Source organism: Micromonospora sp. WMMC250 (genome assembly GCF_027460215.1).
Lineage (GTDB): Bacteria > Actinomycetota > Actinomycetes > Mycobacteriales > Micromonosporaceae > Micromonospora > Micromonospora taraxaci.
This window is the reverse complement of record NZ_JAPZBJ010000002.1, coordinates 461,373-692,058: the sequence shown is the minus strand read 5'-3', so window position 1 is coordinate 692,058 and position 230,686 is coordinate 461,373. Positions and strand designations below refer to the sequence as shown.

Annotated in this window: 82 protein-coding genes and 4 pseudogenes (2 of these 86 only partly in view); 23 read left to right on the top strand and 63 right to left on the bottom strand. The window is 72.6% G+C overall.

The features are described from left to right. A protein-coding gene (locus O3438_RS02555; protein ID WP_269678380.1) for a hypothetical protein crosses the window boundary here: on the top strand, positions 1 to 141 show its 3' portion. It extends 1,338 nt beyond the left edge of the window; the window shows 141 of its 1,479 coding nt (coding positions 1,339-1,479); its start codon lies beyond the left edge, outside the window; the stop codon is at positions 139 to 141. A gap of 172 nt (positions 142 to 313) precedes the next feature. Here O3438_RS02555 and O3438_RS02550 read toward each other — a convergent pair whose 3' ends face one another. The 7 genes from O3438_RS02550 to O3438_RS02520 form a co-directional block, all read right to left on the bottom strand. After that, entirely contained in the window at positions 314 to 1,165 is an 852-nt protein-coding gene (locus tag O3438_RS02550; protein ID WP_269678379.1) for a sulfotransferase family protein, read from the bottom strand. After that, positions 1,162 to 2,733 (bottom strand): flippase, encoded by a 1,572-nt coding sequence (locus O3438_RS02545; protein ID WP_269678378.1) that lies wholly within the window; start codon positions 2,731 to 2,733, stop codon positions 1,162 to 1,164. Before O3438_RS02545 ends, O3438_RS02550 begins: the two co-directional genes overlap by 4 nt. A gap of 22 nt (positions 2,734 to 2,755) precedes the next feature. After that, complete coding sequence (locus tag O3438_RS02540; RefSeq protein WP_269678377.1) at positions 2,756 to 3,811, bottom strand: Wzz/FepE/Etk N-terminal domain-containing protein; 1,056 nt, start codon at positions 3,809 to 3,811, stop codon at positions 2,756 to 2,758. 24 nt (positions 3,812 to 3,835) lie between these two features. After that, positions 3,836 to 5,260: an O-antigen ligase family protein gene (locus O3438_RS02535; protein WP_269678376.1), complete on the bottom strand. Its 1,425-nt coding sequence runs from the start codon at positions 5,258 to 5,260 to the stop codon at positions 3,836 to 3,838. Between the two features lie 254 nt (positions 5,261 to 5,514). Next, positions 5,515 to 6,810, bottom strand: a complete 1,296-nt coding sequence (locus O3438_RS02530; RefSeq protein ID WP_269678375.1) for a glycosyltransferase family 4 protein — start codon at positions 6,808 to 6,810, stop codon at positions 5,515 to 5,517. 202 nt (positions 6,811 to 7,012) lie between these two features. Next, positions 7,013 to 9,289 (bottom strand): catalase/peroxidase HPI, encoded by a 2,277-nt coding sequence (gene katG / locus O3438_RS02525; RefSeq protein WP_269678374.1) that lies wholly within the window; start codon positions 9,287 to 9,289, stop codon positions 7,013 to 7,015. After that, entirely contained in the window at positions 9,286 to 9,741 is a 456-nt protein-coding gene (locus O3438_RS02520; protein WP_269678373.1) for a Fur family transcriptional regulator, read from the bottom strand. The genes katG and O3438_RS02520 overlap by 4 nt, the downstream gene beginning before the upstream one ends. Before the next feature lie 198 nt (positions 9,742 to 9,939). Here O3438_RS02520 and O3438_RS02515 point away from each other — a divergent pair, with 198 nt between their 5' ends. The 3 genes from O3438_RS02515 (at position 9,940) to O3438_RS02505 (ending at position 12,942) form a co-directional block, all read left to right on the top strand. Then, positions 9,940 to 10,347 (top strand): YciI family protein, encoded by a 408-nt coding sequence (locus O3438_RS02515; RefSeq protein WP_269678372.1) that lies wholly within the window; start codon positions 9,940 to 9,942, stop codon positions 10,345 to 10,347. Beyond that, entirely contained in the window at positions 10,344 to 11,489 is a 1,146-nt protein-coding gene (locus tag O3438_RS02510) for an RNA polymerase sigma factor (RefSeq protein ID WP_269678371.1), read from the top strand. The genes O3438_RS02515 and O3438_RS02510 overlap by 4 nt, the downstream gene beginning before the upstream one ends. 424 nt (positions 11,490 to 11,913) lie before the next feature. Next, entirely contained in the window at positions 11,914 to 12,942 is a 1,029-nt protein-coding gene (locus tag O3438_RS02505; RefSeq protein ID WP_269678370.1) for a glycoside hydrolase family 11 protein, read from the top strand. A 255-nt stretch (positions 12,943 to 13,197) separates the two neighbouring features. On the opposite strand, the gene O3438_RS02500 is transcribed toward O3438_RS02505, so the two are convergent. Continuing rightward, on the bottom strand, positions 13,198 to 14,643 hold the full coding sequence (locus O3438_RS02500; protein WP_269678369.1) for a serine/threonine-protein kinase: 1,446 nt from the start codon (positions 14,641 to 14,643) through the stop codon (positions 13,198 to 13,200). A gap of 92 nt (positions 14,644 to 14,735) precedes the next feature. Next, positions 14,736 to 15,716 carry an NAD(P)-dependent alcohol dehydrogenase gene (locus O3438_RS02495; RefSeq protein WP_269678368.1) on the bottom strand — a complete coding sequence of 327 codons (981 nt, stop codon included), beginning with the start codon at positions 15,714 to 15,716 and terminating at the stop codon, positions 14,736 to 14,738. Positions 15,717 to 15,832: 116 nt separating this feature from the next. Here O3438_RS02495 and O3438_RS02490 point away from each other — a divergent pair, with 116 nt between their 5' ends. Beyond that, complete coding sequence (locus O3438_RS02490) at positions 15,833 to 16,549, top strand: TetR/AcrR family transcriptional regulator (RefSeq protein WP_269678367.1); 717 nt, start codon at positions 15,833 to 15,835, stop codon at positions 16,547 to 16,549. Positions 16,550 to 16,616: 67 nt separating this feature from the next. Here the strand turns inward: O3438_RS02490 and O3438_RS02485 are convergent, their stop codons facing one another. From O3438_RS02485 to O3438_RS02460, 6 genes are all read right to left on the bottom strand, one after another. After that, positions 16,617 to 17,510 carry an SGNH/GDSL hydrolase family protein gene (locus tag O3438_RS02485; protein ID WP_269678366.1) on the bottom strand — a complete coding sequence of 298 codons (894 nt, stop codon included), beginning with the start codon at positions 17,508 to 17,510 and terminating at the stop codon, positions 16,617 to 16,619. A gap of 127 nt (positions 17,511 to 17,637) precedes the next feature. After that, the gene (locus O3438_RS02480) at positions 17,638 to 18,312 is read right to left on the bottom strand and encodes a DUF6891 domain-containing protein (RefSeq protein WP_269678365.1); all 675 of its coding nucleotides are present in this window, start codon (positions 18,310 to 18,312) and stop codon (positions 17,638 to 17,640) included. Between the two features lie 56 nt (positions 18,313 to 18,368). Next, positions 18,369 to 18,983: a dihydrofolate reductase family protein gene (locus O3438_RS02475; protein ID WP_269678364.1), complete on the bottom strand. Its 615-nt coding sequence runs from the start codon at positions 18,981 to 18,983 to the stop codon at positions 18,369 to 18,371. Between the two features lie 107 nt (positions 18,984 to 19,090). Further along, positions 19,091 to 19,573: a GNAT family N-acetyltransferase gene (locus tag O3438_RS02470; protein ID WP_269678363.1), complete on the bottom strand. Its 483-nt coding sequence runs from the start codon at positions 19,571 to 19,573 to the stop codon at positions 19,091 to 19,093. A 248-nt stretch (positions 19,574 to 19,821) separates the two neighbouring features. Beyond that, positions 19,822 to 21,222 carry a non-reducing end alpha-L-arabinofuranosidase family hydrolase gene (locus tag O3438_RS02465; RefSeq protein WP_269678362.1) on the bottom strand — a complete coding sequence of 467 codons (1,401 nt, stop codon included), beginning with the start codon at positions 21,220 to 21,222 and terminating at the stop codon, positions 19,822 to 19,824. 162 nt (positions 21,223 to 21,384) lie between these two features. Then, positions 21,385 to 21,837 (bottom strand): OsmC family protein, encoded by a 453-nt coding sequence (locus O3438_RS02460; protein ID WP_269678361.1) that lies wholly within the window; start codon positions 21,835 to 21,837, stop codon positions 21,385 to 21,387. Positions 21,838 to 21,999: 162 nt separating this feature from the next. On the opposite strand from O3438_RS02460, the gene O3438_RS02455 reads away from it, so the two are divergent. Then, a complete protein-coding gene (locus tag O3438_RS02455; RefSeq protein ID WP_269678360.1) occupies positions 22,000 to 22,713 on the top strand; it encodes a hypothetical protein in 714 nt (237 codons plus the stop codon). Positions 22,714 to 22,734: 21 nt separating this feature from the next. On the opposite strand, the gene O3438_RS02450 is transcribed toward O3438_RS02455, so the two are convergent. Further along, on the bottom strand, positions 22,735 to 23,502 hold the full coding sequence (locus tag O3438_RS02450; protein WP_269678359.1) for a class I SAM-dependent methyltransferase: 768 nt from the start codon (positions 23,500 to 23,502) through the stop codon (positions 22,735 to 22,737). Between the two features lie 140 nt (positions 23,503 to 23,642). Between O3438_RS02450 and O3438_RS02445 the strand changes: the two genes are divergently transcribed. Next, on the top strand, positions 23,643 to 25,223 hold the full coding sequence (locus tag O3438_RS02445; protein WP_269678358.1) for an FGGY family carbohydrate kinase: 1,581 nt from the start codon (positions 23,643 to 23,645) through the stop codon (positions 25,221 to 25,223). A 12-nt stretch (positions 25,224 to 25,235) separates the two neighbouring features. On the opposite strand, the gene O3438_RS02440 is transcribed toward O3438_RS02445, so the two are convergent. Genes O3438_RS02440 through O3438_RS02425 form a run of 4 tightly spaced genes read right to left on the bottom strand, consistent with a single transcriptional unit; the run spans position 25,236 to position 29,345 of the window. Next, complete coding sequence (locus tag O3438_RS02440) at positions 25,236 to 26,120, bottom strand: ABC transporter permease (RefSeq protein ID WP_269678357.1); 885 nt, start codon at positions 26,118 to 26,120, stop codon at positions 25,236 to 25,238. Then, complete coding sequence (locus O3438_RS02435) at positions 26,120 to 27,019, bottom strand: ABC transporter permease (protein WP_269678356.1); 900 nt, start codon at positions 27,017 to 27,019, stop codon at positions 26,120 to 26,122. Before O3438_RS02435 ends, O3438_RS02440 begins: the two co-directional genes overlap by 1 nt. Next, a complete protein-coding gene (locus O3438_RS02430) occupies positions 27,016 to 28,128 on the bottom strand; it encodes an ABC transporter ATP-binding protein (RefSeq protein WP_269678355.1) in 1,113 nt (370 codons plus the stop codon). Before O3438_RS02430 ends, O3438_RS02435 begins: the two co-directional genes overlap by 4 nt. Beyond that, on the bottom strand, positions 28,125 to 29,345 hold the full coding sequence (locus O3438_RS02425; RefSeq protein WP_269678354.1) for an extracellular solute-binding protein: 1,221 nt from the start codon (positions 29,343 to 29,345) through the stop codon (positions 28,125 to 28,127). The genes O3438_RS02430 and O3438_RS02425 overlap by 4 nt, the downstream gene beginning before the upstream one ends. A gap of 251 nt (positions 29,346 to 29,596) precedes the next feature. Between O3438_RS02425 and O3438_RS02420 the strand changes: the two genes are divergently transcribed. From O3438_RS02420 to O3438_RS02410, 3 genes are read left to right on the top strand one after another with little or no spacing between them, the layout of a single operon-like run. After that, on the top strand, positions 29,597 to 30,673 hold the full coding sequence (locus O3438_RS02420; protein WP_269678353.1) for a LacI family DNA-binding transcriptional regulator: 1,077 nt from the start codon (positions 29,597 to 29,599) through the stop codon (positions 30,671 to 30,673). Between the two features lie 59 nt (positions 30,674 to 30,732). Next, on the top strand, positions 30,733 to 31,338 hold the full coding sequence (locus O3438_RS02415; protein ID WP_269678352.1) for a hypothetical protein: 606 nt from the start codon (positions 30,733 to 30,735) through the stop codon (positions 31,336 to 31,338). 56 nt (positions 31,339 to 31,394) lie between these two features. Beyond that, a complete protein-coding gene (locus O3438_RS02410) occupies positions 31,395 to 31,964 on the top strand; it encodes a DUF1963 domain-containing protein (RefSeq protein ID WP_269678351.1) in 570 nt (189 codons plus the stop codon). Positions 31,965 to 32,084: 120 nt separating this feature from the next. Here O3438_RS02410 and O3438_RS02405 read toward each other — a convergent pair whose 3' ends face one another. Further along, a complete protein-coding gene (locus O3438_RS02405) occupies positions 32,085 to 33,440 on the bottom strand; it encodes an FAD-binding oxidoreductase (protein ID WP_269678350.1) in 1,356 nt (451 codons plus the stop codon). A 47-nt stretch (positions 33,441 to 33,487) separates the two neighbouring features. Here O3438_RS02405 and pdxR (O3438_RS02400) point away from each other — a divergent pair, with 47 nt between their 5' ends. Beyond that, positions 33,488 to 34,912: a MocR-like pyridoxine biosynthesis transcription factor PdxR gene (gene pdxR, locus O3438_RS02400; RefSeq protein WP_269678349.1), complete on the top strand. Its 1,425-nt coding sequence runs from the start codon at positions 33,488 to 33,490 to the stop codon at positions 34,910 to 34,912. 42 nt (positions 34,913 to 34,954) lie between these two features. Here pdxR (O3438_RS02400) and O3438_RS02395 read toward each other — a convergent pair whose 3' ends face one another. Further along, positions 34,955 to 35,572 (bottom strand): GNAT family N-acetyltransferase, encoded by a 618-nt coding sequence (locus O3438_RS02395; protein WP_269678348.1) that lies wholly within the window; start codon positions 35,570 to 35,572, stop codon positions 34,955 to 34,957. A gap of 243 nt (positions 35,573 to 35,815) precedes the next feature. Between O3438_RS02395 and O3438_RS02390 the strand changes: the two genes are divergently transcribed. Continuing rightward, the gene (locus O3438_RS02390) at positions 35,816 to 39,274 is read left to right on the top strand and encodes an alpha-glucuronidase family glycosyl hydrolase (RefSeq protein WP_269678347.1); all 3,459 of its coding nucleotides are present in this window, start codon (positions 35,816 to 35,818) and stop codon (positions 39,272 to 39,274) included. 225 nt (positions 39,275 to 39,499) lie between these two features. Here O3438_RS02390 and O3438_RS02385 read toward each other — a convergent pair whose 3' ends face one another. After that, positions 39,500 to 42,496 (bottom strand): glycoside hydrolase family 95 protein, encoded by a 2,997-nt coding sequence (locus O3438_RS02385; protein WP_269678346.1) that lies wholly within the window; start codon positions 42,494 to 42,496, stop codon positions 39,500 to 39,502. A 430-nt stretch (positions 42,497 to 42,926) separates the two neighbouring features. Here O3438_RS02385 and O3438_RS02380 point away from each other — a divergent pair, with 430 nt between their 5' ends. The 3 genes from O3438_RS02380 to pdxR (O3438_RS02370) all read left to right on the top strand — a co-directional run bounded on the left by O3438_RS02380 (position 42,927) and on the right by pdxR (O3438_RS02370) (position 46,023). Continuing rightward, the gene (locus O3438_RS02380) at positions 42,927 to 43,382 is read left to right on the top strand and encodes a hypothetical protein (RefSeq protein ID WP_269678345.1); all 456 of its coding nucleotides are present in this window, start codon (positions 42,927 to 42,929) and stop codon (positions 43,380 to 43,382) included. 145 nt (positions 43,383 to 43,527) lie between these two features. Further along, positions 43,528 to 44,436 (top strand): CDP-diacylglycerol diphosphatase, encoded by a 909-nt coding sequence (locus tag O3438_RS02375; protein WP_269678344.1) that lies wholly within the window; start codon positions 43,528 to 43,530, stop codon positions 44,434 to 44,436. A gap of 63 nt (positions 44,437 to 44,499) precedes the next feature. Beyond that, complete coding sequence (gene pdxR / locus O3438_RS02370; protein ID WP_269678343.1) at positions 44,500 to 46,023, top strand: MocR-like pyridoxine biosynthesis transcription factor PdxR; 1,524 nt, start codon at positions 44,500 to 44,502, stop codon at positions 46,021 to 46,023. Here the strand turns inward: pdxR (O3438_RS02370) and O3438_RS02365 are convergent. From O3438_RS02365 to O3438_RS02295, 15 genes are all read right to left on the bottom strand, one after another. Further along, positions 45,968 to 47,425: a UbiD family decarboxylase gene (locus O3438_RS02365; protein ID WP_269678342.1), complete on the bottom strand. Its 1,458-nt coding sequence runs from the start codon at positions 47,423 to 47,425 to the stop codon at positions 45,968 to 45,970. The two genes, pdxR (O3438_RS02370) and O3438_RS02365, sit on opposite strands and share 56 nt — an antisense overlap. Next, complete coding sequence (locus O3438_RS02360) at positions 47,422 to 47,790, bottom strand: chorismate mutase (protein ID WP_269678341.1); 369 nt, start codon at positions 47,788 to 47,790, stop codon at positions 47,422 to 47,424. Before O3438_RS02360 ends, O3438_RS02365 begins: the two co-directional genes overlap by 4 nt. Continuing rightward, on the bottom strand, positions 47,787 to 48,134 hold the full coding sequence (locus O3438_RS02355; RefSeq protein ID WP_145783082.1) for a cupin domain-containing protein: 348 nt from the start codon (positions 48,132 to 48,134) through the stop codon (positions 47,787 to 47,789). Before O3438_RS02355 ends, O3438_RS02360 begins: the two co-directional genes overlap by 4 nt. After that, positions 48,124 to 48,822: a flavodoxin family protein gene (locus O3438_RS02350; protein ID WP_269678340.1), complete on the bottom strand. Its 699-nt coding sequence runs from the start codon at positions 48,820 to 48,822 to the stop codon at positions 48,124 to 48,126. Before O3438_RS02350 ends, O3438_RS02355 begins: the two co-directional genes overlap by 11 nt. 58 nt (positions 48,823 to 48,880) lie before the next feature. Next, a complete protein-coding gene (locus O3438_RS02345; RefSeq protein WP_269678339.1) occupies positions 48,881 to 50,185 on the bottom strand; it encodes a TrpB-like pyridoxal phosphate-dependent enzyme in 1,305 nt (434 codons plus the stop codon). Between the two features lie 21 nt (positions 50,186 to 50,206). After that, a complete protein-coding gene (locus O3438_RS02340) occupies positions 50,207 to 51,430 on the bottom strand; it encodes an MFS transporter (protein ID WP_269678338.1) in 1,224 nt (407 codons plus the stop codon). Beyond that, the gene (locus O3438_RS02335; RefSeq protein ID WP_269678337.1) at positions 51,427 to 52,653 is read right to left on the bottom strand and encodes an ATP-grasp domain-containing protein; all 1,227 of its coding nucleotides are present in this window, start codon (positions 52,651 to 52,653) and stop codon (positions 51,427 to 51,429) included. The genes O3438_RS02340 and O3438_RS02335 overlap by 4 nt, the downstream gene beginning before the upstream one ends. Continuing rightward, a complete protein-coding gene (locus O3438_RS02330; protein WP_269678336.1) occupies positions 52,650 to 53,429 on the bottom strand; it encodes a B3/B4 domain-containing protein in 780 nt (259 codons plus the stop codon). The genes O3438_RS02335 and O3438_RS02330 overlap by 4 nt, the downstream gene beginning before the upstream one ends. Then, positions 53,426 to 54,715 (bottom strand): MFS transporter, encoded by a 1,290-nt coding sequence (locus O3438_RS02325; RefSeq protein WP_269678335.1) that lies wholly within the window; start codon positions 54,713 to 54,715, stop codon positions 53,426 to 53,428. Before O3438_RS02325 ends, O3438_RS02330 begins: the two co-directional genes overlap by 4 nt. Further along, positions 54,715 to 55,953 (bottom strand): amidohydrolase family protein, encoded by a 1,239-nt coding sequence (locus O3438_RS02320; protein WP_269678334.1) that lies wholly within the window; start codon positions 55,951 to 55,953, stop codon positions 54,715 to 54,717. Before O3438_RS02320 ends, O3438_RS02325 begins: the two co-directional genes overlap by 1 nt. An 83-nt stretch (positions 55,954 to 56,036) precedes the next feature. Then, positions 56,037 to 56,687, bottom strand: a complete 651-nt coding sequence (locus tag O3438_RS02315; RefSeq protein WP_269678333.1) for a prephenate dehydratase — start codon at positions 56,685 to 56,687, stop codon at positions 56,037 to 56,039. After that, complete coding sequence (locus O3438_RS02310) at positions 56,671 to 58,095, bottom strand: phenylacetate--CoA ligase family protein (RefSeq protein ID WP_269678332.1); 1,425 nt, start codon at positions 58,093 to 58,095, stop codon at positions 56,671 to 56,673. The genes O3438_RS02315 and O3438_RS02310 overlap by 17 nt, the downstream gene beginning before the upstream one ends. A 61-nt stretch (positions 58,096 to 58,156) precedes the next feature. Continuing rightward, the gene (locus O3438_RS02305) at positions 58,157 to 58,867 is read right to left on the bottom strand and encodes an SDR family NAD(P)-dependent oxidoreductase (protein ID WP_269678331.1); all 711 of its coding nucleotides are present in this window, start codon (positions 58,865 to 58,867) and stop codon (positions 58,157 to 58,159) included. Next, positions 58,864 to 59,472: an anthranilate synthase component II gene (locus O3438_RS02300; RefSeq protein WP_269678330.1), complete on the bottom strand. Its 609-nt coding sequence runs from the start codon at positions 59,470 to 59,472 to the stop codon at positions 58,864 to 58,866. Before O3438_RS02300 ends, O3438_RS02305 begins: the two co-directional genes overlap by 4 nt. Then, entirely contained in the window at positions 59,469 to 60,902 is a 1,434-nt protein-coding gene (locus tag O3438_RS02295) for an anthranilate synthase component I family protein (RefSeq protein ID WP_269678329.1), read from the bottom strand. The genes O3438_RS02300 and O3438_RS02295 overlap by 4 nt, the downstream gene beginning before the upstream one ends. A 401-nt stretch (positions 60,903 to 61,303) precedes the next feature. Between O3438_RS02295 and pdxR (O3438_RS02290) the strand changes: the two genes are divergently transcribed. The 4 genes from pdxR (O3438_RS02290) (at position 61,304) to O3438_RS02275 (ending at position 69,712) form a co-directional block, all read left to right on the top strand. Next, positions 61,304 to 62,779, top strand: coding sequence for a MocR-like pyridoxine biosynthesis transcription factor PdxR (pdxR, locus tag O3438_RS02290; protein WP_442929698.1), 1,476 nt, complete (start codon positions 61,304 to 61,306; stop codon positions 62,777 to 62,779). Between the two features lie 175 nt (positions 62,780 to 62,954). Next, positions 62,955 to 68,360: an ATP-binding protein gene (locus O3438_RS02285; protein ID WP_269678327.1), complete on the top strand. Its 5,406-nt coding sequence runs from the start codon at positions 62,955 to 62,957 to the stop codon at positions 68,358 to 68,360. A gap of 137 nt (positions 68,361 to 68,497) precedes the next feature. Beyond that, positions 68,498 to 68,740, top strand: coding sequence for a DUF5988 family protein (locus O3438_RS02280; RefSeq protein ID WP_269678326.1), 243 nt, complete (start codon positions 68,498 to 68,500; stop codon positions 68,738 to 68,740). A gap of 267 nt (positions 68,741 to 69,007) precedes the next feature. Then, positions 69,008 to 69,712, top strand: coding sequence for a 4'-phosphopantetheinyl transferase family protein (locus tag O3438_RS02275; protein ID WP_269678325.1), 705 nt, complete (start codon positions 69,008 to 69,010; stop codon positions 69,710 to 69,712). Positions 69,713 to 69,779: 67 nt separating this feature from the next. Here O3438_RS02275 and scpA read toward each other — a convergent pair whose 3' ends face one another. The 6 genes from scpA to O3438_RS02245 form a co-directional block, all read right to left on the bottom strand. Then, on the bottom strand, positions 69,780 to 71,831 hold the full coding sequence (gene scpA / locus O3438_RS02270; protein ID WP_442929697.1) for a methylmalonyl-CoA mutase: 2,052 nt from the start codon (positions 71,829 to 71,831) through the stop codon (positions 69,780 to 69,782). 71 nt (positions 71,832 to 71,902) lie between these two features. Next, on the bottom strand, positions 71,903 to 73,672 hold the full coding sequence (locus O3438_RS02265; RefSeq protein WP_269678323.1) for a methylmalonyl-CoA mutase subunit beta: 1,770 nt from the start codon (positions 73,670 to 73,672) through the stop codon (positions 71,903 to 71,905). Positions 73,673 to 73,700: 28 nt separating this feature from the next. Then, positions 73,701 to 92,627, bottom strand: coding sequence for a type I polyketide synthase (locus O3438_RS02260; protein WP_269678322.1), 18,927 nt, complete (start codon positions 92,625 to 92,627; stop codon positions 73,701 to 73,703). 34 nt (positions 92,628 to 92,661) lie between these two features. After that, positions 92,662 to 107,004: a type I polyketide synthase gene (locus O3438_RS02255; RefSeq protein ID WP_269678321.1), complete on the bottom strand. Its 14,343-nt coding sequence runs from the start codon at positions 107,002 to 107,004 to the stop codon at positions 92,662 to 92,664. Positions 107,005 to 107,027: 23 nt separating this feature from the next. Beyond that, complete coding sequence (locus O3438_RS02250; protein WP_269678320.1) at positions 107,028 to 122,639, bottom strand: type I polyketide synthase; 15,612 nt, start codon at positions 122,637 to 122,639, stop codon at positions 107,028 to 107,030. A gap of 28 nt (positions 122,640 to 122,667) precedes the next feature. Further along, a complete protein-coding gene (locus tag O3438_RS02245) occupies positions 122,668 to 139,251 on the bottom strand; it encodes a type I polyketide synthase (protein WP_269678319.1) in 16,584 nt (5,527 codons plus the stop codon). 237 nt (positions 139,252 to 139,488) lie between these two features. On the opposite strand from O3438_RS02245, the gene O3438_RS02240 reads away from it, so the two are divergent. Continuing rightward, positions 139,489 to 140,730: a cytochrome P450 gene (locus O3438_RS02240; protein WP_269678318.1), complete on the top strand. Its 1,242-nt coding sequence runs from the start codon at positions 139,489 to 139,491 to the stop codon at positions 140,728 to 140,730. Positions 140,731 to 140,787: 57 nt separating this feature from the next. Here O3438_RS02240 and O3438_RS02235 read toward each other — a convergent pair whose 3' ends face one another. The 12 genes and pseudogenes from O3438_RS02235 to O3438_RS02185 form a co-directional block, all read right to left on the bottom strand. Next, positions 140,788 to 142,743, bottom strand: a complete 1,956-nt coding sequence (locus O3438_RS02235; RefSeq protein ID WP_269678317.1) for a hypothetical protein — start codon at positions 142,741 to 142,743, stop codon at positions 140,788 to 140,790. Continuing rightward, positions 142,728 to 143,498 (bottom strand): ABC transporter ATP-binding protein, encoded by a 771-nt coding sequence (locus tag O3438_RS02230; protein ID WP_269678316.1) that lies wholly within the window; start codon positions 143,496 to 143,498, stop codon positions 142,728 to 142,730. Before O3438_RS02230 ends, O3438_RS02235 begins: the two co-directional genes overlap by 16 nt. A 43-nt stretch (positions 143,499 to 143,541) precedes the next feature. Beyond that, on the bottom strand, positions 143,542 to 144,309 hold the full coding sequence (locus O3438_RS02225; protein WP_269678315.1) for a thioesterase II family protein: 768 nt from the start codon (positions 144,307 to 144,309) through the stop codon (positions 143,542 to 143,544). Between the two features lie 13 nt (positions 144,310 to 144,322). Continuing rightward, a pseudogene (locus O3438_RS02220) lies at positions 144,323 to 148,099 on the bottom strand (type I polyketide synthase); the annotation flags it as partial. A 91-nt stretch (positions 148,100 to 148,190) separates the two neighbouring features. Then, entirely contained in the window at positions 148,191 to 157,451 is a 9,261-nt protein-coding gene (locus tag O3438_RS02215) for a type I polyketide synthase (protein WP_442929696.1), read from the bottom strand. Positions 157,452 to 157,711: 260 nt separating this feature from the next. Further along, a pseudogene (locus O3438_RS02205) lies at positions 157,712 to 172,932 on the bottom strand (type I polyketide synthase); the annotation flags it as partial. Beyond that, a pseudogene (locus O3438_RS34285) lies at positions 172,912 to 172,962 on the bottom strand (polyketide synthase docking domain-containing protein); the annotation flags it as partial. The pseudogenes O3438_RS02205 and O3438_RS34285, both read right to left, overlap by 21 nt. Before the next feature lie 38 nt (positions 172,963 to 173,000). Then, on the bottom strand, positions 173,001 to 182,282 hold the full coding sequence (locus tag O3438_RS02200; RefSeq protein WP_442929695.1) for a type I polyketide synthase: 9,282 nt from the start codon (positions 182,280 to 182,282) through the stop codon (positions 173,001 to 173,003). 33 nt (positions 182,283 to 182,315) lie between these two features. Continuing rightward, a pseudogene (locus O3438_RS34280) lies at positions 182,316 to 182,393 on the bottom strand (polyketide synthase docking domain-containing protein); the annotation flags it as partial. A gap of 33 nt (positions 182,394 to 182,426) precedes the next feature. Further along, on the bottom strand, positions 182,427 to 188,798 hold the full coding sequence (locus tag O3438_RS02195) for a type I polyketide synthase (protein ID WP_442929694.1): 6,372 nt from the start codon (positions 188,796 to 188,798) through the stop codon (positions 182,427 to 182,429). An 83-nt stretch (positions 188,799 to 188,881) separates the two neighbouring features. Continuing rightward, entirely contained in the window at positions 188,882 to 206,977 is an 18,096-nt protein-coding gene (locus O3438_RS02190) for a type I polyketide synthase (RefSeq protein WP_269678308.1), read from the bottom strand. Positions 206,978 to 207,010: 33 nt separating this feature from the next. Then, entirely contained in the window at positions 207,011 to 217,069 is a 10,059-nt protein-coding gene (locus O3438_RS02185; RefSeq protein WP_269678307.1) for a type I polyketide synthase, read from the bottom strand. Between the two features lie 305 nt (positions 217,070 to 217,374). On the opposite strand from O3438_RS02185, the gene O3438_RS02180 reads away from it, so the two are divergent. After that, complete coding sequence (locus O3438_RS02180; protein ID WP_269678306.1) at positions 217,375 to 217,749, top strand: DUF5988 family protein; 375 nt, start codon at positions 217,375 to 217,377, stop codon at positions 217,747 to 217,749. Positions 217,750 to 217,827: 78 nt separating this feature from the next. On the opposite strand, the gene O3438_RS02175 is transcribed toward O3438_RS02180, so the two are convergent. Both O3438_RS02175 and O3438_RS02170 read right to left on the bottom strand, forming a co-directional pair. Further along, positions 217,828 to 218,580: an ABC transporter permease gene (locus O3438_RS02175; RefSeq protein WP_269678305.1), complete on the bottom strand. Its 753-nt coding sequence runs from the start codon at positions 218,578 to 218,580 to the stop codon at positions 217,828 to 217,830. Positions 218,581 to 218,593: 13 nt separating this feature from the next. Next, positions 218,594 to 219,562, bottom strand: a complete 969-nt coding sequence (locus O3438_RS02170) for an ATP-binding cassette domain-containing protein (RefSeq protein WP_269678304.1) — start codon at positions 219,560 to 219,562, stop codon at positions 218,594 to 218,596. A 213-nt stretch (positions 219,563 to 219,775) separates the two neighbouring features. On the opposite strand from O3438_RS02170, the gene O3438_RS02165 reads away from it, so the two are divergent. Next, a complete protein-coding gene (locus O3438_RS02165) occupies positions 219,776 to 220,633 on the top strand; it encodes a metallophosphoesterase family protein (RefSeq protein ID WP_269678303.1) in 858 nt (285 codons plus the stop codon). A 110-nt stretch (positions 220,634 to 220,743) separates the two neighbouring features. On the opposite strand, the gene O3438_RS02160 is transcribed toward O3438_RS02165, so the two are convergent. The 3 genes from O3438_RS02160 to O3438_RS02150 are packed head-to-tail and all read right to left on the bottom strand — an operon-like array spanning position 220,744 to position 225,761. Beyond that, entirely contained in the window at positions 220,744 to 223,518 is a 2,775-nt protein-coding gene (locus tag O3438_RS02160; protein WP_269678302.1) for a helix-turn-helix transcriptional regulator, read from the bottom strand. Positions 223,519 to 223,564: 46 nt separating this feature from the next. Further along, positions 223,565 to 225,364 (bottom strand): 2-isopropylmalate synthase, encoded by a 1,800-nt coding sequence (locus tag O3438_RS02155; protein WP_269678301.1) that lies wholly within the window; start codon positions 225,362 to 225,364, stop codon positions 223,565 to 223,567. 58 nt (positions 225,365 to 225,422) lie between these two features. Continuing rightward, a complete protein-coding gene (locus O3438_RS02150; protein ID WP_088990103.1) occupies positions 225,423 to 225,761 on the bottom strand; it encodes a hydroxyisourate hydrolase in 339 nt (112 codons plus the stop codon). Positions 225,762 to 226,033: 272 nt separating this feature from the next. On the opposite strand from O3438_RS02150, the gene O3438_RS02145 reads away from it, so the two are divergent. Beyond that, on the top strand, positions 226,034 to 226,219 hold the full coding sequence (locus O3438_RS02145) for a hypothetical protein (RefSeq protein WP_269678300.1): 186 nt from the start codon (positions 226,034 to 226,036) through the stop codon (positions 226,217 to 226,219). A gap of 105 nt (positions 226,220 to 226,324) precedes the next feature. Here O3438_RS02145 and O3438_RS02140 read toward each other — a convergent pair whose 3' ends face one another. Both O3438_RS02140 and O3438_RS02135 read right to left on the bottom strand, forming a co-directional pair. After that, on the bottom strand, positions 226,325 to 229,519 hold the full coding sequence (locus O3438_RS02140; protein ID WP_269678299.1) for an AfsR/SARP family transcriptional regulator: 3,195 nt from the start codon (positions 229,517 to 229,519) through the stop codon (positions 226,325 to 226,327). 256 nt (positions 229,520 to 229,775) lie between these two features. Then, positions 229,776 to 230,686, bottom strand: partial view of an AMP-binding protein gene (locus O3438_RS02135; RefSeq protein ID WP_269678298.1) — the 3' portion only. The gene runs 529 nt beyond the window's last position; 911 of the gene's 1,440 nt are visible here — the last part of the coding sequence; its start codon lies beyond the right edge, outside the window — the gene reads right to left on this strand; the stop codon is at positions 229,776 to 229,778.

Genomic DNA, 230,686 nt, shown 5'->3' with positions numbered 1-230,686 from the left:
GTGCCGGCGGCACGGGGTGGGCAGACCGGTGCGGTGGGTGCGCCGCTGCGGGCGGCCGGTGGGGGCACCACGGTGACCGACGTCCCCGTGCTGCTCCGCGCCGACCAGCCGGTCGAGCGGATCCTCGGCGACGTGCGCTAGCCGGGTGGTCCCTCGACCTACCTCCGGTTGGCGCTCGCCTGCCCATGTCGATGTGCCGAATAGCGTTATACCTCAGAGTCATAAATATGACCCTGAGGTATAACGCTCAATGCCGCATCCACCCCGGCGGAGGTGACCGTCGGTCACCTCGTCGACCGGCCAGCGCCGTACGCTAGCCGGGCCAGGGGTCGGGCCAGTTGAGCAGGGCCGCCAGGCGGGCGTTGTGCGGCGCGAAGTACGCGCTGAGCCGGTCCCGCAGCTGCGGGGTGAGCTGCGAGGCGCCCTCGTCGACGCGGCGGGTGTGCCGGGTGAACGTCTCGGGTGTGAAGGCCGGCAGGTCGAGGAAGTCCAGGATCCCGCCGTACGTGCCCGCCGGGTCGGCGTGCAGGTCCTCGGTCCGGGCGACGTGGATCCGTTCCCGGGGGACGTGCGCGAACCACCGCTCGACCTGCTCGGCGTAGCGGCCCCGGGCGGCGTACGAGTGGTTGCGTAACGCCCGGTGCGCGGTGCGGGTGTCCGGGCCGCCGCGCGTCGCCCGGGCGAGCCGCTCCTCCTCGGCGTCGAGCGCGTCGGCGAAGGTCAGCGGCTCCAGGCCGTACGAGCGGGTGTGCAGGTAGTGCGAGTAGGCCCGCTGCACCGGGTCCCGCAGCAGGGCGACGAAGCGGGCCTGCGGCAGGGCCGCCGCGACCCGGGACGGTACCTCCGGATGGAAAAGGTAGTAGGGGCTCGCCTCGAACGTGCGCTCGTCCGGGGCGAGGCGCGGGAAGTGCCCCCGGTACCAGCGTGTGCCCCGACCATGGTGGACGCTGAAGTACTGCAACTCCTTACCGGTGGCCACCCGTACCCGGGGATGCGCGGCGAGGTGGTGGTACAGCGAGGTGGTGCCGCAGCGTTGACCGCCGATCACCAGGAAGTCGGGCAGCGGGCCGGGCTCGCCCGGCCGCGCGGCGCGTCCCCACGCCCGCGTCGCGCGGACGCCGCGGCGCAGGTGGTCGGTGACCTGACGTCGACCGGACGCGTTCACGAGCCGACCTTCGCGGCGGGACCGCCGGCCAGGGCGGCGCGTCGGCCGCCCCGACGGGTCACCGAACGCAGCACCATGACGTCCTCCCGACTGAGCCCGAGAGCGAGCACCCCGGCGCAGTACGCCCCCACGATCGCAGTCAGACCGACAGTGAGCTGCGTGGCCCAGCCCTCGACCAGCCACCGCACACCGAACCCGACGGCCAACGCGAACACCGCGGCGGCCAGCCCCTTGAGCATGCCGTTCGTCACGGGCACCGTGTGCACCTGCGCGCGCACCTGCCAGACCCGGGCGACGTTCACCGCGGCCAACGAGACCGCCCAGGCCACCGCCGCGCCGAGGATCCCGTGCGCCGGGATGAGCCACAGGTTGAGCAGCACGTTGAGCACCAGGGCGGCGAGGTTGTCGACCATGTTGACCGAGACCCGGCCCGACATGTTCAGCAGCGTCCCGCACGGCCCGGTGGCGGCGTTGACGAGTTGGCCGAGCGCCAGCACGACAGTCACCGCCGCACCGCCGACCAGGCCGGGCCCACCGACCAGGCGCAGCAACTGCTCCGGGAAGACCAGCAACGCCACGAACGCCGGAAGCGACAGTCGCAGCACCCAACCGGTGGCGACCCGGTAGATCCGGCGGACCTCGTCCAGCCGACCCTGGTGGTAGAGGTGCGCCAGGTGCGGGCCGAACGAGGCGTTGACCGGCGCGAGCACGAACACCGCGATCGTCACCAGCCGGGTCGCCACGTGGTAGACGCCGATCGCGTCGGGCCCGTAGTCGAAGAACCCGAGCAGCAACGCGTCCACCCAGATCAGCCCGGTCGAGGAGAGCGAGGAGACCCAGCTGACAGTGGAGAAGCGGAACAGCTCCCCCGGCCGGTACGCGGGCCGGGCGGCCGGCACCCGACGGACCATCCGGGCGAGCGCCACGAGAGCGAAACCGGCGGCGCTCCAGCTGGCCACCACCAGGGCCCAGAACGCGCCGGTCAGGCCCGACCCCACGACGAGCGCCACAGCGGTGAGCACCAGCCGGGCGACCGGTTCGTAGACCTGGCCGATGAGCGCGTAGGCCCGTTGGGTACGCCAACCCCGGGTGGCCGCGAGGGCGGCCTCGCAGACGGTCGAGGCGGGCAGGCACAGCGCGACCAACCGCAGACCGGTGCTGAGCTGCGGGTCGTGCAGCGCCCCGGCGAGCCACGGCGCGCCGACCGCCAGACCGACGGCGATGACAGTGGACGCCACGACCGAGATGCCGATCCCGAGGCGGATCGCGCCCCGCAGCGCGGCCGGATCGTCGTCGGCGAGGTGCACCGCCACGAACCGGGTCAGCCCGGCGCGGAAACCGGACAGCGAGAGCAGCCCGAGCAACGACAGCACGGCGTAGACCTGGGCGTACCGGCCCAGCTCGCGTACGCCCAGCACGCGGGCCAGCAACAGCATGACCAGGAAGAGCGCCACCTGGCTGAGCACCGCGCTCGCCAGGTTCAGCATGCCGCCGCGCGCCATGCCGCGTACCTGCTGGTCGCCGGTCTCCGGCGGGGCCGGTGGCCGGCCGGTCAGCTCGCCGCGCACCTGGCGGCCCGGTCCCGGGCAGTCACGACCGTGCCGAGGGCACGGTCTGTGCCGGCACCGGCGGCTCGGCCGGCGCCTGCGCCGGCACCTGCGGCTTGGCCGGCGCCGGGCCGCTCGGGGTCGGCGTGGTGGTCGGGCGAGGGGTCAGGCGTGCCCGCGAGAGCAGTTCGAGGACACCGACCAGCAGCACCCCGACCAGCAGACCCGCGCCGCCCACCGGCAGCGCGGTACGCACCAGCTCGGCCGCCCGGCTCACGTCGTGCGTCTCGCCGATGCTGGTCACCTGCTTCGGATCGGCGGCCTGGGCCTGAGCCCGGGCCGCCTGCAACCCCTCCCGGGCCTGCGACAGCGCGCCGGTCGCCGCGTCCCGCTGGGCGAGCAGCGCCTGGTAGTCGGGCAGTTTCGGCCCCAGCTCGTCGAGCTTCCGCTGCGCGGCGGTGATCGCGGCGGCCGCCGCGGCCGTACCCCGGCTGTTGCCGACCGCCTGCATGGAGAGTTGCTGCTGCCGCAGGCTGGTCAGCTCACCCAGCGTCGCCTGGTAGATCCGGTCCGGCTGGGAGACCTTGTTGGCCTTCTCCCACTCACCGATCGCCTTGGTGGCCGCGGTGACGTCGGCGTTGGCCGCCTCGACCTCGCTGGTGGCGATGCCGACCTGGGAGGAGAACAGGAAGGCGAGCGCCCGGGTGGTGGTCGCGCCCAGCACCGGCGCGACGGTCGCCCGGTCGCCGGCGGTGTACGTCACCTCCAGTTGGCTGCTCGCGCCGACCTGCGTGACGGCGAGGCCGTCGCGCAGCCGCTCCGGCGTCACCCCGGTGTCACCGGCCACGTCGGCGAGGACCCGGGGTGAGGTGACCGCCGCGCCGAAGGCCGCGACGAACTGGTTCGCCGCCTGCGTGCCGGTGTACTGCGTACCGGCCGCCCCGCCCACCAACGCCGGCGCCGCCACGTATGCGGTGCCGCTGTACTGCTGTGGCGCGAGCAGGACGATGCCGGCCGCCGCGCCGGTGGCGACCAGCGGCACCCCCACGAGTACCCAGAGGCGCCGTCGGGCGACCCGCAGGTAGTCGACGATCTCCACTTTTTCCCCAATGCTGTCGTTCACTCAGACCGGGACAGACGTGCTTCGCGGCTGCTCACCGGCCACCTGAGGAGCCGGGTGGCGGGCGATCGCACTGGCCGCCGCAGCGAACGCGACGAAATACCAGAGCGTAACCACATTGGAAATAACGTTGGACGCCGCGCTGACCGCCACGAACGCGACGGCGCAACCGGTGAAACCGACAGCGACGCCGCGCTCGAAGGTGCCCGGCGGCGCCCGCCGCAGCGCCCGACGCGCGGTGTGCAGGATGGCGATAAGCATCATCAGGTACGCCCCGAGACCGAGCAACCCGGTCTCGACGTACGCCCGGAGGAAGTCGTTGTGCGGCTTCTTCGCCTCGTCGGTCTCGCGCTGGGTCATGTTCGGCCCGATGCCGGTGACCGGATTACGGTCGGCCAGCGTGACGATCTCGGTCCAGTAGCCGATCCGCCACGCCAGGGTGTTCCCGGTGGGATCCCCGCCGACAGCGCGTGAGTTGCCGAGTTGGGCGAACCGCTCGCCGACGGCGGGCACCAGGGCCACCCCGGCGACCGCCACCACGCAGAGGGTGACCAGCATCCGCTTACTGCGGTGCAGCACGGCGACCACGACCAGACCGATCGCCGCGCCGAGCAGGGCGCTGCGGGTGTTGGTCAGCAACAGGAACAGCAACGAGAGCCCGAGCAGCACGCCGAGTGTGACCCGCAGGCGGCGACCCAGGAAGCGGTACACCGCGAACCCGAAGATCACCATGAACATCAGGTAGCGACCGAACGTGGTCGACTGGCTGAACGTGCCACTGATCCGGGTGAAGTCGCCCTTCACCTCGGCCGGCGGGTTGCCGAGCAGCGACAGGACGACCGTGTAACCGAGCGACAGCACCAGCGAGACGTAGCAGGCGAGCAGGATCCGACGGATCGCCGCGGTGTTCGGCATCAGTTGTTCCAGCACCACGAACATCACCACCACGGTGAGGATCCGCAGCGCCTCCAACAGGCTGTTCGCCGGCCGTGTCGCGCCGAGCGCGCTCACCACGCTGCTGGCCCCGACGAGCAGCATCGCCCACCCCAGCGGCGAGCCGCGCAACCGCCCGTGCCGGCTGAGCTGGGCGGCCAACCAGAGCCCGGCGGCGAGGAGGAACAGCACCGCGAGCAGTGTGGACGGGTCCGCCACCCGGGCGGCGCCGGCGGAGTCCGCCTGGCCGGCACTCGGTCCGGTGAGCTTGAAGAGGTCGACGCAGGAGCGGACCGCGAGCATGAGCAGCACGTACCCGGAGAAGCGGGTCAGCGCGAGGACGGCCACCGCGACGCCCGCGACCGCCGCGAGTGGCAGCACCATGCCCCTACGGTCACCGGCCGCCATCGAGACTCCCGCGACCACCGCCACGACGGCGGCGGCCAGCGCCGCCGCGCCGGTGAGCAGGCGGGTCGTGTCCACCCTGTTGCTCATCGGCGGAGTCCCGCCGCCCGGCGAGTGACCGGGTAGTTCCGCATCGACCACCTGCTGCGTGTGTTGTCCCACTGATCCCACTGAACCGAATCGACGCTGCCCGGCCGCTGCCGGGCGCGGCCAACCGATGTCCTCCCGGCACAAGATCGGTTCAATCTAGCCCCGTCACCTCGCCGGAAGAAGGGGCCGTTGCACCGACGTGTCGGTCCCCCGCGAGGTTGACCCGACGTCGCGCCGGCGAAGGGACCGTACGGTCAGCCGTCGCGGTCCGGCAGTCGCGCCCTGGACCGCCTGCGCGTCGCCGGGACCAGGCTGAAGTAGAGGCGCTCCAACTCGTGGGCGGCGGTGTCCCAGCTGTACGTCTCGGTGACCCGGTCACCCAGCGCCGTCGCACCGGCCCGCTCCCCCGCCAGGTCCCCGAGCAGCGCGGTCAGCACCCGGACCAGGTCGTCCTCGTCGCCGTCGCGGAACAACCGGCCTCCAGCGGCGTCCGAGTCCAGCACCTCCACGTGTGGTGCGATGTCACTCGCGACCACGGGAAGCCCGTACGCGGCCGCCTCCAGCAGGGTCAACGGCAGCCCTTCCAGGCGGGACGGCTGGACGAAGCCGGCGGCGTTGGCGTACAGCTCGGCGAGGAGGTCGCCGTAGGCGAACCCGGTGAAGACGATCCGGTCGTCCCCTTCGGCGGCACGGTGCAGCTGGTCCACGTAGTCGTCGGTGAACGACGACCCGCCGACGATCGCCAGCCGCATTCCGGTGTCGAGACGTCGGAAGGCCCGGATCAGCAGGTCGGCGGCCTTCTCCGGGACCAGCCGGCCGACCAGCAGGAGATAGCCACCGGGGGCCAGCCCGAACCGGGCCTCGATCTGCCGGCTCGACGCCCGCCGGGCCGGGTTGACGCCGTTCGGGATGTAGGTCGTGGGCCGGCCGAACCGGGTCTCGTAGTGGGTGGCGAGCCCGCGGGAGACGGCGACCCGTTGGTGCGGGACGTAGCCGCTGAGCCAGTGGGCGCTGCCCAGCACCGTACGCGCGGCGAGGCCCCACTTGGCCCGCTGGTTGTCCAATCCGTGCACCGTCAACACCACTCCCGAGCGGGAGAACCAGCGGGGCACCGGTGCGACCAGGGCCGGCCCGAGCCCGTGGTAGTGCACGATGTCGGGCCGTCCGGTCATCGCCGCCACGGTCGAGGTGGCGGCGTGCACGATGGCGTCGAGGTGCTTGCTCGCGATGGTGGGCACCTCGCGCAGGCGTACGCCCCGGTAGTGCTGGGCCGGCATCTTCCCGTAGCTGCGGCGGCAGTAGACGGTGACCTCGTGCCCGAAGCCGGCCAGCCGGCTGGCCATCTCCTCGACGTGCCGTTCGATGCCGCCGTAGGTGGCCGGCATTCCCTTCTGGCCGATCATCGCGATCCGCAGTGGACGCCACCCGGGGCCGACGAGGTCCGGCCCGGTCGACGGGGCGATCCGGGCCGCCTGGGCCCGCTGCCGGGGAATCGCGGGACGTGCCGCGTGTTGGTCCGCTTCCTCGGCCTGCAGGTCGGGTTGGGCCACGATGACTCCCTGCGTGACTAGGGTCCGCGCCCGTCACCCGGGCAGATGAACACCTTGTCACGTATTGGGCCGTACACCAGCGATCAGCGGACAAAAAAATCATCAGTGGGATTCGCGACCCGTGGAATGTCATCCACGTGACGTCGACATGGACGAGCCCCGACCGATCACTGACGGATCGGCCGGGGCTCGTGTCGAGCTGTCAGGCGATGTCGAACCGGTCGAGCTCCATGACCTTCGTCCAGGCGGCCACGAAGTCGGCCACGAACTTGGCCCGGGCGTCCTCGCTGGCGTAGACCTCGGCGAGGGCACGCAGCTGCGAGTTGGAACCGAAGATGAGGTCGACCGCCGTGGCGGTCCACTTCACCTCGTCGGTCGCCAGATCGCGGATCTCGTACACGTGCTCCTCGGACTTCGACGCGCTCCACCGGGTGCCCGGGGACAGCAGGTTCGCGAAGAAGTCGTTGGTGAGCAGGCCCGGCCGGTCGGTGAGGACACCGTGCTGGGCGCCACCGGTGTTGGCACCGAGGGAGCGCAGACCGCCGACCAGGACGGTCATCTCCGGCGCGGTCAGGTTGAGCATGTACGCGCGGTCGATCAGCAGCACCTCCGGCTGGGTCTTCTCACCCGGACGCAGGTAGTTGCGGAAACCGTCGGCGCGCGGCTCCATGACGCGGAACGACTCGACGTCGGTCTGCTCCTGGGTCGCGTCCGTACGACCCGCACGGAACGGCACCGTCACCTCGACGCCGGCGTCACGGGCCGCCTTCTCGACGGCGGCCGAACCGGCCAGCACGATGAGGTCGGCCAGCGAGATCTTCGCGCCGCCGGCCTCGTTGAACTCCCGCTGGATGCCCTCCAGGACGCCCAGGACGGTCGCCAGCTGCTCGGGCTGGTTGACCTCCCAGTTGCGCTGCGGCTCGAGGCGGATCCGGGCGCCGTTCGCGCCACCGCGCTTGTCGGTGTGCCGGAAGCTCGCGGCGGACGCCCAGGCGGTGGAGACCAGCTGAGCGGTCGTCAGGCCAGACTCCAGGACCTTCGCCTTGAGCACGGCGACATCGGCGTCACCGACCAGCTCGTGGTCGACGGCGGGCACCGGGTCCTGCCAGAGCTGCGGCTCGGCCACCCACGGACCCAGGAAACGCTCGATCGGGCCCATGTCGCGGTGCAACAGCTTGTACCACGCCTTGGCGAACGCCAGCGCGAACTCGTCCGGGTTCTCCAGGAAGCGGCGCGAGATCTTCTCGTACGCCGGGTCGACGCGCAGCGACAGGTCCGTCGTGAGCATCGTGGGCTTGTACTTCTTCGCCGGGTCGAACGGGTCCGGGATGATCGCCTCGGCGTCCTTGGCCACCCACTGCTTGGCGCCGCCGGGGCTCGTGGTGAGCTCCCACTCGTAGCCGAACAGGATCTCGAAGAAGCGGTTGCTCCACTGCGTCGGCACGTCGGTCCAGGTCACCTCCAGACCACTGGTGATCGTGTCACCGCCCTTGCCGCTGCCGTGGGTGCTCAGCCAGCCCAGGCCCTGCGCCTCCAGCGGGGCACCCTCGGGCTCGGGGCCCACGTGGTTGTCGGCGACGCCGGCACCGTGGGTCTTGCCGAAGGTGTGACCACCGGCGATGAGGGCGACGGTCTCCTCGTCGTTCATCGCCATCCGGCCGAAGGTCTCCCGGATGAAGTGCGCCGCGGCGGCCGGGTCCGCGTTGCCGCGGGGACCCTCCGGGTTGACGTAGATCAGACCCATCTCGGTCGAGCCGACGCCGGGCGTCATCTCCTTCTCGGAGGCGTACCGCTCGTCGCCGAGCCAGGTGTCCTCCGGACCCCAGAAGATCTCCTCGGGCTCCCAGACGTCCTCACGGCCGAAGCCGAAGCCGAAGGTCTTGAAGCCCATCGACTCCAGGGCCACGTTGCCGGCCAGCACGAGCAGGTCGGCCCAGGAGATCTTCTGGCCGTACTTCTGCTTGACCGGCCAGAGCAGCCGACGAGCCTTGTCCAGGTTGGCGTTGTCCGGCCAGCTGTTCAGCGGGGCGAAACGCTGGCCACCGTCGCCGGCGCCACCGCGACCGTCCTCGATGCGGTACGTGCCGGCGGCGTGCCAGCTCATCCGGATCATCAGGCCGCCGTAGTGGCCGAAGTCGGCCGGCCACCAGTCCTGCGAGGTGGTGAGCACCTCGACGATGTCCCGCTTGAGGGCCTCGACGTCGAGCTTCGCGAACTCCTTGGCGTAGCTGAAGTCCGCCCCGAGCGGGTTGCCCTTCGACGAGTGGGCGTGCAACACCGAGAGGTCGAGCTGGTTGGGCCACCAGTCCCGGTTGGTGCGCGGACGGCCGCCGGTCTTCGGGGTCGGCGAGTCGATCGCCGGGTTCTCGCTCTCGCTGCCGTGCGCGGTCACCGAGTCGTGCGCCACCGGGCAGCCGGCCGCTGCCTTCTGGTCCACACCCTGTGCACTGGTGGGGCGGTTGTCCTGGGTGTCGCTCATGAACTTCCTTCCGAGCTTGCGGATCTCTGGGGCGTACGGGCGGTCGCGCAGTCGGGGCAGGTGCCCCAGTAGACGACCTCCGCCTCGTCGACCACGAACCCGTGGTCGTCCGGGGCGGTGAGACAGGGGGCGTGACCGACGGCGCAGTCGACGTCGGCGATCACGCCGCAGGTGCGGCAGACGACATGGTGGTGGTTGTCCGCGACCCGGGACTCGTAGCGGGCGGTCGCGCCGGCCGGCTGGATGCGCCGCACCAGACCGGCGTCGGTGAGCACGCGCAGCACGTCGTACACCGCTTGGTGGGAGATCGTCGGATGATCTGCCCGCACCAGCGCGATCACGGCGTCGGTGCCGACGTGCGGGTGGTCGCGCAACGCCGCGAGCACCGCCAATCGAGGCCGGGTCACCCGCAGCGAGGCGGCCCGCAGTTGCGCCTCGAAGTCGGACATCACTCGCCGAACACTAGCCCACTTTTCTGGAACCAATCAAGTTTTGCCCGGGTTCACGCGCCTCCGTGGCGAAGAGTTCACCCAGGTCCTCCGCGATAGTAGAAATAATCCGGACGGCCATGTCGAGAACCGACACCCGGCTTCGTCCCCGGGGTGAACGCGACCACGACGGGTCGCACACCAGCGTCAAGGAGAACCACGATGGCCAAGTACCTGCTGCTCAAGCACTACCGAGGCGGCCCCAAGGCGGTCAACGACGTGCCGATGGACCAGTGGACGCCGGCGGAGGTCTCGGCCCACATGCAGTACATGCGCGACTTCGCCGCGCGCCTCGAGGAGAGCGGTGAGTTCGTCGACGGTCAGGCCCTCGCCCCCAGCGGGACGTTCGTCAGGTACGACGGCGAGGGTCGCCCGCCGGTCACCGACGGCCCGTTCGCCGAGACCAAGGACCTGATCGCCGGCTGGATGGTGATCGACGTCGACAGTTACGAGCGCGCCGTCGAGCTGGCCGGGGAGTTGTCGGCAGCCCCGGGAGCGGGCGGGAAGCCGATCCACGAGTGGCTCGAACTGCGTCCGTTCCTGACCGAGCCGCCCACCATCACCGAGTGAACGAGTCAGTGCTCCGAGGCCTCAACCCGAGCGTGCTCGGCATCCTCGTCCGCCGCGGGGTCGACTTCGCGGCGGCCGAGGACGCCGTGCAGGACGCGCTGGTCGAGGCGGTTCGCGTCTGGCCGGCCGACCCGCCGCGGGACCCGAAGGGCTGGCTGGTCACCGTGGCCTGGCGCCGGTTCCTCGACGCGACCCGGGCGGACGCGGCGCGCCGCCGACGCGAGGACGCCGTCGACGAGGAACCGGCACCGGGGCCCGCGTCGGCGGTGGACGACACGCTGTGGCTCTACTTCCTGTGCGCCCACCCGTCGCTGACGCCGTCGTCGGCGGTCGCGCTCACGCTGCGCGCGCTCGGAGGTCTGACCACCCGGCAGATCGCGCACGCCTACCTGGTCCCCGAGGCGACCATGGCGCAGCGCATCAGCCGGGCGAAGCGCACCGTCTCCGGCGTGCGGTTCGACCAGCCCGGCGACGTCGCGACAGTGCTGCGCGTCCTCTACCTGGTCTTCAACGAGGGCTACTCCGGCGACGTCGACCTCGCCGCCGAGGCCATCCGGCTGACCCGGCAACTCCGGGCGACGATCGACCATCCCGAGGTGGCCGGACTACTCGCCCTCATGCTGCTCCACCACGCCCGGCGCGCCGCCCGCACCGCACCCGACGGCAGCCTGGTGCCCCTGGCGGAACAGGACCGCAGCCGGTGGGACACCGAGTCGATCGCCGAGGGCGTCACGATCCTCCAGGCGGCTCTCGCCCGCGACCGGCTGGGCGAGTTCCAGGCCCAGGCCGCCATCGCGGCACTGCACGCGGACGCTCCCGCCGCCGAGGAGACCGACTGGGTGCAGATCGTCGAGTGGTACGACGAACTCGCCCGCCTGACCGACAGTCCTGTCGTCCGGCTCAACCGCGCGGTGGCCGTCGGCGAGGCCGACGGCGCGCGGTCCGGCCTCGCGGCGCTCGCGGCGCTGGACGAGTCCCTGCCCCGCTACACGGCGGTGGCGGCGTACCTGCACGAACGCGACGGCGATGTGGCGACGGCGGCACTGTTGTACGCCGAGGCGGCCCGGAAGGCGCCCAACCTCGCCGAGCGCGACCACCTGACCCGCCAGGCCGCGCGGCTCAACGCCGGCCGGTCCCGCTGACCCGTCCCCACCCCTGGCACGACGCCGATCATCGGATGATTACGGTCCGGAAAGTGTTCGGAAGTTTTCGGCCAGTCATCCACGTGTCCAGAACGATCATTACGGCTTACGGACGGCGCTGATCGACTACTGACCTGGCGAGACGTCAGCCTGCGACAACCCACCGGCCGTCGCCGACCTACCGCCATGTTTCCGGAAATTGTTGACAAGGCGACAGCCAGGTTAATACGGTCCCCATCGACGGCATTCAATCGCCGTCGTGCACCGGATACCGCGATCCAATCCTCCGCTCGTCGTGCAGGACGACCGGTCAACCACCACCACGCGGTACGACGACAGTGGCCGCCACCCGACCACCGGCAGCCAGCCGAGACGTGCCGCATTGCTGGCCCCCCGCCAGCCGTCACGAGGAGGAAACACGTACATGAGCGACACCAGCCACATCCCCATCGCACCACAGAGGCGCGGCCGGCTACGGCTGCTCCTCGGCGCCGCGTGCGCCGCCGTCGTGGCCGTCGCCGGCACGATGACGGCCACCAACGCGTACGCCGAGGCGGACCGGACGCTCACCTCGAACCTCACCGGCACCCACAACGGGTACTACTTCTCGTTCTGGAAGGACAGCGGCAACGCCAGCATGACGCTGCGTGCCGACGGTCGCTACTCCAGCAGCTGGGACCGCAGCACCAACAACTGGGTCGGCGGCAAGGGTTGGGCGACCGGCAACCGGCGGACGGTCAGCTACTCGGGCACCTACAACCCGGGGAACAACAACACCTACCTCGCCCTGTACGGATGGACGCGCAACCCGCTCATCGAGTACTACGTGGTGGAGAACTTCGGTAGCTACAACCCGAGCAGCGGCGCCACCCGGATGGGCACCGTCACCACCGACGGCGGCACGTACGACATCCTGCGCAGCCAGCGGGTCAACGCCCCGTCGATCGACGGCAACCAGACGTTCTACCAGTACTGGAGCGTCCGCCAGCAGAAGCGGTCGAGCGGCACCATCACCACCGCCAACCACTTCGACGCCTGGGCCCGCGCCGGCCTGAACCTCGGCAGCAACCACGCCTACCAGATCATGGCCACCGAGGGCTACCAGAGCCAGGGCAGCTCCGACATCACCGTCTGGGAGGGCGGCGGCGGCAACCCGACCACCCCTCCCACCACCGGAAACCCGGGCACCGGCAACTGCAACGCGACGCTCTCCGCCGGCCAGCAGTGGGGTGACCGGTTCAACCTGAACGTCGCGGTCAGCGGCACCAACAACTGGGTGGTCAGCCTCGGTCTCAACGGCGGCCAGAGCATCCAGAACAGTTGGAACGCCTCCGTCAGCGGCTCCAGTGGCACCGTGACGGCCAGGCCGAACGGCAACGGCAACAACTTCGGCATCACGATCATGGCCAACGGCAACTGGACCTGGCCGACGGTCAGCTGCCGAACCAGCTGACCCTGGGCATCTCCTGAGTCACACCTCTGGCGTGGCGGCTTCGGCCGCCACGCCAGAGTCGCATCAACAGGCCGGCCAGTCGCGCCGGCGACCGGCGCCGGGCACCGGCGCGGCCCCGGCCGAGCGCGCACGCTGCCACGATCCGCGCAACATCAGGGGTGATGGTGTCTCCCCAGCTCCGGACGCAGCAACATCAGGGAAGTTGCGCGAATCTTGGGCGGCGGGCGACGGGCGACGGGGCGCGCTGGTGCGGTACTAGGGCTGCGGTGCCGATGGGGTCTCGTCTGCGGAGTCCTCCGCCGACGGCTTCTTCGTCGGGTCCGCCACGGGTTCCTCCTCGGGCTCCCCCTCGGGTTCCTCCGAGGAGGTCTCGGTCGGCGCCGCCGTCGTACCCCCGGTGGGTGCTGTCGTCGGGTCGGTCGGGGCGCTCTCGGACGAGGTGGGCGCGGGCCCTCCCCCGGTGCTCGCACCGGGAGACGGCGACTGGCCGTCCGTTCCCGCAGCGGCCGAGCCGCCGGGCGCCGGGGTCGTGGGCGCAGAGCCAGTGACGCTGACCGGCAGGCCCGCAGAACCTCGGGTGCCCGGGTCACCGCCGCCGGCGCCAGGGCCGGGATCGCGTTGCGACGGCACCGTCGGCGACACGGTGGGTGGCATCGACGGTTGCCCGGTCCGGCCCGGCATCAGCCCGGTGGGGTCGGCGAAGACCAGGACGGCGGCTGCGGCGGCCATCGATCCGAGCAGCGCCGCGAGCACCTTCGGCCCCGGGCCGCCCGACCGCTTCGCCGCGCTGCCGACGACCGGACGCTGGACCTCGGTGCGCTCGACGGGTGCCCCGATCGGCGCTGCGACGGCGGTCCGCAGCGACTGGTCGGACGAATCCGTGAGTGCCTGCGCCGCCGTGGCCATGGCCGCCGCCGTCGGGAAGCGACGGGCGGGCTCCTTGGCCATCGCGGTGGCGACCAGCCGCTGGACCGCCTCCGGGACGTCCCCGGGCAGCGGCGCCGGCTCCTCTTCGAGATGCCGCAGCGCCACCGCGACGGCGTTCTCGCCCTGGTGCGGGGGCCTGCCGGCGAGGCAGTGGTAGACGACGGCCCCCAGTGCGTAGATGTCGATCGCCGGGGTGGTCTCGTTCCTGGTGACCTGCTCAGGTGCCATGTAGAGGGCGGTGCCGACGACCTGGTTCGTGCCGGTGAGGCTCGCCGCCTCCTGCGTCACCGCCACACCGAAGTCGACGAGCACGACGTGCCCGTCCGGCTCGATGATCAGGTTGCTGGGCTTGACGTCCCGGTGCACGACGCCGGCGTCGTGTGCGGCCTGGAGCGCACCGGCGGTCTGCGCGGCGATCGACATCGTCTCGGCGACGCCCAGCCGGCCGACCTCGGCGATCCGCTCCGACAGGGGCTGCCCCTGCACACACTCCATGACGATGTACGCGAGGACCGGCGCGTCGGGCCCGGACACCTCACCGTAGTCGTAGACCTGGGCGACACCGGGGTGACGCAGCGCCGCCATCGCGCGGGCCTCGCGGCGGAACCGCTCGCCGAAGCCCGGGTCGGTGACCAACCGGGGTTGCAGCATCTTGACCGCGACGCAGCGGTCCAGGGTTTCGTCGACGGCCCGCCAGACGTCACCCATCCCACCGCTGGCGATGCTCTCGACCAGACGGTAACGGTCTCCGACGACTTGCCCCACAATCGGCATGACACTTTCGGTACCCCGGTCTCCCCGATCTCAAGCACCGCGACGCGACGTCAAGTCCCAGATTCCGTGTCGCAGCGGACCGTCGCGGCCGGTCAGACGGTGATCACGACCTTGGCCCGCGCGTGCTCGCCCTCCAGGTAGCGCATCGCCAGTGGCACCTCGTGGAGGGGATAGTCCCGGTCGATGACCGGGGTGAGGCGACCGGTTTCGGCGTGGACGCGGAGCGTGTCCAGGTGATGCCGGCCGGGGACGGCCGTGAGGACGACGATGCGATGCCGGACGAACGGCGCCAGCAGCCGGCCGCGCGCGATCAGGCCGATCGGCCCGAGGAGGCTGCCTCCGCGGTACACACCCCCGCCGGAGAGCACCAACGTCCCGGTCGGGGTCAGCACCCGCCGAAGCGCCCCCAGCGAGCGGTTGCCGACCAGGTCGAACACCACGTCGTAGCGGCGGGTGTCGCGGGCGAAGTCGTCGCGGGTGTAGTCGACGACGTGCTCGGCGCCGAGGGAACGGACCAGGTCGACGTTGCGGGTGCTGCACACGGCGGTCACTGTCGCGCCGAGCACCGTGGCCAACTGGACCGCGAGAGTGCCGACGCCGCCGGAGGCACCGTTGACCAGAATCCGATGGCCGGGCCCGGCCCGCCCGGCGTCCAGACCCATGAGCGCGGTGACGCCGGCCAGCGGCAGGGCGGCGGCCTGCTGCGGGGTCAGGTTCGCCGGCTTCGCCGCGACCAGGTTCTCGTGCACACACACGTACTCCGCGAACGCCCCGTTGGCGTCACCGAGGTCACCGAAGACGGCATCGCCCGGGCGGACCTGTCGGACGCGCGCGCCGACGGCCTCGACCCGGCCGGCGAAATCGCGGCCGCGGATGCGCGCTCGGGGCCGGGACCGCCCCAGCGCCAGGCGCGCCATCCGTGGGTCGCCCCGCATGGCATGCCAGTCGTACGCGTTGAGCGCGGCTGCCTCCACCCGCACGAGCACCTCGTCGGGGGCGGGCACCGGAGTGTCCACGTCCGCGAGGGTGAGCGTCTCGGGTGGGCCGTACCGGTCCTGCACGATCGCCTTCATGGCTTCACCCCTTCCTAGGTGTACGGCGTACACCTGACGCTTCACAGGCTAGGTGTACGCCGTACACCCGTCAAGAGGTCTAGGGTTCGGTTGTCCACCGGACGACGAGGAGCGAGATGGCCGAGCAGGCGGAGACGCTGCGCCGCACGCCGCTGAGCAGGGACCGGGTCCTTCGCGCCGCCGTCGCGCTCGCCGACGAGGCCGGGATCGAATCTCTCAGCATGCGCAACCTCGCGCAGGACCTGGGCGTCGTGCCGATGGCCCTCTACAAACACGTGGCCAACAAGGACGAACTGCTCGACGGCATGATCGACGTGGTCGTCGGCGAGATCCGCGCGTCCGAGCCCGGCACCGACTGGAAGCGCGCGGTCCGCGGACGCATTCTCTCGGCGCGGGAGGTCCTTCAGCGCCACCCCTGGGCGCCACTGGCGATCGAGTCGCGGAACATGGCGACACCGGCCATCCTGGCCTACCTCGACTCCATGATCGGGACGTTCCGGGCCGGCGGCTTCTCCGTCGACCTCACCCACCACGTGATGCACGCGATGGGCAGCCGGATCCTCGGCTTCAGTCAGGAACTCTTCGACGCCGACCGCCGCGCCGGTCGGAGCGGCAGGGCCGACACGAACCCACCGACCGCCCTACCGCCGGAGATCGCAGCCCGGTTCCCGCACGTCGCGGAGATCGCGATGGCGGCGTCGCACGACGACGAGTCCGTCCTCGGGCAGGGCTGCGACGACCAGTTCGAGTTCGAGTTCGCCCTGGACCTGCTTCTCGACGGCATCGAACGGCTGCACCACCACGGGTGGGCGTCCGCACGACGACCTCACTGAGACATCCGCGGACGTGGGTCGGCCCCGCCGCATCCGACGGGGCCGACTCGACAGATCGCGGGACCGCTCAGCTGTTGAGCGTGGCGAGCAGGGCGGTGGCCATGCCCTGTTCGCCACGGGCATTCGGGTGGAACGGCGCTGCCGCGTTCTGCGGCACCAGGCCCTCGACCCACCGGGTACCGCTGCTCTTGCACGCGTCACGACCGATCGACGGCGTGTAGACGTCGGAGTAGGTGGCGCCGTTCGCACTTGCGACGCTCGCCAACATCGCGTTCAGCGACTTCTCGATGCCGCGCAGGTACGGCACGTCCTGGTAGGCGATCGGGACGACCGGCCAGCAGCCGTACCCGGTGTCCGGCAGGATCGCCGGGTAGCCCAGCACCACGACCCGCGCGCTCGGCGCGGCCCGGCGAACCGCCTGGAGCACGGCGGTCACCTTCGGCGTCGCGGCGACGATCCTCGCCTGCAACTGGTCGACGCCTCCGGCGGTGTAGCTGTTCTTGCACGGTGACCCGAGCGGGCTGCTGACACTCGCCTCGGCGCAGGCGCCGATGATGCCGGAGAAGCCGATGTCGTTGCCGCCGATCTGCACCGTCACCAGTGCCGTGTTCGACGTGACCGCGTTGAGCTGCGGCGGCAGCGCGGTGCCCAACTGGCCGCTGCCACCGGAGAGGATGTCGTCAGTGGTGGCACCGGAGCAACTCACGTCGGCGAACGACGACGAGCCGGCGGCCGCGGCCACCAGCGACGGGTAGTTGCGGCTGGACCGTAGGCAGTTCAGGTCGGTCTGGCTGGGGATCAGCGGGCCGGCGGTGTACGAGTCGCCCAGCGCGACGTAGCGGCCGGTGGGCACGGCCGCGCTGGCGGGGGTGGCGACGGTGAGCAGCACACCGGCGGCGGCCAGGGCCAGTGCGGCCAGCCGGGTGGCTGCCCGCAGGAGGGGCAGGCGGGGACGGGTCATGGCGCCTCCCAGGGAGGGGGATCACGGGGGTGGTGGTGCCCAAGATCCTGTCCCCGCCAACGCCGAACGTCAATATAGATGGACCTCACTAAATGAGGGATCGGGGTGTGGGCCGGCTCGGTGGCGCTCAGCCCAACGGCGCGTACCACTGGGCGCCAGTGACCCTGATCCGCTTGGACTGCTTGCGGTTCCACTCCACCCGCATGCCGTGTTTGCGCAGCACCGGGAAGGCGACCTCGTCCATCAGTCGCTCCAGGTCCGCCTGGTAACCGGCCTGCTGCTCGGCCTCCGACAGACGGCCGTAGGCGGCCTCGTCGAAGTCGGCCGGAGGATAGACGCCGTAGCCGAGGTAGACCGCGCCCTCCTCGCTCTCGAGAAGCGACTCGGTGTCCTGCTGGTGGAACCAGAGGAACCCACGCCAGTGCCGGGAGTCGTCGCGCTCGTCGTCGATCTCGGCGCCTGCGCAGGTGCCGCAGCAGCTGAAGTTCGCCCGGGCCAGCACCCCCAACTCGTTGAGCTCGGCGAAGGCGCGGGTGATGTTGGCGGTCACCTCACCCCACTGCCGCTGCTGCGCCCGCCGAGCGGCCACCGCCTTGCCGTGCGCCGCCCTCAGCTCGTCGTCGGTGGCGCCGCAGCGCTCCTCCTCGTCGTCGAAGAAGTCGACGAAATCGTCCGCGTCGTCCTCACCGCGCACGATCCAGGCCCACAGCTCGTCCTCGATCGCACTTCGCCCCGGCTCGGGGATGCGATCGGTCAGGAACCGGACGCCCTCGGGGCGATCGTTGTACGTCCATTCGGTCACGAACGAATCTTCACACGGGCGTACGACGGGCCCGGACGCCTCGGGAGGCCGGCGTCCTAGTTTCCGCCGGGCCCCTGGTCCCTGACGTCGTCGTAGCCGGCCGGGGTGGGGGCCGCAGTCGGCGCGTAGATCACGCGGAGCACACCCGTCGGGAACGACTCCGTCGCCAGCAGGCGCAGGTGGTAGGCCGCATCACCGTCGTCGAACAGCTTGCGGCCCTTGCGTGCCGCGACCGGGTGCACCAGCAGCCGCAGCTCGTCGACCAGACCCGCGGCGAGCAGCTGCTGCACCACGGAGATCGACCCGGGGATCAGGATGCCGCGTACGTCGGGATCGGCCTTCAGGGCGGCGACGGCGTCGACGAGGTCCCCCTGGATCAGCTCCGAGCTACGCCAGGAGAACTCCAGCGGCTGGCGCGAGACGACGACCTTGCGCATGTCCCCGAGCTGCTTGGCGAACGGCGCGTCCTCGCCACCCGCGGCCTCCCGACCGGGCCAGGCGCCGGCGAAGCTGTCGTACGTCTCGCGGCCGATCAGCAGCACGTCGGCGGTGTCGTAGTCCTCGGTGACGGCACGGCCCATGTTCTCGTCGAAGTACGGGAAGTGCCAGTCAGGATCGATCTCGGCCACGCCGTCGGCCGAAATGAACAGCGTGGAGATGACCTTTGCCATCGCGGGGGTCCCTTCGAATCGGGTGATGTCGGTAGGTCGACCGGCGCATCGTCCCAAACTCGTCAGCCACCGGCTGCCCCGATGACGCGTGTCGCATCAGGTCTTTGTCAGCCGGACGTCACCGGAGCGAGCCAGTGCCACGTTTCGAGCAGCTTGAGCTGTCCCAGCCCATTGGTCCGCTCGACGACGTCCTCGTCGCTCCGGACGTATCCGGCGGACGCGGCAACCCGCTGCGAGGGCAGATTGCCCCGCACGATGCTCAGCCGCAGTCGGGTGAAGCCGAGCTCTTCGTGGCAGAACGTCGTGATCAACCGCAGGGAACGCGACGCCATACCTCGGCCGCGGTGCGCCGGGCCGATGGCGTACCCCAGCACTCCGCTCGCCACGTGGAGTGCGACGAGACCGAGCGGCTCCCCGCCGTCCCGCGTCACGGCCAGGTCGACGACGCCCTGGACCCGGCGGCGCCGGATTCTGAGCAGAAAGGCGTCCGCGTCGAACGGAGAAGGAATGTCGGTGTTCGCGGCGATGTCCGCCGCGTCGAAGAGGCCCGGCAGGTGTGGCAGATCGGCGTCGAGCCAGTCGCGCAGCACAACCGCCTCACCTCTCAGAACGAGCGGGGAGGCGGTTGGATCGACCGCTGACGACAGTGTCGAATCAAAGCTCACACACCATCCTTGCACGCATGTCGCCGCCGGCTTCGGCTCTGCGAACGCCGGCCCTGGTAGCGAGGCGAGGACCCCGCACGGTCGGAAGGTCGCCCGCACCCGACGTGGTGCGGGCGGGCTCGGCGTGACGCCGAGCCCGCCCGTTCCGGTCGGTCGAGCTTGATCGAACCGTGTCAGCGTTGCAGGGTCAGCAGACCCGGCCGGTACGGCAGGAGGCCGTAGTCGCCGCCGGAGTTGGGGGAACGACCCTGGTAGAGCAGTTGCAGGTTGCAGGCGTTGACGGTCATCGTCTGGTCCGCGCTGGTCCGCAGCAGCTCACCGTGGCTGATGTCGTTGGTCCAGGTGGCGCCACTGTTGGCCTTGCCCGCGAACGGGTTGCTCTCCGAGGTGGCCTGCGGCGTCCACGAACCACCCAGGCTGGTGGCCGTGAAGGAGCGGAAGTAGCGGCCCTGCGAACCGATGGCCTCGACGATCATCAGGTACTTGTTCAGGCCCTGAAGCTTGTAGACCTGAACAGCCTCGAAGAGGTTGTTCGTCGTGTCACTCATGATCGTCGTGTAGTTCGACCCGAAGCTGCCCGGGAAGTTCCCGATCGGCATGCTCGCCCGATAGATCTTGCCGTTGTCACCGGCGAAGAACAGGTACATGTTCTGGCTGTCGCCGATCACCGCCTGATCGATCGGCCCCGTACCCGAACCCGTGATGCTGCCGCTGAACAACGTCTGCGCCGCCGACCACCCGTTCGGGTTCGTCGGATCGGTGGACGTCCGGTACGAGAACGCCGGCCCACCCCACTGGTAGGCCAGCACCCAGATGTTGCGCGGCGCGAAGTAGAACAACGACGGCGCCACCGTCGCGTTGTTCATCGCGTTCTGACTGGCCGAGCCCATCTGCGAGTAGTTCGAGAACAACCCGAAGTTCATCGAACCCCACCTGGTCCCGGTGTCGTGGGTGGTGGCGTAGACCAGTTGCTGGCCGTTGTACGGCGCGACGGTGAAGTCCTTCAGCGACACCCACCCGGACCTCGGCTGCGCCAGCGCGCCGGTCGACGACCACCGGTACGACGAGGGGAGATCGCAGGTGTTGGTGGGAGGCGGAGTGGTCGGCGGCGGGTCGGTGGGCGGCGGGGTGGTGGTCGGCGGAGTGGTCGGTGTGGTGCCACCGGTGCACGTGACGCCGTTGAGAGCGAAGCTGGTCGGCACCGGGTTGCTGCCCGTCCACGAGCCGTTGAAGCCGAACGACACCGAGCCGTTGGTCGGGACCGCGCCGTTGTAGCTCACGTTCTTCGCCGTCACCGCCGAGCCGCTCTGCGTCACCGAGGTGCTCCACGCCTGCGTCACCGTCTGCCCGGCGCCGTACGACCACGTCAACGTCCAACTGGTCAGCGGGTCGCCCAGGTTCGTGAGCGCCACGTTGGCGGTGAAGCCGCCCTGCCACTGTGACGCCACTGCGTAGTTCACCGAACAACCCGCTGCCGCGGCGCCCGCCGGCAGCGCCGCGACAACCGACGACGACACCAGTAGGGCAACGCCGGCCGAGACCAGGCCGACATTGGTAGCTCTGGATCTGGTCATATAGCACCTTCCTGACGGGATGGCGGCCGATGCATAGGTGGTGGTCACTGCGAGCGGAGCACATGTGAGCGTTAACAGGCCGCGTCAGGTATGTTACGGGAGCGCTCCCATAACCTCAAACCATTGAAGATGCTAATTCTCTATAGCGTTGGGTGAGCGTGCTCAGCGCGGGTCTTCCGAGGTGTCACCGCCGGCGACAGCGATCGAGACCGGAGCGCCCAGCTCGACCGTACGGGAGACGGTGCAGAGCCGGTCGTGCGACTGCTGCAACGACCGGGGCAGCGCCTCGCGCGCCCGATCGCCGTCCGCGCCCGCCGGAAACGTCACTGTGAACTCGACAGTGATGTTCTGCATCCGGTTGCCCCCGGACTCGTCCCGGATCTTGTCGCCGGTGACCGCGACGGAGAACTGCGTCGGTTCCGCGCGGCGGCTGGTGATGTGGTCCACGTCGACCGCGCTGCAACCGCCGATGGCCGCCAGGAGCAACTCCACAGGTGTAAAGCTGGAGTCCTCGCCCGTGCCCAACGACATCGACCCGCCGCGGACGTTGCGCGCGACGTAGTTACCCACGCTGGTGCGCTCGATCTGCACCGAGCGGAAAGTGTCCTCACTCATGACAGGAAAACTACCCAGGCTTCGCCGGAACCGTGTGGCGAGTGCGGATCTCCCCCGTCCGCCCGGTGGTCGGGCTCGGTCCGCCACCCCGTCCGCAAGGGAGGAACGGACGAGGCACTAGCATTGCCGCCGTCCACGACGGCTCTGCTGAAACGAGGCGACATGCGTTGGCTCCGGCGGTTGCTGGGCGGTAGGCGGGTCCAGCTCGACCCGGGACGACAGCAGACGCTGTTGCGGGACGCCCAATCCCGCTACGGCGCCCACGCGCAGGTCCGGTTCCCGGACCAGGTCGAGGCGCTGACCGCGGCGCTGGACAGCGACGACGGCCTGGTGGTGGCAGCCCGGATCGTGAGCCAGGTCGCCGACGAGGCCCACGTGGACCTTCAGGCCCAGGCCCAGGAGATCCACCGACGGACGGGCCGGCGTCTCCTAGTGCACCGCCGCAACTACCGGCCGCTGTGGGTGGAGGCGGGCCACGCCCTGCGCTGGCCGCTGTTCGCCCTGCCGAGCGGCTTCCACCCGTACGCGCAGGTGACCGCCGCGGTCACGGTGGTCGGCAGCCGAGCGCCGCGGCTGGACCGGGTGACCGACCCGAACCCGCTGCTGACCCGCGTGTTCGAGGTGCTCGACCTCACCACCGCCGCCTGGGAGTACGGACGGGTGCGGGTCGACACCGACGCCGCCGCCCTGGCCGATCGGCTGATCCTGAGCGCCGGGCAGGTCCTCGCGGCCATGGACGACCCGCCCCGACTGCCACCGGCGGTCCGGGAGCTGATGCGCCGTAACAACACCGTCAGCGTCCACGACCCGGCCGGCCCTCGGGCGGTGGGTGGCATCAACCTGGGCGCGCGGATGCGCGAGAACTTCCTGGTCTGAGCAGCCGTCGGCGTCGAGGCGCTACCGCTCGTGACGTCGACGGGCGAGGTGGACGACGATGTCGGCGGCGAGGTCTACCGTCTCGGGCAGGACCCGCGTGATCCGGTCGAAGACCTGTTCCTGTTCCGCGGTCGGCAGTTCGAGGTACGCCGAGATCGTCGACAGGTGCCCGACGTAGTCGTCGGCGCTCATCGTCAGACGCCGATCGATCACGACCTGCTGGACATCGGTGAACCACTCGGACCGTTGCAGCTCGGTGCCCGGCCACTGCATCGCATGCCCGGGAGGCGTGCCGTCGGGAGACGGCACCTCGTCGCTCTCCAGAAACGGCGCCCGCGCCGCACGCACCGCCTCCGCCACCGCCGGATCGGCCAGCTGGATCGGGGCCCCGAACGAGGCGAACACGCCACCCGGCTCCACCAGCGCGGCCATCCGCGACCACCGACCCTCCGCCTTCGTCCAGTGCAGCGCCGCGGCCGCGTACACCAGGTCGTAGGTCTTTCCCGGTCGCAGGTCCTCGAATGCGGCCTGCACGGCCTGGACGCGGGACGGCACGTGTTTGCGCAGTTCGGCGAGCATGGCCCCGTCCGGTTCGGTAGCGGTGACGGTGACCTCCCGTCGGGTGAACAGACGGGTTGCCTTGCCTGTCCCCGCGCCGATCTCCAGGGCCGTCCGAACCGGCCGGCCCGCGTAGGTCATCACCAGGTCGAGAAGCTCGACGGGATATCCCGGCCGGTACCGTTCGTATGCTTCCGCCACCATCCCGAAGCTCAGCGCGCGAGCAGACATGCCGACAATCCTGTCACGACTCCCGTCGTCGATGCTCGATCTTCCTTGCCCGATCGACCACGCGCTCGGGCATCGTCAGGGCGACGGCAACTGCGCGCAACCGCTTGCCGGCCCGACGAGCGTCTCCCGACCATTGGCGGATGAGCCCGGGAGGTCCTGTCATCCTCGCGGTCGACCTGGGCACCACGACCGTCCGGGCGGCATCGTTCGCGGTGGACGGCACCGTGCGGCACGTCGAGACACGGCAGTGCCCACTCCTGCAGCCGGCACCCGGCTGGCTGGTGGTGGAGCCCGACGTCCTCGTGGCGGCCACCCTGGCGGCGATGTCCGCCTGCGCCGCCGCCACCGAGGGCGCGGAGGTCGTCGCTGTCACGCTCAGCACCGCCAGGGGCGCCCTGATCGGGTTGGACGCGACGCTGACGCCGGTGACGCCGCTGCTCACCCCGCACGACTCACGGTCCGCCGAGGTAGCCCGCGACCTGCGGTCCTCCGGCCAGAGCCGAGAGTTGCACAGGTTGTCGGGCACGCCTGTGCACCCGGGCAGCCCGCTCTGCAAACTCATGTGGTTCGCCCGCCACGAGCCGTACCTCTGCGCGGCGACGCCGTGGTGGGTCGGCCTCAAGGACTACGTGCTCCACCGGCTGACCGGGGCGGTGGTGACCGAGCTGTCCTCGGCCTCCGGCACCGGACTGTTCGACGTCCACCGTCGGATGTGGAGTCCCGCGGTCCTCGACCTCGCCGGGGTGTCCGAGAGTCAGCTGCCCCCGGTCCTGCCCACGACGGCCGTTCTGCGACTGTCGGCGACGGCGGGACGGTCGGTCGGCCTGCCGTCCGGCACGCCCGTCGTCGTGGGCGCCTGCCAGGAACCGTTGCGCGCTCTGGGCACCGCGGCGATCGACAGCACCGTCGCGGGTGTGACGCTGGGGGCCACCGGATCCCTGCGGACGGTGGTCGCGGCGCCCCTCGCCGACGCGACGGAGACCTTCACCTGCGGCGCGTTGACCGAGGACGCCTGGGTCCTCGGCGCCACCGTCGGCAACGGCGGCAACGTCGTGCGGTGGGCCGGTCACACCCTCGCGCCCGACCATCCCTCGACGCCCGGGGACGACTGGGCGCCGCCCGCGCTGCTGAGGCTCGCCGAGCGGATCGCTCCGGGAAGCGACGGTCTCGTGATGCTGCCCCACGCGCGCGACGACCGGGCCTACCCGGAGGGCTCCGGCCCGTTGGGGGCCTACCTGGGGTTACATGGGCACCACTCTCGTGGTCATCTGGTGCGGGCCGCCGTGGAGGGCGTCTGCCTGCAACTCGGTGGTGTCCGCGACCGCCTGGCCGAGTTGACGCCGGTCAGCAGCGTTCACCTGGCCGGGGGCGCGTTTCGTTCTCCCCTGTGGCGACAGGTGATGGCGGCGGTCCTGGACTGTCCGGTCCGGGCGTCGGGCGCGGCCGACGACGCGGCTCTCGGCGCGGCCGCGCTCGGGCTCTTCGCGATCGGCCTCTCCCCCGACCTGCGGGGGGCGGTCACCCAACTCCATCCGGAGGGCACCCGCAGCGAACCGGTCACCGTCGACCCGGCCCTCGCCACGGCGTACCGCGGCCTACGGGCGAAGCTGCCCGTACTCCGCAGCGTGGTGGGACGGGTGGGCGACATCCTCGACGAGGCAGCCGCCCCGCACGCCGAATGGCGGACCGACGCGCTGCCCCGCGATGTCGTGGGCGGTTGACCGGGCCGCCGGTCAGTGCTCCGGCTCGTCCTTCACCCGCGCCACGAGCTGCGTCGGATTGACGTAGCGCAGGGCGACGACGAGCAGGACGAGCATCATCGAGGTGTAGATGACCGCCATGGCGTCGACCGACTGCTGGGCCCGGATCCCGGACGCCGACATCGAGTAGTACAGCGCCACGACGAGGGTCTGCGAGTCCGGCCCGGCGGTGAGGAAGGTCAGCTCGAACATCCCCACGGTCCGCACGAGGACGAGGATCGCGGAGGCGAGGATGCCCGGTACGAGCAACGGAGCGAGGACCCGCAGGAACACCGTCCGCAGTCCCGCGCCGCACATGCGCGCGGCGCTCTCGACCCGCGGGTCGATCTGTTCGATGAACGGGGTCATCGTCAGGATGACGAAGGGCACCGAGGGTACGAGGTTGGCGAGCACCACCCCGGACATGTTCCCGGCCAGACCGAACTTGTAGAGGACGGTCGCCAGGGGAATGCCGTACGTGATCGGCGGCATCAGGATGGGCAGCAGGAACACGAGGAAGATCAACCGTTTGCCGGGGAACGACCGCCGCGCGAGCACGTACGCCGCCGGCACGCCGATCAGGAGCGAGAGACCCACGACGAGTGCGGAGACCTCCAGCGTCACGACGATGACCCGCAGGAGCGCGAACTCCTCCCAGGCCCGCCCGTACCAGCTGGTGGTGTAGCCGTCGGGCAGCCAGGTGTCGAACCAGCGCTGGCCGAACGAGCTGACCAGCACGGACGCCACGACGCCCAGCAGGTTGAGGAAGAAGAAGACGACGACGCCCCACACGATCCAGGCGGCGGGTCGCGCGATGACGCGCCGACGTTCGCTGCGGGCGGGGGGCGACGCCGGTGGCGCCTCGGTGATCGTTGCCATCAGCCCTTGCCTCCGGTGGAGCCGGTGTAGAAACGGCTGCGCGCGGCCAACACCACCGCGATGATGACCAACTCGACGAATCCCATGATCATCGCGATGGCCGAGGCGTACGGGTAGTCGTACTGCTCGTACGCCGCCTGGTACGCGGCGAGGGAGATGACCCGCGTCTCGCCGGCCGGGTTGCCGACCAGGACGGCCGACGGGAACACGCTGAACGCCAGCACGAACGTCAGGCAGAACGTCGTGGCCAGGCCGGGCATCAGGAGCGGAAGGGTGATCCGGGTGAACCGGCGACGCCAGTCCGCCCCCAACGTCGCGGCCGCCCGTTCCAGGGTCGGGTCGATGCCGGAGAGGTACGAGAGCACCAGCAGGAACGCGAACGGAAATCCGGTGATCACCAACGAGAAGAAGACGCCCCAGTAGTTGTGGGTCAGTCGCACCGGCTCGTCGACGAGGTTCGTGGCCAGCAGGATCCGGTTGAACCAGCCGGTCGGGCCGAGGAAGTTCAGCAACCCCTGGGCCGTGAGCACCGTCCCCAGCGTGATCGGCACGACCAGGAGCGTGGTGACCAGCCGCTTGGCCCGGAAGCGTCCGCGCATCCGGTAGGCGATCGGCACCGCGGCGAGGACGTTCAGCAGCGCGGCGGGCAACGCGATCCGCAGCGTGATCCAGATCGTGCCCCGCTCGTAGGAGTCGGAGAAGAACCGGGCGTAGTCGCTGAACGGCCCACCCCTGGTCGGCTGGAACGAGAGCCCCAGCCCGTAGAAGAACGGGTAGAGGAACAGGGCGACCACGAACACCAGGGCCGGGACCAGCAACCAGAGCTGACGGTCGACGCCCCGCTCGGCGAGACGGTGTTGCCAGTGCGTCAACGGTCTGCCGGGCCGGCTGCCGCTCACCGCGCCGCCTCCACGACGTCCGCGAGACGGTCGGTCGGCTGCGCCGCGTCGGCGGGATAGACGAGGAGCCGCTGTGGGTCGACGGCGAGCTTGACCTGGTCGCCCGGTGCGATGCGTTGCTCGGTACGCAGGTGCAGCAACAGGCCCGTGTCGGTGCGCGCCTCGGCCGCCAACTCGCGCCCCTGGTACTCCACCACCTCGATGGTGGCCGGCAGGGCGTCGCGGGTCTCGCCGGACCCGTCGACGCGGACGTCCTCGGGGCGCACCGCGACCACCGCGTCCACCCCGGCGCGCAGGTCTCCGACGGCCTCGCCGACCAGCCGATGACCTGACGACTCGACGGCGGCCCGCGCGCCGTCGACCTGCTCGACCCGGCCCGGCCACAGGTTGCGGTAGCCCATGAAGTCGGCGACGTGCCAGTTCGCCGGCCGGGTGTGCAGCTCACGCGGCGAACCGACCTGCTGCACCCGCCCCTCCCGCAGCACCACCAACCGGTCGGCCAGGGAGAGCGCCTCCTCCTGGTCGTGCGTGACGTAGACGGTGGTGAGGCCCAGCGACTGGTGCAACCGGCGGATCTCCGTGCGCATCTCCAGACGCAGTTTGGCGTCGAGGTTGCTCAACGGCTCGTCCATCAGGACGAGGGACGGCTCGAACACCACGGCACGGGCGATGGCGACGCGTTGCTGTTGACCACCCGAGAGCTGGCCGGGCAGCTTGTCGACGTGGTCCTCCAGCCGTACCAGCCGCACCGCCTCCTCCGTACGCCGGCGCGTCTCCTCCTTCGGCAACCGCCGCATCCGCAGCCCGAAGGCGATGTTCGCCCGTACCGTCAGATGGGGGAAGAGCGCGTAGCTCTGGAACACCATGCCGAAACCGCGCCGCTCCGGCGGCAGCGTGTCGATGCGGCGCTCGTCCTGCCAGATACTTCCGGCCGTCAACGGCAGGAGTCCGGCCAGGCAGTTCAGCGCCGTCGACTTGCCGCAGCCGGACGGGCCGAGCAGTGCGATGAACTCTCCCGCCTCGATCGTCAGGTCCAACTCGGTGAGCGCGGCCTGCCCACCGAACCGGCGGGACACCCCGTCCAGGCGCAGTCGGGAGAAGGCGCTCATCCCTGCTTGACCTTCCCGCCGCCGATCTCGCGGTCCCAGCGGTTGAACGCCGCCACGAGACTCTTCGCGTCGAGCGGGACCTCGGTGGGGTTGCCGGCGATCAGCGCGTCGTACTCGGGGCGGCCGAACTCGCGGATCGCGTCCTGGCTCTTCTGCGGCGCTGACGTGAGCTGGACGTCCTTCACCGCCGGCCCGGGGTAGAAGTACCCCTCGTCGTACGCCTTCGCCTGCTGCTCGGGGGTGAGCATGAACGCCAGCAGGGCCAGCACCGCGGCCTGCGTGTCGGTCGACACTCCCTTGGGCATGACGGCGTAGTGCGCGTCGGTGACCCAGTGGAACCCGTCGATCGTGGCGATCCTCGCGTCCTTGGGCACCGTGCCCAGCACACGGGGGTTGATGTCCCAGCCGGTGGTGCTGACGATCAGGTGGGCGGTGCTGTTGGCGAGGTTCTTCATCGTCTCTGTGGTGCCGGACGGGTAGTAGTCGACGTACTGGCCCAACTCCTTGAGGAAGGCCCACGTCTTGTCCCAGCCCGCGGTGGGGTCCTTGGGGTTCGAGTCCCCCAGGATGTAGGGCAGACCCATCAGGAACGTACGCCCCGGGCCGGAGTTGGCCGGTCGGGCGTACTGGAACCTCTTCGGGTTGGCCTTGGCCCAGGCGAGCAGGGCCTGCGCGTTGGTGGGTGGCGTCGCGAGTCGCGACGGCAGGTATTCGAGCAGCGGGCCGGACGGGTAGTAGGTGACTGTCACACCGGCGTTGCCGGCGAGCTTCTGCATCGCGGCGGCCGGTTCCAGGTAGTTCCGCATCCCGCCGAGACGGTCGGCGAACGCCGGCAGCACGTCGACCCAGAGCCCCTGCTCGATTCCGGCCGCGAGGCCGTCGACGCCGGTCAACACCAGACCGATGTCCACCCGGTCCGCACCCTGCTGGGCCTTGATCTTCCCGGCCAGCTCGGGCGCCGGCGCCTTCGAGTACGTCACCCGCGAGATCACGTCCGGGTTCTTCGACACGAACTCGTCGATCATCCCCTGGGTCAGCTGCAGGTTGCCCGCCACGTCGAGGACGTTGAGCGTCACCGCCCGGCCGGGTCGCTGCGGCACCTCACCGGAGGTGTCACCCGAGGTGTCGCCGGGGGTCTCCGGCGCCCCGCACCCGACCGCGCCCACCAGGAGCGACGATGCCGTGACCAGGAGGGCGCCTCGCCGCGTCATACCCATCAGCCGTCTCCTTCGTCGCTACCCGGCCCGGCCAGGTAGGTCCACGCTCCGCTCAGGTGGGGTCGCCCGTGAGGCCGCCCGCCATGGGCCATCTGCGATGCATTCAGACAGCCGACGTGCCGCAACGGCAACGGGTTGCCATGTATTGCCTCGCGCGAATACGTTCCTGGGCCGGAATGTTGCCGGGGCATTGCCGAGTGCGCACCGTCGTCATAACATGATCACGGCGCGTAGCCGGGGGGAGCACGACGATGCCCGACCACACCAGGCCGCCCGACAAGAGAGCCACGATCTACGACGTCGCGGCCGAAGCCGACGTGTCACCCTCCACGGTGTCGCGTGCCTTCTCCCGGCCGAGTCGCGTCAACTCCGAGACCGCCGAGCGGGTCCGGCAGGTCGCCGAGCGGCTGGGCTACCGGACGAACCCGCTCGCCCGCGCCCTCACCACGGCCCGCACGCGCATGATCGCGCTCGTCATCGCCGACATCACCAACCCGGTCTACGCCGGGATCGTGCGCGGTGCCCAGGAGACGGCGATGCACGACGAGTACACCACTGTGCTCATCGACGCCCAGGAGTCCGACCGGCTGGAGCGGGCGGCGATCGAACGCACGATGCCGACGGTCGACGGCATCGTGCTGGCCAGCAGCCGGATGTCGGACTCGGCGATCCGGATGTTCGCCAAGCAGCGGCCGGTGGTGGTCCTCAACCGCGCCGTCGCCGACGTGCCCTGCGTCGTGACGGACAACCCCCGTGGGGTCCGGCGGGCCGCCGAGCACCTCGGGGAGCTGGGGCACGACCACATCACCTACGTCGCGGGGCCGCAGGCGTCCTGGCCGAACGGCATCCGCTGGCGGTCGTTGCTCGAAGCCGGCATGGAACTGGAGATCAAGGTACGCCAGATCGGCCCGTTCAGCCCGACCATCGAGGGCGGCGAACGAGCCGCCGAGGAACTGCGCGCCCGTCCCGCGACCGCCGTCCTCGCCTTCAACGACCAGATGGCGATCGGGCTCATCCGCGGCCTCACCCGGATGGGTGTCGACGTGCCGGGCGACGTCAGCATCGTGGGTTTCGACAACACCCTCGCCGCCGACATCGTCACACCCGGGCTGACCACTGTCGCGGCGCCGTTCTACGCGGAGGGTTCAGCGGCGACCCGGCACCTCCTCACGATGATCGAGGGCGCCCCCGGGCACGCCGGCCGGCCGATGGTCCTGCCGGTACGCCTCGTCGTCCGCCACTCGACGGCCGCCCGTCGGAGCGCGGGTCGCGCCCGACCGTGGATACGCCAACGACAGTCGACCAACCCGGCGGCCCAGCTGTCCTGACCGGGATGGTTCGGCCCACGGGGCAGCGGGGGACCGCCGGTCGATGACAGGATCGGCCGATGCGTGTCCTCTTCGACGGCAAGGCACCGGTCCACTACGGGCAGATCTACGTGACCAGTTCCGACCTGCCGGACATGGACAGGGCGTTCGCCGGGCAGGCGAATGGCCTCTGCGGGGGCGGTCAGCCGGGCGCGCTGTTCCTGATGACCGGCACGCACTCCGGTCGGGTCCGGTTCACGATCGAGGTGCACGACACCGAGCCGCCGGCGGCAGCGGAGGAATGGGAGGACGTGGTGGAGGTGTCCTTCGTGCCGAGCGCCGCGGTCGTCGACCTCGTCCCGTGGGGAGATGGGCCACTCGCCCGGATGCCGCTGACGTCCGAAGGGCAGCAGACCGGCCGGCTACCGGCCTACCGCGTTCGGTACTGCGCCACGGGCATGGACGAGGGGCACGACCCGTTCGGCGGGCTCGATCCCGACGAGCTTGACGAGAGCGACCACACCTACATGGATCGACGACCGGACCGCTACCTGCTGTGCGTGTGGCCGGAGGGCACGACAGGCGACGGCGTGCCGCGCACCGACGCGGTCCTGCGCCAGACCAGCGACGGTGCCGCCTACTGGCACACCTGGGCGCGAGCGTTGGCACTCCCGCCGGCCCGGTAGGAATCACGGCATCGCAGGGCGCGAGTCTCCGCATCGTCGTGGCATCATGCTGGGCCATGGATCAGCAGGGGCAGTTCCGTGCCGCGGCGCTGGAGTCGGGCATCCCGGACGACGAGATCGACAGGTTCGCCGAGCACCTCCGACTGGCGATCCGGTTGAGCGGCGGTTCGCGCGGCGTTCCGGTCGGCCAGTTCGGTGGGTCGCCCCGGCTGCCGGTGGGCATGGACTGGCCGGTCGTCGGAGGCAGCCGGTTGCCGTTCGTCTTCTCCGTCGACTGCGCGGCGCTGCCGAAAGTCGACGGCTCCGGCCTGCCGGCAGACGGCTCGCTGCTCTTCTTCCTCAACCACGAGGAGGACCACCTGTCCAGCGAGCCGGGGTACGCGCGTGTCGTCCATGTACCGGCCGGCACCGAAACCGAGGTGGCGGAGGAACCCACCGACCACGAGGGCGTCGGCAGGCAGTACGACGTGAGCGCCACGCTCGTTGCGCGGCTGCCCGACTGGTTCGCAACGGGCGCGGAGGAAGACGAGGACGAGGACGACCTGTCGCCTTTCCAGCAGCAGTTGGCCCGTGACCGAGTTCAGCGAGTAGGGCACCGGCGACGCCGCGTGCGGCTCGGGCGGTAGCCGCTGCGCCCAGGCCCGGCAGGAGCAGCCCACGGCTCTGCTGGTTGTGGTTGCCGAACTGGAGGGCGGGCCGGTGGAGGTCACGAACCTCCTTTCATCGTCCGGCCTCTCGGTGCCGGCTCACACGTGGGTGGGCCGGATGTTGTGGTTGAGGTGGAAGACGTTCTGCGGATCCCAGACGTTCTTGAGGGCGGTCAGCCTGGCGAGCTTGGCGGCCGGGTAGGCGCGGTGTACCCCGCGTTGCCCCTCGTCGGCGGCGAGCGAGTTGACGTAGACGCCGTGGGAGTACGCGTCGAGCGCGGCTCCGGCGCTGCGAGCAACTGCCATCCGTTCGTCGTCCTCGGATGGCTCGGTCCAGCGGGAGCCGGCGCCGTACTCGAACGTGGTGCCGCGGTGGCTGAACGCGGCGTCGGCGTCCGCGACGTCGGCGATCGCGCCACCGTATGCCTGCAGGCCGACGCCGGGCAGTTGGGTGCCGGCGTGTAGGTCTGCCGCGCCGCGCAGCAGGAATGCCTCGATCGCCGCGGTGGGGAACTGCCGCAGGTAGTGGGCGCTGGAGTACCGACGGTAGGCGTGGCCACCGGTGGTGTCGTCACGTTGCTGGAGTTCGAGGTATGACGGGGTGGTGACCCGCTCTGCGACCGGGCGCCCGAGTGCGCGCATCGCCGGCAGCAACAGGTGACCCCGCGCGGGGTCGCCGACCCATACGAAGCCGACGGTGGCGATTGGGCCGCGGGGTGTGCTGTGGACATCGGCGGTGAAGGTCGCCTGCCGCGGCGCGACGGCGTTGAGGTCCCGCCAGCCTTCGAGCACTGGTACGGCGTCCTCGGCGCGGAAGTCGAACTCGGCGACCAGGGTCTGCGTTCCGGTGTGGTGCAGTTGGAAGTCGAAGTCGGTGACGATGCCGAAGTTGCCGCCCCCGCCGCGCAGGCCCCAATAGAGGTCGGGGTTTTCGTTTCGGGTCGCGGTCACCACTTCCCCACCGGCCGTGACCATCGTGTAGGAGACGACGTTGTCGCAGGCCAAACCGTGTTGGCGGGCGAGCCAGCCCATGCCGCCACCGAGGGTGAGGCCGCCGACCCCGGTGTGCGAGACGTTGCCCGCGGTCGTGGCGAGGCCGTATGGCTGTGACGCCCGGTCGAGTGCTCCCAGCAGCGCGCCGCCCTGGACCCGGGCGCGCCTCCGGATCGGGTCGACCCGAACGGCGTTCAACGCGGTCAGGTCGATCATCAGACCGTTTGGGGGGACAGCCAGGCCGGCCACGTTGTGCCCGCCGCAGCGCACCCCGATCTCCAGGTCGAGTTCCTGGGCCAGGCGTACCGCTGTCACGACGTCGGTGACGCTTGCGGCCCGCACGATCATGTGCGGGCGGCGGTCGATCATGGCATTCCAGACGGCGCGCGCGGCGTCGTAACCCGGGTCGTCCGGGGTGAGGAGGCGGCCGGCGAGGCGGAGGCTCGTCGCTGTCGTCGTCATAGGTCTGAGCCTGGCGGAAATCGGTACGCCTTGTAAGGTCCGATTGCATGGGCCGCATCAGGACCAATTCACGTACGGCCGAGGACCTGCTCGTCGTTGTCGACAGGTCCGCAGCCGACCCGCTGCACCGACAGATCGCCGCCTCGATCCGGGGCGGCATCCGGGCTGGCCGGCTGCGTCTCGGGACGTCCCTGCCACCCACCCGCACCATCGCCGCCGACCTTGGAGTGTCACGCGGGGTCGTGGTCGAGGCATACCAGCAACTCGTCGCCGAGGGCTACCTCACCAGTCAGGCGGGCGGCTACACCAGGGTTGCGGTCGAGCTGGTTCCGACGCCCGTGGATCGCCGCGCCGCGGATCGGCCGGCGGCAGGGATCGACTTCGGGTACGGCCGCACCGACGTGTCGTCGTTCCCCCGGGCCGCCTGGCTGCGTTCGGCGCGCACGGTCCTCACCACCGCGCCCAACGAACACTTCGCCTACCTCGACGGGCGTGGCGTGCCCGAACTGCACGCAGCCCTGACCGACTACCTCAACCGCGTTCGCGGCACGTCGGCCCGCCCGGAGAACGTCGTGATCTGCAACGGTTACGGGCAGGGCGTCGCGCTGCTGATCCAGGTACTCGCGGCGCGCGGCGCGCGGCGGTTGGCTGTCGAGGACCCGTCACCCGACGACGACGCCCGCCTCGTCGCAGCCGCCGCCGGCCTGGATGTGATCGGCATTCCGGTCGGGCCCGACGGCATCCTCGTCGAGGCCCTCGAACAGACCGATGCGGACGCCGTCGTGCTGACGCCCTCGCACCAGTGGCCCACCGGAGGGGTCCTGTCGGCCTCCGCGCGGGCCCACGTGATCGACTGGGCCCAGCGTCGGGGCGCCGTGGTGATCGAGGACGACTACGACGCGGAGTACCGCTACGACCGTTCGCCCATCGGCGCCATGCAGGGGCTGGCTCCTGACACCGTCGTGTACTGCGGCACAGCGAGCAAGACCCTGGCGCCAGGGCTGCGCCTGGGCTGGCTGCTGGCGCCGGCACACCTGGTCGACGACATCGCGGCGGCCAAGGTACTGGCCGACCGCGGCTCTCCCGTCATCGACCAACTGACCTTCGCCGACTTCCTCACTCGCGGCGAGCTCGACCGACACCTCCGACGCATGCGCCCGGTCTACCGCCGCCGCCGCGACGCGCTCCTGGCCGCACTGCGCACCCGCCTGCCCGACCTGAAGCCGGTCGGTGTCGCGGCGGGCCAACACGTCGTGACCTGGCTTCCACGCGACCTCGACGAGGCCGCTGTCGTGGCCGCGGCCGCCCGGCACGGACTGGCCGTGCAGGGCGTCTCCCGGTACCGACTGAGCCCCGCCGGACCTGGCGGGTTGATCTTTGGTTACGCCAACCTCTCCGAACGTGCCATCACAGAAGGAGTGGACGTCCTTGCCGACGCGGTCGCAGAGGTCCGTGCGCACATCTGCTGGTAATCTGATCGCAGTCGAGCCACAGGTGAAGGCCGGCCAGTCGGCTCAGTACGCGTCGCGACGTGCCTCCCACATCTCCCGGGTCATCTCGTACTCCACCTCACCGGATTCTGTTCCTGGTATCGGGTCGTCCCAGGAAGGGAAGTACGTGCGCACGTACCGCATGCCGACGGCCTTCATCACGCCCTGAGATCCGACGTTGACCGTCATGGTCTGCGCGATCACCCGGCTCTGCCCGACCGTGTCGAAGGCATGCCGCAGCAGGGCCCGCGATGCCTCGCTGGCCAGACCCCTGCGCCAGCAGTGGCGGGCAAGCCGGTAGCCCAACTCCGCGACGGTTGGATCGTCCGGCTGGTCGGGGCCGTGTGCCGGCGGAAGCATCATGAGCCCGATGACGTCGCCCTGGTCCTCGTACTCGGGCGCTACCGTGCCACGCGCGCCGCCATCGGACCCGAACGCCATCCAGTAACCCAGGCCGTCCACCTTGCCGGACAGCGCCAACCTCTGCGAGTGAGAGGTGGCCACCTCGTCCCTGGATCGCGCCCGCCCGGTGATGTAGCGAAGCACCTCCGGGTCGGAGTCGAGCTCGACCTCCAGTTCGAAGTGCCGATCTGCGAGGGGAACCATCAGCAGACGGGCGGTACGTAGAGTCGGTTGAGTCACCCGGCGACAGTTTCACGAGGGAGCCGGCGACGCTACCCGATTCGACCGGGGCTGCCCCTGGCTCGCCGTCGTGTCGCTCGATCGTCCCGATCGCCCCGAGGATGCGGGCCGCGACAAGAAACGACAACTCGTTGCCGCAGCCCCGCCGCGGCACACAGCATCGACACGTAGCAATCTGTCGACGTCGTCGTGCTCGCACGCCGGGCCGCACGGCATCCCGAGTGGACGAACGAGGAGATGGCGATGATCCGAGGCTCGACGCCCAGGCTACGGCGAACCCTCATCGTGCTGGGAACGGTGCTCGCCACGGTCGCGGCCACCCTGACTGTCGCCACGACACCTGTTGCCGCGGCCCCGTCACCTGACGACTACAGCGGCTCCGACCTGTGGCTGCGGTACGTGCCGGTCAGCGAGCCGAAGCTGCTGCGTGACTACCGCCGCACGGTCACCGGGATCGTGGTAGAGAACGCCGACGCCACGAAGGTCCACCGGCACACGCCGGACCTCGCCATGGCGCCCGGGTCCGCCGAGAAGCTGGCCGAGACCACACTGGGCGCGGCCCGGGACGAGCTGGTACGCGGGCTGGGCGGGCTGCTCGGCCGACCGACCCCCGTGACGACTGTCGACGGTCATCGCGTACCGGACGGTGCGGTGGTCGTCGGCACGCCGACGAGTTCGCCGTTGGTGAGCCGTGCCGTCCCGGCGCGGGACCTCGCCAAGGTCGGCGACGAGGGTTATCTCGTCCGCTCGGTGACGAGCGGGAAGGCGCGGTTCACCGTCATCGCCGGCAACACCGACCTCGGCGCGCTGTACGGCACCTACGCCTTCCTGCGGCTCCTGCAGACGCAGAAACCCATCGACCGTCTCCGCGTCGCCGAGTCACCGAAGATCAAGCACCGGCTGCTGAACAACTGGGAGACCGAGCGCCTCTACGCCGGCAACAACGCCTCCGGGCTGGGCGGACTGAACGGGGAGAGCGGGGCGATCTTCAACTTCGCGGCGACCGGGGCGAGCGCCGGCCGGAACCTGCCCGTCATCCTGGACCGCTACATCGTGGTGGCACGGGCGTTGGCGTCGCTGGGCATCAACGGCATCACCATCAACAACGTCAACGCCGACAACGCGTACCTGACCAGTGCACGGATCGCGCAGGAGGCGGCCCTCGCCGACGCGCTGCGTCCGTACGGCATCAAGCTGGGCCTGTCGATCCGCTACACCGCGCCCACCGACAGCCGCTTCGCGCCGGACACACTCACCAACAGCCAACTGGACCCCTACGGCACCGACTTCCGGGGCTGGTGGAACCGACGGGCCCGGCAGATCCAGGCCGCCATCCCGGACTTCATGGGCTTCACCGTGAAGGCCAACTCGGAGGGCCAGCCGGGGCCACAGGATTTCGGGTACGACCACGGTGACGGCGCCAACGCCATCGCCGCCGCGGTGGCGCCGCTCGGGATGACAGTGCACTGGCGGACGTTCGTCTACAACGCCGAGGTCGACAACGACCGGCTCAAGCGCGCCTACCTGGAGTTCGGGCCGATCGACGACGAGGTGCAGCCGGACGGCAGCCGGGGGCGCTTCGCCGACAACGTGTTCCTCCAGACCAAGAACGGGCCGCTGGACTTCCAGGCCCGGGAGCCCATCCACCCGATGTTCGGCCGGATGGAGAACACCAACCAGGCCCTGGAACTCCAGATCACGCAGGAGTACACGGGCCAGAACTGGATGCTGGCCTACCTCGGTCCGATGTACGAGGAGATCCTCAAGACCGACACGTACGCCACCGACGCCAACGGGAAACTGCTGCGCGAGCGGCTGGTCGGCGACATCGTCGACGGGACCGCCCAGCACCACTCGGACACGGCCATCGTCGGTGTCGCCAACCTCGGCAACGCCGACAACCTGACCGGGCACCACTTCTCCCAGGCGAACCTCTTCGCCTTCGGCCGTCAGGCGTGGGACTGGACACTCGACTCGGCGGACGTCGCCACCGACTGGGTCCGGATGACCTGGAGCAACGACCGGCGGGTCGTCGACACCATCCGCACGATGATGATGGGTTCCTGGGAGTCGCTGGTCAGCTACCAGACGCCGCTGGGCATCGGCCACCAGTTCGCCGAGGGCGCCCACTACCGCCCCGACCCCGCCGACTGGGCGGGCCGCGACGACTGGAGCCCGATCTACTACAACAAGGCCGACAGCGTCGGTCTGGGCTTCGACCGCTCCCCCACCGGCAGCAACCTCGCCGCCCAGTACTTCCCCCGGTTGCAGCAGCGCTACGGGAACATCGACTCGGTCCCGGAGAACCTGCTCATGTGGTTCCACCACGTGCCCTGGGGTCACCGGATGGACAGCGGCCGGACGTTCTGGGACGAGCTGGTCTACCGCTACCAGATGGGTGTGCAGTACGTGACCTGGATGCGGGAGACCTGGGAGACGCTCCAGCCCGACATCGACGCACGCCGGTTCGCGGAGGTACGCGCCAAGCTCGCCGTCCACGAGGCGGACGCCGCCGACTGGCGGGACACCTCGGTGAACTACTGGAAGGAGTTCAGCGGGCGGGACATCCCGGTGGACGACGCGCCGCTGTCCGCGACGATCGTGGTGGGCGGGAAGGAGTTCGGCGGCTTCAACCTGTCGGAGAACGCGTACACCATCCCGGTGCCGGCCGGGGCGTCGCCGACCATCACGAAGGTGCGGACCGCCGACCGGAAGGCCCGCTACGAGATCGTCTCGCAGGCGGCCGGCGTACCCGGTCAGGCGGTCGTCAAGGTCACCACCAAGGGCTTCTTCGGGCCGTTGGTGAAGAACTACGTCTTCGACCTGGTGCCCGACACGACGCTCGCGAGCCTGCGCGTCGACGACAGGCCCCTGGCGTCCTTCTCCCCGACGGTGCGGCACTACAACGTCCTCACGCCGGCCGGCACCACGACCGTGCCGGCCGTCGCGGCACGTGCCGCCGACCCCGCCGCCTCGGTCGTGGTCGCGCAGGCCGACAGCGCCACCGGGCAGGCACGGGTCACCGTCACCAACGGCGGCGCGTCGTCGGTCTACGTGGTGGACCTGAACACCACTCTCACCGGCAGCGACGAGTTCGCCTCGCCCCAGCTCGGCCCGCAGTGGCAGTGGGTTCGGCCGGACGACAGCAGGTGGCGTCTGGCCGACGGGTCGCTAAGGATCACCGCCCAGCAGGGTGACCTTCAGGGCACGGTCAACACCGCGCGGAACCTGGCGCTCCAGGACGTCGACGGGGACTGGACGGCCGACTCCAGGATCGTCTTCTCCCGGCCACTCGCCGCCAACAACGAGCAGGGCGGCGTCCTCGCGTACGCGGACGACGACAACTACGTCAAGCTCGCCTGGGAGATGGCCAACGCCGGCGCACCGGTCCACAAGGCCCGGGTCGTCTTCCTGCGCGAACAGAACGGCGTGACGTCGACAGTGGAGATCACCGGTGCGGACGCCCAGCGCATCGTCGGGGCGGACGGGGCCATCTGGTTCCGGCTGACGAAGACCGGGGACCGCTACCGCGCCTACTACTCCACCGACGGAGGCGTCTACCGCTACATCGGCTCCCAGACGCTGAACACCGAGCCGACGAGGGCCGGCGTGCTGGCCTTCAACCGGGCCGGCGCCTCCACCGACCTCGACGTCGCCGTCGACCACTTCCGGATCGAGAGCCGCGGGGAGCGCATCCGCTAGGGCGTCACTCCAGGGTGCGCGTCGGCTGGCCCGGCACGTCGACGTGCTGTTGAGCGGTATACCTCAGAGTCATATTCATACCTCTGAGGTATACCGCTCAACACGGTATCCGACCCGAGGAAGGTGACCGAGGGTCACCGCCGAACGCCGAACGCCGAACGCGACCGGGCCCGTCCCCAGATGGGACGGGCCCGGTCGTGCTCCCCCAAGCAGGAATCGTTGCCGTCAGCCGCCGATCGCGATGGCGAAGACGTGCATGGTCGGCACGTTGGCCGCCGGCCGCGCGCTGATGTTGGGCAGGACGACCTGGGCCACCGCCTTGTTCTGCAACGACACACCCACGTAGTAGATGCAGGCGGCCGTGGCCTGACGGCCGTTGTTGGGCCGGTTCTGGTACGCCGACACGACGGCGGCGGTTCCCCCGGAGTGGGGCCCGCCGTACCAGTCGGGCGAGCTCAGCGTGAACGTCTGACGGGTGCCGTCGGCGTACACGACGGTGCCTGTCCCGGACACCGCCCCGTAGGTGCCGGTGAGCAGGAAGCCGAGCGTGCTGCCGGTGCCGCTGATGCCGATGGTCTGGCCCGAGGCGACGGCGTTGTCGGCGGTGCCGGGGCTGACGTTGGGCCAGCGGAAGCTCACCCCGTTGCGGCTGATCGTGGCCCCCGGGCTGGCCCCGGCCGAGGCCAGTGCCTGCGCGGACAGGCTTGCCCCGTTGCCGTCGAAGTTTCCGACGTTGGTGTTGCTGTCGTTGGTGATGCCGGCGTTGGTGAAGCTCTGCTCCAGCGTCGGGGTGGCGACGCCTGTGCTGGTGACCCGGTAGGTGCGCCCGGCCTGGACGGTGACCTCGACCAGGTCGGACTCGATCCGGGTGACCCGGGGCGCCGAACCGTCGGCGGTGTCGACAACCGTGACGGTGCCGGTCAGGATGCGGGCGCGCAGGCGGACCGTGCCGGCGCGGTCCGGCCGGACGAGCACCTCGGTAGCCTGACCGTTGCTCCAGGTGATGCCGACGGTGTGCCCGCCGCGACCCCGCAGGCCGGTCACCTTCCCGGCCGGCCACGCCGGCGGCAGCGCGGGCAGGATGTGCAACTCACCGGCGTGGCTCTGCAGCAGCATCTCGGCGATGCCCGCCGTCGCCCCGAAGTTGCCGTCGATCTGGAACGGCGGGTGCAGGTCGAACATGTTCGGCGCGAGCCGGGCGGTGGTGGCGAGGTAGCGGATCAGGTCGTGGGCCCGCTTGCCCTCCTCCATCCGTGCCCAGAAATTGATTTTCCAGGCCAGCGACCAGCCGGTCCCGTCGTCGCCGCGCAGTGCCAGGGTCCGGCGGGCCGCCTCGAACAGCTGCGGGGTGCCGCGCTTGGTGATCTGGTTGCTGGGGGCCAACCCGTACAGGTGGGAGATGTGCCGGTGGTTGGGCTCGGTCTCCACCCAGTCGTAGAGCCACTCCATGATGTTGCCGCGCGAGCCGACCTTCATCGGAGGGAGCCGGTCGCGGGTGGCCCGGACCTGCGCCCGGAAGGTGCTGTCCACGTTGAGGACCTCGCTCGCACGGGCGACGCCGTCGAAGAGGTCCCGCAGGATCTGGTTGTCCATGGTGGGGCCGGCGCACACGCTGGCGTTCGAGTGGTGGCTGAGTTCCGGCGAGTTCGACGGGTTCGTCACGAGGTAGCCGAGGGTCGGCTCGGTCACCAGGGTGTCCAGGAAGAACTGCGCGGCGCCCTTCATGGCCGGATAGTTCGTCCGCAGGAACTCGATGTCGCCGTTGAACAGGTAGTGGTCCCAGATCAACACCGACAGCCACGCGCCACCGGTCTGCCACATTCCCCAGAACGCGCCGTCCACCACGGCCGTGGCCCGCCACGCGTCGGTGTTGTGGTGGGTGACCCAGCCACCCGCGTTGTACTGCACCTGGGCGGTACGCGCACCGGCGACGGAGAGCTCCCGGACCATGTCGAACACCGGGTTGTGGCACTCGGCCAGGTTCGTCGTGTTGGCCGGCCAGTAGTTCATCGGCAGGTTCGCGTTGATCGTGTACTTCGAGTCCCACGAGGGCGTCAGCGAGTCGTTCCAGATGCCCTGCAGGTTGGCCGGCTGCGTGCCGGGGCGCGACGACGAGATCAGCAGGTACCGGCCGAACTGGAACAGCAGCGCGGAGAACTGCGGGTCGTTGACGCTGTTGTGCTGGGCGATCCGCACGTCGGTCGTCTGGTTCGCGGCCGAGGTGCGGCCCAGGTCCAGGGTGACCCGGTTGAAGAGCGCCTGGTAGTCGGCCACGTGCCTGCTGCGCAGCGAGTCGAAGCTGGTGGCCCGGGCGGCACTGAGGCGCTGCCGGGCGATGCCCCCGTAGTCGCCGCCGACGTTGCGGTAGTTGACGTAGCTGGTGCCGATGGAGATCAGCAGGACCACGCTCGTGGCGTTGGTGACCCGCAGGGTGCCGCCGGAGCTGGACACGATGCCGCCGGTGACGGTGGCGTTGGCCAGGGCGAGGAAGCGGACCTGGCCGTTGACGCCCTCCTGGTTCCCGGACACGCCGTCCAGGCCGATCGTGGCGCCGTCCGGACTGGACACCGACGTGCGCTGCGGGCTGTCGAACGTGGCCGTGAAGCTGATCGAGTTGCTCCGGTCGGCGGTGAGTCGCATGGCGATGACCTGGTCCGGCGCGCTGGCGAACACCTCCCGCTGGTGACGGACGCCGTTGAGCACGTACGACGTCGTGACGGTGGCGGTGGTGAGGTCCAACGTGCGGTCGTACTGCGACGCCCCGCTGGCCGACCCGAAGGCGAGCCGCAGGTTGCCGACGGTCTGGTAGGCCAACTGCCCGCCGGGGTTGCCCATCATGGTCTGGTTGATCAGATCCTGGGCCTGGGTCCACTGGTTGGCGTTGACCAGGCGGCGGATCTCCCCCAGCGCTCCCGCGCCCCGGGGGTTGCTCGGGTCGTGCGGGCCGCCGGCCCAGACGGTGTCCTCGTTGAGTTGCAGCCGTTCCGTGTCGACGTTGCCGAAGACCATGGCGCCGAGTCGGCCGTTGCCGATCGGCAGCGCCCGGAGCCAGTCGGTGCCGGCCCCCTCGTCGTACCAGAGGGCGAGGTCCCCGGCGGCCAGCACCTGCGGCGGCGCCACCGCGTCCGCGCGGGCCGCGGCGGTCCAGGGCAGCGGCAGGAGAGCGCCGCCCGCACCGGCCGCGCCGATCTTGATGGCTTGCCGTCGAGTCAGGTCGGACATCGATCCTCCAAACGGTGACCGATCCGGCCACCCGAAGCGGGACAACCATGAGAGCCGTCGTCGGGATCCGCTCGCTGGCATCGACCAGGGACCGGAGTGACCGGCCGAGATCAGCCCCGGAGACAGCCAGACATCTGATGTGTTTCGCGAAGGTTACTCCGACGCAACCGAATCGGCAATGGTCGATAGATGGCGGGAATCCGCCTTCTGACCCGTCCCGCGGAGCGCCGCCGTCAAGGAGACGGCATCGAGCGGACGCCTCCCGACACTGACGGATCACCCACCGGACACCGTCGAGCGAGCAGGTAGGTGCCCATACATCGGATGTACCGTCCGTCGGTCGAATTTCCCGGCGTCCCCGCCGGCCGCAACCTCGACGGGCCGACGGGCGTCTAGCGGGAAACACTTCCAGGTTGGACCGGAGGATCCGATGACCCCGACACCGCTCCGCGCCCTCGTACCCGTCGCCGTACTGGCGGGCCTCGCGGCCTGCACGACCCCCTCGTCCGCGCCCCCGGCCGGGGCCGGGACCACGTCGCCCGTACCCAGCGCCACGTCCGCCTCCCCGGACGCCTCGCCGACCCGCACGGCACCCGCGACACCCGACGCCACCGGGGCCGCCTGTCCGGTCAGCGCGGCCACCCTTCAGCGGGTGTCGGGGCTCGGCGACAGCCACCGGATCGACCCGGACCAGATCAACTGCGCACGCCGGTGGGCGACCGCCGGTGTACGCGCCGTCGACCCGAGCATGCAGGGCGACGGCGTACTGGTCTTCGAGTACGCCAACGGCAGGTGGAAGAAGCTGGGCGAAGGCAGCGCGATCGAATGCAGCCCGTTCGGCATCCCGAACGAGATCGGCGACCAGGTCGGCTGCCGCGACCATTGAGCGCGAGGGCCCGGCCGGCCGGGCCCTCGACCGCCGTCGACCGAGCAGCGGACACGTTCAGGGGACGCGGTGCGGCGGCAGCCGCACCGCTGCGCCCGTTCGTCCTAATCTCGACTCGTTCCTGGAGGCGATCACGGAGGCCGCGGTGGGCGCGATACCCAGACGACAGTTCGTCCGGCTCTCCGGGTCCGCCGGCGCGACCGGACTCCTGGGCCTGATGGGCGCCGACCGGGTACTGGCCGACGGCGGGCACGCCGACGGAGGCCAGACCCCCGCGCCGCCCCCACCGGAACCCGGCGGCCCCGGCGCCGCCGCCTGCCCCACGCCCTCCCAACTGTGCGGCTACCCCGCCGACACCGGAGGCCGGTACGACCTGTGGGACCGGGTGCAGGTCTGCGAGGGCACCAAGACCGGCCCACCGTTCCCGCAGTGTCTGCGAACGACACCCACCTACGTGATCCTCAACGGCGGGTCCGGGTCGAACCACGACTTCCTCCTCGTCCCCAGTTGCCGGATCAGCGGCATCGAGTGCCCGTTCATCACGACCACCAACGCCCCCAACTACTGGCTGGAAGCGTGGGACAACGCTCAGCCCGGACAACCCGCACACGTCGTCTACCCCCACATCGGGCTCGGCATCAACTCGGCCGACCCGACGATCCGCATGCAGGACCAGCTGCACATCCACCTGGCCGGGATCCACTCGGGCATCCAGACGCAACTGAACAACCACGACAGCACGATCACCAACGACCCGTCGCGCTGGCGCAACCAGGTCGTACCCGTCTGGGGCCTGACCAGCACGGGTCAGCCCGCGCCCCGCTCGTACCGGGTCCTGCACGTGGCGAACCTGAACGAGAACCTCTTCCGGCTCCTGCTCGACAGCGTGGTGCGCCCCACCGGGGCCACGATGGCGGCGCAGATCCTAGCCGTGACACCCCGCCTGGTCGGCAGCGGCGGGTTCTACGTCCTGAACAGTGAACCCGGTCTGCCCGTCGCACCCGGCCAGCCCGGCGGCACCGGCACCGTCGACTTTCTCCTCGCGTACGCGTAGCGGCGATCGGCAGCCGTCCATCAGGGCGCGACTAGACTCGGAACCAGCGTCGATCCTGGGGGGGTGCGTGCGCAGGTGAGTTCGTCCCAGCTTCTCGTCGCACTGGACCGCGACAGTTCGGTTCCGTTGCAACAACAGCTCTGCGACCAGATCAGCGGGTCCGTGCGCACCGGTCGACTGCGCCCCGGCGACCCGGTGCCGCCGAGCCGTGAGCTGGCCCACCAGCTCCGGGTCTCCCGGACCGTGGTGACCCGGGCGTACGAACTGCTGCGGGCCAACGGGGTGCTCACCTCACGGCAGGGATCCGGCACCCGGGTCAGCGGCACGCTGACCGACACCCCGCCACCGGCCCAACGCGCCGCCCGCCCGCCACTGTGGCCCGAGCCTCCGCTGCCCACCGACGCCGGCAGCCCGCTGTGGAAACCCTGGGAACCAGCGCCGATGCACCGGCCGGACGGCGCGTACGACTTCCGGCACGGCACCCCGGCGCTGGCCAGCTTTCCGGTGACCCGGTGGCGGCAGTCGCTCGCCGAGGCGGTCAGTCAGGCCGACGCGGTGGCGCTGGGCTACGGCCCGGCCGAGGGCGCCTCGTCGTTGCGTACCCAGATCAGCGCCCTGCTGCGCCGCAGCCGCGCACTCGACGCCAACCGCGAACACACGGTGGTGACCAGCGGCGCCACCCAGGCCATGGACATCCTGGTCCGGCTGCTCGTCGGCCCGGACGACGTGGTGGTCATCGAGGACCCGAGCCACACCGTGCTGCGGCAGATCTTCGGCTACTCGCGGGCCGCCGTGGTGCCGGTCGGAGTCGACGAGGAGGGCCTGCGGGTCGACGAGATCGAAAGCCAGGTCCGCGCGCATGGCCACGACCCGTCCCGGGTACGCCTGATCTACGTGACCCCGTCGCACCAGTTCCCGACCGGGTTCATCATGTCCGAGCGACGGCGACGAGCGCTGCTGCGCTGGGCCCGTGAACACTCCGCCACGGTGCTGGAGGACGACTACCACAACGAGTTCACGTTCGCCGAGGAGCGACTCCCGTCGTTGGCCGCCGACCCGCAGGACGCGGACGTGGTCTACGTCGGCAGCTTCAGCAAGACCCTGTTCCCGTCGCTGCGCATCGGCTACGCGGTGCTGCCACAGCACCTCGTCCGGCCGTTCCTCGGCGTCAAGTGGATCACCGACCGGCTGACGCCGACGCTGACCCAGGAGGCACTGGCCGAGTTCATCTCCTCCGGGGCGTACGCCCGGCACATCGGCCGCATGGACCGCCTCTACCGGCAGCGACGCGCCCGGCTGCTGGAGGCGCTCTACGAACACTTCGGCGCTGGTGTGCGCATCTCCGGCACGGCTGCCGGGCTGCACGTGCTGGTGACCCTGGGCGGCGCGCCCGACGCCGACGAGGCGGCGATCGTGCGCGCCGCCGCCGCGCGCGACGTCCGGATCTACCCGGCCTCGGGCTACTTCGTCACCCGGCCACCGGCCGAACCGACCTTCCTGATCGGGTACGCGGCGCTGCCGACCGCACGGATCACCGAGGGCGTGGCGCTGCTGGCCGCCGCGGTGCGGGAATCGACGGCTCGGTGAAACGGGGCCGGACGAATCGGGCCCGCTGCGCGTACGGGACGGTGCAGTCGAAGACCGCCTTCGCCGTGCGCCCATCGGCCGAGAGCGACGACGAGTAGCCGGTGTGCTGGCTCGGGTCGAGAGGGAAGCCCTCCCGGTCCGGCAACACGCGCAGGTCCTGATCGGCCTGGAAACGGGTGACCATCGCCCACCACAGGTCCTGGTCGGACTCGATGTCGACGTCGTCGTCCACGCACAGCACCAGCTTGGCCATCCGGAACTGCTCCAGCACCGCCTCCGCGGCGGCGCGAACCGCGACGTCGTCCTCCGGGCCGCGCTTCGCCGGCCACTGCAACACCACCATGAGCTGACCGCCACCCGCCGTGTGGCAGTGGGCGGCCAGCGCCGGCGTGCCCCTGCGGCGCAGCACGTCCAGCACCGCGGCCTCCATCCCGAAGCCGAGCAGCACCGACTGCTCGTGCCCGGGCCCGGACACGGCCTGCAGAATCGGGCTCTCCCGGGCGGTGATCGCGGTGACCCGGATCAACGGCAGCGCGGGATGCGCCCGGCCCTGGTAGCCGAGGAACTCCGGGGTGGCGACAGTGCCGTGTCGGCTCTCCGGCGCCCGGTCGGCCAGCAACTCGCCCTCGATGACGTACTCGGCGTGCGCGATGAACTCGGTGTCCACAGTGCGGCACTCCAGCAACTCCACCGGTTGCCCGGCGAGAGCGCCGGCCACCGCCAGCTCGTCGAGGTCGGGTGGCACGAGTGACGTCGGGCAGCAGGAGGAGAGCAGCACCGCCGGGCACAGGCCGAGGTGGACGGCCACCGGCAACGGACTCCCCCGCCGCAACGCGGCCTGGTACGCGAGCTCCAGGTCCCGGCCGGGCACCATCCAGATGGTCAGCGAGTCCGGGCCCTGGACGCACATCCGGTGCACGGACAGGTTGCGGACCCCGGTGTCCGGGTCGGTGGCGAGCACCGCGCCGAGGGTCAGATAGGGCCCGGCGTCCTCGTCGGTGAGGACCGGCACCGGCAGCGCGGTCAGGTCCAGCGGCAGCGTCTCGCGGGGCCACCGGGACGGGTCGTGTGCGGGCACCGGCGGGCGGGGTGCAGCCACCGCGTCGAGCAGCCGGTGCGGCAGCTCGGCCGGTGTGCAGCCGAGCAGCCCGGCCGCGCGCCGACGGGTGCCGTACAGGCCCATCAGCACCGCTCGGGTCGGACCGTGGTCGGGGCGTACCCGGTCGAAGAGCACCGCCGGGCCGGCACCGGTGGGCGGGGCGGCGGGCGCACCCGCCCAGCGGGCGTAGTGCGCGGAGACGCCGTACCGGGCCGGTAGTTCGGTGGCGACGCGGACCAGCTCACCGGGGAGCGGATCGAGGGTGGCCAGGGCGTGCCGCAGGTCGACGGGCGTTCGACTCACCGCTCCTCCCCCGCCGACGCGGCGGCGCGGCGGGCCGCCAGCATGTCGAGTTGCATCCGGGTCAGCTCGTCGATGAGGGCACGGTAGGTGCCGACCGCCACCTCCGGCGGCATACCGTTGCCGACGGCCAGGTCGGACACCCGGTCGAGCACCTGCCGCACCCGGTCGGGTGATCGGACGGTCGCCTCGTCCGTCTTGTGCGCGGTCAGCTCCTGCACCACCCGGGTGCGCTCGGCCAGCAGGGCGATGATCCGCTGGTCGAGATGGTCGATGACGCCCCGCAGCTCGGCGATCCGGGTCGGGCCGTCGGCGGCACCGGCCGGCGGGGAGCCGGCCGGTGCCGCGAACCAGTGCTGGTCGGTCATGGCTGGGGAACCTGGTCGACCACGAAGACGACGGTGGGCTCGGCGTCGCTGCCCTGGGACCGGTGCTCCTCGTCGTCGGGGATCACGAACCCCATGCCGGGGCGGCACGGCACCGACCGGTCCCGGAAGTGGATGGTGAACTCGCCCTGCAGGACGTAGCCGGTGTGGCCGCGCAGGCACCAGTGGTGCTCGTCGAAGCCGGGCGGCAACTCCAGCAGGCGCAGCCGCTGCCCCCCGACGTACGAGATCTTGACGCGTCCCTCGGCGCCCGGCTTGTCCCACCTCTCCCACTCGGTGGCCGGGAAGTCGATGCCGACCGGCGCGGCGACCTGCTCAGTGGACATTCTCGATATCTCCTCTGGTCGGGGCGGAATCGTTGCGGCGGGGCCGCGGCACGCGTTCGTTGCGGTCCCGCCGCGGAAGGACCGGATCGCCGTCGACCCGCTGGTGCTGCTTGAGCAGCTGCACCATGTCGAGCATCCGGTGCACCATCCGCTCCAGCGCGTCGACGCCCTCGACGTCGTGCAGGCCGGGAGTGCCGGTGGTGTTGCGCAGCAGGACGGGGAACCCGCTGCCCACCAGGATCATCCGGTTGAGCAGCAGGTTGTTGACGATCTGGTTGTGCACGGACGAGTCGCTGTACCGTCGCCCGGTGACGATGATGCCGCCCACCTTGTCCGCCAGCGGACGGGTGAAACGCAGGTAGCCGACGCCCGCGCGCTCGATGAAGACCTGCATGAGGTGGGCCAGGCCGAAGCCGTGCACCGGGGCCGCGTAGATCAGCCCGTCGGCGCGTGTCATCTGCTCCACCAGGGCGGGGACGTCGTCGTCCACCTGGCAGGGCACTGTGCGGCTGTTGCAGTCGCCGCACGGGCTGCACGGCGAGATCCGGTGCTCACGTAACTGGATGGTGCGCAGGACGGCGCCCCGCTCGGCGATGAGTCGTCCCGCGTACGCGATGGCGTGGTCGGTGTTGCCGCCGACCCGTTCCGATCCGTTGATGGCGAGGATGGTCCCTGCTTCGCTGTGCACTTTCACCCCCGGTGCTCGTCGCGGGGTGGGCGCCGCACCGCGCCCACCCCCTGCGAGGTCAGTCCGTCAGCTTCCCGGCGAAGTAGTCGATGTAGGCCTGCATGTCGAAGTGACCGTGCCCGGACAGGGAGAAGACGATCGCCTTCGACTCGCCCGTCTCCCGGCACTGGATCGCCTCGTCCACCGCCACCCGCACCGCGTGGGTGGACTCGGGCGCCGGCACGATGCCCTCGCTGCGCGCGAACAGCACGCCGGCCTCGAAGCAGGCCGTCTGCGGCACCGCGCGGGCCTCGATCAGGTCGATCTCCCGCAGCGCGCTCACGATCGGCGCCATGCCGTGGTAGCGCAGCCCACCGGCGTGGATCGACGGCGGGTGGAAGTCGTGGCCCAGAGTGTGCATCTTGGCCAGCGGGGTGAGCCCGGCGGTGTCGCCGAAGTCGTAGTCGTAGCTGCCCTTGGTCAGCGACGGGCAGGAGGCCGGCTCGGCCGCGACGAACCGCACCGTCGGACCACCGCCCCACTGCCGGCGCAGGAACGGCAGGGCCAGCCCGGCGAAGTTGGACCCGCCACCGGCGGCGCCGACCACGACGTCCGGGTAGTCGTCGGCCATCGCCAACTGGAGCAACGCCTCCTGGCCGATGATCGTCTGGTGCATCAGCACCAGGTTGAGCACCGAGCCGAGGGCGTACTTGGCGGCGCCGCCGCTGCTCATCGCCGCCTCCACCGCCTCGGAGATGGCCAGGCCGAGGCTGCCGCTGGAGTCCGGGTCGGCGGCGAGCGCCGCCCGACCCGCACCGGTGCGGTCACTCGGGCTCGCGGTGACCGACGCCCCGAACGTCTCCATCAGGCCCCGCCGGTACGGCTTCTGGTCGTAGCTGACCCGCACCATGAAGACCTCGCAGTCGAGGCCGAAGTAGGAACAGGCCATCGACAGCGAGCTGCCCCACTGGCCGGCGCCGGTCTCGGTGGTCAGCCGTTGCACGCCGTCCTGCTTGCTGTAGTACGCCTGCGGCACGGCGGTGTTCGGCTTGTGGCTGCCGGCCGGGCTGACCCCCTCGTACTTGAAGTAGATCCGCGCCGGGGTGCCGAGGGCCTGCTCCAGGCGACGGGCCCGGACCAGCGGACTGGGCCGCCACTGCCGGTAGATGTCGAGCACCGGCCCGGGAATGTCGATGTCCCGTTCGGTGGAGAACTCCTGTTCGACCATGCCGGTGGCGAAGAGCGGTTCGAGGTCGGCCGGGGTGATGGGCTCCCGGGTGCCGGGGTGCAGCATCGGGGGTAGCCCCTTGGGCAGATCGGGGACCACGTTGTACCAGGTCGTCGGGATGTCGCTCTCGGGCAGCACGAACTTCGTCGCGGTCATGGCCTCTTCCAGGGGTGGGTGTCAGGAACTGGCGGTGGCCGGCTCGGCAGGTGACGGCACGGACCGGGCAGCCGGTCGCATCCGCAGCACTGCGAACGCGACCACGCCGACCACCGGGGTCAGCAGGAGCAGGAGGAGGACGGGCTGGTGCCCACCGGTCTGCCAGACGAAGCCGAGGCCCATCGGCACGACCAGGCGGGCGGAGCTGAGCACGAAACCATTCAGGGCCATGAAACCGCTGACCCGGTGCTCCTCGACGTGGTCGGCGATGTAGGTGGGCACCACCACCGAGGCGATGATCTCCCCCAGCGTCCAGACCACGGTGGACAGCAGCACGGCGGGCAGCGAGAACGCGAACACCAGCACCGCCATGCCGGTGGACCAGAGCAGGCCGGCGACGACCAGCAGGGTGCGCGTCGAGTACGCCTTCATCCGCTTCTCGATCAGCAGACTGGCGCTGACCACGACCACGCTGTTGATCGTGTAGACCGCCCCGACCACCGCCACCGACGAGTGCAGCACCGTGGTGACCGCGAGCGGCAGCGTGTATTCCAGGCCGATCAACGGCGCGACGTAGCAGAACGAGACGATCACCAGCACCGCCACGTCGAGGTCGCGCAGCAGCCCGGCCCGCCGGGTGCTCGCGGCCGGTGAGGCCACCGGCACGCGCCGGGTGTCCGCCGGTACGAACAACCAGATGGTGGCCGCCGCGACAAGCCCGAGCAGGATGTTGCCGGCGAACATCAGCTGGTAGGAGTAGGCCGCCGCGATCCCGCCGAGCAACGGGCCGACGCCCATGCCGAGGTTGTTGGCGAGGTAGCTGACCGTGTACGCGAACGGCCGCTGCTCAGGTGCGGTCAGGTCGGCGATCAGCGTGTTCGCCGCCGGGGCGAACATCCCCATCCCGACCAGCGCGACGAAGAGCAGCACCGCGTACGTCCAGGTGGGACCGTCGAGCAGGGCGAGACCGAGGTAGCCGACCGCGTTGAGCAGCAGGCTCGTCACCAGCGCGGCGCGTCGGCCGGCTCGACCGCAGACCGGGCCGCTGAGCAGGCTGCCGGCGAGCAGACCGGTGCTGCCGACGGAGATCAGCACACCCGCCTCGCCGGTGCTGAGGTGCCGGCTCTGCACCAGGTAGACAGCGAGCAGCGGGAAGACGAACATGCCGGCCCGGTTGATGAAGGAGGCGTAGACCAGCATCCGCAACGGGCGCGGCAGGGCCTGGAACCGGCCCAGCCAGCTCACGCGTCACCGACCGGCTCGGTGACCACCTCGAAGGCGTCCCGGATGACCTTGAACCGTGCCCGCACGTCGTCGAAGTCGCGCCCCTCGCAGACGTACCAGCCGAGGACGTCGTTGGACGCGGTCGGCGCGGCGAGCACGTCACCCACGCTCTTCCACACGTCCGCGTCGAGCACCGAGTCGAGCCCTCGCAGCTCGTCCGCCGTGGTGATCGCGGTGATCCGCCCGTACCGGTCGGAGCACAGATATTCGGTGCCGATCTCCGGGCCGAGGGTGGCCGCCGGGACGTGCCCCGGGTCCAGTTCGAGGCGGCACCACTCGCCGGCCAGGTTGATCCCCCGCCCGGCCTGGATGGCGGGGACGATCGAGCCGCCACCCGCCCGGGCGGCCGCCTCGCCGAAGACCAGCCCGCCGTCGTCGCGCAGGAAGAACTCCACGTGCGCCACGCCGGTACGCATGCCGAAGCCGCGCAGCACTGTGGCGCTGGCGGCCACGATGCGCCGCTCCGCCGGGGTCAGGTCGTGCTTGCGGGAGACCGTGCCGCCGGGCTCGTCGCGGAACTCCAGGATCGAGTACGTGTAGCGGGACAGCTGGTCGAAGACCACCTCACCGTCGCGCAGCAGCGAGTCGACGTGGTACTCGACGCCCCGGACGTACTCCTCCACCCGGTAGTCGTGCCGGTCGTCGGCGACCAGCGGCCACACCCGGGCCAGGTCCTCGGCGGAGTCCACCCGGTGGGTGTCGCCGCAGGCCCAGCCGGCGTACGGCTTGATCACCACCGGCCAGCCCACCTCGGCGGCGAACTCGGCGACCGCGCCGATCGTCTCGGGTCGGCACGAGCGGGCCACCGGCACGCCCAGCTCGACGGCCCGACGGTGCATGACGTTCTTGTCCCGGAACGTCAGCGCCTCCTCCGGATCGAGACCCGGGATGCCGTGGTCGCGGCGGCAGTGCGCGGCGGTGAGCACGTCGCCCTCGAAGAGCGGGAAGACGCGCTCCACCGGGTGCGCGGCGAGGATCGTGGCGACCGTGGCGCGAACGGATTCCCGGTCGTCGAGGTCGGCGAAGTAGCAGGGCATTCCGGCGGCGTCGGCGGCGGGCTGCCCGGTCGGCAGCAGCGCGACGGTGGCCACGCCCAGCTCGGCGGCGGCGGTGACGACACTGCGGAACTGGGCCGCGTACCGGCCGGCCGCGGGTCGGTAGATCACCAGGATCGCGCGGTTCACGAACGGCTCCCACTGTCGCTGCCGACCGTGCCCAGGGTGCGCAGGACGGCGCTGGTCGTCGCTCCGTCGAGCACCGCCTCCTGCCGGGTGCCGTCGGACAACCCGTCGAGGACGGTGGCGAGCCGGCCGAGCGCGTCCACCACCTCCGCCCGGCCGCCGGGGTGGGCCGACTCGACGGTGAGCAGCAGCCGGTGCCGGCCCAGGTCGGTGCGGACCAGGTGGCCCTGTCGCCAGTTCCAGCGCCGCGAGTGGGCCCGCCCGTCGGCGTCGGCGTAGACGACCTCGCCCGGCTCGGGCTGCTCCGGGGCGTCCGGAGCGCCGAGCGGCAGGTACGTCTCGGTGCCGTCGGCCGGCCGGACCACGAGGTCGCCGAGGCCGTCGACGGCGCACGAGGCAACCGGCAGGGCAGCGCCGAGCGACACCGCGTTGCAGAGGTCGACCAGGGCGTTGATCCGGGGCAGCCGGTCGCCCTTGGCGACCCGCCGGGCGATGGACTCGGCGGCGCAGGGGAACCGGTTGGGGTTCACCCCCACCGCCCGGTACGCCTCCCGCCACGCGGCGATGCCCGGCAGTTCCGCCACACCCGCCTTGTCCAGGCCGGCCGCGTGCAGCGCGTCCTCGGCGGCGCTGAGAAGCGCCGACACGGCGGGAGGGGCCGGAGCGACATCGACCGCCGGCACGGCGATCACGCCGAGCACGTAGTCCGGCACTGCGGTCAGCACCCGGTCGTCGATGCGCACGGTGAGGGTGTCCACACCGTCGCTGAGCTGGGTCATCGTGATCCTCGTAGGGGTCGGGTCCGATTGTCGGTCCGACCGTACGCAGCGGGGTGACCACCGGGTGTGGCCAATCCGGGGTGATCCGGTGTGGCCAATCCGGCGGTCGGCGGCTGACCGTCGGCGAGGCCGGCGCGGGCCCGCGCGCCGAGCAGCGTGGTGCCCAGCGCCAGCACGCAGAGCGCCGCGCCGACCGGCCCGAGCAGGTCCAGGGCGTCCTCGCCACCGTGCCGCAGCAGCCGGTTGCCGAGGAAACCGCCGAGCGCGATGCCCACGAACGTGGCCGACGAGTTGAGCGAGAGCAGCAACGGTCCGGAGGTCGGCGCGACGGTGAAGAGCCGGTGCTGCTGAGCCGGCTGGGTGGCCATCGCGGTGACGCCCCAGGCCGCCATGGCCAGCGCCGCGGGCAGCAGCGCCTGCCGGGTCAGCGGCAGCGTGACCAGCACCAGGGCAAGCCCGGCGACCGACACCAGCAGCACCGGTACGCCACCCCACCGGTCGGTGGCCCGCCCGCCGAGCACGGTCCCGGCGACCGCCGGCACGCCGAAGACCAGCAGCAGCACCGCGAGCACTGTGCCGTCGCCGTCGGTGGCCGGGGCGAGCAGCGCCCCGACGTACGTCAACGCGAGGTATCCGCCGGTCATGAACAGCGCGGTGGTGAGCACCGCCAGGCCGACGCGACCCTCGCGGGCCGGTGCGAGGCGGGCGGCCAACGACGGTCCGGGCGGCAGCGCCAGCGCCGGCAGGCCGACGGCCACCGCGACCGCGCAGGCCGCGCCGACGGCCGCGAGCAGCCAGAAGGTGGCCCGCCACTGGAGGTCGGCGGCGAGCCAGGTGCCGAACGGCACCCCGGCGACGGTGGCCGCGGAGAGACCGCCGAGCACCACCGCCATGGCCCGGGCACGCCGCTCCGGCGGGGCCAGGGCGGCCGCCGACGCGGTGGCCGCGGGAATGTAGAGCGCGGCGCTGACCGCCGTGACGACCCGGGCCAGCAGCAACAGCGGCAGGTCGGGGGCGAGCGCGGAGGCGACGTTGCCCACCGTGAACCCGACCAGCGAGACCACCAGCACGGTACGCCGTTCCAGCCGGCCGGTCAGGGCGCCGAGCAGCGGTGCGGCGACCGCGTACGCGAGGGCGAAGACGGCGCTCACCCAGCCGGCCGAGGCGACGCTGACCCGCAGGCTGCCGGCCACCTCGGGGAGCACACCGGCGACCACGAACGTGTCGGTGCCGATGGCGAACGCGCCGACGGCGAGCAGCCCGACGACGGGTACGCCCCGACGCATCACGCCACCCCCGCCGGCTGCCCGGAGCGGTACCGGGCGGCGTCCCCGGCGACCACCCGACCGCCGAGCAGCACCATCTCGATCGCCTCCGGCCGACCCAGGACGGTGATGTCCTCGGCCGGATCGCCGTCGGTGACCACCAGGTCCGCCAGCCGCCCCGGCTGCACGGTGCCCGCCTCGTCGCCCCGGCCGGCCAGCCGCGCTCCGTTGGCGGTGGCCCAGGTCAGCACCACCGGCGCGGGAATGCCGGCCATCGTCACGTACGTCTCCAACTCCTCGGCGTAGCGGCCGTGCGGGGTCCAGGCGAACCCGAAGTCGTCACCGGCCACGATCGGGATGCCCATCCGCACCATCAGCGGCAGGATGCGCAGGGTGTTCTCGACCTCGGCCTCGAACTCCAGCGTCTCCAGGTACTCCGGGGTCTTGCCGTGCCGAACGCCGTCGGTGAGCAGGCGGTGCGGCTGGTGCAGGCTCGGCACCACGAAGATGCCGCGCTCGGCGATGGCCTCCAGGGCGGCGTCGTCGGCGTACGTGGCGTGGTCGATCACGTCGACACCGGCGGCGATGGCGTTGCGGATGCCGCCCAGACCACGCGAGTGCGCCCGGATCCGGACGCCCCGCTCGTGCGCCGCCCGGGCCGCGATCACCAACTCCTCGGCGGTGAACAGCAGCTCGTGCGACCGGCCGTTGGGAAAGGTGTCGTCACCTGTGGAGAAGACCTTGATGATCTCCGCGCCCTGGGCGACCTCGGTGTCGACGTAATCGATCAGCTCCTCCGGGGTGTCGGCCAGCCGCATCAGGTCGCTCGGGATGCGTTGCTTGACCCCCGGGTTGCGGCGCTCCGGCGGACCGGACACCATCAGGTCCCTGCTGCACGGCGTGATCCGCGGGCCGGGCAGCTTCCCGGCGTCGATCGCCCGGCGCAGTGCCATGTCGATGCCGGACACCGAGCCGGCGCCGACGAAGGCGGTGTAGCCCAGCCGCAGCATGGCGGCGGCGTTGGCGGCGGCGCCGAGGGTGACCTCGGGGATGCTGTACTTGAACAGCATCTCCCGACCGTCGAGCACGTCCAGGTACGCGATGTGGGTGTGGCCGAGCGTCATCCCCGGCATGACCGTCCGACCGTCGAGGTCGAGAACGTCCACGTCCGGGTCGTGCAGCGGGGCCTGCGCCTCGGGCAGCACCGCGACGATGCGCTCGCCGTCGAGCAGCACACTGTGGTGCGGTCGGGAAGCCACCCCCAGTCCTTCCTGGACCGTGGCGCGGTGCAGCAACGTTCGTCGGGACACGACTGTCACTCCGGTTCTCTCGATGTCTGGTCTCAGCGGCGGCCGAACAGGGTCCACACGATCTCGGCGCCCGGGCGGCGGGCCACCCACCGCAACGCGTGGCGGTGCACCCCGGGCGCGTTGGTCACCGCGAGGTCGGCGCCCCCGGCGGCGAGGATCTCGGCGGCGTGCTGGGTGGAGTCGGCGTCGACCCACCGCACCTGGCGGTCCCGCAGCGCGGGCGGCGCGAGGTCGTTGTAGATCCGTCGGACCTCCCACAGGGCGGCCACCGTGAGCCGACCATCGGCCGGGTCCGGGTCGCGGTCCGGCGGGGCCGCGATGCCGTACTCCGGGGTTGCCTGGGCGAAGTAGGCGTCCAGCCGCAGGTCACGGTGCCAGTGGAAGCGGGTGAGCCCCTGGTAGGCGCTCGGCACGAGGGCCTGGTCGACGCGCCGCTCCACCAGCGCGGCGAGCACCGCGTCGAAGGTGTCGGACAGCTCGATGCGCAGCCCGTGCCGCTCGGCGAGGAACGCCGCGGTGAGGTGACTGGACGTCCCGGCCGGGCCGAGGGTGGCCAGCGTGGTGCCGGGCCGGCTCGCCCACCGGTCCATCACACTGCGCCACCGCCGCCCGTACGCGTCGGCGAGCGGCCCGGGCAGCGCCGGCACCGACGCGTGCGTGGCCGCCTCAGGTGGTGTAGCCACGGTTGCCCGCCATCCGCTGCGCCACCCTGGTCTCGTGGTCGACCTCGACCCGCCGGTCGACGATCCGGGCGGCCTTCCAACTGACGAACGCGCCGGTGCTGACGATCGGGTCCAGCCCGTCGGTCAGCTCCACCTCCACGGGTACGCCGAGCGCGGCGGCGGCCCGCTCCCGGACCCCGTCGGCCACCGCGGCGGGGTCGTCGGTGAGGTCCTTGAGCAGCTCCAGCCGGACCGTGAGCCGGTCACCGCCGACGCTCGGGTCGTGGTCGATCACCACCTGGTAACCGCCCGAGCCGGTGACCCCGGTCAGGACCGCCGTCTCGATCTGCCCGGCGGTGAGACGTCGACCGCCCAGCTCGATGCGGTCCAGGGTGCGGCCGACGATCTGCACCAGGTCGCCGGGCATCTCGCAGGCACAGTCCGACGCCTCGACGATCACCGCGTCGCCGGTGCGGTAGCGGACCAGCGGCTTCACCCCGTCCACGAGCATGGTGACGGTGAGCTCTCCGCTGCCCCGGGAGCCGTACGACGTGCCGGTCTCCGGGTCGACCACCTCGATCAGGTAGTTGGTCTGGGAGAGGTGCATCCGCTTGTTGCGGCAGGCGGTGGCGATGACGAACGCCTCCTGCGAGCCGTACAGGATGTTGTAGACGTCCGCGCCCCAGACGGATTCCAGGTTGCGGGCCAGCGCCGGGGTGCACATCTCGCCGGTGACGAAGAGGAGCTTGACGGAGAAGTCCTCGCGCAGCCGGTATCCGTAGTGCTCGGCGGCCTTGGCCAGCATCATCGCGACGCCGGGCGTACAGCAGACGACCTCCAGCTCGAGGTCCTTCATCAGCTGCAACGCCTTCGCGAACCCGATCACCGGTGAGTACGGCCAGATCTTCGCGTTCAGCGAACCGACGTTGCGGGCGATGTCGCCGAGGGTGTCACCGAAGGAGTGCACCTCGGTCGGGCCCATCAGCCCGATGCGGGGTGGGTGGTCACCGAAGTGGTGGCGGAAGATCGACGCCCAGGACTCGGTCACGTGGGCGTTGCTGGCCACCACCTCCCGTCCGTCGCGGGGGCAGGGCGTCGCGCGACCGGTCGTGCCCGTCGTCTCGTAGAAGAACACCCCGTCGGCCAGCGGCCGGCTGAGGACGTCGAGCATCTCCTGCCGCAGGTGCGTCTTCGTGGTGAAGGGCAGTCGGTCGAGGGTCGCCGGGGTGATCGTCGACAGGTCGACGTCGGCCAGGTGACGGGCGTAGAACGGTGAACCGGTGGACACCTGGTCGAGTACCGTGCGCAGTTGCCGTGCGCGCCAGGCGTCCAGCTCGGACGGGTCGAGGGTGCGGTCGTAGAACGCCTGGTGCAGGGCCAGGTAGTCGACGGCGAAGTCCGCCGCCGGTCCGGTGGTCGGAAGCCACATGGTCGGATCCTTTCCAGGGATGAGCCGGCTGTCGTGCGGTGGTGGCGGGCCGGGACGCAGGTCAGTGCAGACCGCCGTTGACGTCCATCACGGAAGCGGTGACGTAGCTGCTCTCCGGACCGGCCAACCAGGCGACCGCCGCGGCGACCTCCGCCGGCGAGCCGAAACGGCCGACCGGGATCCGGGCCCGGTAGTCGTCGCGACGCTCGACCGGGATCCGGGCGGCCATCGGGGTGTCGACCAGGCCCGGGGCGACCGCGTTGACCCGGATCCGGTGCTCGGCGAGCGCCCGGCCGAGGCTGCGGGTCAGCGCGATGCACGCGCCCTTCGACGCCCCGTACGCGGCGTCGGGGCTGCCGGACTGCCCGCTGATCGAGGCGACGTTGACCACCGTGCCGGGGCGACCGGCGGCGATCAGCGCGCGGACGAACACCTGGGTGCAGAAGAACGCGGCACCCAGGTTGACGTCGAGCACCTGCGCGTACGTCTTCGGGTCGTAGTCGAGGAAGTCCCGGGCGTGGTAGACCCCGGCGTTGTTGACCAGCACCGTCGGCTGGCCGTACCGCTCGTCGATGCGCGCGAAGAGCTGCTCCACCTGCTCCGGCACGGCGACGTCGGCAACCAGCGAGGCGTACGCCGCCGGGTCGCCGGCCGTGTCGACGTCGACGCCGAGCACCCGGTGCCCGGAGCCGGTCAGGGCGGCCGTCACGGCCCGGCCGATGCCGCCCGCCGCGCCGGTGACCACGGCGAGGGGTGCCGACTGGTCGGTCATGACGACCCCGCTGCCCGTGAACCGGCCACCGGCAGCGCCGTGGCGCTTCGCAGGAAGTTGTCGAACAGGCGCAGCCCGTCCTCGGTGAGCACGCTCTCCGGGTGGAACTGCACCCCCTCGACCGGCAGGCTCAGGTGCCGTACCCCCATCACGTAGCCGTCGTCGGACGACCGCGCGGTGACCTCCAGGGCCGGCGGCGCCGGGTCGGCGACGATGAGCGAGTGGTAGCGGGTGACGGTGAGCGGGGCGGACGCCCCGGCGAAGACACCCCGGCCGTCGTGGCCGACCACGCTCGTCTTGCCGTGCATCAGGTGCCGGGCGACGGCGACCGAACCGCCGTAGGCGAGACCGATCGCCTGGTGGCCGAGGCAGACGCCGAGCAGCGGCACCTGGCCGGCGAAGGCGTGCACCAGCTCCACGTGCCCGGACTCGGCGGGGTGGCCGGGCCCGGGGCCGAGCACCACGGCGTCCGGTCGCAGCGCGGCCAGCTCGTCGCTGGTCCGGGAGCGGGAACGGACGACCACTGTCCGCGCGCCGAGGGTGCGGAGGTACTGGTCGATGATGTGGGTGAAACTGTCGTACGCGTCGACGAGCAGAACCTTCACGGCAGCAGCTCCGTACCGGTCAGGGCCCAGAAGGTGGCGCTCATCTTGGCCAGCGTCTCCCGCCACTCGGCGTCCGGGTTGGAGTCGGCCACGATCCCGGCGGAGGCCTGGGTGCGGTAGCGGTGGCCGTCGTGTACGGCGGTGCGGATGCAGAGTGCGAGCACCGCGAACCCGCGCACGTCGACCAGGCCGATCGACCCGGCGTACACACCCCGGGGTTCGTCCTCCAGCCCGTCGATGATTTCCATGGCCCGCAGCTTCGGCGCGCCGGTCATGGTGCCGGCGGGGAAGGCGGCGCAGATCGCCGCCCAGGCGTCGGCGTCGTCGGCGAGTTGCCCGGAGACGGTGGAGACGAGGTGGTGCACGTACGCGAACGGCTCGACGTCGAACATCGTGTCGACGCTGAGCGTCCCCGGCACGCAGACCCGACCGATGTCGTTGCGGCAGAGGTCGACCAGCATGACGTGCTCGGCGCGTTCCTTCTCGCTGGCCGTCAGCTCGGCCACCAGCCGGCGGTCGGTCTCCGGGTCGGCGCCGCGGGCGGCGGTGCCGGCGATCGGACGCATGGACAGCCGGCCCTGCTCGATGCGGAGGAACAGCTCCGGGCTCGCGCCGATGACGGTCCCACCGGCCCAGGGCGTGAGGTACATGTAGGGCGACGGGTTGCGGTGACGCAGCCGCCGGTAGACCTCCAGCGGGGTGAGAGTGGTCTCCACGTCGATGCGGTGGCCGATCTGGATCTGGTAGCTGTCCCCCACCTCGATGTGCCGGAGGCACTGCTTGACCCGGGCGGCGAACGTCTCCTCGTCGACGGTGTCCCGGACCAGGCTGGGCGGTGGGGCGGCCGGCACCTCCCGATCGCCGTCGGGCAGCGCGGCGAGGAGGTCCGGCAGCCGGTGGGCCGCGCTGTCCTCCGGCAGGTGCGGGCCGGTGGCGGCGAGGTGCCGCACGGTGCCGGTGCGCAGGTCCCACCAGACGGTGTGCCGGAACAGGACGAGGGTGCAGCGCGGGATGTCGTCCACCACCCGGTCGACGGAGAGCTCGTCCATGTCCCGCGCCGCTTCGTACGCGAGGGTGGTGAGGAAGCCGAAGGCGAAGCTGTCGGCGGGCGCGGTGGTCCGCACGGCGAACGCCCGTTGCACGGCCCGGATCGCCGCCCACACCTCGGGCGGCCCGGCGACGGACCAGACCCGTTCCCGGGCGCGGTGCCGGACCGGCTCGCCCAGGATCGCGGTGAGCACGGCCGCCAGGGCGTCGCCGAGCGGTCCGTCGGAGATCACCTCACAGCGGTCGGCGATGAACCGCACCTCGGCGAGGGCGTCCCAGCCGACGGCTGCCGCGTGGCGGTCCTGGGCCGGACCGTCCAGGCTTTCGAAGAGATACAGATCGTCCGGAGAACGAACTTCGGCGAGCGCCGCGTAGAGCGACAAAGGATCGATTGGCGACAGTGTGACAGATGTCACGTCTATTGGAATTGAGTTGGTTGGTGGCGTACGTCGCACCGCCACGGAATGCGACCCAATGAGCCGCGTGGCAGTCTTGGCCGACAATGAGGACACTGCGAAACCCCCTCTGAGCAGCCCGATTCACGCGCCCCCGTTGGCGTTGACCCCGCCACTGACGCGGCAGATCGGACTCTTCCCCCCAGCACAAAAGGACTCGCACGACCACCCGTGTGCCGAAGCCGGTGACGATGCCGAAGTCCATATTGGACATACTCGGAACGTACGCCCTGATTCGCCGACAGCAGGTGGTTGCGCGTCCGACCAACACTTTCCTCAGGCGCAGATCACGCTGTCCATACCACTTCGACGACGCCGGAGCGGACCACTTGTCCCTGAATCTAAGCCTGTCAATAGATGGTCAATCGCGTGAAACGCTGGCAGTGCAGCTCCGTAACGCATTCCGCACACAGATCGAGGAGGGCACGCTTCGCCCGGGCACCCGGCTGCCGTCGAGCCGGCAACTCGCCGTCGACCTCGGGGTATCCCGCAGTGTGGTCGTCGAGGCGTACGAACAACTCTGCGCCGAGGGGTACCTCGTCTCCCAGCACGGCTCGGGCACCTCCGTGGCGGCGACGGCGCGCACCGACAGCGGCTCGGCGCTCACCCCGCACGACAGCACGTCGACGGCGGCGGTCTGGGACCTGCGCACCGGCGGCCTGCACAGCTCCACCTTCCCCCGCCAGGACTGGATCCGGGCGGTCAGCGCGGTGGTCACCTCGGCCGGCCACCGGGAGCTGGGGTATGCCCCGCCGTCGGGCCTGCCGGTCGTGCGGCACACCCTCGCCGGCTACCTCGGTCGGGTGCGGGGCGTCCGCAGCCGACCCGAACACCTCATGATCACCTCAGGGTTCGCCCAGGGGCTCGCACTGCTCTGCCGGGAACTGCGCGACCGGGGCCACCACACCGTCGGGGTGGAGGACCCGGGTCACCCGGGCGAGTGGGAGTTCATCGCCGACGCCGGCCTGCGCCCGGTCGGCCTCCCGGTGGACGCCGAGGGCATCCGGGTCGACGCGCTGGCCGCGAGCGGGGTCCGCGCCGTGCTCGTCACCCCGGCCAGCCAGTTCCCCACCGGGGCCACCCTCAGCGCGCACCGCCGGGAGCAACTCGTGGCCTGGGCCGAAGCGGTCGACGGCTACATCGTCGAGGACGACTTCGACGCCGCCTTCGTGGCCCCCGCGCAGCGGATGCCGGCACTGCAGAGCCTCGCCCCCGACCGGGTCATCTACGCCGGCAGCGCCAGCAAGGTCATCGCCCCGGCACTGCGCCTCGGCTGGCTGGCCACCCCCGCCGCGCTCACCGCGCCGATCGAGCGGGTCCGCGCCGGCTGGGACATCGGCTGCTCCAGCCTGGAACAACTCGCCCTCGCCCGGCTGATCGACACCGGGGTCTTCGACCGGCACCTACGCCGACTCGCCGCCGACATCCAGAAGCGCCGTCAGGCGGTCCACCAGTTCGTCGCCCGCGAGATGCCCGGCACCACTGTGTTCGGCGGGCACAACGGATTGCAGACGTACCTGGTGCTGCCCGAGCGGTGCGACGAGGAGGCGCTGGTGCAGGCGGCGCGGCGGCGCTCGGTACTGGTCCGTGGCGGCCGCTTCTACGCCCTGCGAGCCGACGACCGACCGCCGGCGCTGGTCGTCGGCTACGCCGGGGTGCGGGGCTCGGAGCTGAGCCGCGGCCTGGCCGGGATCGCCGGGGCGTACCGCGAGACGACGAGCCGCCCCGGCCCCGGGTCCACACCCGACACCCCTGTCAGCTCGGTGTCGTCACGCTGGGCAGCCACCCGGGCGAGGCGAAGCTAAGGCCTGTCTCATAAGGGCGGTCGAGCCGGGGCGGAGTCCGGGCGGCGATCCTTAGGGGTGTTGGCTGCTCCCGGAGGCGGGCTACGGTCCGGCCGTGGCCGTACCGCGATGCGCGCGCGGGTCACTCGGAATCGTCGTCCGTCGAAGCGTCGGACGACGGGGGAGGGGTCGACCGGTGTTCAGGCGTATCGCGATCATCAATCGGGGCGAGGCCGCGATGCGGCTGATCCATGCCGTACGGGACCTGTCCGCGGAGTCGGGCGACCACGTCGAGACCGTCGCCCTCTACACCGACGAGGACCGGACGGCGACCTTCGTCCGGGCGGCCGACGTGACGTACCCGTTGGGTGCCGCGGCCACCCGCCCCTACCTCAACCACGAGCTGCTGGAACGCGCCCTGGTCGAGACCGGCGCCGACGCGGCCTGGGTCGGTTGGGGTTTCGTCGCGGAGGATCCGGCGTTCGCCGAGCTGTGCGAGCGGCTCGGGGTGACGTTCGTGGGGCCCAGCGCGGACGCGATGCGCAAGCTCGGGGACAAGATCGGCTCGAAGCTGATCGCCGAGGAGGTCGGCGTACCGGTCGCCCCGTGGAGCCGGGGCGAGGTCGCCACCCTGCGGGACGCCCTGCGCGCGGGCGAACGGATCGGCTATCCACTCATGCTCAAGGCGACCGCCGGTGGTGGTGGGCGTGGCATCCGGCGGGTCGACTCGGCGGAGGACCTCACCGACGCCTACGAGCGGACCAGCCAGGAGGCGCTGCGGGCCTTCGGCTCGGGCGTCGTCTTCCTGGAACGCCTCGTCACCGGCGCACGGCACGTCGAGGTGCAGATGATCGCCGACGGGCAGGGCGGCGCCTGGGCCCTCGGCGTACGGGACTGCTCGGTGCAGCGTCGCAACCAGAAGATCATCGAGGAGTCCGCGTCGCCGGTGCTGGCGGCGGAACAGGTCGCCGAGGTGAAGGCCGCGGCGGTGCGACTCGCGCTGGCGGTCGGCTACCGGGGCGCCGGCACTGTCGAGTTCCTGTACCACCCGGCCCAGAAGCTCTTCGCGTTCCTGGAGGTCAACACGCGCCTGCAGGTCGAGCACCCGATCACCGAGATCACCACCGGCACCGACCTGGTCAAACTCCAACTGCACGTGGCCGGCGGTGGCCGCCTCGACGGCGCGACGCCGGTGGAGGCGGGTCACGCGGTCGAGGCCCGTCTGAACGCCGAGGACCCGGACCGCGACTTCGCGCCCTCCCCCGGCAGGATCGTCCGGCTCGCGCTACCGGCCGGCCCGGGCATCCGGGTGGACACGGGCGTGAGCGAGGGCGACAGCATCCCGGCGGCCTTCGACTCCATGATCGCGAAGATCATCGCGTACGGCCGGGACCGCGACGAGGCCCTCGGTCGCCTGCGTCGGGCCATGGCCGAGACGACTGTCATCATCGAGGGCGGCGCCACCAACAAGAGCTTCGTCCTGGACCTGCTCGACCAGTCCGAGGTGATCGACGGCTCCGCCGACACCGGCTGGATCGACCGGGTCCGCGCCGAGGGCCGCCTGGTCACCCACCGCCACTCCGCGCTCGCCCTCGCCGCGGCCGCCATCGAGGCCTACCAGGACGAGGAGGACGTCAGCCGGCAACGGCTGCTCACCACCGCGCACGGAGGTCGACCGCAGGCGCAGCACGAGACCGGGCGTCCGCTCGACCTCAAGCTGCGCGGCGTCGGCTACCGGGTCGCGGTGTCGCGGGTGACCAGCGAGCGGTTCCGCGTCGGCCTGTCGGCGGGCGGCGACGTCCACCGCCTGGACGTGCAGATGCAGCGGTTCGACGAGCACCGGGGGCAGATGCTGGTCAACGGGGAGCGTTTCCGGTTGGTGACCGTCACCCACGGGCCGATCCACACTGTCGAGGTCGACGGCGTCACCCACCGGGTCAGCAGGGACGAGGGCGGCGTGGTCCGCTCCCCCGCACCAGCCCTCGTCGTCGCCACTCCCCTCGCCGCCGGTGACGAGGTCGAGGCGGGCGCACCCATCCTCGTGCTGGAGAGCATGAAGATGGAGAACGTGCTCCGCGCCCCCTTCCGGGCCCGGGTCCGCGAATGCCCGGTCTCGGTCGGCAGTCAGGTCGAGACCGGCACCCCCCTGATGCGCCTCGAACCGCTGGCCGACGCCACCGCCGAGGAGACGTCGGGCGCGGCCGACACCGTCGAGATCGACCTGCCGCCGGTCCCGCCGGGGCCGTCGGCGCAGCAGGCCCTTGACGATCTGCGCGCGCTCCTGCTCGGCTACGACGTCGACCCGAGTGAGATCACGCTCCACCCGGCCGCGGGCACCGAGTCGCCGACCGCCCAGCTCGACCTCCTGACGATCTTCGCGAACCTCGCGGAGCTGGCCCGGAACAAGCCCCGTCGGGCCGCCGACGCCCAGCCGGGCAGCGCCGTGCACACCCCGCGCGAGTTCCTCCACAGCTACCTGCAGAGCCTCGACGTCGAACGGGCCGGCGTCTCCCCCACCTTCGTGGCACGCCTCGAACGGGTCCTCGCCCACTACGGCGTGACCAGCCTCGACCGGACGCCGGAGCTGGAGGACGCCGTCTTCCGGATCTTCCTGGCCCAACAGCGCATGGCCGCCGCGGTGCCGGTCGTCTCCGAGGTGCTGCGCCACCTGCTCGCGGGACCGGCGCCCGCCGGTGATCAGCGCGAACCCGCCGGGATCGTCCTCGAACGACTGGTCGAGGCCACCCAGGTCCGTTTCCCCGCTGTCGCCGACCTGGCCCGTGGCCTGGTGTTCCGCTGGTACGCCCAGCCCCTGCTGCGGCGCACCCGCGCCGAGGACTACGCCGAGGTCCGCGCCGACCTGCGACACCTCGACCGGCACCCGGACGCACCGGACCGCGCCGAGCGCGTGCAACGGATGGTCGCCTGCCGGCAGCCCCTCGTACGGATCATCGGCCAGCGCATCCGACGCGGGGGCGACACCGGGCACGGCCCCCTGCTGGAGGTGTTGACCCGGCGCTACTACGGCAACCGGGGGCTGCGGGCCGTCGCCGTGCGAGGCGGCTTCGTCACCGCCCAGCACGGCGCCACGCACATCGTGGCGGGCGCCACCGACATCCCCGGTCTCCCCGAGACGCTCACCGCGCTCGCCGAGCTGGCCGCCGACGCCCCGACCGGGCTGGTCGCGGACCTCTACGTCGCGCTGGGCGACCAGCCCGACGACGACGACGCGATCGCCGTACGGCTCGGGAAGCTCCTCGCGGACCACCCGCTGCCCTCGACCGTCGAGCGGGTGACCGCCACGGTGGCCAGCTCCACCGGCGCGGTCATGCACCACTACTTCACGTTCCGACCCGGCGAGAGCGGCTTCACCGAGGACCGGCTGATCCGAGGCCTGCACCCGCAGATCGCCCAACGCCTGCAACTGGAACGGCTCCGCGAGTTCGACCTGACCCGGCTGTCCTCGGCCGACGAGGAGATCTACCTCTTCAAGGCAGTGGCACGCAGCAACCCGGCCGACGAACGGCTGATCGCCATGGGCCAGATCCGCGACCTGACCCCGCTGCGGGAGACCGACGGACGGCTGGTCGCGCTGCCCGCCCTGGAGGAGGCCACCACCCTGGCCCTGGCCGCGATCCGCGACATCCAGGCGCGGCGCCCACAGGACAAGCGCTTCGACACCAACCGGATCCTGATGTACGTCTGGCCGCCCACCAACCTGTCGCGTGACGAGCTCAACGCGCTGGTCCAGCGGATCCTGCCGACGACGGTCGGGGCCGGGCTGGAGGAGGTGCAGTTCATCGCCCGCCAGCCGCGCGCGGCCGGGGACGTGGCGGTGACGATCACGGTGGACCCGGGCAGCGGCGCCCGGCTGCACGTGGGCGCGCCCTCCACCGAGGCGGTACGCCCGTTGGACGACTACCGACAGAAGGTGCTGCGTGCCGCGCGCCGGGGCACCACCTACCCGTACGAGCTGACCGGGCTGCTCGGCCGGTTCACCGAGTACGACCTCGACCCGTCCGGGACGCTCGTGCCCGTCGACCGGCCGAAGGGGAGGAACTCGGCGGCCATCGTCGCCGGCCTGGTGACCACTGCGACCGAGCGGTACCCGGAGGGGATCACCCGTGTGGTGCTGCTCGGCGACCCGACGAAGTCGCTGGGCGCGCTCTCCGAACCCGAGTGCGCCCGCGTCATCGCCGCCCTCGACCTCGCCGAGCACCTGCGGGTGCCCCTCGAATGGTTCGCGCTGTCGGCCGGAGCCCGCATCTCGATGAATTCCGGGACGGAGAACATGGACTGGGTCGCCGCCGCGCTCAAGCGCGTCGTGACGTTCACCCAGGCCGGCGGTGAGATCAACATCGTGGTGGCCGGCATCAACGTGGGCGCGCAGCCCTACTGGAACGCCGAGGCGACGATGCTCATGCACACCAAGGGCATCCTGGTGATGACCCCGGACTCCGCCATGGTGCTCACCGGCAAACACTCGTTGGACTTCTCCGGTGGCGTGTCCGCCGAGGACAACTTCGGCATCGGTGGCTACGACCGGGTGATGGGGCCCAACGGGCAGGCCCAGTACTGGGCACCCGACCTGCCGGCGGCCCGGGACGTGCTGATGGCGCACTACGACCACAGCTACGTCGTACCCGGGGAGACCGGGCCCCGGCGGGCGGACACCGACGACCCGGTGGACCGGGACGTCTCGGACTACCCGCACACCGTCGACGGCAGCGACTTCACCACCGTCGGGCAGATCTTCTCGGCGACCCACAACCCGGACCGCAAGAAGGCCTTCGACATCCGTACTGTCATGCGCGCCCTGTCCGACCAGGACCACCCCGTCCTCGAACGCTGGGCCGGGATGGCCGACGCCGACACGTCGGTGGTCCAGGACGCGCACGTCGGCGGCTATCCCGTCTGCCTCGTCGGCATCGAGTCGCGGCCCGTACCCCGGCGTGGGTTCCCGCCCACCGACGGGCCGGACACCTACACGGCGGGCACCCTGTTCCCCCGCTCGTCGAAGAAGACGGCACGGGCCATCAACGCGGCGTCCGGCAACCGGCCGCTCGTCGTCCTGGCCAACCTGTCCGGCTTCGACGGCTCCCCCGAGTCGATGCGCCACCTGCAACTGGAGTACGGCGCCGAGATCGGCCGGGCGATCGTCAACTTCGCCGGCCCGATCGTCTTCTGCGTGATCTCCCGCTACCACGGCGGCGCGTTCGTGGTCTTCTCCAAGGCCCTCAACCCGTCCATGACGGTGCTCGCGCTGGAAGGATCGTTCGCCTCGGTGCTCGGCGGCGCCCCGGCGGCGGCTGTCGTCTTCTCCGGTGAGGTCAACACCCGTACCGCCAAGGACCCCCGGGTCGCGGACCTGCACGCGCAGGCGGCCGGGACGACCGGCACGGAGCGCGCGGCGGTGAACGCCCGGCTCGCCGAGGTGCGCTCGGCGGTCCGCGCGGAGAAGCTGGGCGAGGTGGCAGCGGAGTTCGACCGGGTGCACAGCATCCAGCGGGCCGTCGAGGTCGGCTCGGTCGACGCCATCGTCAGCACGGCCGACCTGCGGCCGCGCGTCATCGAGGCGATCGAGCACGGCCTGAAGCGCTGAAACGCACCGCGGCCTTCCGCACCTCGCGATCCGTCGCGCGTGCGACACCGCGGTACTAGGGGTCTGTGTCGGGGCCGGAGCCACCAGCATGCTGGACTCCGGAGCAACGACGCTCCCTGGCAGAGAGGAACGATCCGATGCCCCAGCAGTACCTGACGCTCGACCGGCCCGCCGCGGCACCGACGTCCGAGCCCGTGCTGGTGTTCCTCCAGGGTGGACCCGACGGCGTCCCGCGCACGGTGGTGGCCACCGTCGAGCAGCTGGTCTACGGGAAGATCAAGGTGCCCTACCTCGCCGGCTACGAGCACTTCGAGCGCCGCGTCGGTGACGGCGCCCCACTGCTGTTCACCTGGACCGGCCGGACCAAGATCGCCGAGTGATCCGGGGCGGATCGCGGGCCGTAGCCCTGCCGGCGGCAGCGGCACGACGGCCCGCGACCGGGTCCCCCACCTGCCCCTAGCCGTCGAGGGCACTCCCTTAGCCCGGCGGGCGCGGCCCGTGAAAGCTGCAGCGTTCGTTCCCTGTGGCTACCAGCGCCGATACTGTTGAAGCGTGACCAATGTCAGCCGTGCCCAGCCACTGCCGCCGACCGGCGTCAGGTCGGGTGCCGCTGACTCCGGAACCGTTTCTCCGGCGCGGAGGAAGCCATGATCGAGTCTATTCTTCCCGGCGCCGTGACGGCCGTCGACACGTTCGTGGACCCGCCCGGCGCCGACCTCTTCCCGGAAGAGGAGGCCGTCGTCCGCAAGGCGGTGGACAAGCGCCGGCGCGAGTTCACCACGGCCCGCTGGTGCGCCCGCCAGGCGATGCGGCGGATCGGGATCGCTCCCGCGCCGGTCCTGCCCGGCACCCGGGGCGAGCCCCAGTGGCCGTTCGGGATGGTCGGCAGCATCACCCACTGCGCCGGCTACCGGGCGGCGGTCCTCGCCGAACAGGAGAAGGTCACCACCGTGGGCATCGACGCCGAGCCCAACGACGCCCTCGCCAACGGCGTGCTCGAAGCCGTCTCCCTGGCCGAGGAGCGGGACCGCATCTCCGTCCTACTGCGGGACCACCCCGGTGTCGCCTGGGACCGGCTGCTGTTCAGCGCCAAGGAGTCGGTCTACAAGGCCTGGTTCCCGTTGACCGCGCGGTGGCTCGACTTCGAGGACGCGAACATCGTCATAGACCCGCTGAACGGTACGTTCACGGCCGCGTTGCTGGTGACCGGGCCCTGGGTGCACGGTCGACGGCTCAGCGGCTTCAGCGGCCGCTGGCTGGCCGAGCAGGGCCTCGTCGTCACCGCCATCACCGTGCTCGCCCCGGTGGCCCCGAAGACCCGTCCCGGCGGCCGCCTGGCCGCGCACCGCTGACACATCACGCCGGTGGCCGCCTCCCGTCCGGGAGGCGGCCACCGGCGTACCAGGGCGGGGCGCAACCTCAGCGCAGCAGTCGTTCCAACAGGTCCACCGCCGCCTCGGCGAGCACCGTCCCGGGCGGGAAGACGGCCGCGGCGCCGGCCCGGCGGAGCGCGGCGATGTCACCCGGAGGCACCACCCCACCGACCACGATCATGATGTCCGCGCGCCCCAGAGCGGTCAGGGCCTCGCGCAACGCGGGCACCAGGGTGAGGTGGCCGGCGGCGAGCGAGTTGACGCCGACGACGTGCACGTCCGCGTCGACGGCCTGCCGGGCCACCTCGTCCGGGGTCTGGAACAGCGGACCGACAGCGACGTCGAAACCCAGGTCGGCGAAGGCGGTGGCAACGACCTTCTGACCGCGGTCGTGACCGTCCTGGCCCATCTTCGCGACCAGGATGCGCGGGCGGGCACCCCGCCGGTCGGCGAACGCGTCGGCGGCGGCACGGGCCCGCGCGACACCCGGATCGGCGCCCGCCTCGTCGCGGTACACCCCCTTTGTCGTGCGGATGCGGGCGACGTGCCTGCCGTACGCCGACTCCAGGGCTGCGGAGATCTCCCCGACGGTGGCGTGGGCCCGGGCGGCGGTGACGGCCAGGTCGAGCAGGTTGGCCGACGGGTCGGTGGCGCCACGGGTGAGCGCGGCCAGGGCGGCGTCGCACGCCGGCTGGTCGCGTTCGGCCCGCAGCCGGCGCAGTTTCGCGACCTGCTCGGCGCGGACCGCCGTGTTGTCCACCTTCCGCACCTCGATGGGATCCTCGACGACCGGCCGGTGCCGGTTGACGCCGATCACCGGTTGCCGGCCCGAGTCGATCCGCGCCTGGGTACGTGCGGCGGCCTCCTCGATCCGCAGCTTCGGCAACCCCTGCTCGATGGCCCGGGCCATGCCGCCGGCCTGTTCGACCTCCCGGATGTGACCCCACGCGCGTTCGGCCAGGTCGTGGGTGAGCCGTTCGAGGTAGACGCTGCCACCCCACGGGTCGATCACCTGGGTGGTGCCGGACTCCTGCTGGAGCAGTAGTTGGGTGTTGCGGGCGATCCGGGCGGAGAAGTCGGTCGGCAACGCCAGCGCCTCGTCCAACGCGTTCGTGTGCAGCGACTGCGTGTGGCCCTGGGTGGCCGCCATCGCCTCGACACAGGTCCGCACCACGTTGTTGTACGGGTCCTGCGCGGTCAACGACCAGCCGGACGTCTGGCAGTGGGTACGCAGCGACAGCGACTTCGGGTCGGTCGCGCCGGCGTCGCGCAGCAGCCGCGCCCACAACAGGCGGCCGGCCCGCAGCTTCGCCACCTCCATGAAGAAGTGCATACCGACCGCCCAGAAGAACGACAGCCGGGGGGCGAACGCGTCGACGTCCAGCCCGGCGGTCTGACCGGCGCGCACGTACTCGGCGCCGTCCGCGAGGGTGTACGCCAACTCCAGGTCGGCTGTCGCGCCGGCCTCGTGCATGTGGTAGCCGGAGATCGAGATCGAGTTGAACCGGGGCATCCGCCGCGAGATGTAGGCGAAGATGTCCGCCACGATCCGCATCGACGGCTCGGGCGGATAGATGTAGGTGTTGCGGACCATGAACTCCTTGAGGATGTCGTTCTGGATCGTCCCCGCCAACTGCTCGGGCGTGACCCCCTGCTCCTCGGCGGTGACGATGTAGAGGGCGAGGATCGGCAGCACCGCGCCGTTCATTGTCATCGACACGCTGATCCGGTCCAGCGGGATGCCCGCGAACAGCTCCCGCATGTCGAGGATCGAGTCGATCGCCACCCCGGCCATGCCCACGTCACCGGCCACCCGAGGGTGGTCCGAGTCGTAACCACGGTGGGTGGCCAGGTCGAACGCGACCGACAGGCCCTTCTGCCCGCCGGCCAGGTTGCGCCGGTAGAACGCGTTGGACTCCTGCGCCGTGGAGAAGCCGGCGTACTGGCGGACCGTCCACGGTCGGGTGGTGTACATGGTCGGGTACGGGCCTCGGACGAACGGGGCGATGCCCGGCAACGAGTCGAGGAAGTCCACTCCCACGAGGTCGTCCGCCGTGTAGAACCGCTTGACGCCGATCCCCTCCGGGGTCTGCCACACGTCGGTCGGCTCCGGGGCCGGGCCACTCGGCCCGCGTGGCGTGCCGAGCGCGACGTCGGCGTACGAGGGGATCATCGGGGCACTCCGAGGTCGTCGAGGGTGGTCTCCAGCACGCGCACCGCGTCGCAGCCGGCGTACAGGTAGTCGTCGACGCCGGGATGCCCGCCCGGCCGGCCGGCCAGCCAGACCTTCGCCGCGCCGGCCTGTCGGAGCGCGGCCGCGACCGGCGCGGCCTGCTCGGCGTACACCCGGTCGGACGAGCAGAGGCAGACCACGGCGCCGGGCGGGACCGCGTCGCCGGGGGCGGTCGTCACGGTGCGGATGCCGCCGGCGGCGAACAGGTTCGCGGTAAAGGTGACCCGGGCGTTGTGCTCGGACGTCCGTCCGATCGCGACCAGGTGCACCACCGGCGTCGTCGGCGCGTCGTCGGCCCGGCGACGCAACTCCTCGAAGCGGTACGCGTAACGGTGGCGGGGCAGGCCGCCGACCGGCGCGGGCGAGCCGGCATGGCGGGCGGGGACCTGTTCGTCCAGATCGGGGAACTCGCTGACCCCGGTGATCGCGTCCTGCCGGCGGGCCAGCCGTGTGGCCCGGCGCTCCCAGGTGGCGGCCAGCCGCTCGGCGACCAGACCGCTGCGCAGCGCCGCCCCGATGCCGCCGGCCCGTTCGATGGTGGTGAACCAGTCCCAGGCCGCGCGGGCCAGGTCCTCGGTGCGTGACTCGACGTACCAGGATCCGCCGGCCGGATCGGTGACCCGATGCAGGTGCACCTCGTCGAGCAGGATGATCTGGGTGTTGCGGGCGATCCGCTGGGCCGTCTCGTCGGGTCGGCCCAGGGCCAGGTCGAACGGCTGGACGGTGATCGCCCCGGCGCCACCGACGCCCGCGCCGAAGCCGGCGATCGTGGTCCGTAGCAGGTTGCTCCACGGGTCCCGGGCGGTCATCATCGCGGCCGAGGTGACCGCGTGCTGCCGTTGCGCCGACGGCCGGTCGGCGCCGGCCACCTCGGTGACCCGGTGCCAGAGTCGGCGGGCCGCCCGGAACTTCGCGATCGTTGCGAACTGGTCGGCGGTGGCCGCGTACCGGAATTCGAGCTGGGCGAGCGACCTCGTCAGCGGAATCCCCCGGTCGCTCATCGCCCGCAGGTACGCGACGCCGGTGGCCAGCGCGCACCCCAACTCCTCGGCGTCGCTGCCACCCGCGTCGTGGTAGGTGGTCGCGTCGACGGTCAGCGCCCGCAACTCGGGGTGCGCCGTCACCGACTGGGCCGCCAGCTCCGCGGCGACCCGGAGTTCCGGTTCGACGCCGGTGGCCGCGTACGCGCCGATCGGGTCGGCGCCGAGGTTGCCACGCAACACGCGGGGGTCGATGTGCTGTCGGGTGGCCACGTCCAGCAGTGCGGCGGCGGCCTTGTCGGTCTCGGTGCCGGCGTCGAGCACGATGCCGGTGCGGTCCAGTGGAATACCGGCGAGCAGTTCGCCGAGGTGCTCGGGTGCCGTCGCCCGCAGCCACAGCGAGGTCGCCCCGCCGTGCAGGTCGGCACGGGCTGCCGCCGCGCTGCGTACCGGGTCGGGGTCGGTGTGCACGGTCCGCACGTCCCACCGGCCGCCGACCTCACCGCCCCGGGTGAATGGCGCCTGCCCGGGTACGCCGTCCGGGACCGCGGTGTGGTGCGAGGTGTAGAGCGGGGCCAGCGGGAATCCGTCGTACGTGGTGGTCGCCAGCAGGTCCGCGGCCTCGTCCGCCCGGGTGTTCTCGTCCGCCTTCCCGGACTTGCGCAGCACGCTCAACGTGAGCCGCTGCCAGTCCTCGATGGCGGGAACCGGGAAGTCGTCTGTCATGGGTGTGGTCCTCCTTGGCCCGGCCCGGTCAGGCGCGGCCGAGTTCGCTGCGGATGAAGGCGAACAGTTCCTCGTCACTGGCTTCTTCGAGCGGTGGAGCCTCCTCGGTGACCGGCTCGACGACGTCGTTGAGGCGGTTGATGAAGGCTTGGAGTCGCAGGACGGTCCGGCTCCTCGTAGTGCTGTCCGGTGTGGACTGTGCGAGGCCGGCTTCGAGACGGTCCAGTTCGGCGAAGAGCCCGCCGGTCAGATCCAGGTCGTCGCCGATGACGGCGCCCCGGATGTGCCGGGCGAGGGCCTGCGCGGTCGGGTGGTCGAACGCTGCCGTGGGTGGCAGGTTCAGACCGGTGACCCGGCCGAGTCGGTTGCGCAGCTCGACAGCGGTGAGCGAGTCGAAGCCCAGCTCGGTGAAGGCCCGGGTGGGCGGGACGGCTTCCAGGGTGCCGTGGCCCAGGACGGCGGCGACGGTGCCGCGTACCAGGTCGAGAGCCGCCCGTTCCTGCTCCGGTTCGGTGCGGGCACGCCACTCGTCGCGCAGCGCGGCGGTGGTCCCGGCGTCTGCTGCGGGCGGCTGCTCGGCGGCCGACACCGGCACCTCGGGCAGGTCGGCGAGCAGCCGGCTGGGTCGGGTTCCGGTGAACGCGAGGGCGAATCGGGGCCAGTCGACGTCGGCGAGGACGACCCGACCGGTCGTGCCGGCGGCGGTTGCCATCGCGTCGAGGGCGGCGTTCGGGGGTAGGGCGTTCAGACCGCGACGACGGAGGCGCTCGTCGCTTCCGGTCCACGGCCCCCAGGCGATCGCTGTGGCACCGGCTTGCTGGGCGAGCGCCTCCAGCGTGGTGGCGGCCACCGCTGCGGCGGTCTGTAGACCTCCGCCCCAGGTGCCGGCCACCGAGGTGAAGACGACGAACGCGTCCAGGTCGTCGTCGACGAGGGCGGTCAGGTGCCGGGCCCGGCGTACCGCCGGGGTGTCCCAGGCGTCGGGTGTGGTGTCGGTCAGCGGCGCCGGTGCGGGCTCGGAGCGGTCGGCGAGGACGACGGCGGTCAGCGTGACGCCGTCGGCCCGGACGCGGTGCAGCAGGTCGGCCAGGGCGGCGTGGTCGTCTCCGGCGCAGGCCTCGACGGTGACGACGCCGTCGTCGTCCATCTCGGCGACGCTTTCGGTGACGATGACCCGGTCGGCGCCCTCGGCCGCCGCCCAGCGGGCGATGTCGCCGCTGGTGTCGCCGACGACCAGGATCGTGCCGCGCGGACGCCAGCCTGCGGCGGGCGCGGCGGCGTGCCGGAGGCGTCGGGCGAGCACCCGGTCGCCACGGACGGCGAGCTGGTCCTCACCACCGCCACCGAGCGCTGCGGCGAGGTGGTCGCCGACCCAGTCCGCCGGCACGTCCAGGAGGCCACCCCACCGGTGCGGCAACTCCAGGGCGGCGACCCGGCCCAGCCCCCACACCGCGGCGGCGGACGGGTCGACCGGTTCGCCGGGCTCGGTGGCGACGGCCGCCGTGGTCACCATCCAGAGCGGCGCGTCGACGGCGGCGTCGACGTAGGCCTGGACGACGGTGAGCGCCGCCTCGGGGGTGCCACCGGCGGCGACGGCGCCGGCGATCGGGCCGCCGTCGGCGGCCAGCCGCAGCCGGTCGGCCGCGTCGGCCCGATTCAGGCCGACGACCGGGACTCCCCGTACCTCGGCGCCGTCCGCGGTGAGGGTCTTGGCAACCACGGTGAGGTACGCGTCGTCGCCGAGCACCAGCCACGTGCCGGCGATCGTCGAGGTGGACGTGGCGATCGGCGTCCACGCCTCCTCGTAGCGCCACGAGTCGCGGTTTCGGGTGGCTCGTCGTTCGTGACGCCAGGCGGTCAGGGCGGGCAGCAGGTCTGCGGTGTCGCCGGTGATGCCGAGCGGGCTGAGGTCGCCGTCCTCGACGGCCTGCCAGAACTCGCTGTCCACCGGGTCGACGGTGACCGGTTCGACCGGGGACGGCCAGAAACGGACGCGCTGGAAGGGGTAGGTGGGCAGGTCGACGCGTCGGCCGCCCGGAGCCAGCTGTCCCCAGTCGACGGTGACACCGCGGACGTAGGCGCTGGCCAGTGCTGTGAGAAGGGTGGTGGGCTGGTCGCGGTCAGAGCGTTGCACGGGTACGAACACCGCGTCGCCGACGCAGTCCGCGCCCATCGCGGAGAGCACCCCGTCGGGGCCGATCTCGATGAACGTGCTGACACCCAGGGACTCCAGTGTGGTGATCCCGTCGGCGAACCGGACCGCCTCGCGCACGTGCCGCACCCAGTAGCCGGCATCCTGCTCGTCAGCGACCTGCCCGGTCAGGTTCGACACCACAGGGATGCGCGGCGACTCGTAGGTCAGCGTCGCCGCCACCTGGGCGAACTCGGCCAGCATCGGCTCCATCAACACCGAGTGGAACGCGTGGCTGACCCGCAACCGCTTCGACTTCTCGAAGTGCGCCGCCACCGCCGTGACCTCATCGGCGACACCGGAGAGGACGACCGAGCGGGGGCCGTTGACCGCAGCGACGCTCAGGCCGTCGGTGAGCAACGGCAGCACCTCGGCCTCGGTGGCCCGCACCGCGACCATCACCCCACCGGCCGGCAACGCCTGCATCAACCGGCCCCGCGCGGCGACCAGTTTCGCCGCGTCCGGCAGGGACAGGACCCCGGCGACGTGCGCGGCGGCGATCTCACCGATCGAATGCCCCACCAGGAAGTCCGGGGTGACACCAAACGACTCGACAAGGCGGAACAACGCCACCTCGACGGCGAACAACGCCGCCTGCGTGTAGACCGTCTGGTCCAGATCGCCGCCGTCGGCGATGACGTCGCGGATCGGCCGGTCCAGGTGCCGGTCCAGCTCGACGCAGACCGCGTCGAACGCCTCCGCGTACGGCGGGAACGTCTCGGCCAGCCCGAGGCCCATGCCCTGTCGCTGCGAGCCCTGGCCGGAGAAGACGAAGGCGGTGCGTCCGCGTACCGTCGAGCCGGTGACCACCCGGGCGTGGTCAGCGCCGGCGGCCAGGGCGTCGAGACCAGCGACCAGGTCGTCCGTGTCGGTGCCGACCACCACCGCGCGTTCCTCCAGGACGCTGCGGGTGGTCGTCAGCGAGTGGACCAGGTCCTTCGGGTCGCCCCCCGCCGAGAGGCGTTCCCGCAGCCGGGCGCCCTGCTCCCGGAGCGCGGGCCCGGTACGGGCCGACAGCGGCAGCGCCAACACGGGCGCCTGCGAGGGCTCGGTGGGCTCGGACGGCGTGCGGGTCGGCGGCTCCTCCAGGACGGCGTGGGCGTTCGTGCCGCTGAACCCGAACGACGAGATGGCCGCCCGACGCGGCCGGTCACCGGTCCGCGCCCACTCCCGCTCCTCGGTGAGCAGGGCCACCGAACCGGTGGTCCAGTCCACGTGCGGGCTGGGTTGGTCGGCGTGCAGCGTACGCGGCAGGGTTTCGTGCCGCATCGCCTCGACCATCTTGATGATGCCGGCGACACCGGCGGCGGCCTGGGTGTGGCCGAGGTTCGACTTCACCGACCCCAGCCACAGCGGCTGGTCGGCGGGTCGACCCCGCCCGTACGTCGCGAGCAGCGCCTGCGCCTCGATCGGGTCGCCCAGTTTGGTGCCGGTGCCGTGCGCCTCCACCACGTCGACGTCGGCGGCGGACACGCCAGCGTTGGCCAGCGCCGCCCGGATCACCCGCTGCTGCGACGGCCCGTTCGGGGCGGTCAGCCCGTTCGACGCGCCGTCCTGGTTGACAGCGCTCCCCCGGACCACCGCGAGCACCGGGTGGTCGTTCGCCACCGCGTCGCTGAGGCGTTCCAGGAGGAGCATGCCGACGCCCTCACCCCAAATCGTCCCGTCGGCGTCGGCCGAGAAAGCCCGGCAGCGGGCGGTGGCGGACAGGCCCCGCTGGCGGCTGAACTCGATGAACGCCCCCGGCGTGGACATCACCGTCACGCCGCCGGCCAGGGCGAGGTCGCACTCGCCCTGCCGCAGTGCCTGGCTGGCCCAGTGCAGGGCGACCAGCGACGACGAGCAGGCGGTGTCCACGGTGACCGCCGGGCCTTCCAGCCCGAAGGTGTAGGAGATCCGTCCGGAGACGACGCTCGCCGCGTTACCGGTGCTGACGTACCCTTCGGCGGCCTCCTGCTCACCGGTCAGCAGCGGGCCGTAGTCGAGGTTGTTGGTGCCGACGAAGACACCCGTCTGGCTTCCGCGCAGCGCGTCGGCCGGCACGCCGCCGCGTTCGAACGCCTCCCACGCCGTCTCCAGCAACAGCCGCTGCTGCGGGTCCATGGCCAGCGCCTCGCGGGGCGAGATGCCGAAGAACCCGGCGTCGAACTCGGTGGCGTCGGCCAGGAAGCCGCCTTCGCGTACGTAGGTGGTGCCGATGGCGTCCGGGTCCGGGTCGTAGAGGGCGTCCAGGTCCCATCCACGGTCGGTGGGGAACGCGCCGATGGCGTCGCCGCCGTCGGCGAGCAACCGCCACAGGTCCTCGGGCGAGCCGATGCCGCCGGGGAAGCGGCAGGACATCGCGACGATCGCGATCGGCTCGTCGGTGCGGGCCGGCGCGGCGGCGACCGGGGTCGGGTCGGTCACCCCGACGACCTCGCTCTCCAGGTACGCGGCGAGTGCCTCCGGTGTCGGGTGGTCGAAGACCAGGGTGCTGGGCAGTCGCAGTCCGGTGGCCGCGCCGAGCCGGTTGCGTAGCTCGACACCGGTCAGCGAGTCGAAGCCGATCTCGGTGAACGAACGACCCGGGTCGACGGCGTGCGACGACCGCAGCCGCAGGACCTCCGCGACGTGCGTCCGGACGGTCTCCAGCACGGCGTGGGTCCGTTCGGTGCCGGCGAGTGCCAGCAACTCGGACCGCCACCCGTCGTCGGCTGACGACTCCGGTTCGGTGGTGAGGGCGTGGACCTCCGGAACACCGTCGAGCAGCGGGCTGGGCCGGGCCGCGGTGAACGCCGGGGCGAACGACGCCCAGTCGACGTCGGCGACGACGACACTCGTGCGGTCGTCGCCGACCGCCGACCGCAGGCCGCGCAGGGCCCGATCGGGGGCCATCGGGCGAAGGCCGCGTCGACGTAGGTGTTCGTCCACGGCGCTGTCGGCGGCCATGCCACCGTCGGCCCACGGGCCCCAGCCGATCGAGGTCGCGGTGAGCCCACGGGACCGACGCTGTTCGGCGACGGCGTCCAGTGCCGCGTTGGCGGCCGCGTACGCGGCGTGGTCGCCGCTGCCCCACACACCGGCGATGGAGGAGAACAGCACGAAGGCGTCCAGCGGGGAGTCCCGGAACAGGTCGTCCAGGTGTGTCGCGCCGAGCACCTTGGCGGCCGTGACCTCGGCGATGGCGTCGGCGGTCAGCTCCGCGAGGGGGGCGCGGGTGGCGACGCCGGCGGTGTGCAGCACCGCGGTGACAGTGTCACCGGCGGCGTCCAGGTCCGCGACGACAGTACCGATGGCGTCCCGGTCGGCCAGGTCGACAGCGCGGATGGTGACGCGCGCCCCGGCGGCGGTCAGGTCGTCGCGCAGGTCGGCGGCGCCGGGTGCGGCGTCTCCCCGGCGGCTGAGCAGGACCAGGTGGTCGGCGCCGTGGCCGGCGGCCCACCGGGCGGCGTGGGCGCCGAGCGCACCGGTGCCGCCGGTGATCAGGACGGTGCCGCGCGGCTGCCACTGCCGGCCCGTGCCGGCCGACGGAACGAGTCGCCGGCCGAGAAGCCCGGTGCGGACGGCGATCTGGTCCTCGCCTCCGGCGCCGGTCAGTGCGGTGGCGAGCAACAGTCCGTCGATCGGGTCGCTGCCGGTGGGCAGGTCGACGAGGCCGCCCCAGGCGCGGTGGAGTTCCAGGGCGGCGACCCGGCCGAGGCCCCAGACGGCCGCGGCGGACGGGGTGGGCGCCGGGTCGTGCGGGGTGGCGGCCACCGCGCCGCTGGTGATCAGCCAGAGCGGGATGTCGGTGGTCAGGGACTGGTGGGTCTGGACGGCGTGCAGTGCGTGCGCGGGGTCGTCCACCACGACGGCGATGCCGCTGATGTCGGGTGTTGCCTCGGCGCTCGGGGTGCCGCGTCGCACGTCGAGGCCGCTGGCGGCCAGGGCGTCCGAGACGCGGGTGTCGCCGGCCGGTTCGGTGATCAGCCAGGTCCCGGTGGGTGTGCCCGCCTGCGGTAGTGGGGTCCAGTCGACGCCGTACCGGCCGAGCGGCGTGGTGGTGTGGTCGCGCCGCCAGGACGCCAGGGCGGGGAGCAGTGGGGTGAGGGCGGTGCTGTCGTCGAGTTTCAGGGTCTGGGTGAGGGTGTCGAGGTCGGCGCGTTCGACGGCGTCCCAGAAAGCGGCGTCGGTGGGGCTCGTCGCCCGGGTGCCGGGCCTCGGCCAGTAGCGCTGGTGGTGGAAGGCGTAGGTGGGCAGGTCGATCAGCCGTCCACCGGTCAGGCAGGGCGTCCAGTCGACGGCGACGCCACGCACGAAGGCCTGCGCGAGAGCGGTCAGCAGCGTGGTCGGCTGGTCCCGCTCAGAGCGTTGCACGGGTACGAACACCGCGTCGCCGACGCAGTCCGCCCCCATCGCCGACAGGACCCCGTCGGGGCCGATCTCCACGAAGGTGCTGACGCCATGGGCTTCCAGTGTGGTGATGCCGTCGGCGAAGCGCACCGCCTCGCGCACGTGCCGCACCCAGTAGCCGGCGTCCTGCGCCTCGGCGACCTGCCCGGTCACGTTCGACACGACGGGGATGCGCGGCGACGCATAGGCGAGGGATTCCGCGACCTCGGCGAACTCGGCCAGCATGGGCTCCATCAGCACGGAGTGGAACGCGTGGCTGACCCGCAGCCGCTTCGACTTCTTGAAGTGCGCTGCTACGGCGGTGACCTCGTCGGCCACGCCGGAGAGCACGATCGAACGGGGGCCGTTCACTGCTGCGACGGACACCCCGTCGGTCAGCAGCGGCAGCACCTCGGCCTCGGTGGCCCGCACCGCGACCATGACCCCGCCGACCGGGAGGGCCTGCATGAGGCGACCTCGGGCGGTGACCAGTCTGGCCGCGTCGGACAGGGACAGCACCCCCGCGACGTGCGCGGCGGCGATCTCACCGATCGAGTGTCCGACCAAGTAGTCCGGCCTTACGCCGAACGACTCGACAAGGCGGAACAGGGCGATCTCGACGGCGAACAACGCCGCCTGGGTGTAGACGGTCTGGTCCAGTTCTGTTCCGTCAGCGATAACGTCGCGGATCGGCCGGTCCAGGTGCCGGTCCAGCTCGGCGCAGACGGCGTCGAACGCCTGCGCGTACACCGGGAACGTGTCGTAGAGGTCCAGTCCCATGCCGGGACGCTGGGAACCCTGGCCGGAGAACACGAACGCGGTCCTGCCGCGCACCACCGACCCGATCACGGGCCCGGGCTCACCAGCCGCTAGCGCCGTCAGTTCGTCGCGCCCGAACACCACAGCCCGATGGGTGTGTGTCGACCGCGACGACACCAGCGAGAAGCCGACGTCGCGCGGGTCGGCCTTCACCGACGCCAGTCGGGCGGCCTGCTCGTGCAGCGCCTCCGGTGTGCGGGCGGAGAGCACCCACGGCACGACCTCGGGCGCGTCCGGCCTGTCGTCGGCAGGGGTGTGCACTGCCGGTGGTTCTTCGAGGATGACGTGCGCGTTGGTGCCGGAGATGCCAAAGGAGGACACCCCGGCGCGTCGCGGGCGTCCGTTGACCGGCCAAGGTTGGGCCTCGGTGAGCAACCGCACCTCACCGGCGGACCAGTCAACATGCGACGTCGGCGCATCCACATGCAACGTGCGCGGCAGGGTTTCGTGCCGCATCGCCTCGACCATCTTGATGATCCCGGCAACACCGGCGGCGGCCTGCGTGTGCCCGAGGTTCGACTTCACCGACCCCAACCACAACGGCCGATCGCCGGACCTCTCCTGACCATAGGTCGCCAACAACGCCTGCGCCTCGATCGGATCACCCAACACCGTCGCCGTGCCATGCGCCTCCACGGCATCCACGTCAGCGCCCGTGAGCCCCGCATCAGCCAACGCCGCCCGAATCACCCGCTGCTGCGACGGACCATTCGGCGCCGTCAAACCATTCGACGCACCATCCTGATTAACCGCACTCCCCGCCACCACCGCCAACACCTGATGCCCATTGCGCACAGCATCCGACAGGCGCTCCACCAACACCACACCCACACCCTCAGACCAACCAGTACCCCCCGCACCCTCCGCGAACGACCGACACACACCATCCGACGACAACCCCCGCTGCCGCGAAAACTCCACAAAAGCCGACGGCGTCGCCATCACCGTCACCCCACCCACCAACGCCAACGAACACTCACCACGCCGCAACGACTGACCCGCCACATGCAACGCCACCAACGACGACGAACACGCCGTATCCACCGTCACCGCCGGACCCTCAAACCCAAACGAATACGAAACCCGCCCCGACACCACAGAACCCGAATTACCCGTCCCCAAAAACCCCGCAAGACCATCAGGGCTCTGCTGGGCGTACGGGCCGTAGTCGTGGTACATCAGGCCGGCGAAAACGCCGGTGTCGGAACCGCGGAGCGATTGTGGGTCGATTCCCGCCCGTTCGAGGGCCTCCCAGCTCACCTCCAGCAGAAGACGCTGCTGCGGATCCATCGCCAGCGCCTCACGCGGCGAAATCCCGAAGAACTCCGCGTCGAAATCCGCCGCGTCGGTCAGGAAGCCACCCCGGCGGGTCAACGAGGTGTCCGTCCGGGATTCGTCGGTGTCGAAGAGGGTGTCCAGGTCCCAGCCGCGGTCGGTGGGGAAGTCGCCGATGCCGTCGTCACCAAGGTCGACAAGCCGCCACAGGCCCTCGGGGGAATCCACTCCGCCGGGGAAGCGGCAGGCCATGCCGACGATCGCGAGGGGCTCGTCCACCGCCGCGGCGGTGCGAGCACCGGTCCCCGTCGCCGCCGTGTCGGTCAACTCGGTCAGCAGGTGGTCGACCAGGGCGTCCGGCGTCGGGTAGTCGAACACCGTCGTCGCGGACAACCGCAACCCCGTCGCCGACGACAGGCCGTTGCGGAACTCCACAGCCGTCAACGAGTCGAAACCCAACTCACCGAACGCCTGACCACCATCCACCGACCACCCCTGCGGATGCCCCAACACCGCCGCCACCCGCGACGACACCAGGTCCAGGAGGTGGGCACGCCGTTCGTGTGGCGGTAGGTCGGCGAGCTGTGCCCGTAGCGACGACCTGTCGGCCGTGGCGGCGGCCCGCCGACGCGCGGGTCGGACGAGCTGCCGCAGGAGAGCGGGCACGGTGCCGGAGGCGGCCACCGCCGCGAGGTCCAGCAGGATCGGCACGCTGACCGGCGGTGCCGCCGCGCAGCCGGCGTCGAGTAGGGCGAGTCCCTGCTCGGCGGTGAGCGGGAGCACCCCGCCTCGGCCGAGGCGGCGTTGGTCGGCGCTGGCGCTCAGCTCGCTGGCGTCGGCCCAGAGACCCCAGGCGAGGGAGACCGCCGGCAGGCCCAACCCGCGCCGGTGCTGCGCCAACGCGTCCAAAAACGCGTTACCCGCCGCGTAGGCACCCTGACCCGCGTTACCGAACACCCCGGCCGCCGACGAGAACACCACGAACGCCGACAACCCCCGATCCCGGGTCAGCTCGTGCAGATACCAACCCGCGTCCACCTTCGCCCGCAACACCGCCGACAGACGCTCCACGCTCAACCCACCGACGACACCGTCGTCCAGCACACCGGCGAGGTGAACGACACCGGACAGGTCCGGGGTGTCGGCGACGACCCGGGCGAGGGCTGCCCGGTCGGTGGCGTCCACGGCCACCAGTCGGGCGGACGCGCCGAGCGCGGCGAGTTCCGCCACGTACTCGGCAGCTCCGGGGGTTTCGGCGCCACGGCGGCTGACCAGTAGCAGGTCGCGTACGCCGTGCGTGGTGACCAGGTGCCGGGCCACCAACTGGCCGAGCGTGCCCAGCGCACCAGTGACCAGGACGGTTCCGGTGCCGAAGGTGAACGGGCGTGGTTCCTCGACCGGCGGCCGGACGAGTCGGGGCACGCGGACCACTCCGCCACGGATCGCCAGTTGCGGCTCACCGCACTGAGCAGCCGCCGGGAGAACCGCCAACGAGCCGGGTCCGTCGTCGATGTCGACGAGCACGAACCGGTCCGGGTGTTCGGCCTGGGCGCTGCGTACCAACCCGTGGACGGCGGCGCCGGCGAGATCGCTCAGCGGTTCGTCGCCGGCCTGCACGGCGTACCGGGTCGCGATGACCAGCCGCACACCGGCGAGCCGGTCGTCGGTCAACCAGGACTGGAGCACCTCCAGGGTGCGGGCGGCGGCGGTGTGCGCTGCGGTCACCGGGTCGGCGGCGGGGCCGGACTCGGCGTACCAGAGGACCGGGCCGGCCGGCACGCTGCCGGCGGCGAGCGTCTCCGCCAGATCCGCGTGGTCGGTGAGCAGGGTCGCGGGCACGTCCAGCTCGGGGATCGGCGTCCACTCGATCCGGTACGGGCGAAGGGTCGTGCTCGTCGTCGGGGTGTGCGGGCGCAGGACGAGCCGGTCGACGGTGGCGATGGGCTGGTTCTCGGCGTCGCGCAGGTCGAGGGCGACCGCGTCGGTGCCGGCGCGGCTGATCCGCACCCGGGCCGCGCGTGCCCCGGTGGCGTGCACTGTCACTCCGGTCCAGCTGAACGGGAGCCCTGTCGTGTCGGAGTCGAGGACGCCGAGGGCGAGGCCGTGCAGGGCGGCGTCGAGGAGCGCGGGGTGCAGGAGGAAGCCGTCCACCGTGAGGTCGTCGGCGAGGGCCACGTCCGCGAGAAGCTCGCCGTCGCGGCGCCAGGCCCGGTGGAGTCCGCGCAGGTGCGGACCGTACTCGAACCCGATCTCGGCGAAGCCGGGGTAGACGCCGTCGACCGGTACCTCCTCGGTCGCCTCCGGCGTCCAGTGGCCGGGGGTGTCCACCGCTTCGGCGGCGGTGAGGATGCCGGTGGCGTGCCGCTGCCATTCGCCGGTGTCGTCGGGGCGCGCGTAGAGGGTGACGTCCCGCCGTTGCCCGCCCGGGCTGTCGTCGGTGGACGGGCCGACCAGGGCGCGGATGGTCAGGGTGCTGCCACTGCTCGGGAGGACCATCGGGGCCTCGATGGTCAGTTCGTCGAGGCGGTTCAGGCCGGCGTGGTCGCCGGCGGCCAGGGCGAGGTCGACCAGCGCGGCACCGGGGACCAGCAGTGTGCCGCCGATCAGGTGGTCGGCCAACCACTGCTGCGTGCGGGAGGAGAGGCGTCCGGTGAGCAGCAGACTGTCCTGCTCGGGCAGGTCGGCGGCGGCGGCCCAGAACGGGTGGTCGACGGTTCCGAGCCCGATGCTGGCCGCGTCGGCGGCGGCTTCGGGGGCGGTCGGCCAGTAGCGGCGGCGCTGGAAGGCGTAGGTGGGCAGGTCGACGGGCCGTCCGCCGGTCAGGCAGGGCGTCCAGTCGACGGCGACGCCGCGCACGAAGACCTGCGCGAGGGCGGTCAGCAGCGTGGCAGGTTGGTCCCGGTCAGCGCGTTGCACTGGTACGAACACCGCGTCGGCGACGCAGTCCGCGCCCATGGCGGAGAGGACCCCGTCGGGGCCGATCTCGATGAACGTGCTGACGCCGAGGGTTTCCAGTGTGGTGATGCCGTCGGCGAAGCGCACGGCCTCGCGGACGTGGCGCACCCAGTAGCCGGCGTCCTGCGCTTCCGCGACCTGCCCGGTCACGTTCGACACGACGGGGATGCGCGGCGACGCATAGGCGAGGGATTCCGCGACCTCGGCGAACTCGGCCAGCATGGGCTCCATCAGCACGGAGTGGAACGCGTGGCTGACCCGCAGCCGCTTCGACTTCTTGAAGTGCGCTGCTACGGCGGTGACCTCGTCGGCCACGCCGGAGAGCACGATCGAGCGGGGGCCGTTCACTGCTGCGACGGACACCCCGTCGGTCAGCAGCGGCAGCACCTCGGCTTCGGTGGCCCGCACCGCGACCATGACCCCACCGGCCGGGAGGGCCTGCATGAGGCGACCTCGGGCGGTGACCAGTCTGGCCGCGTCGGACAGGGACAGTACCCCCGCGACGTGCGCGGCGGCGATCTCACCGATCGAGTGTCCGACCAGGTAATCCGCTGTGACGCCGAACGACTCGACAAGGCGGAACAGGGCAACCTCGACGGCGAACAACGCCGCCTGCGTGTAGACGGTCTGGTCCAGGTCGGTTCCGTCAGCGATGACCTCGCGGATCGGCCGGTCCAGGTGCCGGTCCAGCTCGGCGCAGACCGCGTCGAACGCCTCGGCATAACGCGGGAAGGTGACGTAGAGGTCCAGGCCCATGCCGGGACGCTGGGAGCCCTGACCGGAGAACACGAACGCGGTCTTGCCACGCACTACCGAACCGGTGACCGGGCCGGGCTCACCGGCGGCGAGGGTCGCCAGCTCGTCCGGGCCGAACACGACAGCTCGATGCGGGTGCGTCGTACGGTGTGCGGCCAGGGTGAACCCGACGTCGGTTGGGTCGGCCTCCACCGACACCAGCCGGGCGGCCTGCCCCCGCAACGCCTCCGGTGAGCGGGCCGACAGCACCCACGGCACCGGGGCGGGTGCCACGGCCCCGGTGCGCGGCGGCACCTCGACCGCCGGCGGCTCTTCGAGGATGACGTGGGCGTTCGTACCGGAGATGCCGAACGACGACACACCAGCGCGACGGGGGCGTCCGTTGACCGGCCAAGGTTGGGCCTCGGTGAGCAACCGCACCTCACCGGCGGACCAGTCAACATGCGACGTCGGCGCATCCACATGCAACGTGCGCGGCAGGGTTTCGTGCCGCATCGCCTCGACCATCTTGATGATCCCGGCAACACCCGCAGCCGCCTGCGTGTGCCCAAGATTCGACTTCACCGACCCCAACCACAACGGCCGATCGCCGGACCTTTCCTGCCCATAAGTCGCGAGCAGCGCCTGCGCCTCGATCGGATCACCCAACACCGTCGCCGTACCATGCGCCTCCACGGCATCCACGTCAACACCCGTGAGCCCGGCATCGGCCAACGCCGCCCGAATAACCCGCTGCTGCGACGGACCATTCGGCGCCGTCAAACCATTCGACGCACCATCCTGATTAACCGCACTCCCCCGCACCACCGCCAATACCCGACGTCCATTGCGCAGAGCATCCGACAGGCGCTCCACCAACACCACACCCACACCCTCAGACCAACCAGTACCCCCCGCACCCTCCGCAAACGACCGACACACACCATCCGACGACAACCCCCGCTGCCGCGAAAACTCCACAAAAGCCGACGGCGTCGCCATCACCGTCACCCCACCCACCAACGCCAACGAACACTCACCACGCCGCAACGACTGACCCGCCACATGCAACGCCACCAACGACGACGAACACGCCGTATCCACCGTCACCGCCGGACCCTCAAACCCAAACGAATACGAAACCCGCCCCGACACCACACTCCCCGAATTACCCGTGCCCAAAAACCCCGCAAGACCATCGGGACTCTGCTGGGCCAGGCCGGCGTAGTCGTGGTACATCAATCCCGAGAAGACACCGGTGTCGGAACCGCGCAGGGATTGTGGGTCGATTCCCGCTCGTTCGAGGGCCTCCCAACTCACCTCCAACAACAGACGCTGCTGCGGATCCATCGCAAGCGCCTCACGCGGCGAGATCCCGAAGAACTCCGCGTCGAAATCCGCGGCGTCGGTCAGGAAACCGCCCCGGCGGGTCAGGGACGTCTCCGCGAGCGCCTCCAGGTCCCAGCCGCGATCGGCGGGGAAGTCGCCGATGCCGTCACCGTCGGAGTCGACAAGCCGCCACAGGGCGTCCGGCGAATCCACCCCACCGGGGAAACGACACGCCATCCCCACGATCGCGAGCGGCTCGTCCGCACGTGCCGTCGTCGTGCCGGTCTTCGCCGCCGTCTGCCCGGACAGCTCGGCCAACAGGTGACCGACCAGGGCGTCCGGCGTCGGGTAGTCGAACACCGTCGTCGCGGACAACCGCAACCCCGTCGCCGACGACAGGCCGTTGCGGAACTCCACAGCCGTCAACGAGTCGAAACCCAACTCACCGAACGCCTGACCACCATCCACCGACCACCCCTGCGGATGCCCCAACACCGCCGCCACCCGCGACGACACCAGATCGAGAAGAGCGGCGCGGCGTGCGTCGTGGTCGAGGTTCGCGAGTCGGTCCCGCAGCGGAGCCGAGGCCGCGGCGGCGCGGCGTACGCGTACCAGATGCTGAAGAATGGTCGGGACGGTCCCGGCGGCCCGGATCGCGCGCAGGTCGAGCCGCACGGGCACGCTGACGGCCGTGTCCTCGGCCGCTGCCCTGTCGAAGAGCGCGAGGCCCTGCTCCGCGGTCAGTTCGCGGGCGCCGCCCCGGAGGAGGCGTTCCCGGTCGGCGGCGTCGATGTCGGCGGCCATGCCGACGGCCCAGGGCCCCCAGGCGAGGGAGACCGCCGGCAGGCCCAACCCGCGCCGGTGCTGCGCCAACGCGTCCAGGAACGCGTTACCCGCCGCGTAGGCACCCTGACCCGCGTTACCGAACACCCCGGCAGCCGACGAGAACACCACGAACGCCGACAACCCCCGGTCCCGGGTCAGCTCGTGCAGATACCAACCCGCGTCCACCTTCGCCCGCAGCGCCGCCGCCAGACGATCCACGCTCAGTCCGCTGACGACACCGTCGTCGAGCACACCGGCCGTGTGCACCACACCGGACAACTCCGGGGTCTCGGTGATCACCTCGGCCAGGGCCTCGCGGTCGGCCACGTCGGCCGCGACCATCCGCGCGGACGCCCCCAGCTCGGCGAGTTCCGCCAGGAGTTCCGCGGCACCCGGCGCGTCAGCGCCCCGGCGGCTCAGCAGCAGCAGGTCGCGCACACCGTGGGTGGTGACCAGGTGCCGTGCCACGTGCCGGCCGAGTTGCCCGGTGGCACCGGTGACCAGCACCGTGCCGTCGGCCAGGGCGAGGGGTCGCGGCGCCGCACCGGCGGATGGCCGGACCAGCCGGGGCGTGGTCGCGTCGCCGTTGCGCAACGCGGCCTGCGGCTCCCCGGTGGCGAGCAGGTTCGGCAGCGCCGCCTCGGACTCGTCGGTGCCGTCGACGTCGACCAGGACGAAACGATCGGGGTGCTCGGACTGCGCCGCCCGGACGAGGCCCCACACGGCGGCGGCACCGGGGTCGGTGACCGGCTCGTCGGCAGTGGCGACCGCGCCGGTCGTGACGACCGCCAGCCGGGCGCCGTCCTGCGGCCCTGCGGCTAGCCAGGACTGGAGGGTCTCCAGGACGGCGGCGGTGCGCTCGTGCGCACCGGTGACGACGTCGGCTTCGGCGGGTTCGACCCGGTGGGTCACCATGGGACCGGTGATGGTGGCGGCGGACGGCGTGAGCGGGAGCCAGCCGAGGTGGAACAGCGCGTCGTCGGTGCCGGTGCCCGCCGCGGCTGTGGTGAGTGGGCGCAGGACGAGTCGGTCGACGGTGAGTACCGGCTGGCCGGCGATGTCGGTCAGGTCCAGCCGGACCGAATCCGGGCCGAGGGTACGGACCTGGGCCCGGACCGCCGAGCCGCCGGTCGCGTGCAGTGTCACGCCGGACCAGCTGAAGGGCACGCTGGCCCCGTCGGCGTGGGCGGGCAGCAGGTCACCGGCGCCGATGGCGTGCAGGGCGGCGTCGAGCACCGCCGGGTGCAGTGGGAAGCCCTCGACCGGCACGGTCTCGTCGAGCGTGATCTCCGCGTACACCTGCTCCTGGTCGCGCCAGGCGGCGCGCAGCGCGCGGAACGTCGGGCCGTAGAGCAGGCCACGGTCGGCGAAGGCGTCGTAGAGGCCGTCCAGGGCGACGGCCGTCGCGTCGGACGGCGGCCACGTCGCCGGCGGCGGGTTGGCCGCGCCGGGCTCGGAGGTGAGGACGCCGGTGGCGTGCTCGGTCCACGTCTCGGCGTCCTGACTCGCGTGGACGCCGACCTGGCGACGCCCGTCGCCGTCCGGGGCGCCGACGCGGACCTGGACGTGCAGGGCGTCGCTGCCGATGGTGAGCGGGATACCGGTGGTGAGTTCCTCGATTCGGTCGCAGCCGACGCGGTCGCCGGCGGCCAGGGCCAGATCGACGAGGGCGGCGCCGGGGACGACGACCGTCCCGGACAGGGAGTGGTCGGCGAGCCACTGGTGGGTGGCGACGGTCCACCGGCCGGTGACGACGAGTTCGTCAGCTCCGGCCAGGGTGATGGCGGTGTCCAGCAGGGGGTGGCCGGTGCCGCCGCTGCCGGTGGGGGTGCCGGTGCCGACCGGCCAGTACCGCTGGTGGTGGAAGGCGTAGGTGGGCAGGTCGACACGCCGCGCGCCGGGGTAGCAGGGCGTCCAGTCGACGGCGACGCCGCGCACGAAGGCCTGCGCGAGAGCGGCCAGCAGCGTGGCAGGTTGGTCGCGGTCGGAGCGTTGCAGGGGTACGAACACCGCGTCGGCGACGCAGTCCGCGCCCATGGCGGAGAGGACCCCGTCGGGGCCGATCTCCACGAAGGTGCTGACGCCGAGGGTTTCCAGTGTGGTGATGCCGTCGGCGAAGCGGACGGCCTCGCGGACGTGCCGCGCCCAGTACGCCGCGTCCTGCGTCTCGGCGACCTGCCCGGTCACGTTCGACACGATCGGGATGCGTGGTGACGCATAGGTGAGGGATGCCGCGACCGACGCGAACTCGGCCAGCATCGGCTCCATCAACACCGAGTGGAACGCGTGACTGACCCGCAACTGCTTCGACTTGAACGTCGCCGCGACGGCCGCGACCTCGTCGGCCACGCCGGAGAGCACCACCGAGCGGGGGCCGTTGATCGCGGCGATGCTCACCCCGTCGGTCAGCAGCGGCAGCACCTCCGCCTCCGTGGCCCGTACCGCGACCATCACACCGCCGGTCGGGAGGGCCTGCATGAGACGACCTCGGGCAGTGACCAGTCTGGCCGCGTCGGGCAGGGACAGCACCCCGGCGACGTGCGCGGCGGCGATCTCCCCGATCGAATGGCCCACCAGGTAGTCCGGCCTTACGCCGAACGACTCGACCAGCCGGAACAGGGCAACCTCGACGGCGAACAACGCCGCCTGGGTGTAGACGGTCTGGTCCAGGTCCGTTCCGTCAGCGATGACCTCGCGGATCGGCCGGTCCAGGTGCCGGTCGAGTTCGGCGCAGGCCGCGTCGAACGCCTCGGCGTAACGCGGGAACGTGTCGTAGAGAGCCAGGCCCATACCGGGACGCTGGGAACCCTGACCGGAGAACACGAACCCCGTCTTGCCACGCACCACGGACCCGACGACCGGGCCGGGCTCACCGGCGGCGAGGGCCGCCAGCTCGTCCGGGCCGAACACGACAGCCCGGTGCGGGTGCGTCGTACGGTGTGCGGCCAGGGTGAACCCGACGTCGGTCGGGTCGGCCTCCACCGACACCAGCCGGGCGGCCTGCCCCCGCAACGCCTCCGGCGAGCGGGCCGACAGCACCCACGGCACCGGGGCGGGTGCCACGGCCCCGGTGCGCGGCGGCACCTCGACCGCCGGCGGCTCTTCGAGGATGACGTGCGCGTTCGTACCGGAGACCCCGAACGAGGAGACACCCGCGCGGCGCGGGCCTGGGCGCTGCGGCCACGGCTGGTTGTCGGCGGCGATGCGGACCGCGCCGGCGGCCCAGTCGACGTGCGTGGACGGCAGGTCGGCGTGCAGGCTGCGCGGGATCCGGCCGTGGCGCATCGCCTCGACCATCTTGATGATCCCGGCGACACCGGCGGCGGCCTGGGTGTGGCCGATGTTCGACTTGATCGACCCCAGCCACAGTGGCTGGTCGGCGGGGCGGTCCTGCCCGTAGGTGGCCAGCAGCGCCTGCGCCTCGATCGGGTCGCCCAACGTGGTGCCGGTGCCGTGCGCCTCGACGGCGTCGACGTCGGCGGTGGTGAGGCCGGCGTTGCTCAGCGCGGCCCGGATGACGCGTTGCTGGGACGGCCCGTTCGGGGCGGTCAGCCCGTTCGACGCGCCGTCCTGGTTGACAGCGCTCCCCCGCACCACGGCGAGCACGGGGTGGCCGTTGCGGACGGCGTCGGAGAGCCGCTCGACGAGCAGCATGCCGACACCCTCACCCCAGCCGGTGCCGTCGGCGTCGTCGGAGAACGGCTTGCAGCGTCCGTCCGGGGCGAGGCCCCGCTGGCGGGAGAAGGCCAGGAACGCCCCCGGGGTGGCCATCACCGTGACGCCGCCGGCCAGCGCCAGGTCGCACTCCCCCTGCCGCAGCGCCTGAGCGGCCAGGTGCAGGGCGACAAGGGACGACGAGCAGGCGGTGTCCACAGTGACGGCGGTGCCCTCGAGGCCGAACGTGTACGCGATCCGCCCGGAGGCGATGCTGCCGGTGCTGCCGGTGCCGAGCGAACCCTCGGCGGAGTCGCCCAGCTCACCGACCAGGGCGGCGTAGTCGTGGTACATCACGCCGGTGAAGACGCCGGTGCGGCTGCCCTTGAGGGTGGCCGGGTCGATGCCCGCCCGCTCGAACGTCTCCCAGGACGTCTCCAGCAGCAGGCGTTGCTGCGCGTCGGTGGCCAGCGCCTCCCGGGGGGAGATGCCGAAGAACGCGGCGTCGAAGTCGCCGGCCTCGTGCAGGAAACCCCCGTGCCGGGTGTACGACGTGCCGGGGTGGTCCGGGTCGGGGTGGTAGAGCTTCTCCACCTCCCAGCCCCGCTCGGCGGGGAACTCGCCGATGGCGTCGACACCCGAGTCGACGAGCTGCCACAGCGACTCCGGCGAGTCGACGCCACCGGGGAACCGGCAGCTCATGGCGATGATGGCGATCGGCTCGCGGTGCCGCGCCTCGGCTTCCTGCAACCGCTCGCTGGTCTCGTGCAGTTCGGCGGTGACGCGCTTGAGATATTCGCGGAGCCGATCTTCGTTCGCCATGGGAATCACCTGTCCGAGAGAGGGTGCGAGCCGGTCAGGACGCGCCGAGCCGGCGGTCGATGAACGCGAACAGCTCGTCGTCGCTGGCTTCGTCGAGCGTTTCGGTGACCGGCGCGGACGCCCCGGTCACCTCGGCCCACTGGCCGGTGAGTGCCTTCAGCCGGGCCGCGACGGCGTCCCGCACGGCCAGTTCGGCGACCTCGTCCGGCAGCAGGGCGGTGAACGCCTGCTCCAGCCGGGCCAGTTCGTCGAGCAGTCGCGGGGCGCGGGCCGGGGCGAGCGTGCTCAGCAGGTGGTCGGCGAGAGCGCGCGGCGTCGGGTAGTCGAAGGTGAGTGTCGCCGGCAGGCTGAGCCCGGTGGCGGCGTTGAGGCCGTTGCGCAGTTCGACAGCCGCGAGGGAGGTGAACCCGAGGCCGGTGAACTCCAGGTCCGGGTCGACGGTGTGCGCTCCCCCGTCGCCGATCGTGGCGGCCACCTGGGTGAGGACGACGGTCAGCACGGCCTCGCTCCGGGCAGCCGGGTCGGTCGAGGCGATCTGCTCGGCGAGCGTACGGTCGGGTCCGCGTCGGTTGGTGCGGCGCTTGGGCGCCTCCCGGAGCAGGCCGCGGAGCACCGCCGGCACACTGGCCGGGGTGGCGGTCGGGTCGAGGCGCAGTGGCACCAGGGCCGGCTCGGCGGCGGCGAGGCTCAGGTCGAACGCGGTCAGGGCCTGCGCCTCGGTCATCGGTAGGACGCCGGTGCGGGCCATCCGGGCCAGGTCGGCCTCGGTGAGGGTGGCGGCCATGCCGGCGGCCCACGGCCCCCACGCCAGCGAGGTGCCGGGCAGGCCGGCCCTTCTGCGGTACGCGGCGAGCGCGTCGAGGAACGTGTTGGCTGCCGCGTAGTTGCCCTGCCCCGGTCCGCCGACGACGCCGGCCGCCGAGGAGAACAGCACGAACGCTGTCAACTGCCGGTCCCGGGTCAGCTCGTGCAGGTGCCAGGCGGCCTCGGCCTTGGGGCGCAGGACGGTGGCGACGCGGTCCTCGGTCAACGCGGTCACCACTCCGTCGTCGAGCATCCCGGCGAGGTGGACGACAGCGCTCAGGTCGGTGAGGCCGTCGAGCACCTTGGCCAGCGCGGTGCGGTCGGCGGCGTCGCAGGCGACCACTGTCGCGGTGGCTCCGACGGCGGCGAGGTCGCGGACCAGGGTGTCGGCGCCCGGGGCGTCCGGGCCCTGCCGGCTGAGCAGCACCAGGTCGGTGACGCCGTGCCGGGTGACCAGGTGGCGGGCGACGACAGGGCCGAGTCCGCCGAGGCCGCCGGTGACCAGCACGGTCCCGGTGCCCAGTCCGGCGGTATCGGCGCTGTTCGTCGCGTACGCCGTGAGGACGGGGGTGAAGACACCGTCCACGCCGATGGCGATCTGGGACTGCTCGGCTGCCGCCGCGGCCCGGATCTCCGCCTCGCCGGTGCCAGGCTCGGCGTCGACGAGCGTGAACCGTCCGGGGTGCTCCGACTGGGCGGCACGGACGAGGCCCCAGACGGCGGCTCCGGAGAGGTGGGTGATGTCGCCGTGTGCGGCTCCGGCGGTGACCACTGTGAGGCGGGTGTCGGAGTCGACAGCCGACTGGAGGGCGGCGAGCGTGCGGGCGGTGGCGGTACGCGTGGCGGCCACGGGGTCGGTGCCGTCCGCCGGGATCCGCAGGATGACGGTGTCGGGGTCGCCGGCGGCGGGTAGGTCGACCGCCCTCCAGTCGAGGCGGTGCAGCACCGACGGCGGCGCGTACGCCCGCAGCCGCAGGGCGGCCACGGAGACGACCGGGTCGCCGACGGCGTCCGCGAGGGTGACCTGGACGGAGTCGCCGACGCTGAGGCGGACCTGGGCGGCGGTGACGCCGGGCTGGTGGACGGTGACGCCGGACCACGCGAACGGCACACTGGCGGCGCCGTCGCCGGTCTGGTCGTCGAGGCCGAGAGCGTGCAGGGCGGCGTCGAGCAGGGCCGGGTGGATGCCGTAGCCGTCGACGCCCACGTCGTCGGGGAGCACGACGTCGGCGTGCACTGTGCCGTCGGTGTCGCGCCAGGCGGTCCGGACGCCCTGGAACGCCGGCCCGTAGTCGAGGCCGCGTCGGAGCAGCTCGTCGTAGAGCCCGTCCACGTCCAGTGGTGTCGCGGCGGCCGAGCGGCCCACCGGGACGACCGGCGTCTCGTCGGGGGGTGCGAGAGTGCCGGTGGCGTGGGCGGTCCAGGTCGTACCGTCGGTGCTGGCGTGGATGGTGACCGGCCGGCGGCCGTCGTCGGTGGCCGGGCCGACCCGTACCTGGATCTGGGCACCTCTGTCGTCGAGGACGAGCGGGGCGGCGAGGACCAGGTCGTCGAGCCGGTCACCGGCGCCGGCCGCGAGGGCGGCTTCCACGAGCGCGGTGCCGGGGGCCAGGAGGGCGCCGTCGACCCGGTGGTCGGCGAGCCACGGCACTGTCGCGACCGACCAGTGGCCGGTGAGGACGCGTTCCCCGCTCGCCTCGGCGAGGGTGATCGCGGTGTCGAAGAGCGGGTGGCCGGTGCGGTCGCGGCGCACGGCGGCCGGGCCGGTCGGCCAGTAGCGGCGGTGCTGGAAGGCGTAGGTGGGCAGGTCGACCAGCCGTCCGCCCGGGTGGCACGGTGCCCATTCGACGGCGACGCCGCGTACGTGGGCCTGCGCGAGGGCGGTGAGCAGCGTGGTGGGTTGGTCGCGGTCGGAGCGTTGCAGGGGTACGAACACCGCGTCGCTGACGCAGTCCGCGCCCATGGCGGAGAGCACCCCGTCGGGGCCGATCTCGACGAACGTGCTGACGCCGACGGCTTCCAGTGTGGTGATGCCGTCGGCGAACCGGACCGCCTCGCGCACGTGCCGCACCCAGTAGGCGGCGTCCTGGGTCTCGGCGACCTGCCCGGTCAGGTTGGACACGATCGGGATGCGCGGCGACTCGTAGGTCAGCGTCGCCGCCACCTGGGCGAACTCGGCCAGCATCGGCTCCATCAACACCGAGTGGAACGCGTGACTGACCCGCAGCTGCTTCGACTTGAAACTCGCTGCCACGGCCGCCACCTCGTCGGCAGCACCAGACAGCACCACCGAGCGGGGGCCGTTGATCGCCGCGACGCTCACCCCGTCGGTCAGCAGCGGCAGCACCTCGGCCTCGGTGGCCCGTACCGCGACCATCACGCCACCGGTCGGAAGGGCCTGCATCAGGCGACCCCGAGCGGTGACCAATGTCGCCGCGTCGGCCAGGGACAGCACCCCGGCGACGTGCGCGGCGGCGATCTCACCGATCGAGTGCCCGACCAGGAAGTCCGGCGTGACACCGAACGACTCGACAAGGCGGAACAACGCGACCTCGACGGCGAACAGCGCTGCCTGGGTGTAGACGGTCTGGTCCAGGTCGGTTCCGTCGGCGATGACGTCGCGGATCGGCCGGTCCAGGTGCCGGTCCAGTTCGGCGCAGACGGCGTCGAACGCTTCCGCGTACACCGGGAAGGTTTCGTGCAGGGCCAGGCCCATGCCCGGTCGCTGGGAGCCTTGACCGGAGAAGACGAAGGCGAGCTTGCCGTCGACCACGTCGCCGGTCACCAGGCCGGCATCGGTGCGGCCCTCGGCGAGCGCTTCGAGGGCGTCCGGGCCGAACACCACGGCCCGGTGCGGGAACGCGCCGCGCGTGCTGAGGGTGTGTCCGACGTCGGCGGGGTCCAGCGCGGGGTGGGTCTCCAGGTGGGTCAGCAGCCGGGTGCCCTGGTCGCGGAGACCGTCGGTGGTGGTCGCGGTGAGCGGCCAGACCGTCGGCCCGCTGACCGGGTGTCGGGGCACTGGTGTCGGTTCGGGGGCGGCTTCCAGGATGACGTGGGCGTTGGTGCCGGAGACGCCGAACGAGGACACGGCGGCGCGACGCGGGCGGCCCGGCACTGTCCACTGCCGTTCCTCGGTGAGCAGTGAGACCGCTCCGGCCGACCAGTCGATGTGCGGGGACGGGTCGTCGGCGTGCAGGGTGCGGGGCAGGACGCCGTGCCGCATCGCCTCGATCATCTTGATGATGCCGGCGACACCGGCGGCGGCCTGGGTGTGGCCCATGTTCGACTTGATCGAGCCGAGCCACAGTGGTTGGTCGTCGGGGCGGTCCTGGCCGTAGGTGGCGAGCAGCGCCTGGGCCTCGATCGGGTCGCCGAGCACTGTGCCGGTGCCGTGCGCCTCGACGGTGTCGACGTCGGCGGTGCTCAGGCCGGCGCTGGCCAGCGCGGCGCGGATGACCCGCTGCTGGGCGGGGCCGTTGGGGGCGGTCAACCCGTTGGAGGCGCCGTCGGAGTTGACGGCGCTGCCCCGGATCACGGCGAGGATCGGGTGGCCGTTGCGGTGGGCGTCGGAGAGGCGTTCGACGACGAGCATGCCGACGCCCTCGGACCAGCCGGTGCCGTCCGCCCCCGCGCCGAAGGACTTGCAGCGGCCGTCGGCGGAGAGCCCTCGCTGACGGGAGAACTCGATGAAGGTGCCCGGGGTGGCCATCACGGTGACGCCACCGGCGAGCGCCATGGTGCACTCGCCGTTGCGGATCGCCTGGACGGCGAAGTGCAACGCCACCAGTGACGACGAGCAGGCGGTGTCCACTGTGACCGCCGGTCCTTCCAGCCCGAACGTGTACGCGATCCGGCCGGAGATGACGCTGCCCGCGTTGCCGATGCCGAGCAGGCCCTCGACGGCGTCGCCGTCGGGGTCGAGGCGGGACACGTAGTCGTGGTACATGACGCCGGCGAAGACACCGGTGCGGCTGCCGCGGACGGTCGCCGGGTCGATGCCGGCCCGTTCGAAGGCCTCCCACGAGGTTTCCAGCAGCAGCCGCTGTTGGGGGTCGGTGGCGAGGGCCTCGCGCGGGCCGAGCCCGAAGAACGGGGCGTCGAAGTCGGCGGCGTCGGCGAGGAACCCGCCGGATCGGGTGTACGAGGTCCCGGGGTGATCCGGGTCGGCGTGGTAGAGGCGGTCGACGTCCCAGCCCCGGTCGGCGGGGAAGTCGCCGATCGCGTCGCTGCCGGTCTCGACGAGTCGCCACAGGTCCTCGGGTGAGCTGATCCCGCCGGGGTAGCGGCAGGCCATGCCGACGATGGCGATCGGCTCGTCGGCGTGGCCGGACGCGGCGACCTCCGGGGTGTCGGGACGGTCGGCGCCGATCAGCGTCTCGTGCAGGTGGGCGGCGAGGGCGGCCGGGGTCGGGTGGTCGAAGACGAGGGTGGCCGGCAGTCGCAGGCCGGTCGCGGCGTTCAGGCCGTTACGGAGCTCGACGGCGGCGAGCGAGTCGAACCCGGTCTCCTGGAACGCCTTGCCGGGGGCGACCGCCTGCCCCGAGCCGTGGCCCAGCACGCTCGCGACGTGGGTGCGGACCAGGTCGAGGAGGGCTTCCCGTTGGTCGGCCGGACGCAGTGCCGCGAGTCGCTGGACCAGGGAGGCGTCGCCGGTGGCGGCCCGCGCGGTGCCCCGTCGGGTAGCTCGGATGAGGTTGCGCAGCAGCGGGTGGACGGTGGCCGGCGCGTGACGGCCGGAGGTGAGCCGCAGCGGGACGACAGTGGTGTGGTGGCCGGCCGCGTCGAAGAGGCCGAGACCGTCCTCGGGTGTGATCAGGGCGAGGCCGCCCCGGCTGAGTCGCTGGACCGCGTCCGGGTCCAGGTCGGCGGCCATCCCGGCGGCCCACGGCCCCCAGGCGAGCGACGAGGCCGGCAGGCCGGCCTGGTGGCGGAGGTCGGCGAGGGCGTCGAGGAAGGCGTTCGCGGCAGCGTAGTTGGCCTGGCCTGGGCTGCCGAGCAGGCCGGCGGCCGAGGAGAACGTCACGAAGGCGGTCAGGGGATGCCCGGCGGTGAGATCGTGCAGGTGCCAGGCGGCGTCGACCTTCGGGCGGAGCACCGCGGCGAGGCGTTCGGGGGTGAGCGCGGTGACCACACCGTCGTCGATCACCCCGGCGATGTGCAGGACGCCGGTCAGGCTGCCGACACCGTCGATGGCGGCGGCGAGAGAGTCGCGGTCGGCCAGGTCACAGGCCAGGACGGTGCTTGTCGCGCCGAGTGCGGAGAGTTCCGCGGTCAGGTCGGCGGCCTCCGGGGCGTCCGGGCCACGTCGGCTGAGCAGCAGCAGGTCGGTGACGCCGTACCGGGTGACCAGGTGCCGGGTGAGCAGCCGGCCGAGGGTGCCGAACGCGCCGGTGACGAGGACCGTGCCGGTGCCGAAGTCGTGGCCGTCGGCGGGTGCGGTGACCCGGGCCAGGCGGGGTGCGCGCAGCATGCCGTCACGGACGGCGATCTGCTCCTCGCCGGTGGCGAGCACGGCGCCCAGGTGGTCGTCGCCGTCGGTGTCGATGAGCAGGAACCGGCCGGGGTTCTCGGTCTGGGCGCTGCGGACCAGACCCCAGACGGCCGCGCCGGCCAGGTCGGTGACCGCGTCGTCGGGGCCGCTGGCGACCGCGCCGCTGGTGACGACGGCGAGTCGGACGTCCCGCTCGACGGCGTCGCGCAGCGCCGCCAGGACGGCGGTCGTGGTGGCATGGGTGGCGGTGATCGGGTCGCCGGTGGCGGTGGCGGGTACGCGCAGCACCTCGGTCCCGGTGCGGTCGGAGGTGCCGGGTGCCTCGACCGGAATCCAGTCGAGTCGGTGTAGGCCGTCGGTGCTGGCGGTGCGCTCGGCGTACCGGCGCAGCACCAGGGAGTCGGCGGTCAACAGGGTCCGCCCGAGGGTGTCGGTGAGGTGGACGCTGACGGCGTCGGTGCCGGCGTCGGCCAGCCGCACCCGGGCGGTCACCGCGCCGGAGGCCCGCAGTGTGACGCCGGACCAGGCGAACGGCACCCGGGCCTGACCGTCGTCGTCGCCCAGGACGCCGAGGCCGAGCGGGTGCAGGGCGGTGTCCAGCAACGCCGGGTGTACGCCGTACCTGCTGCCGTCCACGCTGCTGGGCAGCTCCACTTCGGCGTGGACGGCACCGTCGGCGTCGAGCCAGGCCTGGCGCAGCCCGCGGAACGCGGGGCCGTAGTCGAGACCCCGACGGCGCAGGGCGTCGTAGAGACCGGTGGTGTCGATCGCCTCGGATCCGGCGGGTGGCCAGGCGGCCGGCGTGGCCTCGTCGAGGGTTTCGGCGGTGCTGAGGGTGCCGGTGGCGTGGGTGGTCCACCGGATGCCGTCGGGGCTGGCGTGGACGGTGACGGTGCGGCGGCCGGAACCGTCGTCGGCGGCGGTGCGGACCTGGACCTCCATCCGTTGCTCGCCGACGACCAGCGGGGCGGCCAGGACGAGGTCGTCGACGCGGTCACAGCCGACCTCGACGCCGGCGGCGAGGGCGAGTTCGAGCAGCGCGGTGCCGGGGACGACGACGTCACCGGCGACCTGGTGGTCGGTGAGCCACGGCAGGGCGGTCCGCGACCAGCGGCCGGTGAAGATCCGTTCGTCGCTGTCGCCGGCGAGGGTGAGCATGCCGCCGAGCAGCGGGTGGTCGACGGCGTCGCCGTTGCCGGTCACCGTGGCGGCGGGCCAGTAGCGCTGGTGCTGGAAGGCGTAGGTGGGCAGGTCGATCAACCGCCCACCGGTCAGGCAGGGCGTCCAGTCGACAGCGACGCCACGCACGAAGGCCTGCGCGAGGGCGGTCAGCAGCGTGGCAGGTTGGTCCCGGTCAGAGCGCTGCACTGGTACGAACACCGCGTCGCTGACGCAGTCCGCCCCCATGGCGGAGAGCACCCCGTCGGGGCCGATCTCCACGAACGTGGTGACGCCGAGGGCTTCCAGTGTGGTGATGCCGTCGGCGAACCGGACGGCCTCGCGCACGTGCCGCACCCAGTAGCCGGCGTCCTGCGTGTCGGCGATCTGGCCGGTCACGTTGGACACGATCGGGATGCGTGGTGACGCATAGGTGAGGGATGCCGCGACCGACGCGAACTCGGCCAGCATCGGCTCCATCAACACCGAGTGGAACGCATGACTGACCCGCAACCGCTTCGACTTGAAACTCGCCGCCACGGCCGCGACCTCGCCCGCCACACCGGACAGCACCACCGAGCGGGGCCCGTTGATCGCCGCGACGGACACGCCGTCAGTGAGCAGCGGGAGCACCTCGGCCTCGGTGGCCCGCACCGCGACCATCACCCCACCGGCCGGCAACGCCTGCATCAGCCGACCTCGCGCGGTGACCAGCGTCGCCGCGTCCGGCAGGGACAGCACACCCGCGACGTGCGCGGCGGCGATCTCACCAATGGAATGCCCCACCAGGTAGTCCGCTGTGACGCCGAACGACTCGACAAGGCGGAACAACGCCACCTCGACGGCGAACAACGCCGACTGCGTGTAGACCGTCTGGTCCAGGTCGTCGCCGTCGGCGATGACCTCGCGGATCGGCCGGTCCAGGTGCCGGTCCAGCTCGGCGCAGACCGCGTCGAACGCCTCCGCGTACACCGGGAACGTGTCGGCAAGGGCCAGGCCCATGCCCGGGCGTTGCGAACCCTGACCGGAGAAGACGAAGGCGAGGGTGCCGTCGACCACGTCACCGGTCACCAGACCGGCATCGGTGCGCCCCTCGGCGAGTGCCTCCAGGGCGTCCGGGCCGAACACCACGGCCCGGTGCGGGAAGCTGCCGCGTCGGGTGAGGGAGTGGCCCAGGTCGACCGGGTCCGCGTCGAGGTACGGCAGCAGCCGCCCGGCCTGGGCGCTCAACGCGCCCGGCTCGGCGGCGCCCAGCGTCCACGGCACCGGCAGGGCAGCCGGCGTCGGCGGCGCGGCCTGGGGTTCCGGCGTCGGAGGCGCTTCCAGGATCGCGTGGGCGTTGGTGCCGCTGATACCGAAGGAGGACACGGCGGCGCGGGCCGGACGGTCCACGTCGGGCCACGGCTGCGGCTCGCTGAGCAGCGACACCGCCCCGGAGGCCCAGTCGACGTGCGGGGTGGGTTCGTCCACGTGCAGCGTGCGGGGCAGCACCCGGTGCCGCATCGCCATGACCATCTTGATGATCCCGGCGACCCCGGCCGCCGCGACGGTGTGCCCGATGTTCGACTTGACCGAGCCGAGCCAGAGCGGTCGCCCGGTCGGGCGGTCCTGCCCGTACGCGCTGAGCAGCGCCTGCGCCTCGATCGGGTCGCCGAGCCGGGTGCCGGTGCCGTGTGCCTCGACCGCGTCCACGTCGGTCGGGCCGAGGCCGGCGTCGGCCAGTGCCGCCCGGATGACCCGCTGCTGGGCGGGGCCGTTGGGGGCGGTCAGGCCGTTCGACGCGCCGTCCTGGTTGACCGCCGTGCCGCGCACCACGGCGAGGACACGGTGACCGTTGCGGACGGCGTCGGAGAGCCGCTCGACCAAGAGGATGCCAGCGCCCTCGGACCAGCCGGTGCCGTCCGCGCCCGCCGCGAACGACTTGCAGCGGCCGTCGGCGGACAGGCCCCGCTGGCGGGAGAACTCCACGAACGCGTCCGGGCTGGCCATCACCGTGACGCCGCCGGCCAGCGCGAGGGAGCACTCGCCGGACCGTAGCGAGCGGACGGCCAGGTGCAGCGCCACCAGCGACGACGAGCAGGCGGTGTCCACGGTGACGGCCGGGCCCTCCCAGCCGAGGGTGTACGCGATCCGCCCGGAGGTGACACTTGCCGCCGTGCCGGTGAGTCGGTACCCCTCGACCCCGTCGGCGATCTGGTCACCCGTGCCGTAGCCGGAGAAGGACGCCCCGACGAAGACACCAGCGGGTTCGCCGCGCAGGCCGGCGGGGTCGATACCGGCCCGCTCGACCGCCTCCCACGCGGTCTCCATCAGCAGTCGCTGCTGCGGGTCCATGGCCAGCGCCTCGCGCGGTGAGATGCCGAAGAACGCCGCGTCGAAACCGGCGACGTCGGCGACGAACCCTCCAGCGCGGGTGTAGGAGGCGCCGGGCTGGTCCGGGTCGGGGTCGTAGAGGGCGTCCAGGTCCCACCCACGGTCGGCGGGGAACCCGGCGATCGCGTCGGCGCCGGACTCGACGAGACGCCACAGGTCCTCGGGTGAGCCGACGTCGCCCGGGTAGCGGCAGGCCATCCCGATGATGGCGATGGGCTCGTCAGGGTTGCCGGCCGACGGTGCGACGGTGTGCGCCGTGCGATCCGCGCCGGACAGCAGGGTGTCCAGCTCGGCGGCGAGGACGGCGGCGTACGGGTAGTCGAAGGCGACGGTGGTCGGCAGGCGCAGGCCGGTCGCGGCGGCGAGGCGGCTGCGCAGCTCCACAGCGGTCAGCGAGTCGAAGCCGAGTTCCCGGAAGGGACGGTCGGCCGGGACGGCGTCGGCGGAGTCGTGACCGAGGACTGCGGCGGCCTCGCTGCGTACCAGGTTCAGCAGGTACGCGCGGCGTTCCTCGACGGTACGGCCGGCCAGCAGGTCGGTGGCCGGGCCGGTGGACTGCGGCTGCTCCTCGACGTCGGTGAGCAGCGGGCTGAGCAGGGGGCTGGTGCGTCGTACCGTGAAGGCGGGTCCGAAGCGTGACCAGTCCACGTCGGCGACCACGACTGTGGTGTCGCCGGCGGAGACGGCGTGGGTCAGCGCGGCGATGGCGCGGGCGGGGTTCATCGCGGTGACGCCGCGCCGGGCGAGCTGGGCGGAGACGTCGGCGTCGGCCATGCCGCCGCCGGCCCACGGGCCCCAGGCGATGGCGGTGGCGGGGCGGCCCTGGGCGGCCCGGCGGGCGGCGAGGGCGTCGAGGTACGCGTTCGCGGCGGCGTATCCGCCCTGGTCACCGCTGCCCCACACGCCCGCGATGGACGAGAAGAGCACGAAGGCGTCCAGGTCGTCGCCGAGGAGTTCGTCGAGGTGCCGGGCACCGAGCACCTTCGCGGCGCCGAGTTCACCGATCTCGGTCGGGTCCAGCCCGGCCAGTGGGGTCAGGTGGGCGACGCCGGCGGTGTGCACTACCGAACGGACCGGGGTGCCGTCCGCGCGGAGCGTCGCGACGAGGGCGGCGAGGGCTTCGCGGTCGGTGACGTCGCAGGCTGCGGCGGTGATGTGGCAGCCGGTCCCGGCCAGCTCCGCGGTCAGGGCGTCCAGGCCGGGGGCGTTCGCGCCCCGGCGGCTGACCAGGACGACCCGCTCCGCGCCGTTGTGCGCGGCCCAGCGGGCGACGTGGGCGCCGAGCGCGCCGGTGCCGCCGGTGACCAGGACGGTGCCGGTCGGCTGCCAGGGTTCGGTGGCCGGGGCGGGCGCACGGTCGATGCGACGGGCGTGCAGGCCGTCGGCACGGATCGCGACCTGGTCTTCGCCGGTGCTCCCGGCCAGGACGGCGGCGACCTGGTCGGTGACGTCGCCGGCCAGGTCGACGAGGCCGCCCCAGGTGTCCGGGTGTTCGAGGGCGGCCACCCGGCCGAGACCCCAGATCGCGGCCTGGGCCGGGTCGGGTGCGATGTCGTCGGTGCCCGTGGTGACGGCCGCGGTGGTGACGGTCCAGATCGGCGCGGTGATCCCGGCGGTCGTCGCGGCCTGGATCAGGGCGAGCAGGTCGGCCGTGGCGTCGAGGTCGCCGGTACGCGAGGGCACGTGGAGGATGCCGGCCACCTCGTCGGTGAGGTGCCTGGCGTCGCCGATCTCGGGGGTGGCCCCGTGTCGGGTCAACAGGTCGTGCAGCTGCCGGGCGGTCGGGTCCGCCGGGTCGGCGACGATGCGCCACGCCCCGGCGAGGGTGCCGGCGGGTGGGGCGTCGACGGGCTGCCAGGTCTCCCGGTAACGCCACTCGTCCGGGGTGCTGCTCACCGGTTTCGGCAGGTCCGGCCAGTAGTAGCGGCGTTGGAAGGCGTACGTGGGCAGGTCGATCGTGCGGGCGCCGGGGTGGCACGGCGTCCAGTCGACGGCGATGCCGCGCACGAAGGCCTGCGCGAGGGCGGTCAGCAGCGTGGAAGGTTGGTCCCGGTCAGAGCGTTGCACTGGTACGAACACCGCGTCGGCGACGCAGTCCGCGCCCATGGCGGATAGCACCCCGTCGGGGCCGATCTCCACGAACGTGTTGACGCCCAAGGACTCCAGTGTGGTGATGCCGTCGGCGAAGCGCACCGCCTCGCGCACGTGCCGCACCCAGTAGCCGGCGTCCTGCGTGTCGGCGATCTGGCCGGTGACGTTGGACACGATCGGGATGCGTGGTGACGCATAGGTGAGGGATGCCGCGACCGACGCGAACTCGGCCAGCATCGGCTCCATCAGCACCGAGTGGAACGCGTGACTGACCCGCAACCGCTTCGACTTCTCGAAGTGCGCCGCGACGGCGGTGACCTCGTCGGCAGTCCCGGAGAGGACGATCGAGCGTGGGCCGTTGATCGCCGCGACGGACACCCCGTCGGTCAGCAGCGGCAGCACCTCGGCCTCGGTGGCCCGTACCGCGACCATCACCCCACCGGCCGGCAACGCCTGCATCAACCGACCCCGCGCGGCGACCAGCCTGGCCGCGTCCGGCAGGGACAGCACCCCCGCGACGTGCGCGGCGGCGATCTCACCGATCGAGTGCCCCACCAGGAAGTCCGCTGTGACCCCGAACGACTCGACAAGGCGGAACAACGCCACCTCGACGGCGAACAACGCCGACTGCGTGTAGACCGTCTGGCCCAGATCGTCGCCCTCGGCGATGACCTCCCGGATCGGCCGGTCCAGGTGCCGGTCCAACTCCGCGCAGACCGCGTCGAACGCCTCCGCGTACACCGGGAACGTGTCGGCAAGGGCCAGGCCCATGCCCGGCCGCTGCGAACCCTGACCGGAGAACACGAACGCGAGAGGGCCACGGGTGACGGTGTCCCGCACCACGCCGGAAGCGCCGCGGCCCTCGGCGAGCGCCGTCAGCGCGGCGAGCCGATCCGCCGGGTCGGTGCTGGTGATCGCGGCGCGGTGTCGCAGGCCGGCGCGGGTGGTGGCCAGCGAGTACGCGACGTCGCCGGGGTCGACGTCACTGTCGATGAGGTGGCGGGCGAGGCGGGCCGCCTGGGCGTGCAGGGCGGCGTCGTCGTGACCGGAGAGCAGCAGCGGCGCCGGGACGGTAACCGGCTCGCGGCCCGCCTCCTCGTCGCCGGCCGGGGCCTGCTCGACGATGACGTGGGCGTTGGTGCCGGAGACGCCGAAGGCGGAGACACCCGCTCGCGCCGGTTGGTCGCCGGACGGCCAGGGGCGGGCCTCAGTGAGCAGCTGCACCGCACCGGCCGACCAGTCGACGTGCGGGGTTGGCGCGTCGACGTGCAGGGTCTGCGGCAGGGTGCGGTGCCGCATCGCCATGACCATCTTGATGATCCCGGCGACACCGGCGGCGGCCTGGGTGTGGCCGATGTTCGACTTGATCGAGCCGAGCCAGAGCGGGTCGCGCTCCCCTCGGTCGCGGCCGTACGTGGAGAGCAGCGCCTGCGCCTCGATCGGGTCGCCGAGCACCGTGCCGGTGCCGTGCGCCTCGACCACGTCCACGTCGGCGCCGGTGAGGCCGGCGTTGTCCAGGGCGGCCCGGATGACCCGCTGCTGGGACGGCCCGTTCGGTGCGGTGAGACCGTTGGACGCGCCGTCCTGGTTGACGGCGGTGCCCCTGATCACGGCGAGCACGGGGTGACCGTTGCGGCGGGCGTCCGAGAGCCGTTCCACCAGGAGCAGGCCGACGCCCTCACCCCAGCCGGTGCCGTCGGCGGCCGAGGCGAAGGACTTGCAGCGGCCGTCCGCCGCGAGGCCGCCCTGGCGTTCGAACTCCTCGAACGCGCCGGTGGTGCACATGACTGTCGCGCCGCCGGCCAGCGCCATCGTGCACTCGCCCTGCCGCAGCGACTGGACCGCCAGGTGCAGCGCGACAAGCGAGGACGAGCAGGCGGTGTCGACGGTGATGGCCGGGCCTTCGAGTCCGAAGAAGTACGACAGGCGGCCGGAGACCACGGCTGCCGCGTTTCCGGTCAGCAGGTGACCCTCGTCGGCGATCGGCGTCCGCATCAGCACCGACGCGTAGTCCTGGGTGTTGGAGCCGACGAAGACGCCGACCTGGCGCCCGCGCAGCGACAGCGGGTCGACGCCGCCGCGCTCCAGTGCCTCCCAGGCGGTCTCCATGAGGAGGCGTTGCTGCGGGTCCATGGCGACGGCCTCGCGCGGCGAGATGCCGAACAGCGCGGCGTCGAACTCACCGGCCGCGTCGAGGAACCCCGCCGGGCGGGCGTACGAGGCGGCCGGGTCCCAGCCACGGTCGTCCGGGAAGCCCGACAGGGCGTTGGCGCCTTCGGCGACGAGTCGCCACAGGGCCTCGGGCGAGTCGACGCCGCCGGGATACCGGCAGGCCATACCGACGACAGCGATGGGTTCCCGCTGCGCCTCGGTGAGCCGGCGGTGCTGGTGGCGCAGACGCTCGTTCTCCTTCAGGGAGGAGCGCAGTGCCTCGACGAGCTTGTCGCTGGAGGTGGCCATCATGAGCTCCGCACGTCGGTGGTTCAGCGAGAGGAATCGAGCGCCAGCCGGATGAGGTCGTCCTCATCCAGGCCGTCGAGGTCGGTGCCGTCGGGTTCCCCGGCGGCGGTTTCGGTGTCGTCGCCGGCGTCGTCGGCGAGGCGCAGCACGGCGTCCAGCAACCCAGCGGCACGCAGGCGGGCCGGTGAGATCGCGGCGAGCGCCTGCCGGATGCGGGCGTCGTCGTCGAGGTCGTCCGGGCCGAACAGCTCGTCGTGCAGGTGCTCGGCGAGGACCAGGGCGCTGGGGTAGTCGAAGATCAGGGTGGTGGCGAGCCGCAGGCCGGTGCTCGCGTTGAGCCGGTTGCGCATCTCGATCGCGGTCGCCGAGTCGAAGCCCAGCTCCCGGAACGCGCGCTCGGGTTCGACGGACTCGGCCGACGGGTGGCCGAGGACAGCGGCGGCCTCCGCCCGTACCGTCTGGAGCAGGGCCCGGTGCCGTTCACCGCGGGACCTGTCGCGTAGCCGGGTGTAGAGCGCGGACGCCCCCTGGCCGCCGATCGCGGCCTGGTCGGCGTCGCGGATCCGGCGTACCTGCGGCAGTTCGTGCAGCAGCGGCCGGGGCCGGGCCGACTCGTAGGCGGGCGCGAACCGCTGCCAGTCCACGTCGGCGATGGCGACGAAGGTCTCGTCGTGGTCGAGGGTGCGGGCCATGGCGGCGATGGCCAGGTCGGGTGCCATCGCGGCGAGGCCACGTCGGCGCAACTGCTCGACGATCGCGGCGTCGGACATGCCACCGCCGTCCCACACACCCCAGGCGATCGAGGTGGCGCGCAGACCACGGGCCCGGCGACGGGCCGCGAGCGCGTCGAGGTACGCGTTGGCCGCCGCGTACGCGCCCTGCCCGCCGCCGCCCCAGACGCCGGCGTTGGATGAGAACAGGACGAATGCGCTGACGTCTCCGACGAGGTCGTCGAGCGCCGCGGCGCCTGCCGCCTTGCCGTTGACCACGTCGGCGAACTCGTCCAGATCGGTGTCGGCCAGCGGTGCCGAGCGGGCGACACCGGCGGCGTGGAAGACCGCGGTGAGGTCGCCGATGCCGTCGAGCAGGCTGGTGAGCGCGTCCCGGTCGGCCGTGTCGCAGGCGGCGATGGTCACCCGTGCGCCGAGGTGTTCCAGGTGGGTACGCAGCTCGTCGGCGCCGGGGGCGTCCGGGCCTCGCCGGCTGGTGAGCACCAGGTGCTCGGCGCCCCGTCCGGCCAGCCAGCGGGCGACGTGTGCGCCGATCGCGCCGGTGCCGCCGGTGATCAGGGTGGTGCCGGTGGGCGTCCACCCGTTCGGCGGTGCCGGGCTGTCGAGGGGGGCGGGGCGGAGGCGTCGAGCGTGGACGGCGTCCTCGCGTACCGCGATCTGGTCTTCGTCGTCGATGCCGGCGACGGCTGCCTGGAAGCGGGTGCGGGCGGCGCTGTCGAGCCGGGCGGGCAGGTCGATCAGGGCGCCCCAGCGGTCCGGCTGTTCCAGGCCGAGCACCCGGCCGGTGGCCCAGACCTGGGCGGGGCCGGTCAGCGGCGGCTCGTCGGTGGCGGCGACGGTGACGGCGCCGCGGGTGACGATCCGGAGCCGGCCGGGGATCCCGGCGTCGGCCAGGGCCTGGACCAGCAGCACGGTCGCGGTCAGGCAGTGTGGGACGGCTCCGCCGGTGTCCGGGGCGACCGCCAGGAGGGACAGCACACCGGTGACGGCGGGCTCGGGGCCGGTCGCGGCTCTCAGCTGTGCGGTCAGCGTGGCCCGGTCGGTCGTCGCCGGGTCGACCTCGACGATGACGGCGGTGCCGCCGGCCTGCTCGATCGCGGCGCTGACGAAGTCGGTTTCGGTCTGGGCGGTGGTGGTGGTGATCAGCAGCCAGGTGCCGGTGAGCAACGCGTCGGGCGGTTCGGGCAGGGCGGTCCAGCCGACGGTGTAGCGCCAGGTGTCGGTGGTGCCGCGCTCCGTGCGGGTACGCCGCCAGGCGGTGAGGGCGGGCAGCAGGGCGTCGCCGTCGCCGGTGATCCCGAGGGGGGTCAGGTCCCCGTTCTCCACCGCCTGCCAGAACTCGCTGTCGACCGGGTCGACGACGGGCACCGGTGTGTCGCCGGCCGGCCAGTACCGCTGGTGTTGGAAGGGGTACGTCGGCAGGTCCACGGTCCGGGTAGCGGGAATGACTGTGGTCCAGTCGACGGGTGCGCCCTGCACCCACGCCTCGGCCAGCGACCGCACGAACCGCTCCGGGCCGCCTTCGTCACGGCGCAGCGTGCCGACTGTGGTGGCCTCGATCGCGCCGGTGAGCACCGGGTGGGCGCTGACCTCAACGAAGATCCGGTGCCCGGCGGCGTGAGCGGCCTGCACTGCCAGGTCCAGGCGCACCGGTTGGCGCAGGTTGCGATACCAGTAGGCGGCGTTCATCTCCCCGCCGTCCTCGACTGTGGAGAACACCGGCACCGAGCCGGGCAGGGGCTGCACCCCGTCGAGCAGACGGGCCAACTCCGCCTCCACCGGCTCGACCAGCGGGCAGTGTGACGCGTAGTCCACCTTCACCCGCCTGGCCCGCACCCCCGCCGCCTCGGCAGCGGCCAGGAACGGCTCCAGGTCGGCACCGGCCACCACGACACTGGTCGGGCCGTTGACCACGGCGACGCTGACCCCGTCGGTCAGCAGGGGGTTGACCACGTCCAGGCCGGCGCTGACCGACACCATGCCGCCGGTGCCGGACAGGGCCAGCAAAGCCTTGCTGCGTAACGCGACGACCTTCGCGGCGTCACTGAGCGACAGGACCCCGGCGACGCAGGCGGCGGCGATCTCACCCTGCGAGTGACCGATCACCGCGTCAGGGGTGACGCCCTTGGCCTTCCACACCTCGGCCAACGCGACGTGCACCGCCCACAACACCGGCTGCACCACATCCACCCGATCCAACGGGTCATCCGAGCGCAGCACGTCCAGGAGATTCCAGTCCACGAACGGGGCCAGAGCCGCCGCACACTCCGCGATCCGGGCCGCGAACACCGGCTCGGCATCCAGCAGACCCACCGCCATCCCCACCCACTGCGAACCCTGGCCGGGGAACACGAACACCACACCGGCGGAACGGGCCACACCGGCGACGACGGCGCTCGACGGCAACCCGTCGGCAAGGGCGGCCAGACCGGCACTGTGGTCCGGGCCGAGGACGACTGCGCGGTGGTCGAAGACAGCACGCGAGGTGGCCAGCGAGTACGCCGCCTGCCCGGCGTCGCCGTCCCACGCCGCGAGCCGTTGCGCCTGACCGGCGACCGCCGTCGCGCTGCGGGCCGACAACAACCAGGGCGCACCGGGATCCGTCGCTACCGACTCGGCCTCCGGGGTGACCGGCGGCTCCTCGATGATCACGTGGGCGTTGGTGCCGGACACCCCGAACGACGACACCCCCGCGCGACGCGGGCGCTCCCCCGCCGGCCACGGCCGGGCGTCGGTGAGCAGCTCCACCGCGCCGTCGGACCAGTCGACGTGCCCGGTGGGCCGCTCGACGTGGACGGTCCGCGGCATGGTGTCGTGCCGCATCGCCATCAGCATCTTGATGATCCCGGCGACCCCGGCGGCGGCCTGGGTGTGTCCGATGTTCGACTTGATCGAGCCGAGCCACAGCGGTTGGTCGGCGGGCCGATCCTGACCGTAGGTGGCCAGCAGCGCCTGGGCCTCGATCGGATCGCCGAGTCGGGTGCCCGTGCCGTGCGCCTCGACCGCGTCCACGTCGGCGGTGGTCAGGCCGGCGTCGGCCAACGCGGCGCGGATGACGCGTTGCTGCGACGGGCCGTTCGGGGCGGTCAGACCGTTCGACGCGCCGTCCTGGTTGACAGCGGTGCCGCGTACCACGGCGAGCACCCGGTGACCGTTGCGGACGGCGTCGGAGAGCCGCTCGACGAGCAGCACACCGGCGCCCTCCGCCCAGCCGGTTCCGTCGGCGTCGTCGGAGAAGGACTTGCACCGGCCGTCGGGCGCCAGGCCGCGCTGCCGGGAGAAGTCGACGAACGTACCCGGGGTGGCCATCACCGTCACCCCGCCGGCCAGTGCCATGACGCACTCGCCGTTGCGCAGCGCCCGTACCGCGAGGTGCAGTGCCACCAGCGACGACGAGCACGCGGTGTCCACGGTGACCGCCGGGCCCTCCAGGCCGAAGGTGTACGCCACCCGGCCGGAGACCACGCTGCCGGCGTTGCCGACACCCAGCAGACCCTCGACTCCGTCAGCCGACCCGAGTCGGCTGACGTAGTCGTGGTACATCACCCCAGCGAACACACCCACCTGCGCTCCCCGTACGACCGCCGGGTCGATCCCGGCCCGCTCGAACGCCTCCCAGGAGGTCTCCAACAACAGCCGCTGCTGCGGATCCATGGCGAGGGCCTCCCGTGGCGAGATCCCGAAGAATCCCGCGTCGAAGTCGCCCGCGTCGTAGAGGAAACCGCCCTCCTTGGTGTACGTGGTCCCAGGATTGTCAGGATCGGGATCGAACAACACCCCTACATCCCAGCCCCGGTCAGGGGGGAACTCGCCGATCGCGTCACCGCCGGTGTCGACCAACTGCCACAGGTCCTCGGGGGTCGTCACACCGCCCGGGTAGCGGCAGGCCATGCCGACGATCGCGATGGGTTCGTCGGCCGTGACCGCCCTGCTCACACCGGTCGTGGGGGTCTCGTCGCCACCGCCGAGAGCGGTGTTCAGGTGGTCGGCCAGGGCGACTGGGGTCGGGTAGTCGAAGACCAGGGTGGCGGCCAACCGCAGCCCGGTCGCGGCGTTCAGCCCGTTGCGCAGCTCGACGGCGGCGAGTGAGTCAAAGCCGAACTCGCTGAACGGGCGGTCGGCCACAACGGCCCGTCCGGAGCCGTGGCCCAGCACGCCGGCCACGTGGGTGCGTACCAGATCGAGCAGTTGGTCGCGGCGCGCGGCCGGTGCCAGACCGGCGAGCCGGCGCACCAGGGCGGCGTCGCCGGACGCCCGACCCGCGCGCTGCCGGGGGATCGCGCGGACCATGCCGCGCAGGACGCCGGGGACGTGCGACGGGGTCGCCGACGGGTCGAGCCGGACCGGTACGAGCAGGGCCTGGCCGTCGGCGCCGGCCTGGTCCAGCGCGGTGAGCGCCACGTCGGTCGGCAGCGGCAGCACACCGGAGCGGGCCATCCGGTCCAGTTCCGCCGGGGCGAGACCGGCGGCCATGCCGTCCGCCCACGGCCCCCAGGCCAGCGAGGTCGCGGCCAGGCCGGTGGCGCGCCGGTGCGCGGCGAGGGCGTCGAGGAAGGCGTTGGCGGCGGCGTAGTTGCCCTGCCCCGGACCGCCGAAGACGCCGGCGGCGGAGGAGAACGACACGAACGCGGAGAGGTCCCGGTCGCTGGTGAGTTCGTGCAGGTGCCAGGCCGCGTCGACCTTCGGTCGCAGGACGGCGGCGGTGCGGTCCGGGGTGAGGCGGTCGATCGTACCGTCGTCGAGGACGCCGGCGATGTGGACGACGGCGGTCAGGTGGGGCGCTGCGGCGAGGACCGCCGCGAGGGCGTCCCGGTCGGCCGCGTCGGCGGCCACCACCATCGCGGTGGCACCGAGGGCGGCCAGGTCGGCGACCAACTCGGCGGCACCGGGCGTGTCGGTGCCGCGGCGACCGAGCAGGATCAGGTCGGTGCAGCCGTGGCGGGTCGCCAGGTGCCGGGTGACGATCCTGCCGAGGGCGCCCAGGGCCCCGGTGACCAGTACCGTTCCGGTGCCGAAGGAGGGCCCGTCGCCGGAGACGCGGGAGGGCACCAGCCGGGGTACGAGGACGGTGTCTCCGCGCAGCGCGACCTGTTCCTCGCCGGCCCCGGCGATGGCTGCCAGCCGGGCGTCGTCCGGATCGTCACCGGGTGCGGCGTCGGCCAGCAGGAAGCGGCCCGGGTTCTCGGACTGGGCGCTGCGGATCAGGCCCCAGACCGCGGCGCCGGCCGGGTTCGGGACCGTGTCGTCCGGGACCGCCGCCACCGCCCCGGTGGTGAGCACGAGCAGACGGGCGTCGTCCTGCGCGAGCACGGCCTGCGCGGCGGCGAGCGCCTCCACCGTCACCGCGTGCGCGGCAGCGGCTTGGTCGCCCGAAACCTGCGGGACGCGCAGCACGGTCAGGTCCTGCGCTGTCGACTCCACGGGCACCGGGATCGGCGACCAGGACAGCGTGTGCAGCACCGACGGCGGGGCGTACGGCCGCAGGAGCAGGGACTCCACGGTGACAGTGGGGCGGCCGAGGTCGTCGGTCAGGTCGATCCGGACGGTGTCGGCGGCGGTCCGGGTCAGCCGGGCCCGGGCGGCGCTGCCGGTCTGACCGTGGCGGGTGACACCGGTCCAGGAGAACGGCACCTTGGCCTCCCGGCCGGCGTCGCCGGTCAGGCCGAGGACGTGCAGAGCGGCGTCCAGCAGCGCCGGGTGCGCCGCGTACCCGTCGGCGTCACCGTCGAGGGCCAGATCGGCGTGGAGGGTTCCGTCGGTGGCACGCCAGGCCCCGCGCAGCCCCCGGAAGGCGGGACCGTAGTCGAGGCCACGGTCGGCCAGGTCGTGGTAGAGGTCGCCGAGGTCGAGCGGGGTCGCGCCGTGCGGCGGCCATTCGTCGGTGTCCGGGGCGGGCACTGCGGCGGGGCTGACCGTGCCGGTGGCGTGTGCCGCCCACCGGACCCCGTCGGTGGTGGCGTGCACCGCGACCGGTCGACGTCCGGCGTCGTCGGCCGGGCCGACCCGCACCTGGAGCTGCACGCCGCGTTCGCCGGCCACCACCGGGGCGGAGAGCACGAGGTCGTCGACGTGGTCGCAGCCGGCCTCGGCACCGGCCGCGAGGACCAGTTCGAGCAGCGCGGTACCGGGCACGACGACCGAGCCGGCGATGCGGTGGTCGGCGAGCCAGGGCACCGAGCCGGTGCTCCAGTGGCCGGTGTGTACCCGCTCGTCGTCGCTGCCGGCCAGCGGGACCATCGCGCCGAGCAGCGGATGACTGCCGGCGCCGGCCTCGCCGACGGCGGCGGCCGGCCAGTAGCGGCGGCGTTGGAAGGCGTAGGTGGGCAGGTCGACAAGCCGTCCGCCGGTCAGGCAGGGCGCCCAGTCGACAGCGACACCGCGCACGAAGGCCTGCGCGAGAGCGGCCAGCAGCGTGGCCGGTTGGTCCCGGTCAGAGCGTTGCACGGGTACGAACACCGCGTCAGCGACGCAGTCCGCGCCCATCGCGGAGAGCACCCCGTCGGGGCCGATCTCCACGAACGTGCTGACACCCAGGCTCTCCAGGGTGGTGATCCCGTCGGCGAAGCGCACCGCCTCGCGCACGTGCCGCACCCAGTAGCCGGCGTCCTGGGTCTCGGCGATCTGCCCGCTCACGTTCGACACGATCGGGATGCGCGGCGTTGCGTAGGTCAGGGTTGCCGCCACCTGGGCGAACTCGGCCAGCATCGGCTCCATCAACACCGAGTGGAACGCGTGGCTGACCCGCAGCCGCTTGGACTTGAACGTCGCCGCGACGGCCGCGACCTCGTCGGCCACACCGGACAGCACCACCGAGCGCGGGCCGTTGATCGCCGCGACGGATACCCCGTCGGTCAGCAGCGGCAGCACCTGCGCTTCGGTGGCCCGCACGGCGACCATGACACCGCCCGCCGGGAGTGCCTGCATCAACCGACCTCGGGCGGTGACCAACGTTGCCGCTTCGGCCAGGGACAGCACCCCCGCCACGTGCGCGGCGGCGATCTCACCGATCGAGTGCCCCACCAGGAAGTCCGGGGTGACGCCGAACGACTCGACCAGGCGGAACAACGCGACCTCGACGGCGAACAACGCCGACTGCGTGTAGACGGTCTGGTCCAGGTCGCCTCCGTCGGCGATGACCTCGCGGATCGGCCGGTCCAGGTGCCGGTCCAGTTCGGCGCAGGCCGCGTCGAACGCTTCCGCGTACACCGGGAAGGTCTCGTGCAGGGCCAGGCCCATGCCGGGTCGTTGCGAGCCCTGGCCGGAGAACACGAATGCCGTCCGGCCGGTCACCGGCGTGCCGGTGACCAGAGCGGGGTCCTGCTGACCGGCGGCGAGGGCGTCGAGGGCGGCCCGACCGAACGCCACCGCCCGGTGCGGCAGGCGGGCCCGCCCGGCGAGGGTGTACGCCGCGTCGAGCAGGTCCACGTCGCCGTCGGCCAGGAGCCGGATCGCCTGCGCGGTCAGCGCTTCCGGGGTGCGGGCGGACAGGACCAGCGGCACGTCGACGGTCGCCTGGCGTGCCGAGTCCTCGGGTGCGGGGGCCGGTTCGGGTGCCGCTTCGAGGATGACGTGCGCGTTGGTGCCGGACACCCCGAAGGAGGAGACCGCCGACCGGCGGGGACGCCCGTCACCCGCCCACTCGCGGGCCTCGGTGAGCAGGGCGACCGAGCCGGACGACCAGTCGACGTGCGAGGTCGGCTCGTCGGCGTGCAGGGTGCGGGGCATCAGCCCGGCCCGCATCGCCATGACCATCTTGATGATGCCGCCGACTCCGGCGGCGGCCTGCGCGTGACCCAGGTTCGACTTGATCGAGCCGAGCCACAGCGGCCGGTCGGCGGCACGGCCCTGGCCGTAGGTGGCGAGCAACGCCTGCGCCTCGATCGGGTCGCCCAGCACCGTGCCGGTGCCGTGCGCCTCCACCACGTCGACGTCGGCGGTGGACAGACCGGCGTCGGCGAGCGCGGCCCGGATCACCCGCTGTTGGGCGGGGCCGTTCGGGGCGGTCAGACCGTTCGACGCGCCGTCCTGGTTGACGGCAGTGCCGCGGACCAGCGCGAGCACCGGGTGACCGCGGCGGCGGGCGGTGGACAACCGCTCGACCAGCAGCACACCGACGCCCTCGGACCAGCCAGTGCCGTCGGCGCCCGCCCCGAACGCCTTGCAGCGCCCGTCGGTGGCAAGCCCACCCTGTCGGGAGAACTCCAGGAACATCGTCGGCGTGGCCATCACCACGGCGCCGCCGGCGACGGCCATCGCGCACTCGCCGTTGCGGATCGCGCTGATCGCCAGGTGCAGCGCGACCAGTGACGACGAGCAGGCGGTGTCCACAGTGACGGCCGGGCCCTCGAAGCCGAAGGTGTACGCGAGCCGGCCCGAGATGACGCTGGCGGCGGTGCCGGTGAGCAGGTAGCCGGTGCTGGCGTCCCGGCCCTGCAGCAGCGTGTCGTACCCCTGGGCCGAGGCTCCGACGAAGACGCCGCCGACCTGCTCGCCACGGACGGTCTCCGGGTCGATGCCGGCGCGTTCCAGGGCCTCCCAGGTGGATTCCAGCAGCAGCCGTTGCTGTGGGTCCATGGCCAGTGCCTCGCGCGGTGAGATGCCGAAGAAGTCGGCGTCGAAGTCGGCGGCGTCGTGCAGGAAGCCCCCACGGTCGGTGGCCGAGCCGCCGTCGGTGTCGGTGTCGAAGAGGTCGGCCCGCCACCCCCGGTCCGCCGGGACCGCGCTGATGCCCTCGGCGCCGTCGGCGACCAGTCGCCACAGGTCTTCCGGGGTGCTGATGCCCCCCGGGTAGCGGCAGGCCATCGCGACGATCGCGATCGGATCGTCGTCGTCCCCGGTGGCGGCGGTGGAGGGTGGGGCCGCCTCCGGGATGGCACCGCCGAGCAGTTCGTCGCGCAGGTGGGCGACGAGCGCGAGGGGGCTCGGGTGGTCGAAGGCGAGTGTCGCGGACAGCCGGAGCCCGGTCACGGCGGTGAGCCGGTTGCGCAGTTCGACGGCTGTCAGCGAGTCGAACCCGAGTTCCTTGAAGGCCCGGCCGGCGACGACGTCGGACGGGGCGTGCCCGAGGACGGCGGCGACGTCCGCCACGACGATGTCCAGGAGGATCCGTTCGGCCTCGGCCGGTGCGGTGGCCAGCCGCCGGCGCAGCGCGGTCGCCGCGTCGGCCGGCCCGGCGCTGCCGGCCGGGCGGGTCACCCCACGGACGAGTCCCCGCAGCAGCGGCGGTGGGGTGGTGCCGGCGGCGACGGTACGGGCGAGTCGCACCGGGACGGTCAACGACTCGTCGACCCCCAGCGCCAGGTCGAACAGCGCCAGGCCTTCGCCGGTGTCGAAGCCGAGCACACCCGTGCGGTCCATGCGTCGTGTGTCGGTGTCGTCCAGCCGGCCGGCCATGCTGGTCGTGGCGGTCCACGGGCCCCAGGCGAGCGAGATCGCCGGCCGGCCCTGGGCGCGGCGGTGCGCGGCGAGCCCGTCCAGGAACGCGTTAGCGGCCGCGTAGTTGGCCTGCCCGGCCGCGCCGAGCAGCCCGGACAGCGACGAGAAGAGCACGAAGGCGGCCAGCGGCTGGTCCTGGGTGAGGTCGTGCAGGTGCCAGGCCGCGTCGACCTTGGGGCGTAGCACGCTGCGCAGCCGGTCCGCTGTCATCGCGCCGAGGACACCGTCGTCGAGGACGCCGGCGAGGTGCACGACGGCGGTGAGTGGCCGGTCCGTGGTGCTGGCCGCGATGAGGGCCGCAGCCGCGCCGCGGTCGGCGACGTCGCAGGCGGCCAGTGTCACGCTGGCACCGAGCCCGCGCAGTTCGTCGGCGAAGTCGGTCGCGCCGGGCGCGTCCGGGCCTCGCCGTCCGGCCAGCACCAGGTGCCGGACGCCGTGGGTGGTGACCAGGTGCCGGGCGACGGCCGCACCGATCGCGCCGGTGCCGCCGGTGAGCAGGACGGCGCCCTCCGGGTCGAGGGCGCTCGGGACGGTGAGGACCACCTTGCCGACGTGCGCGGCCTGGCTGACGTGCCGGAACGCGGTACCCGCCGCGCGCACGTCCCAGGTGGTCACCGGCAGCGGCCGCAGCGCGCCGGCCTCGAAGAGGTCGACCAGGGCGCGCAGCATCTCCTGGATCCGGTCCGGTCCGGCCTGGATGGTGTCGAAGGCCCGGTAGCTGACGCCGTGCGCCGCGTTGATCGCGGCCGGGTCGCGGACGTCGTTCTTGCCCATCTCGGCGAACCGGCCGCCCGGGGCGAGCAGCCGCAGGGAGGCGTCGACGTGCTCGCCGGTGAGCGAGTTGAGGACCACGTCGACCCCTCGGTCGCCGGTCGCGGCGCGGAACCTCTCCTCGAAGCCGGTGGTGCGGGACGAGGCGATCCGGTCGCCGTCGACACCCAGACCACGCAGCGTCTCCCACTTGGCCGGGCTGGCCGTGCCGTAGACGGTGGCGCCGAGGTGGTGGGCCAGTTGCACGGCGGCCATGCCGACGCCGCCGGTGGCGGCGTGCACCAGCAGCGACTCCCCGGCGCGCAGGCCGGTCAGGTCGACCAGTGCGTAGTAGGCGGTGAGGAAGACGATCGGCACGGCGGCGGCCTGCTCGAACGTCCAGCCGGCTGGGATCGGGGTGACCAGCCGGTGGTCGGTGACGGTCACCGGGCCGAACGCGCCGTAGAACATGCCCATGACCGCGTCGCCGACGGCCACCCCGTCGACACCGGGGCCGATCGCGGTGACGACACCGGCGCCCTCGCTGCCGAGCTGGGCGACGTCGGGGTACATGTCCAGGGCGATCAGGACGTCACGGAAGTTGAGGCCGGTGGCGCGGACCGCGATCCGGACCTGACCCGGGCCGAGCGGTTCGTCGACCTCGGGGCACGCGACGAGGGCGAGATTGTCGAGGGTGCCCTTGACGGGGACGTCGAGTCGCCAGGGAACTCCGGCGGGCGGGATGAGGGCGGGCCCGGTCGCGGCGCGGGCCAGGCGTGGGGCGAGCACTGCGCCGTTGCGGACGGCGAGTTGCGGCTCCCCGGTGGCGAGCGCGGCGGCGAGCACGTCGTCGTCGGGCCGGTCCAAGTCGACCAGGACGAAGCGGTCCGGGTTCTCGGTCTGCGCGGTGCGGACCAGCCCCCACACCGCGGCGGCGGCCAGGTCGGTGACGTCCCCGTCGGGCGAGGTGGCCACCGCGCCGGAGGTGACCACGGCGAGCCGGGCGTCGGCGTCGGTGGTGTCGCGCAGGAACCGCTGGAGGACGTCGAGTGTGGCGGCGGTCGCCGAGTGCGTGGCCGTCAACGGGTCGGCACCGGTGGTCGGCGGGTGCCAGATCTGCGCCGATGTGGCCGGTGCGGCGGGGACGGTGGCGACCGGTGTCCACGCGAGGCGGTGCAGGGCGTCGGCGACCGGGAGGGTCTTCGTGGTCGGTGGGGTGTACGGCCGGAGCACCAGGGAACCGACAGTGGCGACCGGCTGCCCCGTGGTGTCCCAGACGTCCAGGGCGACGGTGTCGGTGCCCCGCAGCCGTACCCGGATCGTGTCGGCGCCGACCGCGTGCACCGTGGCACCGTTCCAGGCGAACGGGACGGCGGCCGGTTCGGCGTCGGTGACCGTGTGACCGAGGGCGTGCAGGGCGGCGTCGAGGATCGCCGGGTGCAGCCCGAAGCGGGTGGCGTCGACGCTCTCGGGGGCGCGTACCTCGGCGAACGTCTCCCCCAGCGGGCCGCGCCAGACCGCTTCCAGGCCCCGGAACGCGGGCCCGTAGGTCAGGCCGCGCTCGACCAGCCCCGGGTAGAGGTCGTCGATGTCGACGGGTTCGGCCCCCGGGGGCGGCCACTCGGTGAGGGCGGGGGGCACGGCGCCGGTGACACCGAGGGTGCCGGAGGCGTGCACGGTCCACGTCTCGCCGTCCCCGCTGTGCACGCTCACGGTGCGCCGGCCGTCGGCGTCGGCCGCGCCGACCCGGACCTGGACCTGCACCCCCACCGGCGGCAGGACGAGCGGGGTGGCCAGGACCAGGTCCTCGACCGTCGGGCAGCCGACCTCGGCACCCGCCGCGAGCACCGCTTCGAGCTGGGCGGTGCCGGGCACGACGAGGTCCCCGGCGACCTGGTGGTCGGCGAGCCACGGGTGCCCGGCGGCGGACCAGTGACCGGTGAAGAGGTGCTCGTCGACGCCGGCCAGGGCGACGGCGGCACCGAGCAGCGGGTGGTCGACGCCGCTGAGGCCCAGCGCCCTGGTGTCGCCGACCGGGGCGGTGCCGGTGGCCGGCCAGTAGCGCTGGTGTTGGAACGCGTAGGTGGGCAGGTCGACGCGGCAACCACCGGGGGCCAGCACGGTCCAGTCCACCGCGGCGCCCCGCACGTACGCCTCGGCCAGCCCGGTGACCAGCGCTGTCACCTCGGGACGGCCACGGCGCAGCAGCGGCACGTAGGTGGCTTCGGTGTCGTCGCTCTCCCGGGCCATGGCGGTGAGGACGCCGTCCGGGCCGATCTCCAGGAACCGGGTGACGCCACGGCCGCGCAGCCAGGCGATGCCGTCGGCGAACCGGACCGCCCCGCGCACGTGCCGGACCCAGTAGCCGGCGTCCGGTGTGCCGGCGAGTTGCCCGGTCAGGTTGGACACGACCGGGATGACCGGCTCGTGGTAGGTCAGGGCGCTCGCCACCTGGGCGAACTCGGCCAGCATCGGCTCCATCAACGCCGAGTGGAACGCGTGGCTGACCGTCAGCGCCTTGGACTTGTCGAAGTGGGCGGCGACCGCCGTCACGGCGTCGGCGGCGCCGGACAGCACCACCGACCGGGGACCGTTGACGGCGGCGATGTCCACACCGTCGGACAGCAGCGGCAGCACCTCGGCCTCGGTGGCGCGTACCGCCACCATGACCCCGCCGGGCGGCAACGCCTGCATCAGCCGACCTCGCGCCGCCACCAACGTCGCGGCGTCGGCAAGGGACAACACGCCGGCCACGTGGGCGGCGGCGATCTCACCGATGGAGTGCCCCACCAGGTAGTCCGGGGTGACCCCGAACGACTCGACCAGACGGAACAGGGCCACCTCGACAGCGAACAGGGCGGCCTGCGTGTAGCCGGTCTGTTCCAGGTCCACGCCGTCGGCGATCACCTCGCGCAGCGGACGGACGAGGTGGGGGTCCAGCTCCGCGCAGACCGCGTCGAATGCCTGCGCGTACGACGGGAACCGCTCGGCGAGGTCGAGGCCCATGCCGCGGCGCTGGGATCCCTGACCGGAGAAGAGGAAGGCGGTCCGGCCCTCCTGGACGGTGCCAGTGACGAGCCCGGCGGCGGTGTGCCCGTCGGCCAGGGCTGCGAGTCCGGCCGGCAGGTCGGCGCCGGTGACCACCGCCCGGACGGGCAGCGGTGAGCGGGTCGCGGCGAGCGAGTGGGCGATGTCGGCGGGGCCGGCCCCGGAGCCGGTGGTGAAGGCGGCGAGGCGGTCGGCCTGCGCCCGCAGCGCCTCCGGGGTGTGACCGCTGAGCACCCAGACCGGGTCGGTGGCGACCGGGGCGTCCGTCGCCGGGGCGTCCGTCGCCGGGGCCTCCTCGATGATCGCGTGGGCGTTGGTGCCGCTGATGCCGAACGCGGAGACCGCCGCCCGGCGGGGCCGCTCCCCCGGCGCCCACCGGCGCTCGGAGGTGAGCAGTTGGACGTTGCCAGCGGTCCAGTCGACGTGCGGGGTCGGCTCGTCGACGTGCAGGGTGCGTGGCATGACGCCGGCCCGTAGGGCGAGCACCGTCTTCATCACGCCGCCGACCCCGGCCGCAGCCTGGGTGTGGCCGAGGTTGGACTTGAGCGAGCCGAGCCAGAGCGGTTCGCCGGCTGGACGGCTCTGACCGTAGGTGGCGAGCAGCGCCTGCGCCTCGATCGGGTCGCCGAGCCGGGTGCCGGTGCCGTGCGCCTCGACCAGGTCGACGTCGGCGGCGGTGAGTCGGGCGTTGGCCAGCGCGGCCCGGATGACGCGTTGCTGGGCGGGCCCGTTGGGGGCGGTGAGGCCGTTGGACGCGCCGTCCTGGTTGACCGCGGTGCCCCTGATGACGGCGAGCACCGGGTGGTTGTTGCGCTGGGCGTCGGAGAGCCGCTCCAGCAGGAGCAGGCCGGCGCCCTCGGACCAGCCGGTGCCGTCGGCGGCGGCAGCGAACGGTTTGCACCGGCCGTCCGGGGCGAGGCCGCGCTGGCGGCTGAACTCGACGAACGCCTCCGGGGTGGCGAGCACCGTGGCGCCACCGGCGAGGGCCAGGGAGCACTCCTGCTGGCGCAGTGACTGGACCGCCAGGTGCAGCGCGACCAGGGAGGCCGAGCAGGCGGTGTCGATGGTGACCGCCGGCCCTTCCAGACCGAACTGGTACGCGATCCGGCCGGAGAGCACGCTGGCCGCGCTGCCGGTCAGCCGGTAGCCCTCGATGCCGTCCTGGGTGTGCCGCTGCAACAGGGTGTCGTAGTCGCGGCCGCTGATCCCGACGAACACACCGGTGCGGCTGCCGCGCACGCTGTCACCGGGGATGCCGGCCCGCTCGAACGCCTCCCAGGCGGTCTCCAGCAGCAACCGTTGCTGCGGGTCCATGGCCAGGGCCTCGCGGGGCGAGATGCCGAACAGCGCCGGGTCGAAGTCGGCCGCCTCGGCGAGGAAGCCGCCCTCGCGGGCGTAGCTCTTGCCCTTCGCGTCCGGGTCGGGGTCGTAGAGCCCGTCGACGTCCCACCCACGGTCGGCGGGGAAGTCACCGATCGCGTCACCGCCGGCGGCGATCAGCTCCCAGAGCTGCTCCGGCGTGTCGACCCGCCCGGGGTAGCGGCAGGTCATCGCGACGATCGCGACCGGTTCGCCGGCCGCCGTCTCCACCTCTTCGAGGCGCCGCTTGCTGCGTCGCAGCTCGGCGGTCATCCACTTGAGATGGTCGAGCAGCTTCTCGTCGTTCGCCATCACACGTACCCCGTTCCCGCTGCGCGGATCAAGATCTGCCGAATTCGTTCTGGATGATCTGGAGCAGTTCGTCGGCGGTCGCGTCGCCGATCTCGTCGCCGGCCACCTCCGCCGGTTCCTCGGTGGCGGCCCAGCGGTGTGCGAGCGCCTGGAGGCGGGCCACCAGGGCGGGCCGGTCGGCGTCGTCGACACCGGTGGCGGCGAGGGCCGCCTCGAGGTCGTCGAGCTGACCCTCCACCGTCGGCGCGGCCGGGCGGTGCTCGCGCATCAGGAGGGTGTCCAGGTGCGCGGCGAGGACCGCCGGGGTCGGGTGGTCGAACACCAGGGTGGCCGGGAGGTTGAGCCCGGTGACGGCGGTGAGCCGGTTGCGCATCTCGACAGCTGTCAACGAGTCGAACCCGAGTTCGCGGAAGGCGCGGTTCGCCTCGAAGCCGCCGCCCGGGCCGAGGACGGTGGCCGTCTCGGTCCGGACCAGGTCGAGCAGCAGGTGCCCGCGTTCGGCGTCGGGCAGGTCGGTGAGCCCGTCGATCGGCCCTGCGGCCCGCACCGGTACGGCCGGTGCGGCGACCGCCGCGCGGGCCTCCTCGACGCCGTCCAGCAGGGGGCTGGGACGGGCGGCGGTGAAGGCGGGGGCGAAGCGGGCCCAGTCGACGTCGGCGACCGCGACGGTGACGTCGCCGTGGTCGAGGGCGCTGGCGAACGCGTCGACAGCCACGGACGGGACCAGCGGGGTGAGCCCGCGTCGCCGCAGGTGTTCCTCGGTCCCGGTGTCGGCGACCATGCCGCCCTCGCCCCACGGTCCCCAGGCCACAGCGCTGCCGGCCAGGCCCCTGGCGCGACGCCGTTCGGCGAACGCGTCGAGGTAGGCGTTGCCCGCGGCGTAGGCGGCCTGACCGCCGCTGCCCCAGACGCCGGAGATGGAGGAGAAGCAGACGAAGGCGTCCAGGTCCCGGTCGCCGAGGAGGTCCTCCAGGTGCCGGGCCCCGCCGATCTTCGCGGCGACGATGCGGGCCAGCAGGTCCGGGGTGGTCTCGTCGAGCGGGGCGGAGTCACCGATGCCGGCGGTGTGCACCACGGCGCGCAGCGGCAGCACGTCGGCGTCGGCCCGGCGGAGCAGGTCGGCGACGTCGTCCGGGTCGGTCAGGTCGCAGGCCACGACGGTGACCCGGGCGCCGAGCGCGGTCAGCTCGTGGGTCAGGTCGTCCGCGCCGGGGGCGTCGGCACCTCGGCGGCTGGCCAGGACCAGGTGGCCGGCGCCGTCCTGGGCGAGTCGGCGGGCCACGTGCCCGGCGAGCGCGCCGGTGCCACCGGTGATCAGGACGGTGTCGCGGGGTGTCCAGCGGGTCGGGGTGGTGGGCGGGAGCGGTGCCCGGACCAGGCGGCGGACGAACGTGCCGGCGTCGCGCAGGGCCACCTGGTCGACGCCGCCGTCGGCGAGCACCCGGCAGAGCGCGGGGCCGTCGACGCGGTCCGGCAGGTCGATCAGCCCACCCCAGCGGGCGGAGTGCTCCAGGGCGGCGACGCGGCCGAGGCCCCACACGGCATTCTGGATCGGGTCGGTGACCTCGGCGGTCGCGGACACCGCACCCCGGGTGACGGCCCACAGTGGCGCGTCGAGGTGGGCGTCCCCGGCCGCCTGGATCAGGGCCAGGGTGGCGGCCAGCCCGTTGGGCACCCCGGGGTGGCCGGGCAGTTCCCGGTCGTCCAGGGCGAGCAGCGACAGGACACCGGTGACGCCGGTCGCCGAGTCCAGCTCGGCGGCGATCGCCGCCCGGTCGCGGCCGTCCACCACCACCGGCAGCGGGTGGGCGCCGGCGTCGGTCAGGGCCTGGATCAGGGTACGGGCGTACGCGTCGGCCGGGCCGGGAAGCGCGACCAGCCAGGTTCCGCCGAGACGGGCGGTGCCGTGCATGGCGACGAGTTCCCACTGTGCCCGGTACCGCTGCCGGTCGGCGGTGTCGCGGGCCTGACGGCCCCGGTGCCAGTCGGCCAGGGCCGGCAGCGCCTGCGCCACCTCCGCCACCCGGTCGTCGCCGAGCATCGTGCCGAGCGTCTCCAGGTCGTTGTGCTGCACGGCGGACCAGAAGGGGTCGTCCGACGAGTCGGCGCCGGTGCTGCCGGGCAGTGCCGGGGCGATCCAGAACCGGCGGCGCTGGAACGGGTAGGTGGGCAGCGGCACGGTCGCCGTGCCGGGCAGTGCGCTCGCCCAGTCGACGGGCACCCCGCCGACGTGCAGGCCGGCCACCGCCTCGGCGACCGCGGCGGGTTCGGCCCGGTCACCGCGCAGCGCGGCGACCAGGACGGCGTCCGCCTGCCTCGCCGTGGGCAGGCACTCCCGGACCAGCGCGGTCAACACCCCACCGGGGCCGACCTCGCAGTACGCGGTGACTCCCCGGGCGTCCAGTGCGGCGATCCCGTCGGCGAAGCGCACCGCCTCGCGGACGTGCCGCACCCAGTAGTCGGCGTCCGGCTGGCCGATCGGTTCGCCGGTCAGGTCGGAGATCAGCGGGATCGTCGGCGGCGCGTACGTGAGGTCGGCGGCGATCCGGCCGAACTCGGCGAGCATCGGGTCCATGTGCGCGGAGTGGAAGGCGTGGCTGACGTTGAGCCGCTTGGCCCGTCGCCCGTCCGCGCGCCACCGCTCCACGATCAGGTCGACGGTGTCCGCGTCGCCGGCGACGACCACCGATTCGGGTCCGTTGACCGCGGCGATCGACACGTCGCCGGCCAGCAGTGGCCGGACCTCCGCCTCGGTGCCCTGCATCGCCACCATCGCGCCGCCGGAGGGGAGCGCCTGCATCAGCCGGCCGCGCGCGGCGACCAGCCGTGCGGCGTCGGGCAGGGACAGGACGCCTGCGACGTGCGCGGCGGCGAGCTCACCGATGGAGTGGCCGAGCAGGTAGTCGGCTGTCACACCGCGCGTTTCGAGGAGGCGGTACAGGGCCACTTCGAGGGCGAAGAGCGCCGGCTGGGTGAACTCGGTGCGGTCCAGCACTGCCGCGTCACCGGTGCCGGGCTCGGCGAACATGACGTCGAGCAGCGGGCGGTCGAGGTGCGGGGCGAACGCGGCCCGGATCTCGTCGAGCGCTGCGGTGAAGACCGGTTCGGTGGCGTACAGGTCACGACCGGCACCTGGGCGTTGGCTGCCCTGGCCGGTGAAGAGGAACGCGAGCTTGCCGGTGGCGGTGGCGGTGCCGCCGATGACCGACGGGCTGGGTTCGCCGGCCGCGACGGCGTGCAGGCCGGTACGCAGCGCGTCGGCGTCGGCGGCCAGGACGACGGTCCGGTGTTCCAGGGCGGAGCGGGTGGTGGCCAGGGAACGGGCGAGGGTCACACCGGTTCCGGCCTCGACGTGCCGGTCCACACCGGCGGCGAGGAGCCGCTCGGCCTGGGCCCGCAGTGCCCGGTCGGAGCGTCCGGACAGGACGTAGGGAAGCTGTCCCGCCGACGGGTCCGGGGCGGTCACCTCGGGTCGGGCGACGGGCTCGGGTCGTTCCAGGATGACGTGCGCGTTGGTGCCGCTCACACCGAACGCCGAGACCGCCGCGCGGCGCGCCCGACCGGTCTCCGGCCACGGCTGCGCCGAGGTCAGCAGCCGCACCGCGCCGGCCGACCAGTCCACGTGCGGTGTCGGCTCGTCCACGTGCAGGGTCCGGGGCGCGAGGCCGTGCCGCATCGCCTGGACCATCTTGATGATCCCGCCGATGCCGGCGGCGGCCTGGGCGTGCCCGATGTTCGACTTGAGCGAGCCCAGCAGCAGTGGTCGCCCGGCCGGCCGGCCCCGCCCGTACGTGGCGAGCAGCGCCTGCGCCTCGATCGGGTCGCCGAGTGTGGTGCCGGTGCCGTGTGCCTCGACCACGTCGACGTCGGCGGTGGACAGACCCGCGTCGGCCAGCGCCTCGACGATCACCCTTTGCTGCGCCGGCCCGTTCGGGGCGGTCAGGCCATTGGACGCACCGTCGGAGTTGACCGCGCTGCCCCGGATCACGGCGAGCACGGTGTGCCCGTTGGCCAGGGCGTCCGACATCCGTTCCAGGACCACGAACCCGACGCCCTCGGCCCAGCCGGTGCCGTCGGCACCGGCGGCGAACGCCTTGCACCTGCCGTCCGGGGCGAGCCCGCCCTGCCGGCTGAACTCGACGAAGACCGCTGGGCTCGACATGACCGCGACACCGCCGGCCAGGGCGAGCGTGCACTCCCCCTGCCGCAGCGCGCGGGCCGCCCAGTGCAGGGCGACGAGCGACGACGAGCACGCCGAGTCGATGGTGACGGCCGGCCCCTCGAAGCCGAAGGTGTAGGCGACCCGGCCGGACATCACGCTTGTCGCGTTGCCGGTGAGGCGGTACCCCTCGACCCCGGGTGGTGGCGGTGCGCCCTCCCCGTACCCGAGGTGGGCGCCGCCGACGAAGACGCCGGTCCGCCGACCGCGCTGCGCCCGTGGTGGGAGGCCCGCGTCTTCGAGGGCCTGCCAGGCGGTCTCCAGCAGGAGCCGCTGCTGCGGGTCCATCGCCAGGGCCTCGCGGCCGTTCACCCCGAACAGGTCGGCGTCGAAGTCGGCCGCGTCGTACAGGAAGCCACCGGAGCGGGTGTAGGCGGTGCCCTGGTGGTCCGGGTCCGGGTGGTACAGCGCGTCGAGTGCCCAGCCACGGTCGGCGGGGAAGCCGGAGATGACGTCGGCCTCGTCGGCGACCAACCGCCACAGGTCGTCGGGCCCCTGCACGCCGCCCGGGAAGCGGCAGGACATGCCGACCACGACGATCGGGTCGTCGTCGGGTGCCACTGTCGACGCCGGGACCGGCGCTGCGGTGGCGGGCTGGTCGAGCAGTCGGTCGCGCAGGTAGCGGGCCACCGCGAGCGGGTTCGGGTGGTCGAAGACGAGGGTGGCGGGCGGCGCGAAGCCGACGTCGCGGCGCAGCCGGTCCCGCAGGTCCACGCCGGTGAGCGAGTCGACACCCATTTCGCGGAACGCCTGTTCCGCGCCGACCGCGTCCGGCCCGGCGTGACCGAGGACGGCGGCCGTGACGCCACGGACGAGGGTGAGCAGGTGGTGTTCCTGTTCGGCCGGGGGCAGCGCGGCCAAGGTCTCGGCCAGCGGCGTGGCGGTCTGCTCGACGGTCTGACCGACCAGCGCCCGCACCTGCGGCAGGTCGCCGATCAACGGCCGGGGTCGGGCGGCGCTGAAGATGGGGGCGAAACGGGACCAGTCGACGTCGGCGACCGCCACGTAGGTCTCGTCGGCGTCCACGGCCTGACGCAGCGCGGCGATCGCGGTCTGCGGGTCGAGGACCGGCAGGCCGCGCCGGAACAGCAGGGTTTCGGTGCCGGCGTCGACCATCCCGCCGTCGCCCCACGGACCCCAGGCGACCGCTGTGGCGGTCAGGCCCCGGGTTCGCCGGTCGTCGGCGAGGGCGTCCAGGTAGGCGTTCGCGGCGGCGTACCCGCTCTGCTCGCCACTGCCCCAGAGCGCGGCGATCGAGCTGAACAGCACGAACGCGTCGAGCGGGGTGTCGGCGAGGAGCCGATCCAGGTGGGCGGCGCCGGCGACCTTGGCGGCGGCGACCTCGGCGAGCCCGGCCGGGTCGTCGTGCAGCGTTGCGGCGAATCGCAGGGCGCCGGCGGTGTGGAAGACGGCGGTCAGGTCCGGAATGGTGTCGAGCAGGTCGGCGAGGGCGTCGGCGTCGGTGACGTCGCAGGCGGCGATGGTGACGCGGGCGCCGAGCGCGGTCAGTTCGGTGTGCAGCCGATCCGCGCCGGGTGCGTCGGCGCCGGCGCGACTGGTCAGCACCAGGTGGGGGGCGCCCGCACCGGCGAGCCAGCGGGCCACGTGCGCGCCGAGCGCGCCGGTGCCGCCGGTGATCAGGACGCTGCCGCGCGGCGACCAGGTGGTCGGGGTGGCGGGCGGGGCTGCCGGTACGACACGTCGGACGTGGACTCCGGTGTCCCGGATGGCGACCTGGTCCTCCGTGGTGGTGCTGCGTACCACCGCCCAGAGCCGGGCGAGGGTGTGCGCGTCGGGGTTCTCCGGCAGGTCGGCGAGGCCGGCCCAGGTGTCGGGGAGTTCGAGGGCGGCGACCCGGCCGTACCCCCACACGGTGGCCTGGTGCGGGCTGATCCGGGGTTCGTCGCCGACGCGTACCGCGCCGGTGGTGACGGCCCAGAGCGGGGTGCCCTGCGGAAGGTCGCGGAGCAGCGCGGAGGTGCCGGTCAGGCCACGGGACAGGTGTGGGTGGTCCGGGTCGGGGCGCTCGTCCAGGGCGAGCACTGACAGCACGCCGCCGATGTGGCCCGGGTCGATGGTGGGCAGTGCGCCGGCCGGCACCGCGATCACGTCGGGACCACCCGCGGCCAGGAGGCCTGCGGTCATCGGGAGGTCCAGGTCGGGGACGACGACCAGCCAGCCGCCGGGGCGGGGGGCGGTGGTGACGTCCCGGACCGGCCAGTCGACGCGGTAGCGCAGGCCGGGTTCGGTGCCCTGGCGACGCCAGGCGCGCAGCGCGGGGAGAACCTCGTCGAGGGGGCGGTCGTCGGCGACGCCGAGCAGGTCGGCGAGGTCGCCGCGGTCGACGGCCTGCCAGAACGGGGTGTCGGGGGCGGCGGTGTCGTCCTCCAGCCAGAAGCGCTGCCGTTGGAAGGCGTAGGTGGGCAGGTCGACCAGGCGCCCACCGCTCAGGCAGGGCGCCCAGTCCACAGCGACGCCGCGCACGTAGGCCTGCGCGAGAGCGGCCAGCAGCGTGGCAGGTTGGTCCCGGTCAGCGCGTTGCACTGGCACGAACACCGCGTCCGTGACGCAGTCCGCGCCCATAGCCGACAGGACCCCGTCGGGGCCGATCTCCACGAACGTGCTGACGCCCAAGGACTCCAGGGTGGTGATCCCGTCGGCGAACCGCACGGCCTCGCGCACGTGCCGCACCCAGTAGCCGGCGTCCTGCGCCTCGGCGACCTGCCCGCTCACGTTCGACACGATCGGGATGCGCGGCGACGCATAGGTCAGCGTTGCCGCCACCTCGGCGAACTCGGCCAGCATCGGCTCCATCAACACCGAGTGGAACGCGTGGCTCACCCGCAGCCGCTTGGACTTGAAACTCGCCGCGACGGCCGTGACCTCGTCGGCCACACCGGACAGCACCACCGAGCGGGGGCCGTTGATCGCCGCGACGGACACCCCGTCGGTCAGCAGCGGCAGCACCTCCGCCTCGGTGGCCCGCACCGCGACCATCACCCCACCGGCCGGCAACGCCTGCATCAACCGGCCCCGCGCGGCGACCAGTTTCGCCGCGTCGGGAAGGGACAGCACCCCGGCCACGTGCGCGGCGGCGATCTCACCGATCGAGTGCCCCACCAGGAAGTCCGCTGTGACACCGAACGACTCGACAAGGCGGAACAACGCCACCTCGACGGCGAACAACGCCGCCTGCGTGTAGACCGTCTGGTTCAGATCGTCGCCCTCGGCGATGACCTCCCGGATCGACCGGTCCAGGTGCCGGTCCAGCTCGGCGCAGACCGCGTCGAACGCCTCCGCGTACACCGGGAACGTCGCGGAGAGGTCCAGGCCCATGCCGGGCCGTTGCGAACCCTGACCCGAGAAGACGAAGGCGAGACCTCCCGCCCGTACCTCACCGGTGTGCGCGCCTTGGTGGTCGCGGCCCGCAGCCAGATCGCGCAGCGCGCCCACGGCGTCGCTCTCGTTCGTGAGCAGTGCCGCCCGGTGCGGGAACGCGGTGCGGGCGGCGGCCAGGGTCCAGCCGGCGTCGAGCAGTGTGGGTGTGCCCGGTTCGGCCAGTCGGTCCGCGAGGCGAAGCGCCTGGGCACGCAGCGCGTCGGTCGACTGCCCGCTGAGCACCAGCGGGACGACGGGAGAGGACGCCTGCGGAAGGGCTGGTACGCGGCCGACTCCGGCGGGCGCCTCCAGGATCACGTGGGCGTTGGTGCCGCTGATGCCGAACGACGAGACGGCGGCCCGGCGCGGCAGGTCCGCCGGCCACGGTTGGGCCGTGTCCAGCAGCCGCAGCGGGCTGTCCGCCCAGTCGACGTGCGGGCTGGGCGTCCCGGCGTGCAGGGTGCGGGGCAGCACCTCGTGCCGCATCGCCTCGACCAGCTTGATGACACCGGCGACACCGGCGGCGGCCTGGGTGTGCCCCAGGTTCGACTTGACCGAGCCGAGCCACAACGGCCGCTGCGCCGGGCGGTCCGGCCCGTACGCCGCCTGCAACGCCTGGGCCTCGATGGGGTCGCCCAGCGCGGTGCCGGTGCCGTGCGCCTCGATCACGTCGATGTCGCCGGGCGTCAGCGCCGCGTCGGCGAGCGCGGCCCGGATCACCCGTTGCTGGGCGGGGCCGTTCGGAGCGGTGAGGCCGTTCGACGCGCCGTCGGAGTTGACGGCGGTGCCACGGACCACGGCAAGGACCGGGTGACCGTGCCGCTGGGCGTCGGAGAGACGCTCGACCAGCAGCATGCCCACGCCCTCGGCGGAACCGAACCCGTCGGCGTCGGCGGAGAAGGGCTTGCAGCGGCCGTCCGGTGCCAGTCCACGTTGGCGGCTGAACTCGACGAACATGTGCGGGGTGGACATGATGGCGACGCCACCGGCGAGCGCCAGGTCACACTCACCGGCCCGCAGCGCCCGCACGGCCAGGTGCAGCGCGACGAGCGACGACGAGCAGGCGGTGTCGACGGTGACGGCGGGGCCGTCGAGGCCGAACGCGTAAGCGATCCGGCCGGAGGCGACGCTCGCGGTGCTGCCCGTGAGCAGGTAGCCCTCCAGGTCGGCGGGCGCCTGCCGGACCCGGGACGCGTAGTCCTGGTAGGTGAGGCCGACGTAGACCCCGGCGTGCCGGCCGCGCAGTGTCGCGGGGTCGATGCCGGCCCGTTCGAACGCCTCCCACGAGGTCTCCAGCAGGAGCCGCTGCTGCGGGTCCATGGCCAGGGCTTCGCGGGGGGAGATGCCGAACGGGGCGGGGTCGAAGTCGGCGACGTCGTAGAGGAACCCGCCGTGCCGGGTGGTCGAGGTGCCCGCGTGATCCGGGTCCGGGTGGTAAAGGCCGACCAGGTCCCACCCACGGTCGGTGGGGAAGCCGCCGATGGCGTCACCGCCGTCGTCGAGCAGTCGCCACAGGTCGGCGGGCGAGGTGACGTTCCCGGGGTAGCGGCAGGCCATCGCGACGATCGCGATCGGCTCGTCGGGTACCCGTACCGTGGCGGGGTCGTCAGCGGGTTGGGCGGGCAGCGTGCCGGTGAGCTCGTCGTGCAGGTGCGCCGCGAGGGCGGCCGGGGTGGGGTGGTCGAAGACCAGTGTGGTCGACAGGCGCAGGCCGGTGACAGTGCGCAGGCGGTTGCGCAGCTCGACCCCGGCGAGGGAGTCGAAGCCCAACTCGCGGAACGGACGGTTCGGGTCGACCGCGTCCGGGCCGGTGTGGCCGAGCACGAGCGCCGCCTGTTCGCGGACCAGGCCGACCACTGCCCGCTCGCGGGCCGCCTCGGGCAGCGCGGCCAGTGCGGCGGCGAGGCTCTCGGCGGGGCCACCTGTCGCGCGGGACGTGACAGCGCCGGCACCGATGGCGCGCTGCACCTCCGGCAGGTCCTCGATCAGCGGGCGGCGGCGGCCGGCGGTGAGCGCGAGGGCCAGCCGGTCCCAGTCGAGGTCGGCGACGGTGATCGTGGTGGCGTCGTCGTCGAGGGCCTGTTGCAGGGCGGCGAGCGCGATCTGCGGGTCCATCGGGGTGATGCCGTGGCGTTGCATGAGGTCGCCGACTGCGGCGTCGGCGGCCATGCCGCCGCCGGCCCACGGGCCCCAGGCGATCGACGTCGCCGTCAGGCCGTCGGCCCGGCGCTGCTCGGCCAGGGCGTCGAGGTACGCGTTTCCCGGCGCGTAGTTGCCCTGCCCCGGGATGCCGATGCTCGCCGCGATCGACGAGAACAGCACGAACGCGCTGAGGTCCCGGTCCCGGGTGAGGTCGTCGAGGTTACGGGCGGCGGCCACCTTCGCGGCGAGCACCCGGTCGACCTGGTCGGCGGTGAGGGTGTCGACGGTGCCGTCGTCGAGCAGGCCGGCGGCGTGCACGACGGCGCTGACCGGATGCGCGGCGAGGACCGCCGCGAGAGCGTCGCGGTCACCGGCGTCGCAGGCCACGACCGAGGCGGTGGCGCCCAGTTCGGCCAGTTCGGCGACCAGGTCGGCGGCGCCGGGCGCGTCCGGGCCGCGTCGGCTGAGCAGGATCAGCTGCGGCACGCCACGCTCGGCGAGCCAGCGGGCGACAGTGCCGCCGAGGGCACCCGTACCGCCGGTGACCAGCACCGGTCCGTCCAGGCGCGGGCCGCCGGCCAGTCGGGCCGGGCGGGGTGCGTGGCCGAGGCGGCGCAGGTAGCGACCGTCGACCCGGATGGCCACCTGGTCCTCGCCGTCCTCGCCGGCCACCGTGGCGAGCAGCCGCTCGGCGGCCCGCTCGTCGAGGTCGGTGGGCAGGTCGACCAGACCGCCCCACCGTTCGGCGTGTTCCAGGGCGACGATCCGGCCGAGACCCCAGATCAGGGCCTGCTCGGGGTCGTCCACCCGGTCCGCCGGGCCGGTGTCGACGCCCCCGCGGGTGACCAGCCAGAGCGGGGCGTCCACAGCGGCGTCACCGAGTGCCTGGGTGAGGGTCAGAGTGCGGCGCAAACCCTCGCCGAAGGGCCCCTCCGCGAAGGCGAGCAGGGAGAGGACACCGTCGGCGTCACCGGCGAGCCGCTCGGCGAGGGTGGCCCGGTCGGCGTCGGCGGCGACGACCACCACGTCGAGCGTGAGCCCGGCGTCGCCGAGGGCCGCAAGGACGGCGGTGGTGCCCGGGTCGTAGCCGGCCACGGCGACGATCCAGTGCCCGTCGGCGGTGACAGTGGCGTCCGGCTGCGGCTTCCACTCGACCACGTAGCGCCAACCGGCGGCCCCGGCGCGGATCCGCTGCTCCCGCCGCCAGGCGGCCAGCACCGGCACGATCTCGTCCAGTGCGCCCGGGGCCAGGGCCAGGTCGGTGGCGAGCGCGGCGGCGTCGCCACGCTCCACGGCCGCCCAGAACGGGTCGTTGGCCGGGTCGTCGGCACTGCCCGGCAGGGCCGGGTGGTGCCAGAAGTGCTCCCGTTCGAACGGGTAGGTGGGCAGTGCCACCAGCGCACCGTCCGGGGTCAGGCCCGTCCAGTCGACGGTGAGCCCGCGCGCGTACGCCTCGGCCAACGCGACCCGGAACCGGTCCGGGCCGCCGTCGTGGCGTCGCAACGTCCGGAGCACGGCGGCGTCCACTCCGGCCTCGTCGGCCGAGTCCTGCACGGCGGCGACGAGAACCGGGTGTGGGCTGGCCTCGACGAAGGCGCGGTACCCGTCGGACAGCAGCACGTCCACCGTCTCGGCGAAGCGGACCGGCCGGCGCAGGTTGGTGTACCAGTAGTCGGCGTCCAGCTCGGTGGTGTCCAGCCGCGAGCCGTAGACGGTGGAGTAGAACGGGATGTCGGCGGCGCTCGGCTCGACCCCGCTGAGGGCGTGCAGCAGCTCGTCGCGGATCGCCTCGACGTGTGCCGAGTGCGAGGCGTAGTCGACCTTGATGCGCTTCGCCTCGATGCCCACTGCGGCGAGCGCCGGTTCGAGGTCGTCCAGGTCGGCGGGTTCCCCGGCGACGACCACGGCGGTCGGACCGTTGACGGCGGCCACGCTGATCCGGCCGCCCCAGCGGGCCAGGACCGGCTCCACGGCGGCGGCGGACGCCTGGACCGCGAGCATTCCTCCCTGCCCGGCCAGCGCGACGATCGCCTGGCTGCGGCGGGCCGCGATCCGGGCGGCGTCGTCCAGGGTGAGCGCGCCGGCGATGTGCGCGGCGGCGACCTCACCCTGGCTGTGCCCGATCACCGCGGCCGGGCGGACACCGGCGGCCTGCCAGAGCCGGGCCAGGGAGACCATCACCGCCCACAGCGCGGGCTGGACCACGTCGACCCGGTCCAGCGACGGCGCGTCGTCGTCGCCGCGCAGCACGGCGAGAAGATCCCAGCCGGTGTACGGGAGCAGCGCCGCGCCGCAGGCGGTCAGGTGCTCGCGGAACACCGGGTCGGCGTCGGCCAGCTCGACGGCCATGCCCAGCCACTGGGAGCCCTGTCCCGGAAAGACGAACGCGATCCGGCCGGGCTCGGCCGGGTGGGCGGTGACGACGTTCGCCGCCGCCCGGTCCTCGGCCAGGGCGGCCAGTCCGTCGCGTAGGTCGTCCGGTGTCGAGGCGAGGACGACCGCCCGGTGTTCGAACCGGGTCCGGGTGGCGTTGAGGGTGTACGCCAGGTCGGCGAGGTGGGTGTCGTCTCCCACGATGCGGTCGCGCAGACGCGCGGCCTGGCGTCGCAGGGCGTGCGGCGTACGGGCGGACACCAGCACCGGCACTGTCCCCGGCACGGCCGGGCGGGCCGGGGAGTCGACGTCGGGTGCCTCTTCGAGGACCAGGTGGGCGTTCGTTCCGCTGATGCCGAAGGAGGAGACGGCGGCCCGGCGGGGGTGGTCGTTCCGCCGCCAGTCGCGGGGTCCGGTGAGCAGTCGGACGCTGCCGGCGGACCAGTCGACGTGCGGTGACGGCTCGTCGGCGTGCAGGGTGCGGGGCAGCACCTCGGCGCGCATCGCGAGGATCATCTTGATCACGCCACCGACGCCGGCGGCGGCCTGGGTGTGGCCGATGTTGGACTTCAGCGAGCCCAGCCACAGCGGGGTGTCCTCGGGTCGGTCGACGCCGTACGTCGCGATCAGCGCCTGCGCCTCGATCGGGTCGCCCAGTGTGGTGCCGGTGCCGTGTGCCTCGACCACGTCGACGTCGGCCGGTGTGAGTCCGGCGTCGGCGAGGGCGGCCCGGATGACGCGCTGCTGGGCCGGGCCGCTCGGCGCGGAGAGCCCGTTGGAGGCGCCGTCTTGATTGATCGCGCTGCCCCGGATCACGGCGAGGACGTGGTGGCCGTTCGCCCGCGCGTCACTGAGCCGTTCCAGGACCAGGACGCCGACGCCCTCGCCCCACCCGGTGCCGTCGGCGGTCGCGCCGAACGCCTTGCACCGGCCGTCGCCGGCCAGGCCGCGCTGGCGGCTGAACTCGACGAACATGCCGGGGCCGGCCATCACCGTCGCACCGCCGGCCAGGGCCAGTTCGCACTCGCCCCGGCGCAGCGACTGGGCGGCCAGGTGCAGCGCGACGAGCGACGACGAGCAGGCGGTGTCGACGGTCAGCGCCGGCCCTTCGAGGCCGAGCACGTACGAGATACGGCCGGAGGCGACGCTCATCGTGCTGCCCGTCAGCACGTAGCCGTCGAGGCCGTCGGCGGGTTCGGCGAGGCGTGCGCCGTACTCGTGGGAGGTGGCGCCCACGAAGACCCCCGTGCGGCTGCCGCGCAGCGCGCCCGGCACGATGCCGGCCCGCTCCACCGCCTCCCAGGAGGCCTGCAACAGCAGTCGCTGTTGCGGGTCCATGGCCAGCGCCTCGCGCGGGGAGATGCCGAAGAAGCCCGGGTCGAACTCGGCGGCGTCGTGCAGGAAACCGCCGGAGCGGGTGTAGCTGGTGCCCGGGTGGCCGGGGTTCGGGTGGTAGAGGGCGGTCAGGTCCCAACCCCGGTCGGTGGGGAAGCCGGTGATGGCGTCACCGCCGCTGGACACCAGGTGCCACAGCTCGTCGGGGTCGGTGATGCCACCGGGATAGCGGCAGGCCATCGCGACGACGGCGATCGGCTCGTCGGCGTCGGGCCGACCCGGCTGCGCGGACTCCCCGACGGTCGAGGGGTCGACGCCGCCCGAGGCGGTGTGCAGCCACCGGGCGAGCGTGACCGGGTCGGGGCTGTCGTAGAGCAGGGTGGCCGGCAACGCGAGGTCGAGGGCGGAACTGAGGCGGTCGCGGAGTTCGACGGCGGTCAGCGAGTCGAAGCCGAGCTGCTTGAAGGAGTGGGTGGTGTCGACGGTGAACGGGTCCGGGTGGCCGAGCACCGAGGCGGCGTGCGTTCGTACCAGGTCGAGAAGGTCGTCCTCGGAGCGCGCGGCGCTGCGCGCGGTCGGCGTCGGGGGCGCGTCGGCGGTCTCGGACACCCAGTAGGACTCGCGCTGGAACGCGTACGTGGGCAGCGGCACGCGCACCCCGCCGGCCAGCGACGGCGTCCAGTCGACGGCGACTCCCCGGCCGTGCAGCTGGGCCAGGGCGGCGACGACCGTCTCCGCCTGCGGGCGGTCCGGGCGCTGGGCCGGGACGAACGCACCCGTCGACACGCAGTGGGCGCCCATCGCGCAGAGCACCCCGTCCGGGCCGATCTCGACGAACGTGGTGACGCCTTCGCTCTCCAGTGTCGCGAGCCCGTCGGCGAACCGGACCGCCTCCCGCACGTGCCGCACCCAGTAGGCGGCGTCCTGGGTTTCGGCGATCCGCCCCGTCACGTTGGAGACGATCGGGATGGTCGGCGGCGCGTACGTCAGCGTCTCGGCGACCTCGGCGAAGGCCACGAGCATCGGTTCCATCAGCGCCGAGTGGAAGGCGTGGCTGACCCGGAGCTGCCGGGTCTTCTCGAACCTCGCCGCGACCCCGGCTACCGCGTCGACGGTGCCGGACAGCACCACCGCGCTGGGGCCGTTGACCGCCGCGATGTCCACGCCGTCGGTGAGGTGCGGTGTCACGTCGGCCTCGGCGGCCTGCACCGCGATCATCACGCCACCGGCCGGGAGGTCCTGCATCAGTCGGCCCCGGGCCGTGACCAGCCTCGCCGCGTCGGCCAGGGACAGCACCCCGGCGACGTGGGCTGCGGCGATCTCGCCGATGGAGTGCCCGACCAGGTAGTCCGCCGTGACGCCGAAGGACTCGACGAGCCGGAACAACGCCACCTCGAAGGCGAACAGCGCGGCCTGCGTGTACACGGTCCGGTCCAGCTCCGACCCGTCCGCGACGACCTCGCGCAGCGGACGGTCCAGGTGCGCGTCGAGGTCGGCGCAGGCGGCGTCGAAGGCTGCCGCGAACACCGGGTAGGTGTCCGCGAGGTCGAGGCCCATCCCGACCCGCTGCGAGCCCTGGCCGGCGAAGAGGAACGCGAGCTTGCCGTCGCCGACCCGCTGCACCGGCGAGTCGTCGGCGGCGAGGGCGGCCAGGCGTTCGGTCAGGGTGCTCAGGTCCGCTCCGACGACCGCCGCCCGGTGGTCGAAGTCGCTGCGGTGCCGGGCGAGGGAGTACGCCACGTCCACCGGCCGCGTGTCCGCGGCGACCGCGTCCCGCAACTGCCCGGCCTGCGCGCGCACGGCGGCCGGGGTACGCCCGGACAGCAGCCACGCCACGGGTTCGTTCGTCGCCGGCTCGTCGGTCACGGGTGGCCGGGTCGGCGCCGACGACAGCACGACGTGGCAGTTCGTGCCGCCCATGCCGAACGAGCTGACCCCGGCGACCAGCTGCCGCTCCGACTCCGGCCACGCCCCGTGCTCCGTACGCACCCGCAGCCGCAGCTCGTCGAACGGGATGCGGGGGTTCGGCGTGGCGAAGTTGAGGCTCGGTGGCAGTTCCCGGTGGTGCAGGGCCAGCACGGTCTTCAGGAGCCCGACCACGCCCGCCGCGCCCTCCAGGTGCCCGACGTTCGTCTTCGCCGACCCGACCAGCAGCGGATGATGCCGGCCGGACGCCACCCCGAGGACCGTACCGAGCGCGTCGGCCTCCACCGGGTCGCCGACCCGGGTGCCGGTGCCGTGCAGCTCCACGTACTGGACCGTCGCCGGGTCCACAGCGGCCTGCCGGTACGCCTCGCGCAGCACGTCGGTCTGGCCGTCGCTGGTGGGTGTGGTGAGGCTGTCGCCGCCGCCGTCGTTGTTGACCGCGCTGCCCCGGACCACGCCGTAGATCTGGTCGCCGTCGGCGAGCGCGTCGGTGAGGAGTTTGAGGGTGAGGACCACGCCGCCCTCGCCGCGCACGTAGCCGTTGGCCCGGGCGTCGAACGTGTAGCAGCGGCCGTCCGGCGACAGACCACCGAACGCGGCGGCGGTGAGGGTGCTCTCCGGCACCAGGTTGAGGCTGACCCCGCCGGCCAGGGCGACCTGGCAGCGGCCCTCGCGCAGGCTCTCCGCAGCCAGGTGGACGGCGACCAGCGAGGATGCCTGTGCCGCGTCGACGGTGAGGCTGGGACCGCGCAGCCCGAGCACGTACGACAGCCGGTTGGCGATGATGCCCCGGTTGGTGCCGGTGAGTGTCCACGGGGTGATGCCGTCGGCCCCGAGGCGGCGGATCACCGTGGCGTAGTCGTCGCCGATCGCGCCGACGAAGACACCGGCTCGGGTGCCGGCGAGAGCGTCCGGGACGATGCCGGCGTCCTCCAGGGCTTCCCAGCCGAGCTCCAGCATGAGCCGTTGCTGGGGGTCCATGGTGGCCGCCTCGCGCGGGGCGATGCCGAAGAAGCCGGGGTCGAAGCCGTCGACCCGGTCCAGGAAGCCGCCGCGTGGACGGTCCTCGACGCTCCCCCAGCGTCCGGCCGGCGCCTCGGTGACGGCGTCGCGGCCGTCCGCCAGCAGGCGCCAGAACGCGGCGGGATCGTTGGCGCCGGGAAGTCGGCACGCGACACCGACAATGGCGACGCCGTCAGATTCCGCATTTCCATCGGTGAATGCTGATTCGCTCTTCATGACGATCCGCGGCCCCCACTCGTCCACACGGCCCGATGGCGCGTTCGATTCGGACGGTAATGACGGCCGGCAGAGGCCGGACACCCCTACGGGATCGAGCGCACCCCGGGCCGGGGCCGACGTGGAGGGCGGCCCCTATCCCCCTGGATCGACCCCCGATCCGGGTCGTGGCGCATTTCCCGAAGACCCGTTCTTCCTATCGTGGAGACAATGTCCATGCGGAAATGAGTGGTGACGATGACCAGTGCGACGCAACATCCTGCCCCGGCCGGATCGGGCACCGGGGAGCCGGCTCCGCTGCCCCGGCAGCGCGGCACGTGTCCGTTCTCTCCACCTGACGAACTCCTCCAGCGCGCCGAGGAGCACCCGGTCAGTCCGCTGATCATGGCGGACGGGTCGGTCGGCTGGCTGGTGACGCGGGCCGAGGACGTCCGGGCGGTGCTCGCCGACACCCGGTTCAGCGCGGACATCCTCAAGGCGTCGAACCCGATCCAGGTGATCCCCGAGGAGGCCAAGCAGCTCCCGCCCGACCCGGCGTTCTTCATCCACGTCGACCCGCCGCACCACACCCGTTACCGCAAGATGTTGATGGGTCAGTTCACCATGCGCCGGGTCCGTGCCCTGGAGCCGCGGATCACCGAGATCGTCACCGATCGCCTCGACGCGATCGAGGCCGCCGGCCCGCCGTCCGACCTGGTCCGGGACTTCGCCCTGCCCATCCCCTCACTGGTCATCTGCGAGCTGCTCGGCGTGCCGTACGCCGAACGGGAGCAGTTCCAGACGTTGACCGCCGCGATGCTGCGCACCGACGCCACCCCGATGGAGGTCGGGATGTCGGCCTGGAACCTGCGGCAGTACCTGGCGGCTCTGGTGGCGACCAAACACGAGGAGCCGGACGGCGCCCTGATCTCCGGCCTGATCCACGACTCGGACGACGACCCGCTCACCGACGAGGAACTGACCAGCATCGCCATGCTGCTGCTCGTCGGCGGCCACGAGACCACCGCCAACCAGCTCAGCCTCGGCGTGTTCGCGCTGCTCACCAATCCCGAGCAGCTGGCCGTCGTACGCGCCGACCTGGACCGGGTGCCGGACGCCGTGGAGGAGTTGCTCCGCTACCTGCCGACGTTCCAGTTCGGCGTGACGCGCCTCGCGACCGAGGACGTGCCGGTGGGCGGTCAGCTCATCCGCACCGGTGAGAGCGTCAGCCTCTCGCTGTCCGCCGCCAACCGCGACCCGTCCCGCTTCGTCGACCCGGGGGTCTTCGACGTGACCCGGACCGGCAACCAGCACCTCGCCTTCGGTCACGGCGTACACCTGTGCATCGGCCAGCAGCTCGCCCGCGCGGAGCTCCGGATCGCCCTGCGGGCCCTGCTCACCCGCTTCCCCGGGCTGCGCCTGCACGGAGCGGCGGACGACGTTCCGCTGCGCTCCGAGTCGCTGATCTACGGCGTCCAGGAGCTGCCCGTCTCCTGGTGACGTCCCGGCACACACGAGGGCTCGGCCACCGCGGTGGCCGAGCCCTCGTCGTCGTGCTCAGTGGTGCAGTTCGTCGACCTTCTCGGGGTGCCGGGTCACCGCCGGGGCGGCGGCGAGGCCGGCACGGTCCACGGTCGCCTGCCGGCTCTCCCGACGGGCCAACCGGAGCTGGTGGAAGCCCGCGGCGATGAGCCCCAGGCCGAGCAGGACCATGACGCCCACGACCGGCCAGTGCAGCGCCTCGGGGACGAGGCGGGCCACGAACCAGGAGTCCCGGTCGGGGTCGGTGTACTTCAGGAAGGCGGGGACCACACCCTGTGCGATCAGCGGCACCCAGCAGACGATGAAGCACACGTAGACGGCGGCGCGGCGGGCCGGCGACGCCTTCTCGATGCCGAGGCGGCTCTCGCCGAGATCCACCCCGCCGAGCGACGCCGTGATCTGATCCCAGTCGACGTCGCCGGTGAGGTTGCTCTTACGGGAGGTGGAGGCCCGCATGGTGGCCAGCAGGTCGGGGCCGGTGGCTTCCAGGTGCTTGGCGGCGAGGTCGCCGAGCAGCCAGGCCAGCAGGATGCCGGTGACCAGGCCGACGCCGGCGCCCGCCCAGTCGGGGCCGTAGCGGACGGTGAGGTAGGCGGGGGCCGCGGTGGCCGCGACCAGCACCAGCATGAGCAGCACCTGGGTGAAGTCGGTGCCGTTCTCCAGGAGGTTGCCGCTGCGCTTGTGCGGGTCGGTCATCGGCACCGGGCGCAGCACCGAGATCAGCACGATGACGCCCGCGCCGCCGCCGACCAGGGCCGGCACCAGGGCGGCCAGCCACGGCCAGGCCCACGTCTGCCCGCTGAGCAGCGTGGGCACGACACTGAGGACCACGACCACCGGGGCGGTCAGCAGCAGCCAGGCGAGCTGGCGGCCACGGACGTCCTTCCGGGCGGCCCCGGGGGTGAGCACCGTCTGCCAGATCACCGTGCCGTCCTCGCCATACAGGTTGGCGGAGATGGCGGCGGCCCAGATGCCGAACGCGACACCGATGAACGGCACGAAGATCGGCAGGTCGACCAGGAGCGGCAGCAGGCAGAACGCGAGGGCGTAGACCAGCGAGAAGACCAGGTAGTGGAAGCGCATCAGGTCGCGGGACGCGGTGCGCAACTCCCGACCGACGACGGCTCGTACGCCGCCACCCCGGATCTTCTGGGCTGCGGTGCGACCGCGCGCCGGTCGGCCGCTGGCGCTGCGGTGGCTGAGCCGGCGGACCAGCAGCGCGGACCAGCCGAGCATGGCCAGCACGCTGAGCACGGCGAACCCGGCCGGCACGGCGGCGGCCAGCAGCCAGTCGCCACGGCCGGCGGCCTCCACCGCGACGATGCCCCAGCCGGACGGCAACCGGCGCACCCAGGCCGCCAGGTTGTCCGGGAAGCCGGCGGTGAGGGCGTACTGGATGGTGGGTTTGAGCACCCAGCCGGTGTGCGTGAGCGCCAGGATGCCGCCGCTGATGACGGCGGCCAGCACCGCGCCGATCTTGGCGCGCATCAGCGTGCTGAGCGCTGCGGTGACGAACCGGGAGGCGAGCACCACGAACAGCAGTTGGAGGAACACCACCGGCACCGCGATCAGGGCGGCGGCGCCGCCCACCGGAAGGGCCACGACGATCAGCGCGGTGAAGGCCACCAGGCTGACCACCGGCGCGACGCCGACGAACGCGACGGCGAGCAGGCCGAAGGCGAGCCGGCGTGGTGGGATCGGCAGCAGCGCCAGGTGCTCCGGGCGCAGCGTCTCGTCGCCGCCACCGAACAGCACCGGGCCGAACAGCCAACCGATCGTCCAGATGGCGAACGCCGCGCCGACCAGGTCGAGGGGTAGGCCGTCGACCGGCCAGTCGTGCAGGGCTAGCCAGATCGTGCCTCCGGCGAGGACCAGGCCCAGCACGCCGCCACCGATCATGTCGGCGGCGCGCTGCCCGGTCATCGAGTGCCGCAGGACGGCCAGCTTCATCCGGATCAGGATGCCAACCATGACAGCTCCCCCGCGCTCACCGGCTGGCCGCCGACCAGGTCGACGAACCGGTTCTCCAGGGTGCTGCCGCCGCGTACCTCGTCGAGTGGGCCGGAGGCGACCACCCGGCCGCCGGTGACGACCGCGACGTGGTCGCAGAGCTGTTCGACGACCGGCATGACGTGACTGGAGAACACCACCGAGCCGCCGGCGGCGACGAACCGCTGGAGGATCACCTTGATCGTCGCCGCCGAGACGGGGTCGACGGCCTCCAGGGGCTCGTCGAGGACCAGCAGCTTCGGTGCGTGCAGCAGCGCCGTGGCCAGACCGATCTTCTTTCGCATACCGGTCGAGTATTCGAGGACCAGGGTGCTGTCGGCCCGGTCGAGTTCGAGGACCTCCAGCAGCTCCTGGCTGCGCTTGGCGACCGCCTCGGGTTCCATGCCCCGCAGCAGACCCAGGTAGGTGAGCACCTCCCGGCCGGTGAGCCGTTCCGGCATGCCGAGGCTGTCGGGCAGGACGCCGATCAGCTCCTTGGCGCGGACCGGGTCGGCCCAGACGTCGACACCGAAGATCTCGGCGCGACCGCTGTCCGGGCGCAGCAGCCCGACGGCCATGGACAGCGATGTGGTCTTGCCGGCCCCGTTGGGACCGACCAGCCCGAAGAACGAGCCGCCCGGAACCTCCAAGTCGACGTGATCGACGGCGCGCTTGTCACCGAATGCCTTGGACAGCCCGATGAGCCGCAGAGCCGGCGTGGGTGTCGGGGTTGTCACTGGTACCTCCGGAAGTCTCGGACTGGTCAGGCCGGCGTCGCCGTCAGCCTGACGTCAGGCGATCCACAATGGTCTCCAGTATGTCCGTCTGGTGGTTGTTCAGGTAGAAGTGACCACCCCTATAAACTTTCATGGCGTAGGGGCCGGTGGTGTGCGTCCGCCAGGAGTCGGCCTCGTCCACCGTCACCTTCGGGTCGGAATCGCCGGTCAGGACGGTGATCGGGCAGGACAACAGCGGACCGGGCCGGTACACATAGGTCTCCGCGGCCTTGTAGTCGTTGCGGATCGCCCCGATGATCATCCGGATCAGCTCGTCGTCGTCGAGCAGTTTGCCCTCGGTGCCGTTGAGCCGGCGCATCTCCGCGATCAGGCCGTTGTCACCCAACTGGTGGATGTGCTCGTCACGGTGACGTGACGGCGCGCGCCGCCCGGAGGCAAAGAGGTGCTTCAGGACGATGCCGTCCTCCTCCAGGAGCCGGGCCACCTCGAAGGCGACCGAGGCTCCCATGCTGTGACCGAACAGGGCGATCGGGCGGTCGGCGAGGGTGGCGACCTGCTCCGCGACCCGGGTGGCCAGGCCGTGAACGGTGTCGATGCACGGCTCGGCGCGACGGTCCTGCCGGCCGGGATACTGCACCGCGAGCACCTCGACGCCGGTCAGGGCGCGCGAGACCGGGTGATAGTAACTGGCCGAACCGCCGGCGTGCGGCAGGCAGACCAGACGCACCGGCGCGTCCGGCTTCGGGTGGAACCGGCGCAGCCAGAGGCTGGTGTCGACAGTGGCAGTGGCAGTGACAGTGGTGATTGTCATCGGGGTCTCCGTCTCACAGGGTCGTGGTCAGCCAGTCGTGCACCGTCTGGGCGGTGCGACCGACCTGGTCGCCGAGCATCGTGAAGTGGTTTCCGGTGGCGTCCGCCACCGTGTGCGGGTGCTGCCAGGACGGCCGCCAGTCGCGGTCCTCCGGCACCGTGCCGAGGGGCTCCCCGGCGCGGACCAGCAGGGTGGGTGCGGTGCTGGGCAACGGCTCGAAGTCGCCGTAGTGGCGGATGTACGACGCCCAGGCGAGGTACCGCTCGTCGGGCACCCCGGCGTCGTCCATCTCCAGCCCGTTGAGCAGTTCGGGGATCCACTGGCCGAGAACCGCGTCGGCCGGCGGGTAGGTGTCGAGCAGCACCACGGCGGCCGGCGTGACGCCAGCGGCCTCCAACTCGGCGGTGAGGGCGTTGGCGACCAGACCGCCGGCCGAGTGTCCCAGCAGGATGAACGGCTCGACGCCGGCGTCCTCGCGGATCGCCCGCACCTGTAGGCGCAGCGCGGCGGCCAGGTCGGCGGGGGCCGGCTCGTCGGCCTGGTAACCGGGATTGACCAGCGCGGAGATCCGGTACCGGCCGCGCAGAGCGCCGGCCAGTCGGGCGTACTCCTGCGGACCGGCCATCAGCGAGGTCGTGCAACACGCGATGATCCGCGGGCCGTCGCCCTCCTCGGCCAGGCGTGCCAGCGGGGGTACGGCCACCCGCCCGGCGTCCACGTCGTCGGCGGTGAACGTCGGCCGGTACCCGGCCAGCCGCATCAGCAGTGTCGTGTACTCGTGCAGGTCGTCGTTCTGCCGCGCCTGCCGGAACAGCGCGTCCAGGGTGGGTGCCGGCGTGGCCGGCGTCGTCCCGGCCATCTCCGCCATCAGGTGCCGGGCCAGCCGGTCCGGGTCCTGGTAGGTGAAGAGCAGGCCGGGAGGCATGTTCAGGCCGGCGGCGGCGTTGAGCCGCAGGCGGATCTCCTGCCCGATCACCGAGTCGACGCCGAGTTCGAGGAAGTCCCGGCCGGGCCGGATGGACTCGATGCCGGGGTAGCCGAGGACCTCGGCGGTCTCCCGCCGGATGAGGTCGCGGACCTCCTCGAACGTGGAGTCCCGGGACAGGACCGGCGCTGCCGACGCGGCCTGGGGCGGCTCGGCGGGGGCGGCTGCGGTCGGCATGGTGACCGGTTCCAGCGCCGGCCAGTAGTGCTGCCGCTGGTACGGGTAGGTGGGCAGGTCGACGCGCGCGGTGCCGGGCAGCAGCGCCGCCCAGTCCGGTCGTACGCCCCGGCAGTGCAGCCGGGCGAGGGCCGTGACCAGGGCTTCCACGTCGTCTCCGGCACGGCGCTGCGCGGCGACGAACAGCGGGGCGGTGTCCCGGTCGGCGCCGTCGACGCAGTCGGCGCCCAGCGGGGTGAGCACCGCGTCCGGGCCGATCTCCAGGTAGGCGGTGACGCCCCGCTCGTGCAGGGTCCGGATGCCGTCCGCGAAGCGCACGGTGGCACGGACCTGGTCCACCCAGTAGTCGGAGTCGAACTCCGCGACGCCGCCGGTCACCGTGGAGACGACCGGAACGCGGGCGGGGGCATGGGTCAGCCCTCGGACGGCCCGGGCGAAGTCCGCGGTCATCGGTGCCATCAGTGGTGAGTGCAGGGCGTGCTCCACGTCCAGCGTCCGGGTCTTGCCGAACCGCGCGACCACCTGCTCGACCGCCTCCGCCGCGCCGGACACCACCACCGACTTCGGTCCGTTGACGGCGGCGACGGACGCCACCGCCTCGAATCCGGCGAGCGCGTCCCGGACCTCCGCCTCGGTGGCCCGGACCGCGACCATCACGCCGCCGGCCGGGAGTGCCTGGATGAGCCGTCCTCGTGCCGCGACGAGCGCGGCCGCGTCGGGCAGCGACAGCACTCCGGCCGCGTGTGCCGCCGCTACCTCGCCGGTGGAGTGTCCGATGAGCTGGTCCGGGACCACTCCGAACGAGGTGACCAGGCGGTACAGCGCGACCTCGACGGCGAACAGCGCCGCCTGGGCGTACCCGGTGCGGTCCAGGGCGGCCTCGTCGTGGAGGACGACCTCCCGGATCGACCGGTCCAGGTGCACGTCGAGTTCGGCGCAGGCGGCGTCGAATGCCTCGGCGAACACCGGGAAGGTGGCGTACAGGTCCCGGCCCATGCCGACCCGTTGTGCGCCCGGCCCGGAGAAGACGAAGGCCACCTGCGGTCGGGCCGTCGCCAGGTCACCCGGGTCGGTCCCGTCGGCGATCCGGGTCAGCGCCGCGGTCAACGTGTCCGTCTCGGTGCCGACGGCGACCGCCCGGTACTCGAAGTGCGAGCGGGTGACCGCGAGCGACCCGGCCACGTCGGCCGGGTCCAGAGCGGGGTGCTCCCGCAGGTACGCGAGCAGCTGCGCCGCCTGGGCGCGGAGTCCGGCGGGCTCGCGGGCCGACACCGGCCAGGCCAGGACACCGTGGGTGGCACGGGTTCCCGAGGTGGCGAGCCGGCCCTCGGTCTCCTCGGCTTGTTCGAGGATCACGTGGGCGTTGGTGCCGCTGACCCCGAACGAGGAGACCGCGGCGCGGCGCGGCCGACCGTCGGCGGGCCACGGGCGCGACGAGGTGAGCAGTTCGACGGCCCCCGCGGACCAGTCCACCTGCGGGGTGGGCCGGTCGACGTGCAGGGTGGGCGGGAGCACGGCGCGCCGCATCGCCTCGACCATCTTGATGATGCCGGTGACGCCGGCGGCGGCCTGGGTGTGGCCGATGTTCGACTTGATCGAGCCGAGCCACAGCGGCCGGTCGGCGGGGCGGTCCTGACCGTAGGTGGCCAGCAGCGCCTGCGCCTCGATCGGGTCCCCGAGTCGGGTGCCGGTGCCGTGCGCCTCGACGACGTCGATGTCGGCCACCGTGAGCCGGGCGTTGGCCAGCGCGGCCCGGATCACCCGCTGTTGGGCGGGGCCGTTCGGGGCGGTCAGGCCACTGGACGCGCCGTCCTGGTTGACCGCGCTGCCGCGCAGCACGGCGAGCACGGGGTGACCGTTGCGGCGGGCGTCGGACAGCCGTTCCAGTAGGATCATCGCGGCGCCCTCGCCCCAGCCGGTGCCGTCGGCGGCGGCGGCGAACGACTTGCAGCGGCCGTTGGCGGCGAGCCCACCCTGCTTGGAGAACTCGACGAACACCGACGGGGTGGCCATCACCGCGACGCCACCGGCCAGCGCCAGGTCGCACTCGCCGTCGCGTAGGGACTGGGCGGCCAGGTGGACCGCGACGAGTGAGGACGAGCAGGCGGTGTCCACGGTGAGCGCCGGCCCTTCCAGGCCGAACGTGTACGAGATCCGCCCGGAGACCACACTCGCCGAGTTGCCGGTGCCGAGGTGCCCGCCGAAGCCCTGCGCCAGGGCGGCGACCAGCACACCCGTGTAGTCCTGGTTGTTGGTGCCGGCGAAGACCCCGGTACGGCTGCCCCGGGCGGCGGTCCGGTCGATCCCGGCCCGCTCGAAGGTCTCCCAGGCGATCTCCAGGAGCAGCCGCTGCTGCGGGTCCATGGCGATCGCCTCGCGCGGCGAGATACCGAAGAAACCGGGGTCGAAGTCACCGGCGTCGTAGAGGAAGGCGCCGGAGCCCGCGGTACTCAGCTCGGACAGCGCGGTCAGGTCCCAACCGCGATCGGACGGGAACTCACCGATCGCGTCCCGGCCCTCGGCCACCAGGTCCCAGAGCTGATCGGGCCCCCGCACCCCACCGGGCAGCCGGCAGCCCGTCGAGACGATCGCGATCGGTTCGGGTGCGGGCGGGGCCGCCGGGGTTGCGGCGCGTTGCTTGAGCCGCTTGTTGTCGGCGAGCGCCGCACGCAGCGCCGCCACCACCTCGTCGTAACTCGTGGCCATCGTCTACTCCCCGTCAGCTCTCGGTGCCGTCGAGGGCGAGGCGGACCAGCTCGCTCACGTCGAGCTCCGCCAGGTCCTCACCGTCGTCGTCGGTGGCCGGCGGCGCGTCCGGCGCCTCCGGCCCGGTCTGTGCCAGGCCGAGCAGGGTGTCCAGCAGGCCGGCCGCGCGCAGCCGCTCCACCGGGATCCGGGACAGGACCTCACGGACCTGCTGCTCCTCCGGGTCCCCCGCCGCCTCCGGGCCGGCCAACTGGTCGAGGACGTGCTCGGCCAGGACCAGCGGTGACGGGTAGTCGAAGATCAGGGTCGCCGGCAACGGCAGGCCGAGCTCGGCGGAGAGCGCGTTGCGCAGCTCCACGCCGGTCAGCGAGTCGAAGCCCAGTTCCAGGAATCCACGGTCGACGTCGACACCGCCGGGCGCGGTGTGCCCCAGCACGGTGGCGGCGTTCTTGCGGATCAGGTCGAGCACGACCCGCTCCCGCTCGGCTGCCGGCAGCCCGGTCAGACTGCGGCGCAGGGCGTCGGCGTCGGCGTCGTTCTCGGCCCCCGGCGTACCGGCGGTGAGCGCGGCCCGCGCCTCGTCGATCTCGTCGAGCAGCCGGCCGGAGCGGACCGCCTGGAACGGCAGCGCGAACCGGGCCCAGTCGACGTCGGCGACGGCGAGCGCCACCTCGCGGTCGTCGATGGCGGCGGCCAGCGCGTCGATCGCCGACTCCGGGTTCATCACGGGCAGGCCGCGGCGGCGCAACTGCTCCTGGGCCGGGCCCTCGGCCATGCCACCGTCGCCCCACGGCCCCCAGGCCACGGCGGTGCCGGCGAGGCCACGGCCACGCCTGGCCTCGGCGAGGGCGTCGAGGTACGCGTTGGCTGCCGCGTAGGCGCCCTGCCCGCCGCTGCCCCAGATCCCGGCGATGGAGGAGAAGAGCACGAACGCGTCGAGCTGTCGCTCCCCGAGCAGCGCGTCCAGGTGCACCGCGCCCGCGATCTTCGCGCGGACCACGCCGGCGAACTCGTCCAGGTCGGTGTCCCGCAGCGATCCGGGGGTGCCGATGCCGGCGGCGTGCACCACGGCGGTCAGCGGCAGGTCGGTGGGGATGCGGTCGAGCACGCCGGCCAGCGCGGCCCGGTCGGCGACGTCACAGGCCTCGACGGTCACCCGGGCACCGAGAGCGGTCAGCTCGCCGGTCAGGTCGGCTACGCCGGGTGCGTCGGCGCCCCGGCGGCTGAGCAGGAGCAGGTGCTCGGCTCCCCGCTCGGCGAGCAGGCGGGCGACCCGTCCGCCCAGCGCACCGGTGCCACCGGTGATCAGGACCGTGCCGTGCGGACGCCACTGCGGGCCCGGTGTGGTGCCACGAGGGTGGCGGACCAGGCGGCGGCCGAAGATCGCCGAGGCGCGGATCGCCACCTGGTCCTCACCGCCGCCGGCACCGGCGCCGGCCAGCACGGCGCAGAGCCGCGCGCCGGCACGGTCGTCGAGCTGGGGCGGCAGGTCGACCAGACCTGCCCACAGTCGCGGCTGCTCCAGTGCGGCGACCCGGCCGAGGCCCCAGACCTGCGCCTGGGCGGGCGCGGCGACCCGCTCCGAGCCGCCGATCGCGACGGCCCCACGGGTCACGCTCCACACCGGAGCGTTCGCCCCGAGCTGGTCGAGGGCCTGGACCAGTGTCACAGTGCCGGCGACCCCAGTGGTGAGGATCGGGTGCGTGGGGTGCGGGGCCTCGTCGAGGGCGAGCACTGACACGATGCCGTGCACCGGGCCGTACTCGTCCAGGGCCGCGCCGATCCGCGCGGCGGTGCCGGCGCGGGTCAGGTCCGCCGGCGTCAGCGTGACGGTTCCGGTCGCCGCGCCGTGCTTGCGCAGCACGGCGGCGAGTTCGGCGGTGGGATGGTCAGGAGTGCTGACCAGCAGCCAGGTGCCGGTCAGCGTGGGCGTCCCGGTGGAGGACAGGGGCCGCCAGCGGACGCCGTACCGCCACCCGTCGATCGTCGAACTCCGCCGGGCCTGTCGACGCCAGACGGAGAGCGCCTGGACGACCGCCTGCAGAGTGGCGTCGGTTGGCAGGGCGAGTTCGGCGCCGATGCCGGCGAGGTCCGCGCGCTCGATGCGGTCCCACAGGTCCGCGTCGTCGGACGCGGCGGCCGGCAGGGCCCAGGAGACCGACCCGGGCCAGTAGTGCTGCCGCTGGAAGGCGTACGTGGGCAGCTCCACCCGCCGCGCCCCGGGGTGCACGGCGACCCAGTCCACAGCGACGCCGCGGACGTGGATCTGGGCGAGCCCGGCGCGCAGGGCGGTCGGTTGGTCGCGGTCGGATCGTTGCAGCGGTACGAACACCGCGTCGGTGACACAGTCCGCGCCCATCGCGGAGAGCACCCCGTCCGGGCCGATCTCCACGAAGGTGGCGACACCCAGACCTTCCAGGGTGGTGATGCCGTCGGCGAACCGGACCGCCTCCCGCACGTGCCGCACCCAGTAGGCCGCGTCCGGTGTCTCGGCGACCTGCCCGGTCACGTTGGAGATGATCGGAATCCGCGGCGGCGCGTACGTCAACGTCGCGGCGATCGACGCGAACTCCGCCAGCATCGGCTCCATCAGCACCGAGTGGAACGCGTGGCTGACCGTCAACCGCTTGGACTTCGCGAAGTGCGCGGCGACGGTTGCCACCGCGTCGGAGGCACCGGACAGCACCACCGAGCGGGGGCCGTTGACGGCAGCGACGGAAACCCCGTCGACCAGCAGCGGCACCACCTCGGACTCGGTGGCCCGCACCGCGACCATGACCCCGCCGGCGGGCAACGCCTGCATCAGCCGACCGCGTGCGGTGACCAGCTTCGCGGCGTCGGCCAGGGTCAACACGCCGGCGACGTGGGCGGCGGCGATCTCGCCGATCGAGTGGCCCACCAGGTAGTCGGGCGTGGCGCCCACCAGGCGGTACAGCGCGACCTCGACCGCGAACAACGCGGCCTGGGTGTAGACCGTCTGGTCCAGTTCGTCGCCGTCGGCGATCACCGACCGCAGCGGTCGGTCCAGATGCAGGTCCAACTCGGCGCAGGCCGCGTCGAACGCGTCGGCGAAGACCGGGTAGGTGGCGGCCAGTTCCAGGCCCATCCCCGGCCGCTGTGAGCCCTGGCCGGAGAACACGAACGCGGTCCGGCCCCGCACCACGGACCCCCTGATCGGGGCCGGTGACCCGGCGGCCGTCGCCGCCAGCTCGGCACGGCCGAACACCGCGGCCCGGTGCCGATGCGGGGTACGGGTGGTGGCGAGGGAGAAGCCGACGTCGTAGGGGTTCAGCCCCGGGTGCTCGTCCAGGTGGCCGAGCAGCCGCTCGGCCTGGTCCCGCAGCCCCTCCTCGGTACGCGAGCTGAGCAGCCAGACGGACGGCCGTTGCGGGTTCGTGGCGGGGTCCGGGGCTGCCGGGATCGGGTCACCCTCCAACACGACGTGGGCGTTCGTCCCGCTGATGCCGAACGACGACACGGCGGCCCGGCGTGGTCCGCCGCCCTCCCACGGCAGGGACCTGTCGAGCAGCGCGACCGCACCGGACTCCCAGTCCACCTCGGCGCTCGGCTGGTCCACGTGCAGCGTCCGGGGCAGCACCCCGTACCGCATCGCCTGGATCACCTTGATCACCCCGGCGACACCGGCGGCGGCCTGGGTGTGGCCGATGTTCGACTTGATCGAGCCCAGCCGCAGGGGGCGGTCCGCGGGTCGGTGCTGCCCGTAGGTGGCGAGCAACGCCTGGGCCTCGATCGGGTCACCGAGTCGGGTGCCGGTGCCGTGCGCCTCGACGAGGTCCACGTCGGAGGGTCGCAGGCCGGCGTCGGTGAGGGCGGCCCGGATGACCCGCTGCTGGGCGGGCCCGTTGGGGGCGGTCAGCCCGTTCGACGCGCCGTCCTGGTTGATCGCGCTGCCGCGTACCGTGGCGAGGATCTGGTGGCCGGCGGCCAGCGCCGCGGATCGGCGCTCGAGCAGCAGCATGCCCGCGCCCTCGCCCCAGCCGGTGCCGTCGGCGTCGTCGGCGAACGCCTTGCAGCGACCGTCGGCGGCGAGCCCGCGCTGGCGGCTGAACTCGACGAAGCGGCCCGGGGTGGCCATCACCGTGACACCGCCGGCCAGCGCCTGCCGGCACTCGCCCCGGCGCAGCGACTGGGCGGCGAGGTGCAGCGCGACGAGCGACGACGAGCAGGCGGTGTCGATGGTGACGGCCGGGCCCTCCAGGCCGAGGGCGTAGGAGATCCGGCCGGAGGCGACGCTGCCGGCGTTGCCGGTCATGGTGTGCCCCTCGACGCCCTCGGTGGAGCCGTAGAGCAGCGCGCCGTAGTCCTGGCCGTTGGAGCCGACGAAGACGCCGACCTGCTCGCCGCGGGCGGTCGACGGGTCGATGCCGGCGTGCTCGAACGCCTCCCAGGCGGTTTCCAGCAGGAGCCGCTGCTGCGGGTCCATGGCCAGGGCCTCGCGCGGCGAGATGCCGAAGAACTCCGGGTCGAACGCGGCGGCCCCGTAGAGGAAGCCACCCTCGCGGACGTAGCTGGTGCCGGAGTTGTCCGGGTCGGCGTCGTAGACGCCGTCGACGTCCCAGCCACGGTCGGCGGGGAACGTGGAGATGGCGTCCACCTCGTCACGCACGAGCTGCCACAACTGGTCGGGGTTGTCGGCGCCGCCGGGGAAGCGGCACGACATGCCCACCACGACGATCGGATCGTCCTGGTCGGCACCGCCGACGGAGAAGCGCTGGTCGACAGCGGGCTCGGTGTCCCCGTCGGCCCCGAGCAGGTCGCTGAGGTGGCCGCCGAGGGCGAGCGCGCTCGGGTGGTCGAAGATCAGGGTGGCGGGTAGCCGCAGACCGGTGGCGGCGGCGAGCGCGTTGCGCAGCTCGACAGCGGTGAGCGAGTCGAAGCCGAGGTCACGGAAGGCACGCTCCGGTTCCACGCCATCCGCGTCGGGGTGGCCGAGGACCGCGGCGGCGTGCCCGCGGACCAGGTCGACGAGCGCGGTCGCGCGGTCCCGGGCGGTCATCGACCGCAGCCGCCGGGTCAGGTCGCCGGACGGGTCGACAGCGGTGGTCGCGGCGGCTTCCGGGATGGTGGCGAGGGTCGGGTTGGGGCGTACCGCGGTGAAGCCGGGCGCGAACCGCTCCCAGTCGACGTCGGTCAGCGCCAGGACCGGCTCACCGCCGCCGACCGCCTGGGCGAGACCGGTGAGAGCCAACTCCGGGTCCATCGCGCCCAGGCCGCCTCGGCTGAGCCGCTCCCGACGCACGGCCTCCTCGGCGAGGCCGCCGTCGCCCCAACGGCCCCAGGCGATCGAGGTCGCCGGTAGGCCGTCGGCGACCCGCTGCTCGGCGAGGGCGTCGAGGTACGCGTTGGCGGCGGCGTACGCGCCCTGTCCCGCGTTGCCGAGGGTGCCGGCGAACGACGAGAACAGCACGAACGCGGTCAGGTCCCGGTCCCGGGTGAGGTCGTGCAGGTGGTGGGCGGCGACGGCCTTCGGGGCCAGGACCCGGTCGATCCGGTCGCGGTCGAGGCTGCCGAGGGTGCCGTCGTCCAGGACGGCGGCCGTGTGGAAGACGGAGGTCAGGTCGTCCAGGCCGTCGATCACTGTGCGCAGGGCGTCCCGGTCGGCGATGTCGCAGGCGGTGATCGTCACTCGTACGCCGGTCTGCTCCAGTTCGGCGCGCAGGTCGTCGGCGCCCGGGGCGTCCGGGCCACGGCGGCTGACGAGCACCAGATGCTCGACGCCGTTGCGGGCCAGCCAGCGAGCCGTGTGCGCGCCGATCGCGCCGGTGCCACCGGTGACCAGCGCCGTGCCCGACGGCGACCAGCGGGGTGCGCCGCTCTGTGGGGCGCGGGTCAGCCGGCGGGTGTAGAGGCCCGAGGCGCGGACGGCGAACTGGTCCTCGTCGTCGCCGGCGGTGAGGGCCGCGACGAGCCGGGCGGCCGAGCGGGGGTCGGGCTGCGCGGGCAGGTCGACCAGGCCACCCCAGCGGTGCGGCTCCTCGAGGGCGACGACCCGGCCGAAGCCCCAGAGCGCCGCCGGTGTGGGTGCCGGGGCGGCGTCGGAGCGACCGACCCGGACACCGGAGCGGGTGGCGAGCCAGAGTGGAGCGGTGACGCCCGCGTCCGCTAGCCCGTGCAGGACCGTGGACGTGTCGTGCACGGCGTCGGCGGCGGTCGACTCGGCGAGGGGCAGCGCGAGCAGGGACAACACGCCGTCGACAGGCGTTCCGGCGACGGCGGTGGCGACCGCGTCGGCGACGGTGGTCCGTTCGATCGGGCCTTGGTCGATGGTCACCGGTACGGTCCGGGCACCGGCCTGCCGGAGGGCTTCCTCGACGGCGTCCGACCACTGTTCGCCGGTGGGGCGAAGGACCAGCCAGGTGCCGGTGTGGGTGCTCTCGGCCGGTGTGGTCCGGCTCTGCCAGGTGATCCGGTACCGCCAGTCGTCGAGGATGTGGTGCTGACGTGTGCGGCGACGCCAGGCGGTCAGTGCGGGCAGCAGCTCGGTGCCGTCGCCGGTGATGCCCAGCGGGGTGAGGTCGCCGTTCTCGACGGCCCGCCAGAACTCGCTGTCCACCGGGTCGGCCAGGCTCGTCGCACCGCCGGGGGTGGGCCAGTAGCGCTGGTGTTGGAAGGGGTACGTCGGCAGGTCGACGGGCCGGGTGGCCGGGATGACTGTGGTCCAGTCGACGGGTGCGCCCTGCACCCACGCCTCGGCCAGCGACCGCACGAACCGCTGCGGGCCGCCTTCGTCACGGCGCAACGTGCCAACGGTGGTGGCCTCGATCGCGCCGGTGAGCACCGGGTGCGCGCTGACCTCGACGAAGATCCGATGCCCCGCCGCGTGGGCCGCCTCGACAGCCAGGTCGAGGCGCACCGGTTGGCGCAGGTTGCGATACCAGTAGGCGGCGTCCATGACACCGCCGTCCTCGACAGTGGAGAACACCGGCACCGTGCCGGGCAGGGGCTGCACCCCGTCGAGCAGACGGGCCAACTCCGCCTCCACCGGCTCGACCAGCGGGCAGTGTGACGCGTAGTCCACCTTCACCCGCCTGGCCCGCACCCCCGCCGCCTCCGCGGCAGCCAGGAACGCATCCAGGTCCGCGCCGGCCACCACGACACTCGTCGGGCCGTTGACCACCGCGACACTGACCCCGTCGGTCAACAGGGGTGTGACCACGTCCAGGCCGGCGCTGACCGACACCATGCCGCCGGTGCCGGACAGGGCCAACAGAGCCCTGCTGCGTAACGCGACGACCTTCGCGGCGTCACTGAGCGACAGGACCCCGGCCACACACGCGGCAGCGATCTCACCCTGCGAGTGACCGATCACCGCGTCAGGGGTGACGCCCTTGGCCTTCCACACCTCGGCCAACGCGACGTGCACCGCCCACAACACCGGCTGCACCACATCCACCCGATCCAACGGATCGTCCGAGCGCAGCACGTCCAGGAGATTCCAGTCCACGAACGGGGCCAGAGCCGCCGCACACTCTGCGATCCGGGCCGCGAACACCGGCTCGGCATCCAGCAGACCCACCGCCATCCCCACCCACTGCGAACCCTGACCGGGGAACACGAACACCACACCCGCGTCGGGGTGGGCCGAACCGGACACCACAGCACCCGACGGCAGGCCGTCCCGGAGGGCGGACAGGCCGGCACCGTGATCCGGGCCGAGCACGACCGCCCGGTGGCTCAGCACCGATCGGGTCGACAGCAGCGAGTACGCCACCGCCCCCGGAGCCGCCGTGACCCGCGACAGCCGCTCGGCCTGCCCGCGCAGCGCCTCCGGCGCCGCAGCCGACAACAGCCACGGCACGTCCGGTTCCGTCACGACCGGCTCGTCCACGGGCGCGGCCGGCGCCTCCTCGATGATCACGTGCGCGTTGGTGCCGGACACCCCGAACGACGACACCCCCGCCCGACGCGGGCGCTCCCCCGCCGGCCACGGCCTCGGGTCGATGAGCAGCTCCACCGCACCGGCCGACCAGTCCACCTGCGGTGTCGGCTCGTCCACGTGCAGCGTGCGCGGCAACGTCTCATGACGCAGCGCCTCGACCACCTTGATGATGCCGGCGACACCCGCCGCGGCCTGGGTGTGCCCGATGTTCGACTTCACCGACCCCAACCACAGCGGCTGACCGGCGGGCCGGTCCTGGCCGTAGGTCGCCAGGACCGCCTGCGCCTCGATCGGGTCGCCCAGGGTGGTGCCGGTGCCGTGCGCCTCGACCGCGTCGACGTCCGCCGCCGACAGTCGGGCGTCGACCAGCGCGGCCTGGATCACCCGCTGCTGCGACGGCCCGTTCGGGGCGGTCAACCCGTTCGACGCGCCGTCCTGGTTGACAGCGCTGCCGCGCACCACGGCGAGCACCCGGTGACCGTTGCGGACCGCGTCGGAGAGCCGCTCCACCAGCAGCACCCCGGCGCCCTCGGCGAAGCCGGTGCCGTCGGCGGCACCCGCGAACGCCTTGCACCGGCCGTCGGCCGCCAGGCCACGCTGGCGGGAGAAGCCGACGAACAGCGACGGGGTGGCCATCACCGTGACACCGCCGGCCAGCGCGAGTGAGCACTCACCGGCCCGCAGCGCCTGCGCCGCCAGGTGCAGGGCGACCAGCGACGACGAGCACGCGGTGTCGACGGTGACCGCCGGCCCTTCCAGACCCAGCGAGTACGACACCCGCCCGGAGATGACGGCGCCCGCGTTGCCGGTGGCCAGGTAGCCCTCCAGCCCTTCGGACGCGCCCATCAGGATGGCCGAGTAGTCCGAGCCGTTGGTGCCCGCGAACACACCGGTTCGCGACCCGGACAGCGACGCCGGGTCGATGCCGGCCCGCTCGATCGCCTCCCAGGACACCTCCAGCAGGAGTCGCTGCGCCGGGTCCATCGCGAGGGCCTCGCGGGGGCTGATCCCGAAGAAGCCGGCGTCGAAGTCGCCCGCCCCGCTCAGGAACCCGCCCTCGGCGGCGTACGACGTCCCGGGGTTGTCTGGGTCGGGGTCGAACAGCGCCTCGGTGTCCCAGCCCCTGTCGGACGGGAACGGCGTGATGCCGTCCCCGTTGCCGGCGACCAGGTTCCACAGCGACTCCGGGGAGTCCACGCCACCGGGGAACCGGCAGCCCACGCCGATGATCGCGATCGGCTCGTCGGCGCGTACCTCCAGGTGCCGGATACGCTCCTGGGCGGTTTCCAGGTCGGCGGTGACCCGCTTGAGGAAGTAGCGCAACCGCTCTTCGTTGGCCATCGGTAGGTCTCCCCTTGTGAGCGTGCGGGTCAGGCGATGCCGAACTTCTTGCCGAGGAGGTCGAACATCTCCTCGTCGGTGGCGTCGGCCAGGGCTTCGCCCGCGGTCTCCACCGGCTCGGCGCGCCCGTGCTTCCAGTCCGCGACGAGCGCCTGCATGCGGGTCATCAGCCGGACGTACGTGACGTCGTCCGGTTCGAGGCTGTCCAGGGCCGCCTCCAGGCGGTCCAGGTCGTCCAGCGCGGAGGTGTCCCCCGTCCCGCCGCACAGGCTGTCCAGGAAGGCGGCGAGCGTGGTCGGGTTCGGATAGTCGAAGACGAGGGTGACGGGCAGCCGCAGCCCGGTGGCGGCACCCAGGCGGTTGCGCAGTTCCACGGCGGTCACCGAGTCGAACCCCAGCTCCTGGAAGGCCTTCTTCGGTGGCACCTCGTCGGCGGAGGCGTAGCCGAGCACCGTGGCCACCTGCGCCCGTACCGTGTCGAGCAGGGCCTTGGCCCGCTCCGCCGGCGGCAGGCCCGCGAGGCGCGCGGCGGCGCTCTCGCCGGCCCCGTCGCCGTCGCGGGCGATCGCCGCGAGCACCTGCTGTGCCTCCGGGATCGCGCTGACCAGAGGGCTGGGCCGGGTCGCGGTGACCGCGACGAAGAACCGCTCCCACCTGATGTCGGCGACGGTGAGGAACGGTTCGTCGTGCTCCACCGCCTGGCGCAGCGTGGTGATCGCCAGCTCGGGTGCCATCTCGGCGACGCCGTGCCGGGTCAGCAGTTCACCGAAGTCACCGTCGGCCATGCCGCCGCCACCCCAGGCGCCCCAGGCGATCGCGGTGCCCGGCAGGCCGAGCGAGCGGCGGTGCTGCACCAGGGCGTCCAGGTAGGCGTTCGCGGGGGCGTAGTTGCCGACGCCGGAGCTGGCCACCGTGCCGGCGAACGAGGAGAACGTGATGAACGCGTCCAGGTCCAGGTCCCGGGTCAGCTCGTGCAGGTGGCGGGCGGAGTCCACCTTGGCGCGCAGGACGCCGTCGACGCGGTGGGTCTCCAGGGCGTCGATCACGCAGTCGTCGAGGACGGCGGCGCTGTGCACCACAGCGGTCAGCGGCGTCTCGGCGGGGATCGCGTCGATCAGCGCGGCCAGGGCGCTACGGTCGGCGGCGTCGCAGGCGGCCACCGTGACCGTCGCGCCGAGCGCGGTGAGGTCGTCGCGCAACGCCTCGGCGCCCGGTGCGTCCGGGCCGCGTCGGCTGACCAGCAGCAGGTGCTCGGCGCCGTGCGCGGCCAGCCATCGGGCCAGCTGGGAACCGAGACCGCCGGTGCCGCCCAGGACGAGAGTGGTGCCGCGCGGCTGCCAGCGGCGAGCGGGGCTGCGGTCGCCGACCGGGGCGCGCATCAGCCGCCGGCCGAGGAGGCCGGGCGCGCGGATCGCGGCCTGGTCCTCGCCGGTCGCGCCGGAGAGCAGGGCGCAGAGCAGGTTGGCGCCGCGCTCGTCGAGCGTCGCCGGTAGGTCCACCAGCCCGCCCCAACGTTCCGGGTGTTCCAGGGCGGCCACCCGGCCGAAGCCCCAGAGCAGCGCCTGGGCCGGGTTGACCAGGGGGTCGCCCGGTCCGGTGCCGATCGCGCCCCGCGACGCGCACCACAGTGGCGCGCCGATACCGAGGTCACCGAGGGCCTGCACCAGGACGACGGTGGCGGCGAAACCGCGCGGGGTGGAGCGGTAGCGGGCCAGGACCCGCTCGTCCAGGGCGAGCAGGGACAGCACACCGTCCGGACGGTCACAGTCCGCCGCGTCGAGGGCCAGGGTGAGCTGGGCGGCCAATGCGGTGCGGTGGACGTCGAACGGGTCGACCTCCACCGGCACGACCCGTGCGCCGCCGCCTCGCAGCGCCGAGCTGACCTCGGCCGGCAGCGGCGAGTCGATCCCGGCCGGTACGGCGACCAGCCAGGTGCCGGTGAGACGCGCCGGTTGGTCGGGGACGCGTACCCACTCGTCGCGGTAGCGCCAGCTGTCCAGCTTCGAGCCGGTCTGCCGCTGCTGCCGCCACGACGACAGGGCCGGGAGCAGGTCTCCCACCGCCGCCGAGTCGACGCCGATGGTCGCGGCGAGCACGTCCGCGTCCTGCCGCTCGACGGCGTTCCAGAAAAGAGCGTCGTCAGTGCTCGGGGCCACGACGGCGGGAGTCGGGGGCCGCTGGCCGCCCAGCCAGTACGGCCGGCCCTGGAACGCGAAGGTCGGCAACGGCACGGTACGCCCCTGCGGGTGGACCGTCGCGAAGTCCACCGCGGCACCGTGCACGTAGGCGGAGGCCAGCGAGTGGGTGAACCGCCGGAGCCCGCCGTCGCCGCGCCGCAGCGTGCCCAGGACCACGGCGTCGCCGCCGGCGTCCTCGGCGAGGCCGGTGAGCCCGGCGATGAGCACCGGGTGCGGGCTGATCTCGACGATCAGGGCGTGACCGGCGTCCAGGGCGGTGTGCACGGCCAGGTCGAGGCGGACCGGGTTGCGCAGGTTGTCGTACCAGTAGGCGGCGTTCATCGCGGTGCCGTCGATCGGCGCGCCGGTGACCGTGGAGATGATCGGCACGGTGCCGGTGGTCGGCGTGATCCCGTCCAGGAGTCGGGCCAGCTCGGCCTCGATCGGTTCCACCTGGGCGCAGTGCGAGGCGTAGTCCACCTGCACCTGCCGGGCGCGGACTCCGGCCGTCTGGGCGGCGGTCAGGAAGGCCGCGACGTCGGCGCCCGCCACGACCACACTGGACGGGCCGTTCACGGCCGCGACGGCGATCCCGTCGGTGAGCAGCGGTTCGACGGTGGCGAGCGGGGCGTTCACCGACACCATGCCGCCGGTGCCGGACAGGGCGAGCAGGGCGCGGCTGCGCAGGGCGACCACCTTGGCGGCGTCGGTCAGCGACAGCGCGCCGGCCACACAGGCGGCGGCGATCTCGCCCTGTGAGTGGCCGATGACAGCGCCGGGTCGTACGCCACGGGAAATCCAGGTTTCGGCGAGCGAGACCATCACCGCCCAGAGCGCGGGCTGCACCACGTCGACGCGGTCCAGCGCGGTCGGGTCGGTGGAGCGCAGCACGTCCAGCAGCGACCAGTCGACGTACGGGTCGAGGGCGGCGGCGCACTCGGCGATCCGGGCGGCGAAGACCGGCTCGGAGTCGAGCATCTCGGTCGCCATGCCGAGCCACTGTGAGCCCTGGCCGGGGAAGACGAAGAGCGGTCTGCCGGCGAGTTGCCGGTCGGCGCGGGGTGCGCTGCCGTCGGGGAACTCGGCGAGGCTGGTCAGCATCTCGTCCCGGTCGGTGCCGACGACCACGGCACGGTGGTCGAAGGTGGCCCGGGTCGTCCACAGGGAGTGGCCGACGTCCGACGGCGTGAGCGAGGGGTGCCGGGTCAGGTGGTCGTGCAGACGGCGGGCCTGCGCGACGAGACCGGCCTCGGTACGCGCCGAGATCGGCCAGGCGGCGACCGGACCGTCGGTCGGGTCGGTGGTGTCGACGGGAGCCCCGGTGGGCGGCTGCTCCAGGATGATGTGCCCGTTGGTGCCGGAGACGCCGAAGGACGACACCCCGGCCCGGCGCGGGTGCCCGGTCTCCGGCCACGGGATCGTCTCGGTGAGGACCTGCGCGGCACCCGTCGACCAGTCGACGTGTGAGGTAGGCGCGTCGACGTTGAGTGTCTTCGGCAGGATCCCGTGCTGGATGGAGAGGACCGCCTTGATCAGCCCGGCGATGCCGGCCGCCGACTGGGTGTGCCCGATGTTCGACTTGACCGAGGTGATCCAGAGGGGGTTCTCCGCCGGTCGACCCCGGCCGTACGTCTCCAGCAGCGCCTGCGCCTCGATGGGATCGCCGAGGGTGGTGCCGGTGCCGTGCGACTCGACGGTGTCGACCTGGTCCGGGGTGAGTCGCGCGTTGGCGAGCGCGGCCCTGATGACCCGTTCCTGGGCCGGCCCGTTGGGGGCGGTGAGGCCGTTGGAGGCGCCGTCCTGGTTGGTCGCGCTGCCGCGCACGATCGCCAGGATCGGGTGGCCGTTGCGCTGCGCGTCGGAGAGCCGCTCGGCCATGATGATGCCGACGCCCTCTCCCCAGGCGGTGCCGTCGGCGGCCTCGGCGAACGGCTTGCACCGTCCGTCCGCGGCCAGCCCCTTCTGCCTGCTGAACAGGATGAACGCGCCCGGCGCGGCCATGATCGTGACGCCGCCGACCAGGGCCAGGTCGCACTCCCGAGACCGCAGTGACTGCACGGCCCAGTGCATCGCGACGAGCGACGACGAGCAGGCCGTGTCCACGGTGACGGCCGGGCCGCCGAAGCCCAGGCTGTACGCGATCCGGCCGGACGCGACGCTGGTGGTGGTGCCGGTGCCGAGGTACATGTCGACGCCCTCGGGGGCCTCGTGCAGCGCGGTGCCGTAGTTCTGCTGGGTGATGCCGACGAACACGCCGGTCTGGCTGCCGCGCAGGGTCTGCGGGTTGACGCCGGCCCGTTCGATCGCCTCCCAGGACGCCTCCAGCAGCAGCCGTTGCTGCGGGTCCATGGCGAGCGCCTCGTGCGGGCTGATCCCGAAGAACGCGGCGTCGAAGTCCGCGGCGTCGTCCAGGAACGAGCCCTCCCGCACGTAGCTCTGGCCGGGTGCGTCAGCGTCCGGGCTGTAGAGCGACTCCAGGTCCCAGCCCCGGTCCGCGGGCAGGGGGCCGAGCGCGTCGCGCTCGCCGACGAGCATCTGCCAGAGGTCCTCCGGCCCGCGTACGCCTCCGGGGAACCGACAGCTCATCGAGACGATCGCGATCGGTTCCCGGTCCCGGTTCTCGGCCTCGTGCAACTGCTGTTTGGTCTCCTGAAGGGTGGTGGTGACCTTCTTGAGGAAATGGCGAAGCTTCTCGTCGTCTGCCATCACGACACTCCGAACTCTCGGGTGATGAACTCGAACATCTCGTCGTCGGTGGCCGACTCGAGGTCCTGCGTCACGTCCGCGGCGCCGGTGGGCTCCAGCCCGGCCAGCAGGTCACGCAGGCGGTTGGTCACCTGCTCGCGTACCGAACCGTCGCCGGGCAACGTGGCCACGGCGGCTTCGATCCGACTCAGCTCGGCCAGCAGCGGCTCGGCCGCCCCGGCCTCGTCCGGCACCACCTGCGCCCGCAAGTACGCGGCGAGCGAGTGGGCGTTCGGGTAGTCGAAGACGAGGGTGGCGCGCAGCCGCAGGCCGGTCGCGACGTTGAGCCGGTTGCGCAGCTCGACGGCGGTCAGGGAGTCGAAGCCGAGTTCCTTGAACGGCAGGGTCGGGTCCACGTCGTCGGGGCCCGGGTAGCCGAGGACGGCCGCGACGTTGGCGCGTACCACCTGGAGGACCAGGGCGTCGGCGTCCTCGTCGGCGAGACCGGCGAGCCGCTGGGCGAGGCCCACGACCGACGGGCCGCCGGCCGCTTCGGTGACCGGCCGGGCCGCGCCTCGGACCAGACCGCGCAGCAGCGCCGGCACGGTCTCCACCGGCTGGTTGCGCAGCCCGGCCAGGTCCAGGTCCGCCGGCACCAGCAGCGGTTCGTCGAGTACGCCTGCCGTGTCGAACAGGGCGAGCGCACGGGCGGTCGGCAGTCGGCGGACGCCGCCGCGTGCCACCCGGCGCAGGTCGGCGCCGTCCAGGTGCCCGGTCATACCGCTGGCCTGCTCCCACAGGCCCCAGGCCAGCGACTCGGCGGGCAGGCCGAGCGCCCGCCGGTGCCGGGCCAGCTCGTCGAGGAAGGCGTTGGCCGCCGCGTAGTTGCCCTGGCCCGCGCCGCCGAGGACGCCGGCCGCCGAGGAGAACAGCACGAACCGGGCGACCTTGCGGTCCCTGGTCAGCAGGTGCAGGTTCCACGCGGCGTCGGTCTTCGGTGCCAGCACGGCGTCGATGCGGTCCGGGGTCAGCGCGGTGATGACGCCGTCGTCCAAGGCGCCGGCCGCGTGCACCACGGTCAGTGGTTGGTCGGCGGGTATCCGCTCGAGGACCGCCGCGAGCGCGTCCCGGTCGGTGGCGTCGCAGGCCTCCACGACGACCTGGGCGCCGAGCTCGGTCAGGTCGGTGACCAGGGCCTCCACCCCGTCGGCGGAGCGCCCGCGACGTCCGGTCAGCACCAGCCGCCGGGCCCCGTGCTCGGTGACCAGGTGTCGGGCGAGCAGCCCGCCGAGGGTGCCGGTGCCACCGGTGATCAGAACGGTGCCGTCCGGGTCGCCACCGGCGATGTCGGTGCGCGGTTCCGGGGCCACCGGGACCGGTGCGAGGCGCGGTGCGAGCGGCCGACCGGCACGGACGACCACCTGCGGCTCACCGGAGGCGACGGCCGGGACGGCCACGGTCAGCGAGGTGGGATCGTCGTCGAGGTCGAGGAGGACGAAGCGGTCCGGGTTCTCCGCCTGCGCAGTGCGGATCAGGCCCCACGCGGCGGCTGCGGCGAGGTCGTCGGCCGGGTCGCCGGTGTTCGCCGCGACCGCACCCCGGGTGACGACGACCAGTCGCGACGCCCCGAACGCGGGTTCGGCGAGCCAGCGCTGCACCAGGTCGAGCGCGACTGTGGTGCTGCGTCGCGCGCCGGTGCCAGGCTCGGCCGCCGCCTGCGGATCCGCGTCGAGCGTCACGAAGACCATCTCGGGTACGGCCGGGGCGTCCGCCAGCGCGGCCAGGTCCGGGTATCCGGTGCCGGCGACGCGGGTGAGCTGGTACGGGTCGACGCCGACGACAGCGGTGGCCGGCGCAGTGCCGGGCAGCACCGGCGTCCAGTCCAGCCGGTACAGCGACTCGTGGTCGCCGCCGCGGGCGCTGGCCAGCCGGTCCGCCGACACCGGCCGCATGATCAGCGAGTCGATCTCGGCGACCGGGGCGCCGGTGCTGTCGGCGACGGTGAACGAGACGCCGACGGCGCCGGCCGGCTTGAGTCGGATCCGGAAGCTGGAGGAGCCGGTGGTGTGCAGGGAGATGCCGCTCCACACGAACGGGAGGCGGCTGCGCTCGGCCGGTTCGCCGTCGCCCATCCGGGTCAGGAAGGTGTTCAGCGACATGGCCTGCAGGCCGGCGTCGAGCAGGGCCGGGTGCATGCCGTACGCGCCTGCGGCGGCCCGGCCCGACTCGGGCAGGGACAGCTCGGCGTAGACGTCGTCCTCGGTGACCCAGGCGGCGCGCAGGCCCTGGAACATCGGCCCGTAGTCGAACGCGGTCCGGCTGACGGCCTCGTAGAACTCGGAGAGGTCGACCGGTCGGGCGCCGGGTGGCGGCCAGGTGGTGAGGTCGGCCGGCCCGGTCGGGTCGGCGGCGGTGCTGATCGCGCCGGTGGCGTGGTGGATCCAGCCGGTGGCGTCCAACGGGTCGCCGGTTTCGCCCTCGTCGGAGCGGGAGCGGACGTTGATGGCGCGCCGGCCGTTGCCGTCCGGCGGGCCCACCCAGAGCTGGAGTTGGCGGGCGCCGCGTTCGGGGACGATCAGCGGGGTGAGCAGTGTCAGTTCTTCCAGCCGCCGGCATCCGGTCTGACCCGCGACGTGCAGGGCGAGTTCGACGAAGGCGGTGCCGGGCATGACGTTGGCGCCCATCACCTTGTGTTCGCCGAGCCAGGGGTGGGCCTCGACGGAGAGCAGGCCGGTGAAGAGGACAGCGTCGGAGTCGAGCAGGGGGATGGCGGCGCCGAGCATCGGGTGGCTCGCCGGGTTGAGGCCGGCGGTGGCGATGTCGGCGCTGATCGGGAGGTTGACCTCGTCGACCCAGAACCGCTGGTGTTGGAAGGGGTAGGTGGGCAGGTCGACGGTCCGGGTGGCCGGGATGACTGTGGTCCAGTCGACGGGTGCGCCCTGCACCCACGCCTCGGCCAGGGCCCGCACGATCTGACCGGTGCCGCCCTCACCTCGACGTAGCGTGCCGATGGCGGGGACGTCGACGCTGTCGGTGATCGCCCCGGTCAGCACCGGGTGGGCGCTGACCTCAACGAAGATCCGGTGCCCGGCGGTATAAGCAGCCTGCACCGCCAGATCCAGACGCACCGGCTGCCGCAGGTTGCGATACCAGTACCCGGCGTCCATAGCCCCGCCGTCCTCCACAGTGGAGAACACCGGCACCGACCCCGGCTGCGGTCCCACCCCGTCGAGCAGACGGGCCAACTCCGCCTCCACCGGCTCGACCAGCGCGCAGTGCGACGCGTAGTCAACCTTCACCCGCCTGGCCCGCACCCCCGCCGCCTCGGCAGCGGCCAGGAACGGCTCCAGATCCGCACCGGCCACCACGACACTGGTCGGACCGTTGACCACGGCGACGCTGACCCCCTCGGTCAACAACGGGGTGACCACGTCCAGACCGGCGCTGACCGACACCATCCCGCCGCTGCCGGCAATCGCCAACAGGGCTTGACTGCGCAGGGCGACGACCTTCGCCGCGTCGCTGAGCGACAACACCCCGGCGACACAGGCCGCCGCGATCTCACCCTGCGAATGACCGATCACCGCGTCAGGGGTGACGCCCTTGGCCTTCCACACCTCCGCCAACGCGACGTGCACCGCCCACAACACCGGCTGCACCACATCCACCCGCTCCAACAGGTCGTCGGAACGCAGCACGTCAAGGAGGTTCCAGTCCACGAACGGCGCCAGAGCCGCCGCACACTCCGCGACGCGGGCCGCGAACACCGGCTCGGACTCCAACAACCGGGCCGCCATGCCGACCCACTGGGAACCCTGACCGGGGAACACGAACACCACGCCCGACGAACGGGCCACACCGGAGACGACGGCGCTCGACGGCATCCCGTCGGCCAGCGCGGCCAGACCGGCCCGGTGGTCCGGGCCGAGCGCCACAGCTCGCTGCGCGAACTCGGATCGGCTCAGCAGCGAGTGGGCGACAGCGGCCGGCTCCGACTCCAGGTCGGCGAGTCGGCGGGCCTGGTCGGCGACGGCCTTGGCGGTACGCCCGGACAGCACCCACGGCACGTCCGGCGACACCACTGTCGACTCGTCGGCCGGCGCGGCCGGCGCCTCCTCGATGATCACGTGGGCGTTGGTGCCGGAGACCCCGAAGGACGAGACGCCGGCCCGCCGTGGCCGCCCGTACGCCTCCCAGGGCCGGGCGTCGGTGAGCAGCTCGACCGCACCGGCCGACCAGTCCACCTCGGGTGTGGGCTCGTCCACGTGCAGGGTGCGGGGCATCGTCTCGTGGCGGATCGCCGCGACCATCTTGATGATCCCGGCGACACCGGCGGCGGCCTGCGCGTGCCCGATGTTCGACTTGATCGAGCCGAGTCGCAGCGGCCGGTCCGCCGGGCGACCCTGACCGTAGGTGGCCAGCAGCGCCTGCGCCTCGATCGGGTCGCCGAGCACCGTGCCGGTGCCGTGTGCCTCGACCACGTCGACGTCGGCGCTGCCCAGGCCCGCGTTGGCGAGTGCCGCGCGGATGACGCGTTGCTGCGACGGGCCGTTCGGGGCGGTCAGGCCGTTGGAGGCGCCGTCCTGGTTGATCGCGCTGCCGCGGACCACGGCCAGGACGTGGTGGCCGTTGCGCCGTGCGTCGGATAGCCGCTCCACCACCAGGACACCGGCGCCCTCGGCCCAGCCGATCCCGTCGGCGGACCCGGCGAACGACTTGCACCGTCCGTCCGGTGCCAATCCGCGCTGCTGGCTGAACGCGACGAACGCGGCCGGGGTCGCCATCACCATCACGCCACCGACCAGCGCGAGGGAGCACTCCCCCTGCCGCAGCGCCTGGGCCGCGAGGTGCAGGGCGACGAGCGACGACGAGCAGGCGGTGTCCACCGACAGAGACGGCCCTTCCAGGCCGAGCGCGTACGACACCCGCCCGGAGATGACGCTGGCGGTGGTGCTGGTCAGGCCGAAGCCGCCGACACTGGACGGGTCACGGCCGAGGACGCCGCCGTAGTCCTGGCCGCTGGTGCCGGCGAACACACCGGTCCGGCTGCCGCGCAGCGACACCGGGTCGATACCGGCCCGCTCGATCGCCTCCCAGGACACCTCGAGGAGCACCCGCTGCTGCGGGTCCATGGCGACCGCCTCGCGGGGGCTGATCCCGAAGAACGCGGCGTCGAAGTCGGTGGCGCCGTCGAGGAAGCCGCCCTCACGCACGTAGAAGCCGCCCGGTCGGTCGGCCTCCGGGTCGTAGAGGCCGGCGATGTCCCAGCCCCGGTCCTCCGGCACGCCGGTGATGCCGTCGGTGCCCAGGTCGACCAGCTGCCACAGGTCCTCCGGCGTCCGCACCCCGCCGGGGTAGCGGCAGGCCATGCCGACGATGGCGATCGGCTCGTCGGCGGCGACCGGCGCGGCCTCGGTGCTCGCCGCCGTCGGTGCCTCGATGCCGCCGAGCTGTTCGTGCAGGTATCCGGCGAGGGCCTGCGGGGTCGGGTAGTCGAAGATGAGGGTGGCCGGCAGGCGCAGCCCGGTGGCACCGCCCAACTGGTTGCGGATCTCCACGGCGGTGAGCGAGTCGACGCCGAGTTCGGAGAGGGGCTGCTGCGGCGGGACGGCCGCCGGCCCGGGGTGGCCGAGGACGGCGGCTGCCTGTCCGCGTACGAGATCGAGCAGTGCCCGCTCCCGGTCCGCCTCGGCGAGGGCGGCGAGGTGGGTGAGGAACGCGTTGCCGGCGCGGGTCTTGGCACCCGGCTTGCCTCCCGGCACCCGGACCAGCCCGCGCAGCAGCGCCGGTACGCCGCCCTGGGCGCTCTGCGCCCGCAGGGTGGCGAAGTCCAGCCGGGCCGGCGCGACCACCGGCACCGGCGCGGCGATCGCCCGGTCGAAGAGCGCGAGCGCGTCGGCGGACGGCATGGAGACGATGCCGCCGCGCGCGATGCGGGAGAAGTGGGTGTCGTCGAGGTGCTCCGACATGCCGCTGCGGGCGTCCCAGAGGCCCCAGACGAGGGACACGCCGGGCAGCCCGGCCGCCCGTCGGTGCTGGGCGAGCGCGTCCAGGTAGGCGTTCGCCGCCGCGTAGTTGCCCTGACCGCCACCGCCGAGGGTCGCGGCGAGAGAGGAGAACAGGACGAACGCGCTGAGGTTCGCGTCCCGGGTCAGGTCGTGCAGGTGGTGGGCGGCGTCGACCTTGGGTCGCAGCACCGCGCCGACGCGGCCCGGGGTGAGCGCGCTGACCACGCCGTCGTCGGAGACCCCGGCGGCGTGCACCACGGCGGTCAGCGGGTGCTCGGCGGGCACGGAGGCGAGCAGCGCGGCGACCGCGGCGCGGTCGGCGGTGTCGCAGGCTGCCAGTGTCACCGCGGCGCCCAGTGTGGTCAGTTCGGCGCAGAGTTCGGCGCTGCCCTCGGCGGCGCTGCCCCGGCGGCTGGTGAGCAGCAGGTGCCGGACACCGTGCCGGGTGACCAGGTGCCGGGCCAGCAGACCGCCCAGGGTGCCGGTGGCGCCGGTGATCAGGACGGTGCCGTCCGGGTCGAGCGGGGGGTTCGGCTCCCGGGGCGGGGCGAGCCGGGCCAGCCGGGGCACCCGTACCGTGCCGCGCCGGACGGCGACCTGCGGTTCACCGGTGGTGACCGCCTCGATCAGCCGGCCCGCGCTCGCCGGGTGTCCGTCGAGGTCGGCCAGGACGAACCGCTCCGGGTTCTCCGACTGGGCGGAGCGGATCAGGCCCCAGACCGGGGCGGCGGACAGGTCGGTCACGTCCTCGTCCGGGCCGGCGGCGATCGCCTGACGGGTGACCACCACCAGCCGCGCCCCGTCGAACGCGCCGTCGTCCAGCCAGTGCTGCGCGGTGACCAGCGCGGCGACTGTGGTGGCGTGGGTGGACCGGGGATCGGAGTCCGCTCCGGAGCAGCCGACCAGGACCAGGTCCGGACGGTCCGCGCCACCGGCCAGGGCGACCCCGAGGGCCGCGAGGTCCGGGTAACGGTCGGCGGAGATGTCGGCGAGTTCGGGCAGGTCGTTGCCGAGGATCGCGATCCGGCCGGGGTCGCCGGCGGTGGTCGTGACGGCCGGCCAGTCGACGTGGAAGAGCGTGTCGTCGGGGGTGGCGAGCTGATCGGCGGAGATGGGACGCAGCGTGAGCATCCGCACCTCGGCGACCGGTGCGCCGGTGGTGTCCGCGACGGCGACGCTCACGTCGGCGTTCTCCGCGATCCGGACGCGGACCCGCAGGTCGGTGGCGCCGGCCGCGTGCAGCGCGACGTCGTTCCAGGCGAACGGCAGCCGGTTGCCCTGCTCGGTGGTCCGGGCCGGCAGCAGGCCGGTGGCGTGCATGGCCGCGTCGAGCAGCGCCGGGTGCAGGCCGAAGTCGGCCGGGTCGGTGCCGCTGCCGTCCGGGATGCGCACCTCGGCGTACGCGTACTCGCCGGCCACCCAGGCGCGCTGGAGTGCCTGGAACGCGGGCCCGTAGGTGAAGCCCTGCGCGGCGAGCCGGTCGTAGAAGCCGGTGAGGTCGGCGGGGCGGCCGTCGGCCGGCGGCCAGGTGGTGAAGTCCCGCCAGTCGGTGGTGGACGCCTCGACGGCCTGGACCACGCCGACGGCGTGGCAGGTCCACGGCTTGTCCGGGTCGGTGGAGTCGACAGCTCGGGAGTGGATGGTGACGGCGCGGGAGCCGTCGTCCTCGGCCGGGCCGACCGACACCTGCAGTTCGGTGTCGCCGCGCTCGGGCAGCACCAGTGGCGCCTGGAGGGTTAGTTCGCGCAGGTGGCCGGTGCCGACCTGTTCGCCGGCGCGCAGCGCCAGCTCCACGAAGCCGGTGCCGGGCACCAGCACGGTGCCCTGCACGGCGTGGTCGGCGAGCCAGGAGTGCTGCTCCAGGCTGAGCCGGCCGGTGTAGAGGAAGCCTGCGCCGTCGGCGAGCGCGACGGCCGCGCCGAGCAGCGGGTGCCCCGCCGGGCGGACGCCCACGTTGGTCAGGTCGCCGGTCCACCGGCGGGAGGTGTCCGGCCAGTACCGCTCGTGCTGGAAGGCGTACGTGGGCAGGTGGACCGGCCGTCCGGCGGGGAGCACGGCACGCCAGTCGACTGACACGCCGTGCACGTGCAGGCCGCCGAGTGCGGTGAGCAGCGCCACCGGCTCGGGACGGTCCTTGCGCAACGCGGCGACGACCACCTGACCGCCGGTCAGGCACTCGTCGGCCAGGGCGGTCAGGACACCGCCGGGGCCGATCTCCACCAGTGTGGTGACGCCGGCGTCGACCAGGGCGGCGATGCCGTCGGCGAAGCGGACCGCGTCGCGGACGTGGCGCACCCAGTAGGCGGCGTCCAGTCGCTCGTCGAGCCGGCCGGTGACGTTGGAGACGATCGGGATCTGCGGCTCGTGGTAGGTGACGCTCTCCGCGACCCGGCGGAAGTCGTCGAGCATCGGCTCCATCAGCGCCGAGTGGAAGGCGTGGCTGACGGTGAGCCGCTTGGCCCTGCCGACGGTCGCGGCGACCGCCTCGACGGCCTGCTGGTCGCCGGAGAGCACGACCGAGCGCGGGCCGTTGACCGCCGCGATCGAGACGCCGTCGGTCAGCAGGGGCAGCACCTCGGCCTCGGTGGCCCGCACCGCGACCATCACCCCGCCGGCGGGCAACGCCTGCATCAGGGTGCCGCGCGCGGCGACCAGTGTCGCCGCGTCCGCGAGGGACAGCACACCGGCGACGTGCGCGGCGGCCAGCTCGCCGATCGAGTGGCCGATCAGGTGGTCGGGCACGATGCCCCAGGACTCGACCAGCCGGTACAACGCCACCTCGACGGCGAACAGACCGGCCTGGGTGTACGCGGTCTGGTCCAACAGGCCGTCCGGGTTCTCCGCGATCACCCGGCGCAGCGGCTGCTCCAGGTGCGGCTGGAGCGCGTCGCAGACCTCGTCGAACGCGGCGGCGAAGACGGGGTACGCGGCGGCGAGGTCGCTGCCCATACCGGTGCGTTGGGAACCCTGACCGGAGAAGAGGAACGCGGTACGCGCGGGCTGCCGCTGGCCGGTGAGCACTCCGGTGTCGAGGCGCCCCTCCGCCAGCGCCGCGAGCCGGTGCACCAGGTCGGCGCGGTCACCGGGCAGGATCACGGCCCGGTGGTCGAACGTGCTGCGGTCGGCCGTCAGGGCGTACGCCACGTCGCGCAGGTCGATCCGGTCGTCGCCGGCCACCCGGGCGAGCAGTTTCGCCGCCTGCGCCCGCAACGCCCGCTCGGTACGCCCGGACAGCAGCCACGGTCCGTCCGGCGCGGTGCTGGCCGCCGGTGCGGTGTCGTCGGCGCCCTCCGGGGCCTGTTCGAGGACCACGTGCACGTTGGTGCCGCTGACCCCGAACGAGGAGACCGCCGAGCGGCGCGGCTCGTCGGTCCGTGGCCACGGCTGCCGGCTGGTGAGCAGTTCGACGGCGCCCTCGGACCAGTCGACCTGCGGGGTCGGCTCGTCCACGTGCAGTGTCTGCGGCAGGACGCCGGCGCGCATCGCGAGGACCATCTTGATGATCCCGGCGACGCCCGCGGCGGCCTGGGTGTGGCCGAGGTTGGACTTGATCGAGCCGAGCCACAGGGGGCGCTGCGGGTCGCGGTCCTGCCCGTACGTGGCGATGAGCGCCTGCGCCTCGATCGGGTCGCCGAGGCCGGTGCCGGTGCCGTGCGCCTCGACCGTGTCGATCTGGCTCGGGGTGAGGCCGGCGTTGGCCAGCGCCCGTTGGATGACGCGCTGCTGCGCCGGGCCGTTCGGGGCGCTGAGCCCGTTGGACGCGCCGTCCTGGTTGACCGCCGAGCCGCGGATCACGGCGAGGATCGGGTGACCGTTGCGCTGCGCGTCGCTGAGCCGTTCCAGGACCAGCACACCGGCGCCCTCCGCCCAGCCGGTGCCGTCGGCCGCGGCGGCGAACGCCTTGCACCGCCCGTCGCCGGACAGACCGCCCTGCCGGGAGAATTCGAGGAACGCGCCCGGGGTGGCCATCACCGTGGCGCCGCCGGCCAGCGCGAGCCCGCATTCCTGCTGGCGCAGGGCCTGAGCGGCGAGGTGCAACGCCACCAGCGACGAGGAGCACGCGGTGTCGACGGTGACCGCGGGGCCCTCCAGCCCCAGACAGTAGGAGATCCGGCCGGACACGACGGCCGCCGCGTTGCCGGTGAGCAGGTGCCCCTCCAGCCCAACGGATGCACCCAGCAGCAGCGTGCCGTAGTCCTGGCCGGCGGTGCCGGCGAAGACACCGGTCTGGCTGCCCTTGAGCGTGACCGGGTCGATCCCGGCCTGCTCCAGGGCCTCCCAGGTGACCTCCAACAGCATCCGCTGCTGCGGGTCCATCGCGGTGGCCTCGCGTGGCGAGATGCCGAAGAAGGCGGCGTCGAAGTCGGCCGCGTCGTAGACGAAGCCGGCCTGGCGGGCATCGGAGGTGCCCGCCGCGCCGGTGCCGTCGCCGAACAGGGCGTCCAGGTCCCAGCCCCGGTCGTCCGGGAACTCGGCCATCGCGTCGCGGCCGTCGAGCAGCAGTTGCCACAGGTCCTCGGGGGTACGGACGTCGCCGGGGAAGCGGCAGCCCATGCCGATGATGGCGATCGGCTCCTGCTCGCCCGCCTCGACCTCGCGCAGCCGTTGCCGCGTCTGGTGCAGGTCGGCGGTGACCCGCTTCAGGTAGTCGAGGAGCTTGTCTTCAGTCAGCATCGCTTGCCAACCCCTCCGGATGCGCGCAGCGCTCGGTGTCAGGACACCGAGAGTTGCGTGTCGATGAAGTCGAAGATCTCGTCGGCGCTGGCCGACTGGAGCTTCTCGGTGACGGTGTCGCCGGTGTGTTCGGTGGTGCCGTGCACGTCGGCCAGGAGTGCCTGCAGTCGGGCGGTGAGCTGGGCCCGCGCGCCCTTGTCGAGGGTTCGTCCGGAGATCAGACCGGCGAGGCGGTCCACCTCGGCCAGCAGCGGCAGCTCGGTGTCCGAGTCACCGACGATCCGGCCGACCAGGTGGGTGGTGAGGGCCCGGGCGGTGGGGTGGTCGAAGGCCAGGGTCGCCGGCAGTTTCACCCCGGTCGCGACGCTGATCTGGTTGCGGAGCTGCACCGCCGTCAGCGAGTCGAAGCCGAGTTCCTTGAACGCCCGGTCCGGCTCGACGGCGGTGCTGTCCGGGTGGCCGAGCACCGCTGCCGCCTGGGCACGGACCAGGTCGAGCAGGACGGCGTCCCGTTCGGCCGGGTCGAGCCCGTCGATGCGACGCAGCCACGGCGCGGTCGACGGGTCGCCGGTGCCGGCGGCCAGCGCGGCGCGTACCGCGGGCAGGTCGGTAACCAGACGTGGCGGGCCGGCCGGGTGCTGCTCGGCGAAGCGGTCCCAGCCGATGTCGGCCAGCACGATCCGGGTGTCGCCGTGGTCGAGGGCCTGCCCCAGCGCGGTCAGGGCGGACGAGGTGGGCAACGGGGTGATCGCGGGATCGCCGGCGGCCTCGCTGCCCGCCCAGTCGCCCCAGGCGATCGAGGTGGCGGGCAGACCCGCGGCGACGCGCCGGGCGGCCAGGGCGTCCAGGTACGCGTTCGTGGCGGCGTACGCGCCCTGCCCGGTGCTGCCGAGCGTCCCCGCGAGCGCCGAGAACAGCACGAACGCGGTCAGGTCGTGATCGCGGGTCAGCTCGTGCAGGTGGCGGGCGCCGGTTGCCCGGCCGGCGGCGACGGCGGCCAGACGGTCACCGGTGAGCCCGGTCAGCAGGCCGGAGTCGCGGGTACCGGCGAGGTGGAACACGGCGGTCAGGTCGTCGATGCCGTCGACCAGCGCGCGCAGGGCGTCGCGGTCGGCGACGTCGCAGGCGGCGATGGTCACCCGTGCGCCGAGCTGTTCCAACTCGGTACGCAGCTCACCGGCACCGGGAGCGTCCGGACCGCGACGACTGGTGAGCACCAGGTGCTCGGCGCCCCGTCCGGCCAGCCAGCGCGCCACGTGTGCGCCGATCGTGCCGGTGCCGCCGGTGACCAGTGTGGCGCCGGTGGGCGACCAGCCGGTCGTCGGCGTCGCGACGGTGGGCGGGGCCGGCCGCAGGCGGCGGGCGACCGCGCCGGCGGACCGGATCGCCACCTGGTTATCGCCGGTCGAACCCGGCTCGCCGCGCAGGGTGACGGCGAGCCGGGTTCCGGCCACCGGGTCGAGGGTGTCGGGCAGATCGATCAGCCCGCCGAAGCGCTGCGGGTCCTCGGCCTCGAGTACGGGTCCAAGGCCCCAGAGCATCGCCTGGGCCGGGTGCGGCACGTCCTCGCCGGGGGCGACGGCAACCGCCCCACGGGTGACGCACCACAGTTTCGCCGGGGAACCGATGTCGCCGAGCGTCTGCAGCAGCGTCAGCGTGGCGGTCGTCCCGGTGGTGATCTGCGGGTTCTCTCGATCCGGACGTTGGTCGAGCGCGAGCAACGACAGGACACCGGCGATCGGGATGTCGATGTCGGAGAGCCGGTTCAGGAGCCCGGCCAGCTCGCTGCGCTCGGTGGTGGCCGGTGCGATCTCCAGGACCTCGGCGCCGTGGTCACGCAGGGCGGCGGCGCAGTCGGTGGCGATCCGGTGCTGGTCGGTGGTGTCGGGTACGACGAGCAGCCAGGTGCCGTCGAGCCGGGGCGGGGTGCCGGCGTCCGGGATCGGGGTCCAGCCGACGGTGTAGCGCCAGGTGTCGGTGGTGCCCCTCTCCCGGCGGGTACGCCGCCAGGTGGCCAGCGCGGGCAGCAGGTCCCCGCCGTCGCCGGTGATGCCCAGCGGGGTCAGGTCGCCGTCCTCGACGGCCTGCCAGAACTGACTGTCGACCGGGTCGGTTGCGGCCGTCGCCCCGCCACCGGTGGGCCAGTAGCGCTGGTGCTGGAACGGGTAGGTGGGCAGGTCGACGACCCGGGTGGCCGGGATGACGGTGCTCCAGTCGACCGGCGCGCCGCGTACCCAGGCCTCGGCCAGGGCTCGCTCGACCTGGTCGGTGCCGCCCGCGTCGCGGCGCAGGGTGCCGACGGTGGCCGCGTCGACGGTGTCGGCGATCGCGCCGGTGAGCACCGGGTGGGCGCTGACCTCGACGAAGATCCGGTGCCCGGCGGCGTACGCGGCCTCGACGGCCTGGTCCAGGCGGACCGGCTGGCGCAGGTTGCGGTACCAGTAGGCGGCGTCCATGACCCCGCCGTCCTGCACTGTGGAGAAGATCGGCACCGCGCCGGGCAGCGGCCGCACACCGTCGAGCAGGTCTGCCAGTTCGGCCTCGACCGGCTCGACGAGTGCGCAGTGCGAGGCGTAGTCCACCTTGACCCGCCTGGCCCGTACGCCGGCCACCTCCGCGACGGCCAGGAACACGTCCAGGTCGGCGGGGGCACCCGCGACGACCACGCTGGTCGGGCCGTTCACGACCGCGACCGTCACACCGTCGGTGAGCAGCGGGGTGACCACGTCCAGACCGGCGTTGACCGAGACCATGCCGCCCGTGCCGGCGACCGCCAGCAGGGCCTTGCTGCGCAGCGCGACCACCTTGGCGGCGTCGCCGAGCGAGAGGACACCGGCGACGCAGGCCGCCGCGATCTCGCCCTGCGAGTGGCCGATCACCGCGTCCGGGGTGACGCCCCTGGCCTTCCACACCTCGGCCAACGCGACGTGCACCGCCCACAACACCGGCTGCACCACGTCCACGCGCTCCAACGGGTCGTCGGAGCGCAGCACGTCCAGGAGGTTCCAGTCCACGAACGGCGCGAGCGCCGCCGCGCACTCGGCGATCCGGGCGGCGAACACCGGTTCGGCGTCGAGCAGCCCGACCGCCATGCCGACCCACTGCGAGCCCTGGCCGGGGAAGACGAAGACGACAGGCGCGTCGGGGTACGCCGAGCCGGTGATCACCGAGCTCGACGGCAGACCGTCGACGAGCGCGTTCAGGCCGCTGCGGTGCTCCGGGCCGAGGACCACGGCCCGCTGGCTGAACGCCGAGCGGGTAGCGGCCAGCGAGTAGGCCACCTCGCCGGCCGGGGCGTCCAGCGCGACGAGCTGCCGTGCCTGGTCGGCGACCGCCGTGGCGGTGCGCCCGGCCAGCAGCCACGGCACGTCCGGCGTCGTCGCGGTGACCTCGTCGGCGGCGACCGCCGGCGCTTCCTCGATGATCACGTGGGCGTTGGTGCCGGAGACCCCGAACGACGAGACACCGGCCCGGCGCGGGCGCTCGCCCGCACGCCACGACCGCGGCTCGGTGAGCAGCTCCACCGCGCCGTCGGACCAGTCCACCTGCGGGGTCGGCTCGTCCACGTGCAGCGTGCGCGGCAGGGTCTCGTGCCGCAGCGCCTCGACCATCTTGATGATCCCGGCGACCCCGGCGGCGGCCTGGGTGTGCCCGATGTTGGACTTGACCGACCCGAGCCACAACGGCTGGTCGGCGGGACGGTCCTGGCCGTAGGTGGCGAGCAGCGCCTGCGCCTCGATCGGGTCGCCGAGTCGGGTTCCGGTGCCGTGCGCCTCGACCACGTCGACATCCGCGGCGGACAATCCGGAACTGGCCAGAGCCGCCCGGATGACGCGTTGTTGGGAAGGCCCGTTCGGCGCGGTCAGACCATTCGATGCGCCGTCCTGATTGACAGCGGAACCGCGTACCACGGCGAGGACGCGGTGACCGTTTCGGCGAGCATCGGAAAGCCTCTCCACGAGCAGCATTCCGACGCCCTCGGAGAATCCGGTGCCGTCGGCCGCCCCGGCGAAGGCCTTGCAGCGGCCGTCCTCGGCCAGGCCCCGCTGACGGGAGAAACCGACGAACAACGACGGGGTGGCCATCACCGTCACGCCGCCGGCCAGTGCGAGGTCGCACTCGCCGCTGCGCAGGGCCTGCGCCGCCAGGTGCAGCGCCACCAGGGACGACGAGCAGGCCGTGTCGACGGTGACCGCCGGCCCCTCCAGACCCAGCACGTAGGACACCCGGCCGGACAGGACCGCCCCGGCGTTGCCGGTGGCCAGGTATCCCTCCAGGCCGTCGGAGGCGCCGAACAGCACGGCGGAGTAGTCGGAACCGTTGGTGCCCGCGAAGACGCCCGTACGCGAACCGGCGAGCCCCGCCGGGTCGATTCCGGCGCGCTCGACGGCCTCCCAGGAGGCTTCCAACAACAACCGCTGCTGAGGATCCATCGCTAATGCCTCACGCGGATTGACACCAAAGAATTCGGCATCGAACTCACCTACGTCGTAGAGAAACCCGCCGGTCCGGGTGTATGTGGTCCCAGCGTTGTCGGGATCGGGATCGAACAACACCCCTAAATCCCAGCCCCGATCCGCAGGGAAAACACCCATGCCGTCACCGTCGGCGGCGACCAGCCGCCACAGGTCCTCCGGGGAGCCGACGCCACCCGGGTAGCGGCAGCTCATGCCGACGATGGCGATCGGCTCGTCCGCCGCCACGGCGGTCGTCGGGGCCGCGGCGGCCGGCCCGGTGTCGGTGTCCAGCAGCTGCTCGCGCAGACGGGCGCTGAGGGCGTGCGGGGACGGGTGGTCGAAGACCATGGTGGCCGGCAGACGCAGACCGGTGGCGCGGGCCAACCGGTTACGCAGCTCGACGCCGGTGACCGAGTCGAAGCCGAGTTCCTGGAAGGTACGGCGTGGTTCGACCGCGTCGGGCGACGGGTAGCTGAGCACCGCGGCCACCTGGGCGCGGACCAGGTCGAGCAACGTGCGCCGCTGGTCCGCCTCGGACTGGCCGGCGAGCTGCCGGGCGTAGGTGTTGGCGGGTGTCGCGGTAGGGTCGCCGGCCTCGGTCGTCGCGGCGCGCGAGCGCAGCTCCCGCACCTCGGGCACCGCGTCGAGCAGTGGGGCCGCGCGGGTCGCGGTGAAGGCGACGAAGTACCGGTCCCAGGCGATGTCGGCGATGGCCAGGTACGTCTCGTCGTGGTCGACGGCACCGCGCAGCGCCTCGATGGCGAGGGCCGGTGCCATGCCGGGCATGCCGTGCCGGTCCAGCAGGTCACCGAAGCGCCCGTCGGCCAACCCGCCACCGTCCCAGGCGCCCCAGGCCACCGAGAGGGCGTGCCGTCCGGCCGCCCGGCGTTGCTGGGCGAGCGCGTCGAGGTAGGCGTTCGCGGGGGCGTAGTTGCCGACGCCGGAGCTGGCCAGGGTGCCGGCCACCGAGGAGCAGAGCATGAAGACGGCCAGGTCCAGGTCGCGGGTCAACTCGTCCAGGTTGGCCGCCGCGGTCATCTTGGCGTGCAGGGCCCGGGACATCCGGTCGACGTCGAGGGCGTCGACGACGGTGTCGTCGATAGCGGCGGCGGTGTGCACCACGGCGGTCAACGGGTGCGCGGCGGGCACGTCGGCGAGGACCGCGGCCAGGGCGTCCCGGTCGCCGGCGTCGCAGGCCACCACGGAGACCGTGGTGCCCAGCGCGGTGAGGTCGGCGGTGAGGTCGGCGGCTCCCGGGGCGTCCGGTCCGCGACGGCTGAGCAGCAGCAGGTGCCCGACTCCGGAGCGGGCCAGCCAGCGGGCGATGTGTCCGCCGAGCGCGCCGGTGCCGCCGGTGATGAGGACGGTGCCCTCGGGGTTCCAGCGGCGGGTCGGGGCGGTCCCGGCGAGCGGCGCGCGGACCAGCCGGCGGCCGAAGACGCCGCTGCTGCGCACTGCCACCTGGTCCTCGCCGGTGGCGCCGGAGATAACCGTGGCGAGCAGGCCACGGGTGCGCTCGTCCAGCTCGCCGGGCAGGTCGACGAGCCCACCCCACCGGTCCGGGTGCTCCAGCGCGGCGACCCGCCCGAAGCCCCAGACCAACGCCTGGGCCGGGTTGGTGACCGGGTCGGTACGACCGACCGACACCGCGCCCGAGGTGGCGCACCACAGCGGCGCACCGAGGTCGGCGATCCCGAGCGCCTGGGTGAGCGCGACGGTGGCGGCGAAGCCGGCCGGCACGTCCGGGTGCTCCGGCAGCGGTTGTTCGTCGAGGGCGAGCAGGGACAGGATGCCGCCGGGTTGGGCGCCACGCAGGGTGTCGGCCAGCGAGTCCCGGTCGGCGGTGCGGGTGTCGACCTCGACGGCGATCACCCCGGCGGCGTGCCGGCCGAGGGTGTCGAGGGCGGCGGTGACCCGGTCGTCGCCGCGTCGCCCGGTCGGGACCAGGACCAGCCAGGTGCCGGCGGGGGTGCCGTCCGCGCCGCCCGGGTGCGGACGCCACGCGATGTGGTACCGCCACGAGTCGACAGTCGCCTGGTCGCGACTACCCCGGTGCCACGAGGTGAGGCTGGGCAGGATCGGCTCGACCACGTCGTCGGCGACGCCGAGGGTGGCGGTGAGCGCGCCCACGTCGGCGCGGTCCACAGCCGACCAGAAGCCGGCTTCGGCCGGGGTGCCACCGCCGGTGCCGGCGCCCGGGTCGGCCGCGCCGAACTCCACCTCCAGCCAGTAGCGCTGGTGCTGGAACGGGTAGGTGGGCAGGGCGACGGTACGCGCGCTGGGGAACACCGCCGACCAGTCCAGCCGGACGCCGTGCACGTGGGCCTCGGCCAGTGACCGGGTGAAGCGGGCCAGCCCGCCCTCGTCCCGGCGCAGGCTGCCGATGACGGCGGCCTCGTCCGCGCCGCCGAGCAGTTCGGTGAGCCCGCCGGTCAGCACGGGGTGCGGGCTGCACTCCACGAAGACGTGGTGCCCGTCGGCCCGCAGGCGTTCCACCGTCTCCGCGAAGAGGACCTGTTGGCGCAGGTTGCGGAACCAGTAGTCGCCGTCCAGCGTGCTGGTGTCGAGCGGCTCGCCGGTGACGGTGGAGTAGAACGGGATGTCCGCCGGGCCGGGGCCCAGCCCGTCCAGTGCGGTGAGCACGGCGTCACGGATCCGCTCGACGTGGGCGGAGTGCGAGGCGTAGTCCACATTGATCCGCCGGGCCCGTACGCCGTCGCGCTCGCACTCGGCGAGCAGCTCGTCCAGGGCGTCCGCGTCGCCGGCCACCACGACCGAGGCCGGGCCGTTGACGGCGGCGACGCTGATCCGCCCGACGTAGGTCTCCAGCCGTCGCCGCACCGCGTCGGCGGGTGCCGCGACCGAGACCATGCCGCCCAGCCCGGACAACGCCGACAGGGCCTGGCTGCGCAGCGCGACGACCTTCGCGCCGTCCTCCAGGGACAGCGCTCCGGCGACGACGGCGGCGGCGATCTCACCCTGCGAGTGGCCGACGACCGCCGCCGGGACGACACCGTACGAGCGCCACAGCTCGGCGAGCGCGACCATGACCGCCCAGAGCGCGGGCTGCACCACGTCGACCCGCTTCAACACCTCCGGGTCGGTGGAGCGCAGCACGTCGAGCAGGGACCATTCGGTGTACGGCCGCAGGGCCGCCGCGCACTGCTCGATCCGGGCGGCGAACACCGGCGCGGTCTCCATCAGCTCGGCTGCCATGCCGACCCACTGGGAGCCCTGACCGGGGAAGACGAGCACCGCGCCGGCGGTCTCACCACGGCAGGCGTACGCGTCGGCGGCGTCCGGCCCCTGCGCGGCGAGCGTGTCCAGGCGCTCACGTAGGCCGGCCAGGTCCCGGCCGACCAGCACGGCCCGATGTTCCAGGGCCGCCCGGGTGGTGGCCAGGGAGAAGCCCACGTCGGCGGGGTCGACGGATCCCACGGCGTCCAGATGGGCAGCGAGCCGGCTGGCCTGCTCCCGCATCGCCGCCTCGGTACGCCCGGACAGCACCCACGGCAGCGCCCCGCCGGCCGCCGCCGGGGTCACCGGCTCGGACGACAGGGCCGGGGTCACCGGCTCGGACGACGGGGCCGGAGCCTCTTCCAGGATCACGTGGGCGTTGGTGCCGCTGACCCCGAACGCCGACACGCCGCCGCGACGGGGCAGGCCGGTGTCCGGCCAGGGCAGGCGTTCGGTGGCCAGCGCGACGGTGCCGGCCGACCAGTCGACCTGGCCGGTGGGCTCGTCGACGTGCAGGGTGGGCGGGACCACCCCGTGCTGGATGGCCAGTGCCATCTTCATGATGCCGGCGATGCCGGAGGCGGCCTGGGTGTGGCCGATGTTCGACTTGACCGAGCCGATCAGCAGCGGCCGTTCGGCGGCCCGCTGCTTGCCGTACGTGGCGATCAGGGCCTGCGCCTCGATCGGGTCGCCGAGGGTGGTGCCGGTGCCGTGGGTCTCGACCACGTCGACCTGGGCGGCGGTCAGCTTCGCGTCGGTGAGCGCCTGGCGGATCATGCGCTGTTGGGCCGGGCCGTTCGGGGCGGTGAGGCCGTTGGACGCGCCGTCCTGGTTGAGGGCGCTGCCGCGTACCACGGCGATGATCGGGTGGCCCAGGCGCTGCGCGTCGGAGAGCCGCTCCAGGAGCACCAGGCCGACGCCCTCGGCCCAGCCGGTGCCGTCGGCGGACGCGGCGAACGCCTTGCAGCGGCCGTCGCGGGCCAGGCCACGCTGCCGGCTGAACTCGACGAACGGGGTCGGCGTCGACATGATCGCGACACCGCCGGCGAGGGCCAGGGAACACTCGTCGCGGCGCAGCGACTGCGCCGCCAGGTGGACGGCGACCAGCGACGACGAGCAGGCGGTGTCGATCGTGACGGCCGGCCCCTCCAACCCGAGGGAGTACGCGATCCGCCCGGACACCACGCTCGTCGAGCTACCGGTCAGCAGCTGTCCCTCGATGGCGTCCGGTGCGCTCATCAGCACCCGTGCGCTGTAGTCCTGCATGGTGACGCCGGCGTAGACGCCGGTGCTGGTGCCGCGCAGCGACAGCGGGTCGATGCCGGCGCGTTCGAAGGTCTCCCACGCCGATTCGAGCAGCAGTCGCTGCTGCGGGTCCATGGTGAGGGCCTCGCGTGGCGAGATCCCGAAGAACGCGGCGTCGAACTCGCCGACCGCGTCGATGAACCCGCCGTGCTTGGTGTACGTGGTGCCCCGGTGTTCCGGGTCGGGGTCGTAGAGCTCCTCCACGTTCCAGCCCCGGTCGGCCGGGAACTCGGTGATGCCGTCCCGGCCGTCCGCGAGCATCCGCCACAGCTCTTCCGGGCTGTTCACACCGCCCGGGAAGCGGCAGCTCATCGCGACGATCGCGATCGGCTCCTGGTCGCGTGACTCGACGGCCTGCAGCTGACGCTTGGTGCGCCGCAGATCAGCGGTGACCTTCTTGAGGTAGTCGAGAAGCTGCTGCTCATCGGCCATCGTTCGGCCCTCCCCTAGGACGGAAGTGGTGGATCACGGAAAGTCGAGTTCGTTGTCGATCAGGTCGAAGATGTCCTCGGCCGAGGCGTCGTCGAGGTCGGCGTCGTCGGACGTGGTCGCGGTGGGCACGGCCGCTGCCGGTTCCACGGCGGCGAGCAGTTCCCGAAGCCGGGAGGCGATGCCGGTGCCGGCCAGCGCCTCGGCGTCCAGTGCCGAGATCGCGCCGGTCAGCCGGTCGAAGGCGACGTGCACCGCGTTCCCGTCCGGCTCGGATCCGGTGGTGAGTTCCTTGCCGAGGTGCTCGGCGAGCGCCTGGGCGTTGGGGTAGTCGAAGACGAGCGTGGCGGGCAGCCGCAGCCCGGTCGCGCCGTTGAGCCGGTTGCGCAGCTCGACGGCGGTCAGCGAGTCGAAGCCGAGTTCCTTGAACGCGCGGGTGGCCTCGATCGGCTCCGAGGCGGGCCGGCCGAGGACCACTGTGGCGTGGCCGCGTACCAGATCGAGCAGGATCCGCTGCTGGTCCGCCGCGCCGAGCCCGGCCAGCCGCCGGCCGAGGTCGTCGCCGGTCTCGGTGGCGGTGGCCGCCGCCCGGCGGGCCGGTGCGCGCACCAGGCCGCGCAGCAGCGGCACCACCGCGCCGCCCTGCCCCCGCAGGATCCCGGTGTCGATGTTCGCGGGGACCAGGATCGCCTCGTCGTGGCGCAGTGCCGCGTCCAGGAGGGCGAGTCCCTGCTCGGCGGTGAGTGGGGCCATGCCACCGCGGGCCATCCGGGCGTGATCGGTCGCGTCCAGGTGACCGGTCATCCCACTGGCGTCGGCCCACAGGCCCCAGGCCAGCGCCACGGCGGGTAGCCCCTGGTCGCGCCGGTGCTGGGCGAGGGCGTCGAGGAACGTGTTGGCCGCCGCGTAGTTCGCCTGGCCGGCGCCGCCGAAGGTCCCGGCGCCGGCGGAGAAGAGCACGAACTCGGCGACCGGCGCGGCTTGGGTCAGTTCGTGCAGGTGCCAGGCCGCGTCCACCTTGGGCCGCATCACCTCGTCCAGGCGTTCCGGTGTCAGCGAGCCGACCACGCCGTCGGCGAGGACGCCTGCCGCGTGCACCACAGTGCTGAGCGGGTGCTCGGCCGGGATGCCGGCGAGCAGTGCGGCCAGGGCCTCCCGGTCGGCGGTGTCGCAGGCGACGACGCGGGCCTGCGCGCCGAGGTCGGCGAGTTCCGCGCACAGGTCGGCGGCGCCGGGTGCCTGCGGGCCGCGCCGGCTGGTGAGCAGCAGGTGACGGCGACCCTGCCGGGCGAAGTGCCGGGCCAGCAGCGCGCCGAGCGTGCCGGTGCCACCGGTGATGAGGACGGTGCCCTCCGGGTCCGGCCGGGGCGGCAGGGTCAGGGCGATCTTGCCGATGTGCCGGGCCTGGCTGAGGAAGCGGAACGCCTCCGGCGCGCGGCGCAGGTCCCAGGTGCGCAGCGGCATCGGGCGAAGGTGCCCGGCCGCGAAGAGGACCATCAGTTCGGTCCAGATGTCGCGGATCCGGTCGCCGCCGGCCTCGATCAGGTCGAACGCCTGGTAGCCGACGCCGGGGTGCTGCGCGGCCACGGTGTCGGCGTGGCGGATGTCGGTCTTGCCCATCTCGACGAACCGTCCGCCCCTGGGCAGCAGCCGTAGCGACGCGTCGACGAACTCACCGGCCAGGGAGTCCAGGACCACGTCCACGCCGCGCCCACCGGTCGCGCCGAGGATGCGCTGCTCGAAGTCGAGGCTGCGCGACGAGGCGATCCGGTCGTCGGTGAAGCCGTCGGCGCGCAGCACGTCCCACTTGGCGGGGCTGGCGGTGCCGAACACGTCGGCGCCGAAGTGCCGGGCGAGCTGGACCGCTGCCATGCCGACGCCGCCGGTCGCGGCGTGCACCAGCACCGACTGCCCGGCACGGAGGTGGCCGGCGTCGACCAGACCGTAGTACGCGGTGAGGAAGGCGACCGGCACCGTCGCGGCGACCGGGTACGACCAGTCGTCGGGCACCTTGGCGATCATGCGGTGGTCGGTGACGCCGATGGGTGCCATCGAGCCGGAGAAGAGACCCATGACCCGGTCGCCGACGGCGAAGCCGCGCACACCCGGTCCCACCTCGACGATCTCACCGGCCGCCTCGTTGCCGAGAACCTGCTGGTCGGGGACCATGCCGAGGGTCAGCACCACGTCCCGGAAGTTCAGGCCGCTGGCGTGGATGCGGACGCGGACGTGTCCGTCCGGCAGGTCCCAGCCGATCTCCGGGCAGGGCAGCAGTTCCAGGTTGTCGAAGGTGCCGCGCTCCCGTACGTCGAGGCGCCACGGCTCGTCCCCGCTCGGCAGGACCAGGGCCGGAGTGGTCGCGGCGCGGGCCAGGCGCAGCGCGTACGCGGTGCCGCCGCGCACCGCCACCTGTGGTTCCCCGGTGCCGGTCGCGGCCACCAGTGCGGCCGCCGAGGCGGCGTCGCCGTCCAGGTCGGCCAGTTGGAGGCGGTCCGGGTTCTCCGCCTGGGCGGCGCGGACCAGACCCCAGAGGGGTGCGTGGACCAGGTCCTCGATCGGGTCCTCGGCACCTGTCGAGACGGCGCGGCGGGTCACCACCACGAGCCGGGCGTCCGGTCCGGTGAGCCAGTCCTGGAGCAGACCGAGGAAGGAGTGGGTAGCGGCGGTCGCGGCCGTGGCGACGGCACCCGCGGTGTCGCCCGGGCCGAACGGAGCGACGACCAGGTCGGGGCGTCGGCTCGGGTCGCCGGCGAGATCGGCGTACGCCACGACGTCGTGTCCGGCCTCGGCGAGGGCTGCGGACACCCCGATCTCGTCGACGCCGAGGACAGCGACGAGGGCGGGAGCACCGGCGGCGGGAACTGTCAGCGGGGTCCAGTCCAGGCGGAACAGGGAGGTGCGGGCGGGGTCGTCGGCCGTCTCCAGGGCGCCGGCGGCGATCGGGCGCAGCACGAGCGAGGCGATCGACAGGACGGGGCTGCCGCTCTGGTCGGCGGCGAGCACCGACACCGTGTCCGGGCCCTGCGGTCGCAGCCGGACGCGCAGCATCTCCGCACCGGTGGCGAGCAGGTCGACGTCGGTCCAGGAGAACGGCAGCAGGCCGCTCTGTTCGGCGCCGGCCGGTTCGAGGGCCAGCCCGATCGGGTGCAGTGCCGCGTCGAGCAGCGCCGGGTGCAGGCCGTACGTGTCGGCGTCGGTTCCTCGGGGCAGGGCGACCTCGGCGTACACGTCGTCGCCGGAGCGCCAGATCGCCCGCAGCCCCTGGAAGGCCGGGCCGTAGCCGTAGCCTCGGGCTTCCAGGTCCGGGTAGAAGCCGTCCACCGCGACGGCCTGCGCGCCGGCCGGTGGCCAGACCGGGAGCGGTTCGGGTGCGTCCGGTCGGGCGGTGCTGAGCAGACCGGTGGCGTGTCGGGTCCACTGTTGTTCGGCGTCGGCGGTGTCCGGCCGGGCGTAGAGGGTGAACGCGCGGTCCGGCCCGTTTCCGGGGGCGTCGACCACGGCCTGCAACGCCAGACCGGTCTGGTCGGGGACGATGAGTGGCCGTTCCAGGGTGAGGTCGGCGACTGTCGGGCAGCCGAGTTGGTCGCCGATCCGGATGGCCAGGTCGAGCAGGGCGGTGCCGGGGACCACCAGGCGGCCGGAGACGCGGTGGTCGGCGAGCCACGGGTGGGTGGTGAGCGAGAGCCGCCCGGCGACGATCGTGCCGTCGGCGCCGGCGAGCCCGAGGGCCGCGCCGAGGACCGGGTGGGTGACGGGGGCCAGGCCGAAAGCGGAGGCGTCGCCGTGTGCCCGGGTGCTGGGGCGCGGCCAGAAGCGTTGGCGCTGGAAGGGGTAGGTGGGCAATTCCACTGTCGGTGCTGCCGGGATGACTGTGGTCCAGTCGACGGGTGCGCCCTGCACCCACGCCTCGGCCAGGGCCCGCACGATCTGACCGGTGCCACCCTCACCCCGGCGCAGCGTCCCCACCGTCGCGACATCCACGGCGTCAGCGATCGCCCCGGTCAACACCGGATGCGCGCTGACCTCCACGAAGATCCGATGCCCCGCCGTGTATGCGGCCTGCACCGCCAGGTCCAGGCGCACCGGTTGGCGCAGGTTGCGGTACCAGTAAGCGGCATCCATGACACCGCCGCCCTCGACAGTGGAGAACACCGGCACCGCGCCGGCCATGGGCTGCACCCCGTCGAGAAGACGGGCCAACTCCGCCTCCACCGGCTCGACCAACGGGCAGTGCGACGCGTAGTCCACCTTCACCCGCCTGGCCCGCACCCCCGCCGCCTCAGCGGCGGCCAGGAACGGCTCCAGGTCGGCCCCGGCCACCACGACACTGGTCGGACCGTTGACCACGGCGACGCTGACATCCTCGGTCAACAGGGGGGTGACCACGTCCAGACCGGCGCTGACCGACACCATCCCGCCACTACCGGACAGGGCCAGCAGCGCCTGGCTCCTCAGGGCGACGACCTTCGCCGCGTCGCTGAGCGACAACACCCCGGCGACACAGGCCGCCGCGATCTCCCCCTGCGAATGGCCGATCACCGCGTCGGGGACTACACCCTTGGACCGCCACACCTCCGCCAGGGACACGTGCACGGCCCAGAGGACCGGCTGCACCACATCCACCCGCTCCAACGGGTCATCCGAACGCAACACCTCCAGGAGGTTCCAGTCCACGAACGGGGCAAGCGCCGCCGCACACTCGGCGATCCGCGCCGCGAACACCGGCTCGGACTCCAGCAACTCCGCTGCCATCCCCACCCACTGCGAACCCTGGCCGGGGAACACGAACACCACGCCCGCGTCCGGGTGGGCCGAGCCGGCTACGACAGCGCTCGACGGCAAACCGTCTCGGAGGGCGGCCAGTCCGGTTCGGTGATCGGGGCCGAGCACGACGGCGCGGTGGTCGAAGACGGCGCGCGACGAGAGCGACGACGCCACCGACGAGGCGTCCGCGTCCACGTCCGACAACCTGTCGGCCTGGTCGGCGACCGCCGCCGCGGTGCGGCCCGACAACAACCAGGGCGCACCGGGATCCGTCGCGACCGACTCGGCCGCCGGTGCTGCCGGCGGCTCCTCGATGATCACGTGCGCGTTGGTGCCGGACATGCCGAACGACGACACCCCGGCCCGACGGGGGCGCTCCCCCGCCGGCCACGGCCGGGCGTCGGTGAGCAGCTCCACCGCACCGGTCGACCAGTCCACGTCCGGCGTCGGCTCGTCCACGTGCAGGGTGCGCGGCATCGTCTCGTGCCGCATGGCATGGACGACCTTGATGATCCCGGCGACACCGGCGGCGGCCTGCGCGTGGCCCATGTTCGACTTGATCGAGCCGAGCCACAGTGGCTGGTCGGCGGGGCGCTCCTGGCCGTAGGTGGCGAGCAGTGCCTGCGCCTCGATCGGGTCGCCGAGGGTGGTGCCGGTGCCGTGCGCCTCCACCAGGTCGACCTCGGCAGTGGAGAGTCCGGCGGCGGCGAGCGCCTGGAGGATCACGCGTTCCTGGGCGGGGCCGTTGGGGGCGGTGAGTCCGTTCGAGGCGCCGTCGGAGTTGACGGCGGTTCCGCGTACCACGGCGAGCACCCGGTGGCCGTTGCGGACGGCGTCGGAGAGGCGCTCCACCAGCAGCATCCCCGCGCCCTCGGCCCAGCCGGTTCCGTCGGCCGCGGCGGCGAACGCCTTGCACCGGCCGTCACCGGCGAGGCCGCCCTGCCGGGAGAACTCGACGAACGTGCCGGGGGTGGCCATGACGACGGCACCGCCGGCCAGCGCGAGGGAACACTCACCGCGCCGCAGCGCCTGTGCGGCGAGGTGCAACGCGACGAGCGACGACGAGCAGGCCGTGTCGACGGTGACCGCCGGCCCTTCCAGACCCAGCGCGTAGGCGACCCGTCCGGACGCCACGCTGGCCGCGTTGCCGGTGGCCAGGTAGCCGTCGAGGCCGTCGTCGGCCGCGCCCATCAGCAGCGTCGAGTAGTCGTGCGAGTTGGTGCCCGCGAACACACCGGTACGCGACCCGGACAGCGATGCGGGGTCGATGCCGGCGCGTTCGATCGCCTCCCACGACACCTCCAGCAGGAGCCGCTGTTGCGGGTCCATGGCCAGGGCCTCACGGGGGCTGATCCCGAAGAACGCGGCGTCGAAGTCGGCGACACCGTCGATGAAGCCACCCTGCGCGGTGTGCGAGGAGCCGCGATCGTCCGGGTCGCCGGCCAGGGCGGCGAGGTCCCAGCCTCGGTCGTCGGGCAGCCCGGAGACCACGTCGGCGCCGTCGGCGACGATGCGCCACAGGTCCGCCGGGGTGGTGATCCCGCCCGGGTAGCGGCAGGCCATTCCGACGATCGCGATCGGCTCGCGGTCCGCGGCTTCGAGGTCGCGCACCTGGTCGCGGGTGCGCTGCAACTCGTTGATCACCTTTTTGAGGGATTCGCGCAGGCGTAGTTCGTCCGCCATCAGAACGCTCCTTGCTCGGGCCGGCGGGGGAAGGGTGTCCGGCGTTACAGACCGAGGTCGTTGTCGACCAGGTCAAACAACTCGTCGTCGGAGGCGTCGGCGAGGGCGTCCGGGACGCCGTCGGTGTCGGCCCCGCCGGTGTTCAGCTTCGCCAGCAGGCTCTGCAGGCGCAGGACGATGCGAGCTCGTCCGCTGTCGTCGACGTCGCGGCTGGTCAGCGCCAGTTCGAGCCGGTCGAGTTCGGCAGCGGTGGGCAGGACCGTCGCGGTGTCGGGCAGGAGCTCGTTCTTGAGGTACCGCGCGAGCACTGTCGCGGTGGGCCGGTCGAAGACCAGCGTGGCGGGCAGTTTGAGGCCGGTCTCCCGGCTCAGGTGGTTGCGGACCTCGACCGCGGCGAGGGAGTCGAAGCCGAGTTCCCGGAACGCCCGGGTCGGCGGGATGCTGTCGACCGAGGAGTGGCCGAGCACCGTCGCCGCGGCTGTGCGTACCAGGTCGAGGAGGTGCTTCTCCCGGTCCTGCTCGGGCAGGGCGGTGAGCTGGTCGCGCAGCGCCGCCACCGTGTCGGTGCCGCTCGCCGGGCCGTCGGCTTCCGCGACCGCCAGCGCGTCGCGGGCCTCCGGCAGGTCGGCGAGCAGCCCGCTGCGGCGGGCCATGGTGTACGCCGGGGTGAACGTCGCCCAGTCGACGTCGGCGACAGTGGTGGTGGCGTCGGTCCCGGCGACCGCCCGGGCCAGGGCCGCGATGGCCGCCTCCGGGTCGAGTGGCAGCAGACCGCGTCGGCGAAGGCGTTCCTCGACGGCGGGATCGTCCGCCATGCCCGCCCCGGACCAGGGGCCCCAGGAGACGGCGGTGGCCGGGAGCCCGGTGGCGCGCCGGTGCTCGGCGAGGGCGTCCAGGTAGGCGTTGGCGGCCGCGTAACCGCTCTGCCCGCCGCTGCCCCAGATTCCGGCGATCGAGGAGAACAGCACGAACGCGTCGAGGTCGTGTCCGGCGAGCAGGTCGTCGAGGTGGGCTGCGCCGTCCACCTTGACGCGGGTGACCGCCGCGAACTCTTCGGCGGTGCAGTCGTCGAGCGGGGTGGGGTGGTCGACCCCGGCCGCGTGCACGACGGCCCGCAGCGGTGTGGGTCCGGCGTGTACGTCGAGGAGCAGGTCGGCGACCGCGGACCGGTCGGTGACGTCGACCGCCGCGATGGTCACCCGGGCGCCGAGGCTCTGCAGTTCGGCGGAGAGCTCCGCGGCGCCGGGCGCGGCTGTTCCGCGTCGGCTGGTCAGGACCAGGTGTTCCGCGCCGGACCGGGCGGCCCAGCGGGCGACGTGCGCTCCGAGACCACCCGTACCGCCGGTGATGAGGACGGTGCCGGCGGGCCGCCAGGAGGAGCCGTCGGTGTCGGTGGCGACGCGGACGAGGCGACGCCCGTGCGGGCCGTTACGCCGGATGGCTACCTGGTCCTCGTTGCCGGCGGCGAGCACGGAGGCCAGGTCACCGGCGGTGCGCTCGTCGATCTGTTCGGGCAGGTCGACGAGCCCGCCCCAGCGTCGGGGGTGGTCGAGGGCGACGGCCCGGCCGAAGCCCCAGACGGTCGCCTGGGACGGTCGGCGCAGCGGGTCGTCCCGGTCGACGGTGACGGCGCCCCGGGTGAGGCACCAGAGCGGTGCGCCAGCGCCGCCGCTGTCGCCGAGTGCCTGTAGCAGGCGCAGCGTCGACAGCGCGGGGTCACCTCCGTCGCTGTCGTGCAGGGCCTGGAGGGAGACGACACCGGCCAGGTCGGGGGTCTCCGAGACGATCTGCCAGAGCTGGTCGGTGAGCACGCCACGGTCGGTGGTGGTGGCGTCGACTGTCGTGGTGATGACTGTCGCGCCGTGCTCCTCCAGCGCGGTCTGGACCCATCGGGTGTCGTCGCTGGGCGACACCAGCAGCCAGGTGCCGGTGAGGGCCGGTGCCGGGTCGGACGGGAACGGCTTCCAGGTGACCCGGTACCGCCAGTTGCCGACGGTGTCGTGCTGCCTGCTCCGGTGCCGCCAGGTGGAGAGGACCGGCAGGGCGGCGTCGAGCACCTCGCGAGCGGCGCTGTCGAGGTCGCCGGCGATGAGGTCGAGGTCGGCGCGTTCGACGGCGTCCCAGAAACGGACGTCGGCGGGTTGTGGGCCGGGTGCGGCGGGCCGCACGGTGTCCGGCCAGTACCGCTCGTGCTGGAAGGAGTAGGTGGGCAGGTCGACGCGCCGCGCGCCGGGGTAGCACGGCGTCCAGTCCACGGCGACGCCGCGTACGTAGGCCTGCGCGAGGGCGGTGAGCAGCGTGGCCGGTTGGTCCCGGTCGGAGCGTTGCACTGGTACGAACACCGCGTCCGTGACGCAGTCCGCGCCCATGGCCGACAGAACCCCGTCGGGGCCGATCTCCACGAACGTGCTGACACCGAGGGTTTCCAGTGTGGTGATGCCGTCGGCGAACCGAACGGCCTCGTGCACGTGCCGCACCCAGTAGCCGGCGTCCTGCGTGTCGGCGATCTGGCCGGTCACGTTGGACACGATCGGGATACGCGGTGACGCATAGGTCAGCGTTGCCGCGACCGACGCGAACTCGGCCAGCATCGGTTCCATCAACACCGAGTGGAACGCGTGACTGACCCGCAGCCGCTTCGACTTCTCGAAGTGCGCCGCCACGGCCGTGACCTCGTCGGCGACACCGGACAGCACCACCGAGCGGGGGCCGTTGATCGCCGCGACGGACACCCCGTCGGTGAGCAACGGCAGTACCTCGGCCTCGGTGGCCCGGACCGCGACCATCACCCCACCGGCCGGCAACGCCTGCATCAGCCGACCTCGCGCGGTGACCAGCGTCGCCGCGTCCGGCACGGACAGCACACCCGCGACGTGCGCGGCGGCGATCTCACCGATCGAGTGCCCCACCAGGTAATCCGGCGTGACCCCGAACGACTCGACAAGGCGGAACAACGCCACCTCGACGGCGAACAACGCCGCCTGCGTGTAGACCGTCTGGTCCAGGTCTGTCCCGTCGGCGATGACCTCCCGGATCGGCCGGTCCAGGTGCCGGTCCAACTCGGCGCAAGCCGCGTCGAACGCCTCCGCGTACACCGGGAACGTGTCACAGAGGGCCAGGCCCATGCCCGGCCGCTGCGAACCCTGACCGGAGAAGACGAACGCGAGCGTGCCGTCGGACGTCTCGCCGGTCACCAGACCGGCCGCCGGCTGACCGGCGGCTGCCGCCGCCAGGGCGTCGGCGTGCTGGGGGCCGAGCACCACAAGGCGTTCGGTCAGCGCGGCACGGGTGGTGACAAGCGAGTGCCCGACGTCGACGGCGTCCGGGACGTTCTCGCCGGAGACCCAGGTCAGCAGGCGGGCGGCCTGGTCGCGCAGCGCGGCGGGGCCACGCGCGGAGAGCGTCCAGGGCACGATGCCGGTCTGCGGTCGGCGGGGGGCCGGCTCGTCATCGTCGGCTATGGCCGGCGGCTCCTCGATGATCACGTGGGCGTTGGTGCCGGACATGCCGAACGAGGAGATGGCGGCCCGGCGCGGGCGGTCGCCGGCGGGCCACGGCCGGGGTTCGGTGAGAAGTTCGACAGCGCCGGCGGACCAGTCCACGTGCGGGGTCGGCTCGTCGACGTGCAGGGTTCGGGGCAGGGTCTCGTGGCGCATGGCCTCGACCATCTTGATGATCCCGGCGACGCCGGCGGCGGCCTGCGAGTGGCCGATGTTCGACTTGATCGATCCCAGCCAGAGCGGCTGGTCGGCGGGGCGGTCCTGACCGTAGGTGGCCAGCAGTGCCTGCGCCTCGATCGGGTCGCCCAGCTTGGTGCCGGTGCCGTGCGCCTCGACGGTGTCGACGTCGGCGGTCGTGAGATCGGCGGCCGCGAGCGCCGCCCGGATCACCCGCTGTTGGGCGGGCCCGTTCGGGGCGGTCAGGCCGTTGGAGGCGCCGTCCTGGTTGATCGCGCTGCCGCGGACCAGGGCGAGGACCTGGTGACCGTTGCGTCGGGCGTCGGAGAGCCGCTCCACCAGCAGGACGCCGACGCCCTCGGCCCAGCCGGTGCCGTCGGCGGCGGCGGCGAACGACTTGCACCGGCCGTCGGCGGCCAGGCCACGCTGGCGGGAGAACTCGGTGAACGTGCCGGGCGTGGCCATCACGATCGCCCCACCGGCCAGGGCGAGGTCGCACTCGCCGGACCGCAGTGCCTGGGCGGCGAGGTGCAGTGCGACGAGCGACGAAGAGCAGGCGGTGTCCACCGAGACCGACGGCCCTTCCAGGCCCAGCGCGTAGGACACCCGACCGGAGATGACGCTGGCGGCGTTGCCGGTGGCCAGGTAGCCCTCCACCGCGTCCGGCGCCGCCATCAACAGCGTCGGGTAGTCGTGGCTGTTGGTGCCGGTGAAGACACCGGTGTGGGTGCCGCGCAACGCGGTCGGGTCGATGCCGGCGCGTTCCACCGCCTCCCAGGACGTCTCCAGCAGCAGGCGTTGCTGCGGGTCCATGGCGAGGGCCTCGCGGGGCGAGATGCCGAAGAACCGGGCGTCGAAGTCGGCGACGTCGTCGAGGAAACCGCCGGCTGCGGCGTACGAGGTGCCGCGCGCGTCGGGGTCGGCGTCGTAGAGGGCGTCGAGGTCCCAGCCACGGTCGTCGGGCAGGGCCGAGACGGCGTCGGTGCCGGTCTCGACCAGTCGCCACAGGTCCTCCGGCGAGCTGACCCCGCCGGGGTAGCGGCAGGCCATGCCGACGATGGCGATCGGCTCGGACGTCGTGGTCGTCGCCCGGGTCTGCGGGGTGGGGCTGTCGTCGGCGCCCCCGAGCAGTGCGTGCAGGTGACCGGCGAGGGTGGCGGCGCTCGGGTAGTCGAAGACGATGCTGGAAGGCAGGTGCAGGCCGGTCGTGGTGACCAACCGGTTGCGGAGTTCGACCGCGGTCAGGGAGTCGAAGCCGAGTTCGCGGAAGGGACGGTCGACGCCGATGTCGGCCACGCTGGCCAACCCGAGCACCGCCACCGCCTCGGTACGCACCACGTCCACCAGACGCTTCGCGCGTTCCGTGGCGCTGAGCCCGTCCAGGAAGGTGCCCGGCGCGCTCGTCTGCGCAACCGGGGCGTACACCTCGTCCAACAACGGACGCGACCTGGCCGACGTGAACGACGCACCGAACCGGTCCCAGTCCACATCCGCGACAGTGACCGCCCGCTCCCCCAACTCCACCACCTGGGCGAACGCCGCCATCGCCACCTGCGCCGACATCGGCGGCAACCCCCGACGCCGCAACGGCCCGTCATCACCCGCCGCCGACACCATGCCACCGCCGGCCCACGGACCCCACGACACCGCCGTGCCCACCACACCCCGAGCCCGCCGCGCCGCGATCAACCCGTCCAGGAACGCATTCGCCGCCGCGTACGCACCCTGCCCACCACTGCCCCAGATCCCGGAGATCGACGAGAACACCACGAACGCGTCCAGGTCATCGGGCAACAACTCGTCCAGGTGCACCGCGCCGGCGGTCTTGCCGGACACCACCTCGTCCCAGATCTCCGGAGTGAGGTCGGTCAACACTGACGTCCGCTCCACACCGGCGGCGTGCACGACGGCTCGTACCGGGGCGTCCAGGCTCTGCATCAGTGCGTTGACCGCGTCCCGGTCCGCCATGTCGCAGGCGACGACCGTCGCCCGGGCGCCGGCTGCCTCGACGGCGGCCACGATGTCGGCGGCACCCTCGGCCTGCGGGCCCCGCCGCGAGACCAGTACCAGGTGCTCGGCACCCTGCTCGGCCGCCCAGACCGCGACTCGACCACCCAACGAACCGGTACCGCCGGTCACCAGGACCGTCCCCGACGGGGACCAACCCGGCTGCTCACCGGCCACCGCCGTCGAACGCGTCAACCGCCGCACATACGCGCCGGACGATCGCACCGCGACCTGGTCCTCGGCACCGAACCCACCGGCCAACACCCGCACCAGGCGGGCGCCCATGCGCGCGTCCCAGACAGTCGGAATGTCGACCAGACCACCCCACAGGTGCGGCATCTCCAGACCCACCACCCGACCCAGACCCCACACCGCCGACACCGCCGGCGACACCACGTCCGCACGCCCCACCGACACCCCACCGGCCGTCACCACCCACAGCGGGGCGGCCACGTCGGCCCGGACGAGTTCCTGCACCAGGGCGAGGGTGGCGTGGGCGGGATCGGTGAGCTCGGTGTCGAGGGCGAGGAGCGAGACGACACCGCTCACGTCTGCCGGCAGGTCGGCGAGGACGGCGGCGAGGACCGCCCGGTCGGCGGTCGGGGCCAATTCGACGCGGATGACGTCCGCTCCGGCGTCGGCCAGTGTGGTGGCGATGCCGGTGCCGACGCCGGTGGGGCCGACGACCAGCCAGGGGCCGGTCAGCTCGGCCACGGCGTCTCCGGTCGCCGAGCGCCACTCGACGCGGTAGCGCCGGTCGTCGACGAGCTGGGCGTCCTGGCGCTTGCGGTGCCATTGGGCCAGCGCGGGAAGTAGGTCGCCGGCGTTGTCGGTGGAGATGCCGAGGCGGTCCAGGTCGCCGTCCTCGATGGCGGCCCAGAAGTCGGCGTCGGGCACTGTGGTGCCGCTTGTGCCGCCGTCGACCCCGGCGAAGACGTCGGCCAGGGTGGCGCTCGGCCAGTAGTCACGGTGCCGGAAGGCGTAGGTGGGCAGGTCGACGAGGCTTCCACCGGGGTAGCACTGCGTCCAGTCCACCGGCACACCACGGACGAAGGCTCGGGCGAGGCCGGTGAGGAAGGTCGACACCTGGTCGGGGGTTGCGCGTTGCAGGGGTACGAGCACCGCGTCGGTCACGCAGTCCGCGCCCATGGCGGAGAGGACCCCGTCGGGGCCGATCTCCACGAAGGTGCTGACACCGAGGCCCTCCAGTGTGGCGATCCCGTCGGCGAAGCGAACCGCCTCGCGGACGTGCCGCACCCAGTAGTCGGCGTCAGGTGTCGTCGCGACCTGTCCGGTGATGTTCGAGACGATCGGGATGCGCGGCGGGTGGTAGCTCAGCCCGCCGGCCACTCGGGAGAAGGCGTCGAGCATCGGCTCCATCAGCGACGAGTGGAACGCGTGGCTGACCCGCAGTCGCTTGGACTTCTCGAAGTGGGCGGCCACGCCTGCCACCGCGTCGGCGGCACCGGACAACACGATCGAGCGCGGCCCGTTGATCGCGGCGATGTCCACGCCGTCGGTCAGCAGTGGCCGTACCTCGGCCTCGGTGGCCCGTACGGCGACCATGACGCCGCCGGCGGGCAGCTCCTGCATCAGGCGGCCCCGGGCGGTGACCAGCGTTGCCGCGTCGGCCAGGGACATGACACCGGCGACGTGCGCGGCGGCGATCTCCCCGATCGAGTGCCCGACCAGGTAGTCCGGGGTGACGCCGAACGACTCGACCAGGCGGTGGAGCGCGACCTCGTAGGCGAACAGTGCCGTCTGGGTGTAGAGGGTCTGGTCGAGGTCGGTGTCGTCGGTGATCACGTCACGCAGCGGACGGTCCAGGTGGACGTCGAGTTCGGCGCAGGCCGCGTCGAACGCGTCCGCGAAGACCGGATAGGTCTCGGCCAGTTCCAGGCCCATGCCCGGGCGCTGTGATCCCTGGCCGGAGAAGACGAACGCGAGCTTGCCGTCGGAGACCTCACCGACGACCAGACCGGCCGAGGCGGTCCCGGCCGCGAGGGCGTCGAGGGCGTCACGGTGGTCGGCGCCGATCGACACCGCCCGGTACGGCAGGGCGGCGCGGTGCGCAGCGAGGGTGTGACCGACGTCGATCGTGGTGGTGGGGTGGTGGTCGAGGTGGTGGGTGAGTCGGGTGGCTTGTGCGCGTAGGGCGTCGTCGCTGCGCGCGGAGATCAGCCACGGGACAACCGGAGGCGTGGCGGCCGGCGGCTCGGTGGGTTCGACGGTCGGTGGTTCTTCGAGGATCAGGTGGGCGTTGGTGCCGGAGAACCCGAACGACGACACCCCAGCACGGCGGACTCGACCGGTCTGCGCCTGCCACGGGCGGGGTTCGGTCAGCAGCTGCACCTGGCCGGTGGTCCAGTCGACCTGCGGGGTGGGTTCGTCCACGTGCATCGTCGCGGGCAGCACCCCGTGCTTGAGCGCCTGGACCATCTTGATGACACCGGCGACACCGGCGGCGGCCTGGGTGTGCCCGATGTTGGACTTCACCGACCCCAACCACAACGGCTCACCACCCGAGCGGTCCTGCCCGTAGGTGGCCAACAACGCCTGCGCCTCGATCGGATCACCCAACTTGGTACCCGTGCCATGCGCCTCAACGACGTCCACATCGGAAGTCGTGAGATCAGCAGCCGCGAGCGCCGCCCGGATCACCCGCTGCTGCGACGGACCGTTCGGCGCCGTCAAACCATTCGACGCACCATCCTGATTGACCGCACTACCCCGCACCACGGCAAGGACCCGATGGCCGTTGGCCACCGCGTCCGACAGGCGCTCCACCACCAGCACACCGACGCCCTCACCCCACGCCGTCCCATCCGCCCCCGCAGCGAAAGCCTTACACCGACCATCACCCGACAACCCCCGCTGCCGCGAAAACTCAATGAACGTCCCCGGCGTCGACATCACCGTCACACCAGACGCCAACGCCAAACCACACTCACCCGACCGCAACGCCTGCACCGCCAAATGCAACGCCACCAACGACGACGAACACGCCGTGTCCACAGTGACCGCAGGCCCCTCCACACCCAACACATACGAAACCCGACCCGACAACACACTCGCCGCGTTACCAGTCCCCAGGAAACCATCAGCCTCCCGCGGCACCGCCAACAACAACGTCGAATAATCCTGACCATTCGTCCCCGTGAAAACACCAACCGGAGAACCCCGCAACCCCAGCGGATCAACCCCCGCCGACTCCAACGCCTCCCACGACACCTCCAACAACAACCGCTGCTGCGGATCCATCGCCAACGCCTCCCGAGGCGACACCCCGAAAAACGACGCATCAAAACCCGCAACACCCGTCAAAAACCCACCAGCAGAAACATGCGACGTCCCAAACGACTCCCCATCACCCACCAAACCCGCCAAATCCCAACCCCGATCCGACGGAAACTCCACCACCCCATCCCCACCCGACACCACAAAATCCCACAACTCATCCGGCGACCCCACACCACCCGGAAAACGACACGCCATACCCACAATCGCCACCGGCTCATCCACCAGATGACTCGAAGATGGCGCTGCCGCTGGCGCACTTTCCAATCCACCCAACAACGAACCCAAATAGCCCGCCAACACACCCGCCGACGGATAATCGAAGACAATGCTGGAGGGCAGGTGCAGGCCGGTCGTGGTGACCAGTCGGTTGCGGAGTTCGACCGCGGTCAGGGAGTCGAAGCCGAGTTCGCGGAAGGGACGGTCGACGCCGATGTCGGCCACGCTGGCCAACCCGAGCACCGCCACCGCCTCGGTACGCACCACGTCCACCAGACGCTTCGCGCGTTCGGTGGCGCTGAGCCCGTCCAGGAAGGTGCTCGGCGCGCTCGTCTGCGCAACCGGGGCATACACCTCGTCCAACAACGGACGCGACCTCGCCGACGTGAACGACGCACCGAACCGGTCCCAGTCCACATCCGCGACAGTGACCGCCCGCTCCCCCAACTCCACCACCTGGGCGAACGCCGCCATCGCCACCTGCGCCGACATCGGCGGCAACCCCCGACGACGCAACGGCCCGTCATCACCCGCCGCCGACACCATCCCACCGCCGGCCCACGGACCCCACGACACCGCCGTGCCCACCACACCCCGAGCCCGCCGCGCCGCGATCAACCCGTCCAGGAACGCATTCGCCGCCGCGTACGCACCCTGCCCACCACTGCCCCACACACCGGAGATCGACGAGAACACCACGAACGCGTCCAGGTCATCGGGCAACAACTCGTCCAGGTGCACCGCACCGGCGGTCTTGCCGTTGAACACCTCGTCCCACGTCGCGGGGGTGGTTTCGGTCAGCAGAGCGGAGCGCTCGACACCGGCGGCGTGCACCACGGCCCGTACCGGAGCGTCGAGTCCGTCGAGCAGGGCTCGAACCGCGTCCCGGTCGCCCATGTCGCAGGCTGCGACGGTCACCCGGGCGCCGGCGGCCTCGACCGCAGCGACCACATCGGCAGCTCCTGCGGCGTGCGGGCCCCGCCGCGACACCAGCACCAGGTGCTCGGCACCCTGCTCGGCCGCCCACACCGCGACCCGACCACCCAACGAACCGGTACCACCGGTCACCAGCACCGTCCCCGACGGCGACCAACCCGGCTGCTCACCAACCACCGCCGTCGAACGCGTCAACCGCCGCACATACGCGCCCGACGACCGCACCGCGACCTGGTCCTCGGCACCGAACCCGCCCGCCAACACCCGCACCAACCGGGCGCCAACCCGCGCGTCCCAGACAGCCGGAACATCAAGCAGGCCACCCCACAGGTGGGGCATCTCCAGGCCCACCACTCGACCCAGACCCCACACCGCCGACACCGCCGGCGACACCACGTCCGCGCGCCCCACCGACACCCCACCTGTCGTCACCACCCACAGCGGAGCGGTCACCTCCTGGCCGGCGAGCTGCTGGACCAGGGCGAGCAGGTCGGCTCCGGTGTCGGCCACGGCGACGATGCCCGCGATCGGTGCGGAGAGGTCGGTCAGGTCGGTCGCGTCGTGGGCGTGGAGCACCTCGGCGCCGGCCTCGGCGAGTGTGCTCGCGAGGAAGCCGACGAGGTTCTCGTCGGTGGGTTCGGCACCGACGATCAGCCAACGGCCGTCGAGAGTGTCGGAGGCGGCACCGCTGGCCGGACGCCAGGTGATCCGGTAGCGCCAGCCGTCCACGACGTCGGCGTCCTGACGCTTGCGACGCCATTCGGCCAGCGCCGGCAGCAGGTCACCGGCGCTGTCCCCGGTGATGCCCAGTCGAGCCAGGTCGCCGTCCTCGACGGCGGCCCAGAACTCGGCGTCGGCCGGCTCGCCGGCGGCGGTCGCGGTGTCCGGCTCCGGAACGCTCGGCCAGTAACGCTCGTGCTGGAAGGCGTAGGTGGGCAGGTCGACCAGCCGCCCGCCGGTCAGGCACTGCGTCCAGTCCACAGCCACGCCGCGCACGAAGGCCTGCGCGAGAGCGGTCAGCAGCGTGGTCGGCTGGTCCCGGTCAGAGCGTTGCACGGGTACGAACACCGCGTCGGCGACGCAGTCCGCGCCCATCGCGGAGAGGACACCGTCGGGGCCGATCTCCACGAAGGTGCTGACGCCGAGGGCTTCCAGTGTGGTGATGCCGTCGGCGAACCGGACCGCCTCGCGCACGTGCCGCACCCAGTAGCCGGCGTCCTGGGTCTCGGCGACCTGCCCGGTCACGTTGGACACGATCGGGATGCGCGGTGACGCATAGGTGAGGGATGCCGCGACCGACGCGAACTCGGCCAGCATCGGCTCCATCAACACCGAGTGGAACGCATGACTGACCCGCAACCGCTTCGACTTGAAACTCGCCGCCACGGCCGCGACCTCGTCGGCCACACCGGACAGCACCACCGAGCGGGGCCCGTTGACCGCGGCGACGGACACCCCGTCTGTCAGCAGCGGCAGCACCTCCGCCTCGGTGGCCCGCACCGCGACCATGACGCCGCCGGCGGGCAGCTCCTGCATCAGGCGGCCCCGGGCGGTGACCAGCGTTGCCGCGTCCGGCAGGGACAGGACCCCGGCGACGTGCGCTGCGGCGATCTCACCGATCGAGTGCCCCACCAGGTAGTCCGCTGTGACGCCGAACGACTCGACGAGGCGGAACAACGCCACCTCGACGGCGAACAACGCCGACTGGGTGTACACCGTCTGGTCCAGGTCGTCGCCCTCGGCGATGACCTCCCGGATCGGCCGGTCGAGATGACGGTCCAGCTCGGCGCAGACCGCGTCGAACGCCTCCGCGTACCGGGGGAACCTGTCGTAGAGGTCCAGGCCCATGCCGGGCCGTTGCGAGCCCTGGCCGGAGAAGACGAAAGCGGTACGCCCGCCCTGTGCGGTGCCGGTGACCAGACCCGGGCCGGGCGTGCCGGCGGCGAGAGCAGCCAGCGCGGCCTGCCGGTCCGTACCGAGGACGACGGCCCGGTGGGCGAGGGTGGCGCGAGCGGCCAGCGAACGGCCGACGTCAGCGGGGTCGGTGTCGGGCCGCTCGTCGAGGTGGTGGGTGAGTCGGGTGGCCTGTGCGCGTAGGGCGTCGTCGCTGCGCGCGGAGATCAGCCACGGGACAACCGGAGGCGTGGCGGCCGGCGGCTCGGTGGGTTCGACGGTCGGTGGTTCTTCGAGGATCAGGTGGGCGTTGGTGCCGGAGAACCCGAACGACGACACCCCAGCACGGCGGACTCGACCGGTCTGCGCCTCCCACGGACGAGTCTCGGTCAGCAGCTGCACCTGGCCGGTGGTCCAGTCGACCTGCGGGGTGGGTTCGTCCACGTGCATCGTCGCGGGCAGCACCCCGTGCTTCAACGCCTGGACCATCTTGATGACACCGGCGACACCGGCCGCGGCCTGGGTGTGCCCGATGTTGGACTTCACCGACCCCAACCACAACGGCTCACCACCCGAGCGGCCCTGCCCGTAGGTGGCCAACAACGCCTGCGCCTCGATCGGATCACCCAACTTGGTACCCGTGCCATGCGCCTCAACGACGTCCACATCGGAAGTCGTGAGATCAGCAGCCGCGAGCGCCGCCCGGATCACCCGCTGCTGCGACGGACCGTTCGGCGCCGTCAAACCATTCGACGCACCATCCTGATTGACCGCACTACCCCGCACCACGGCAAGGACCCGATGGCCGTTGGCCACCGCATCCGACAAACGCTCCACCACCAGAACACCGACGCCCTCACCCCACGCCGTCCCATCCGCCCCCGCAGCGAAAGCCTTACACCGACCATCACCCGACAACCCCCGCTGCCGCGAAAACTCAATGAACGTCCCCGGCGTCGACATCACCGTCACACCAGACGCCAACGCCAAACCACACTCACCCGACCGCAACGCCTGCACCGCCAAATGCAACGCCACCAACGACGACGAACACGCCGTATCCACAGTGACCGCAGGCCCCTCCACACCCAACACATACGAAACCCGACCCGACAACACACTCGCCGCGTTACCAGTCCCCAAGAAACCATCAGCCTCCCGCGGCACCGCCAACAACAACGTCGAATAATCCTGACCATTCGTCCCCGTGAAAACACCAACCGGAGAACCCCGCAACCCCAGCGGATCAACCCCCGCCGACTCCAACGCCTCCCACGACACCTCCAACAACAACCGCTGCTGCGGATCCATCGCCAACGCCTCCCGAGGCGACACCCCGAAAAACGACGCATCAAAACCCGCAACACCCGTCAAAAACCCACCAGCAGAAACATACGACGTCCCAAACGACTCCCCATCACCCACCAAACCCGCCAAATCCCAACCCCGATCCGACGGAAACTCCACCACCCCATCCCCACCCGACACCACAAAATCCCACAACTCATCCGGCGACCCCACACCACCCGGAAAACGACACGCCATACCCACAATCGCCACCGGCTCATCCACCACAACCGACGACGACACCACCTCCGAAACACCAGAAACCCCACCCAACAACGAACCCAGAAAGCCCGCCAACACACCCGCCGACGGATAATCGAAGACAACACTCGACGGCAGTTGCAGACCCGTCACCACATTCAACCGATTACGCAACTCCACAGCGGTCAACGAATCGAAGCCGAGTTCCTTGAACGGTTGGTCGGCGTCGATCAGACCGGAGCCGGTGTGCCCGAGGACGGCAGCCGCGTTGGTGACCACCAGGTCGAGCAGCTCACGGGACCGCTCCTCGGCGCTCATCGCGGCGTACCGGCCGGCGGCGGGCGCTGTCGGCGTCGAGTCGGTGGCCTGGAGGCGAATGTGGTCGGGCAGCGCGCTGACCAGCGGACGGACGCGGGCGGACGCGTACATCGGAAGGAAGCGGTCCCAGTCGACGTCGGCGATGGTCACGCTGGTCTCGTCGCGGTCGAGGACCGACTGGAGGCCGGAGAGGGCGAGTTCCGGGTCGACGGTGAGCAGGCCACGCTTGCGCAGCTGCTCGGTGATCTCCGGGTCGTCGGCCATGCCCCCGCCGGCCCAGACGCCCCAGGCGATCGAGGTGGCCGCGCGACCACGGGCGCGACGCCACTCGGCGAACGCGTCGAGGAAGGCGTTGCCGGCCGAGTACGCGGCCTGCCCACCGCTGCCCCAGACACCGGAGATGGAGGAGAACAGGACGAAGGTGCGGGGCTCGTCGCCGAGCGCGGCGTCGAGGTTGATCGCGCCGGCGACCTTGGCGGCCAGGACGGCGTCGAGGTCGGCGGCGGTGGCGGTGTCCAGGTCGGTGTGGTGGTCGACGCCGGCGGCGTGCACGACGGTGTCGATCCGCTCGCCGGCTTCCCGTAGTTGCTGGACGAGTCGGTTCACCTCGTCCGGGTCGGCGACGTCGCAGGCGCTGACCGTCACCCGGGCCCCGTGGCGTCGCACCTCGGCGGCCACCACGTCGGCGTCGGGCGCGTGGAGACCGCGACGGCTCACCAGGACGACGTGTTCGGCGCCGCGGACGGCGACCCAGCTCGCCACCCGGGCGCCGAGACCACCGGTTCCGCCGGTGATCAGCACGGTGCCGCGCGGCAGCCATGCGTCGCGGGGTGCGGCCTCGGTGTGCGGCTGACGCAGCAACCGGCGTACGTAGGTGCCGGATCCGCGTACCGCGATCTCGTCCTCGCCGCTGCCGTGCAGCGCGGCGACCACCCGGTCGGCGGCGCGCTGGTCCAGCTTCTCCGGCAGGTCGACGAGGCCACCCCAGAGGTGGGGGCGTTCCAGGCCGAGGACCCGGCCGAGGCCCCAGGCGAGGGCCTGGCGGGGCGCGTCGAGGCGGTCCGCGCGGCCGGTGGCGACGGCGCCCCGGGTGGCGGCCCACAGTGGTGCTTCGAGGCCCGCGTCGGCGCAGGCCTGCGCGACGGTCAGGAGGGTGGCCGCCGGGTCGAGCGCGGGGTCCAGGGCGAGCAGCGACAGGATGCCGTCGGTGGGGCCGGTGGCGCGCAGTCGGTCGGCGATGGCGGTGCGCTCGGGGGTCACGGTGAGCACTGTGGCGTCGCCGAGGGCGGACAGGAGCGCCGTGGTGTCGTCGACGTCGGCGCTGGTCAGCACGGTCCACCGGCCGGTCGCCGGGGTGTGGGGTGTGCCGGTCGACGGCTCCCAGCCGATCCGGTATCGCAGGGTGTCGAGCACGGCGTGGGTGTGCCGGCGTCGCCGCCACGCGGAGAACGCCGGCAACAGGGTTTCGAGGGTGTCGCGGTCCTCGTCCGAGCCGAGGCCGAGGGTTTCGGCGAGGAAGGCGGTGTCCTGGCGCTCGATCGCCGACCAGAAGTGCCCGTCGGCCGGGTCGCCGGCGGTCTCGGCCCGCTCGGCGGGCGGCGAGGTGAGCCAGTACTGCTGCCGTTGGAAGGCGTAGGTGGGCAGGTCGACCAGCCGTCCGCCGGTCAGGCACGGCGTCCAGTCCACAGCGACGCCACGCACGTGGGCCTGCGCGAGGGCGGTCAGCAGCGTGGCAGGTTGGTCCCGGTCAGAGCGTTGCACTGGTACGAACACCGCGTCGCTGACGCAGTCCGCGCCCATCGCGGAGAGGACACCGTCGGGGCCGATCTCCACGAACGTGCTGACGCCAAGGCCTTCCAGTGTGGTGATGCCGTCGGCGAACCGCACTGCCTCGCGCACGTGCCGCACCCAGTAGCCGGCGTCCTGGGTCTCGGCGACCTGCCCGGTCACGTTCGACACGATCGGGATGCGCGGCGTCTCGTAGGTCAGCGTCGCCGCGACCGACGCGAACTCGGCCAGCATCGGCTCCATCAACACCGAGTGGAACGCGTGACTGACCCGCAGCTGCTTCGACTTTCCGAAGTTGGCCGCCACCTGCGCGACCTCGTCGGCCACACCGGAGAACACCACCGAGCGAGGGCCGTTGATCGCGGCGATGCTCACCCCGCTGGTCAGCAGCGGTAGCACCTCGGCCTCGGTGGCCCGCACCGCGACCATCACCCCACCGGCCGGCAACGCCTGCATCAAACGGCCCCGCGCGGCGACCAGCGTCGCCGCGTCCGGCAGGGACAGCACACCCGCCACGTGCGCGGCGGCGATCTCACCGATCGAGTGCCCCACCAGGAAGTCCGCTGTGACACCGAACGACTCGACAAGGCGGAACAACGCCACCTCGACGGCGAACAACGCCGCCTGGGTGTAGACCGTCTGGTCCAGGTCGTCGCCGTCGGCGATGACGTCGCGGATCGGCCGGTCCAGGTGCCGGTCCAGCTCGACGCAGACCGCGTCGAACGCCTCCGCGTACACCGGGAACGTCTCGTGCAGGGCCAGGCCCATGCCCGGCCGCTGCGAACCCTGACCGGAGAACACGAACGCCGTCTTGCCGCGCACCACCGAACCGGTGACCGGGCCGGGCTCACCGGCGGCGACCGCCGCCAGCTCGTCACGCCCGAAGACGACCGCCCGATGCGCGTGCGTCGACCGCGACGACGCCAGCGAGAAACCGACGTCCACCGGGTCGGCGTCCACCGGAATCAGCCGGGCGGCCTGCCCGCGCAACGCCTCCGGTGACCGGGCGGAGAGCACCCACGGCACCGGGGCGGACGCCACTGTCCCGCTCCGGGGCGGCACCTCGGCGGCCGGTGGTTCCTCGATGATGACGTGCGCGTTCGTGCCGGAGACCCCGAACGACGACACCCCGGCGCGGCGCGGCCGGTCCTCGGCGTCCGGCCACGGCCGGGCCTCGGTGAGCAGTTCCACAGCGCCCGCCGACCAGTCCACCTGCGGTGTCGGCTCGTCCACGTGCAGCGTTCGCGGCATGGTGCCGTGCCGCATCGCCATCAGCATCTTGATGATCCCGGCGACACCGGCGGCGGCCTGGGTGTGCCCGATGTTCGACTTGATCGACCCCAGCCACAGCGGCTGGTCGGCGGACCGGTCCTGACCGTAGGTGGCCAGCAGCGCCTGCGCCTCGATCGGGTCGCCCAACGTGGTGCCGGTGCCGTGGGCCTCGACGAGGTCGACGTGCTCGGCGGGAACCCGGGCGTTGGCCAGAGCGCTGCGGATCACCCGTTGCTGGGCCGGGCCGTTCGGTGCGGTGAGGGCGCTGCTGGCGCCGTCCTGGTTGACAGCGGTGCCGCGCACCACGCCGAGGACGCGGTGACCGTTGCGGACCGCGTCGGAGAGCCGTTCCAGGAGCAGCATGCCGGCGCCCTCGGCCCAACCGGTGCCGTCGGCGGCGGCGGCGAACGACTTGCACCGCCCGTCGGTGGAGAGTCCCCGCTGCTTGCTGAAGTCGACGAAGACGACAGGGGTGGCCATCACGGCGACGCCACCGGCCAGGGCGAGGGAGCACTCACCCTGACGTAGCGACTGGACGGCCAGGTGCAGGGCGACGAGCGACGACGAGCAGGCGGTGTCCACGGTGACCGCCGGCCCCTCCAAACCCAGGGTGTACGCGACCCGCCCGGAGGCGACGCTGCCGGAGTTCCCGGTGCCCAGGTAGCCGGCGACGTCGTCCGGGATGCTGGTCAGGTTGACCGCGTAGTCGTGGTACATGACGCCGGCGAACACCCCGGTACGGCTGCCCCGCAGCCGGGTGGGGTCGATTCCGGCCCGCTCGAAGGTCTCCCAGGACGTCTCCAGCAGCAGGCGCTGCTGCGGGTCCATGGCGATCGCCTCGCGGGGTGAGATGCCGAAGAAGGCCGGGTCGAACTGGCCCGCCTCGTGCAGGAAGCCACCCTCGTGGGTGTACGACGTCCCGGGGTGGTCGGGGTCGGGGTGGTAGAGCGACTCCAGGTCCCAGCCGCGGTCGACGGGGAACTCGGTGATGCCGTCCCGCTCGTCGGCGACCAGGCGCCACAGGTCCTCGGGAGTCTCCACACCGCCGGGGTAGCGGCAGGCCATGCCGATGATCGCGACCGGCTCGCGGTCGCGCTCCTCCATCTCGCGCAACCGCTGACGGGTGTCGCGCAGGTCGCTGGTGGCGCGCTTGAGGTAATCCAGGAGCTTGGCTTCGTCGGCCATCAGAACGTCACTCCCCGTCGGTGTTCCATGCGGTCAGGCAATGCCGAGTTCGTCGTCGAGGAGGTCGAACAACTCCTCGGCGGTGGCGCCGTGCAGGGTGCTGCTGTCGTGTGCCGGGTTCGCGCCGGTCCAGGTGTCGAGCAGGCTGCGGAGCCTGCCGGCGACCTTGGCCCGGTCCGGGTCGTCGGCGCTGACGGCGGCCAGGCCCGCTTCGAGGCGGTCGAGTTCGCCGAGCACCGACAGGGCGGACGAGGCCCGTTCGTCGAGCAGTTCGTCCTGGAGGTAGCGGGCCAGCGCCCCGGGCGTCGGCTGGTCGAAGACGATCGTGGCGGGCAGCCGTAGGCCGGTGGCGGCGGCGAGCCGGTTGCGCAGGTCGACGGCGGCGAGCGAGTCGAGGCCGCACTCGACGAGACCCCGGTCGGGTTGGATGGCGTCGGCGGAGGCGTGGCCGAGGACGGCCGCGACCTGGCTCTGCACCATCTCCAGCAGGATCCGCGGCCGGTCGGCGGGTGCGGTGGAGACGAGTCGCCGCTTGAGCGCCTCGGCCGGGTCGCCGCCGTCGGTGCTGTTCTCGGCGACCCTCCGGGCGGGGCGACGGACCAGGCCGCGCAGCAGCGGCGGCACCGGGCCGTTGCCGGCGACGGCGGCCGGCCGCAGTCCGATCGGCAGGACGACGGGGTTGTCGACACCGACCGCCGCATCGAACGCGGCCAGTCCGGTCTCGGCGGTGAACGGGGTGATGCCGAAGCTGGTCATCCGGCTGATGTCGGCGTCACTGAGCTGTCCGGCCATCCCGCCGCCGACCGCCCACGGCCCCCAGGCCAGGGAGATCGCGGCGAGGCCGTGGTGGCGGCGGTGCCGGGCGAGGGCGTCGAGGTAGGCGTTGGCCGCGGCGTAGTTGCCCTGCCCGGGGCCGCCGAAGCTGCCGGCCGAGGAGGAGAACAGGACGAACGCGGTCAGGTCCCGGTCCCTGGTGAGCTGGTGCAGGTTACGGGCGGCGTCGGCCTTGGCGGCCAGGACTGCGGCGACCCGCTGCGGGGTCAGCGAGGCGAGGACGCCGTCGTCGACGATGCCGGCGGCGTGCACCACCGCGGTGAGCGGATGTTCGGCGGGGACGCCGGTGAGCGTGTGGGCGAGCTGGTCGGCGTCGGCCGCGTCGCAGGCCGCCACTGTGACGCTCGCGCCGAGTGCGGTTAGCCGCGCGGTCAGGTCCTCGACGCCGGGCGCGTCCGGTCCCCGACGACTGGTCAGCAGCAGGTGTCGTACCCCGTGGGTGGTGACCAGGTGTCGGGCCAGCAGGCCGCCGAGGGCGCCGGTGCCTCCGGTGACCAGGACCGTGCCGTCCGCGTCGATGTCCAGGCCGGTCGGCGTGGCGGCGGCCCGGGCGAGCCGGGGCGCGTAGGCGCGGCCGTCGCGGACCGCCAGTTGCGGTTCGCCGCTGGCGAGGACACCGGACAGGCTGGCCGCGGAGAGCGGCGAGTCGTCCACGTCGGCGAGCACGATCCGGTCCGGGTCCTCGGACTGCGCGGAGCGGACCAGGCCCCAGGCGGCGGCGTGCGCCAGGTCGGGGGCGTCGGCGGCGGGGTTCGGTTCGACAGCGCCGCGGCTGAGCAGGATCAGGCGGGCTCCGGCGAAGTCCGGGTCGCCGAGCCAGCGTTGGGCGAGGGCCAGCCAGGCGTCGACCGCCGGGCCGGGGGCGTCGCCGCCGGGCCGGGCCGGCACGAAGACCAGCTCGGGTACGGCTCCGGAGGCGGCCAGCGCGTCCAGGTCCGGGTAGTCGTCCACGAGGGATCCCACGGCGGCTGCCGCGTCGGCCACGAACGGGTCGGGTGCGCCGATGACGGCGTACCGGCCACCGGTGGGGGCGATCTGCGGCTCGACGGGCGTCCAGTCGACGGTGAACAGTGGGGCCTCGTCGGCTGGCTGCCGCAGCTGGGTGACCGAGACCGGGCGCAGCACCAGCTTGCCGACCGTGGCGACCGGCTGTCCGGTCTGGTCGGCGAGGTCGATGCGGACCCCGTCGTCGCCGTTGGGCGTGATCCGTACCCGGGCGGCGGCGGCGCCGGTGGCGTGCACGCTGATGCCGGTCCAGGAGAACGGCATCCGGCTCTGGGTGGGGCTCAGTCCCTGCTGCGCCTCGGCCGCGGTGGCGAGGCCCATGGCGTGGGTGGCGGCGTCGAGCAGCGCCGGGTGTACGCCGTAGCGGGCGGCTTCGGCGGCGGTCGGCTCGGCCAGGGCGACCTCGGCGTAGGTCTCCTCGCCGCGTTGCCAGGCCGCGCGCAGGCCCTGGAAGGCCGGGCCGTACCCGTATCCGAGCTGGGGCAGGAACTCGTAGAGGAAGTCGACGTCGATCGGGGTGGCGTCGGCGGGCGGCCAGGTCTCGTCCGGGTCGGGTTCGGTGACCGGTGCGGAGGACGCGGTGCCGGCGGCGTGTCGGGTCCACGGGCTGTCGTCGTCGCGGTCCGGGCGGGAGTGCACGCTGAGGGCTCGGCGGCCGTCGGCGTCGGCCGGGCCGACGCGTACCTGCAACCGGGTCCCGACGCCGTCCGGGACGACGAGTGGCGCTTCCAGTGTGAGTTCCTCGACCTGGCCGCAGCCGACGTGGTCGGCGGCGTGCGCGGCCATCTCGACGAACGCGGTGCCGGGCAGGATCGCGGTGCCGAGCACCGTGTGGTCGGTGAGCCACGGTTGTCGGGCGGTGGCCAGACGACCGGTGAACAGCACCTCACCGGTGTCGGCGAGCGTCGTGGCGGTGTGCAGCAGCGGGTGACCGGTGGTGCCGGACGCGGCGTCGGCCGGGTCCGGGTGCAGCCAGTAGGGCTGGTGCTGGAAGGCGTACGTGGGGAGCGGGACGCGGCGGGCGTCGGCGCCGGCGTAGACGGCGGCCCAGTCGGGTTCGGCGCCTCTGGTGTGCAACCGGGCGAGCGCGGTGAGGACGGTGACCGGTTCGGGGTGCCCGCCGCGCATTGCGGCCACGGCGATCGCCGCGCGGCCGGTCTGGTCGGCGAGGGTCTCCTCGGCCATCGCGGCGAGCACCGGGTCCGGGCCGAGTTCGAGCAGCGTACGGACCTGGTGCCGGTGGAGTTCGCGGACGGCGTCGGCGAAGCGGACGGTGTCCCGGGCGTGCCGTACCCAGTAGTCGGGCGAGGTGAGTTCGGCAGTGGTCGCGACGTGGCCGGTCAGGGTGGAGACGATCGGGATCTGCGGCGGCCGGTAGGTCACCGCGGTCGCAGCCCGCCGGAACTCGGCGAGCATCGGGTCCAGGTGCGGCGAGTGGAAGGCGTGGCTGACCTGGAGTCGCCTGGTGCGCCGCCCGGCGTCGCGCCAGTACGCGACGACCTGCTCGACCGAGGCCTCGTCCCCGGAGACCACAGTGGAGGACGGTCCGTTGACCGCGGCGACGGTGATCCGGCCGTCCACCCCGTCGAGCGAGGCGAGCACCTCCGCCTCGTCGGCCTGGACGGCGGCCATCGCGCCGCCGTCGGGCAGCGCCTGCATGAGCCGGCCACGGGCTGCCACCAGGGCTGCCGCGTCGGCCAGGTCGAGGACGCCGGCCACGTGGGCGGCGCTCAGCTCGCCGATCGAGTGCCCGGCGAGGTAGTCCGGGACGATGCCCCAGTGCGCGAAGAGCCGGAACAGGGCCACCTCGACGGCGAAGAGCGCCGGTTGGGTGTACTCGGTGCGGTTCAGCAGGTCGGCGTGTGCCGCGTCGAGGACGATGTCGCGGATCGGCCGGTCGAGGTGGGTGTCCAGGTGGGCGCAGACCGCGTCGAACGCGTCGGCGTAGACCGGGTAGGCGTCGTACAGCTCACGGCCCATTCCGGCCCGCTGGCTGCCCTGCCCGGTGAAGAGCACCGCGGTGCGCCCGTCGGCGGTGACGTCGGTGGTGAGGGTGGGAGCCGTGGTGTCGTCGCGCAGGGCGGTGAGGCTCAGGCGTACCTCGTCGAGGTCGGTCGCGACGATCGCCGCGCGGTGTTCGAGGGCCGCCCGGGTCGTGGCGAGGGACCAGCCGAGGTCGGTGAGGCCGGCGGTGGGCTCCTCGCTGAGGTGGTCGAGCAGTGCCGCCGCCTGCGCCCGCAGGGCGGGTGCGGTCGTGGCGGAGACCACCACGGGTACGGCGGGGAGCTGCCCGCCGCCGGTCGGTGGCACCGGCGCCGGGGCGGTCGGTTGTTCCAGGATGACGTGGGCGTTGGTGCCGCTCACGCCGAACGACGAGACGGCGCCCCGCCGGGGACGGCCGGTGTCCGGCCAGTCGCGGGGCTCGGTGAGCAGTTGGACCGTGCCGGCGGACCAGTCGACGTGCGGTGACGGCTCGTCGGCGTGCAGGGTGCGGGGCAGCACTCCGGCCTGGAGCGCGAGGACGGTCTTGATGACGCCGCTGACGCCCGACGCGGCCTGGGTGTGGCCGATGTTGGATTTCAGCGAGCCCAGCCACAGCGGGTCGGTCCCGTCGCGGCCGGGACCGTAGGCGGCGATGACCGCCTGCGCCTCGATCGGGTCGCCGAGGACGGTGCCGGTGCCGTGCGCCTCGACCACATCGACGTCGGCTGGGGTGAGTCCGGCGTCGGCGAGGGCGGCCCGGATGACCCGTTGCTGGGCGGGGCCGCTCGGGGCGGACAGGCCGTTGGAGGCGCCGTCCTGGTTGATCGCGCTGCCCCGGATCACGGCGAGGACCTGGTGGCCGTTGGCCTCGGCGTCACGGAGCCGCTCGACGACCAGGACGCTGACCCCCTCGGCCCAGCCGGTGCCGTCGGCGTCGGCGCCGAAGGCCTTGCACCGGCCGTCGGCGGCTAGGCCTCGTTGCCGGCTGAACTCGACGAAGACCATCGGGTTGCCGATCACCGCGACGCCTCCGGCCAGAGCGAGGTCACATTCGCCCCGGCGCAGCGACTGGGCGGCCAGGTGCAGGGCGACCAGCGACGACGAGCAGGCGGTGTCGACGGTCAGCGCCGGACCTTCGAGGCCGAGGGCGTACGAGATGCGGCCGGAGATGACAGCTGTGGCGGTGCCGGTGAGCAGGTAGCCCTCGGTGCCCTCGGGGGCGTTCTGGACGCCGGCCCCGTAGCCCTGGCTGGACGCGCCGACGAACACGCCGGTCCGGCTGCCGCGCAGCGCGTGCGGGTCGATGCCGGCCCGTTCGAAGCCCTCCCAGGCGGTCTCCAACAGGAGCCGCTGCTGCGGGTCGGTGGCGAGCGCCTCGCGCGGGGAGATGCCGAAGAACGCGGCGTCGAACTCGGCGGCGTCGTGCAGGAAACCGCCGGAACGGGTGTAGCTGGTGCCCGGGTGGTCCGGGTCGGGGTGATAGAGGGCGTCGACGTCCCAGCCCCGGTCGGCCGGGAAGTCGCCGATCGCGTCACGACCGTCGAGGACCAGTTGCCACAGGTCGTCCGGGGTACGCACGCCGCCGGGCAGGCGGCAGCTCATCGCCACGATGGCGACCGGATCGTCGGTGCCGGCGGTGGCCGTGGCGGGGCTCGCCGACGGGGCCGGTGCCGTGCCGGCCACCTCGTCGCGCAGCAGCCTGGCGATGGCGTGGGCGTTCGGGTGGTCGAAGGCGAGGGTGGTGGGCAGTCGCAGGCCGGTCGCGGCGCAGAGCCGGTTGCGGAACTCGACGGCCGACAGGGAGTCGAAGCCGAGGTCGCGTAGTGCCCGGTCGGGGGTGACGGCGGAGGCGTCGGCGTGCCCGAGCACCGCGGCGGCCTCGGCGCGGACCAGGTCGACCAGGAACGTGTCCCGTTCGCCGAGGGTCATGCCGGCGAGTTGCGCACGCAGGCCCGCCGCCTGGCTGTCGTCGTCGGGGGCCGCGTTGGTCAGTGCGGTGCGGGCGTCGTCCAGGTCGGCGAGCAGGGCGCTGGGCCGTCCGACGGTGAACGACGGGGCGAACCGGTCCCAGCGCACGTCGGCGACCGTGACGGTGGCCTCGCCGAGCGCGACCGCCTGGGCCAGGGCGACGGTGGTCTGCTCGGGCGGCATCGGCGGCAGGCCACGGCGTAGCAGGTGGTCGGCGGTCTCCTGTTTGGTGGCCATCCCGCCGCCGCCCCACGCGCCCCAGGACACCGCTGTCGCCGCGCAGCCGCGGGCCTTGCGGGCCTCGGCGAGCGCGTCCAGGTAGGCGTTGCCGGCCGCGTACGCGATCTGCCCGCCGCTGCCCCAGGTGCCGGCGACCGAGGAGAACAACACGAACGCGTCCAGGTCGTCGGGGTCGCCGAAGAGCCGGTCCAGGTTCGCCGCGCCGGTGACCTTGGCGTCGAGCACGTGGGCGAACTCGTCGAGTGTGACGTCGGCGATCGGCGTGTGCTGGGCGACGCCTGCGGTGTGGATGACCGAGCGGATCGGGTCACCGGCGTCGGCGCACTGCCGTACCAGTGCGGTGATCGCGTCGAGGTCGGCGACGTCGCAGGCGGCGACGGTGACGCGTACACCGGTCGCGGTGAGTTCGTCGGTCAGTTCGGCGGCGCCGGGCGCGGCGGCCCCGCGCCGGCTGGTGAGGACGAGGTGGTCGGCGCCGTTGCGGGCGAGCCACCGGGCGAGCTCGGTGCCGATGCCGCCGGTGCCACCGGTGACCAGGACGGTGCCGGACGGCTGCCAGGTCGGCGCGGTGCCGGAGGCGGCACGGGTCAGCCGGCGGGCGAGGACGCCGGAGGGGCGTACGGCCACCTGGTCCTCGACGCCGTCGCCGACGGTGATGCCGGTCAGGACGGCGCAGAGCCGGTCGGCGGTGCGCTCGTCGAGGGTGTCCGGCAGGTCCACGAGTCCGCCCCAAGAGGCGGACTGTTCCAGGGCCGCGACCCGGCCGAGTCCCCAGACGAACGACTGCGGGACTCGGCGTACCGGGTCGGCCGGGCCGGTCGAGACCGCGCCACGGGTGACGGCCCAGACCGCTGTCTGCGGGTGGGTTTCGCGCAGGGCCGCGAGCAGGTCGGTGGTGGCGGCGGCACCCCGGGTGAGGGCCCGGTGCTGGTCGGTGGGCCGTTCGTCGAGGGCGAGCAGGGACAGCACGCCGGCCGGGGCGGGGCCGTCCAGCGCCGCGCTGAGCTCCGCGTCGCTGGTGACGGTGACCGTCGCGCCGGCCCGGGTCATCCGGTCGGTGATCGTCGCGACCAGGTCCGGGTCGGTGATCGTCGCGACCAGGTCCTGGTCGGTGCCCTCCGGTACGAGCAGCAGCCAGTCTCCGTCCAGTCGCGGCTCCGGCAGGTCGGTGCGCGGACGCCAGGTCACCCGATAGCGCCAGGTGTCCAGGGCCCGGTGTTCGCGGCGTTCCCGACGCCACTCGCCGAGGTGCGCCACGGCGTCGTTGAGGTGGCCCATGCCGAGGCCGGTCAGGTCGCCGCCCTCGACGGCCGCCCAGAACTCGGCGTCGACCGGGTCGGCGGCGGTCCGCTCGGGTGCCGGTTCCGGCCAGAACCGACGCCGCTGGAACGCGTACGTGGGCAGGTCGACGCGGTGGGCTTCGGGCAGCACAGTGGACCAGTCGACGGGGGCCCCGGCGACGTGCGCCTCGGCGAGCGCGCGCGCGATCCGTCGCTGGCCGCCCTCACCGCGTCGCAGCGTGTGCAGAACCGGGGTGGTGACCGTGTCGCTGATCCCGCCGGTCAGCACCGGGTGCGGGCTGACCTCGAGGAAGAGCCGGTTGCCGGCGGTGGCCGCGGCGGTGACGGCCTCGTCGAGGCGGACCGGGTTGCGCAGGTTGGCGTACCAGTAGGCGGCGTCGAGCGTGCCGCCGTCGGCGGCGCTGCCGGTGACCGTGGACAGGAACGGCACCGACGCGGGGCCGGGGGTGATGCCGGCCAGCGCGGTGGTCAGGTCGGCCTCGACCGGCTCCACGGCGGCGCAGTGCGAGGCGTAGTCGACAGCGACCCGCCGGGCCCGGACTCCGGCGTTCTCGCACCGGGTCAGGAAGGCTTCCACGGCGTCGGCCGGTCCGGCGACCACGACGGCGGACGGCCCGTTCACGGCGGCGATCGTCAGGCCGTCGGCCAGCAGGTCCTCGACGGTGCTCAGCGGGGCGGTGACCGAGACCATGCCGCCGGTGCCGGCGAGTCGGAGCAGGGCCCTGCTGCGCAGGGCGACGACCTTCGCGCCGTCGTCGAGGGACAGTGCGCCGGCCACGACCGCGGCGGCGATCTCGCCCTGCGAGTGGCCGATCACGGCCGCCGGGGCGACGCCGTGGTCGCGCCAGAGTTCGGCCAGGGAGACCATCACGGCCCAGAGCGCCGGCTGGACCACGTCGACCCGTTCCAGCAGGTTCGGGTCGTCGGAGCGGAGCACGTCGAGCAGGTTCCAGTCGACGTGCGGGTGCAGGGCGGCGGCGCAGGCGGTGATCCGGTCGGCGAAGGCCGGTGCGGTGTCGAGCAGTTCGGCGGCCATGCCGCTCCACTGGGAGCCCTGGCCCGGGAAGACGAACACCACCTCGGCGTCCGCGACGGCGGTGCCGGTGACGACGTCGGCGGCGGTGCCGCCTTCGGCCAGGGCGGCCAGGCCGTCGCGGTGCCGTGGGCCGAGGACGACCGCGCGGTGGGAGAGCGTCGAGCGGGCGGTACGCAGGGTGTGCGCGACGTCCGCCGGTGCGGCCGCGACGCCGGGACGGTCGAGGTGGGCGGCCAGCCGTGACGCCTGGTCGCGTAGTGCGTCGGCGGTGCCGGCGGAGATCAGCCAGGGAAGCTCCCCGGAGGTCGGCTCGGCCGGCTCGGCCGGCTCGGCGGCCGGCGCCTCCTCCAGGATGACGTGGGCGTTGGTGCCGGACATGCCGAACGACGACACCCCGGCGCGGCGCGGCCGGTCCCCGGTCGGCCACCGACGCTCCTCGGTGAGCAGGCGTACGGTGCCGGCGGACCAGTCGACGTGCGGGCTGGGTTCGTCCACGTGCAGGGTTCGGGGCAGGGTCTCGTGGCGCAGCGCCTCGACCATCTTGATCACACCGCCGACACCCGCGGCGCCCTGCGAGTGCCCGAGGTTGGACTTGAGGGAGCCGAGCCACAGCGGACGGTCCTCGGGTCGGTCCTGACCGTAGGTGGCGATCAGCGCCTGGGCCTCGATCGGGTCGCCGAGGACGGTGCCGGTGCCGTGGGCCTCGACGGCGTCCACGTCGGCGGTGGTCAGCCCGGCGTTGGCCAGGGCTTGCAGGACGACGCGCTGCTGGGCGGGGCCGTTGGGGGCGGTGAGTCCGTTGGAGGCGCCATCCTGGTTGACGGCGGAGCCGCGCAGCACCGCCAGGACGGGGTGACCGTTGCGCTGGGCGTCACCGAGCCGTTCCAGCATGAGCAGGCCGACACCCTCGGACCAGCCGGTGCCGTCCGCGGCGGCGGCGAACGACTTGCACCGCCCGTCCGGTGCGAGGCCGCGTTGGCGGCTGAAACCGATGAACGCGGTCGGCGAGGCGAGGATCGTGGCGCCGCCGGCCAGGGCCAGGTCGCACTCGCCCAGGCGCAGCGCCTGACCGGCGAGGTGCAGCGCGACCAGCGACGACGAGCAGGCCGTGTCCAGGGTGACGGCCGGGCCCTCCAGGCCGAGCAGGTAGGCGACCCGGCCGGAGATGACGCTGGGCGCGGTGCCGGTGAGGAAGTAGCCCTCGCTGCCCTCGGGTGGGTTCTGCTGCAGCAGTGAGACGTAGTCCTGGGTGCTCGGGGTGCCGGCGAAGATGCCGGTGCGGGTGCCGCGCAGCTGGTGCGGGTCGATACCGGCCCGTTCGGTGGCCTCCCAGGCGGTCTCCAACAGCAGCCGCTGCTGCGGGTCCATGGCCATCGCCTCGCGCGGGCTGACCCCGAAGAACTCGGCGTCGAAGGCCGCCAGGTCGGGCAGGAAACCGCCGTCGCGGGTGTAGCAGGTGCCCGGGTTGTCGGGGTCGGGGTGGTAGAGCCCGTCGAGGTCCCAGCCCCGGTCGGTGGGGAACGCGCCGATGCCGTCGCGCCCCTCGGCGACCAGCTGCCAGAGCTCCTCGGGGCTGTGCACACCGCCGGGATAGCGGCAGGCCATTCCGATCAGGGCAATTGGCTCGGAACCCGCCGATTCCAGTTCCCGAATGCGTTGACGCGCCTTGTGCAGGTCGGTCGTGACCCATTTCAGATAGTCCCGGAGCGTTTCTTCGCTTGCCATACGATGCCACCTCTTCAAGGCAGAGCGACCCGGAATGAGCTGGGCCGGAATACGACGATCCGCAATCAGGACGCTATGGTCGCCCTGGTGGGCCAACAACCCCTGCGGGGTCGCGGCGGACCCTCGCGCGCCCCGACGGCACCCCGATACCGGCCGGCCGATAGGGGTAGGTAGGGGATATCTACGGGGGTGCCGTCCAGGTCATTCTCAATACACAAAGCACGGAGCAGAGCGGGATGGCAGCGAGGAAGCGCCGACCCGGGCTCCGCCGGAAGGACCGGGTGACTCTTCGGGAAGGCAGAACAATGACCACAACGCTGTTGACGCCGATCGATGCTCCTACTGACCCGTTCGGCCCGCCGGCCGATCTGAGCAGGTTCCTGGGTCAGCACTACTTCAGCCACGACGCCGCGAACCCGGCGACCAACCCGCCGCTGGATTTCGAGAAGGCGGCGTTCCAGTCCCGGACCGTGGTGACCGCCGAGCAGCTCACCTCCGTGGTGCAGGTGATGCTCGTCGGTGGACCCGCCGCCATCCCGCGCAGCCTCGTCGTCAGCAAGACGCTGGCGGCGAACGAGAAGCTGAAGATCTGCTACCTGGACGGGTACGAGCACTTCGAGCGCGACGCGGAGCTGGGCGACGTGTTCGTCTGGTCGATGCGTACCGCGATGGCCTTCTGACACACGCCGCCGGCCTCGGTGCCACGGCCCCCGCGAGGGGCCATGGCGCCGAGGCCGGCGGCGTCGGTGCGGACGAGGTCAGGCGAGCTGGCGGCGCAGCAGGCGCAGGGACCAGGTGGTGCTGAGGACCAGCAGGCCGATCGCGACCGCCACGCCGATCAGCACGATCTGCTGGTCGTAGTTGCCGCTGATCAGCTCCCGCTCGGCCTCGACGACGTAGCTGAGCGGGTTGACCCGCGACAGGTAGTACAGCCAGTCCGGGGCGCGGTCCATCGGCAGCAGCACACCGGACAGCAGCATCAGCGGCACGACGATGCCACTGACCACCGGGGCCAGCGCGAACTCGTGCTTGAGCTTGAGCGCCAGGCCGTAGGAGGTGAAGCCGACGGCGATCGCGGTGATGGCGAGCAGGACCAGCCCGGCCAGGATCGGCAGGACGCCGGCCCGGAAGCCGAGGATGAACGCCAGACCGATCATCAGGACCGCCTGGACGAGCAGGAGCACCACGTCCTTGAGGACCCGGCCGGTGAGCAGGGCGACCCGGCTGAGCGGGGTGACCTGCATCCGTTCCAGCACCCCGGAGCGGGTGTCCGGGATCAGCGAGAAGCCGGCGTTGGCGGTGATGAACAGGGCGAGCTGGATGAGCATGCCGGGGACGAACCACTGCCAGGAGCTGAGGCCGCTCTCGTCGGTGGTGTCGCTGAGCAACGGCCCGAACAGGACCAGGTAGACCAGGGGTACGGCGACACCGACGATCAGTGTGCCGGGGCTACGGAGGGCGGGACGGACCGCCCGGTCGAACGTCAACCAGGTGTCTCGCAGGAACGACATGGGGATCCTCACTTCACAGGCCCGGGAACGCCGGGGCGGTCTCGCTGTCGCGCAGGCTGCGCCCGGTGACGGTCAGGAACACGTCGTCGAGCGTCGGCCGGCTGGTCCGCACCGAGAACACGTCGACGTCGTTGCGGTCGAGTTCGCGCAGGAGGCCGGGCAGGACGCTGTCGCCGCGGGCGATCCGGAACCGCACTGTCGTGCCGTCGACGGTGACCTCCTTCGCGCCGTCGAGGCGTTCGGCGGCGGTGGCGGTCTGCGCGGGTGCGGAGGTCTCCAGTGTCACCAGGTCACCGTTGACCTGGGCCTTCAGCTCGTCGGCGGTGCCCTCGGCGACGATCTGTCCACCGTCGATGACGAGGATCCGGTCGCAGAGGCTGTCGGCCTCGTCCAGGTAGTGGGTGGTGAGGAAGACCGTCGTCTCGTGCTCGCGGCGCAGCGCGCGGATGTGGTCCCACAGGTTGCTACGGCTCTGCGGGTCCAGCCCGGTGGACGGCTCGTCGAAGAAGACCACCGGCGGCCGGTGCAGCACCCCCATCACGATGTCGATGCGCCGCTTCTGACCGCCGGAGAGGGCGCCGATCATGCGGTCCTCCAGGCCGGCCAGGTCGTACTGCTCCAGCATCTCGCCGACCCGGGTACGGGCAGCCGAGGCGGACAGCCCCTGCAACCGGGCGTGGGTGACCAGCTCCTCGCGGACCTTGTACTCGACGCCGGCTGAGGAGTTCTGGCCGACGTAGCCGATCAGTCTGCGGACTCCGGCGGGATCGCTGAGCAGGTCGCAGCCGCCGATGTTGGCCTCGCCGGAGGTGGGCCGCAGCAACGTGGTCAGCATCCGCAACGTGGTGGACTTGCCCGCCCCGTTGGGGCCGAGGAAGCCGACCATCTCGCCGGACGAGACGTCGAGGTCGATGCCACGTACGGCCTCGACGGTGAACTTGTTGATCTGGAACGTCTTGGTCAGACCCCGCGCCTTGATCATCGGTGGTCTCCTCTCGACAGGGATCCCACCGTCGGCGGAAATCCTCGAAACGGCGCTGGTACCGGCATTCGCCTATTGCAACCAGCATCGAGAGCGGCCTGTACGGGGACAACCCTTAGCGGGCCCCCTAGCGCCCGTAGCCCAGCTCAGAGTGCCCGAGAACCGGTCCGCGAGCGTTCCGGGCGGTGCCGGTGCACGCCTACGATCGGCGTTGTGAGTGCTCCCGGTACGGTTCCGCACGGCAGGTTGTTGGCGATCAGTGATCTGCACGTCGGCTATGCCCGCAACCGGGAGACGGTGCTGGGGCTGCGCCCCGGCCACGCCGACGACTGGTTGATCGTCGCCGGCGACGTCGGGGAGAAGATGGCCGACGTCGAGTGGGCGCTGACACTGCTCGCCGGGCGCTTCGCGACGGTGATCTGGGTGCCGGGCAACCACGAGCTGTGGACGCCCGCCGACGACCCGGTGCAGCTCCGCGGCGAGCAGCGCTACCGCGACCTCGTACGGATGTGTCGTGATCTGGGCGTGGTCACGCCCGAGGACGACTTCCCGGTGTGGCGTGGGGCCGGCGGCCCGGTGGTCGTGGTGCCGCTGTTCGTGCTCTACGACTACACGTTCCGTCCGCCGGGGACCACCAAGGAGCAGGCGCGGCACTGGGCCGAGTCGGCCGGGATCGTCTGCACCGACGAGTTCCTGCTGCACACGGATCCCTACCCGGGAGCTGACGACTGGTGCCGGGCCCGGCTTCGGGAGACCGAGCGCCGTCTGGCCCAGTGCGACCCGGCGCTGCCGACGGTGCTGGTCAACCACTTCCCGCTGACCCGGGAGCCGACGTGGGTGCTGCGCTATCCGCAGTTCGCCCAGTGGTGCGGCACCACCGGCACTGCGACGTGGCACCTGGACCACCGGGCGGCCGTGGTGGTCTACGGCCATCTGCACATCCCACGGACGACAGTGGAGGACGGCGTCCGGTTCGAGGAGGTCTCCCTCGGCTATCCCCGCGAACAGGACCTGTACGGCCGGCACGGTGACCCGCTGCGGGTCATCCTTCCCGCGCCCGATCCGTCCTGACCCTCGCCCGACCGGCGGCCACGCGCAGTCCAGCCCACACGCGGCACAGCCCGCACGCACCCGCGGCCCCGACCGCGCGGTGACGCGGTGCGGGGCCGGGGTACGCGGGGTCAGACGGTCGCGGACAGGTCGAGTTCGAGGTGCGCCGGCAGGTCGGTACGCCCCACCACGCCGAGCTTGCGGTAGATGCGTGTCAGGTGCTGCTCCACGGTGCTCACGGTGATGTAGAGCTTGTCGGAGATCTCCCGGTTGGTGTAGCCGATCGCGGCCAGGGCGGCCACCCGGCGTTCGGCGTCGCTGAGCATCGCGGCACTGCCGGTGACACTGGGCTGCGCGGCGGCGGTCTCCTTGTCGTCCCAGCCGATGTCGCGCGAGAGCCGGCGGAGCAGAGGCTGCGCGTCGCACTCCTCCGCCAGTGCCCGCGCTCGCCGGCCGATCATTCCCGCGCGCCGCGACTCACCGAGCGCGTGGTACGCCTCGGTCAGGTCGACGAGCACCCGGGAGTGCTCGTACCGGTCGGCGCCGGACTGCAACAGGTCGGCTGCCTGCCGCAGCAGCATCGGCCGGTGCCGCAGCTGGCTGGTCGCGGCGAGCAGACGCAGCGCGGAGCCGTGTACGCGCGGCATGTCCTTGCCGCACCGCCCCAACTGGTCCTCGATGAGCCGGCGGGCCTGGTCGGGGCGTCCCATCCGCAGCAGGGTCTCGGCGGCGTCGGTGCGCCAGGCGACCAGGCCCGGAGCGTCCAGCTCCCAGGTGGTCATCAGCTCACCGCACTTCTGGAAGTCCCGCAGCGCGAGCGGCAGGTGGCCGGTCGCCATGCTGTAGCGACCACGGGCGTGCAGGTAGTGCAGCCCGTACCGGGTCTGGAACATGGTCTCCGGCACCGGCTGGTCCAGCCACTCGGACACCTCGTCGAAGCGACCCATCGCGGTGCAGGCCGTGACGAGGCTGGCCAGCGGCACGCCGACGCCCACACCCCAACTGCTCGGCGGCATGATCTCCAGGGCCAGGCGGGCGTGCCGGGCCGCGCCGGGCAGGTCACCGAGGCGGAGGGCGACCTCTGCCCGGATCGCGGCGAGACGGGCCTGTCGACTGGGGGCGCGCCGGGTGTGCGCCTCCTCGATGAACAGGTCGCACCAGGGCGCCGCCTGTTCGGCGTGCCCTCCGTAGGTGAGGGTGAGCAGGGCGCTCTCCACCGTGTCCAGGCTCATCTCGTCGAGCCGGGAGCTGCGCAGGATGCGTTCGACGACGACTGCCACGTTCTCCGACGGGGTGGCGCTGAGCACGGTGGACAGCGCGTTTGCCGCCTCCAGGCGACGGCTCGCCGAGACCGTGGTGACGGTCACCGGCGCCGGCCGGAAGTGCTGGGCCAGTGGCGTGAACGAGCAGCGCAGCCAGGGCCGGGTCATGGCCAGTTCCCCGGCGGCGGCCGGGTCGAGGTCCACTCCGGTGGCGGCGAGGTGTTCCAGGATCACCTCCGCCTCGGCGAGCTGCCCGTGCCACAGCAGCGCCTTGGCCAGGATCACCGCGTCGCTGCCCTGGAGGAAACCCTTGTCCAGCGCGCCGGCGAGTTCGGGCAGGTAGCTGCTGGAGGTGCTGGGGTTGACCCGCCACTCGGCGCGTACCAGAGTGGTCATGATCTTGATCTTCTGTCGTTCGTCGGTGCAGGCCCGCCAGGCCAGCTTGAGGTAGCTGACCGCCGATTCCACCTGGCCCTCCCGCAGGGCCTGCCGGGCGGCGTCCTCCAGCGCCGCCACCCCCCACGCCTCGCCGGCCTCCTTGGCGCCCAGCAGGTGCTCGGCCACCACCCGTGCCGACGCGCCGCCGTCGTAGGCGAGCACCGCCGCGCGCCGGTGCAGCTCCGCCCGCTCGTCCTGGTCGAATCCGGCGAGCACGGCGGCTGCGGCGACCGGGTGCCGGAACCCACCGAGGGTGAAGATGCCGGCCGTGGTCAGCGCCCGCATGGCCTGCGCGACCACGCGGGCGTCGGTACGCAGGAGCCGGTCGAGCGCCTCGGTGTCGGCGAGCACCGCCACTCCGCGGGCGACCTCCAGCATCTGCGGTTCGCCACGGCGCAGGCAGGACACGACGGCCTGGGCGTACCGCTCTCCCGCCACCACCTCGTCCGGCTCGGCGCCGGTCTCCTCGGTGGCGGCCTGGTAGTCCTCCACCAGGCCGCCGACCAGGAGCGGGTTGCCGCCGGTGAGCTGGTACCACTGGCCGGCCAGCCGTTCGGCGACCTCCGCGCCGACCGTCTCGGCGGCGAGCTGCTGCACGCCGAGGCCGGTGAGCGGCGTCAGCTTGATCCGACTCCCGTGCCCCGGGCGCAGCAGCTCCGCCTGCCAGGACGGGTCGGCGCTGCGCCCGAACTCGGTCTGCGTGAAGGCGACCAGGACCGGCGCGAACCGGGCGCGTCGCGCCAGGTACGCCAGGCAGACCACCGAGGCGCGGTCGGCGTGGTGCACGTCGTCGACGAGCAACGCCAGCGGATAGCGTTCGGCCAGTTCCAGCAGGATGGTGCAGAGCCCGTGCACGATCTGCACGTCGATGTGCTCGTTGTCGTCCCGGTTGTCGGCGGCCAGGGCCGCGACGGTGCCCTCGTGCAGCAGGCTCATCGCCCGCTCACGCTCACGGTCCTGCAGGGGCGCGTCGTGAAAGAGCTGGCTGAGCAGCGCCAGGGGCAGGTTGCGCTCGGCGTGGGCGCCGCTCGCGGTGACCGCCAGGGCACCGAAGTCGACAGCCCGGTCGGCCAGGGTGTGCAGTAGTTCGCTCTTGCCGGTGCCGACGGTGCCGGTGATCATCGCCACCCGGCCACGGCCCGCGACCGCCTCGGTGAGCAGGCCCTCCAGGCCTGTCACCGCCTTGTCTCTCTCAACGAGTCCCATGTGGATTTCCCCCAGGTCTGAAATGGTGAACGGCCTCGAATGGTGTTCAGCCGGCCCGGTCGAGGCCGACGGTGCCAGCCAGGTCGCGGCCGACGGCGCCGGCCAGGACCGGGCGCAGCAGGGGTGGCGCGGGGTGCATCACGGGGGCGTCGAGGTCCCCGACGGTCTCCAGGGCGTTGCCGGAGCGCAGCGCGCGGCTGAGGGCCGCGCGGACGGCGGCGAAGGCGGCGGTGTCCGGCTCCGCGTCGATGCCGACGCCCCAGACGGTACGGGTGCCGAGTCGACACTCGGCGTACACGACCACGTCGTCGCGCTCGCTGACCGCGCCGACCCCGGTGCGGTGCACGGCGCGTACGTCGATCCCCCAGGACAGCATCGTGGCGCGGATCTGCTCGACGGCGTCGGCCCGGGCCGCGCCGATGGTGAAGCCGCCGCCCCCGACGTGCAGTTCGGTGGCGACCATGTCGCGGAAGCGCAGCGGCACCGACAGGGGGCGCTGCACGACGTACTCCTGGAGGAACAGCTCCCCGATGCGAGCCGGTGAGATCTCCACCCCGGCGCCGTCGGCCTGTGCCTGCACCACCGCGGCGAACTCCAGTTGCAGGTCGCGCGGCAGGAGCATGCCGTGCCGGCTGGCCAGCACGTACGCGACGCCGCCCTTGCCGGACTGGCTGTTGATCCGGACCACGGTCTCGTAGGTACGGCCGACGTCCTCCGGGTCCAGCGGCAGGTACGGCACCTCCCAGGGCAGGTCGTCGACGGACGCGCCGATCGCCATCGCGGCCCGGGCGCGCTCGTCGAAACCCTTCTTGATGGCGTCCTGGTGCGAACCGGAGAACGCGGTGTAGGCCAGGTCGCCGCCGTACGGGTGGCGCGGGTGCACCGGCAGTTCGTTGCAGTACTCGACCGTCCGCCGGATCCGGTTGATGTCGGAGAAGTCGACACCCGGGTCGATGCCCTGGGTGTAGAGGTTCAGCCCGAGCGTGACCAGGCAGACGTTGCCGGCCCGTTCGCCGTTGCCGAACAGGCAGCCTTCGATCCGCTGCGCGCCGGCGAGGGTCGCCAGCTCCGCGGAGGCGACGCCGGTGCCACGGTCGTTGTGCGGGTGCACCGAGAGGCACACGTGCTCGCGGCGGGACAGGTTGCGGTCCAGCCACTCGATCTGGTCGGCGAACACGTTCGGCATGGTCCGCTCGACGGTGGTCGGGAAGTTCAGGATGATCGGTCGGTCCGTCTCCGGCTGCCACACGTCCATGACCGCTTCGCAGACCTCGAGTGAGAACTCCAGCTCGGTGTCGTTGAACAGCTCGGGCGAGTACTGGTAGCGCAGGTCGGTGCCGGCCAGGGTGCGGTCCGCGTACTTCATCATCAGGCGCGTCCCCTGGACCGCGAGGTCCAGGCACTCGGCGCGCGTCATGCCGAAGACGACCCGGCGGAACAGCGGTGAGGTCGCGTTGTAGATGTGGATGCGTGCCCTCGGCGCGCCGGCCAGGCTCTCCACGGTGCGCCGGATCAGCTCGTCGCGGGCCTGGGTCAGGACAGTGATGCAGACGTCGTCCGGGATCAGGTCGTCCTCGATCAACAGCCGGACGAAGTCGTGGTCGTCCTGGCTCGCGACCGGGAAACCGACCTCGATCTCCTGGTAGCCCATCTCCACGAGCAACCGGAACATGGCCAGTTTCCTGGCCGGGCTCATGGGGTTGGCCAACGACTGGTTGCCGTCGCGCAGGTCGGTCGAGAGCCACCGGGGCGCGGTGGTGACCGTACGGCTCGGCCACCTCCGGTCCGGCAGGCTCACCGGAGCGGAGGGCAGGTAGCGGCCGGCGGAACGTCGACTCGGGTTCACGATGGATTCCTTTCCTCGCTGTACGGAGCCGGCGCGTGTGGCCCGGCCGCCACCTGACTCATCCGCGGGTGCCGAAGTACATCGAGTACGAGTAGGGAGTGAGGAGCACCTGGACCTGACAGGTGTCGGACTCGTCCTGGACTCGGAAGGTGACAGCGATCTCCGGGTACGCGGCGCTGACGCCGAGGCCGGAGAAGTAGTGGTCGCTGTCGAAGACGATCCGGTAGGGGCCCCTCTCCAGGAGCTCTGCCGCCCAGTCGTCGATGTGGCCGTCGGGGTCGGACTCCGCGTCGGCGACCGGCTTCCAGCCGCCGTCGTCGGCGCGTTCCAACCGCGCCCGGATGCCCGCCGCCGGGCGGCCGAACACACCGTCCAAAGCTTGCGCCGAAACACTCATGTGTTGTCACCTGCCAGTCGGTCCCGTCGCGGTGACCCGCGGTGCGAGCCGGCGACGGTTGGTTGCCGGATTCCCGGCCTAGGGCAGAAGACTGCGCCGGATGGCTATCGGATGGCCTTCGCCGTTCTATCGCCGGCTATCGGTCGCTATCCGATAGCGGTGATAGGGGGTGGCAGGCGAACAGATAACAGGGGGATGGGGCCCGTTTCTACGTTTGTGTCATCGCCGAACACGGCGGAACGAAATCCCCCCTCACCTGGAGGAACATCGCCATGCGCAGCAACGTCTCGCTCACCGTCAAGGCCCGCATCGCCATCGCTCTCGCCGCCGCCGCCGTCACCGTCGGGCTGTTCGGAGCGACCGCCGCACACGCCGAGGACGCCAGCGGTAGCACCCCGGCGCCGGCGGCCACCCCCACCCCGAGCACGACCGCCTCCCCCAGCCAGCCCTGGGGCTGACGGAGCACCACGTGGGTCTCCGGCGGGCCATCTGATCAACGGCCACCGGGCACACGTCCCGGGAGCCCGGCACGGCTGACGAGCCGGCCGGCCGCACCCCGAGTCTCAGCCCTGACGAATTCCCTGCACCACCGAGGAACCGCTGCCCGTGCGATCCGGCCGTTGCTGCCGAGGTTGACGCACCAGCGGAACCACGTTGTCACGCAACGGCTCGGCCGCCGCAGTCGCCGGATGTTCCCGGCCCCCGGCCGCCACGTACGCCTCGGTCAGCTTGGTCAGCACCCGCTGTTCGAACTTCGGCGCGCGGATGCCCCGGAAGAGTCCCAGTGCCCGGTGCAGGTGCACCACCGCCTGCGTCGCACTGCCCCGTTCGAGGGCGAGTTCGCCCAGCGCCAGCGACACCCGCGCCTCGATGAGTCGTTCCCCAGCCGTGCTCGCCAGGCCCAGCGCGCTCTGCAACGCTGTTTCGGCGGCGGTCAGATCACCGGCGGTCATGTGCGCCACGCCCAACCCGTGCAGCGCGTACGCCTCACCGACCGGGTCGCCGATGTCCTGCACCACCGCCAACGCCTCGGCGAAGGCGCTGGCCGCCGCGTGCGGGTCTCCGGTGTTCAGGTGCGTGTCGCCCATGCGGTGCAGCACCTGCGCCTCCACCCGGCGACTGCGGGCGCTGCGGCTCATCACCAGCGCCTCGGGCAGGATGGCCAACGCGTCCTGCGGATGTCCGCTCTCCATGTGCACCTGCGCCAGACTGTGCAGGACGTAGGCCGCGGCGCCCAGGTCGCCGCTGCGTCGGAAGCTGTCCAACGCGTGCTCGTAGCGGGTGGCGGCGGCCGGCAGGTCTCCTCGGATCCGGTCGGCGAACGCGATCTGCCGGGTGACCAGTGCCAGCCCCTGTTCGTCGTCGAGGCCGCGGAAGATGACTCCGGCCGCTTCCAGGTCGCGGCGTGCCTCGTCGAACCTCTGCTCGGCGAGGAACAGCGAGCCGTTGGAGTAGAGCATGGCGGCCTGCCCCCGGTTGTCACCGGCCGTCTTGCTGGCGGCGAGCGCGATGCGGTGGGTCTCCCGCCAGTCGTTGAGGTAGATGCGGGGCTCGAAGAGGGTCACCGCGATGTGGGCGAGTGTCCAGCACAGGTCGGTGAAACCGGCCTGCGCGGCCTGGCGGACGCCGGCGACGAGTGAGTGCCGCTCCCGTTCGAACCAGCTCAGCGGACGGGCGACCAGCTGCTCGGTCAGTCGTTGCGGCAACGGCCAGCGTGGGGCGTCGCTGCTGAGGATGAAGTAGGGGCCACCGTGCAGGCCGCAGTGGGCGGCCTCGGCGAGGAACAGCAGGGCACCGAGCACCCGGCACAGCGCGGCGTTGCGGTCGGCGACGCTCTCCTCGGCGGCGAGGCGTTCCCGGGCGAAGACCCGGATCAGGTCGTGGAACCGGTACTGCGGGACCTGCCCCGGACCCATGCTCGTGCTCTCCACGAGCTGCGCCTCGGCGAGGTCGTCCAGCAGGTCCTGGGCGTCCATCACCGGCTCGTCGAGCAGTGCGGCGCTGACCCAGCCGGAGAACGACGGCACGTCGAGGACGGCGAGCCGACGGAAGAGCCGGCGGGCCTCCTCGGTGAGGCTGTCGTAGGTGAGCGAGATGCTTGCCCTGATGCCCATCCCGCTGTGCTTCAGCTCGTCGAGGCGCCGCGCCTCGTTGTCGAGCCGCTCGACGAGATGCTCGACGGTCCAGTGCTGTCGTGCGGAGAGCCGTGCGCCGGCGATCCGCAGGGCCAGGGGCAGGTTCCCGCACAGAAAGGCGAGTTGGGCGGCCGCTTCGGGCTCCTGCTCGATCCGTTCCCGTCCGGCGACGTGCGCCAGCAGTTCGAGCGAGTGTTCCTCGTCGAAGACGTCGACGTCGAGGTGGATCGCGCCGGGCAGGCCGGCCAGCCGGCTGCGGCTGGTGACCAGCACGGCTGAGTGGGGGGTGCCGGGCAGCAGCGGCAGCACCTGGCTCTCACCGGCCACGTTGTCGAGCACGATGAGCATCCGGCGGTCGGAGAGCAGGTCCCGGTAGAGCTCGGCGCGTTCCTCCAGCACCTCGGGCATCGCGGTGCCGGGGACGCCGAGGGTCCGCAGGAAGCGTTCCAGCACCTGCATCGGGCCGACCCGCTGCGGGCTGCGACCGTGCATGTCCGCGAAGAGCTGCCCGTCCGGGTACCGGGTAGCCGCGCGGTGCGACACGTGCACGGCGAGGGTGGTCTTGCCGATGCCTGGCTTGCCGGCGGCGACCACGATCGGCACCGCGAACTGCGTGGGGCTCTCGGCCGCCATCAACAGTTGCTGCTCGATGACGTCGATCTGCTTGGACCGGCCGGTGAAGTCGGCGATGTCGGTGGGGAGCAGGCACGGCACGGTGACCGGGATGACCGGTTCGGTGGGAGCGACGATCACCGGCGGGCTGATCGTGCCGACGGGGAGGTCGTCCACCGGCGCGACGACGAGCGCCGGAGCGACCTGTGGCAGCGGCGCGGGGGCGGTCGGCGCGGGCGGGGCCGGCGCTGGTGAGACCGGTGCGGCGAGTTCCTCGTCCGAGGTGAGGATCGCGTGTTCCAGCTGTTGGAGCCACTGGTTCGGCTCGAGACCCAGCTCGTCGATCATGGTGCGGCGGGCCTGCCGGTAGACGTCGAGAGCCTCGGCCTGGCGGCCGGACCGGTACAGGGCGAGCATCAGCTGCCCGCGTAGCCGTTCCCGCAGCGGGTGCTGTTCGACCAGGTCGGAGAGTTCCGGGATGAGATCGCGGTGCCGGCCGAGTTCCAGTTCGAGTTCGACGCAGTCCTCGTGAAGGTTGATCCGCCGCTCGTCGAGGCGGTTGCCGGCCGATTGGACCAGCCGACTCTCCAGCCCGTAGAGGGCGCGGCCACGCCAGAGGGCGAGGGCGGCGCGAATGTGCCGGACCGCCTCGTCGACGTTCTGGCCGGAACGGGCCCGCCGGCCGCTCTCGACGAGACCGACGAACCGGTCGAGGTCCAGTGCGCCCTCCGTGACCCGGAGCAGATAGCCCTGCGACCGGGTGACGATGGTGTCCGGGTAGTCGTGGGTGTTGAACAGCCGTCGGAGCGCCGAGACGCAGATCTGCACCTGGGCACGGGAGGTGCTGGGCAGGTCGTCGCCGTAGATGGCCTCCATCAGGCGCCCCACCGGGACGACCCGGTTGGCCTCCAGTGCGAGGCTTGCGAACACGATCTGTTGGCGGTGCCCACCCAGGTCCAGCCGTCTGCCGTCGACCAGAACCTCAAGCGGCCCCAGAACCCGTACCTCCACGCGCACCTCCCCCGCGGTGACGCGACGTCGCCGTCGTCGCTCGGTGCCAGCCCCCCGGCCGGCCACCGATCGCGCTTCTCGACCGTGGCCTGACCCGCCCGGAGATCGAGACATCTAGATACACGACTCACCCCCCGTGTTCGTCTAGAGACTACGAGCAGTCACCACGGGTCGAAAACACGAGAGGCACTTAGATGCCCGAATGTCCCAGCCAAAACTCCACCTTTCGGCTAGGCGGTCACGGGAATGACATACGTCAGACACCGCCCGGCAAGGTCCCTGATTCCAACAGCGACAGTAAAGTTGCCTTTTGCACCTTGCCCAGGGCATTGCGCGGCAATGATTCCACCACGTGCACGTGGCGCGGTCGCTTGTGCCGGGACAATCGCTTCTCTACATAGGTCACCAACGACCGGGCGGCCAGCGACTCCTCGCCGACGATGAACGCGACCACCTCCTGACCCAGGTCGGCGTGCGGCGCACCGACCACCGCCACCTCGCGCACCTGCGGATGGGTGAGCAGGCAGTCCTCGATCTCGCCGGCGCCGATCCGGTACCCACCGCTCTTGATGATGTCGGCGCTGGCCCGCCCGACGATGCGGAAGTCCCCCGCCTCGTCGACGGTCGCCACGTCACCAGTGCGGAACCAGCCGTCGGCGGTGAACGTCTCGGCGGTCTTCTCGGGCAGATGCAGATAGCCGTCGAACAGCGTCGCGCCACGGATCTGCAACGCGCCGAAGGTCCGACCGTCGGCCGGGACCGCCGCACCCGCGTCGTCAACCAGCCGGGCCTGCACTCCCCGTACCGGACCGCCGACCGAGCCGACCCGTCGCGGGCCGTCAGCCCGCGTACTGAGCGTTATCAGGGTCTCGGTCATCCCGTACCGCTCGACGGGCCGGTGCCCGGTCAGCGCCTCCAACTCGGCGAAGACCGGCGCGGGCAGCGGCGCACTGCCGGAGACCAGCAGCCGGGCCGCGGACAGCACGCGGGCGGCGGCCGGCTCGGCGCAGATCCGGCCCCACACCGTGGGAACCCCGAAGTACATCGAACCCCGCGCGGCGGCGTACCGGCCCGGCGTCGGCCGCCGGGTGTGCACCAGAGGTGAGCCGACCCGCAGCGGCCCCAGCAGACCCAGGATCAGTCCGTGTACGTGATAGAGCGGCAACC

Coding starts and splice junctions, on each gene's coding strand:
- O3438_RS02535 (WP_269678376.1), bottom strand. CDS start 5,260: ATGAGCAACAGGGTGGACACGACCCGCCTGCTCACCGGCGCGGCGGCG.
- katG (WP_269678374.1), bottom strand. CDS start 9,289: ATGAGCGACACCCAGGACAACCGCCCCACCAGTGCACAGGGTGTGGAC.
- O3438_RS02515 (WP_269678372.1), top strand. CDS start 9,940: ATGGCCAAGTACCTGCTGCTCAAGCACTACCGAGGCGGCCCCAAGGCG.
- O3438_RS02505 (WP_269678370.1), top strand. CDS start 11,914: ATGAGCGACACCAGCCACATCCCCATCGCACCACAGAGGCGCGGCCGG.
- O3438_RS02500 (WP_269678369.1), bottom strand. CDS start 14,643: ATGCCGATTGTGGGGCAAGTCGTCGGAGACCGTTACCGTCTGGTCGAG.
- O3438_RS02495 (WP_269678368.1), bottom strand. CDS start 15,716: ATGAAGGCGATCGTGCAGGACCGGTACGGCCCACCCGAGACGCTCACC.
- O3438_RS02490 (WP_269678367.1), top strand. CDS start 15,833: ATGGCCGAGCAGGCGGAGACGCTGCGCCGCACGCCGCTGAGCAGGGAC.
- O3438_RS02485 (WP_269678366.1), bottom strand. CDS start 17,510: ATGACCCGTCCCCGCCTGCCCCTCCTGCGGGCAGCCACCCGGCTGGCC.
- O3438_RS02475 (WP_269678364.1), bottom strand. CDS start 18,983: ATGGCAAAGGTCATCTCCACGCTGTTCATTTCGGCCGACGGCGTGGCC.
- O3438_RS02465 (WP_269678362.1), bottom strand. CDS start 21,222: ATGACCAGATCCAGAGCTACCAATGTCGGCCTGGTCTCGGCCGGCGTT.
- O3438_RS02460 (WP_269678361.1), bottom strand. CDS start 21,837: ATGAGTGAGGACACTTTCCGCTCGGTGCAGATCGAGCGCACCAGCGTG.
- O3438_RS02455 (WP_269678360.1), top strand. CDS start 22,000: ATGCGTTGGCTCCGGCGGTTGCTGGGCGGTAGGCGGGTCCAGCTCGAC.
- O3438_RS02450 (WP_269678359.1), bottom strand. CDS start 23,502: ATGTCTGCTCGCGCGCTGAGCTTCGGGATGGTGGCGGAAGCATACGAA.
- O3438_RS02445 (WP_269678358.1), top strand. CDS start 23,643: ATGAGCCCGGGAGGTCCTGTCATCCTCGCGGTCGACCTGGGCACCACG.
- O3438_RS02440 (WP_269678357.1), bottom strand. CDS start 26,120: ATGGCAACGATCACCGAGGCGCCACCGGCGTCGCCCCCCGCCCGCAGC.
- O3438_RS02430 (WP_269678355.1), bottom strand. CDS start 28,128: ATGAGCGCCTTCTCCCGACTGCGCCTGGACGGGGTGTCCCGCCGGTTC.
- O3438_RS02425 (WP_269678354.1), bottom strand. CDS start 29,345: ATGGGTATGACGCGGCGAGGCGCCCTCCTGGTCACGGCATCGTCGCTC.
- O3438_RS02420 (WP_269678353.1), top strand. CDS start 29,597: ATGCCCGACCACACCAGGCCGCCCGACAAGAGAGCCACGATCTACGAC.
- O3438_RS02415 (WP_269678352.1), top strand. CDS start 30,733: ATGCGTGTCCTCTTCGACGGCAAGGCACCGGTCCACTACGGGCAGATC.
- O3438_RS02410 (WP_269678351.1), top strand. CDS start 31,395: ATGGATCAGCAGGGGCAGTTCCGTGCCGCGGCGCTGGAGTCGGGCATC.
- O3438_RS02405 (WP_269678350.1), bottom strand. CDS start 33,440: ATGACGACGACAGCGACGAGCCTCCGCCTCGCCGGCCGCCTCCTCACC.
- pdxR (WP_269678349.1), top strand. CDS start 33,488: ATGGGCCGCATCAGGACCAATTCACGTACGGCCGAGGACCTGCTCGTC.
- O3438_RS02390 (WP_269678347.1), top strand. CDS start 35,816: ATGATCCGAGGCTCGACGCCCAGGCTACGGCGAACCCTCATCGTGCTG.
- O3438_RS02385 (WP_269678346.1), bottom strand. CDS start 42,496: ATGTCCGACCTGACTCGACGGCAAGCCATCAAGATCGGCGCGGCCGGT.
- O3438_RS02380 (WP_269678345.1), top strand. CDS start 42,927: ATGACCCCGACACCGCTCCGCGCCCTCGTACCCGTCGCCGTACTGGCG.
- O3438_RS02360 (WP_269678341.1), bottom strand. CDS start 47,790: ATGACCGACCAGCACTGGTTCGCGGCACCGGCCGGCTCCCCGCCGGCC.
- O3438_RS02355 (WP_145783082.1), bottom strand. CDS start 48,134: ATGTCCACTGAGCAGGTCGCCGCGCCGGTCGGCATCGACTTCCCGGCC.
- O3438_RS02345 (WP_269678339.1), bottom strand. CDS start 50,185: ATGACCGCGACGAAGTTCGTGCTGCCCGAGAGCGACATCCCGACGACC.
- O3438_RS02330 (WP_269678336.1), bottom strand. CDS start 53,429: ATGACCCAGCTCAGCGACGGTGTGGACACCCTCACCGTGCGCATCGAC.
- O3438_RS02325 (WP_269678335.1), bottom strand. CDS start 54,715: ATGCGTCGGGGCGTACCCGTCGTCGGGCTGCTCGCCGTCGGCGCGTTC.
- O3438_RS02310 (WP_269678332.1), bottom strand. CDS start 58,095: ATGTGGCTTCCGACCACCGGACCGGCGGCGGACTTCGCCGTCGACTAC.
- O3438_RS02305 (WP_269678331.1), bottom strand. CDS start 58,867: ATGACCGACCAGTCGGCACCCCTCGCCGTGGTCACCGGCGCGGCGGGC.
- O3438_RS02280 (WP_269678326.1), top strand. CDS start 68,498: ATGCCCCAGCAGTACCTGACGCTCGACCGGCCCGCCGCGGCACCGACG.
- O3438_RS02275 (WP_269678325.1), top strand. CDS start 69,008: ATGATCGAGTCTATTCTTCCCGGCGCCGTGACGGCCGTCGACACGTTC.
- O3438_RS02265 (WP_269678323.1), bottom strand. CDS start 73,672: ATGACAGACGACTTCCCGGTTCCCGCCATCGAGGACTGGCAGCGGCTC.
- O3438_RS02260 (WP_269678322.1), bottom strand. CDS start 92,627: ATGGCGAACGAAGATCGGCTCCGCGAATATCTCAAGCGCGTCACCGCC.
- O3438_RS02255 (WP_269678321.1), bottom strand. CDS start 107,004: ATGGCCACCTCCAGCGACAAGCTCGTCGAGGCACTGCGCTCCTCCCTG.
- O3438_RS02250 (WP_269678320.1), bottom strand. CDS start 122,639: ATGGCGAACGACGAGAAGCTGCTCGACCATCTCAAGTGGATGACCGCC.
- O3438_RS02245 (WP_269678319.1), bottom strand. CDS start 139,251: ATGAAGAGCGAATCAGCATTCACCGATGGAAATGCGGAATCTGACGGC.
- O3438_RS02240 (WP_269678318.1), top strand. CDS start 139,489: ATGACCAGTGCGACGCAACATCCTGCCCCGGCCGGATCGGGCACCGGG.
- O3438_RS02235 (WP_269678317.1), bottom strand. CDS start 142,743: ATGGTTGGCATCCTGATCCGGATGAAGCTGGCCGTCCTGCGGCACTCG.
- O3438_RS02225 (WP_269678315.1), bottom strand. CDS start 144,309: ATGACAATCACCACTGTCACTGCCACTGCCACTGTCGACACCAGCCTC.
- O3438_RS02190 (WP_269678308.1), bottom strand. CDS start 206,977: ATGGCCGACGAAGCCAAGCTCCTGGATTACCTCAAGCGCGCCACCAGC.
- O3438_RS02185 (WP_269678307.1), bottom strand. CDS start 217,069: ATGGCAAGCGAAGAAACGCTCCGGGACTATCTGAAATGGGTCACGACC.
- O3438_RS02180 (WP_269678306.1), top strand. CDS start 217,375: ATGACCACAACGCTGTTGACGCCGATCGATGCTCCTACTGACCCGTTC.
- O3438_RS02175 (WP_269678305.1), bottom strand. CDS start 218,580: ATGTCGTTCCTGCGAGACACCTGGTTGACGTTCGACCGGGCGGTCCGT.
- O3438_RS02170 (WP_269678304.1), bottom strand. CDS start 219,562: ATGATCAAGGCGCGGGGTCTGACCAAGACGTTCCAGATCAACAAGTTC.
- O3438_RS02160 (WP_269678302.1), bottom strand. CDS start 223,518: ATGGGACTCGTTGAGAGAGACAAGGCGGTGACAGGCCTGGAGGGCCTG.
- O3438_RS02150 (WP_088990103.1), bottom strand. CDS start 225,761: ATGAGTGTTTCGGCGCAAGCTTTGGACGGTGTGTTCGGCCGCCCGGCG.
- O3438_RS02145 (WP_269678300.1), top strand. CDS start 226,034: ATGCGCAGCAACGTCTCGCTCACCGTCAAGGCCCGCATCGCCATCGCT.